The 191160-nt window shown below is 70.6% G+C and carries 163 protein-coding genes, 2 tRNA genes and 7 pseudogenes; 55 read left to right on the top strand and 117 right to left on the bottom strand.

What is annotated here, in order from left to right:
- Positions 1 to 91 precede the first annotated feature (91 nt).
- The 27 genes and pseudogenes from ACH5AF_RS28065 to ACH5AF_RS27935 form a co-directional block, all read right to left on the bottom strand.
- Positions 92 to 754, bottom strand: a complete 663-nt coding sequence (locus ACH5AF_RS28065; RefSeq protein WP_398905358.1) for a hypothetical protein — start codon at positions 752 to 754, stop codon at positions 92 to 94.
- A pseudogene (locus ACH5AF_RS28060) lies at positions 727 to 1458 on the bottom strand (acyltransferase domain-containing protein); the annotation flags it as partial. The pseudogene ACH5AF_RS28060 and the gene ACH5AF_RS28065, both read right to left, overlap by 28 nt.
- 73 nt (positions 1459 to 1531) lie before the next feature.
- Positions 1532 to 2431, bottom strand: a pseudogene (locus ACH5AF_RS28055) (acyltransferase domain-containing protein); the annotation flags it as partial.
- A 23-nt stretch (positions 2432 to 2454) separates the two neighbouring features.
- A complete protein-coding gene (locus ACH5AF_RS28050) occupies positions 2455 to 2694 on the bottom strand; it encodes a hypothetical protein (protein WP_398905356.1) in 240 nt (79 codons plus the stop codon).
- Positions 2695 to 2716: 22 nt separating this feature from the next.
- A pseudogene (locus tag ACH5AF_RS28045) lies at positions 2717 to 2899 on the bottom strand (beta-ketoacyl synthase N-terminal-like domain-containing protein); the annotation flags it as partial.
- A 28-nt stretch (positions 2900 to 2927) separates the two neighbouring features.
- Positions 2928 to 3467 (bottom strand): annotated as a pseudogene (locus tag ACH5AF_RS28040) (polyketide synthase); the annotation flags it as partial.
- Positions 3468 to 3635: 168 nt separating this feature from the next.
- Entirely contained in the window at positions 3636 to 4730 is a 1095-nt protein-coding gene (locus tag ACH5AF_RS28035) for a cytochrome P450 (RefSeq protein ID WP_398905340.1), read from the bottom strand.
- A 148-nt stretch (positions 4731 to 4878) separates the two neighbouring features.
- The gene (locus tag ACH5AF_RS28030; RefSeq protein ID WP_398905338.1) at positions 4879 to 6075 is read right to left on the bottom strand and encodes a hypothetical protein; all 1197 of its coding nucleotides are present in this window, start codon (positions 6073 to 6075) and stop codon (positions 4879 to 4881) included.
- On the bottom strand, positions 6072 to 6662 hold the full coding sequence (locus ACH5AF_RS28025; protein WP_398905355.1) for a dTDP-4-dehydrorhamnose 3,5-epimerase family protein: 591 nt from the start codon (positions 6660 to 6662) through the stop codon (positions 6072 to 6074). The genes ACH5AF_RS28030 and ACH5AF_RS28025 overlap by 4 nt, the downstream gene beginning before the upstream one ends.
- Positions 6643 to 7545 carry a dTDP-4-dehydrorhamnose reductase gene (gene rfbD / locus ACH5AF_RS28020; RefSeq protein WP_398905336.1) on the bottom strand — a complete coding sequence of 301 codons (903 nt, stop codon included), beginning with the start codon at positions 7543 to 7545 and terminating at the stop codon, positions 6643 to 6645. The genes ACH5AF_RS28025 and rfbD overlap by 20 nt, the downstream gene beginning before the upstream one ends.
- On the bottom strand, positions 7542 to 8519 hold the full coding sequence (rfbB, locus tag ACH5AF_RS28015) for a dTDP-glucose 4,6-dehydratase (RefSeq protein WP_398905334.1): 978 nt from the start codon (positions 8517 to 8519) through the stop codon (positions 7542 to 7544). Before rfbB ends, rfbD begins: the two co-directional genes overlap by 4 nt.
- Positions 8516 to 9586: a glucose-1-phosphate thymidylyltransferase gene (locus ACH5AF_RS28010; RefSeq protein ID WP_398905333.1), complete on the bottom strand. Its 1071-nt coding sequence runs from the start codon at positions 9584 to 9586 to the stop codon at positions 8516 to 8518. Before ACH5AF_RS28010 ends, rfbB begins: the two co-directional genes overlap by 4 nt.
- Complete coding sequence (locus ACH5AF_RS28005) at positions 9583 to 11031, bottom strand: hypothetical protein (RefSeq protein WP_398905332.1); 1449 nt, start codon at positions 11029 to 11031, stop codon at positions 9583 to 9585. The genes ACH5AF_RS28010 and ACH5AF_RS28005 overlap by 4 nt, the downstream gene beginning before the upstream one ends.
- On the bottom strand, positions 11028 to 12032 hold the full coding sequence (locus tag ACH5AF_RS28000; RefSeq protein ID WP_398905330.1) for an LLM class flavin-dependent oxidoreductase: 1005 nt from the start codon (positions 12030 to 12032) through the stop codon (positions 11028 to 11030). The genes ACH5AF_RS28005 and ACH5AF_RS28000 overlap by 4 nt, the downstream gene beginning before the upstream one ends.
- Positions 12025 to 12888: a phytanoyl-CoA dioxygenase family protein gene (locus ACH5AF_RS27995; protein WP_398905329.1), complete on the bottom strand. Its 864-nt coding sequence runs from the start codon at positions 12886 to 12888 to the stop codon at positions 12025 to 12027. Before ACH5AF_RS27995 ends, ACH5AF_RS28000 begins: the two co-directional genes overlap by 8 nt.
- A 5-nt stretch (positions 12889 to 12893) precedes the next feature.
- Positions 12894 to 14021, bottom strand: a complete 1128-nt coding sequence (locus tag ACH5AF_RS27990) for a glycosyltransferase (RefSeq protein ID WP_398905327.1) — start codon at positions 14019 to 14021, stop codon at positions 12894 to 12896.
- Entirely contained in the window at positions 14018 to 14506 is a 489-nt protein-coding gene (locus ACH5AF_RS27985) for a DUF6624 domain-containing protein (RefSeq protein WP_398905325.1), read from the bottom strand. Before ACH5AF_RS27985 ends, ACH5AF_RS27990 begins: the two co-directional genes overlap by 4 nt.
- 41 nt (positions 14507 to 14547) lie before the next feature.
- Complete coding sequence (locus tag ACH5AF_RS27980) at positions 14548 to 15381, bottom strand: methyltransferase domain-containing protein (protein ID WP_398905324.1); 834 nt, start codon at positions 15379 to 15381, stop codon at positions 14548 to 14550.
- A gap of 7 nt (positions 15382 to 15388) precedes the next feature.
- A complete protein-coding gene (locus ACH5AF_RS27975) occupies positions 15389 to 16465 on the bottom strand; it encodes a hypothetical protein (protein ID WP_398905322.1) in 1077 nt (358 codons plus the stop codon).
- An 11-nt stretch (positions 16466 to 16476) separates the two neighbouring features.
- Positions 16477 to 17406 carry a 3-oxoacyl-ACP synthase III family protein gene (locus tag ACH5AF_RS27970; protein WP_398905321.1) on the bottom strand — a complete coding sequence of 310 codons (930 nt, stop codon included), beginning with the start codon at positions 17404 to 17406 and terminating at the stop codon, positions 16477 to 16479.
- Entirely contained in the window at positions 17403 to 17858 is a 456-nt protein-coding gene (locus ACH5AF_RS27965; RefSeq protein WP_398905320.1) for an ester cyclase, read from the bottom strand. The genes ACH5AF_RS27970 and ACH5AF_RS27965 overlap by 4 nt, the downstream gene beginning before the upstream one ends.
- Positions 17855 to 18436, bottom strand: a complete 582-nt coding sequence (locus ACH5AF_RS27960) for a GNAT family N-acetyltransferase (RefSeq protein WP_398905319.1) — start codon at positions 18434 to 18436, stop codon at positions 17855 to 17857. Before ACH5AF_RS27960 ends, ACH5AF_RS27965 begins: the two co-directional genes overlap by 4 nt.
- Positions 18372 to 19061 carry a flavoprotein gene (locus tag ACH5AF_RS27955; protein WP_398905318.1) on the bottom strand — a complete coding sequence of 230 codons (690 nt, stop codon included), beginning with the start codon at positions 19059 to 19061 and terminating at the stop codon, positions 18372 to 18374. The genes ACH5AF_RS27960 and ACH5AF_RS27955 overlap by 65 nt, the downstream gene beginning before the upstream one ends.
- Positions 19058 to 19954, bottom strand: a complete 897-nt coding sequence (locus tag ACH5AF_RS27950) for a T3SS effector HopA1 family protein (protein WP_398905317.1) — start codon at positions 19952 to 19954, stop codon at positions 19058 to 19060. The genes ACH5AF_RS27955 and ACH5AF_RS27950 overlap by 4 nt, the downstream gene beginning before the upstream one ends.
- Complete coding sequence (locus ACH5AF_RS27945; protein WP_398905353.1) at positions 19941 to 20744, bottom strand: phosphotransferase; 804 nt, start codon at positions 20742 to 20744, stop codon at positions 19941 to 19943. The genes ACH5AF_RS27950 and ACH5AF_RS27945 overlap by 14 nt, the downstream gene beginning before the upstream one ends.
- Before the next feature lie 253 nt (positions 20745 to 20997).
- Entirely contained in the window at positions 20998 to 21147 is a 150-nt protein-coding gene (locus ACH5AF_RS27940; RefSeq protein ID WP_398905315.1) for a hypothetical protein, read from the bottom strand.
- A 483-nt stretch (positions 21148 to 21630) separates the two neighbouring features.
- Positions 21631 to 22152, bottom strand: a complete 522-nt coding sequence (locus ACH5AF_RS27935) for a GntR family transcriptional regulator (protein WP_398905313.1) — start codon at positions 22150 to 22152, stop codon at positions 21631 to 21633.
- 724 nt (positions 22153 to 22876) lie between these two features.
- Here ACH5AF_RS27935 and ACH5AF_RS27930 point away from each other — a divergent pair.
- From ACH5AF_RS27930 to ACH5AF_RS27910, 5 genes are all read left to right on the top strand, one after another.
- Entirely contained in the window at positions 22877 to 23347 is a 471-nt protein-coding gene (locus ACH5AF_RS27930; protein WP_398905311.1) for a hypothetical protein, read from the top strand.
- A 205-nt stretch (positions 23348 to 23552) separates the two neighbouring features.
- On the top strand, positions 23553 to 23879 hold the full coding sequence (locus tag ACH5AF_RS27925) for a hypothetical protein (protein ID WP_398905309.1): 327 nt from the start codon (positions 23553 to 23555) through the stop codon (positions 23877 to 23879).
- Entirely contained in the window at positions 23879 to 25018 is a 1140-nt protein-coding gene (locus ACH5AF_RS27920; RefSeq protein WP_398905307.1) for an MAB_1171c family putative transporter, read from the top strand. Before ACH5AF_RS27925 ends, ACH5AF_RS27920 begins: the two co-directional genes overlap by 1 nt.
- Positions 25015 to 26199, top strand: a complete 1185-nt coding sequence (locus ACH5AF_RS27915; RefSeq protein ID WP_398905305.1) for an amidohydrolase family protein — start codon at positions 25015 to 25017, stop codon at positions 26197 to 26199. Before ACH5AF_RS27920 ends, ACH5AF_RS27915 begins: the two co-directional genes overlap by 4 nt.
- A gap of 405 nt (positions 26200 to 26604) precedes the next feature.
- Entirely contained in the window at positions 26605 to 26973 is a 369-nt protein-coding gene (locus ACH5AF_RS27910; RefSeq protein ID WP_398905303.1) for a hypothetical protein, read from the top strand.
- A 532-nt stretch (positions 26974 to 27505) separates the two neighbouring features.
- On the opposite strand, the gene ACH5AF_RS27905 is transcribed toward ACH5AF_RS27910, so the two are convergent.
- The 11 genes from ACH5AF_RS27905 to bldG form a co-directional block, all read right to left on the bottom strand.
- Positions 27506 to 27582 (bottom strand) — tRNA-Thr (locus tag ACH5AF_RS27905).
- Between the two features lie 127 nt (positions 27583 to 27709).
- Positions 27710 to 29245 (bottom strand): alpha/beta hydrolase, encoded by a 1536-nt coding sequence (locus ACH5AF_RS27900; protein ID WP_398905302.1) that lies wholly within the window; start codon positions 29243 to 29245, stop codon positions 27710 to 27712.
- A 97-nt stretch (positions 29246 to 29342) separates the two neighbouring features.
- Positions 29343 to 30548, bottom strand: a complete 1206-nt coding sequence (locus tag ACH5AF_RS27895; protein WP_398905301.1) for a DNA polymerase III subunit delta' — start codon at positions 30546 to 30548, stop codon at positions 29343 to 29345.
- Positions 30549 to 30858: 310 nt separating this feature from the next.
- Complete coding sequence (gene tmk, locus ACH5AF_RS27890) at positions 30859 to 34056, bottom strand: dTMP kinase (protein ID WP_398905300.1); 3198 nt, start codon at positions 34054 to 34056, stop codon at positions 30859 to 30861.
- A gap of 305 nt (positions 34057 to 34361) precedes the next feature.
- Positions 34362 to 37238: a type I DNA topoisomerase gene (topA, locus tag ACH5AF_RS27885; protein WP_398905298.1), complete on the bottom strand. Its 2877-nt coding sequence runs from the start codon at positions 37236 to 37238 to the stop codon at positions 34362 to 34364.
- 224 nt (positions 37239 to 37462) lie between these two features.
- The gene (locus tag ACH5AF_RS27880) at positions 37463 to 37660 is read right to left on the bottom strand and encodes a hypothetical protein (protein ID WP_398905297.1); all 198 of its coding nucleotides are present in this window, start codon (positions 37658 to 37660) and stop codon (positions 37463 to 37465) included.
- Positions 37661 to 37972: 312 nt separating this feature from the next.
- On the bottom strand, positions 37973 to 39556 hold the full coding sequence (locus ACH5AF_RS27875; protein WP_398905296.1) for a methyltransferase: 1584 nt from the start codon (positions 39554 to 39556) through the stop codon (positions 37973 to 37975).
- A 198-nt stretch (positions 39557 to 39754) separates the two neighbouring features.
- Positions 39755 to 40342, bottom strand: a complete 588-nt coding sequence (locus ACH5AF_RS27870) for a small secreted protein (RefSeq protein WP_398905294.1) — start codon at positions 40340 to 40342, stop codon at positions 39755 to 39757.
- A 188-nt stretch (positions 40343 to 40530) separates the two neighbouring features.
- On the bottom strand, positions 40531 to 42939 hold the full coding sequence (locus ACH5AF_RS27865; protein ID WP_398905293.1) for a sodium-translocating pyrophosphatase: 2409 nt from the start codon (positions 42937 to 42939) through the stop codon (positions 40531 to 40533).
- Between the two features lie 643 nt (positions 42940 to 43582).
- A complete protein-coding gene (locus ACH5AF_RS27860) occupies positions 43583 to 44035 on the bottom strand; it encodes an ATP-binding protein (RefSeq protein ID WP_398905292.1) in 453 nt (150 codons plus the stop codon).
- Between the two features lie 93 nt (positions 44036 to 44128).
- The gene (gene bldG / locus ACH5AF_RS27855; RefSeq protein WP_093799810.1) at positions 44129 to 44482 is read right to left on the bottom strand and encodes an anti-sigma factor antagonist BldG; all 354 of its coding nucleotides are present in this window, start codon (positions 44480 to 44482) and stop codon (positions 44129 to 44131) included.
- 79 nt (positions 44483 to 44561) lie between these two features.
- Here bldG and ACH5AF_RS27850 point away from each other — a divergent pair, with 79 nt between their 5' ends.
- A complete protein-coding gene (locus ACH5AF_RS27850) occupies positions 44562 to 47090 on the top strand; it encodes a DEAD/DEAH box helicase (RefSeq protein WP_398905291.1) in 2529 nt (842 codons plus the stop codon).
- Here the strand turns inward: ACH5AF_RS27850 and ACH5AF_RS27845 are convergent.
- The 7 genes from ACH5AF_RS27845 to ssd all read right to left on the bottom strand — a co-directional run bounded on the left by ACH5AF_RS27845 (position 46981) and on the right by ssd (position 52132).
- A complete protein-coding gene (locus ACH5AF_RS27845) occupies positions 46981 to 47391 on the bottom strand; it encodes an Rv3654c family TadE-like protein (RefSeq protein WP_398905290.1) in 411 nt (136 codons plus the stop codon). The two genes, ACH5AF_RS27850 and ACH5AF_RS27845, sit on opposite strands and share 110 nt — an antisense overlap.
- Positions 47388 to 47861, bottom strand: a complete 474-nt coding sequence (locus tag ACH5AF_RS27840) for a TadE family type IV pilus minor pilin (RefSeq protein WP_398905289.1) — start codon at positions 47859 to 47861, stop codon at positions 47388 to 47390. Before ACH5AF_RS27840 ends, ACH5AF_RS27845 begins: the two co-directional genes overlap by 4 nt.
- A 43-nt stretch (positions 47862 to 47904) precedes the next feature.
- Positions 47905 to 48174: a DUF4244 domain-containing protein gene (locus ACH5AF_RS27835; RefSeq protein WP_398905288.1), complete on the bottom strand. Its 270-nt coding sequence runs from the start codon at positions 48172 to 48174 to the stop codon at positions 47905 to 47907.
- 73 nt (positions 48175 to 48247) lie between these two features.
- The gene (locus ACH5AF_RS27830) at positions 48248 to 49039 is read right to left on the bottom strand and encodes a type II secretion system F family protein (protein ID WP_398905287.1); all 792 of its coding nucleotides are present in this window, start codon (positions 49037 to 49039) and stop codon (positions 48248 to 48250) included.
- Positions 49036 to 49869, bottom strand: coding sequence for a type II secretion system F family protein (locus ACH5AF_RS27825; protein WP_398905352.1), 834 nt, complete (start codon positions 49867 to 49869; stop codon positions 49036 to 49038). Before ACH5AF_RS27825 ends, ACH5AF_RS27830 begins: the two co-directional genes overlap by 4 nt.
- 14 nt (positions 49870 to 49883) lie before the next feature.
- On the bottom strand, positions 49884 to 51032 hold the full coding sequence (locus ACH5AF_RS27820) for a TadA family conjugal transfer-associated ATPase (protein ID WP_398905286.1): 1149 nt from the start codon (positions 51030 to 51032) through the stop codon (positions 49884 to 49886).
- Positions 51029 to 52132, bottom strand: coding sequence for a septum site-determining protein Ssd (gene ssd, locus ACH5AF_RS27815; protein ID WP_398905285.1), 1104 nt, complete (start codon positions 52130 to 52132; stop codon positions 51029 to 51031). Before ssd ends, ACH5AF_RS27820 begins: the two co-directional genes overlap by 4 nt.
- A 475-nt stretch (positions 52133 to 52607) precedes the next feature.
- Here ssd and ACH5AF_RS27810 point away from each other — a divergent pair, with 475 nt between their 5' ends.
- A complete protein-coding gene (locus ACH5AF_RS27810) occupies positions 52608 to 53498 on the top strand; it encodes an HAD family hydrolase (RefSeq protein ID WP_398905284.1) in 891 nt (296 codons plus the stop codon).
- 322 nt (positions 53499 to 53820) lie between these two features.
- On the opposite strand, the gene ACH5AF_RS27805 is transcribed toward ACH5AF_RS27810, so the two are convergent.
- Positions 53821 to 54648, bottom strand: coding sequence for an oxidoreductase (locus ACH5AF_RS27805; RefSeq protein WP_398905283.1), 828 nt, complete (start codon positions 54646 to 54648; stop codon positions 53821 to 53823).
- A gap of 122 nt (positions 54649 to 54770) precedes the next feature.
- On the opposite strand from ACH5AF_RS27805, the gene ACH5AF_RS27800 reads away from it, so the two are divergent.
- Positions 54771 to 55757, top strand: coding sequence for an ATP-binding protein (locus ACH5AF_RS27800; protein WP_398905281.1), 987 nt, complete (start codon positions 54771 to 54773; stop codon positions 55755 to 55757).
- Between the two features lie 56 nt (positions 55758 to 55813).
- Here the strand turns inward: ACH5AF_RS27800 and ACH5AF_RS27795 are convergent, their stop codons facing one another.
- A complete protein-coding gene (locus tag ACH5AF_RS27795; protein ID WP_398905279.1) occupies positions 55814 to 57103 on the bottom strand; it encodes a hypothetical protein in 1290 nt (429 codons plus the stop codon).
- Between the two features lie 297 nt (positions 57104 to 57400).
- On the opposite strand from ACH5AF_RS27795, the gene ACH5AF_RS27790 reads away from it, so the two are divergent.
- The 6 genes from ACH5AF_RS27790 (at position 57401) to ACH5AF_RS27765 (ending at position 65701) form a co-directional block, all read left to right on the top strand.
- Positions 57401 to 59740, top strand: coding sequence for a bifunctional SulP family inorganic anion transporter/carbonic anhydrase (locus tag ACH5AF_RS27790; protein WP_398905351.1), 2340 nt, complete (start codon positions 57401 to 57403; stop codon positions 59738 to 59740).
- Positions 59741 to 60044: 304 nt separating this feature from the next.
- Positions 60045 to 62006 (top strand): acetate--CoA ligase, encoded by a 1962-nt coding sequence (acs, locus tag ACH5AF_RS27785; protein WP_398905278.1) that lies wholly within the window; start codon positions 60045 to 60047, stop codon positions 62004 to 62006.
- A 405-nt stretch (positions 62007 to 62411) separates the two neighbouring features.
- Entirely contained in the window at positions 62412 to 63806 is a 1395-nt protein-coding gene (nhaA, locus tag ACH5AF_RS27780) for a Na+/H+ antiporter NhaA (protein WP_398905350.1), read from the top strand.
- Between the two features lie 40 nt (positions 63807 to 63846).
- On the top strand, positions 63847 to 64338 hold the full coding sequence (locus tag ACH5AF_RS27775) for a phage holin family protein (RefSeq protein ID WP_398905276.1): 492 nt from the start codon (positions 63847 to 63849) through the stop codon (positions 64336 to 64338).
- 75 nt (positions 64339 to 64413) lie between these two features.
- Complete coding sequence (locus tag ACH5AF_RS27770) at positions 64414 to 65361, top strand: alpha/beta fold hydrolase (RefSeq protein ID WP_398905274.1); 948 nt, start codon at positions 64414 to 64416, stop codon at positions 65359 to 65361.
- 151 nt (positions 65362 to 65512) lie between these two features.
- Complete coding sequence (locus ACH5AF_RS27765; protein WP_398905272.1) at positions 65513 to 65701, top strand: hypothetical protein; 189 nt, start codon at positions 65513 to 65515, stop codon at positions 65699 to 65701.
- A gap of 60 nt (positions 65702 to 65761) precedes the next feature.
- Here the strand turns inward: ACH5AF_RS27765 and ACH5AF_RS27760 are convergent, their stop codons facing one another.
- The 3 genes from ACH5AF_RS27760 to nth form a co-directional block, all read right to left on the bottom strand.
- Positions 65762 to 66961 carry a MarP family serine protease gene (locus tag ACH5AF_RS27760; protein ID WP_398905270.1) on the bottom strand — a complete coding sequence of 400 codons (1200 nt, stop codon included), beginning with the start codon at positions 66959 to 66961 and terminating at the stop codon, positions 65762 to 65764.
- A 117-nt stretch (positions 66962 to 67078) separates the two neighbouring features.
- Positions 67079 to 67801, bottom strand: coding sequence for an NUDIX hydrolase (locus ACH5AF_RS27755; RefSeq protein WP_398905268.1), 723 nt, complete (start codon positions 67799 to 67801; stop codon positions 67079 to 67081).
- A gap of 58 nt (positions 67802 to 67859) precedes the next feature.
- Positions 67860 to 68702, bottom strand: coding sequence for an endonuclease III (gene nth, locus ACH5AF_RS27750; RefSeq protein ID WP_398905267.1), 843 nt, complete (start codon positions 68700 to 68702; stop codon positions 67860 to 67862).
- 293 nt (positions 68703 to 68995) lie between these two features.
- Between nth and ACH5AF_RS27745 the strand changes: the two genes are divergently transcribed.
- Positions 68996 to 69670: a Crp/Fnr family transcriptional regulator gene (locus ACH5AF_RS27745; RefSeq protein ID WP_215183860.1), complete on the top strand. Its 675-nt coding sequence runs from the start codon at positions 68996 to 68998 to the stop codon at positions 69668 to 69670.
- 110 nt (positions 69671 to 69780) lie between these two features.
- Here ACH5AF_RS27745 and ACH5AF_RS27740 read toward each other — a convergent pair whose 3' ends face one another.
- The 7 genes and pseudogenes from ACH5AF_RS27740 to ACH5AF_RS27710 all read right to left on the bottom strand — a co-directional run bounded on the left by ACH5AF_RS27740 (position 69781) and on the right by ACH5AF_RS27710 (position 75655).
- A complete protein-coding gene (locus ACH5AF_RS27740; RefSeq protein ID WP_398905265.1) occupies positions 69781 to 70665 on the bottom strand; it encodes an SPFH domain-containing protein in 885 nt (294 codons plus the stop codon).
- Positions 70666 to 70885: 220 nt separating this feature from the next.
- Entirely contained in the window at positions 70886 to 71725 is an 840-nt protein-coding gene (locus ACH5AF_RS27735; RefSeq protein WP_398905263.1) for an MBL fold metallo-hydrolase, read from the bottom strand.
- Positions 71722 to 72585 carry an NUDIX hydrolase gene (locus ACH5AF_RS27730; protein ID WP_398905262.1) on the bottom strand — a complete coding sequence of 288 codons (864 nt, stop codon included), beginning with the start codon at positions 72583 to 72585 and terminating at the stop codon, positions 71722 to 71724. Before ACH5AF_RS27730 ends, ACH5AF_RS27735 begins: the two co-directional genes overlap by 4 nt.
- 72 nt (positions 72586 to 72657) lie before the next feature.
- Entirely contained in the window at positions 72658 to 74214 is a 1557-nt protein-coding gene (locus tag ACH5AF_RS27725; RefSeq protein WP_398905349.1) for a PQQ-dependent sugar dehydrogenase, read from the bottom strand.
- Between the two features lie 109 nt (positions 74215 to 74323).
- A pseudogene (locus ACH5AF_RS27720) lies at positions 74324 to 74857 on the bottom strand (hypothetical protein); the annotation flags it as partial.
- 169 nt (positions 74858 to 75026) lie between these two features.
- Positions 75027 to 75497 (bottom strand): RidA family protein, encoded by a 471-nt coding sequence (locus tag ACH5AF_RS27715; RefSeq protein ID WP_215183868.1) that lies wholly within the window; start codon positions 75495 to 75497, stop codon positions 75027 to 75029.
- Positions 75494 to 75655 carry a DUF4177 domain-containing protein gene (locus ACH5AF_RS27710; RefSeq protein ID WP_005314434.1) on the bottom strand — a complete coding sequence of 54 codons (162 nt, stop codon included), beginning with the start codon at positions 75653 to 75655 and terminating at the stop codon, positions 75494 to 75496. Before ACH5AF_RS27710 ends, ACH5AF_RS27715 begins: the two co-directional genes overlap by 4 nt.
- Before the next feature lie 360 nt (positions 75656 to 76015).
- On the opposite strand from ACH5AF_RS27710, the gene ACH5AF_RS27705 reads away from it, so the two are divergent.
- Both ACH5AF_RS27705 and ACH5AF_RS27700 read left to right on the top strand, forming a co-directional pair.
- Positions 76016 to 76978: an ArsA family ATPase gene (locus ACH5AF_RS27705; protein ID WP_398905260.1), complete on the top strand. Its 963-nt coding sequence runs from the start codon at positions 76016 to 76018 to the stop codon at positions 76976 to 76978.
- Complete coding sequence (locus ACH5AF_RS27700) at positions 76975 to 78297, top strand: ArsA family ATPase (protein WP_398905258.1); 1323 nt, start codon at positions 76975 to 76977, stop codon at positions 78295 to 78297. The genes ACH5AF_RS27705 and ACH5AF_RS27700 overlap by 4 nt, the downstream gene beginning before the upstream one ends.
- 428 nt (positions 78298 to 78725) lie before the next feature.
- Here the strand turns inward: ACH5AF_RS27700 and ACH5AF_RS27695 are convergent, their stop codons facing one another.
- Positions 78726 to 79070 (bottom strand): WhiB family transcriptional regulator, encoded by a 345-nt coding sequence (locus ACH5AF_RS27695; protein WP_177149633.1) that lies wholly within the window; start codon positions 79068 to 79070, stop codon positions 78726 to 78728.
- A 390-nt stretch (positions 79071 to 79460) separates the two neighbouring features.
- A complete protein-coding gene (locus tag ACH5AF_RS27690; RefSeq protein ID WP_398905256.1) occupies positions 79461 to 79787 on the bottom strand; it encodes a hypothetical protein in 327 nt (108 codons plus the stop codon).
- A gap of 467 nt (positions 79788 to 80254) precedes the next feature.
- On the opposite strand from ACH5AF_RS27690, the gene ACH5AF_RS27685 reads away from it, so the two are divergent.
- A complete protein-coding gene (locus tag ACH5AF_RS27685) occupies positions 80255 to 82468 on the top strand; it encodes a transglycosylase domain-containing protein (protein ID WP_398905254.1) in 2214 nt (737 codons plus the stop codon).
- 241 nt (positions 82469 to 82709) lie between these two features.
- Here the strand turns inward: ACH5AF_RS27685 and ACH5AF_RS27680 are convergent, their stop codons facing one another.
- The gene (locus ACH5AF_RS27680) at positions 82710 to 83174 is read right to left on the bottom strand and encodes a GatB/YqeY domain-containing protein (protein WP_398905252.1); all 465 of its coding nucleotides are present in this window, start codon (positions 83172 to 83174) and stop codon (positions 82710 to 82712) included.
- A gap of 22 nt (positions 83175 to 83196) precedes the next feature.
- On the opposite strand from ACH5AF_RS27680, the gene ACH5AF_RS27675 reads away from it, so the two are divergent.
- The gene (locus tag ACH5AF_RS27675; protein WP_398905250.1) at positions 83197 to 84699 is read left to right on the top strand and encodes a recombinase family protein; all 1503 of its coding nucleotides are present in this window, start codon (positions 83197 to 83199) and stop codon (positions 84697 to 84699) included.
- A gap of 222 nt (positions 84700 to 84921) precedes the next feature.
- On the opposite strand, the gene ACH5AF_RS27670 is transcribed toward ACH5AF_RS27675, so the two are convergent.
- Positions 84922 to 85641: a glycosyltransferase gene (locus ACH5AF_RS27670; protein WP_398905249.1), complete on the bottom strand. Its 720-nt coding sequence runs from the start codon at positions 85639 to 85641 to the stop codon at positions 84922 to 84924.
- A gap of 366 nt (positions 85642 to 86007) precedes the next feature.
- Entirely contained in the window at positions 86008 to 86190 is a 183-nt protein-coding gene (locus ACH5AF_RS27665) for a hypothetical protein (RefSeq protein WP_398905247.1), read from the bottom strand.
- 235 nt (positions 86191 to 86425) lie between these two features.
- Here ACH5AF_RS27665 and mptB point away from each other — a divergent pair, with 235 nt between their 5' ends.
- From mptB to ACH5AF_RS27630, 7 genes are all read left to right on the top strand, one after another.
- Entirely contained in the window at positions 86426 to 87892 is a 1467-nt protein-coding gene (gene mptB / locus ACH5AF_RS27660) for a polyprenol phosphomannose-dependent alpha 1,6 mannosyltransferase MptB (RefSeq protein ID WP_398905347.1), read from the top strand.
- The gene (locus tag ACH5AF_RS27655) at positions 87889 to 89103 is read left to right on the top strand and encodes a glycosyltransferase 87 family protein (protein WP_398905245.1); all 1215 of its coding nucleotides are present in this window, start codon (positions 87889 to 87891) and stop codon (positions 89101 to 89103) included. Before mptB ends, ACH5AF_RS27655 begins: the two co-directional genes overlap by 4 nt.
- Positions 89104 to 89172: 69 nt before the next feature.
- Positions 89173 to 90111 (top strand): metallophosphoesterase, encoded by a 939-nt coding sequence (locus tag ACH5AF_RS27650; RefSeq protein ID WP_398905243.1) that lies wholly within the window; start codon positions 89173 to 89175, stop codon positions 90109 to 90111.
- A 156-nt stretch (positions 90112 to 90267) separates the two neighbouring features.
- A tRNA-Pro gene (locus tag ACH5AF_RS27645) sits at positions 90268 to 90341 on the top strand.
- A 264-nt stretch (positions 90342 to 90605) separates the two neighbouring features.
- Complete coding sequence (locus ACH5AF_RS27640) at positions 90606 to 91442, top strand: DUF2182 domain-containing protein (protein ID WP_398905242.1); 837 nt, start codon at positions 90606 to 90608, stop codon at positions 91440 to 91442.
- A gap of 243 nt (positions 91443 to 91685) precedes the next feature.
- Entirely contained in the window at positions 91686 to 92342 is a 657-nt protein-coding gene (locus ACH5AF_RS27635; protein WP_398905241.1) for a DUF1326 domain-containing protein, read from the top strand.
- A 1783-nt stretch (positions 92343 to 94125) separates the two neighbouring features.
- The gene (locus tag ACH5AF_RS27630; RefSeq protein WP_398905240.1) at positions 94126 to 94986 is read left to right on the top strand and encodes a DUF2637 domain-containing protein; all 861 of its coding nucleotides are present in this window, start codon (positions 94126 to 94128) and stop codon (positions 94984 to 94986) included.
- On the opposite strand, the gene ACH5AF_RS27625 is transcribed toward ACH5AF_RS27630, so the two are convergent.
- Entirely contained in the window at positions 94979 to 95173 is a 195-nt protein-coding gene (locus ACH5AF_RS27625; protein ID WP_398905239.1) for a hypothetical protein, read from the bottom strand. The genes ACH5AF_RS27630 and ACH5AF_RS27625 overlap by 8 nt on opposite strands.
- Positions 95174 to 95764: 591 nt before the next feature.
- On the opposite strand from ACH5AF_RS27625, the gene ACH5AF_RS27620 reads away from it, so the two are divergent.
- From ACH5AF_RS27620 to ACH5AF_RS27590, 7 genes are all read left to right on the top strand, one after another.
- Entirely contained in the window at positions 95765 to 96160 is a 396-nt protein-coding gene (locus ACH5AF_RS27620; RefSeq protein ID WP_398905238.1) for a molybdopterin-binding protein, read from the top strand.
- A 148-nt stretch (positions 96161 to 96308) separates the two neighbouring features.
- On the top strand, positions 96309 to 97106 hold the full coding sequence (gene modA, locus ACH5AF_RS27615) for a molybdate ABC transporter substrate-binding protein (RefSeq protein WP_398905236.1): 798 nt from the start codon (positions 96309 to 96311) through the stop codon (positions 97104 to 97106).
- Positions 97103 to 99133, top strand: coding sequence for an ABC transporter permease (locus ACH5AF_RS27610; RefSeq protein ID WP_398905234.1), 2031 nt, complete (start codon positions 97103 to 97105; stop codon positions 99131 to 99133). The genes modA and ACH5AF_RS27610 overlap by 4 nt, the downstream gene beginning before the upstream one ends.
- A gap of 337 nt (positions 99134 to 99470) precedes the next feature.
- Positions 99471 to 100046, top strand: coding sequence for a TerD family protein (locus ACH5AF_RS27605; protein WP_398905232.1), 576 nt, complete (start codon positions 99471 to 99473; stop codon positions 100044 to 100046).
- 156 nt (positions 100047 to 100202) lie between these two features.
- A complete protein-coding gene (locus tag ACH5AF_RS27600; protein ID WP_398905230.1) occupies positions 100203 to 100901 on the top strand; it encodes a 4'-phosphopantetheinyl transferase family protein in 699 nt (232 codons plus the stop codon).
- A 792-nt stretch (positions 100902 to 101693) separates the two neighbouring features.
- Positions 101694 to 103508, top strand: a complete 1815-nt coding sequence (locus ACH5AF_RS27595; RefSeq protein WP_398905228.1) for a prolyl oligopeptidase family serine peptidase — start codon at positions 101694 to 101696, stop codon at positions 103506 to 103508.
- A 297-nt stretch (positions 103509 to 103805) separates the two neighbouring features.
- Positions 103806 to 104564, top strand: coding sequence for an SURF1 family protein (locus tag ACH5AF_RS27590; RefSeq protein WP_398905227.1), 759 nt, complete (start codon positions 103806 to 103808; stop codon positions 104562 to 104564).
- A gap of 454 nt (positions 104565 to 105018) precedes the next feature.
- Here ACH5AF_RS27590 and ACH5AF_RS27585 read toward each other — a convergent pair whose 3' ends face one another.
- From ACH5AF_RS27585 to ACH5AF_RS27555, 7 genes are all read right to left on the bottom strand, one after another.
- Positions 105019 to 106161, bottom strand: a complete 1143-nt coding sequence (locus tag ACH5AF_RS27585; RefSeq protein ID WP_398905225.1) for a hypothetical protein — start codon at positions 106159 to 106161, stop codon at positions 105019 to 105021.
- Complete coding sequence (locus tag ACH5AF_RS27580) at positions 106158 to 106817, bottom strand: SigE family RNA polymerase sigma factor (protein WP_398905223.1); 660 nt, start codon at positions 106815 to 106817, stop codon at positions 106158 to 106160. Before ACH5AF_RS27580 ends, ACH5AF_RS27585 begins: the two co-directional genes overlap by 4 nt.
- Positions 106818 to 107225: 408 nt before the next feature.
- Positions 107226 to 108302: an aspartate-semialdehyde dehydrogenase gene (locus tag ACH5AF_RS27575; RefSeq protein ID WP_398905221.1), complete on the bottom strand. Its 1077-nt coding sequence runs from the start codon at positions 108300 to 108302 to the stop codon at positions 107226 to 107228.
- Positions 108299 to 109570: an aspartate kinase gene (locus ACH5AF_RS27570; protein ID WP_215183939.1), complete on the bottom strand. Its 1272-nt coding sequence runs from the start codon at positions 109568 to 109570 to the stop codon at positions 108299 to 108301. The genes ACH5AF_RS27575 and ACH5AF_RS27570 overlap by 4 nt, the downstream gene beginning before the upstream one ends.
- A gap of 357 nt (positions 109571 to 109927) precedes the next feature.
- Complete coding sequence (locus tag ACH5AF_RS27565; RefSeq protein ID WP_398905219.1) at positions 109928 to 110587, bottom strand: DUF5063 domain-containing protein; 660 nt, start codon at positions 110585 to 110587, stop codon at positions 109928 to 109930.
- Positions 110580 to 111179: a recombination mediator RecR gene (gene recR / locus ACH5AF_RS27560; RefSeq protein ID WP_398905217.1), complete on the bottom strand. Its 600-nt coding sequence runs from the start codon at positions 111177 to 111179 to the stop codon at positions 110580 to 110582. The genes ACH5AF_RS27565 and recR overlap by 8 nt, the downstream gene beginning before the upstream one ends.
- Before the next feature lie 103 nt (positions 111180 to 111282).
- Positions 111283 to 111618 carry a YbaB/EbfC family nucleoid-associated protein gene (locus ACH5AF_RS27555; protein ID WP_398905215.1) on the bottom strand — a complete coding sequence of 112 codons (336 nt, stop codon included), beginning with the start codon at positions 111616 to 111618 and terminating at the stop codon, positions 111283 to 111285.
- Positions 111619 to 111942: 324 nt separating this feature from the next.
- On the opposite strand from ACH5AF_RS27555, the gene ACH5AF_RS27550 reads away from it, so the two are divergent.
- A complete protein-coding gene (locus ACH5AF_RS27550) occupies positions 111943 to 112692 on the top strand; it encodes an SLATT domain-containing protein (RefSeq protein ID WP_398905213.1) in 750 nt (249 codons plus the stop codon).
- A 458-nt stretch (positions 112693 to 113150) separates the two neighbouring features.
- Here ACH5AF_RS27550 and ACH5AF_RS27545 read toward each other — a convergent pair whose 3' ends face one another.
- From ACH5AF_RS27545 to ACH5AF_RS27525, 5 genes are all read right to left on the bottom strand, one after another.
- Positions 113151 to 114032: an SGNH/GDSL hydrolase family protein gene (locus tag ACH5AF_RS27545; protein WP_398905211.1), complete on the bottom strand. Its 882-nt coding sequence runs from the start codon at positions 114030 to 114032 to the stop codon at positions 113151 to 113153.
- 310 nt (positions 114033 to 114342) lie between these two features.
- Positions 114343 to 115290, bottom strand: a complete 948-nt coding sequence (locus tag ACH5AF_RS27540) for a class I SAM-dependent methyltransferase (RefSeq protein WP_398905209.1) — start codon at positions 115288 to 115290, stop codon at positions 114343 to 114345.
- An 84-nt stretch (positions 115291 to 115374) separates the two neighbouring features.
- Positions 115375 to 116025, bottom strand: a complete 651-nt coding sequence (locus ACH5AF_RS27535) for a hypothetical protein (protein ID WP_398905207.1) — start codon at positions 116023 to 116025, stop codon at positions 115375 to 115377.
- A gap of 132 nt (positions 116026 to 116157) precedes the next feature.
- Positions 116158 to 118590, bottom strand: a complete 2433-nt coding sequence (locus ACH5AF_RS27530) for a dolichyl-phosphate beta-glucosyltransferase (protein WP_398905206.1) — start codon at positions 118588 to 118590, stop codon at positions 116158 to 116160.
- Entirely contained in the window at positions 118587 to 119342 is a 756-nt protein-coding gene (locus tag ACH5AF_RS27525; protein ID WP_398905345.1) for a GntR family transcriptional regulator, read from the bottom strand. The genes ACH5AF_RS27530 and ACH5AF_RS27525 overlap by 4 nt, the downstream gene beginning before the upstream one ends.
- Before the next feature lie 104 nt (positions 119343 to 119446).
- Here ACH5AF_RS27525 and ACH5AF_RS27520 point away from each other — a divergent pair, with 104 nt between their 5' ends.
- On the top strand, positions 119447 to 119902 hold the full coding sequence (locus ACH5AF_RS27520; protein WP_398905204.1) for a hypothetical protein: 456 nt from the start codon (positions 119447 to 119449) through the stop codon (positions 119900 to 119902).
- A 658-nt stretch (positions 119903 to 120560) separates the two neighbouring features.
- On the opposite strand, the gene ACH5AF_RS27515 is transcribed toward ACH5AF_RS27520, so the two are convergent.
- Complete coding sequence (locus tag ACH5AF_RS27515) at positions 120561 to 121574, bottom strand: GlxA family transcriptional regulator (protein ID WP_398905202.1); 1014 nt, start codon at positions 121572 to 121574, stop codon at positions 120561 to 120563.
- Positions 121575 to 121689: 115 nt separating this feature from the next.
- Here ACH5AF_RS27515 and ACH5AF_RS27510 point away from each other — a divergent pair, with 115 nt between their 5' ends.
- Complete coding sequence (locus ACH5AF_RS27510; protein WP_398905200.1) at positions 121690 to 122637, top strand: NADP-dependent oxidoreductase; 948 nt, start codon at positions 121690 to 121692, stop codon at positions 122635 to 122637.
- A 53-nt stretch (positions 122638 to 122690) separates the two neighbouring features.
- Here ACH5AF_RS27510 and ACH5AF_RS27505 read toward each other — a convergent pair whose 3' ends face one another.
- Together ACH5AF_RS27505 and ACH5AF_RS27500 are read right to left on the bottom strand one after the other, a co-directional pair.
- Positions 122691 to 124409, bottom strand: coding sequence for an FG-GAP repeat domain-containing protein (locus tag ACH5AF_RS27505; protein WP_398905198.1), 1719 nt, complete (start codon positions 124407 to 124409; stop codon positions 122691 to 122693).
- 475 nt (positions 124410 to 124884) lie between these two features.
- On the bottom strand, positions 124885 to 126240 hold the full coding sequence (locus ACH5AF_RS27500) for an aspartate aminotransferase family protein (RefSeq protein ID WP_398905197.1): 1356 nt from the start codon (positions 126238 to 126240) through the stop codon (positions 124885 to 124887).
- Positions 126241 to 126442: 202 nt separating this feature from the next.
- Here ACH5AF_RS27500 and ACH5AF_RS27495 point away from each other — a divergent pair, with 202 nt between their 5' ends.
- The 3 genes from ACH5AF_RS27495 (at position 126443) to ACH5AF_RS27485 (ending at position 129427) form a co-directional block, all read left to right on the top strand.
- On the top strand, positions 126443 to 127036 hold the full coding sequence (locus ACH5AF_RS27495; protein ID WP_398905195.1) for a DJ-1/PfpI family protein: 594 nt from the start codon (positions 126443 to 126445) through the stop codon (positions 127034 to 127036).
- Positions 127033 to 127515, top strand: a complete 483-nt coding sequence (locus tag ACH5AF_RS27490; RefSeq protein ID WP_398905193.1) for a MarR family winged helix-turn-helix transcriptional regulator — start codon at positions 127033 to 127035, stop codon at positions 127513 to 127515. The genes ACH5AF_RS27495 and ACH5AF_RS27490 overlap by 4 nt, the downstream gene beginning before the upstream one ends.
- A 199-nt stretch (positions 127516 to 127714) precedes the next feature.
- Positions 127715 to 129427 carry a serine/threonine-protein kinase gene (locus ACH5AF_RS27485; RefSeq protein ID WP_398905192.1) on the top strand — a complete coding sequence of 571 codons (1713 nt, stop codon included), beginning with the start codon at positions 127715 to 127717 and terminating at the stop codon, positions 129425 to 129427.
- 18 nt (positions 129428 to 129445) lie between these two features.
- Here ACH5AF_RS27485 and ACH5AF_RS27480 read toward each other — a convergent pair whose 3' ends face one another.
- A complete protein-coding gene (locus tag ACH5AF_RS27480) occupies positions 129446 to 130789 on the bottom strand; it encodes a S1 family peptidase (RefSeq protein WP_398905190.1) in 1344 nt (447 codons plus the stop codon).
- A gap of 172 nt (positions 130790 to 130961) precedes the next feature.
- Here ACH5AF_RS27480 and ACH5AF_RS27475 point away from each other — a divergent pair, with 172 nt between their 5' ends.
- Complete coding sequence (locus ACH5AF_RS27475) at positions 130962 to 132797, top strand: serine/threonine-protein kinase (protein ID WP_398905188.1); 1836 nt, start codon at positions 130962 to 130964, stop codon at positions 132795 to 132797.
- 24 nt (positions 132798 to 132821) lie between these two features.
- Here ACH5AF_RS27475 and ACH5AF_RS27470 read toward each other — a convergent pair whose 3' ends face one another.
- Positions 132822 to 133253: a hypothetical protein gene (locus ACH5AF_RS27470; RefSeq protein ID WP_398905187.1), complete on the bottom strand. Its 432-nt coding sequence runs from the start codon at positions 133251 to 133253 to the stop codon at positions 132822 to 132824.
- Between the two features lie 132 nt (positions 133254 to 133385).
- Here ACH5AF_RS27470 and ACH5AF_RS27465 point away from each other — a divergent pair, with 132 nt between their 5' ends.
- Both ACH5AF_RS27465 and ACH5AF_RS27460 read left to right on the top strand, forming a co-directional pair.
- Positions 133386 to 134222, top strand: a complete 837-nt coding sequence (locus ACH5AF_RS27465) for a Scr1 family TA system antitoxin-like transcriptional regulator (RefSeq protein WP_398905185.1) — start codon at positions 133386 to 133388, stop codon at positions 134220 to 134222.
- The gene (locus ACH5AF_RS27460) at positions 134219 to 134461 is read left to right on the top strand and encodes a DUF397 domain-containing protein (RefSeq protein WP_398905184.1); all 243 of its coding nucleotides are present in this window, start codon (positions 134219 to 134221) and stop codon (positions 134459 to 134461) included. Before ACH5AF_RS27465 ends, ACH5AF_RS27460 begins: the two co-directional genes overlap by 4 nt.
- A gap of 12 nt (positions 134462 to 134473) precedes the next feature.
- On the opposite strand, the gene ACH5AF_RS27455 is transcribed toward ACH5AF_RS27460, so the two are convergent.
- On the bottom strand, positions 134474 to 136222 hold the full coding sequence (locus ACH5AF_RS27455; RefSeq protein WP_398905182.1) for a protein kinase: 1749 nt from the start codon (positions 136220 to 136222) through the stop codon (positions 134474 to 134476).
- 48 nt (positions 136223 to 136270) lie between these two features.
- On the opposite strand from ACH5AF_RS27455, the gene ACH5AF_RS27450 reads away from it, so the two are divergent.
- The 4 genes and pseudogenes from ACH5AF_RS27450 (at position 136271) to ACH5AF_RS27435 (ending at position 141302) form a co-directional block, all read left to right on the top strand.
- Entirely contained in the window at positions 136271 to 136441 is a 171-nt protein-coding gene (locus ACH5AF_RS27450) for a hypothetical protein (RefSeq protein ID WP_398905181.1), read from the top strand.
- Positions 136442 to 136494: 53 nt separating this feature from the next.
- Positions 136495 to 138684 (top strand): protein kinase, encoded by a 2190-nt coding sequence (locus tag ACH5AF_RS27445; RefSeq protein ID WP_398905179.1) that lies wholly within the window; start codon positions 136495 to 136497, stop codon positions 138682 to 138684.
- 41 nt (positions 138685 to 138725) lie between these two features.
- Positions 138726 to 138920 (top strand): annotated as a pseudogene (locus ACH5AF_RS27440) (short-chain dehydrogenase/reductase); the annotation flags it as partial.
- Between the two features lie 279 nt (positions 138921 to 139199).
- Positions 139200 to 141302 (top strand): serine/threonine-protein kinase, encoded by a 2103-nt coding sequence (locus ACH5AF_RS27435; RefSeq protein WP_398905178.1) that lies wholly within the window; start codon positions 139200 to 139202, stop codon positions 141300 to 141302.
- A 114-nt stretch (positions 141303 to 141416) separates the two neighbouring features.
- Here ACH5AF_RS27435 and ACH5AF_RS27430 read toward each other — a convergent pair whose 3' ends face one another.
- A complete protein-coding gene (locus ACH5AF_RS27430) occupies positions 141417 to 142700 on the bottom strand; it encodes an adenylosuccinate synthase (protein ID WP_398905176.1) in 1284 nt (427 codons plus the stop codon).
- 153 nt (positions 142701 to 142853) lie between these two features.
- Here ACH5AF_RS27430 and ACH5AF_RS27425 point away from each other — a divergent pair, with 153 nt between their 5' ends.
- The gene (locus ACH5AF_RS27425; protein WP_398905175.1) at positions 142854 to 143669 is read left to right on the top strand and encodes a diacylglycerol kinase; all 816 of its coding nucleotides are present in this window, start codon (positions 142854 to 142856) and stop codon (positions 143667 to 143669) included.
- Positions 143670 to 143858: 189 nt separating this feature from the next.
- Positions 143859 to 145670, top strand: a complete 1812-nt coding sequence (locus tag ACH5AF_RS27420; protein WP_398905174.1) for an FG-GAP repeat domain-containing protein — start codon at positions 143859 to 143861, stop codon at positions 145668 to 145670.
- A gap of 287 nt (positions 145671 to 145957) precedes the next feature.
- On the opposite strand, the gene ACH5AF_RS27415 is transcribed toward ACH5AF_RS27420, so the two are convergent.
- From ACH5AF_RS27415 to ACH5AF_RS27360, 12 genes are all read right to left on the bottom strand, one after another.
- Positions 145958 to 147163: a cytochrome P450 gene (locus ACH5AF_RS27415; RefSeq protein ID WP_398905172.1), complete on the bottom strand. Its 1206-nt coding sequence runs from the start codon at positions 147161 to 147163 to the stop codon at positions 145958 to 145960.
- A 19-nt stretch (positions 147164 to 147182) separates the two neighbouring features.
- The gene (locus tag ACH5AF_RS27410; RefSeq protein ID WP_398905171.1) at positions 147183 to 147842 is read right to left on the bottom strand and encodes a response regulator; all 660 of its coding nucleotides are present in this window, start codon (positions 147840 to 147842) and stop codon (positions 147183 to 147185) included.
- The gene (locus ACH5AF_RS27405) at positions 147842 to 149140 is read right to left on the bottom strand and encodes a sensor histidine kinase (protein WP_398905169.1); all 1299 of its coding nucleotides are present in this window, start codon (positions 149138 to 149140) and stop codon (positions 147842 to 147844) included. Before ACH5AF_RS27405 ends, ACH5AF_RS27410 begins: the two co-directional genes overlap by 1 nt.
- A 92-nt stretch (positions 149141 to 149232) precedes the next feature.
- Positions 149233 to 149898 carry a response regulator gene (locus ACH5AF_RS27400; RefSeq protein WP_398905167.1) on the bottom strand — a complete coding sequence of 222 codons (666 nt, stop codon included), beginning with the start codon at positions 149896 to 149898 and terminating at the stop codon, positions 149233 to 149235.
- Positions 149895 to 151202, bottom strand: coding sequence for a sensor histidine kinase (locus ACH5AF_RS27395; protein WP_398905165.1), 1308 nt, complete (start codon positions 151200 to 151202; stop codon positions 149895 to 149897). Before ACH5AF_RS27395 ends, ACH5AF_RS27400 begins: the two co-directional genes overlap by 4 nt.
- Before the next feature lie 10 nt (positions 151203 to 151212).
- Positions 151213 to 152379 carry an acyltransferase gene (locus ACH5AF_RS27390; RefSeq protein ID WP_398905164.1) on the bottom strand — a complete coding sequence of 389 codons (1167 nt, stop codon included), beginning with the start codon at positions 152377 to 152379 and terminating at the stop codon, positions 151213 to 151215.
- Positions 152372 to 153340: an alpha/beta hydrolase gene (locus tag ACH5AF_RS27385; RefSeq protein WP_398905162.1), complete on the bottom strand. Its 969-nt coding sequence runs from the start codon at positions 153338 to 153340 to the stop codon at positions 152372 to 152374. Before ACH5AF_RS27385 ends, ACH5AF_RS27390 begins: the two co-directional genes overlap by 8 nt.
- A 229-nt stretch (positions 153341 to 153569) precedes the next feature.
- Positions 153570 to 154391, bottom strand: coding sequence for an SDR family oxidoreductase (locus ACH5AF_RS27380; RefSeq protein ID WP_398905160.1), 822 nt, complete (start codon positions 154389 to 154391; stop codon positions 153570 to 153572).
- A gap of 57 nt (positions 154392 to 154448) precedes the next feature.
- Positions 154449 to 155318, bottom strand: coding sequence for an alpha/beta hydrolase family protein (locus ACH5AF_RS27375; protein WP_398905158.1), 870 nt, complete (start codon positions 155316 to 155318; stop codon positions 154449 to 154451).
- A 349-nt stretch (positions 155319 to 155667) separates the two neighbouring features.
- Positions 155668 to 156861 carry a kynureninase gene (kynU, locus tag ACH5AF_RS27370; protein WP_398905156.1) on the bottom strand — a complete coding sequence of 398 codons (1194 nt, stop codon included), beginning with the start codon at positions 156859 to 156861 and terminating at the stop codon, positions 155668 to 155670.
- Positions 156854 to 157675 carry a tryptophan 2,3-dioxygenase family protein gene (locus ACH5AF_RS27365; protein WP_398905155.1) on the bottom strand — a complete coding sequence of 274 codons (822 nt, stop codon included), beginning with the start codon at positions 157673 to 157675 and terminating at the stop codon, positions 156854 to 156856. The genes kynU and ACH5AF_RS27365 overlap by 8 nt, the downstream gene beginning before the upstream one ends.
- Positions 157676 to 157763: 88 nt before the next feature.
- On the bottom strand, positions 157764 to 158693 hold the full coding sequence (locus ACH5AF_RS27360) for a DUF3152 domain-containing protein (RefSeq protein ID WP_398905154.1): 930 nt from the start codon (positions 158691 to 158693) through the stop codon (positions 157764 to 157766).
- A 338-nt stretch (positions 158694 to 159031) separates the two neighbouring features.
- Here ACH5AF_RS27360 and ACH5AF_RS27355 point away from each other — a divergent pair, with 338 nt between their 5' ends.
- Entirely contained in the window at positions 159032 to 159451 is a 420-nt protein-coding gene (locus ACH5AF_RS27355) for a DUF3151 domain-containing protein (protein ID WP_398905152.1), read from the top strand.
- Positions 159452 to 159902: 451 nt separating this feature from the next.
- On the opposite strand, the gene ACH5AF_RS27350 is transcribed toward ACH5AF_RS27355, so the two are convergent.
- The 9 genes from ACH5AF_RS27350 to ACH5AF_RS27310 form a co-directional block, all read right to left on the bottom strand.
- Positions 159903 to 161357: an MFS transporter gene (locus ACH5AF_RS27350; RefSeq protein ID WP_398905150.1), complete on the bottom strand. Its 1455-nt coding sequence runs from the start codon at positions 161355 to 161357 to the stop codon at positions 159903 to 159905.
- A gap of 43 nt (positions 161358 to 161400) precedes the next feature.
- Complete coding sequence (locus ACH5AF_RS27345; protein ID WP_398905148.1) at positions 161401 to 161736, bottom strand: helix-turn-helix transcriptional regulator; 336 nt, start codon at positions 161734 to 161736, stop codon at positions 161401 to 161403.
- Between the two features lie 18 nt (positions 161737 to 161754).
- Positions 161755 to 161949 (bottom strand): hypothetical protein, encoded by a 195-nt coding sequence (locus tag ACH5AF_RS27340; protein ID WP_398905147.1) that lies wholly within the window; start codon positions 161947 to 161949, stop codon positions 161755 to 161757.
- Positions 161950 to 162099: 150 nt separating this feature from the next.
- On the bottom strand, positions 162100 to 163122 hold the full coding sequence (gene fbaA, locus ACH5AF_RS27335) for a class II fructose-bisphosphate aldolase (RefSeq protein WP_398905144.1): 1023 nt from the start codon (positions 163120 to 163122) through the stop codon (positions 162100 to 162102).
- Between the two features lie 210 nt (positions 163123 to 163332).
- The gene (pyrE, locus tag ACH5AF_RS27330) at positions 163333 to 163872 is read right to left on the bottom strand and encodes an orotate phosphoribosyltransferase (protein WP_398905142.1); all 540 of its coding nucleotides are present in this window, start codon (positions 163870 to 163872) and stop codon (positions 163333 to 163335) included.
- A gap of 154 nt (positions 163873 to 164026) precedes the next feature.
- Positions 164027 to 164818 carry an aldose 1-epimerase gene (locus ACH5AF_RS27325; protein WP_398905139.1) on the bottom strand — a complete coding sequence of 264 codons (792 nt, stop codon included), beginning with the start codon at positions 164816 to 164818 and terminating at the stop codon, positions 164027 to 164029.
- A 19-nt stretch (positions 164819 to 164837) separates the two neighbouring features.
- A complete protein-coding gene (locus ACH5AF_RS27320; protein ID WP_398905137.1) occupies positions 164838 to 165935 on the bottom strand; it encodes an SRPBCC domain-containing protein in 1098 nt (365 codons plus the stop codon).
- Between the two features lie 117 nt (positions 165936 to 166052).
- Entirely contained in the window at positions 166053 to 167636 is a 1584-nt protein-coding gene (locus ACH5AF_RS27315) for a polyamine aminopropyltransferase (RefSeq protein WP_398905135.1), read from the bottom strand.
- Between the two features lie 53 nt (positions 167637 to 167689).
- The gene (locus tag ACH5AF_RS27310; protein WP_398905134.1) at positions 167690 to 168238 is read right to left on the bottom strand and encodes a DUF2617 family protein; all 549 of its coding nucleotides are present in this window, start codon (positions 168236 to 168238) and stop codon (positions 167690 to 167692) included.
- 829 nt (positions 168239 to 169067) lie between these two features.
- On the opposite strand from ACH5AF_RS27310, the gene ACH5AF_RS27305 reads away from it, so the two are divergent.
- Positions 169068 to 170255, top strand: a complete 1188-nt coding sequence (locus ACH5AF_RS27305; protein ID WP_398905132.1) for a pyridoxal phosphate-dependent aminotransferase — start codon at positions 169068 to 169070, stop codon at positions 170253 to 170255.
- Between the two features lie 17 nt (positions 170256 to 170272).
- Here ACH5AF_RS27305 and ACH5AF_RS27300 read toward each other — a convergent pair whose 3' ends face one another.
- The 4 genes from ACH5AF_RS27300 to ACH5AF_RS27285 all read right to left on the bottom strand — a co-directional run bounded on the left by ACH5AF_RS27300 (position 170273) and on the right by ACH5AF_RS27285 (position 173948).
- Positions 170273 to 170623: a hypothetical protein gene (locus tag ACH5AF_RS27300; protein ID WP_398905130.1), complete on the bottom strand. Its 351-nt coding sequence runs from the start codon at positions 170621 to 170623 to the stop codon at positions 170273 to 170275.
- The gene (locus tag ACH5AF_RS27295; RefSeq protein WP_398905128.1) at positions 170620 to 171105 is read right to left on the bottom strand and encodes a prevent-host-death family protein; all 486 of its coding nucleotides are present in this window, start codon (positions 171103 to 171105) and stop codon (positions 170620 to 170622) included. Before ACH5AF_RS27295 ends, ACH5AF_RS27300 begins: the two co-directional genes overlap by 4 nt.
- Before the next feature lie 124 nt (positions 171106 to 171229).
- Positions 171230 to 173317, bottom strand: a complete 2088-nt coding sequence (locus ACH5AF_RS27290) for a hypothetical protein (protein WP_398905125.1) — start codon at positions 173315 to 173317, stop codon at positions 171230 to 171232.
- A 76-nt stretch (positions 173318 to 173393) separates the two neighbouring features.
- On the bottom strand, positions 173394 to 173948 hold the full coding sequence (locus tag ACH5AF_RS27285; protein ID WP_398905123.1) for a Uma2 family endonuclease: 555 nt from the start codon (positions 173946 to 173948) through the stop codon (positions 173394 to 173396).
- A gap of 256 nt (positions 173949 to 174204) precedes the next feature.
- Here ACH5AF_RS27285 and ACH5AF_RS27280 point away from each other — a divergent pair.
- Positions 174205 to 174642 (top strand): annotated as a pseudogene (locus tag ACH5AF_RS27280) (aminotransferase class I/II-fold pyridoxal phosphate-dependent enzyme); the annotation flags it as partial.
- Positions 174643 to 174971: 329 nt separating this feature from the next.
- Here the strand turns inward: ACH5AF_RS27280 and ACH5AF_RS27275 are convergent.
- Entirely contained in the window at positions 174972 to 175517 is a 546-nt protein-coding gene (locus ACH5AF_RS27275) for a YbjN domain-containing protein (RefSeq protein WP_398905122.1), read from the bottom strand.
- Between the two features lie 704 nt (positions 175518 to 176221).
- A complete protein-coding gene (clpB, locus tag ACH5AF_RS27270) occupies positions 176222 to 178807 on the bottom strand; it encodes an ATP-dependent chaperone ClpB (protein WP_398905120.1) in 2586 nt (861 codons plus the stop codon).
- Between the two features lie 119 nt (positions 178808 to 178926).
- On the opposite strand from clpB, the gene ACH5AF_RS27265 reads away from it, so the two are divergent.
- Entirely contained in the window at positions 178927 to 179340 is a 414-nt protein-coding gene (locus tag ACH5AF_RS27265) for a pyridoxamine 5'-phosphate oxidase family protein (protein WP_398905118.1), read from the top strand.
- A gap of 170 nt (positions 179341 to 179510) precedes the next feature.
- Here the strand turns inward: ACH5AF_RS27265 and ACH5AF_RS27260 are convergent, their stop codons facing one another.
- Together ACH5AF_RS27260 and ACH5AF_RS27255 are read right to left on the bottom strand one after the other, a co-directional pair.
- Complete coding sequence (locus ACH5AF_RS27260) at positions 179511 to 179828, bottom strand: (2Fe-2S)-binding protein (RefSeq protein ID WP_177149720.1); 318 nt, start codon at positions 179826 to 179828, stop codon at positions 179511 to 179513.
- Positions 179825 to 179989 (bottom strand): hypothetical protein, encoded by a 165-nt coding sequence (locus tag ACH5AF_RS27255; protein WP_398905115.1) that lies wholly within the window; start codon positions 179987 to 179989, stop codon positions 179825 to 179827. The genes ACH5AF_RS27260 and ACH5AF_RS27255 overlap by 4 nt, the downstream gene beginning before the upstream one ends.
- 139 nt (positions 179990 to 180128) lie before the next feature.
- Between ACH5AF_RS27255 and ACH5AF_RS27250 the strand changes: the two genes are divergently transcribed.
- A complete protein-coding gene (locus ACH5AF_RS27250; protein ID WP_398905343.1) occupies positions 180129 to 181148 on the top strand; it encodes a helix-turn-helix transcriptional regulator in 1020 nt (339 codons plus the stop codon).
- Positions 181149 to 181527: 379 nt separating this feature from the next.
- Here the strand turns inward: ACH5AF_RS27250 and ACH5AF_RS27245 are convergent, their stop codons facing one another.
- The 6 genes from ACH5AF_RS27245 to dnaK all read right to left on the bottom strand — a co-directional run bounded on the left by ACH5AF_RS27245 (position 181528) and on the right by dnaK (position 187638).
- Positions 181528 to 182412 (bottom strand): serine hydrolase domain-containing protein, encoded by an 885-nt coding sequence (locus ACH5AF_RS27245; RefSeq protein WP_398905113.1) that lies wholly within the window; start codon positions 182410 to 182412, stop codon positions 181528 to 181530.
- The gene (locus ACH5AF_RS27240; RefSeq protein WP_398905342.1) at positions 182409 to 182909 is read right to left on the bottom strand and encodes a hypothetical protein; all 501 of its coding nucleotides are present in this window, start codon (positions 182907 to 182909) and stop codon (positions 182409 to 182411) included. The genes ACH5AF_RS27245 and ACH5AF_RS27240 overlap by 4 nt, the downstream gene beginning before the upstream one ends.
- A gap of 553 nt (positions 182910 to 183462) precedes the next feature.
- Positions 183463 to 183933, bottom strand: a complete 471-nt coding sequence (locus ACH5AF_RS27235) for a heat shock protein transcriptional repressor HspR (RefSeq protein ID WP_177149732.1) — start codon at positions 183931 to 183933, stop codon at positions 183463 to 183465.
- Position 183934: 1 nt separating this feature from the next.
- A complete protein-coding gene (dnaJ, locus tag ACH5AF_RS27230) occupies positions 183935 to 185113 on the bottom strand; it encodes a molecular chaperone DnaJ (RefSeq protein WP_398905111.1) in 1179 nt (392 codons plus the stop codon).
- A gap of 30 nt (positions 185114 to 185143) precedes the next feature.
- Positions 185144 to 185794, bottom strand: a complete 651-nt coding sequence (gene grpE, locus ACH5AF_RS27225; protein ID WP_398905109.1) for a nucleotide exchange factor GrpE — start codon at positions 185792 to 185794, stop codon at positions 185144 to 185146.
- A complete protein-coding gene (gene dnaK, locus ACH5AF_RS27220; RefSeq protein WP_398905106.1) occupies positions 185791 to 187638 on the bottom strand; it encodes a molecular chaperone DnaK in 1848 nt (615 codons plus the stop codon). Before dnaK ends, grpE begins: the two co-directional genes overlap by 4 nt.
- Positions 187639 to 187959: 321 nt before the next feature.
- Between dnaK and ACH5AF_RS27215 the strand changes: the two genes are divergently transcribed.
- Together ACH5AF_RS27215 and ACH5AF_RS27210 are read left to right on the top strand one after the other, a co-directional pair.
- The gene (locus ACH5AF_RS27215; protein WP_398905105.1) at positions 187960 to 188481 is read left to right on the top strand and encodes a sugar transferase; all 522 of its coding nucleotides are present in this window, start codon (positions 187960 to 187962) and stop codon (positions 188479 to 188481) included.
- A 130-nt stretch (positions 188482 to 188611) separates the two neighbouring features.
- On the top strand, positions 188612 to 190882 hold the full coding sequence (locus ACH5AF_RS27210; protein WP_398905104.1) for a heterodisulfide reductase-related iron-sulfur binding cluster: 2271 nt from the start codon (positions 188612 to 188614) through the stop codon (positions 190880 to 190882).
- Positions 190883 to 191160: the final 278 nt, after the last annotated feature.

Below are 191160 nucleotides of genomic sequence, written 5' to 3'. Positions count from 1 at the left end.
ACCATCTCCCCGGCCCATTCCCCCTGCATGCCTACAAGACTGGCCCCAACTCCACCGAGCCGGGGCCAAAACCGAGATTTTCAGCAGCCTTCTAGTACTCCAGGTTCGCCACCACGACATCGACGGTGTCGGTGCCGGCCACCCGGTCAGCGGCCCGTACATGCACCTGGGCCCGTTGCGGCGGGTCGCCGAGCAGGGCCAGGCGCGCGATCTTCGACGGCATCCGCACGACCGGCTCGCCGAGGAACAGCACGGAGGTGATCGTCATCGCGCCGTCGAGCAGCGAGGCCCAGGTGGCCGTACCCTCCGCACCCGTGTCGATCACGCCGTACAGTTCGTCGGTGCCGCCCCGGCGCAGCTCCTGGATCTCCCAGGGGAACCCCATGCCGGCCACGCCGATCTGCGTCACCCGTTCCTGCACGTAGTCCGGGCTGACGACTTCCGCGCAGCGCTCCCGTACCGCAGCACCGTCGAAGCGGTCTTCCAGGACCCCGCCCAGCGGGTCGATGGCGGCCGTGGTGTGTGTCAGCCAGGACTCCTCGCTCTCCTGCGTGCTCTCGTCGTTGATCCGGGAGGCCAGCCGGAGGGTCGAGTCCTGGTAGGAGAGCTGGATGTCGCGTGGCACGGATACCAACAGCACCCTCAGCGCCACGTCCACCAGTGCCGAACGCCTGTGGCCAGGCCCGTCCACGCCGGCCTGCGCGAGAGCCTCCAGGAAGGTGTTCATCAGCACCGCGGCCGGGATGATTTCCACGTCGTGGACCGGGTGGTTGCGGGGTAGGGGCGGCTCTCCATCTCCAGGTGCGTCCGCCAGAGCCAGAGCGGAGTGCTGCCCGCGATCCGGGTGACGCCGCCCAGGAGCGTGTGACTCTGCGGGTCGTGCTGGAGTACACCACTCCCCGTGCCGGGCCGGGAATCTTTCCAGTACGTCTCGTGCTGACAGGCCGTGGTGGGCAGGTCGGCGAGCTCCGCCCCGCTGCCGAACCGGGCTTCGAGGCCGGCCGGAACCCCCGCACAGTGCAGGGCAGCGAGGTTCCTGAGCAGAGTGCGCCGCTCGGGAGCGTCGCGCCGCAGGGTGCCGACCACCGTCGTGTCGTCCACCCCGAGCTCGTCGAGGGTCTCGCTGATGGAGTGCGAGACGATCGGGTGGCTGGAGATCTCCAGGAAGTGCCGGTGACCGTCCTCGACCGCGGCGGTCACAGCCTGCGCGAAGTGCACGGGGTTGCGCAGGTTGCCCGGCCAGTACCCGGCACCCAGGTCGACCCTCGCCCGCGGGTCCTCCTGCGAGGCCGAATAGAAGCCGATTTGAGGCGCGCCTCCGGCCACATCCGCGATCACCGAGGGCAGTTCGGCTGCGTACGGGTCCCTCTCCCCGGTGTGGAAGGCGATGTGGGCCTGTACCTTGCGGACGACCAGGCCCTCGGCCTCCCAGCGCTCGCAGACCTGTACGACGGCTGCCGCATCGCCCGCGAATCACCGTGGACACGAGCGAGGACGCGATGGCGGCGCTCACCCGCTCGTCTCCCGCAAGTCGTTCCTCGGCTGCCGTGAACGGCAGGCCGACCAGCGCCATCGCTCCCGTGCCCGCGGCGGGGCGCAGCAGCAGCGCCCGGCGGCACGCCAGCCTGGCGGCGTCGGCCAGCGACATCCCGCCCGCCGTGACTGCCGCGGCCAACTCGCCTATCGAGTGGCCGATGACGGCAGCAGGCTCAATCCCATGGGAACGCCACGTGGCCGCGAGTGCGATCTGGACGGCGTACGTTGCCGGCTGGAGCAGTTCGGGGCCCTCCAGAGTGTCGCCTTCCAGGATCGATCGGGCCGTGAATCCGAGCTCGTCCTTGTACACGGGGCCGAGTTCGTCGATCGTCTCGGCGAGGGCGACCTCGGTGGTCAGTAGTTCTCGACCCATGCCGATCCAGTGCGCGCCCTGCCCGGCGAAGACCCAGACGGCCTCGGCACGCTCGGTGGCCGCGGTACCGGTGATCACGTCCACCGGCTCTTCCCCCGCGGCGAGGCCGCGGAGTGAGGCGACGAGTTCGGTCCGGTCCGCCGGCACCACGGCGGCCCGGTGAGAGAGCGGCGAGCGGCGCTCGGCCAAGGTGTGCCCCACCGACTCCAGGGAGCTCTGGGCCCCGGCCCCTTCCAGCCAGTCCGCGAGAAGGGTCGCGTTCGCCCGCAGACCGTCCGTGCTCGCAGCGGAAAGGGGAAAGATCCAAGGGCTGTCGGAGAGAGTCCCTGCGCGCTCGGCATCCGGGGTGGCCGCCGATGCGGTGCGGTCGAGGGTTGTGGTGTCGGGCGCTTCCAGGATGACGTGACCGATCGTGCCGCCGAAGCCGTAGGCCGACACCCCCGCGCGTCGGGGGTGGTGCTCGGAGGGCTTCCATACGGTGGGCTCGGTGACGACCTTGAGGCCGTTGGTGTCCCAGGGGATGGCCGGGTTCGGAGACGTGCAGTTCAGGCTCGGCGGGATTTCGCCGTGCTGGAGCGCGAGTACGGCCTTGATGACCCGGCGACACCGGCGCCCGCCTCCAGGTGGCCGATGTTCGTCTTGACGGAGCCGATCAGCAACGGCCGGTCGGCGCTCCTGTCGGCGCAGCAGGTCCGCCTGGGCCTCGGTGCTCGGCTGCATGATGCCGTTGGTGCGCCCGTCCTGCATGATCCCCGTGCCCCGGACGACGGCCAGGATGCGGTCACCGTCGCGCTCGGCGTCGGCCAGTCTCTTGAGGATCAGCGCCCCGGCGCCCTCGCCACGCCCGTATCCGTCGGCCGTCGCGTCGAAGGACTTCGAGCGCCCGTCCGGGGAGCAGGCACCGGAATCGTTCATGATCTTGGTGACCGCCGGGTGCAGCATCGCGTTCACGCCGCCCGCGATGGCCAGCGAGGTCTCGCCCGAGGCCAACGCCCGGCACCCCAGGAAGAGCCGTCAGCGACGCGGAGCAGGCCGTGTCCACCGCCATGCTGGGTCCACGCAGGTCCAAGTGGTAGGAGATCCGGTTCACTGCCGCGCAGTGCACCGAGCCGATGCCGGTCCATGCCTCGACCTGCGGCAGGTCCTCCATGAGGCGGCGTCCGTAGTCCTCGGTGCCGATGCCGACGTACACGGCCGTGTCCCCGCCCGCCAGTCGGTGGGGTGGAATTCCCGCGTGCTCCAGCGCCTCCCAGGCGACCTCCAGCATCATCCGGTGCTGCGGGTCCATCTGTTACACCTCACGCGGCAGGATGCCGAAGAAGCCGGCGTCGAAGCCCGCGATGTCATCGACGAAGGCGCCCATGCGGGTTGTGTCGCGCAGCGCGGCCGCGTTCCTCGCATCGCCTTCCAGGTATCTCACCCAGCGGTTCTCGGGTATGTGCGAGACGCCGTCGCGGCCCTCGATGAGAAGCTTCCAGAAGTTGTCGAGCGAGTCGGCTCCGCCGGGAAACCGGCAGCCCATACCAATGATTGCGATCGGTTCACTGTTCTCTGACATGGGCTCGTGTTCTTCTTTCGGAATTCGGATACGGGCAACACGAAGCAGGCCGCCGCGGGCGGCCTTCCTTGCAGGGGCTGGGAACGCGGTTGGGCGGACAGGTGAAGCGAGTGGCTGGTGCCCTGTCGACAGGGGCGGACCGGATCGCTGCGGGTCTGTGGGACGAGGTCACCCGGTCCCGAAGATCAGGGGGAGGGCCAGCGGCCCTCTGATCATCGCGCCGCGTTGCCATTCGATGGAATCCGCGGAGGTGGCGAGGGAGAAGTGCGGGAAGCGGTCCAGTACGGCGCGGAGCGCCACCACCGCTTCCATCTTCGCCAACTGCGCGCCCAGGCAGAAGTGGGGCCCACGCCCGAAGGACAGGTGCCGGGACGCCTCCGCCCGGCGGACGTCCAGGCGCCCGGGGTCGGGGAAGGTGTCCGGGTCCGCGTTCGCCGCCGCCACACCCACCATGACGCCCTCGCCGGTGCGGATCGCGGCACCCGCGAGGTTCAGGTCGTGGGCCGCGTAGCGCCAGGGAGCGAGCTTGACCGGGGAGATGTAACGCAACAGCTCTTCCGCGGCGTTGGGGAGCAGCTCGGGGTGGTCGGCCAGGTCCCGCCGCAGGTCCGGATTCCTGGCCAGTTCGAGCAGCGACATGCTCAGCAGGTGGGCGGTCGACTCGTGCCCCGCCAGGATCAGCATGAAGAGCGTGCCGATGATCTCCTCCAGGCTCAGGCCATCTGCCTCTCCCTGGGACGCCACCATGGCGGTGGCCAGGTCGTCGCCTGGCTCGCGCCGCTTGAGGGCGACGAGTTCCTCCAAGTAGTCCATGGCCTCCTGCGCGCACTGGACATAGGCGGCCGCATCGGCCGCGTGGCCGGCGTTGAGCACCCTGGCCCAGCGCTGCACGCGCCGTCGGCTCTCCTCGCTGTCCGGCACACCGAGCAGGTCGCACACGATGCGCAAGGGGTACGGCGAGCAGAAGGCGCTCACGATGTCCACGGGCTCGTTCTTCGGCAGCGCGTCCACCATCGTGAGCGCACGCGTCTCCACGTCCCCCAGTCTGCGGCTGATACGGGCCGCGCTGAAGGGGCGTGCCACCAGCTTGCGTACCCGGGTGTGTTCGGGCGGGTCCATCTCCAGAATGTTGCGGAACAGTACGGTACGAAGCCGGTCGGGCAGCCGGGCGAGGATTCCGCGTGCGCGCTTGCCGAACCGGAGCGGGTCCTTGATCAACGAAGGGTTCGCCAGTGCCGCGGCGGCATCCTCGTACCGTGTCACGAGCCATGCCTGCGACCCGCTCGGCAGCGTGACCCGATGAATGGGACCGTCGGCATGCAGTTGTCGGTAGGTAGGCCTGGGGTCGTTTTCCCATTCCCGGGAAAACAGTGCGGGAATCCGCTCAACCGCCACGTGCACATTCCTTTCGCTACTCATTGTAGTCCTTTAAGCCGAGAATCTCCGGAGCCTCACGCAACGCGAAAGCGAGCGGACTTCCCTCCTCATTCCGGCCTTTATCAATAAAGGCGAGGTTATGGTAGAAGTGAATCCCCTTGATCAGCTTGTCGGTGGACTGTGCGGCCCGTTTCTCGCGTTCAAGGAGTTCTTCGTGATTAAGCCCGTCCACCAGCTGCTTGAGGAAACCGACGGTGAAATCCGGAGAGTTCAGATCGTCTTCCGATCCCCCGAAGAGTTCCGGCCAGTATGACCCGTGAAGATCCTCGATCGCGTAGATGCCATTCTCTGTGAGATAAGGGAAGAGCGTCTTGAACGAAGAGATGACATGCGGGCTCATGTGACTGCCGTCGTCAATGACGATATCGAAGGGGCCGAATTTTTCGGCCATCGAGCGCAGTGCTTCAGGGTCCGACTGGTCTGCCTGGATCGTGGTGATCCGCGGTCGGTCGAGCACACGCTTGTCGGCTATGTCCACGCCGTACACGAGTCCGCGCGGAAAGAATTCTTTCCACATGCTCAGCGAGCCGCCGCCCGCTTCAGCGTCACCGTATCCACCCACCCCGATCTCGCAGATTTTCACGCGCCGGTCGCGCAGGGGTGCGAAGTGACGCTGATAGTGCTGCGTGTACTGGTGCAGGAAACTCCATTTGTCCGTGCCGTGCCGGACCGCAAGGTCTGTGAGATGTACTGGTCGGTCCCGTTCGAGAATCTGCACAACGCGCTGCACCACCGCGTGGAAGAGTCGGGGAACAGCCGGACCGTTCACCAGTCGGGAAACCATCGTGTGCGGACTTGGCCAGCGGATTTCCCTACTGGCCGAGGTGATGCGCTCGCATGGCCCATACAGGGCCAGAACCGTCTCACAGACATCCTGGACGATCCTCGTCGGAGGAATGTCCGTGGTGCGGGCGGTCTTGCCGATCTCCACGCCCTCGTGTCCCACGGAGACGATCGCGGACACTTCCTGGCCTCGATGCGTCAGCGTGATGACGAGGGAACACACTCGGGCGCTCTCGGCCGCAGCGAGATCTTCGAGGTGGGCGCGGAAGATTATTTCGTTGACCAGGGTCGCGGCCACATTACGCAGGCCGATCTCTTCCACCGTGGCGGCCACGTCACCGTGGCCCCGGTCCGCCGCTTCTACGAGGGCGTGGACTGTGTCCGTCATGAAAGCCTCCGTGTCCCGGTCATGGGTGTGCTGACGTGAGGTGCCCCGGTCGGCAGCAGACCCTGTGCTCGCGCCTCGGCAAGGGTGGGGGCTTGTCTGTCCCGGTCGGACAGAACAGGTGTCAGGGGCCAGTCGACGCCCACCGCCGGATCGAGCGGATGGATGGCACGCGCCTTGCCCGGGTCGTACTCCGTGGACGACAGGTAGACGACGACGGCGCTCTCGCTGAGGGCCATGAACGCGTGGCCGAGATCCTCTGACAGATGGACGGTGGCCCGGTTCTCACTGTCCAGCCGTAATGCGTGCCATTGCCCGTAGGTAGGAGATCCGGTCCGGATGTCGACGGCCACGTCGAGTACCGCTCCGTGCACGCACGCAACGCTTTTGGCCTGGCCCGGGGCGGCGAAGTGAATGCCACGGACACTGCCCCGCCGGGAGACCGTGCAATTTGCCTGGGCTAAGGAAGGGGACCGCCCGGTTTGATCCCGGAGACGCGAGGCCTGGAACCATTCGTGGAGACTGCCCCGATCGTCCTCGTGGACGGGCGGCCTCTCGATCCAGAGCCCCTCAATTCCTGCCGAACTCATACGGTCTTCCTTTCTGCCCATGGGCCTCCAATAGGAGGGGGAAAGCGGCGTGCAGGGCGCTCTGCCAGTGCCGCAGCGGGGGAATCCCCGCCCGCGCCCAACGGCCGTGGCCCAGCGCGCTGTAGGCGGGGCGTGCGGCCGGACGCCCGAACTCGCGGCTGGTGACAGGCAGCACCCGCGAGGGGTCCGCGCCCAGGAGACGGAAGACCTCCTGGGCGAGACCGTGCCAGGAGACCTCTCCGCCACTGGTGCCGTGGTAGATCCCCGGCGGTGCCATGCCCGCCTGCGCGGCGCCGCCCAGGTGGGCGATGAGTCCGGCCAGGTCCTCAGCCCATGTGGGCTGTCCCGTCTGGTCGTTGACGACCCGCACGCTCTCGCCGGTGCGCTCCAGGTTGATCATCGTGTCCACGAAGTTGCGTCCGCCGACGCCGTACAACCAGGCCGTGCGTACGACGTATCCCGTGTCGGGAAGTGCGTTCAGCACCGCGCTCTCCGCGACGGCCTTGGTGCGCCCGTATGTGTTGAGCGGATCCGTCGGCGCGTCCTCCTGATAGGGGGTTCGGGAAGTGCCGGAGAAGACGTAGTCACTGGATACGTGCAGCAGGACGGTCCCGTGCCGGCGGCAGCCCTGGGCGAGGTTCCGCGCCCCCGTCACATTGACGTGCCACGCCAGGTCCGGGTGCTTCTCCGCGTCGTCGGCGGAGGTCCAGGACGCGCAGTTGACCACGACTCTGGGCCGATGGCGCACGATCGCCGCGTCCACCGCGTCCGCGTCCGTGATGTCGAGGCCGCGGCGGTCGAGGGCGACGACCTGCTTGTCCCTGTGGCGACGAACGAGGTGCTGCCCCAGCAACCCGCCCGCCCCGGTCACCAGCCAGCTCATCGGACGCCGACTTCCGTGAGCGGCTTCCACCAGTGCGGGTGATCGCGGTACCAGCGCACCGTTTCCTCCAGCGCGGTGGTGAAGTCCCTGGCCGTCCGGTATCCCAGCGTGGCCCTGATCTTGCCGTCGTCGACGGCGTATCGCCGGTCGTGGCCCTCGCGGTCCCGCGCATGGTCAACCATGTCCCAGCCGTAGCCGCAGGACTCCAGAAGCCGCCCCGTGAGCTCCTTGTTGGTCAGGGGTCTCCCTCCCCCAATGTTGTAGATCTCCCCGGGAGCCCCTTGAGTGCGCACCAGTTCGATGCCTCGGACATGGTCCTCGACGTGCAGCCAGTCCCTGACGTGGCCGCCGTCCCCGAACAGCGGCACGGTGCGGCCCCTCAGCAGGTTCGTGACGAAGCGGGGTATGAGCTTCTCGGGGTGCTGGTGGGTGCCGTAGTTGTTGCTGCACCGGGTGACACGCACATCCAGTGCGTAGGTGCGGTGGTAGGCGAGAGCCATCAGGTCGGACGCGGCCTTGGAAGCGGCGTACGGGGACGAGGGCCGCAGCGGGGCGGTCTCCTTCGCGGCGCCCGACGCGATGGAGCCGTACACCTCGTCGGTGGAGATGTGCACGAATCGCCTCACGCCGTGGCGCCGCGCCGCGCCGAGCAGTATCTGAGTGCCGAGGACATTGGTCTCGGTGAATCCCCTGCCGTCGGCAATCGACCGGTCCACATGCGACTCGGCCGCGAAGTGGACGATCTGGTCGCTCTCGGCCACGAGCCGGTCCACGACGGCGACGTCACGGATATCGCCCCGGACGAACCGGAACCCTCGGTGGCCGCTCACCGGCCGGAGGTTGTCCCGGTTGCCCGCGTAGGTCAGCTTGTCCAGCACGGTGACGCGTGCAGCGGGGTGCCGCAGCAACGCGCGCGTGTAGTGGGAGCCGATGAAGCCGGCGCCACCGGTCACCAGAATCCTGGGCGTCGTCATGACGGTATCTGCACCCTGCTGTTGTCGCCCAGAACCAGCCGGTGCACCGCGGACGGGCGCGGGAAAGCCTCGACCTCCACGTCGCGGCCGATCAGCGACTCCTCGATCCGCCGCACCCCCGTCAGCACACAGCCCCGCAGCACGATGGAGGAACTGATCTCGCTGTCCTCGATGCGACAGTGCTCGGAGACAGAGATGTACGGACCCACGGAGGAGCCGATGATCTCGGTTCCCGGACCGATGAATGCCGGGCCGACCACCCGGCTGGCGACAACCTTGGCCCCGGCCTGGATCCGGACCCGGCCGATGACCGTGCTGGCCTCGTCCACGTATCCCTCCTGGACGGCCTCCACGGTCTCCAGGACGGAACGGTTGGCCTCCAGCATGTCCGCGACGTTTCCGGTGTCCTTCCAGAAGCCGGAGATGACGGACGAGTGGACTCTCCTGCCCTGGTCGATGAGCCACTGGATGGCGTCAGTGATCTCCAGCTCTCCCCGCGCGGACGGCCGGATCGACTCCACTGCCTCGTGGACGGCCGGGGTGAACAGGTAGATCCCGGCCAGCGCCAGGTCGCTCTTCGGCCGGAGCGGCTTCTCCTCCAGCCCGATGACGTGGCCGGTCTCGTCCAGTTCGGCGACGCCGAACGCGGTGGGATCGGCGACCCGGCTCAGGAGGATCTGCGCATCGCGGTTTCCGTAGTTACGGAAATCCTCCACGAACTTGGTGATTCCGCCGAGCAGGAAGTTGTCGCCCAGATACATCACAAAGTCGTCTTCGGCGAGGAAGTCCCTGGCCACGGACACCGCGTGGGCCAGCCCCAGCGGCCGTTCCTGGTGGATGTACGTGAGGTGCAGGCCGAACCGTGATCCGTCGCCGACGGCGGCGGCGATCTCCTGGGCCGTGTCCCCGACGATCACACCGACGTCGGTGAGACCGGCCTCGGCGATCGCTTCCAGCACGTGGAACAGCACCGGCTTGCCCGCGACAGGCACCAGTTGTTTGGCGGAGGAGTGTGTGATGGGGCGCATCCGAGTGCCGGACCCGCCGGCGAGGACAAGGGCTTTCACTGTGCCTTCTCACTGTGACGGCCCTCAATGAGGGCGCGAGCGGCCGCGACATCGGCAAGGGGCACCAGGATGCTGGTGACCGGCCGCGGAACGCCCAGGCGGAAAGGGACCTCGACGGGTTCGTCGAGGCGGAGCGCCAGGACGTTCGACGCCCGGCCCGGCACCCGGAAACCGTCCTCGGCCGGCCGGTTGTCGAGCTGGCCCGCGACCTGGACGCGGTTGATGAGCGTGAGGGGGATCTGCGCGCTGTGGTGCAGGCCCCACCGCAGGACGAGGTCCTCCTGGCCCAACGTGTGCGGTCGCACCCTGCCCGCTACGGCGAAGGCGGCGGCTGCGGCTGCGGCATACAGCACAACGACGGTCCCGACGATGGTGAGCGCGCTCACTCCCACCAGGGCGAGCAGCATGACTGCGCCCACCGCGAGTAAGACCGCCAGGACGCCCGCCTGCCAGTTGACGCCCACCCGCCCCAGGGCCTTGTCGCCGGGCCGGGCCTGGGTGCGGAAGGTGACGGCCCGGGCGAGGATCCCCCATACGGACACCTCGTGGCGCACCATCTCCGCGATCGGGGGCGGCAGGAGGGAGTAGAACGCCTCGCTGAGGGCTGCCCGCCGTCCCTGGCCGGTACGACGGAGCCTGCGGTACTGGCTGATGAACGCGGCACCGAACACCAGCCCCAGCACGGACAGGGTGCCTTCGGTGACGACCAGGATGCCTGCGGCGATGCGCCAGTCCAGCAGTCCTGTGGTCACCAGCAGGATCTCGATCAGCAGCACCAGGAGCCCGGCCCACCGCAGTCGGCGCAGCCACGCCGGCACCTGGCCCGGGGCCTCGGCCGAGGGCTTGACGGCTTCCGCCTGCGCCTTCCCCTCCAGTGCGTTGCGAACCGAGACCACGGCGCTGCCAGGGTCCGTCGCGTGAATGCGGATCTCCTGCACCTCGCCGACGGTCCTGCCCGCTTCGACCCGGGCGGGCTCGTGCAGTTTCAGCACCAGGTTGGTGGTGGACATGACCGGGACCGACAGGACGCCCTCGTTGATCACGGCCGTCCGCTGTTGGTCGGACAGGGCGCGCCGCACCGCCACGTCGCGGATGAGGCTCAACGGCACACGAGCGTGGAAGGAGGCGCCGTAGCAAACCGTGAGCGCCTCGCCCGCCACGCGGTGCGGATAAGCACTCAGTGCGACCGCGAAGCCCGTCATCAGGTAGCCCGCGGAGAGCCCGGCGACCAGCGCCACCAGGCGGGCCCACGGCGCGGACAACAGCAGGTCGACCAGGACGATCTCCACGACGGAGAGAAAGACGATCACGCCCACGCCGACGGCGGCACCATCTTGACTGGGAATCGCTGTTCCGACCTCGCGCTTGCCCAGTGCCTTCCACGGCGCTCGCACGGCAGCGCCGATACTCGCCCCTCCGCCCGTGATCAGCTTTGCGTCGCTCATGCTGGTTCCTCCATCCGAGGCTCTGCCGCCTCCCGGCACGCCACGGTGATCTCCAGCAGGTCCCGCAGGGCTTCGGCAGGGCCCTCTGTCACGAGCACGCAGGGGTTGAGCACGACCTCATCGATGCCAACTGCCCAATAACTGCTGATATTTGAAGCGATCTCATCAGCAGTACCCACCAGTACCACATCGTGATCAATGAGCTTCCGAGCGATGTCCTGATCGCTACCGGTCAGCGCTACTCCCGCTGCGGTCAGCGCCCGTTGGTAGTGAGGACTGCTCAGATGGTTTGCAGTGGCCTGCCGGACCACGCGCGTTACGTCTCGGCCGGGCCGGCGTACGACGACATGGGCGACGCTCACCACACGGGGGCCTGCCCCCTCGGCCCCGTGGAGCAACGGCAGCAGGGTATCCCGCACGTACGACAGCGGGGTCAGCCAGGTCAGCGCCACGTCCGCGTGTTCCGCTGCCAGCCGGGCCATCCCTCTCTGGAGGACACCCAGTCCCGCCTCCACCTCGGGACATTCGCCGAGTGTGGGGTCGAGCCGGAGCGTGGCGGTGGCGTCCGCATCCTGGGCCCCACCGGATGGGCCCTTGAGCAGCCGGCAGACCGTGGTGATGTAGTCCCGCGCGGCCTTCAACGGGCTGTCGTAGGGCGCGTCGTTCATCGCCCGCTGGAACGCCGGTGTGCCGGTGCCGAAGGCGGCTGTGAGGGGCTTCCCGGACAGGGCGGCCAGCGACCGTGCCGCCATCGCCGCCTGGTAGGGATGGCTCAGCGGCATGAGGGACACTCCCACGCCCAGGGCCGGGCTGATGCCCTGCCCGAGCAGGTGGGCGAGCGTCTGGTGGGAGTCCAGCCTGAGGGACTGGCCCATCCAGAGCCGGTCCGCGTGCTCGGCGGCGAGCCGGGCGAAGGGAGCGAGTTGCCGGGGGTCACGCGGCTGGAGGGAGTAGTAGACACTCACCCGCCCCCCGCGCGGACGGTCGGCCTGATCAGCCATGGGTGAGGGCCCCCGACTTCTTGCGCTCCTCCTCCGCTGCCTGAAGCCGGGCCATGCGCAGCCGGACGGCGTCGCTACACAGGGCCAACGCCTCGTCGTCGAGATCGCCTTGCGGGCCCCGTTCGAGAACGAAGTGCCCGTGGGTGTCCTCGCCCTGGACCAGCAGGGCCGAGTCCTGGCCTCTGCTGGGACGCACGGAGGGCGCCAGATAGTCGATGGCGAAGGCCACCCGGGTATCCTCGGTCCTGTTCAGACCGGATCCGTGCACCACCAGCATGTTGTGCAGCGAGCACTGTCCCGGCCGCAGCACGACGTCGTGCCGGACGAACTCCGACTCGTCGAGGACGGCTTCGTCGCCGCGCAGCATGCCCTTCAGCCCGGGCGTCCTGCGGTGCGTGCGAATGCCGTCGCGGTGCGTGCCCGCGGCGAAGCGCATGGTTCCGTTCTCCACCGTTGTGGGCGTCAGGGCGAGCCAGACCCGGAAGGCCGCCGGCCGGCCCTCGGAATCCAGGTCGTAGGTGAGGGCGTCCTGGTGCCAGGCGAGGTCGGTTGTACCACCGGGTTCCTTGACGAAGATCTGGGTGCCCCAGACCAGGAGGTCGGGCCCCAGCATGCTCTGCGCGATCTCCAGCAGTGCCGGGTGCCGCACCAGGCGATGCGCCCACTGCGTGAGCAGATGGACCTTCGGCCCGAAGGCGAGCGCGGCCCTGGCGCCACCGCGGCGCCGGCAGTCGGCCAGGTGCTGGAGGACGGTGTCCCGCAGCCCGGCGGCCTCGCTCTCGGTGAGGGCTTCCACGGGAAAGACGAAGCCGTTCTCGTCGAACCCTTCTATCTGTCGCTGTGCCAGAACCGGCATTGCTCTCACCTTTCACCCATGGTGCGCAGCAGCTGTGCGGCGGCACGGTCCGGAGCCGGCGCCGCGTCGTTCTCGTCCCTGAGGACCGCTGCCGACATTGCGTACGCGGGGTCGCCGAGAACCTCCTCGACGGCGCGGGCGAGCTCCCCGCCACCCGCAAGAGCCCTCTCCACAGGGACCAGTCGCCCGGCCCCCAGCTCTTCGATTCGCCTTGCGTTGTCCTTCTGATCCAGGACAGAGGGGCAGATCACCTGTGGGACTCCGTGCGCCAGCGCGGCCATCGTGGTGCCCGATCCGCCGTGATGGACGATCAGATCGCAGTTCTGCGCGGCCAGCCCGACGGGCAGCCACTGCACCGCCTTCGCCCGCTTCGCGATCTCCTCCGGCACGGTCCCGGGGCGGGCCGCGACCACCACCTCGACGTCCGGCGCCGCCGTCGCCTCCAGCGTCTGCTCCAGCAGCCGGTGGGCCTCGGGCCCCTGCGACACGATGGTGCCCAACGTGATGAGCACCCGCCGGGGCCGGGCCCTGTCCGTCAGCCAGGAGGGCACCACTGAGGGACCGTTGTACGGGACGTAGCGCGTACGTATGCCGGGTGGCGCCGCCGCGCTCTGGAAACCGGGCGGGCAGGGGTCGACCACGATGCTCGTGACCGATCCCATCCCGGGCCACGCCTTGTGCTGTGCGCCGAAGACGTGCTCGGCGGCCTTCGTCCGGGGCCCCGTCGGCAGGAATCCGCCGATCCAGTGCTCTGCATGAGCCAACCCGTGTTCGGCGGCGGCGCGCCGCCCGGTGAAGTCCATGGGGTCGAAGATGACCAGGTGAGGTCTCCACCCGTCGACGATTCTGTCGACGTCCGACGCCATCGCGTCCGCGATGCGCGCGATGCGCCGGTACGTGCCAGTCGTGTGGTCGTCGGCGATGCCATCGCGCGCATCCAGGGCCCGCGCCTCCGACGCTGGGGCCGTGGCGATAGCCGGCAGTCCCGCCTGCAGCACTGTGCTCGCGAAGAACGCCGGCACCACGACGCGCACGTCGTGCCCGGCACTGCGCAGGGCCCACAGCATCGGTACCAGGGGGAAGAAATGGCCGATAGCCGGGCTCGGGGTGGCCATGACACGCAGAGGCTTCATGGGCGCTCCTCCAGGATGTCCTCCCTGCCGGAGACCTCGCGGAGCCGTCGCTCGAAGACATCCCGCGGTTCCAGCCCCATGCCTCGGCGGCGTTCGTCGAGCGTTTCCGGATCCTCCACCGGCAGGGGCCGATACTGCCCGTGCTCGTTCCGGGTGTACTGGGTGCCGTAGCGAAGCGGCAGTTTGGCGTGCAGGTGGATGCGGTCGGTCAGATAGGCGACGTTTGCGGGGTCCGCGTCATGGGCGTCCACTGCCTCGATGAGACAGCCGAGGGCGAAACGCTGGAGTCTGCGGTCCCGTGTGGCATGCTGGACGATGAGCGCGGCGTCGGCCGAACCCTGTTCGCCGACGAGGGCGTGCCCCGGCCAACCATGGGCGTGCAGGACGTCCCACAGGAAGCGCTCGTTGTCGGCCGCGACCTGCATCCAGCGGTCGACGTCCTGTGCCGTCTTGCTCGGGACCTTGGCCAGCTCCTGGTCGCGCACGGCACATTGACGCAGTTGGGCGGCGAGGGCGGGGGCGGCTGTCACCGGACTCGTTCGGCGACGACGAGTTCCCGCATGGTGGCGGGCGACTGGTGCTCTGTACGACCTTCCGGGTCCTGGTGCGCCGCCACCACAGTCAGGCCGTGCCGGCCCAGTTCCTCCGTGACGCTCTCTGTACTGTCGATCCAGAACCTGAAACCGGTCAGATGGCGTGTGGTACGGCCTTCCTCGTCGGTCAACTCGGCGCTCATGTTGGTGAACTGGGTACGGCTTGCCGGCTGGCGCAATGTCCCTACCAGCACGAAACCGGAGCGCTCACGCAGCTTGATCGGCACCGCGAACACCTTTTCCGACTCCTGCTCGCCCGGCTGAGCCGGGGTGTGGTCGAACAACAGCCGCCCGCTCGGGGCAAGATGCCGGGCCACCGTGCGCAGAAGTGCTGTGCGCGCATCGCCGTCGAACAGCGTCACGCTCAGCCCGCCGATCACCACGGCGTCGAAGACCTGGTCGAGGTCGAGGGTGGTCACATCGGCGCGCACGAAGGTCATCCGGTCCGTCACACCGAACTCCGCAGCCCGCTTCTGTGTCGCCGCCAACTGAATGGGCGAGATGTCGACGGCGGTGACCTCGTGGCCCGCGCGAGCCAGTTCGACCGCCGACCGGCCGCCGCCGCAGCACAGGTCCAACACCTTGCCCGGGCCCGCGGGCACTGCCTGCTCGGCGAACCACGCACTGTCCTGCTCGGCCTGGTTCACGATCTTCGTGTAGAACATGCCCAGAATTCCGTCGAAAGGTTCGACGAGCCTCGTGTTCGGCAGGTTGAGCGCGCCGATCCCTGCGAACGGGCCGAAAAGGTCCTTGGATATATCCGCCACGTCCTTCTCACTCCTCCGTGAAGGCATAGATGACCGCACCGTTCCGGTGCGGATCGAGGCTGCTGAGAACGAAGGGGCCGACGTCGGCTCCCCGGAACTGTGCATCGACGGGCATCTGCAACCGCCCCGTTCGCACGTCTTCGACTGCGGCCGCGAGATCGTCGCGGCTGCCCAGACGCTGCCCTGCGAACCACGCGTTCTTCGCCACGAGACTCGCCGCCGCCTCCACCTCGGCCGCAGCGGCGCCTTCGCCCGCGGGGCCGTGTCCGGCGATGTACCGGCCGGAGAACCCCAGAAGTTTGGCGGCGGTCCGGAAGTGGCTGCGCCACGCCGGGTCGATGACCACGTCGAAACCCCGCAACCGCCGTGCCAGCTCGCCGAGTTCCGCCGGCCCTTCCGGTTCGGTGAGGGAGAAGGACTGGAGGGCGCCCAGCTTCTCCAGAGTGGCGGCCGCCGCACTGCCGTGGGACAGGGTGTACACCTGTCCGCCAGCACGCCGGGCCGCCTGGACGGCGGCCAGGGATGTCGCCGACCCACTCGCGGTGACCAGCACCGATTCCCCTGGCGCGACAGCGGCACGCCGCACCATGGCATACGCGGTGGCACCTGCGGTCGGCAGCCACGCCGCCTCGGCGTCCCCGATGCCGGGCGGCAGGCGCAGCAGCCGGGCGTGGTGGATGCGCTGCACCTGGCGCGACGCCCTGCCTGGATTCTCCATCGCCGACACAGGGTCTGGCCGTACGGGTGGCCATTGCAGCACCGGCACCACCCGATCACCCGGCGCCAGCGTCGTGACAGCAGACCCGACCGCGAGGACTTCAGCGACGAAATCGGACCCGAACTCGACCCATCGCGACGGGGCGGGGCCGGTCTCCGGTGTCCCGGGTACACCCTCGCCGAGCGAGAACACGCGCACACCGACCAGCACGTATGCGCGGTTGTGGTCCGCGGTCGGGTCGAAGGCGACGTCGGCCCGCTCCACGAGGCCGAACCGCACTCGCTCGCCGCGCACGTCGATATCGGCCAACTGCTCGCAGTCGGCAGGCGGCACACTGGTCCCGCCACCCGCCACCAGGACTTTCACTTCTGCTCCTCTTAGTACCAGCGCAGCACTGCCGCGCCTGCTGTCATGCCGGCGCCGACCGCCACGAGCGCCACGAGATCCCCGCGGCGGAAGGGCCGTTCGCGGTCGGCCATGGCGAGCGCGACCGGTACCGACGCGGACGCCGTATTGCCGGTAACGGCCCCGTAGGCGGGCGCTGTGCTCTCGTCCAGCCCCACGTGGTCGGCAAGCCGCCGCACCAGCCGCGGGTTGGCCTGGTGCACGATGACGCGGTCCAGTTGGTCGAGCCGTACCCCCGCCCGGTCCAGCGCGGCTTGCAGGATTTTGGGGCCCATGTCCATGACGACGCCGGACACACTCCGCCCGTCCATGGCGAACCAGCCCTCGCGGGGGACGGTCGCGTACAGGGCCTGGGAGCCCTCCGCCCACAGTTCGACCGCGAGGATTCCGTATCCGTCGGGGACGGGGCCGAGTTGGACCGCTCCGGCTCCGTCGCCGAACAGGGGCGCGGTACGCCGGTCGGCGGGGTCCACGACATGGGTGAAGGTGTCCGCGCCGATCACCAGTGGGGTGCGTGCGTGCGCCGCAAGCGTCATGCCGTAAGCACAGGACAGGGCGTAGATGAACCCTGAGCAGGCCGCGTTCACGTCAAAGGCCGGTACGCCCGCCAGTCCCAGGCGGTCCTGGACGAAGCACGCGGTGGCGGGCACGGGCCGGTCGGCGGTCACCGTGGCCACTACGACCAGGTCGGGGGTGACCTGCGTGCCGGACAGGGCGCTCTCGGCGGCTCCCACGGCAAGGTCCGTCGCCGTCTGCCGCCGTCCCGCGTGGTGCCGGGCGCGGATGCCGATCCGCTCCTCCATCCATGCCGGATCCGCTCCACTGGCCACCGCGATGGTCGCGTTGTCCACCGGGGGGCCGGGCAGGTGGAGACCCAGCGCGAGGACACCCGTCGCGGTCATTTCCACCACCCCAGCTGCTGGCTCAGGGCGGTGTTGTCGGACTCGGACCACTCCTCGACGATCATTCCGTCCTTGAGGTGGGCGATGCTCAGTCCCCGGTGGCTGATCAGCCTTACTTCCGGTATGTGCCGTTCGATTGCCTGCAACGCGGGCGCCAGGTGCTTGGCATCGGAGATACGGCCGGTCAGTTCCCACCGATAGGCCGCCATGTCCTGGCCGGAGATCAGATGGGTGACGTTCATCCGGGGCTCGCTGAACAGGCTGCGGAACGCGGCGACCGTCTCGATGAAGGCCTCCCGGCCGCGCAGCCTGATCTCGGCCCGCTCGTCCACCATCGTGTATTCCGGGTGGATGAAGCGGGGCACCGCGTCGAAGTGACCCAGGGTCCAGACTTCGTGCAGCATGGCGGTGACGATCCCGCCCGCCGCGTCGGTCGAGACGGCGGCGCTCATGACTGCGCCAGGAGTTGCCGTTCCACGGCCGCCGCGCCAGCCCACTGCTCACGGAGCAGACCCATCATCACCGCGTCGAACCGCTCGCCCGCGGGCGTCACCATGTGGGAGCGGGCCAGGCCCTCCCTCGTGAAGCCCATCCGGTCGCAGACGGCCAGTGCGGCGGGGTTGACGACCGCAACCTGTCCGGAGAGCCGCCGCACCGACTCGTCGGCGAAGAGCGCGTCCAGGGCGACCGCCATGCAGGCGGTACCGATGCCTCGTCGGCCGAGCGTCTCGACGGCCGGGGCGTTGACCGTGTCGCCGCTCCACGTGCCGCCGAATCCGGTCGGCGCGTAGAACTGGGCGGACAGTACGCCGAAGCCCGGCAGCTCGATGAACCAGCCCTTCATCACCCCTTGGTCTATCAGGGGCAGCAGTTGCTCCCGCGCCTGCTCGTAGCTCTGCGGGAAGGCGGCGTCGCCCATCGCGGCGAGCCGCTCGTCGGAGAAGATCTCGTCCACCAGGGGCTGATCAGCCAGTGTTGCGGGCCGTGCCTTCAGATCGCTCGGCAGCAGGCGGGGCTTGGTGCCGGACATCAATCACACTCTCCTCTGTGGCAGTTACGGACGCTGATGAGCAGAGGCGTGCCGTTAACTCTTCAACGACCGCTTCTGGGGGCACACATGCCCCCGGTGACAGCTCCCCGGTGGACACCGCGTGCCCGGTGACCGGCCCGACGATCCCGTGCCCGTCCTGTCTGAGAATCCGCAGTGCGCGGCGGAGCGGCCCGCCCCGAGCCGCTCCGGCCGCGACGGACGGTGCGAAGACGACCGGGGCCGAGGTGGACAGAACGATGGCGGCCGGCAAGGTGTCGGCCAGGCCGAACGCACATCTGGACAAGAAGTTCAGCGTGGCCGGCCACACGATGACCCCCTGCGCCCAGTCCGCCCATGCGACATGTTCCGGGCCGCTTTCGGCGGGCCAGACAGGTGGCACCACCGGCCGTCCGGTGAGCGCCGCCAGGGCTCGCGGGGAGACGAAGTCCCGCGCGGCTGCGGTCAGGCACACGGCTACGTCGAAGCCGTACCCGAATTTCAACAGGGTGACGAGCGAGGGAAGTTGGGAGACACCTATCGCCCCGGTACCGATGAGCAGAATGCGTTCGATGCCCGGCGGCTTGGCTGGGAGCCCGGACGGGGGCCAGGAAGGCGCGGCAGTCATGCCGTCTCCGGTACAGGCAGTTGCCGCCGTGTGCGCTCCCAGGACTGGGCCAGCCGCGAGAGCACCGATTCCAGACCATCGGTGCCATTGGTGTCCCACGCCTCGACCAGAGACCTGGCCCAGTAGTAGCCGACGCTCATGGCCATGGTGCCCGCGTTCGCCTCGGGGGCGAGTGCGGCACCGACGCCGGGGTACAGGGCGACACTGAATCCGGGTACGGAATCGACCGGATGCGCGCAGTTCGCCGAGGCCGCCGAGGCAACCTGCGCCAGGTTCTCCGCGGAGCAGTACAGGACGACGCAGTCCGTCCGGTTGAGCATCGCGGCCGATCCACCGACCTTGGCCGCGAACGCGATGCCCGCATCGTGCAGGGTGCGCACGACGCGGCACCAGGTGTCGAGCGCGTCGTCGGGCCGGGCGTGCAGATAAACGCGGGCGGCCATGTCACCGGCCGACTGGGGCGGGGTCCAGTACACCCAGCGAGCACCCACCTGAGTGGAAAGCGCGCTTGCAGTGACCGTCACCTCACCCGATGCGGAGATGCGCACATGCCGGTCGTCCACCACCACATCGACACCGTCGGGGCAGGTGACGACGGTCTCGCCGCCTGCGCGGGAGAGGAGTCTGAATCCGGGGCGGTCATGGGTCAGGTCGCCGAGCCGCCGCTCCGCCTCGGCGACCATGGCGGCATACGCCGCACGATCCGAGTGGAGCGCATCACCGCCGCGCCCCGGTCCGGCGTGGACCTTCCGGTAGACACGGTCGACAACGCTTTCGCGCAGGCTCGCGGACATTTCCCGGTGTGCATGCTCGTCCAGCAACTGGCCGACAGTACGGCGGATGTGGTCAAGCCTCTCGCCGTCCCGCAGGTGGGCCGGTTCAGGTGTGTGCATCGATCGCCCTCCAGCGTGCGGGGTCGAGCAGCAGTCCGCGCCCGACGCCGGCGAGCGCCGCGACCACCCGGTCCAGGCGGGTCTGAGAGGCACGCATCAATGCCCGGCAGAGGAGGCTGCTGCCAGCAGCGCCGCCCAAGAGGGCTGAGTCGAGTCGCAGACGGCTGTGGGTCCGGTAGGCCGTCAGTACGACCCGTATGAGAACGGTCGCCCGGCCCAGTGAAGTCCGCAGCTCCGTCCGGGCGTCGGCGCCCTTGGGGGCACTCATCGCATTGAGGCAATCGAAGATCAGCGAGCCGCACAGGGAGCCGAGATCCGCCTCGGGGCTGCCCAGTCCGGAGCATTCCCAGTCGATGAACATCGGGGTGTCACCCGCCACGACGATGTTGTTCGTCCTCGCGTCGCCGTGACACCAGACGTTGCCCGCGGCCAGGGCGGTCCGAACAGAACGCCCCCGATTCCGCAGCGTCTCGTCGCCGTGGAGTGTTCCTATCAACTGGCGTTGCGCGCCGGACAGGCCGGCCCATACCTGAAGGGGAAGAGGCTCCCAGGGGAGGGACTCCGGGGTGACGGTGCCCTCCCCCGGCGGTTTCGCCGCATGCAGCGCCGCCAGCGCCCGCGCGATATGTCGCATGTGACGCTCCATCACGCGGCCGTCCTGAACACGTGCGTCGAAACGAGGTCCAGGAACCTCGGTCAGGACCGGACGCCCGGTGCCGGCATTGGCGACCCTGGGGGAGAGCGGGGCTCCGGGGACAACCTCGATGCCGGCCGCCCAGCGCACAACCATTGCCTCAGACACGGGAGCCGAAGCTTCGGTTACCGTCATGGCTGTCGTCGCCTCCAGAGGTACCAGTAGCATGCGGGGGTAGTGCCGGACGCCTGCATTTCGGGTGCTGTCCGGGCAGGCGTTCGCTGTGAAAAGGCCGACGGTCCCTCCAGGGCACTGGGCAGGGACCGCCGCCTCGTGCTGGGAATGGTGTGGTCGGCAAGCGGCAGCGTTACTTCCTGTCGCCTGCCGACCAACTACCACTGGCTCAGGATCAGCAGTGGACCAGGACGGTGTAGATAACCGAGCCGACAGCCGTCGGCATGAGAGACGGGTCCGCCTCCAGATCGGTCAGGGCCGCGACGTCGTCGCCGTCAAGCAGCTCGGCCAGAACATCCTCGACCACAATTTCGGTGGTGTTCATGCGAGAACTCCTTCTTGGGGTTATGCGTTCGAGAAAGAACGCACTGAATGCGATGCGCATCGCCGAGAACTCCCACAGGCGCGACCCGGAGTAATTTCGAATGAGTCGCACTTGCTTGGACCATCTTTGTTCGTGTGCCCCGTTGGAATCAAGGGCGAACCGGAGTTCAGCACGTTCCGTCACCTGGGCCGACTGGCAACCGAATTCCCCTGTGCGGCCGTCCCGACCTGCAAGGATCTGCCAGCGGGCGGATTTTTCCGGCCACTGTCCGGGCCGCTGTTCTGGCCACCCGTCCACGGAACCGGTCTGGCTTCACTAGCACTTTTCTCACCCTCTGTACTAGCTTCATTCGTCATTCCCAGGTCGACGATCTGCGAGTAGACCGACAAAATATTCAGGGGTACACGGAAATGCCCGCCGGATGCCGGCGACCAGAGGTCGCCGGCATCCGGCGGGCATCATGAAGAAGTGACCGATACGGAGCTAATCGCCAGGGCCGCGGGGGGCAGTACGAAGCCCCTTGCTCCCCGCGGCGCGAGCGGACATCACCCGCGGAATGCGCTGCATGACCGAGATCAGCGCCGACCGAGGAATCCCCGACGCATCCGCCACGTTCACAACCGTTTGGAGCTGTTCGGAAATTGCGGCCAGATCCACCGGCTGCACCGAGTGGGTGACGACCGCTCCGCGCCCCCGACCGAAATCGATCATTCCCTCGCTGCGCAGCATGCGGAGGGCCCGAAGTATGGTGTTCTTGTTCGCCCCGTACAGGCTCCCCAGCTCACAGGCCGACGGGAGTTGACCCCCTTCGGGATACGCTCCAGTCAGGATTTCCCACCTCAACCTGTTCTTTATTTGAACGTATACCGGTAATTCTGAATTCAATGAAGGTTGGTCCGCCTGGCGCACATGGAGCGGGCGCTCCCGCGAGGAAGCGATCCGCACTCCGTCCAAGTGCGACGCAGACTGCACCACCCTTCCGCCCAGTCTCGACGTAGGCCTCATCCGCGTATTCCCCCTACTTCGCCGCCCCCTCCGGGGCCCATCCTCACGCCCTGAAAATCGAGGCCGAGGCACGATTCTCGCAGTGCCGTTCAAAATTGAACTAAGATATGCATGCCGCCGCCCGGGTGGACCGCGTTCGGGCATTTCTATTTCCGAAAGGGAGTGCGTGCGATCCATGCACCCCCTGGTCAATGGGGTATATGGATCGCGCGCTTGCAGTGACCCCCTGTGGCCACCGAAAGGACTGTCGGCGAGCCGAGAGCCGGCAGCAGTGTCGGCGGCGGCTGAATCGACCGCCCGCCGCCGCCCAAGTCTCTACGCGGCCGGAGGTCGTGTAGAGGACCGCGAGACCCTCCCCAGTTCCACCATTACGCCATGGACAGAGCAGGGACGAGCACCTCTGGGATGACGGGTGAACGACATCTCGAACAGGGCGAACCCACCGACGGCTTCGCCACCTGGAGTACGGAGTTGCTCGTACGAGTGTGAAGCGCCTCCTCACCTGCGCCTGGGGTGCCTACGCGCGGCAGGCAACAACCTTGAGCGCCAGATCCGTTCTGCCCTCAAGCATGACCTAGTGCTTGGCAAATCGTCCAATATATTGACACCAAGCCGCAGTCGGAGTCAATCGGAATGGGATACAGTCCAACAAGTAGCGCAACGTGACGGCCTGTATCATCCTGAGACGCACCGGGCCAGGCTGACGCGAGGAGCGTGGTCATGTATGAAGTCAGAGGGTGACCGGCAACAGCAGCAATCACTGGCCGGGCGGCTGAACTCGCTGTTCGCGATGGCGCGTTGGACCGACGCCCACGGTCGGCAACGGGAGTACTCCACCGCCGAGGTGGCCAAGGCAGTCACCACTGACCCGTCACATCCGACGACCCTGTCCCGGAGTTACCTGGCCATGCTCCGCAACGGGTCGCACACCAACCCGACGTTGAGCGTGCTGGAGGGTCTTGCCAAGTTCTTCGACGACCACCGTCCACCGGGGACGCCGCCCATCACGGTGCAGTGGCTGGTCGCACAAGAAGACCCCGAGCATGAGCTGTTGCGGCAGCGACTCGCCGATCACCAAGTGCGGGCGATCGCCATGAGGGCGGGCGAGATGACGCCTGCGATGCGCAGGCAACTGCTGAAGATGATTGCGATCCTCGATCAGGACGATGCCGCCGATCCCAGCCCTGGAGAATGAGAAGGGAACCGTGGTCGTACGCGAACGTGAGCTCCGTCGCCGCTGCAGACATCTGCTGCGGAAGTTAGATTTTCAACCTCCCCTGCATGTCGACGAGTTATGCCGCAGGCTCGGTGAACATCGGAACAAACCCATCCGGCTCATTCCCTGGGCGCTTCAAGTCCCCGGCCCCTTCGGGCTCTGGATGTCCCGGCCGAACGAGGATGTGATCTTCTATCAGGAGGAGACCACCCGCGTTCACCAGGATCACATCATCCTGCACGAGGTGGGCCATATCCTTGCCGATCATCAGGACGACGGGGACATAAGTGAGGACCTGCCCGATCTCGACCCGAGCTTCCCGCACAACCTGACCGCACGAGGCTTTCGTCGCACCTGCTACACCGAGGACTACGAGCGCGAGGCCGAACTGGTGGCGACGATCATCCAGGAGTGGGCAGTCGTCATCGACTACGTCACTCCCCGTACGCCCGAGGACCCGGCTCTCGATCCGCTGCGTTCCGCACTGAACCCCCGCTGGGGGTGGTACTGATGTTCCAAGTGCCTCTGATCACGCTGCTGAGCATCGGGGTGCTGTGGAAGGGCATTGACCTCGTACGCGCCCCGCACCACAGGGGACTGCGCTTCCTTGTCGCGGCGCTGCTCATGCTGCTGGGGGGAGAAGTCCTCAGCCTTCCCGAGGTCAACGGCGCGATCGATGCGGCCACGGCTGTCGGTGTCGGCAAGGTCGCGTTCAACGGCACCTACGCATCCGGCCTGTTCGCCCTCATCCTGTTCTTCGCCTCCTCTGTACGCGACACGCATGACGCATATCGCCGGCGCCTGCAGATCAACGCCGGCCTCCTCGCCGGTGTCCTCATCGCCCTGACGATCTCCATGATCGCCACACCTGCGACGATGCGTGGTCACTCATTGGGCACCCCGTACATGGCGGAGCCGGCCATCGCCTCGTTCTACGTCATCGGCAACGCCTACTTCATCTACGCCTATCCGACCTCCGCGCTCTGGGCTCTGCGCTACGCGCGCAGAGCGTCCCGGCACCTCGGACTCGGCTTGCGGACCATGGCCCTGGGGCTCCTCGGATTGGCGATCACCTCGGTCAACCGAACGATCCTGGTGGTTCTGCGTATCAACGAACCCCGGTCGCACGAGACGTTCAACACGGTGAACTGGTCCATCTCGAACTGGGCCATGGGACTCGCCCTCATCGGAATCTGCTACTCGGCCGGTGTGCAGCTGATCACCCGCCTGCGGTCGATCGTGCACCACCGCCGCATGCACCAGGAGCTCACTCCCCTGTGGGCTGCCCTCACCACCGCCTACCCGGAACTCGTCCTGAACCTGAAACCGTCCGGTTCCAGGTGGCGCCGTCTCCACCCGCGCCACACCTGCGAACAACTGTTCTATCGTCGGCTCATTGAGTGCCGCGACGGACTGGTGCGCCTGAGCCCCTATCTGACGCGTGTCGCGCCCGACACCGATCTCGCCCATGGCCCGGCCGACCGCCTCGCTCGGCACATCACCGAGGCCCTGGCACTGAAGTCGGCGAGCGAGGCCCCACTCGCCGAGCTCTCCGCCGCTCGCATCGCGTCACCGGCCGGCAACGACCTGAGCGCCGACGCCCGCGAACTCATCGCAATATCCCACGCCTTACGCGAGAGGAAATCGTGAACAAGGTACTGATCACCGCGGATCGTGTCATCGCCGGTCCCGCGGATCAGGTGACCGTCGACGGCGCCGTGCTCGTCGAATCCGGCGTCATCGCCGCTGTCGGTACCGCCGCCGAATTGGACGCGTCGGTGGATACGCAAGTGCCCAGGTTGCGGTGTCCGGGAGCGACAGTGATGCCCGGAATGATGGACTGTCATGTCCACCTCGCCTTCGATGCGGGTCCGGACCTGATCAGCGCGGTGGCGAACGCCGACCCGGGCGAGCTCGCCACCGCCATGGCGGAGCGTGCCCAGCAGCTGCTGGCCGCGGGGGTGACGACCGTGCGGGATCTCGGTGACCGTGCTGGGCTCACTGTGGCGTTGCGTTCCTCCATCGACTCCGGGGACATGGTCGGGCCCCGTATCGTCGCAGCGACCGCACCATTGACCTCGCACGGTGGTCATTGCGGTTTTCTCGGCGGTGAAGTGACCACGGACGACGACATCCGGAAGCAGATCGCCCGCAACGCGGCAGCCGGTGCCGACGTGATCAAAGTGATGGCCTCGGGCGGCGCGCTCACCCCGAATGGTCCACGTATGTGGGAGGCACAGTTCACCCCCCGCCAACTGGAACTGATCGTCGAGGAAGCGGCCCGCCATGGCCTGGGAGTGGCCGCTCACGCTCACGGCACCGAGACCATCGGTCATTGTGTGGCCGCCGGCGTCCGAACGATTGAACACTGTTCCTGGCGCACCGCAGAGGGCATCGTCTACGACCCAGCGATCACCCGCCGCATCGTCGACAACGGCATCTCCGTCTGCCGCTGTGTCTCCGGGGACTGGCAGCTGTTCCTCGAACAGATGGGGCCCGAACGCGCCAAGGCGATGGTCGAACTCATTCAGGAGATGCGCGAGGCCGGTGTCCGGTTCATCGCCGGCACAGACGCCGGTGTGCCAGGGGCGCGGTTCGGCGACTACGTCGGCATGCTCGAGTTCTTCGCCTCGCTCGGCTTCGAAAGTACCGAGATCCTCGACATGGCCACCGTCAACCCCGCCCACGCACTCGGACTGTCCGATACCGGCGTGCTGGCTCCCGGAATGCGCGCCGACCTCGTCGTCATCGACGGAAACCCTTTGAACGAGTTGGGCGCCCTCCGCCGGATCCAACACGTCTTCACGGCAGGCCACTCGGTCACCAGGTGAACGGTGATGGACGGGGCCAGTCCCCGAGTGGTGTTCAGGCCCCCAGGTCGACGGCGAGTGCCAAGGCCGGGTGGATGTCCGGCCTTGGGAGTGACTCCGAGGGCCATAAGGGCGGCTGTGGTGGCGGCCGTGCCAAGGATAGAACCGAACTGTCGGACGGTGTTGTTGATGCCGGAGGCTCTGGCCACTCATGGGACCTAGGCATGACCTCGGTGGACGGTGGGCCTCCTGAGGGCGGCCGCGCCAAGCGGCCGGGCGGATCTCGGGCGGCCTGCTCGACAGGTGCGGCATCCGCGCCGTGACGACCGTGGCGCTGCTCGTCAACGGCCTGGGCGTGGCCGCCGTCGCCCTGGCGATGTCCGTGGACGGTTCGTTCTGAGCCCTGACACCCGGCATCGTCCTGTGGTGCTTCGATGGCGGTGTCGGCTTCACCCTCATCTTCGCGGCGGCCGGGATGGGTGTCTTCACCCCTGGAACGGGCGTCACCTCAGCCCCCTCTCCATCTCCCAGCAGATCGGTGGCGCCGTCGGGCTCGCCGCCCTTGTCGCGGTCGCCAGCCACGGCATCGGCTATGGGGCGGTACCCGGGCCCACGCTGAACGACATCGTCGACAGACTGCGGCTCGTCGGGGTGCTCGAGGGAGCCGTCGCCGTACTCGGCGGCCTCGTCGCCCTCCTCCTCAGGAACCGGACACAGTATGTCTCCCCCGCCACCGTCACGGATGGCGCGAGCGGCGACACGTCCACCGACGAAGTCGCCGTCGCCACCTCGTGATCACCGTGGCCTCGTGGTCGGCATCGAGGGGTGCCGACCACGAGACGTTCCCTCAACATGGCCGGTTGGAGCACTCCGCCGCCGGCACGCGCCAACCGCCTGAACCCGGAATTGAACCCCTCACGCATCCACCCAGAGACGCCTCGGGGCCCCTGTCCGACTGCCCGGCGAAAACGTGTAGGCACCCGACACAAGCTGTGATCTCCGCACCCACGCCAACCCAGAGAGCAGGACGCCGGCAGCCAAGGAAGGGAAGCATCGCATGGTGGCTGCTCGCACCCGGAATCGGGCGCACGGGCCCCGCTGCACCCGCCCTTGACCACCCATCCCACTCACCGACACGCCGATCACCAAGGGAATTCAGCAGCAGAATCGTCCGAACACACAAAATTCCAGGTCACAGGCACGAGCCAGCAAACTCCGATGCGCACCCCTTGCGCTCCCCTTCACGGATCACCAGCTCAGGAAATGACCAACCATCAGAGGAACAGCACAAAAGACCAGGTCAGAAAGCATCTGACCTGGTCTTGAATGGAGCCGCCTTCGGGATTCGAACCCGAGACCTACGCATTACGAGTGCGTTGCTCTGGCCAACTGAGCTAAGGCGGCGCGCTACGGGACGAGACACCCGTCCCCGCGGGGACACGCTCTCATCAGCAGCGGCGCCAAGTCTACAGGGTTCTGCGGAGTGCCCCGAACCACCTTCCCCGTGCCCCGTCCAGCGCCCGTCCGCAGTTCAGCAGCGCTTGCCGTCCGCCGGGGGTGTGCCCTGGAGGAGGTAGGTGTTGATCGCCGTGTCGATGCAGTCGCTGCCCCGGCCGTACGCCGTGTGGCCGTCGCCGTCGTAGGTCAGCAGCCTGCCCGAGGACAGCTGGTCGGCGAGGCTGCGGGCCCACTTGTACGGGGTGGCCGGGTCGCGGGTCGTGCCGACCACCACGATCGGGGCCGCGCCCTTCGCCTCGATGCGGTGGGGCTTGCCGGTGGCCTTCTCGGGCCAGTAGCCGCAGTTCAGCGAGGCCCAGGCGAAGCCCTCGCCGAAGACCGGCGACGCCTTCTCGAAGTCCGGGACGGCCGACTCCACGGCCTCGGGGGCGCCGAAGGGCGCCGGGAGGTCGAGGCAGTTCACAGCGGCGTTGGCGTACATCAGATTCGAGTACGAGCCGTCCGCCTCGCGCTCGTAGTACATGTCGGCCATCGCCAGCAGCGAGGCGCCCTCCCCCTCCTGGGCCGCGGCCAGCGCCCCGCGCAGCTGCGGCCACGCGCCCTCGTCGTACATCGCCGCGATCACGCCCGTCGTGGCCAGCGACTCGGTGAGCTCGCGGCTATCGCCGGTCGGCGCGGGCGTGGCGTCCAGCTTCTTGAACAGGGCCTTCAGGCGCTCGGACGCGTCCGCTACCGACGTACGGCCCAGCGGGCAGCCGGCCTGCTTGATGCAGTCCGCGGCGAAGGACTGGAAGGCCGTCTCGAACCCGGCCGTCTGGTCGCGGTTCATCGCACGTGCGGGCAGCGCCGGGTCCATGGCGCCGTCGAGGACGAGCCGGCCGGTCCTGTCGGGGAACAGCTCGGCGTACGTCGCGCCGAGGAAGGTGCCGTACGAGGCCCCGACGTAGTTCAGCTTGGCGTCACCCAGCACCGCGCGGACGATGTCCATGTCCTGCGCCGCCTCGACGGTCGAGACATGCGGCAGGACCTTGCCCGAGCGCTTCTCGCACCCTGCGGCGAAGTCCTTGTAGGCCGCCGCGAGCTTCGCCCTCTCACCGGAGTCGTCCGGGGTCTGGTCGGTCTGTGTGTACTTGTCCATCTCGGAGCCGGTGAGGCACTCGACCGGTTCGCTGCGGGCGACACCGCGCGGGTCGACGGCGACCATGTCGTACCGTGCCCGGACCGGTGCCGGGTAACCGATGCCCGCGTAGCTCTGGAGGTAGCCGATGGCCGAGCCGCCGGGGCCGCCCGGGTTGACCAGGAGGGAGCCGAGGCGCTTGCCCGGGCCCGTTGCCTTCTTGCGGGCGACCGCGAGGTCGATGGACTCGCCCTCCGGGTCCGCGTAGTCCAGCGGGGCCTTCACGGTGGCGCACTGGAAGCCGGGGACACCGCACGAGCGCCAGGCCGGCTTCTGCGCGTAATAGCGCTCGAGGTCGGCGGAGGGGGCAGCCCGGCCGGACGCCGTGGAGCCGGGCGACGAACCGCCGCCATCGCCGCTGCAGCCCGAGACGAGCAGGCCGACCGTGGCCAGGGGGAGGGCAAAAGTACGGAGCAGGCGCCTGGTGTCCATCCCCGGAGCGTAATGGCAGCAGGCCGCCGGTGCCCGTCCGTCCTCGTACGGGTGATCCGGTCAACCGGGGGATCCGCCGGCCCGGCAACAGCCGCGGTCAGCCCGCGCGCAGCGCCATCGTCATCGCCTCCACCGCAAGCAGCGGCGCCACATTGCTCTCCAGCGCCTCGCGGCAGGCGACGACCGCCTCTATCCGGCGCAGCGTGCCCTCGGGCGTCGATCCACGGGCGATGCGGTCGAGCGAGTCGCGCACGTCCTCGTTGGCGAGCTGGACCTGCGAGCCCAGCTGAAGCGCGAGCACATCGCGGTAGAAGCCTGTCAGGTCGGAGAGCGCGAGGTCGAGGCTGTCGCGCTGGGCACGCGTCTTGCGGCGCTTCTGCTTGTCCTCGAGCTCCTTCATCGCACCCGCCGTCCCACGCGGCATACGACCGCCCGCGGACGCGCCGAGCGCGGCCTTCAGATCCTCCGTCTCCTTGACGTCGGTCTCCTCGGCGACCTGCTTGGCGTCTTCCGCCGCCGCGTCGACCAGCTCCTGCGCGGCCTTGAGGCAGCCGCCGATGTCCTCGACCCGCAGAGGCAGCTTGAGGACGGTCGCACGCCGGGCGCGGGCGCGCTCGTCCGTGGCCAGCCTGCGGGCGCGACCGATGTGGCCCTGGGTGGCACGCGCGGCGGCCGCGGCGACCTCCGGCTCGATGCCGTCGCGCCGGATCAGCACGTCGGCGACCGCCGCGACCGGGGGCGTACGGAGCGTGAGGTGGCGGCAGCGGGAGCGGATGGTGGGGAGCACGTCCTCCAGGGAGGGTGCGCACAGCATCCACACGGTGCGGGGGGCCGGCTCCTCGACGGCCTTCAGCAGGACGTTCCCCGCGCCCTCGGTGAGGCGGTCGGCGTCCTCCATGATGATGACTTGCCAGCGGCCGCCGGCCGGAGAGAGCTGCGCGCGGCGTACCAGTTCGCGGGTCTCCTTGACGCCGATGGAGAGCAGGTCCGTACGGATCACGTCGACGTCGGCGTGGGTCCCGACGAGCGTGGTGTGGCAGCCGTCGCAGAAACCGCAGCCGGGGGCGCCGCCGAGGGCCCGGTCGGGGCTGGTGCACTGCAGGGCGGCGGCGAAGGCACGGGCGGCGGTGGCCCGCCCGGACCCGGGCGGTCCGGTGAACAGCCACGCATGCGTCATCTTCGAGGCGGCGGGGGCGGGTGTGCCCTGGACGTGGGCGGTGACCAGGGCGTCGGCGTCCCCCGCTGCGGCGCAGAGCTGTGTCCGGACGCGCTCCTGGCCAACCATGTCGTCCCATACGGCCATGCGCCGTCACCGCCCCTTCGCGCCGTGGAGTGTCCTGTGCGCCTCCATTGTGGTCCAGCCCTCTGACACCCGGGTCCAGCGAGGGGTCGGACACCCGGTCGCAACGCCCTCCCGACGTCCCAGCGGCCCGACGTCCCGAAGCCCCCGACAGTTCCGACGTCCCAACGGTCCCGGCGAGGGGCCCGCGCCGTACGGCCGGGTCCCGTCACGCTCCCGTCGGGGCCGCCCCCTCTGCTGCCCCGACGGGCCGGCTCCCGGGACACCCGCCCCATTCGCCAGCGTCAGCGCGAGCCGCGCCCCGCGAGCCGCGTCAGCGTGAGCGGCCGCGCCGGTCGACCTCGTCCTCGTGCGGGCCCAGCAGTTCGTCCGCCAGCGTCGGCAGGTCGTCCAGCGGCGTCTCCTCCGCCCACTCCGGGCGGTGGCGCCGACGGCCTGCCTGCGGGTCGGCCGAAGGGGCCGGGTCGACCTGAGGCAGTTCCCGGGTCCGCTCGTTGGCCTCCTCCGGCCCGGCCCGGTGCTCGGGGTGCTCGTCACGGAAGAAGCCCGGCGGCACCCGGTCCGCGGGGTCGGCGTCCCGGCGATCGTCCCGCACCGGCGGCAGCACCGCCGTCTCGTCGGCCGCCCGCGGATCCTCCACGCCCGGGCGCACGGAGGTCTCCGCCTGGGCCCGCGGATCCTCCACAGCAGGCAGCACGGAGGTCTCCGCCTCGTCGGGGACCTTCCGCAGCAGCGTCGTCTCGTCATCCCCCGCTGCCGCGCCCGGCATCGGGACCTCCTGCGTGATCTCGTCGGGACCGGCCGACGGCGCCTCGTCCGGCCTCACGACCGGCGTCGGCACGGTGACCTCGCTGGCCGACTGCGCGGACGCCGCTGCCGCCGCGGCAGCGGCCGCCTCCGCGGCCCGCCGCGCCTGCTCCGCCTTCATCAGCGCTTCTTCCGCCTTGCGCTGCTTCTCCAGCCGGCGCGCCTCGGCCTCGGCCCGCAGCCGGGCCTCCTCCGCGGCCTGTCGGCGAAGGCGTTCCTGTTCCTCCTGGCGCGCCTTCTCCTCGGCCTCGCGGCGGCGGCGTTCCTCATCCGCCCGCCGGCGTGCCTCCTCGGCGCGCTGCCTGGCCTCCTCGGCCTGGCGCTCGGCCTCGCGCTGCCGCGCCTCCTCCTCTTCGCGTCGCTTGCGCTCCTCCTCCTCGGCACGGAGCCTCGCGAGCTGCTCCTGGCGCTCACGCTCCAGGCGCTCCTCCTCCGCCTTCCGCGCGGCCTCCTCCTCGGCCTTGCGACGCGCCTCCTCCTCGGCCTTGCGGCGGGCCTCCTCACGGGCCTTGATCTCGGCGTCGGAGAGGGGCAGCAGCTGGTCGAGCCGGTGGCGTACGACGGTGGTGACCGACTCGGGCTCCTGGCCCGCGTCGACGACGAGGTACCTGCCGGGGTCGGCCGCCGCCAGGGTCAGGAACCCGGCGCGTACGCGCTGATGGAACTCCGCGGGCTCGGACTCCAGCCGGTCCGGCGCCTCGGTGAAACGTTCGCGCGCGGCCTCGGGCGAGACGTCGAGCAGCACGGTCAGATTCGGTACGAGTCCGTCAGTCGCCCAGCGCGAGATGCGCGCGATCTCCGTCGGCGAAAGGTCGCGGCCCGCGCCCTGGTAGGCCACGGAGGAGTCGATGTAGCGGTCGGAGATGACGACGGCGCCGCGTTCCAGGGCGGGGCGGACGACCGAGTCGACGTGCTCCGCGCGGTCGGCGGCGTACAGCAGGGCCTCGGCCCGGTTGGACAGTCCGGCGCTCGACACGTCCAGCAGGATGGAGCGCAGCCGCTTGCCGACCGGGGTGGCACCGGGTTCACGGGTGACGACGACCTCATGGCCCTTGGCGCGGATCCACTCGGCGAGCGCCTCGACCTGGGTGGACTTGCCCGCTCCGTCGCCGCCCTCGATGGCGATGAAGAATCCGTTCGCCGCGGGCACCTGCGCCGGGTCCGCGCCACCGCGCAGCGCGTCGCGCAGATCGCGGCGCAGCGGGACACCGGAACGGTCGTCCGTCTTGGCCAGCACGACCGCGGCGACGGGCAGCAGCAGTGCGCCGACGAGCATCAACGTGAACGCGGCCCCGCCGTGCGCGAAGACGAAGTCGCCGCTCGCGAGCCGGTGCGGACCGATCGCCGCCGCGAGCAGCGGGGCCGCGATCGCGGCGAGCCCGGTGGCGACGCGGACGACCGCCTGGAGGTGTGCGGTGATACGGGGCCGGCGGAAGTCCTCGGTCTCCTGGTCGATCAGGGCGTGGCCGGTGTTGGCGGCCACACCTGCCGCGAAGCCTGCGAGCGCCGCGATGAACAGCACGGTGGACGTGTCCGGCACCAGCCCCATGGCGAGCAGCGCCACGCCGGTCACGGTGAGCGCGAGGGCGAGCAGCCGGCGCCGCGACAGCGAGGGCAGTACGGATCCGGCCGTGCGGATCCCGACCCCGGTGCCACCGATCAGGGCGAGGACGAGCAGCGCGAACGCGACCGGCCCGCCGCCGAGGTCGATGGCGTGGAGCACGGCGACGGCCGTCGCGGACGCGATCGCTCCGGTGACGGCGGCGCAGGAGATGACGAAGAGCGGGATGCCGCCCGTGCGCCCCTTGTCCACACCGTTGCCGCCGCTCCCGCCCGATGGGCGGCGCAGGCCCTCCAGCGGCGATCGCGGCCGGGGCGTCTGCGCGCCGGGCAGCTCCACGAAGTACAGCGTCGACACGGACGCGGCGAACAGACCGGCCGCCAGGTACGTGGGGAGAGCCGCCTGATGCGCCGTGAACCACTCGATGCCCGAGCCGAGCAGGTTGCCGACCAGTGTGGCGACGAGAAGAGCGGCGGCCGCGGCGGGGATGACCGCGAAACCGGTGCGGAGCCACAGCCTGCGCAGCGCGTCGAGGTGATCGGGCAGCGGCCGTACCGCAGCCCCCTCCGGCGGTGGCGCGGGCAGTAGCGCGGGAGCTGCGCCGTCGCGGGCCACGGTCCAGAAACGTTCCGCGACACCGGTCACGAAGACGCTGATCAGGAGGATCGCGAGGGCGTTGTCGGGCGTCCAGTCGATCCACAGGGGGGCGACCACCAGCAGCGCGACCCGCACGCCGTCCGCGCTGATCATGGTCCAGCGCCGGTCCAGCGGCCCGCTCGGCGCGGTGAGCGAGGTCATGGGGCCGAGCAGTACGGCCCCGAAGAGAAGAGTGGCCAGCACCCGCGCGCCGAGCACAGCGGCGACGGCGAAGGCCGCCCCGCGGTAGCCGGACCCGAAGGTGCCGGAGTCGACGGCCGCCTGCAAGGCCAGCAGCATCAGGACGAGAACGCCCAGGGCATCCCCGACTCCGCCGACCACCTGTGCGTTCCACAGCCGCCTCAGCGGTGCGTGACGCAGGAGGGCGCGCACGGCGCGCTCCCGCGAGTCCGCGGCGAGGGCGTCGGAATCAGATGCGTCGGAAGCAGTCTCTGCAGCGGTACTCATGACCGCCTGCTGCTCGGCTGGCTGCTCGGCTCGCGTCATCCGCCCAGCCTATCCGGAGCGGGTCGCTCCCCGGAGGGGTGTGCGAACACACTGGCGTTTTGTCACACGAGTGTGAAGGTTCTCGTGCGGAGACGGGACGGAGGCGCAGTGGCCGGGGACCCGGATCGGCACATGGCGGCAAGGATGCCGGGGACCTGGGGGGACCGGTACATCGCGGCCGGGGACCAGGATCGGCACATGACGGCCAGAAGGCTGGCAGCCGGGGCCGGGTACGCGGCGGCCGGAAGTGCCTCCCGGCCGCCGTCTCGGTTTCCCCGGCTCCTCGCCCGGAGCCTCTCGGCTCCCTACTCCTCGCCCGTAGCCGCCGACGCGTTGGCCGACGCCGCGGCCCTCTTCGTGGCGGTCTTCTTCGCCGGGGCCTTCTTGGCGGCGGCCGTCGTCTTCGCCGCCGTCGTCGTCTTCTTCGCGGCCGTGGTCTTCTTCGCGGCGGTGGTCTTCTTCGCCGCCGTCTTCTTGGCCGCGGTCTTCTTCGCGGGCGCCTTCTTGGCCGCCGTCTTCTTCTTGGCGGGCCCCTTGGCGCGCTTCTCCGCGAGCAGCTCGTACCCGCGCTCCGGCGTGATGTCCTCGACGCTGTCGCCGGTGCGCAGCGTCGCGTTCGTCTCGCCGTCAGTGACGTAGGGGCCGAAGCGGCCGTCCTTGACGACGACCGGGCGCTCGCTGACCGGGTCCGTGCCCAGCTCCTTCAGCGGCGGCTTGGCCGCGGCCCGACCGCGCTGCTTGGGCTGCGCGTAGATCGCGAGGGCCTCCTCCAGCGTGATGCTGAACAGCTGCTGCTCGTTCTCCAGCGAGCGCGAGTCGGTGCCCTTCTTCAGATACGGGCCGTACCGGCCGTTCTGCGCGGTGATCTCGACGCCTTCGGCGTCGGTGCCGACCACGCGGGGCAGCGACATCAGCCTCAGCGCGTCCTCGAGCGTGACCGTGTCCAGCGACATGGACTTGAACAGCGACGCCGTACGCGGCTTGACCGCGTTCTTACCGGTCTTCGGCGTGCCCTCGGGCAGCACCTCGGTGACGTACGGGCCGTAGCGGCCGTCCTTGGCGATGATCTGGTGTCCGGTCGCCGGGTCGGTGCCCAGCTCGAAGTCACCGCTCGGCTTGGCGAGCAGCTCTTCCGCGTGCTCCACGGTCAGCTCGTCGGGAGCGAGGTCCTCGGGGACGTCGGCGCGCTGGTGGCCCTCCGCCTCCTTCTCGCCGCGCTCGACGTACGGACCGTAGCGTCCCACGCGCAGGACGATGCCGTTACCGACGGGGAAACTGGAGATCTCGCGGGCGTCGATCGCGCCCAGGTCGGTCACCAGCTCCTTGAGGCCGCCCAGGTGGTCGCCGTCGCCGTTGCCCGCCTCGGACGCGGCGCCCGCCGCGTCGCCCTCGCCGAAGTAGAAGCGCTTCAGCCACGGCACGGCCTGCGCCTCGCCCCGCGCGATGCGGTCGAGGTCGTCCTCCATCCTGGCGGTGAAGTCGTAGTCGACGAGCCGGCCGAAGTGCTTCTCCAGCAGGTTGACCACGGCGAAGGAGAGGAACGACGGCACGAGCGCCGTGCCCTTCTTGAAGACGTAGCCGCGGTCCAGGATCGTGCCGATGATCGAGGCGTACGTCGACGGGCGGCCGATCTCGCGCTCTTCCAGCTCCTTGACCAGCGACGCCTCGGTGTAGCGGGCCGGCGGCTTGGTGGCGTGGCCGTCGACCGAGATCTCCTCGGCTGACAGGGCGTCGCCCTCCGTGACCTGCGGGAGGCGCCGCTCGCGGTCGTCCAGCTCGGCGTTCGGGTCGTCGGCACCTTCCACGTATGCCTTCATGAAGCCGTGGAAGGTGATCGTCTTGCCGGACGCGGTGAACTCGGCGTCACGGCCGTCGGATGCCCGGCCGCCGATCTTCACCGTGACGCTGTTTCCGACGGCGTCCTTCATCTGGGAAGCGACGGTCCGCTTCCAGATCAGCTCGTAGAGCCTGAACTGGTCGCCGGTCAGTCCGGTCTCCGCGGGAGTGCGGAAGCGGTCACCCGAAGGCCGGATCGCCTCGTGCGCCTCCTGCGCGTTCTTGACCTTGCCGGCGTAGGTGCGGGGCTTGTCGGGCAGGTAGTCGCCGCCGTACAGCTGCGTCACCTGGGCCCGGGCCGCCGCGACGGCGGTGTCGGACAGCGTGGTGGAGTCCGTACGCATGTAGGTGATGAAGCCGTTCTCGTACAGCTTCTGCGCGACCTGCATCGTCGCCTTGGCCCCGAAGCCGAGCTTGCGCGAGGCCTCCTGCTGCAGCGTGGTCGTGCGGAACGGCGCGTACGGCGAGCGGCGGTAGGGCTTGGACTCGACGGAGCGCACCGCGAAGGACGCGTCCTGGAGGGCCGCGGCCAGGGCGCGGGCGTTCGCCTCGTCGAGGTGCAGCACCTGGTCGCTCTTGAGCCGGCCGTCCGGACCGAAGTCGCGGCCCTGCGCGACGCGCTGCCCGTTCACCGTGTTGAGGCGGGCCGTCAAGGTCGAGGGGTCGGAGGTGTCCCCGGCGCGGCCGGTGGCGAAGGTGCCGGTCAGGTCCCAGTACTCGGCGGAGCGGAACGCGATGCGCTCGCGCTCCCTCTCTACGACGAGCCGGGTCGCGACGGACTGCACACGTCCGGCGGACAGCCGCGGCATGACCTTCTTCCACAGGACCGGCGAGACCTCGTAGCCGTAGAGGCGGTCGAGGATGCGCCGGGTCTCCTGGGCGTCGACCATGCGCTTGTTGAGCTCGCGCGGGTTGGCGACGGCGTCGCGGATCGCGTCCTTGGTGATCTCGTGGAACACCATGCGGTGGACGGGGACCTTGGGCTTGAGGACCTCGAGCAGGTGCCACGCGATGGCCTCGCCCTCGCGGTCCTCATCGGTGGCGAGGAAGAGCTCGTCGGACTCGGCGAGCTGCTCCTTGAGCTTCCTGACCTGGGCCTTCTTGTCGGCGTTCACGACGTAGATCGGCTGGAAGTCGTGCTCGACGTCGACGCCGAGCCGGCGCACCTCGCCGGTGTACTTCTCCGGCACCTCGGCGGCGCCGTTCGGCAGGTCGCGGATGTGCCCGACGCTCGCCTCGACGACATAGCCGGGGCCGAGATAGCCCTTGATCGTCTTCGCCTTGGCAGGCGACTCGACGATCACGAGTCGGCGGCCGCCGTGTGCGGTCTCGCTGGTCGGGGACAACTTCGCTCTTCTCTCCGGTCGACATTCGATGGGCGCTCACGGCGGTGCGGTACGCGGTACTGCAAGCGTTACGGCACTGCTGTGGCGCTGCTGTCGCTGCGGAGTGTGACGGTACAACCCGCCCCCGTGTCAAACGGCAAAAGACCGCAACGGCCACTCGAACGGTAACCCGACTCCAGCCTTTTCTGCCGCCCGGACCGGCACGTCTTCGCCTGTGCGCTGCTTCAGACGCGTGCGAAGCACCACACCCCGAGCGCGAGGAAGGCCGCACCGAAGAGGATCCCGAAGGCGGTGGCCGTGGCGGGGCTCACTCCGTGCGCGACGGGTGCACGGTATGCGAGCCGTGTCCCCGTCCACAGCAGCAGCCCGGCTCCGAACAGCGCGAATGCCGTCCCGGCGAAGATCGCTGGCCCGCTCTCCATGCCCGTACCCGGTCCTTCCCTGGCGCCATGGATGTCGGATGCCGAGGCTGCCACCCGCGGGCGTCGGCCGCGCGAATTCCGGGTGAACGGCGTGTGGGTTCACCCACGCGGTCGCGTCGGCAACTTTTTTCGGAGGAGGCCGCTCCCCTTCTCCTCCCTTCTTTGTGGTGGCGGGGCGCGCCTTCTGGCGGCGGGCTCGGGCCGGTGCCGGAGCGGGCCCGTTCCGGGCGGGAGCCGCTGACCGAACATTGGCCGGTTTTCCCGCGCCGAGCGGCGTGAACCGTGCGGTCCCGTGTTGTCCCGTGCGGGTCCCTAGGCCGTCCTGCCCGGATTGCCAGGACTGCCCGGACTGGTCGGGCCGATCGGATCGGCCGTCGTGGCGGGATCGGTCGGATCGGTCGAATCGGCCGGTTCGAGGAAGCCCTCCTCCACCAGGAGTCGCAGCGCCTGCGGCGTGCGGTCACGCAGCAGCACCGGGTCCTCGTCGATCAGCTGGGCGATGGCGTCCAGGATCCGTCCGGCGCTCAGCGTCCCGTCGCACACCCCCGCGAACCCCGCGCCCACGGTGTCCACCTTGGTCGCCCGCCGCATGCCCCGGTTCTGGCGCAGGACCACGTGCTCCGGGTCCTCGGCACCCGGCAGCCCGACCTGCTCCTGCACCACCTCCGGCGCCAGCCGGAACCGGTCGGAGAGAAGCGCCGCGTCGTCGTGCGTGCGCAGGTAGTCCTGCCGGTCGAAATGCGCGCGCACGGCATCGCCGAGCGGCTGCTCGACGGGGTGCGGCCACTCCTCCGTCACGATCGAAGGCCGGTCCGCACCGGACCTGCGCAGCGTGATCCATCCGAAGCCGACCGCCTTGGTCCTGCGCGCCTCGAACTCGTCCAGCCAGGCGTCGTACCGTGCCGCGTACCGCGCGGGATCGCTGCGATGGTCGCCGCTGTCGCGCAGCCACAGCTCCGCGTACTGCGTGATGTCCTGCACCTCGCGCTGGATGATCCAGGCGTCGCAGCCGCGCGGCACCCACGAGCGCAGCCGCTCCTGCCAGTCCTCCCCCTCCACGTGCTGCCAGTTGGCGAGGAACTGGGCGAAGCCGCCCTCGTTCAGCCTGTCGCCCGCCTGCTGGACGAGCGAGCGGCACAGATCGTCCCCGCCCATCCCGCCGTCCCGGTAGGTCAGCCTGGCACCGGGGGAGATGACGAAGGGCGGGTTGGACACGATCAGGTCGAACGTGTCCGAGGCGACCGGCTCGAACAGCGAGCCCTCCCGCAGATCGGCCTCCTGTGCGCCGGACAGGCCGAGAGTGAGGCGTGTGAAGTGCAGGGCGCGCGGATTGAGGTCCGTGGCCGTGACCCGCGTCGCGTGCTGCGCGGCGTGCAGCGCCTGGATGCCGGATCCCGTGCCCACGTCGAGCGCGGAGTCCACGGGCATCCGCACGGTGATGCCGGCGAGCGTGGTGGAGGCGCCGCCGACGCCGAGGACGACTCCCTCGCCCTGTCCCCCCGCCCCGCCCGCGCCGCCGACGGCGCAGCCCAGGTCGGACACGATGAACCAGTCCTGTCCCTGCGGCCCCCCGTACGGCCGGACGTCCACGGTGGCCCGGACCTCGTCCCCGTCGCGCAGCACCCAGTCGTCCGCCAGACACTCCTCTATCGGCAGCGCGGCACGAGCCCGCCCGTACGCCAGGGGCCGCTGCAGAAGGAACAGCCGCACGAGCGTCTCCAGCGCGGTGTCCCCGCGGGTGGCGCGCAGGGCGGGCACGGTCTCGCTGCGCGCGAGCGCCGCGTACGCAGGGGCTCCGAGCAGGTCGAGAAGACCATCGGCGGTGAACCCGGCGGCGAGGAAGGCGTCGCGAAGCCGGGGAGCGTGATCGGGCGCGGGAAGACTGGTCGTACTCACGAACCCATTGTGGCGGCCGCCACTGACAATCGCCGCCCCGCCCGACCCGGGGTGCACATGCGGGCCGGGCGGCGGCGGCATGGCCGGCCGGGCCTGACGACATGGTCGCGACGCGGGCCGCCGGAGCCCGACTTGTCCCACACGCCGGCCGAGTGGCGCCTCAGACAGCCGCGTTGCCGTGCGCCGAGGCGCTGGTGGTCACGCCTTGCTCGGGGACGCGGACGCACCCGACGCGGGGCTCGACGTCTTGGCCTTCTGGCAGCCCGGCTGCTTCGCCATGGCCTTGCCCAACTCACCCGATTGCAGCTTGGCCAGCGCGGCCTGATCCATGCGCTCGATCTTCTTCAGGCCGTCCGCCACCTCCTGCAGGCCGTCGGCGAACTTCTGCTGGTCCTTGGGGTTGAGGTCGTCGACCTTCTTCTTGAGCGCCAGGTACTCCGTGGCGGTGGCCTCGAGTTCGTTCACCGCGTCCGTACGGAGCTTCTCGCCGTTGTCCACCGGCGGTACGCCGGCGTCCCTGACGGCCTTGGCAAGTGCCTTGTCCGCGGCGGCGATGTCCGCGAACGCCTTGGAGTCGGCTGCCTGGATGTCGGCGGGCTTGCCGTCAGCGGCCGTCGAGATGATGGCCTGCTGGGCGTTCGCCCTCTTCTGGATCTGCGGCTGTGCCTGGTCACAGACCTTCTTGGCCCAGGCGTTCGCCTTCTCTTCGCCGTCGTCCCCGCATCCCGACAGCGCCAGTACCAGTACCGCACCGCCGGACACTGCGGCCGCAAGCTTCTTGTTCACCGGATTGGTCCCTTCCAAGGCTCTCTCGGCCCCGGAACATACACGCCAAGTGGGCGACAAACGCGTGTCGTGCGTCCGATTCATCACCTATGAAGCCATTTGCACCAAGGGAGACATGACTCACCCGCACGCGCGAACGGGCGGGCGCCGCGTCAGTACGCGCCGCCCGCCCGTGCATTGAGCAACTGTCAGGAAACCACCGCCGGATCGGGCGACTTGGCGCTGCGTTCGGCCGTGCCCTCCTCATCGTCGCCCACGGCGATGCCGCGCCTCTTGGAGATGTACACGGCACCCACGATGACCAGCATGGCGATCACGGCCACCACCGCGCGGACGCCGGCATTGGAGTCGTCCCCGTAGCTGAACTGGACGACCGCCGGCGCGATCAGCAGCGCCACCAGGTTCATCACCTTCAGCAGCGGGTTGATCGCCGGACCGGCCGTGTCCTTGAACGGGTCGCCGACCGTGTCACCGATCACCGTCGCGGCATGTGCCTCACTGCCCTTGCCGCCGTGATGACCGTCCTCGACGAGCTTCTTGGCGTTGTCCCAGGCACCACCGGAGTTGGCGAGGAAGACGGCCATGAGCGTGCCGGTGCCGATCGCGCCGGCCAGGAACGCCCCGAGCGCGCCGACGCCGAGCGAGAAGCCGACGGCGATCGGTGTCATCACGGCGAGCAGACCCGGAGTCGCCAGCTCCCGGAGCGCGTCCTTGGTGCAGATGTCCACGACGCGGCCGTACTCCGGCTTCTCCGAGTAGTCCATGATCCCCGGGTGCTCGCGGAACTGCCGCCGCACCTCGTAGACCACGGCGCCCGCCGAGCGGGACACCGCGTTGATCGCCAGTCCGGAGAAGAGGAAGACGACCGCGGCCCCCAGGACCAGACCCACCAGGTTGTTGGGCTGGGAGATGTCCATGACCAGGTTCATCGGGGCACCGTCACCGAGCCTCTCGCCGACGTCCCTGGCCGCGGTCGAGATGGCGTCGCGGTAGGAGCCGAAGAGCGCGGCGGCGGCGAGCACGGCCGTGGCGATGGCGATGCCCTTGGTGATGGCCTTGGTCGTGTTGCCGACGGCGTCCAGGTCGGTGAGGACCTGCGCGCCCGCGCCCCTGACGTCGCCGGACATCTCCGCGATGCCTTGGGCGTTGTCGGAGACCGGCCCGAAGGTGTCCATCGCGACGATGACGCCGACCGTGGTGAGCAGGCCGGTGCCGGCCAGCGCCACCGCGAACAGGGCGAGCATGATCGACGTGCCACCGAGCAGGAACGCCCCGTACACACCGAGGCCGATCAACAAGGCGGTGTAGACAGCCGATTCGAGGCCGATAGAGATGCCCGCCAGGACCACGGTCGCGGGCCCGGTGAGCGACGACTTGCCGATGTCCCGGACGGGACGCCGGGTGGTCTCGGTGAAGTAGCCCGTCAGTTGCTGGATCAGGGCCGCCAGGACGATGCCGATGGCGACGGCGACAAGTGCGAGAACACGCGGGTCGCCGTCGTGTGCCCGGACCGCGGCGTCGCCGACACCGTCCAACTCGGCGTACGAGGACGGCAGGTACACGAACACCGCGACGGCCACCAGGATGATCGAGATCAGCGCGGAGATGAAGAACCCGCGGTTGATGGCGGTCATCCCGCTGCGGTCGGCGCGCCGCGGGGCGACCGCGAAGATGCCGATCACCGCGGTGACCACGCCGATCGCCGGGACAATCAGCGGGAAGGCGAGTCCGGCGTCACCGAAGGCCGCCGAGCCGAGGATGAGGGCCGCCACGAGCGTGACGGCGTACGACTCGAAGAGGTCGGCCGCCATGCCGGCGCAGTCGCCGACGTTGTCGCCCACGTTGTCGGCGATGGTCGCTGCGTTACGCGGGTCGTCCTCGGGGATGCCCTGCTCGACCTTGCCGACAAGGTCGGCGCCGACGTCGGCCGCCTTGGTGAAGATTCCACCGCCGACACGCATGAACATGGCGATGAGAGCGGCTCCCAGGCCGAAGCCTTCGAGCACCTTGGGCGCGTCGGCCGCGTAGACGAGCACGACGCAGGACGCGCCGAGCAGGCCGAGGCCGACCGTGAACATGCCGACCACACCGCCCGTACGAAACGCGATCTTCATGGCCTTGTGCGCGACGGCCGTCAGATCCTTTTCCGGCTCTCCTTCCTGCGGGGTCGCTTCCCGTGCGGCCGCCGCCACCCGGACATTGGCGCGCACGGCGAGGCGCATGCCGATGTATCCGGTGGCCGCCGAGAAGATCGCGCCCACCAGGAAGAACACCGAGCGCCCTGCACGCTGCGACCAGTCGTCGGCCGGAAGAAGCATGAGAAGGAAGAACACCACCACGGCGAACACGCCGAGGGTGCGCAGCTGCCGCGCGAGATAGGCATTCGCGCCTTCCTGAATGGCTGCCGCGATCTTCTTCATGGAATCGGTGCCCTCGCCGGCGGCGAGGACCTGGCGCACGAGCAGCTGGGCGACGACCAGGGCCGCGAGCGCGACGGCTGCGATGACCACCACGATCATCCGGTTGTCGTCCGTGAGTACCGCGGCTGCGTAAGAAGTGGGATGATCGGTCATTTGTGGTTTGACGAGCCCCGCCATTCGTCCTCCTTGACGTTCAGAGCTCAAGATGTGGACGGATTGTAGGTACCGGAACCTGATCAAAACAGGGCGCGGCAAATGCAATTGACCTTCGCTCGCTACCCAGCAAATGATCGCGCCCCAAAAAGGCCCCCGAAAGAAGTAATGGGGCAAAGGCATTGACCGTTGATCAACGATCTAGAAATGTGAAAGATGCCCTGCTCAGCAGGGCATCTTCATATGAGATGAACCGGAGAAACCGAAAGATCGATCACCTGGAGGTTCGTCAAGCCCGCGCAGCGGGCCGGCCGCCACATCTGTCCGGTCCACCACGACACTCTCCGGCCGCCAGGCTGGTTCGTCGTTTTTGGTCGGCACGCACTGGGCCGATCGGGTCACGACAGGCCTGGGCCCCGAGGGATCCGCGAAGTCCGGCGCCGAGGCGGCGGCCAGGGCGGAGCGCCACGGACGCGCTGACAGACGGGGGCTGGGCACAACTGGATGGGTGCCGGCAGACCCAGTGGGTGCCTGGAAGGGGGCCATACGGGGCCGACGGGGTGGGTGGGCCGACAGGGCCGAGCGGACCTTCTGGAGCGGCTGTCAGAGCCCGGGGCGGGCGAGCCCGCGCAGGCGGGCCCCCGCGGCGGAGGCCGGGCCCGACGGGTCAGGGTGCCGCTCGGTCAGGGGCCGCGGCGACCGGCGCCGCGGGCCAGCTCATCCGGATCACGCCGCCGCCCTCGGACGACGAGACCTCCATGTCGTCGACGAGGCCGCTGATCACCGCGAGCCCCATCTCGTCCTCCTCATCGGCGTCGGCCGCGGCCTCGTCCGCGGCGCGCCCGCCCGCGGCCGCACCGCCGCCCGAGCCGGGGACCTCGTCACCGACCTCGATCGAGAAGGTCTTCTCCTCCTCGGACAGCAGGACCCTCACGGGCGCCGTGAGGCCATGGCTGCGGTGCAGCCCGACCGCTCGGCTGCAGGCCTCGCCGACCGCGAGGCGGACCTCGTCCAGCACCGCCTCGTCGACCCCGGCCCTGCGCGCGACGGCAGCGGCGACCAGCCGGGCTGTCCTGACGTGCTCGGGCTGGGCGCTGAAGCGGAGCTCAACGGTGGCCATGCAGATCCCCCTCGGACGTACGAGCGTGACTCTCAGGGGCCCGGGCTGGATGCCCGGTGCCCCTCACTACTTCCGGCGGTCTCCGGCCGACCGTCAGTCGGTCGCCGCGACGGCTTCGTCGACCGAGGTGTGGATAGGGAACACCTTGGTCAGACCCGTGATCCGGAAGATCTTGAGAATGCGCTCCTGGTTGCAGACCAGGCGCAGCGAGCCCTCGTGAGCGCGCACGCGCTTCAGGCCGCCGACGAGCACGCCGAGGCCGGTGGAGTCGAGAAAATCCACGCCCTCCATGTCGACAACCAGGTGGTAGCTGCCGTCGTTCACCAACTCGACCAACTGCTCGCGCAGCTTGGGCGCGGTATACACATCAATCTCGCCACCGACCTCGACGACCGTACGGTCGCCACCAGGGCCGGACACATTGCGAGTCGACAGGGACAGGTCCACGGATCCTCCAGCACCTTGCTATCGAGCGGCCGCCCCCTCAGGTCTCCCCGACGGAGCCGGAGGACGGTCGCCAGCCGCGATGGCATTCAATCACTTACCAGCAGCCATGCACGACGCCTTGGGACCATTGTCCGTCTCGCCAGTGACACACTCGGTGCCGATGGCCAAGAATCACCGTCCCAGACGACCTCCCGAGAGCGGGGAAACCCGACCCTCCCCCGGTGCGGTTCTCGACCGGCTCGCCACGGGGGCGAACCGGGCTGCGCGCATCACTCATACGGAGCACTTGCCCCCGCGACCGGGCAGGCATGCATTCTGGCCCGACCGCATTCGCACGGAAGTGATCAGCGCGGTGCAGGAGGCGGGCATCGACCACCCGTGGGCCCACCAGGCGGCCGCCGCCGAGCACGCCCTGGACGGCGAATCCGTGGTCATCGCGACGGGCACCGCCTCGGGCAAGTCGCTGGCCTACCTCGCCCCCGTCCTCAGCACCCTCCTCGACGGCGCCGATTCCCCGAACGGCCGGGGCACCACCGCCCTGTACCTGGCCCCCACCAAGGCCCTCGCCGCCGACCAGCTCCGCGCCGTCAAGGAGCTCGCCGCTCCCCTGGGCAACCGCATCCGGCCGGCCGTCTACGACGGGGACACGCCCGTTGAGGAACGCGAGTGGGTGAGGCAGTACGCCACCTACGTGCTCACCAACCCCGACATGCTGCACCGCGGGATACTCCCGTCCCACGCCCGCTGGTCCTCCTTCCTGCGCTCCCTGCGCTACGTCGTGATCGACGAGTGCCACACCTACCGGGGCGTCTTCGGCTCCCATGTCGCCCAGGTGCTGCGCCGCCTCCGCCGCCTGTGCGCCCGGTACGGCGCGAACCCCGTTTTCCTCCTGGCCTCCGCCACCGCCGCGGCCCCGGCCGTGGCCGCAGGCCGCCTCACCGGCCTGCCCGTGAAGGAGGTCGCCGACGACGCCTCACCACGTGGCGAGCTCGTCTTCGCCCTCTGGGAGCCGCCGCTCACCGAGCTCCACGGCGAGAGGGGCGCCCCGGTGCGCCGCACCGCGACCGCCGAGACCGCCGACCTCCTGACCGATCTGACCGTGCAGGGGGTGCGCAGCGTCGCCTTCGTACGATCCCGCCGCGGGGCCGAGCTGATCTCCGTGATCGCCAAGGAGCGCCTCGCCGAGGTGGACCGCTCGCTGCCGCGGCGCGTCGCCGCCTATCGCGGCGGCTACCTCCCCGAGGAACGCCGCGCCCTGGAACGCGCCCTGCACTCCGGTGAACTCCTCGGCCTCGCCGCCACCACCGCCCTCGAACTCGGCGTCGACGTTTCCGGACTCGACGCGGTCGTGATCGCCGGCTACCCGGGGACCCGCGCATCCCTGTGGCAGCAGGCCGGCCGTGCGGGACGCTCCGGCCAGGGCGCCCTCGCCGTCCTCGTCGCCCGCGACGACCCGCTGGACACTTACCTCGTCCACCACCCCGAGGCGCTGTTCCGACGACCGGTGGAGTCCACCGTCCTGGACCCCGACAATCCGTATGTCCTCGCTCCCCACCTGTGCGCGGCCGCTGCCGAACTCCCGCTCACCGAAGCCGATCTGGAGCTCTTCGGTCCCGCCTGCGCGGACCTGATGCCCCAGCTGGAGAGCGCCAGGCTGCTGCGTCGGCGGGCCTCCGGCTGGCACTGGACACGGCGTGAGCGGGCCTGCGATCTCACCGACATCCGGGGCGGGGGCGGACGGCCCGTCCAGATCGTCGAGGCCGCCAGCGGCCGCCTGCTCGGCACGGTCGACGAGGCCGCCGCCCACACAGCCGTCCACGACGGTGCCGTCCATCTGCACCAGGGCCGTACCTACCTGGTCAAGCAGCTCGACCTGGAGGACTCCGTCGCCCTGGTCGAGGAGGCCAACCCGCCGTACTCGACCACCGCTCGCGACACCACCGCCATCTCCGTTCTCGACACCGACATCGACATCCCCTGGGGCGACGGGCGTTTGTGCTACGGCTCCGTCGAAGTCACCAACCAGGTCGTCTCCTTCCTCCGCCGCAGGGTCGTCACGGGAGAAGTGCTCGGCGAGTCGAAACTCGACCTCCCGCCGCGCACTCTGCGCACCCGGGCTGTGTGGTGGACGGTCACGGAGGACCAGCTCGACGCCGCACGGGTCGGACCGGAACAGCTCGGCGGGGCCCTCCACGCCGCCGAGCACGCCTCGATCGGCATGCTGCCTCTGTTCGCCACTTGCGATCGCTGGGACATCGGCGGTGTGTCCGTCCCGCTCCATCCCGACACGCTGCTCCCGACGGTCTTCGTGTACGACGGGCACCCCGGCGGCGCGGGCTTCGCCGAGCGTGCCTTCCACACGGCCCGTGACTGGCTGACCGCAACCCGTGAGGCCATCGCGTCCTGCGAGTGCGAGGCGGGCTGTCCCTCGTGCATTCAGTCGCCCAAGTGCGGCAACGGCAACGACCCGCTGCACAAGCGTGGTGCGGTCCGTCTGCTCACGGAACTGCTCCGGGGCGCCCCTGCGCAGACGCCGGACGAGCAGGACCCGTCAGCCGCACCTGCGGAGGGGCCTGAGCCGGGTCGTGCGGCCCCGCCCTCGACCTGACCTCGGGCGCGTACGGCCCGAAGCGGGAGCGTGCGATCACATCGGCGATCTCTCCTGTCACCACGCAGCGGGAGATCTCCGCAGCCTGCGCCCGGGCCACCTCGGCAGCCTTGGCACATGCCGCGTCCCGGCCGCTCAGGGCATGGTCGGCCGCCGCGAGGGCCGCCAAGTCGGCAGCCGCGCCCGCGCGATGACGTGCCACGACCGCCTGGCCCATCGCCAGCACGACCGCGAAGACCACGCACAGCACCGTGGTGGCGGAGGCCACCCAGACGGTGGCCGAGCCCCGGTCCCGGTTCATGGCGCCACCGCCACGCCGGCCGGCACAGCGACTCCCGAGCGAGCCGAGGCCCGCACGACACTCACCTCGGCCCCGCCGGACCGGCCCGCTGCCGCACCCCCCGACACGGCGTCGTCCGGACCACCGGCGCGCTCGGCCGAGGCCGCCTCCGCGCCCACCGTGTCCTCGGCCAGGGCCGCCGCCTCCGCACTCAAGGTGAGCCCCAGCCCACCTGGGCCGGGGGCATCCGCTTCCACCCGTACCCGCCACAGGTCGCCTGCCCTGGCCAGAGTCACCCGCGCTCCGGACGGCGCCGCGGACCGTGCGGCGGCGACCGCCGCCGCACGCGGCTCGGACCTGGCCGCCGCCCGGGCCCCGGCCCGTGCCGCGTCCCCGCACTGGATCTGCGCGGACGCGGCCATCAGCGCCCAGACGAGGGCCATGACGAACACCACCAGAGCCGGAACCGCCACGGCCGCCTCCGCGGTCACCGACCCCTGGTCTCTTTCCGCGGCTGTGCCCTCTCCTCTTCCCTCAGAACTGGGCATCGAGGGCCTTGCCGATCAGCTCCTGGAGTCCCTTCGACACGGCGTCGCTCGTGACGACCTTGTACAGAACGGCCGCGAAGCCGCAGGCGGCGATCGTCCCTACCGCGTACTCGGACGTCGTCATGCCCTTGTCCGTGCGCAGCGCGCCTGCCAGGCCGCGCAGTGGGCCGAGCCGGCCTCCGTGCGGTCGGTGCCCGTCCGACCGGTGCCCGTGCGACCGGTGTCCGCTCAGTCGGTGCCACAACGTGTTCCACATGGTCAACCTCCAGTTGTCGTAGTGCCTTTACGCGTTTGAGAAAGCAGCGAGAGATCAGAGAAAAGAGTCGCGGTCAGTCGGCGGCCAGCAGTCCGCCCGCCAGCCCGATCACCACCGGAGCCACGCCAACCGCGAGAAAGGCGGGCAGGAAACACAGGCCCACGGGTGCCGTGATCAGCACCTGTGCCTTCCTCCCGCGTGCCGCCACCGCCCGGGCACGGTCCGCCCGGAGCCTCTCGGCCAGCCGTGCAACCTGCTCCGCTGCCGGAGCGCCAGTCAGGTCAGCGCGTTCCAGGCAGCGGGCCAGTGGTCCGGCACCCGGAATCCCGGCGAACCAACCCCATGCGTGGGCCGGTTCACCGCCGAGCCGCAGCTCGGCCGCGGCTCTGGCGAGTCGTTCCCCGAGGTGCCCGCCCAGCGACTCGCCCACGGCTTCCGCCGCCTCACGCGGCCCCGCGCCGGCCGAGATGCACGCGGCCAGAAGATCGGCGGCGAGCGGGAGTTGACGCGCTGCTTCGTGCCCGCCCCCGGCGTCCCCAAGAGCGGCCGCCGCCGCGCGGCGGCCCCGGCGTCGGAGCCAGTGCCGTATGCCGGCCCCCGACACGATCCCCGCGATGCCGCCGGCCACTCCGCCGATCAGGACGTAGCAGATGGCTGCGGCACCGAACGGTGCCGCCCATTGTTTTGCCCTGCCAGCCAACTCGGCCCTGCTGCAACGCTGTTCGCGCTCCACCGACAGCAGCGCCTCGATACGGGTGCGCACCGCCCCGCCACGGCGGTGCGCCGCGATCACCCAGCCGACGCACGTCACCGCCGCGACGCCGGCCAGCACCGCCCCCAGCCTGTGGACAACCTCCGGGCTCATGCCTCCTCCCCCGCCCGTACGATCCGGCCCGCCCAGAACAGGCCGGCTGCCTCCAGCAGTCCTCCGGCCACCAGACAGGCGATACCGCCCGACGTGTGGAACAGGACCGCCAGCGGGTCCGCGCCGAGTGCCCAGCCCATCCCGAGCCCGGCGACGGGCAGCAGCGCGAGAAGCATCACGGTCGACCACGCGCCGGCCAACTGTGAGGCAAGATCCTCCCGTTGGTCCCGCTCCGCGCGCAGCGCCGCCTCCAGCCGGTCCAGTCCGGCAGCCAGGCCCGCACCGCTGTCCACCGCCACCCGCCAGCAGGCGGCGAGCCCGGCCAGGCCCTCCGCACCGGGCTGCCGTGCCGCGGCCCTGAGGGCGTCGGCCACATCGCCGCCGAACCGCGCCGCCGCCAGGACGGCGGCCTCCCCCTCACCGAGCGCCTTCGTCGCCCTGGCGCCGAACAACAGCGCCTGCCCCGGCTGTAGTCCGGCCCGCAGTTCGCCCGCGACCGCCCCGCACAGCGCGACCACCCCCTCGGCCCTGCGGTCCTTCTCGCTCCTGCGCTGCCGGGCCCGCAACCGCCGCCGTACCAACGGCACCGCCACGGCCCCCACGACGAGCGGGACGACGGATTTCCCGAGCACGGCGACCACCAGCGCCGCAGGCAGGCACAGCCACTCCCTGCGTGGCCGCACCGCGGGCAGCACCCGCTCCCACGACCACCACGGCGGCCCGGCCACGACCCCGCCGCCCGCGAGAAGCAGCCGCGCACGGCGCAGGCCCTGGTCCTGGCCGGTGATCAGCCAGGCGGCGGCCCCGGCGCAGACCGCCGCCGCACACATCGACTCGGTCGCCCTCACAGCGCATCCCCGATCAAGGCGCGCAGCCGTGCCCAGCCGTCCTCGCGCGTGAACGCCTCCGCGCCCCACTTCAGCGCCGGAACCGTCACCACCAGACCGGCCTCGTCCCGCTCCAGCACATGCACCTCGGCGATGCGGCGCCGTCCGCCGGCGTCGCGCGCGAGATGGACGACGACGGACAAGGCCGCGGCCAACTGGCTGTGCAGCGCCGTCCGGTCGAGCCCCGCCGCAGTCCCCAGCGCCTCCAGCCGCGCCGGCACGTCCGCCGCGGCATTGGCGTGCACAGTGCCGCAGCCCCCTTCGTGCCCTGTGTTGAGGGCGGCCAGCAGTTCGGTGACCTCGGCGCCCCGGACCTCTCCGACGACCAGCCGGTCGGGCCGCATGCGCAGCGCCTGCCGGACCAGGTCCCGCAGGGTCACCCGCCCCGCGCCCTCCTGATTTGCGGTACGCGATTCGAGACGCACCACGTGGGGATGGTCAGGCCTCAGCTCCGCCGAGTCCTCCGCGAGCACGATGCGCTCCCGGTCGCCCACCAGTCCCAGCAGGCTGCTCAGGAGGGTCGTCTTGCCCGAACCGGTCCCGCCGCTGATCAGGAAGGAGAGCCGGGCCGCGATCAGCGCTCGCAGCACGCGCTCGCCGTCCGGCGGAACCGTCCCCGCCGCGACGAGCTCACGCACCGAGAAGGCCCGTGGCCGCACCACCCGAAGCGACAGACACGTGGAGCCGACCGCCACCGGAGGAATCACGGCATGCATCCGCGTCCCGTCCGGCAGCCGTGCGTCCACCCAGGGGCGGGCGTCGTCCAGCCTGCGCTCCGCCACTGCCGCGAGCCGCTGCGCCAGCCTGCGCACCGAGGCGGCGTCGGGGAATGTCACCTCCGTGAGCTCCAGGCCCCTGCCCCGGTCCACCCACACCCGGTCCGGTGCGGAGACCAGCACATCGGTGACGGACGGGTCGGACAGCAAGGGCTCCAGCGGGCCCGTGCCCACCAGCTCGCCCCGTAACTTCTCGGTGCCGCCCAGCACTTCGGCGTCGCCCAGCAGCCGTCCCTGCGCCCGAAGGGCTGCCGCCACCCTGGCCGGTGTCGGCTCGGCACCGCTCTCCGCCAGCCGCTGCCGTACGGCTTCCAGCAGTCCTGTGCTCATGAGACCGTCTCCCCGGCCAGCGCCTGCTCCCAGAAGGCCGTGCAGAACCTGGCCAGCGGCCCCCGCCCGCCCGCGCCCGGCGGCGCTCCGCCGTCCTGGGCCGCCGGCAGCCCGGCATCGACGGGCAGTTCGCCCGCGAGTGGCAGGCCGAGGGCGGCCGCTACCCACTGCTCGTCCAGGCCCGAGGCGTACGGACCGCGGACCACCACGCGCAGGTCCGTCAGGACCATGCCCACTACCGACGCGACCCGGTTCGCCGCGGCGACCGCGCGCAGTTCGCCGGGGACCACCAGCAGCCCCAGGTCCAGCTGGGCCAGTGCCTCGGCCACGCCCTCGTCGACGCGGCGCGGCAGATCCACGACGACCACGCCGCCCCGCCGGCGCGCCGCCGCCAGCACCGACCTCATCGCCTCCGGCGGAACGACGACGGAATCGCCGCGGTCCCAGCTGAGCACCCGCAGCTGGTGCAGCTCCGGCAGCGACTCCTCCAGCGCCCCGCCCGCGACACGACCCTTGGAAGCGGCGAAATCAGGCCATCGCCGGCCTTCGGTCTGCTCGCCACCGAGCAGGACGTCCAGGCCACCGCCGAGCGGGTCCCCGTCGACGAGCATGGTCCTCCGGCCGACGCGGGCCGCCGTCACGGCAAGGGCGCAGGCCAGCGTCGATGCCCCGGCGCCACCCCGGCCGCCGATGACTCCGACGGTCAGTGCCTGCCGTCCGACGCCCTCGGCGACGTCCGCGATCCGGTCGACGAGCCAGCCCTCCGCGTCCGGCAGGCGCAGGACGCTGTCGGCCCCGATCTCCACGGCCCGCCGCCAGACGTCGGGGTCGTCCTGGTCACGGCCCACGAGCAGCACTCCGCGCCGGCGAGTGGCCCCGCGGCACCGCTCGGCCGCGTCGTCCCCGACAAGGACCAGGGGGGCGCCCTCCCAGGCGCCCTTGCGCTCGGGCACCGTGTGGTGGACGTCGGGCTCGGCCCCCGCCGCGGCGCACAACCGCAGAAGGTCGTCGAGCAGATCGGCGTCCTCGGTGACGATCAGCGGTCCTTCGCGCCGCCCCTCGGCAGCGCGGGGACGGTCCGATGTGATGGATCCGGCCACGATCTCCACCCCTCTTCCAGCGATCTCGCCCGGTGGCGAGATCCGTGATTCCTTCCAGCCACGAACTTCGCGGCTGGAATCACGGTGCAACCCACTGAAAAACCGTGTGGATCTTGCCGAAAAACTGTGGACAACCGGCCACTTGTGAATATCTCCGTAGCCCATACCGGTGAGCGTCAAAGGCTCCCGGAGCGCAGCACAAGGACTACTCAGGGTGAGAAATTTGGAGGTGCGCCTTCCGCCTCACCCGCAGGTGGCGCAGACGCGCAGCGGGCGGCGACGGCCGCGAAAACGAGAGAAAAACCCGTCCGGACATGCGACGACCCCCGCCGGGGGGGAGAGCGGGGGTCGTCTCTCCGGCCGACTCGGGGGGGGAGGAGCCGGACCGGGTTAGCACGGTCGCGAACGATCCGTGACTTCCATGGTGTACCCGAGAGCCTTCTCAGGCAAACCCACACGCCCCAGGGTACGCCGAATGGCGGGCACATATGCTCAGCCCGTGGAAAACCACTCCTTGCCGCGCACGGCCGCCTTCTTTGACCTGGACAAGACGGTCATTGCGAAGTCTTCGACACTGACCTTCAGCAAGTCCTTCTACCAAGGCGGGCTGATCAGTCGGCGCGCCGCGCTGCGCACCGCCTATACCCAGTTCGTGTTTCTCGCGGGCGGCGCCGATCACGACCAGATGGAGCGGATGCGCGAGTACCTGTCCGCGCTCTGCAAGGGCTGGAACGTGCAGCAGGTGAGGGAGATCGTCGCCGAGACCCTGCACGATCTCATCGACCCGATCATCTACGACGAGGCCGCCTCCCTCATCGAGGAGCACCACGGGGCCGGCCGGGACGTGGTCATCGTGTCCACCTCCGGCGCCGAGGTCGTCGAGCCCATCGGCGAGCTGCTCGGCGCGGACCGCGTCGTGGCCACCCGCATGATCGTCGGCGACGACGGCTGCTTCACGGGCGAGGTGGAGTACTACGCGTACGGACCGACGAAGGCCGAAGCCGTCAGGGAGCTCGCCGCATCGGAGGGCTACGACCTGGAACGCTGCTACGCGTACAGCGACTCCGCCACCGACATCCCTATGCTCTCCGCGGTGGGCCACCCCTACGCCGTCAACCCGGACCGCGCCCTGCGCCGCGAGGCTGCACTGCGCGACTGGCCGGTTCTCGTCTTCAACAAGCCGGTCCGGCTGAAGCAGCGGCTTCCCGCGTTCTCGATGCCTGCACGACCGGCCCTGATGGCCGCCGCGGCGGTCGGAGCGGCGGCCGCGACCGCCGGACTCGTCTGGTACGCCAACCGCCGCCGAGCCGCGACGCGGGCGGCCCGGACAACCGGCCGACTCCACCCCCGGTTCGCCCGTATTTGAACCTAAAAGTAAAGAAGTCCGGCCAGGCCTTTCCCTTCCTGGCCTGCTGGAGTACAAAGGATTCAACGGCCCGCGAGACCGAGGACATCCGAAAGGATCACCTTTGAACGCAAACAAGGCCCCACGGACCGAAGCATGAAAACGGAGCACCCACGCGACGTCGACCCGTCGATTACGGGCCAGCCGCACCAGGTGACGGGCAAAGTTCCCGACCTGATGGGCAACCTTCGAGGACGCATGGTAACTCTGTGGACATGCCAGCGGCGGTACCAAATGGTACCGCCGCAACCCATTTCGGCAGGATTTGGGGCCTCTCGCCGCCTCAGGCGGCGCCGCGCTGCAGCGCCTCGCACACCGCAGTCGACTCCCTGACCCCGAGTTCCACGGACCGCCCGCAATGGGCGATCCACGTCGCCATGCCCTCCGGCGTGCCGGACAGATACCCCTCGAAGGCGGCGGTGTAGGCCGCGCGACCCTGCTCGGCGTGTCCGACCTCCGCCGGGCAGATCGACTTCGGGTCCAGGCCGCTGCCGACGAGAACGATCCGCTCGGCCGTCCGCGCGACCAGACCGTTGCACGAGACGAACGGGCGCAGCGCAAGCAGCTCGCCGTGCACCACGGCGGCCGTCACCAGGGCCGGCGCGGAGCTGCCCGTGATGATCAGTTCCGCCAGCCCGTCCAGGCGCGCCGCCACCTCGGCCGCGCCGGGCAGCGGGACCTCGATCAGCGGCTCGTCGACCGGCTCGCCGGCCAGACGCGGCCTGCCCACCGTCTCGTCGGCGCTGTCGCCGCTCGCCGCGACCAGGTGCAGCCTGGCCAGCACCCGCAGGGGTGACTGCCGCCAGATCGAGAGCAGCTGGCCGGCCTCTGCCGTCAGCCTCAGGGCCGCACCGACGGTGCGCGCTTCGGCGTCGCTGCCGAAGTCGGTGCGCCTCCGCACCTCCTCCAGCGCCCAGTCGGCACCCGACAGGGCGGCGGAGGCGCGGGCTCCGCGCAGTGCGGCCTCTGAGGTGATCTCGTTGCTGCGCCGCCGCATGACCCGGTGCCCGTAGACCCGGTCGACGGCTTTGCGCACGGACTCCACGGAGTCGGCGACGCCAGGCAGCGTGCCGAGAGTGGCGAGAGGGTCCGACGACGCGTTCGTACTCATAGGTAGCGAGGCTACCGCCCGGGGCCCGTGCCCCACCTTGGAGTGGTCTTCTTCACGCACATGGACAACGGCTTCACGCACATGGACAACGGCCGACGCTCGTACCACTACGCTAGGTGAACATGAAGATCGCTTTCGTAGGGAAGGGCGGCAGCGGGAAGACGACGCTGTCCTCGCTCTTCATCCGCCATCTGGCCGCCGCTGAAGCGCCTGTCGTCGCGGTGGACGCCGACATCAACCAGCATCTCGCGGGCGCTCTCGGCCTCGACGACGCGGCGGCGGCCGCTCTGCCCGCGATGGGCGCGCATCTGCCGTTGATCAAGGAGTATCTGCGCGGTACGAATCCGCGAATCACCTCGGCCGAGGCGATGATCAAGACCACGCCGCCCGGGGAGGGCTCCCGGCTGCTGCACGTCGTCGAGGACAACCCGGTGTACGAGGCGTGCGCACGGACCGTGCGGCTCGACGACGGCGAGATCCGGCTGATGGCCACGGGGCCGTTCGCCGAATCCGACCTCGGCGTCGCCTGCTACCACTCCAAGGTCGGTGCGGTCGAACTGTGCCTGAACCATCTGGTGGACGGGCCGCGGGAATACGTCGTCGTCGACATGACCGCGGGCTCCGACTCCTTCGCCTCCGGGATGTTCACCCGTTTCGACATGACGTTCCTGGTGGCCGAGCCGACCCGCAAGGGCGTGTCGGTCTACCGCCAGTACAAGGAGTACGCCCGGGACTTCGGGGTGTCGCTCAAGGTCGTGGGCAACAAGGTCCAGGGCCCGGACGACCTGGAGTTTCTGCGGGACGAGGTCGGCGATGACCTTCTTGTCACGGTCGGGCACTCGGACTGGGTCCGGGCGATGGAGAAGGGCAGGCCGCCGCGGTTCGAGTTGCTGGAGGCCGCCAACCGGACGGCGCTGCATGCCCTGCAGGACGCTGCCGAGGACTCGTACGCGCACCGGGACTGGGAGCGCTACACCCGCCAGATGGTCCACTTCCACCTGAAGAACGCGGAGAGCTGGGGGAACGCGAAGACAGGGGCGGACCTGGCGGCCCAGGTGGATCCGGCGTTCGTGCTCGGCGAGCACACTGCGGTGCCGCAGCCGGGCTGACCACGACACGAGGGCGGTCCGGCCGGACCGCCCTCGTGCTCCCTGCGCGGCAGCCCTCAGCGCCGCTGCTCCTGCTGCCGCTGCGCCTCCCGCTTCGGGGCGGGCGGGGCGGCCGGCGCCACGGGCGGCGTCGAGAGGAAGTCGGACCAGCCGCCCTTGGGCGCCTCACCCACCTCCAACTGCCGCAGTTTTTCCAGAACCAGCGGATCCTGCGCGTCCAGCCAGTCGACCAGCTGACGGAACGACACGCACTTCACGTCGCTCTTCACGCAGACCTTCGCGATCGTCTCCTCGATCGCCTTCATGTACGTCCCGCCGTTCCAGGACTCGAAGTGGTTGCCGATGAAGAGCGGGGCGCGGTTGCCCTTGTAGGCGCGGTCGAAGGCCCGAAGGAGTCCGTCGCGCATCTGGTTCCCCCAGTACTTGTGCATCGACGGAGTGCCCTTGGCCGTGCCCGACTGGTTGACCATGAAGTTGTAGTCCATCGACAGCGTCTCGAAGGCTCGGCCGGGGACGGGGACCATCTGAAGGGACAGGTCCCACAGGCCAAGCGTCTTCTTGGGCCACACCTGGTCGTTGACGCCGCTGGTGTCGTAGCGGAAGCCGAGGTCCCGCGCCGCCCGCACGAAGTTGTCGCGGCCCTCCAGACATGGAGTGCGCGCGCCGATGAGCTCCTGGTCGTAGTCGAAGGGCAGCGGCTCGGCCGAGGCGAGTCCGGCGTTCGTCCGCCAGTTCTTCACAAAGGACTTGGCCTGGCTGATCTCGCTCTTCCACTCCTTGACGGACCAGGTGCCGACCCCGCCGTCGTTGCCGCAGAAGTGCCCGTTGAAATGGGTGCCCACCTCGTTGCCGTCCAGCCAGGCACCGCGCAGCTCGCGCACGGTGTCCCTGATTCCCTCGATGTCGTTGAAGCCGATGTCGGAGCGGCCGACAGCGTGCTTGGGCGGGTCGTACAGGTGCCGCTTGCCCTCGGGCAGGAGATAGACGCCGCTGAGGAAGTACGTCATCGTCGCGTTGTACTTCTTGCCGACCTTGCGGAAGTGGGAGAACAGCTTCTGGCTGTCCTCCCCCGCGCCGTCCCACGAGAACACCACGAACTGCGGGGGCTTCTCACCGGGCTTGAGCCGCTGCGGCCTGAGCAGACCGGGCTGGGCTCCGGTGAAGGCGGTTGAGCCGTCTCCGATGAGGCGGACCGCGCCCCTGGGGGCGCCCCCCTTTTTCTGGGCGGGCGCGCCGTGCTTGGTGCCCGATCCGTTCGCGCCGCCAGACCCGGAACAGCCCGCGAGTCCTGCGAGGAGTGCCGTGGCGACTGTGCCGACGGCGGCGGCCTTCTTCGTGACAGGCATCCGTCCACCCTCTTTCGTATGCCGATACGACTTTCGGCGGTGATGGAGAGGCCGACACGGTCACACCGGAGGGGCGTGGCGAACGGAACGACGAGCCGCAATGAAATGACTAATCACTGAATCGGGTGATTGAATGCCCTATTTGCCCAGAAAATCATGCCAGAGTCTTTACTCTGCATTACGATCCATTTACTTAACGTTGAGCGCTCGTGCGATTCGAGCATCCCGCCGCTGCATGCCGTGACTCACGGCCGCGCCCCCACGTTCCGCGACCGCGCCACCCTGGAGGAGACGGGAATGTCCTGCGTCCCCACCCGCACCGACGATGCATCTCAGCCACCCACGTCCCCGCTCACACGCTTCCGGCGTCCGCACAGTCCGCCCACCGGGCCGCACCGCCGCTTCCGGATCGCGGGCGCCGATGTGTCCGCGTCCGTCGCCGTCTTCCTGATCGCCCTGCCTCTGTCCCTCGGCATCGCCCTGGCCACCGGGGCGCCGCTCCAGGCCGGCCTCGTCGCCGCCGCCGTCGGCGGCATCGTGGCGGGGCGGCTCGGCGGCTCCCCGCTCCAGGTCAGCGGCCCGGCCGCCGGTCTGACCGTCGTCACGGCCGAGTTGATCCAGCGGTACGGCTGGCGCACCACATGCGCCATCACGGTTCTCGCCGGCCTGTGCCAGCTCGGTCTCGCCGCCCTGCGGGTGGCGCGCTCCGCGCTCGCCGTCAGCCCCGCGATCGTCCACGGGATGCTGGCCGGCATCGGAGTCACCATCGCCCTGGCACAACTGCACATCGTCCTCGGGGGCACGCCGCAGAGTTCGGCCGTCGCCAATGTGCATGCGCTGCCGGGGCAGTTGGCCGACCTCCGTCCGGCCGCACTGTCCGTCAGTGTCCTGACCGTCGCCGTGGTCCTGGCATGGCCGCATATCCCGGGGCGAGCCGGCCGGATCATGCGGACCGTCCCCGCCGCCCTGGCCGCCGTCGCCGCCGCGACCGCACTCGCGACCGTCGCCCAGCTGCACCAGCCACGCGTCGATCTTCCTTCGTGGCGCTCACACGCGCTGCCCGAGCTGCCCGAGGGACCCGTGCTCGGGCTGCTCGCCGCCGTGCTCACCATCACGCTCGTCGGCAGTGTGGAGTCACTGCTGTCGGCCGTCGCGATCGACAAGCTGGCGGCGGCCCGCAAGCAGCCGGACGTACGGCTCCCCCGCGTGGACCTCGACCGCGAGCTCGCCGGACAGGGCGCGGCCAACATCGTGTCGGGCGCCCTCGGCGGACTGCCCATCACCGGCGTCGCGGTCCGCAGCGCGGCGAACGTCTCTGCCGGGGCGGTCAGCCGCCACTCCACCATGCTCCACGGTGTGTGGATCACGGTGGCCGCGCTGCTGCTGGTGCCGGTCCTCGACCTGATCCCGCTGGCCACCCTCGCCGCGCTGGTGATGGTGATCGGCGTGCAGATGGTCAGCATCACGCATCTGCGCAGCGTGAAGCGCAACCGCGAGATCCTGGTCTACGCGGTGACTCTGGGCGCGGTCGTCCTGACCGGAGTACTGGAAGGGGTGGTGATCGGGATCGCGGTGGCGGTCGCCGTGGCGCTGCACCGGCTCACCAGGACCCGGATCACCGTGGAGGAAGAGGACGGGGACGTGCACCGGGTGCGCGTACGCGGCCAGTTGACGTTCCTGGCCGTTCCCCGGCTGAGCCGGGTGCTGGGGCAGGTGCCGCACGGCGTCGGCTGTGTGGTCGAGCTGGACGGTTCCTTCATGGACCACGCGGCGTACGAGGCACTGCACGACTGGCAGGCCGCGCACTGCGCGCAGGGCGGCACCGTCGAGTTCACGGGCCGGTCGGGGACGCGCATCAGCGAGCCCGCGCACGAGACGCACGGCTGCTGCCGGCCCTGGACGCCGTGGCGCAACCACCACTGCGGCGACAGCCCGCAGCCGACCGAGACCCATAAACTGGCCACCGGGCTCAGCTCGTTCCAGCGCAATACGGCCCCCCTGGTCCGCGACGAGCTGGCACGCCTCGCGCGGGAGGGGCAGCGGCCCTCGCAGCTGTTCCTCACCTGCGCCGACTCCCGACTGGTCACCAGCATGATCACGGCGAGCGGCCCCGGCGATCTGTTCACCGTGCGCAATGTGGGCAACCTGGTGCCGCTGCCCGGTGAGGAGAGCGGCGACGACTCGGTCGCGGCCGCGATCGAGTACGCGGTCGAGGTGCTGGGAGTGGAGTCCATCACGGTCTGCGGCCACTCCGGCTGCGGAGCCATGCAAGCCCTGTTGAACAGCCCGCCGGACGGCGCCCCGACCCCTCTGCGCCGCTGGCTGCGGCACGCTCTGCCCAGCCTGGAGCGCATGCGCAACCGGCGCCACGCATGGGCCAGGATCTCGGGGCGGATGCCCACGGACGCGGTGGAGCAGCTGTGTCTGACCAATGTGGTCCAGCAGTTGGAGCATCTGCGGGCCCATGAGTCGGTCGCCCGCCGACTCGCCGAGGGCACTCTGCAACTGCACGGCATGTACTTCCATGTCGGCGAGGCTCAGGCGTATCTGCTCACGAGCACGGCCGAGCACGAGGTCGAGCAGGTCTTCGACCGGGTCGCGCCCGCGCCGTCAGCCCTGGAGAAGGCCCGCGTCTGACGCACTCGGCCGCTTGACGTGCGGCACGGGCGCATCCGGCCACGCACACCGCGTGACCGAGCGCACACGCGCACGGGATGAACCAGCGCCGTACGGCGTCCGTGAGAACGTGTGGCCCCTCCTCCCCACCGCCCGGGGCGGAGGGGCCACCTACAGGTCTAAACCAATTCTCCGAAGGCCCTTGTCACCCGGCCTTCTGGCTGATGAGCTATGGCCTGGGACACCTACGCACATAAGACGCCCTGGGAAAGGGAGATGTCGTGAGCAACGAAAGCCTGGCCAACCTTCTGCGGGAGGCGAGCTGATGACCAACGAGCGTTCTTCACTCTCCAACCTGCTCAAGGAAGAGCGGCGGTTCGCACCTCCGGCCGAGCTGGCCGCGCAGGCCAACGTGACCGCGGAGGCGTATGAACAGGCCGCGGCGGACAGGCTTGGCTTCTGGGCCGAGCAGGCACGGCGGCTCGACTGGGCCACCGAACCGACCGAGACCCTCGACTGGAGCAACCCGCCCTTCGCGAAATGGTTCGCGGACGGCCGGCTCAACGTCGCGTACAACTGCGTGGACCGTCATGTCGAGGCAGGCCACGGCGACCGCGTCGCCATCCACTTCGAGGGCGAGCCCGGCGACAGTCGCGCCATCACCTACGCCGAGCTCAAGGACGAGGTCGCCAAGGCGGCCAACGCCCTGACCGAGCTGGGTGTCCGCAAGGGCGACCGTGTAGCGGTCTATCTGCCGATGATCCCCGAGGCCGCGGTCGCGATGCTGGCCTGCGCCCGGATCGGCGCGGCGCATTCCGTGGTCTTCGGCGGCTTCTCCGCCGACGCCGTCGCCTCCCGGATCCAGGACGCCGACGCCAAGCTCGTCATCACCTCCGACGGCGGCTACCGCCGCGGCAAGCCGAGCGCGCTCAAGCCCGCGATCGACGAGGCCGTCTCCCGCTGCCCGCAGGTCGAACATGTCCTGGTCGTGCGGCGCACGGGACAGGAGACCGCGTTCACCGAGGGCCGCGACGTCTGGTGGCACGACATCGTCGGCCGTCAGTCCGCCGAGCACACTCCCGAGGCCTTCGAGGCGGAGCACCCGCTCTTCATCCTCTACACCTCCGGCACCACGGGTAAGCCGAAGGGCATCCTGCACACCTCCGGCGGCTACCTCACCCAGACGGCCTACACCCACCATGCCGTCTTCGACCTCAAGCCCGAGTCCGACGTCTACTGGTGCACGGCGGACATCGGCTGGGTCACCGGCCACTCGTACATCGTCTACGGCCCCCTGGCCAACGGCGCGACGCAGGTCATGTACGAGGGCACGCCCGACACCCCGCACCAGGGCCGCTTCTGGGAGATCGTGCAGAAGTACGGCGTCACGATCCTCTACACGGCCCCCACCGCGATCCGCACGTTCATGAAGTGGGGCGACGACATCCCCGCCAAGTTCGACCTGTCGAGCCTGCGGATCCTCGGATCGGTGGGTGAGCCGATCAACCCCGAGGCCTGGATCTGGTACCGGGAGCACATCGGTGCGGGCAAGACCCCGATCGTGGACACCTGGTGGCAGACCGAGACCGGCGCGATGATGATCTCGCCGCTGCCCGGTGTCACCGAGACCAAGCCCGGCTCCGCGCAGCGCCCGCTGCCCGGTATCTCCGCCACCGTCGTCGACGACGAGGCGAACGAGGTGCCCAACGGGGGCGGCGGCTACCTCGTGCTCACCGACCCGTGGCCGTCGATGCTGCGCACCATCTGGGGCGACGACCAGCGCTTCATCGACACCTACTGGTCCCGCTTCCAGGGCAGGTACTTCGCTGGTGACGGTGCCAAGAAGGACGACGACGGCGACATCTGGCTGCTCGGTCGCGTCGACGACGTGATGCTCGTGTCCGGTCACAACATCTCGACCACCGAGGTGGAATCGGCCCTGGTCTCCCACCCCAAGGTCGCCGAGGCCGCGGTGGTGGGTGCGGCGGACGAGACGACCGGTCAGGCGATCGTCGCGTTCGTCATCCTGCGGGGCACGGCGAGCGAGGACGACGGGCTGGTGAACGAGCTGCGCAACCACGTCGGCACGACGCTCGGCCCGATCGCCAAGCCCAAGCGGATCCTGCCGGTGGCCGAGCTGCCGAAGACCCGCTCGGGCAAGATCATGCGCCGCCTGCTGCGTGATGTGGCTGAAAACCGTCAGCTCGGTGACGTCACCACGCTGACGGACTCCTCCGTGATGGACCTGATCCAGTCCCGCCTGCCCGGCGCCGCCAGCGAGGACTGACCCCCGGCGAGGTACCCGCGCACCCAAGGCCCCGGCGCAGCGCGCGCCGGGGCCTGCGCGTACGGGGGCGGGGCAAGGTAGGCCGCCGCGCGGGCAGGCGGGTAGGGCCGCCGCGCGGACAGGCGGGCAGGGCCGCCGCGCGGGCAGGCGGGTAGGCCGTCGCGGGAGGCGGGTAGGGCCGTCGCGCCGGGCAGGGCGGGGCAGGCAGGGCGGGCCGTCGCGCGGGGCAGGGAGGCCGCCGTGCGGCCGACCGCCGCTCACCGGACGACCGACGGAGCGTCAGCTGCGGAGCCGTTAGGTAGAGTAAAGAACGCGTCAATGGCGCAAGGAACGATCTCAGGTGCGCCGGGAAGTCTGGTCGGCAACAGTTTTGTCGTGCTCGACACCGACCGGAGGTTACGCATCGTGGCCGCGCCCCAGACCACTCCCAGGCTCTTCGGACGTCTGCCCCTGCCCGAGCGGAACTTCGTCGCGGACGCGCTGCGCACGGAGACGGTCGGCGGTGTGCTGCTCCTGCTCGCCGCGGTTGCCGCCCTGATCTGGGCGAACACCCCCATCGGTGACAGCTACGCCGCCGTGCGCGACTTCCACCTGGGTCCGGAGTCTCTCGGCCTGGATCTGTCGATTCAACACTGGGCGGCGGACGGCCTGCTGGCCGTCTTCTTCTTCGTCGCCGGTATCGAGCTCAAGCGTGAGCTCGTCGTGGGAGAACTGCGCGACCCGAAGGCCGCCGCCCTGCCCATGATCGCCGCTCTCTCCGGCATGATCATGCCCGCGCTCGTCTATCTGCTGGTCACGACGTTCGGCGACGGCTCCAAGGCCGGCTGGGCGGTCCCCACCGCCACCGACATCGCCTTCGCCCTGGCCGTGCTCGCGGTGATCGGTACGTCGCTGCCGTCGGCGCTGCGCGCCTTCCTGCTGACGCTCGCGGTCGTCGACGACCTCTTCGCCATCCTGATCATCGCGGTCTTCTTCACGGACGACCTGAACTTCGCGGCGCTCGGCGGCGCCTTCGCCGGCCTCGCCCTCTTCTGGCTGCTGCTGCGCCTGGGTGTGCGCGGCTGGTACGTGTACATGCCGCTGGCCCTGGCCGTCTGGGGGCTGATGTACAACAGCGGCGTCCACGCCACGATCGCCGGGGTCGCGATGGGCCTGATGCTGCGCTGCAGCCGCCGGGACGGTGAGGAGTCCTCGCCGGGCGAGCACATCGAGCATCTCGTGCGGCCGCTGTCCGCCGGCGTCGCCGTACCGCTGTTCGCCCTGTTCTCGGCGGGCGTCATGGTCACCGGCAAGTCCCTCGGCGACGTCTTCAGCAAGCCCGAGACCCTGGGTGTCGTCCTGGGTCTGGTGGTGGGCAAGGCGTTCGGCATCTTCGGCGGCACATGGCTGACGGCACGTTTCACCAAGGCGGAGTTGAACGAGGATCTGCGCTGGCCGGACGTCTTCGCTCTCGCCTCGCTCGCCGGTATCGGCTTCACCGTCTCGCTGCTGATCGGCGAGCTCGCCTTCGCCGGGGACGCCACGCTCACGGACGAGGTGAAGGCCGCGGTCCTGATCGGTTCTCTGATCGCCGCGATTCTCTCCAGCATCCTCCTCAAGTTGCGGGTACGTACCTACATGGCGCTGGCGGCGGAGGAGGAGCGCGACGAGGACATGTCCGGCATCCCCGACGTATACGAGCAGGACGACCCCGCCTACCACCTGAGGATGGCCGCCATCTACGACGAGAAGGCCGCGGAGCACCGCCGCAAGGCCGAAGCGGCGGGGGCATCGCGCGACGGAGGCGACAGTCCGGCATGATCTGACATCGGACCGTAGAACTTTGGAGAGGGAGTCAGCGATGAGCGACCCCGGCAACACCACGGCGAACGCTGTCGGCGCCGACCGCAGTCTCGGTCAGCTGGTCGCCTCGGCGACCGCCGAGATGTCGGCGCTGATGCACGACGAGATCGCGCTGGCCAAGGCGCAGCTGCGGCGGGACGTGAAGAAGGCGGGCATCGGCAGTGGTGCGTTCGGCGCCGCGGGCGCGGTGCTGCTCTTCTCGCTGCCGATGCTGAGCTTCGCGCTCGCCTACGGCTTCCAGGCATGGACCGGCTGGCACCTGTCCGTCTGCTTCCTGTTGTCGTTCGCCGTCAATGTCGCCGTGGCCGGTCTTCTCGGCCTGATCGGCATGTTCTTCGTCAAGAAGGCGAAGAGGGGCAAGGGCCCGCAGAAGGCGGTCGCCTCGGCCAAGGAGACCGCGGCGGTGCTGCAGAACGCCAAGCCGCATCCCCGCCGCCCCGCGCGCCCCGAGCTGCCGGCCGGCTCCCGGGAGGACAAGGTCCCGGTGTGACCCGGCGGGCGGCAGGGACCCCGCCGGCCCGGACGTGGCGAACGCAGGGTGCCCGGTTGTGGCACGCTCATCGACATGACGGCATCTGTTTCCAGCCCCGGCGGCTTCGGCAGCCCTGCCGGCCCCGTACGTCTCGACGGTCCGTGGACCCACCGCGACGTCGCGGCCAACGGTGCCCGCTTCCACATCGCCGAGATGGGCGACGGGCCGCTGGTGATGCTGCTGCACGGGTTCCCCCAGTTCTGGTGGGCCTGGCGGCACCAGCTGCCCGCGCTCGCGGACGCGGGCTTCCGGGCGGTGGCGATGGACCTGCGCGGGGTGGGCGGCAGCGACCGTACGCCGCGGGGTTACGACCCGGCCAACCTCGCGCTCGACATCACCGGCGTCGTACGGTCCCTCGGCGAGCCGGACGCCGCGCTGGTCGGGCACGACCTCGGTGGCTATCTGGCGTGGACGGCTGCCGTGATGCGCCCCAAGCTGGTGCGCCGTCTGGCCGTGTCCTCGATGCCGCATCCGCGACGCTGGCGTTCGGCGATGCTGTCGGACTTCGCGCAGAGCCGTGCCGGGTCGTATGTGTGGGGTTTCCAGCGGCCCTGGATTCCCGAGCGTCAGCTGGTCGCCGACGATGCCGCGCTGGTGGGCCGGCTGATCGAGGACTGGTCGGGACCGCAGCCGCTCGACGAGGAGGCCGTCGGCGTCTACCGGCGCGCGATGTGCATCCCTTCCACAGCGCACTGCTCGATCGAGCCGTACCGCTGGATGGTGCGCTCGCTGACCCGGCCGGACGGCATCCAGTTCAACCGCCGGATGAAGCGTCCCGTGCGGGTTCCGACACTGCACCTGCACGGGTCACTCGATCCGGCGATGCGGACGCGCAGCGCGGCCGGTTCCGGCGAGTACGTCGAAGCGCCGTACCGCTGGCGGCTGTTCGACGGTCTCGGCCATTTCCCGCACGAGGAGGACCCGGTGGCCTTCTCGAACGAACTCATCAGCTGGCTCAAGGATCCGGAACCCGATCGCTGAGCCGTCCCGGCGCGACGAGGAGCGGCCGGCCGGATCCTTCCGGACACCCGGTGGAACCTTTGTCCTACGAACGGCCACATGCCCGGCGCATAGGCCAATTGGCGGACGCTGACACGGTTACCGACCATGAGGCCCGGGCAGAGGTCCGGGTATGGGCTGGACGCACGACTACGGTGACGCAGCACGCAACCGCCGCTCGGCCAATGGGCCGATCATCCACGACAGTGGTGGCTCTCAGTATGAGAGCCAAGAGCATCCGGGGCAGGGAATGGGCATTCCACGAATCCTCCGGCGCCGTGCGCGCTGGGTGTCCGCGCGACTGCGGCATCCGCGGGCCTGAGCGGGCGACGGCTCGGCCCGGGCGCCCCCGCACCACGACGCGTCCCACCGCGACCCATCGCTACAGCGCACACGCCTGGCTGTCGACCTGCTGGCTGGCTGCCCTGCCCTGTGCGATGTCGGCGCGGATCTCGTCGACCGTCAGGGCGTAGCCGGTGTCGACGTCGTCGAGGGACCGGGCGAAGATGACGCCGTAGACCTTGCCGTCGGTGGTGAGCAGCGGTCCACCGGAGTTGCCCTGGCGGACGGTCGCGAACAGCGAGTAGACGTCGCGGCGGACGGTGCCCCGGTGGTAGATGTCGGGGCCGTTGGCGTTGATCCGGCCGCGGACGCGGGCGGAGCGTACGTCGTAGGCGCCGTTCTCCGGGAAACCGGCGACGATCGCGCTGTCGCCCCTGTCGGCGTCCTCCTCGGTGAACTGCAGGGGGCGTGCCTTGAGATCGGGGACGTCCAGCACAGCGATGTCGCGCTCCCAGTCGTACAGCACGACCTTGGCGTCGTAGAGCCTGCCCTCGCCCCCTATCTGGACGGTGGGCTCGTCCACGCCGCCGACCACATGGGCGTTGGTCATCACCCGGCGCTCGTCGAAGACGAAGCCGGTGCCTTCGAGGACCTTGCCGCAACTGGGGGCCGTGCCCACCACCTTGACGATCGACCGCTTGGCGCGCGCGGCGACGGGGCTGCCGACGAGCGCCGGGTCCGGCGCCTGGACCTCGGTGATCGGCTCGTTGGCGAACGGGCTGAAGACCTGGGGGAAGCCGTTCTGCGCGAGCACGGAGGAGAAGTCGGAGAACCAGGTCGACGCCTGATCGGGCATCACCTGCGAGATGCCGAGCAGCACCTTGGAACTGCGGACCTCCTTGCCCAGGGTGGGCAACGAGGTGCCGGCGAGGGCGGATCCGATCAGCCAGGCGACGAGCAGCATGGCGACGACGTTGACCAGGGCGCCGCCCGTGGCGTCCAGGGCCCGAGCGGGTGACCAGGTGATGTGTCTGCGCAGCTTGTTGCCGAGATGTGTGGTGAACGCCTGGCCGACTGAGGCGCACACGATCACGATCGCCACGGCGACGATCGCCGCCGTGGTCGACACCTCGGCGTCGTCGGTCAGCGCGTCCCAGATCACCGGGAGGAGATAGACCGCGACGAGCCCGCCGCCGAGAAAGCCGATCACCGAGAGGATGCCGACGACGAAGCCCTGGCGGTAGCCGACGATCGCGAACCAGACGGCGGCGACCAGCAACAGGATGTCCAGCACGTTCACCGTCATTAGCCTCGCAGTGTCGTCGCCGGGTGCTCCTTCCGGCTGGTGTGTCCGGGCCCGCGGCGCGGCCGCTTCGTCTGTGCGCCCCGGGGTGCGCTTTCTGCCTGGGTCAGCCTGTCATGCCCGCCAGTCCAGCGGGACCTCCTTGGTGCGGTCCCATGGTCTCTCCCAGCCGGAGAAGTGCAAGATCCGGTCGATGACTCCGGCCGTGAAACCCCAGACCAGAGTGCCCTCGACCATGAACGCGGGCCCCGCGTGACCGCTCGGGTGGAGGGCCGTGGCCCGGTTGGCCGGGTCCGTGAGATCCACCACGGGCACGGTGAAGACCCGCGCGGTCTCGGCCGGGTCGACCGCTCCGACCGCGCTCGGTGTGCGCCACCACCCCAGTACGGGCGTGACGACGAATCCGCTCACCGGGATGTAGAGCTTGGGCAGCACGCCGAAGGGCTGGACGCCGGAGGGGTCGAGCCCGGTCTCCTCCTCGGCCTCCCGCAGCGCGGCGCGCAGCGGGCCCGTCGTGGCGGGGTCGCCGTCCTCCGGGTCGAGGGCGCCACCGGGGAACGACGGCTGACCGGCGTGCGAGCGCAGGGTGCCGGCGCGCTCCATGAGCAGCAGCTCGGGCCCCCTAGCGCCCTCGCCGAAGAGGACGAGCACGGCGGACTGGCGGCCGCGTCCGCTCTCGGGCGGCAGGAAGCGGCTCAGCTGGTGCGGCTGGACGGTGTCGGCGGCGCGCACCACGGGATCGAGCCAGTCGGGCAGGCCGTCGATGGAGACGGACACCTCGCCGTGTCTGCCGGACTGCTCGTGCATCTTGTAGGTCTCTTCGCCTGCGCGCGTCATAGGCACCCCCTGCTGCTCAACGCCCCGGAGCGCCCGGATCGTTCCTCGTGGGGGCGGCTCACTCGATCGCGCCCAGAGCCGGGGCCGGTTTGCCGGGGTAGTCCGGCGGCGGCTTGAGCCGCTGGCCGGGCAGGCCGCCCATCTCGTACTTCAGGAGCTTCCTGGCCTTCTCGGGGTCGGTCTCGCCCTCACCGTAGGCAGGGCAGAGGTGGGTGATCGGGCAGGCGCCGCAGGCCGGCTTGCGGGCGTGGCAGATGCGGCGGCCGTGGAAGATGACGCGGTGGGAGAGCATCGTCCACTCCGACTTGGGGAAGATCGTGGCGATCTCGGCCTCGATCTTCACCGGGTCGTCCTGGTCGGTCCACTTCCAACGGCGCACGAGCCGCATGAAGTGAGTGTCCACCGTGATGCCGGGGACGCCGAAGGCGTTTCCCAGGACGACGAAGGCCGTCTTGCGGCCCACACCCGGGAGACTCACCAGGTCCTCCAGCCGGCCGGGGACCTCTCCGCCGAAGTCGTCGCGGATGGCCTTGGACAGACCCATGATCGACTTGGTCTTGGCGCGGAAGAAGCCCGTCGGGCGGATGAGCTCCTCGACCTCCTCGGGCACCGCGGCCGCCAGGTCCTCGGCCGTGGGGTACTTGGCGAAGAGCGCGGGGGTGGTCTGATTGACCCGGAGGTCGGTCGTCTGGGCGGACAGGACCGTCGCTATCAGCAACTGGTACGCGTTCTCGAAGTCCAGCTCCGGGTGTGCGTACGGGAAGACCTCGGCGAGCTCGCGGTTGATGCGGCGGGCACGGCGGACCATGGCGAGACGGGATTCCGGTTTGTCCGGTTTTTTCCTTTTATTTGGACCGGGGGACGCTTGTTCGCCCAGAGCGGAATTCTGCTTTCCGGACACGCTTCCAGCCCCCTTGGCCTGCGCTCTCACCGGCGGATTGGACACCCGGCCAGCCTAAGGGGCGGCACCGACATCTGCCCCGGTCCCCGGGAATCACGACCCAATCGGGCCCCTGCCGCACGGTTGGGCGCGCCAGTGCGTCAAACTTGTTGTGATTGATCGCACGATTGTTTACTACGGGGGTCCCGATCCCCGACGATGCCGCCGTGGGGCACCGAGTCCCCGGAGCAGCACAGCACGGTCCGGCATCATGGGGACAACGTCCCCTGAGCAGGTCGACAAGGAGAGAACTCGTGGACGACGTTCTGCGGCGCGCCCCGCTCTTCGCGGCGCTCGATGACGAGCAGGCCGCGGAGCTCCGCGCCTCGATGAGTGAAGTGACGCTCGCCCGTGGCGACGCGCTCTTCCACGAGGGCGAACCGGGCGACCGCCTGTACGTGGTCACCGAGGGCAAGGTCAAGCTCCACCGCACGTCCCCCGACGGCCGCGAGAACATGCTCGCCGTCCTCGGCCCGGGCGAGCTCATCGGCGAACTGTCCCTCTTCGACCCCGGCCCACGCACCGCGACCGCCACCGCCCTGACCGAGGTGAAGCTCCTCGGCCTCGGCCACGGCGACCTGCAGCCCTGGCTGAACGCGCGCCCCGAGGTGGCCACCGCGCTGCTGCGCGCCGTCGCCCGCCGGCTGCGCAAGACCAACGACCAGATGTCCGACCTGGTCTTCTCCGACGTCCCGGGCCGTGTCGCCCGTGCGCTCCTGGACCTGTCGCGCCGCTTCGGCGTGCAGTCCGAGGAGGGCATCCACGTCGTCCACGACCTCACCCAGGAGGAGCTGGCCCAGCTGGTCGGCGCCTCCCGCGAGACGGTGAACAAGGCGCTGGCCGACTTCGCCCAGCGCGGCTGGCTGCGCCTGGAGGCGCGTGCGGTGATCCTGCTGGACGTGGAGCGCCTGGCCAAGCGTTCGCGCTGACCTGCTCGTACGCCTACGACTACCCGTACGAAGAGGGCCGCCCGCGTGACGCGGGCGGCCCTCTTCGCGTGGCTCTTCGCCTCGCTCTCTGCGTGGCTCCTCGCGTGGCGTCAGTTCCGGGTGCCGTCCACGATCAGCGGGTTGCCGGAGCCGGAGCCGCACGGCACGGCGTACACCGGGTGCTTCTCGGCCGCCTCCCTGAAGGCCTCTATGCACTGGTTGGTCAGCACCTTGTCGCTCAGCGACTCGTTGAGGATGCGGTTGGCCTTGGCGATGCCCTCGGCCTCGATACGGCGGCGCTCGGCCTCCGCCTCGGCTGTACGGGCCGCCTCCGTCGCCCGCTCGGTGGCCTGCTGCTGCTGGATCTTGCGGTCGATCTGGTCCTGGAGCTTCTCCGACGGCTTCACATTGCGCAGGTTGACCGTGGTGACGTCGATGCCGCGCGGGGCGAGCCGTTCCCTGATCAGGTCACCGATCTCGGCGTTGATCTTCTCGCGGGCGGAGGTGTAGCCCTCCTCACTGGTGTGGCGGGCGAAGACGTTGCGCACGATCTCCCGGCTGTCCGGGAAGACCAGACGCTGCTGAATCGCGTCCTCGCTGCCCGCCAGGCGGTACAGCTCCACCGCCTTGGCCGGGGTGACCGCCCACTTCACCGTCAGCTCCGCGTACATCACACCGCCCTGCGAGGAGCGCACTTCGACGACGTCCTTGTCGGAGAGGTTGAGGTCCACGGGCCGGGTGGAGAAGGTCGTGACGTCGGTGAACGGCGACGTGAGGTTCACGCCGGAGTTCATGGGCGAGCCGACCTTGCCGAAGGTGACCGGCACGCCGACCTCGTAGGCGCTGACCACGTGGACGCAGCTCGCCGTGCCGGCGAACAGGCCGGCGAGCAGGGCGCCCAGGGCGCCGATCTTGAGCCCCCGGTTGTCGCCGCTGCGGGCGACGGCGTACATCACCGCAGCGGCGATGACGAGGATGACGAACAGGACGAACACGGCTCTCCCCCAGTGACGGACGTCGCAAAGTAAGCGGAGCGTAAAGCATCACCGGCGACGGGGACGCGGGAGGGTGCGGTGTCCGGTTCCGCACGCGCGGACGGGTCGGGGCGCGGACGTGTGGGGGGTCGGGGTCGGACCTGGCCGATCAGGCCGAGGCCGGACCTCCGATCCACCTCCGGCCTGCCCGATCAGGCCGAGGCCGGGCCATCGACCCAGATCAGACCTGTCCGATCAGGCCGTGCTCGCGCAGATACTCCAGCTGCGCCCGCACCGACAGCTCGGCCGCGGGCCACAGTGACCGGTCGACGTCCGCGTAGACCTGCGCGACGACCTCGGCTGCCGTGCTCCACCCGGCCTCCACGGCGGTCTCGACCTGTGCCAGCCGGCTGGCGCGGTGCGCGAGGTAGAACTCGACGGCACCCTGGGCGTCGTCGAGCACGGGTCCGTGCCCGGGCAGCACCGTGTGGACACCGTCGTCGACGGTGAGCGAGCGCAGTCGCCGCAGGGAGTCGAGGTAGTCGCCGAGCCGCCCCTCCGGGTGGGCGACGACCGTGGTTCCCCGGCCCAGGATCGTGTCGCCGGTCAGCACGGCGCGGTCGGCGGGCAGGTGGAAGCTGAGTGAGTCGGCGGTGTGACCGGGGGTGGGGACGACCCGCATCTCCAGTCCGCCCGTGGTGATCACATCCCCCGCCGCGAGCCCCTCGTCGCCGAGCCGCAGCGCGGGGTCGAGGGCTCGGACCTTCGTACCGGTCAGCTCCGCGAAGCGTGCCGCCCCCGCCGCATGATCGGGGTGGCCGTGGGTGAGCACGGTCAGGGCGACGCGCCGGCCCGCCTGCTCGGCGGTGTCGATGACGGCCCGCAGGTGGGCGTCGTCCAACGGTCCCGGGTCGACGACGACGGCGAGGTCGGAGCCGGGCTCGGAGACGATCCAGGTGTTGGTGCCGTCCAGGGTCATCGCGGACGGATTGGGTGCGAGGACGTTCGTGGCGCGGGCGGTTGCGGGCCCGGAGAGCACGCCTCCGCGGGGCTGTCCGGGCAGGGCTGCTGCGTCGGTCATCGCTGGCCTCCGGTCGGCACGTGCTTGGTGAACTCCTCGTGACCCGGCCAGCTGAGGACGACCTCGCCGCCCTCCAGGCGGGCCGTCGCGAGCACGGGGGTCATATCCTGCCCGGCCGCCGCCTGAAGCGCCTGCGCCGCCGTTGTGTACGGCTGGAGGGTGCGCAGGGTCGCGATGGTGGGCGGCATCATCAGCAGCTCGCCCTTGTCGTAGCCGGCGGTCGCGTCCGCCGGGCGGATCCAGACCGTGCTCTCGGCCTCGGTGGAGGCGTTGCGGGTGCGCTGGCCGTGCGGCAGGGCCGCTACGAAGAACCAAGTGTCGTAGCGGCGCGGCTCGAACTCCGGCGTGATCCAGTGCGCCCATGCGCCGAGCAGGTCCGAGCGGAGCACCAGGCCGCGCCGGTCCAGGAACTCGGCGAAGGACACGGTCTGGTCCACCAGCGCCTGCCGGGCCGCCTCCCAGTCGTCCCCCGTCGTGTCCCCGACGACCGTGTCGGGCGTCGGTCCGGCGAGCAGGACGCCCGCCTCCTCGTACGTCTCACGGACCGCGGCGCACACGATGGCCTGCGCGGACGCGGTGTCGGTGCCGAGGCGCCGCGCCCACGTGTCCAGGGACGGCCCGGCCCAACCCACGGGCCGGTCGTCGCGCGGGTCCACCCCGCCACCCGGATAGGCGTACGCGCCGCCCGCGAAGGCCATGGACGTGCGCCTGCGCAGCATGTGGACAGCGGGCCCGTCCGGAGCGTCGCGCAGCAGCATCACCGTCGCGGCCCTCTTGGGGGTCACGGGCGTGAGCTCACCGGCCGCGAGGGCGCGAATACGGTCGGGCCATTCCGGCGGGTACCACTGACCATTGGACATGGGGCGGATGCTATGCGCTCATGCGCGGATGTTCGAGGGGTGGCCGACGGCGCCGGCCACCCCTCCGTGCTGTCAGCGCCCGGGCGTGCCGTGCACGCGGCTGCCGCCCGTGTACTGGATGTCGATCAGCAGGATGCGGTCGTTCCCGGCCGTGCCGTCCTTGTCGGTGGACGTGGTGAGCCAGATGTCGCCGTCGTGGTCGACCTCGACGGTGCGCAGCCGGTCGTACGTCCCCTGAAAGTACGTCTTCTGCTCGACCAGGTTGCTGCTCGTGTCGATCCGGAGCCGGTAGACGCGCTCACCCCTCGTCGTCGCCGCGAAGACATGGTCGTTGATGATCGTCAGTCCGCTGGGCGAGGCTGCGGCGGTGCTCCAGGTCTTCTTCGGCGCGATGTAGCCGCCGCAGGTGCCGCTGGTGCCCTCGCTGTGCGGCCAGCCGTAGTTGCCGCCCTTCTGGATGAGGTTGACCTCGTCCATGACGCTGTTGCCGAACTCGGCCTGCCACAGCCTGCCTTTCGAGTCGAAGTCGAGTCCCTGCGGGTTGCGGTGGCCGATCGACCAGACGGCGTTGCCGAACGGGTTGTCGGAGGGGATGGCGCCGTCCTGGTTGATGCGCAGGATCTTGCCGTTGAGCGAGTTCTTGTCCTGGGCCTTGCTGGAACTCTGCGCGTCGCCCATGCCGGCGTACAGCTTTCCGTCGGGGCCGAAACGCAGGCGGCCGCCGTTGTGGAAGCGGCTCTTCTCCATGCCACGGAGAAGGACGGTGTAGCCGCTGAGCGTGTTGTTCTCCAGTCTCATGCGCGCGATGCGGTTGCCGTCGGTCGAGGTGTGGAGGAAGTAGAGGTAGTGGTCGGTGGCGAAGGACGGGCTGACCTCGATGCCCATCAGGCCGCCTTCGCCGCCGGTGGTCTGGGAGCCCGGCACCTTGCCGAGCAGTGTCTTCTGCCCCGACTTGGTGAGCCGGTGGACGTTGAAGGTGTTCCGCTCGGTGAAGACGCCCGTCCCGTCCGGCAGGAAGGCCAGGCCCCAGGCGACGTCCACGCCGCTGGCGAGGATGGAGACGGTGCCCGGGTCAGGGGTGCCACCGGGCAGGGCGGCGGAGGTGGTGACGGTGATCTCCGGACCGAACGCGGACTTGTTGCCCTTGAGGTCGTAGGCCCTGACCTTGAAGCGGTACGCCGTCCCGGCCTTCAGCCCGCCGACCGTGGCCGTCGTCCCGTCGGAGGTCCCGGATGCCGCGCCGTCGCGGTGGATCTCGTAGCCGGTGACCTTCACATTGTCCGTGGCGGCGTCCCAGGCGAGGTCGACACTGGCCGCGGTCCTGCCGGTGGAGCGCAGGCCGCCCGGGGTGCTGGGGGCCTGGGTGTCGGGCGGCGCGGGCCGGGTGGCGACGGTGACGGCGTTGCTTGCGGCGGAGACGTTGCCCGCGGCGTCACGGGCGAAGACCGTCCAGTCGTACGAGGTCTCCGGGTCCAGGCCGTCGACGGTGGCCGCGAGCGTGCTCCCGCCGACCTGCTTCATCAACTGGCCGTGCTGGTAGAGGTCGTAGCCGGTGACGCGGGTGTTGTCGGAGGCCGCGTCCCAGGCGAGGGAGACGCTGCTCGCCGTCGGCTCCTTGTCTCGCCGCAGATTGCGGGGGGGTCGGCTTCTCGGTGTCGGCGGGGCCGGTGGAGGTGACGGTGAGCCGGTCGAGGTTCGGCCCGTCCGCCGCGGCGGTGGTTACGCGGACCGTGTTGGCCCCCGCCTCGAGCGTGGCACCGGTCGTGACGGTCTTCCAGGAACTCCAGGCACCGGTGGCGGGGAAGGCCAGGCTGTCGGCGGCGAGCGTGCCGTTGACCGTCACGTCCAAGGGGCGGTTCGCCGGAGTGCCGCCTGCGTAACGGAGTTCGAGCGTGGCGGCGCCCGCCTGGGTGGAGTCGACGGTGAACTCGGCGTACGCGCCCCTCACCGCAGGGAAGTTCACGAAGCCCGTGCCCGAGTGGCCCGCGTGGTCGGAATCGACGGCGGCCTGGGAGAGGCGGGCCGCTTCGGCTTCGTAGGCGACGGCTTTCTGGGCGCCGGCCTCGTGGGCGACGACTTCGTGCACGCCGGCATCATGGGCGACCGGCGCGATGGTGGGGGCCGTCAGGCCGCCGGGCGGTGCCAGGGCGAGTGAGAGGGCCGCGGTCGCGGCGACGAGGGTGCCGGCCGCGGCGTGCGGACGGCGAAGAAGGGGTGCCACGGATTCCTCCCGCTTTCGTGTGGGGACGAGGGGATTCACCTGGCGGTTCATGCGGTTAGGAAGCTTTCCTAACCGCGACGCCGCGACCAGAGCACACCCTCGACGCGTCCACGTCAAGAGTGCCGCGGCGGATTCCCGCGCCCGGTCGCGGGTACGACGACGGCCCCGGACCGACCGGCGGACCGGCGGGCTCAGGGCCGTACACGTACTGACCTTCGGTTCAGTCCTGGACGAGCTCCACCTGGATCTCGACCTCGACCGGAGCGTCCAGCGGCAGCACCGTGACACCCACCGCGCTGCGCGCGTGCACACCCTTGTCGCCGAGCACTTCACCGAGCAGCTCGCTCGTCCCGTTGACCACGCCGGGCTGGCCGGTGAAGTCCGCGGCGGACGCCACGAAGCCCACGACCTTCACGACGCGGGCAATCCGGTCCAGGTCGCCGATGACCGACTTCACGGCGGCCAGCGCGTTCAGCCCGCAGATACGGGCGAGCTTCTTGGCCTCCTCCGGGGTGACCTCGCCGCCCACCTTGCCGGTGACCGGAAGTTTGCCCTCCACCATCGGGAGCTGGCCCGCCGTGTACACGTACGCGCCCGAGATCACGGCCGGCTGATAGGCGGCCAGCGGCGGCACGACCTCAGGCAGCGTCAGACCGAGCTCGGCGAGCCTGCGCTCGACCACACCGCTCACGAGGACTTCTCCCGCTTCAGGTAGGCCACCAACTGCTCGGGGTTGTTCGGCCCGGGCACGACCTGGACGAGCTCCCAGCCGTCCTCGCCCCAGGTGTCCAGAATCTGCTTCGTCGCGTGCACGAGGAGGGGCACGGTCGCGTATTCCCACTTGGTCATGGAGCCGACTGTAGCCGCACCGCCCGGCGCGTTGGTGACGCGGTTGGGGTGCGGCTGCGCGACGGGGCGGCCGCACCGAGCTCTGAGCCGGGGTACGTGACGCGGGCCGGGCGCGATCCGAATCGGGCACGCGGGCCGGGCGCCGCCTGAGGTCGGTGGAACGGCTTTGGGCTGGAGCTGCTTTGGGGCGAGTGATCATGGCCCCGTAAGCTTCCGGCGCGTCGGGCAGTCTGTGGACCTGGCACGCGGGCCGGGCGCGATCCGAATCGGGCACGTGACAAGGCTAGGGTCGGGGCACGTGACGCAGTCCGCAGGCAGTCTCGTGCGTAGGCCGCGTCACGACTGGTTAGGCTCGCATACGTGAGCAGGCTCCAGGTCGTCAGCGGCAAGGGCGGTACCGGTAAGACCACGGTGGCCGCCGCCCTCGCGCTCGCCCTCGCGACCGAGGGAAAGCGCACCCTCCTGGTCGAGGTCGAGGGCCGGCAGGGCATCGCCCAGCTCTTCGAGACGGAAGCCCTTCCGTACGAAGAGCGCAAGATCGCCGTGGCGTCCGGAGGCGGCGAGGTGTTCGCGCTGGCCATCGACGCCGAGCGCGCGCTCCTCGACTACCTCCAGATGTTCTACAAGCTCGGCAGCGCGGGCCGTGCCCTCAAGAAGCTCGGCGCGATCGACTTCGCGACGACCATCGCCCCTGGCGTCCGGGACGTGCTGCTGACCGGCAAGGCGTGCGAGGCCGTACGCCGCCGGGACAAACAGGGGCGGTACGTCTACGACCACGTGGTCATGGACGCGCCGCCCACCGGCCGTGTCACCCGCTTCCTGAACGTGAACGACGAGGTCGCCGGCCTCGCCAGGATCGGCCCGATACACAACCAGGCGCAGGCCGTCATGCGGGTGCTCAAGTCCCCCGAGACAGCCGTCCATCTGGTCACGCTGCTGGAGGAGATGCCCGTCCAGGAGACCGCGGACGGTGTCGCCGAGCTGTGTGCCGCCGACCTCCCCGTGGGCAACGTCATCGTGAACATGGTGCGCCCCCACATACTCGACGAGGAGGCGGTGCGCGACGCGTCGGACGGCCGCCGCGGCGAGATCGCCAAGGCGCTGAACGCGGCAGGCGTCCCCGGTTCGGCGAAGCTCGTCACACCGCTGCTGGAGCAGGCCGCCGAGCACGCGCAGCGGGTCGAGCTGGAGCGGGAGCAGCGCAGGGTGCTGAACGCGCTGGACCTCGGTGCGTACGAACTGCCCATGCTCAGCGAGGGCGTCGACCTCGCCGGGCTGTACCAACTGGCGAAGGAACTGCGTAAACAAGGGGCGGGCTCATGACGCTGGACGCATCGGCCCGGCTGGAGGTCGACCCGCTCATCGACGACCCGGCCACGCGCATCATCGTGTGCTGCGGCGCCGGGGGCGTGGGCAAGACCACGACGGCGGCGGCCCTCGGCGTACGGGCGGCGGAGCGCGGCCGCAAGGTCGTCGTCCTGACCATCGACCCGGCGCGGCGGCTCGCCCAGTCCATGGGCATCGACTCGCTCGACAACACACCACGCAGGGTCAAGGGCATCGAGGGCGACGGCGAACTGCACGCCATGATGCTCGACATGAAGCGCACCTTCGACGAGATCGTCGAGGCGCACGCGGACGCCGAGCGTGCCCGCGCGATCCTGGAGAACCCCTTCTACCAGTCCCTGTCCGCCGGTTTCGCCGGCACGCAGGAGTACATGGCCATGGAGAAGCTGGGCCAGCTGCGCGCGCGGGACGAGTGGGACCTGATCGTCGTCGACACCCCGCCATCGAGGTCAGCCCTGGACTTCCTGGACGCACCCAAGCGCCTGGGCTCTTTCCTGGACGGGAGGTTCATCAAGCTGCTGATGGCTCCCGCGAAGGTGGGCGGCCGGGCGGGGATGAAGTTCCTGAACGTCGGCATGTCGATGATGACGGGCACACTGGGCAAGTTGCTGGGCGGTCAACTGCTGCGTGACGTGCAGACCTTCGTCGCCGCGATGGACACGCTGTTCGGTGGCTTCCGTACGCGCGCGGACGCGACCTATCGGCTGCTTCAGGCGCCGGGCACGGCCTTCGTGGTGGTCGCCGCGCCCGAGCGGGACGCACTGCGCGAGGCGGCGTACTTCGTGGAGCGGCTGGCCGCGGAGGACATGCCGCTGGCGGGTCTGGTACTCAACCGGGTGCATGGGAGCGGGGCCGCGGGGCTGTCCGCGGAGCGCGCACTCGCCGCCGCGGAAAATCTTGACGAGCGCGGCATTGTGGATCAGGGGCCCGGGAAGACTGGTGGTCGTGACGCCGCGGCCGTCTCTCCCGAATCCCCGGCCGTGGATCGCTCCCCCGAGGTACGTGAAGTCTCCCCCGAAACACTCGGTTCGTCGCACGAAGAGAACGAAGACAACGAAGCGCACACAGTGCACGAAGCGCAGACCACGCAGCAGCTGACGGCGGGGCTGCTGCGCCTGCATGCCGAGAGGATGCAGGTGCTGTCGCGCGAGCAGCGCACGCGCGACCGTTTCACCGCCCTCCACCCCGAGGTGCCCGTCACGGAGGTCGCGGCTCTGCCGGGTGACGTCCACGACCTGGGCGGGCTCCGGGCGATCGGCACACGGCTGGCCGCGGGAACGCCGACAGGGGCGTAGCGCTTGGCGCATTGGCGCGCTGTGGAAACGCGTGCGTGCGCGTGTGCGCACGGTGGCGTCGGGTACCTGGCGCATTGGGCGCGTGCGTGGGGGTCGTGCCAGGGGGGTTGCCGGTGGTCTGGCCCAGCGGCACGCGGCCTGCGGCTGTGCACGCGGCGCGTCAGTCGTGGCGTCTGCTGTGCGCCCCTGGCCCGGCGCTCAGGGCGCGCCGATCTCGTGTGCAGGCCGCGCACGGTGTCCACCGGTGCACGCACCCGGGCGCGTTGAGACCGGATCGGTTCGCCGCACGGGCGGCGGACCAGGGCCCAGGCCCTGTGCACCGCACGCGCCGACGCTCAGCGCTCCCGTCAACGGCCCACGCCGGGCGTGCCGCAGCGCGCTCCGGCACGTGCCCGGCATCCGCCTGCGTACCGCGCCGCTTGCCCTCGTCAGCCCACCGCCGCGTACGTCTCGTACGTCTCGTCATCGTCCAGTCCGACCGGCAGAATGCCCGCGCTGCGCTCGTATTCCGTGCGCGCGGTCTCGAGCAGTCTGCGCCAGGACGTCACCGTGGGACGCCTGCGGAGCAGCGCTCGCCGCTCCCGCTCGGTCATTCCGCCCCACACGCCGAACTCGACGCGGTTGTCCAGCGCATCGGCCAGACATTCGGTGCGTACCGGGCAACCGGTGCACACCGCCTTGGCCCTGTTCTGCGCTGCCCCTTGTACGAACAGTTCATCCGGATCCGTCGTGCGGCAGGCTGCCTGCGCACTCCAGTCGGTAACCCAGCCCATGCCGGCGCCGTCCTCTCCCGAATCGAGGCTCCCCCACGGCGGCAGCGGCATATTCACCGCTGCCAGTTGAGGACGTTACGGAAGGCGGGCACAGCGCAACACCCCCACGGGGCCCAATCTTGAATGGTCCGAACGGACTATGCGTACGCGGCAGATCACCCAGGGGAGTGACCTGGCGACATGCGCGACAAACACGACAAGGTCGGGCATCGCTCTTGTCTCGCAACGGACTTCGAAGACACATGCAATGGATTCGGGCATGGCTCCGCCGGATTCGGGTACAGCGGAGTTCTGCCGGCTATTTGATGCGAAACCGCACTGCTGTGACAGTTGAGAGCAGCTTAGGCCAAGGCCTTTATGCCTGTCCGGCAAATTGAGAACGTAGACACCTCATGTTGCTGCGCCGTCACGCTCTCTCGGGATGAGTCCTCCGAGCACAGCACGGTCGTAGAGCCGCTGGTGCCACTCGTTGGCGTCCGGTCCGCGGACGGTTGTCAGGACGGGGTTCGGGCCGGTCTCGATGAGGTGCAGGAGCGTCCAGGCGACGCCGTAGCAGTCGTCCGGGCCGAAGCAGGACACAAGGGCACGGGCTTCCTCGCCCGTGACAGGCTTCGGAATCGCGTTGAGCTGCTGGACGCGCCTGTCGATCTCTTCTTCGCTCGCGTCCCAGTCGGGGAGGGGTCCGTCGGCGACGAACGCCCGCACTTCCGGTCTCATGGGTGCATGATCAGCTTCCATAGCCACCACGAGCAAGGGCCTTCGCTGGTCAGCTGCCGCCGCCGCTGCCTGCGGCGGTGCTGGAAACGCACACTGCTCGTCGAAGAACTCGCGCTTCTGGAGACAGTGGTAGAGCTGCCCCATCATGCGGTTGAAAAAGGTTGCGCTGGGCGGCTGCGTGCTAGTCCCCTTGTTCGCGGCGCCGCCGGTAGTGGGCGCCGACACCGGTGATGCTCCAGTGACGCGAAGGCCCATCGGTAGCCGGCGCGGTTGAGCCGGTCGCTCTTCACCCGCCGTCTGGTGATGGCGCACTTCTTGCCGGAGGCGGAGGTGATGGGTGAGGAGCCGGCGTATGCCATGAAGCCTCGACGGCCCGGCTGCACCTGGATGTCACGGTCTGGTACTCGAACGCTCCGAGAAGCCCCTGCTCCTACAGAACGCTCATAACTACGGATTAGGCTGCCCTCATGCCAAAGAAGCGCTCGGGCGGCGGTCTGACCGGGACCCAGCAGGCCGCCAAGTTCCTCGGTGTCAGCGTGCTCTCCGGAGCGGTGCTGGCGGGCATCGCCCTGCCCGCCGCCGGTGCGCTGGGGCTGGCGGCCAAGGGCACGGTCGAGGGATTCGACGAGATCCCCGCCAACCTGAAGACACCACCGCTGAGTCAGCGCACCACCATCCTCGACGCCGAGGGCGGCAAGATCGCCACGGTGTATTCGCGCGACCGTACGGTGGTGCCCCTCAAGGACGTCTCGCCGTACATGCAGAAGGCGATCGTCGCGATCGAGGACGCCCGCTTCTACGACCACGGCGCGGTCGACCTCAAGGGCGTGCTGCGGGCGCTCAACAAGAACGCGCAGTCCGGCGGCGTGTCCCAGGGCGCTTCCACGCTCACCCAGCAGTACGTGAAGAACGTGTTCGTCGAGGAGGCCGGCGACGACCCGGACAAGGTCGCCCAGGCCACCCAGCAGACCATCGGCCGCAAGATCCGCGAACTGAAGTACGCGATCCAGGTCGAGGAGGAGCTGGGCAAGCAGAAGATCCTCGAGAACTACCTCAACATCACCTTCTTCGGGCAGCAGGCGTACGGCGTCGAGGCCGCCTCCCGGCGCTACTTCTCCAAGTCGGCCAAGGACCTGAAGTTGGAGGAGGCGGCGATGCTCGCCGGCATCGTCCAGTCGCCGAGCCGCTACGACCCGGTCAACGACACCGAAGAAGCGACCAAGCGCCGCGACATCGTGCTTCAGCGCATGGCCGACATCCGCGACATCTCCCAGGAGGAGGCGGACAAGGCCAAGGCCGCGCCGATCAAGCTGAACGTCAGCAAGCCGGACAACGGCTGCATCACCTCCGTGAACGGCGCCGGCTTCTTCTGCGACTACGTGCGCAAGACGATCCTCACCGACCCCGCCTTCGGGAAGACGGAGGAGGAGCGCTCGAAGCTGTGGAACCTGGGCGGCCTGACCATCCGTACGACCCTGAGTCCGCGGGCGCAGGCCGCGGCGAACAAGGCCGCCACGGCGAAGGTCAACAAGACCGACAAGGTCGCCGCGGCCGTGGTCCAGGTCCAGCCCGGCACGGGCAGGATCCTGTCGATGGGCCAGTCGCGTCCGTACGGCCTGGACCAGAAGCAGCACGAGACGGTGCTCAACCTCTCGGTCGGCAGCAAGATGGGCGGCACGACGTACGGCTTCCAGGTCGGTTCGACCTTCAAGCCGATCACGGCGGCGGCGGCCTTGGAGAAGGGGATCAGCCCGGCCCAGTCGTTCGCCACCCCATGGAAGATCTCCCTGCCGATGGACTCCTACCGGACCTGTGCCGGCGGACCGTCGGGCGGAGGCAAGTGGGACCTCCAGAACGAGCTCAAGTCCGAGGCCGGCTCCTGGGACATGACGAGCGCCCTCGGCAAATCCATCAACACCTACTTCGCGCACCTCGAACAGCAGACGGGCCTGTGCGAGACCGTCGAGATGGCCAGGAAGATGGGTTACGGGCGCGGTCTGGGCAAGAAGCTCCAGGAGCTGCCGTCCATCACCCTCGGCGGCCAGGAGAGCACCCCCCTGGACATGGCCTCGGCGTACGCGACCTTCGCCAACCGCGGCACGTACTGCACCCCGGTCGCCATCGAGTCAGTGACGGACGCGAACGGCAAGCGGATCAAGGTGCCGGGCTCCGAGTGCTCGCAGGTGATGAACCAGCAGACCGCGGACATGATCAACCAGATGCTCAAGGGTGTCGTCGAGGACGGCACCGGTACGCAGGCCGGCCTCCAGGACCGCGACAACGCGGGCAAGACCGGTACGACGAACGACCGCAAGGACGCCTGGTTCGTGGGTTACACCCCGAACCTGTCCACGGCGGTGTGGGTCGGTGACGACGTCGGCGAGAAGACGTCGATGTACCGGATCACCATCGGCGGCCAGTACTACGACAAGGTCTGCGGCGGCTGCCTCCCCGGCCCGATCTGGAAGATCGCGATGACCGGCGCGCTGGACGCCGGCGAGACCCCCGCCTTCACCCCCATCGCCGTCCCGCGCGGGAAGGAGCAGGAGGAGAAGGACAAGGGCCGCGACCGGGAAGGCAGGCCCGGCGGCACCCAGCCCATCCCCGGCATCAGCATCCCGCCGGACCTGATCGGTGGCGGCAGCAACCGCGGCCAGGGCAACGGCGGCAACGGGCCGTAGGCGTCTCCCATATGTCAGGGCACGGCGAAATGGCGAAGGGGGACCCGTGACCGGGTCCCCCTTCGCCGTACCAGCGGCGGTGTGCGTGGCGCTGCGGCGCTGTGTGGCGCTGTGATGCCGTGAGAGGTGCGTGGCGCTGTGGCCGGTGTGGCGCTGCGAAGCTGTGTGACGCTGTGGCCGGTGTGGCGCTGCGTGCCCTGGGCGGTGCGTGGCGCTCCGGAGCTGCGTGGCGCTGCGGCGTTCAGCCCGCGAGGAGCTGCTTCACCGCGGCGGCCACCCGGCCACCCTCGGCGCGGCCCGCCACCTTCGGGTTCACGATCTTCATGACGGCACCCATGGCGCGCGGGCCCTCGGCACCGGCCGCCTTGGCCTCCTCGACGGCCTGCGCCACGATCTGGTGGAGCTCGTCGTCCGTCAGCTGCTGCGGCAGGTAGGCGTCGAGGATCACGCCCTCGGCCCTCTCGCGCTCGGCCTGCTCGGCACGACCGCCCTGCGCGAAGGCATCGGCGGCCTCGCGGCGCTTCTTCGCCTCCTTGGCGATCACCTTCTGAACCTCGTCGTCGGAGAGCTCGCGGGCCGTCTTGCCCGAGACCTCCTCCTTGGTGATCGCGGCGAGGGTCAGCCGGAGCGTGGAGGAGCGCAGTTCGTCGCGCGCCCTGATCGCCGCGGTGAGGTCTTCCTGCAGCTTGGACTTGAGCGTTGTCATGACTGCTTCATAGCCTTTTCTCATGGACCCGGTCAACGAGGATTCGCAGGTCGACAATGACTCGGAACGGCTCCGCAGGCTGGCCCGGATTGCCGGGTCTCAGCGGGACAAGCGCAGTCGTACCGACTGGACGGGGGAACCGGCGGCGATCTACTGCCGGATATCGCATGTGAACGACGACGATCAAACCGGTGTCGACCGACAAGAGCGTATCTGCCGTGACATCGCGCAGCGGCTCGGTGTGACGGTCGATCAGCACTTGGTCTTCGTGGACAACAACAGGTCGGCGTGGCAGCGCAACCGGAAGCGGAAGGGGTGGGATGCCCTACTCGATGCCGCACGGTCCGGAGGCATCCGGCACATCCTCACCTACCGCCCGGACCGGCTGATGAGGCAGCCACGCGATCTTGAGGAGCTTCTCCAGATCGCGGACGACCACAGCATCAGCCTGCACGGTCAGGCGAACCAACGGGATCCTGCCGACCCCGACGACCGGTTCTTTCTGCGCATCGAAGTGGCGCACGCTTGCAGGTCCAGCGACGACACCTCCCGACGACTCAAAGACGCACTGATCGACCGCGCCCAGGACGGCAAGCCGCACACCGGCAAGCGGCGGTACGGCTACGACAAGAGCGGCACGGCCATCATTCCCGCAGAGGCCGAGATCGTGCGCGAGATTTTCTCGCGGTACCTCGACGGGGAGACGACCACAGCCATAGCCGTGGATCTCAACCGGCGCGAGGAACGGACCGCACTCGGCAGGGGATGGAACAGTTTCAACGTGCGGGCGGTCCTGGACAGCCACCATGTGGCGGGCATCCGGGTGTTCCGAGGGGAGGAGCTCGGCCAGGGCGAATGGCCGGCGATCATCCCCCGGGGCACCTGGGACGAGGCACAGGAGCGCCGCAGCTACCGCACCGCAGCGGGCTGGGGTCGGAACGCGCCCAAGCATCCGTACATCCTTCGCGGGCTGGTCGTCTGCAAGGGGTGCGGGAACCGCATGGGCGGCAGTGGCGGCAAGTACATTTGTAATCGCGCGGCCCGTTCCGACTCGCTGCGCTGCTACCGGACTGCCAGCAGCGCACCGCTGGAGCAGTTCGTGACCGATGCCGCGATCAGGCTTCTGGAACGCCTTGACGTGACCGGACGGGAGGACGCTGCCGTACTCTCACCGGAGGATCAGGCAGCGATCGAAGCGGACCGGTCGGAGCTGACCGAGCTCAAAGGCATGTGGGAGAACCGCGAGCTGAGGACCCACGAATACCGTGCCATGAAGAAGACCGTCGAGGCGCGCATCTCCAAGGTTGAGCGCAAGCTGGTCGTCCGGCCGGCGGCAGAGGTCCTTCGAGGGCTGGTCGGGCCGGACGCCGAGAAGGGTTGGGCGAAGCTGGTGAAGACCAGGGACTACGACCGCATGAATGCTGTCCTGCGGTTCCTGTTCAACGCGGTCATCATCGCCGAGCCGAGCACGAAGGGTCGGTACTTCGACTTCGGACGGGTGGAGATGGATCCGAACCCGCTCTGACGGTCGATGATGAGGACAGACAATGGGGCTCGCGGTCAGCGGGCCCCATCTGCTGTCTGATGTGCGGGTCGCCGGGAGGTCTGAGCAGGTGAGCCACGTGACGGGTGTTCTCCGGGCTGATCGTTCTCGGGAAGCGGGAGCAGACGCGTTCCAGATGTCGTGCTCGCTGACGGTCCCGCCTTCGTCCCGCCCAGCCCAGGCCGGCGAGCTGCCATGCTCTCCCTACTGCCCTACACGGATGGTGAGCGTCGTTTCCAGGGTCTGCTCGGTGTATGGATCGAGGAGCTTGGCTGGCGTAGTTGCCTCGGACCGGGTCCTGTGCCGTCCGTGTTGAGGGGACGCTGGCAGCGACGGCTCTCGTGTGTGCCAACTGTCCGACTTGATCTTTGTGATGGACCAGTACTTGGCGGGGTACACCACGAAGAACATCATCAGCGTGTACAGGGGTACGAGCAGCGGTGCTGCCAGGCGCTCGATCCGGCTCAAGCCGGGCCTGAGGATCGCGTAGAACAGAGTCTCGGCCAGCAGGAACACGGTTGCCGTTGCGAAAGCATGCGGGAGGAAGCTTGCGCCTCCACTGCGCCAGACGTTGATGGCAAGGCCGATGTAGAGGATGGGCAGCAGGGCCTCGGTGCACACTTCGATCAGCCGTGTCACCAACGGAGCCTTGGGCAGGTTGGTCAGTTCCCAAGGGATGAATCGCCATCCTGACTTGCCCCAGCGCAGGCGCTGTCGATAGGTGCCCTTGATGGTGTCAGGCATGTCAGTGGTGACGTAGGCGCGTGACACAGAAACGACGCGGCCTCGCATCAGCGCGTAGTCGCAGAGTTGTCGGTCGTCACCGTCCTTACCAGAAGCCAGGTAGTGGTCAAGGTTGTCGAAGAAGACCGGCGCCCGGTACATCGACAGCGCCCCCGAGGTGGGGTTGACGACCCCCAGCACGGAGCGCAGTCCGCGGCTGAGCACGCAGAAGATGAACAGGCCGGGTCCGGGGCCCCTCACCCGGACATGTGATAGCCACGCAAAATGATGTTCACACTTCCCCCTCATGTCAGGCTCAAGAGTTCAACAAGTTCCAGGGCCACGGAAGTCCCGTTGCCGTTTCGCGACATTCGAGCGGTAGCGTGATCGACCACGCGCGCCCCCGTGTGCGCTCTACTGGTACCGTCGCGCGCCATCACGCGCCGCTCATACGTCCCGTACGCCTACGGTCGACGACAGAGGCAACAAGCCAAGACAGTGCATGGGTGCAGTACCTCCAGGGCGGCCGTCTCGGCTTCCCTCCCAGGCAGTTGCGTCTGTCGCTGTTCAGATGTGTTTCCACGACGGGCGGCGCCCCCTGATGTGGCGGTGCTGGTGCAGGCACGCGGGTGTTTGTGCCACGACATCGTGGAGCTCTGCCTCCGGATGCAGCTCGCCGCAGTACAGGCCGCGATCCAGCAGCAGGCGCACCAGGCCGGCCAGCGCCGACGCACCTGCGACTGTCCGCACCCTTCTCTTCGAGCGGCGTGGGTGGGCCCACGCCAAAGCGGGCCAGGCCAAGGAGACCAACGCGCGTCCGGCAGGCCGTCCCCCCGCGGCTGGTTCGTGACGCGCGGGCTGCGGAGAGTCGTCAGGGCGCGGACACCTGACGGCCCCTTGGAGGCGACCGGAGCGTCGCCTCCCGGACATCGGCCGTTGACAGCCTGCGCTGGTGCCGCCCCTCCGTCTCCCCGTCGGCCGAGACATCGGCCGAACCGCGGACCGAGCCGTCGACCGAGTCTTCGGCCGACCCGTCGACCTCCGCCACTGCCGGCTGCTCGGGCTCGTCGGCTCGACGGCCCTCGCGGCGGGCGGCGTGGGCGTCGGGGCACTGCCCGTGCGGGAGATCCTCGCGCACGGCTCGGGGGCAGCCTCGCTCGGCCTCGCCGGCGCGTACTTCGGGCTCGTCGTCCTGATAGCGGCGTGGGCACTGCTGGGCCGGGCCGTGCGCGGGCCGCGGCCCCCCGGGCGGCGCGACCTGCTGGTGACGCTCGCGCTGTGGGCGGCGCCGCTCGTCGTGGCACCGCCCCTGTTCAGCCGGGATGTCTACAGCTACCTCGCGCAGGGCGCGATGGTCGACGCGCGGCTCGATGTGTACGCCTACGGCCCCTCGCGCCTCGGCGGCCCCTTCTCGGCCGAGGTCGCGCCGTTGTGGCGCGACACCCCGGCACCGTACGGCCCTGTGTTCCTGGCACTCGCCTCGGCGATAGCGAGCTCCGCGGACTTCGAGGCGTTCTCCGCGGACCGGGTGACCGGTGGTGTGTACGGCATGCGGCTGGTGGCGCTGTTCGGCGTGGCGCTGATGGCGTTGTGCCTGCCGCGCCTGGCGCGGCACTGCGGAACCGATCCGAGCGTCGCGCTCTGGCTCGGCGCGCTCAATCCCCTGGTGCTCCTGCATCTCGTCGGCGGCGCCCACAACGACGCGATCATGATCGGGCTGCTGGGCGCGGGACTGGTGGCAGCCCTCGGTCGCAGGCCGGTCCCCGCGGTGGTGCTGGTCACCCTCGCCGCCCTGGTGAAGGTCCCGGCCGCACTCGGGCTCATCGCCGTCGTCGTCCTGTGGGCGAGGGACGCGCCCTGGGCCAGGGCGCCCCGGCTGTCCGCCGCCCTCGCGGCGCTCTGCGTGTGCGCCGCGACCACCGCGGCGACGACCGTCCTCGCCGGCACCGGATACGGGTGGCTCGGGACGCTCGACACCCCTGTCTCCCCCGAAAACTGGTCCCTGACCTCCACCCTCGGCCGTATGACCACCGCCGTGCTGCGCGACGCCGGCAGCGGACTCGCCGGCCTCGCCCGCCGTGCGATGCCCGCCTGGCATTTGCTCGGCCTCGCCGCCACCGCTCTGGCCGTCCTGCTCGCCTGGCGTCACCATCTGCTGCGCCCGGTCCACGCGCTGGGCCTCAGCCTGATGGCCGTCGCGCTCCTCGGCCCCGCGATACGGCCCTGGTACGTGCTGTGGGGGCTGTTCCTGATCGCCGCCGCCGGTCCCGGCAGGCCGCTGCGCCGGGCGGCCACCGCGCTCAGCACGGTCCTGGCTCTGGCCGTGCTGCCCAGCGGATTCGCCCCCGACGCTGAGCAGTTGACGTTCGCCGTCAGCGGCGGGCTGCTCGCGCTGACTGCGTTGTGGGGCGCACATCGGTTGGTCCACCGGCCCGTTGGGAGTACGGCATGACACAGCTGGAGACGACGGAGACCGCCTGGCGGCGGCCGACGACCACGCGCGGGCGAATGCTCCTGATCGCCGGACTGGCCTGCGCCGTCGTGCTGTTCCTCGCGACGGTCCCGCTGCACAGGGACTGGTTCGACCTCGGGGTCTACTACGGGACCGTGCATCACTGGGCGGACGGCGGCGCCCTCTACGACTATCTGGTGCCGGGCACGCACTACGGCTTCACGTACCCGCCGTTCGCAGCCGTGTGCATGCTGCCGATGACGCTGGTCGGCTGGCGGAGCGCCGTGGCGTTCAGCGTGCTGCTCAACGCCGCGGCCGCCGCCGTGATCCTGCGCTGGACCGCCGGCCCCCTGATCCGCCGCGAGGGCTGGACGCCCTGGTACGCCCTCGCCCTCGCGGGCTGCGCCTTCGCCCTGCTGGAACCGGTCCGCGACACCGTCAGCTTCGGCCAGGTCAATCTGCTCCTGCTGGCGCTCGTCCTCGCCGATGCCCGGCTGCTGGCCGGCGGCCGGGCCGCGCTGTACGCGGGCATCGGCACCGGCCTGGCCGCCGCGATCAAGCTCACCCCCGCCGTCTTCATCGTCCACCTGCTCCTCACCGGCCGACCGCGCGCCGCCGCCACGGCCATGGCCGTCGCCCTGGGTGCCACCGGGATCGCCGCGTGGGCCGCGCCGGACGCATCCCGGGTCTACTGGACCGAGGCGCTGTGGGACACCGACCGCGTCGGCGCGCTGGCGTACGTCTCCAACCAGTCCTGGCAGGGGCTGGTGGCGCGGCTCTTCGCCCCGCACGAGCCGAGCCGGGCGCTGTGGGCGCTCGGGGTGGTCGTGCTGCTGGCCGTATGGGCTGTACGCGTGCGCCAGGCGAATGCCGCCCGCGATCACGCCGCCGCCTTCGCCCTGACCGGCGTCCTCGCCTGCCTGATCAGCCCGGTCACGTGGGTGCACCACCTGGTCTGGCTGTCCCCGGCCCTGGTGGTGCTGCTCGACGCGGGACTGCGCGCGCCGGAAGGGCCGGCCCGCCGTCGGCTGCTGGCCTGGGCCGTGGCGCTGCCGGTCGTCCTGTGCAGCAGTGTGGTGTGGCTGTGGAGCAAGGACTCGACCGGGCTCGACGGGTTCCTGGGCGGCAACATCTACGTGTGGATCTCGCTGGGGCTGCTCTTCGCCCTGCCGCTGCGCACACCGCCGGCCGCGCACGCACCCGGCCGATGACCGCCCGCGCTTCTGCCGACGACCGCCCGCCGCTCCCCGGGACCCTGGGCGGTCTGCAACGATGGGCGTATGCGCGCACGGTACGGGATCCCCCTGAAGGTCACCGCAGGAATCACGGCAGTCGGCGCGGTCGGCCTCGCCTATGCCGCCGGCTTCGAAGCACGTTCCTTCCGGCTCCGCCGGATCACCGTGCCGGTCCTGCCGCGCGGGATGCGGCCGCTGCGTGTCCTGCAGGTCTCGGACATCCACATGGTCAGCGGCCAGCGCAAGAAGCGCGCCTGGCTCCAGTCGCTGGCCGCCCTGCGCCCCGACTTCGTCGTGAACACCGGCGACAATCTCTCCGACCCGGAGGGCGTGCCGGAGGTCCTGGACGCACTGGGCCCGCTGCTGGAGTATCCAGGCGTCTATGTCTTCGGCTCCAACGACTACTACGGCCCGAAGCTGCGCAACCCCGCCCGCTACCTGCTGGAGAAGGCGCAGGGCCGCCACGGCCTCAATGGCAACGCCCCGGCGGTCGGCGTTGTGCACAACCCGTGGGAGCAGCTGCGCGACGGCTTCGACGCGGCGGGCTGGCTGGACCTGACGAACACCCGCGACCGCCTGAAGCTGGAGGGCTGTGAGATCGCCTTCACCGGCCTCGACGACCCGCACATCAAGCGCGACCGGTACGAGCTGGTCGCGGGCGGCCCGGAGAAGGGCGCCGACCTGTCGCTGGCCGTGGTCCACGCCCCGTATCTGCGCAGCCTGGACGCGTTCACGGCCGACGGCTACCCCCTGATCCTCGCGGGCCACACCCACGGCGGCCAGCTGTGCATCCCGTTCTACGGTGCCCTGGTGACCAACTGCGACCTGGACACCGACCGGGTGAAGGGCCTGTCCACGCACACGGCGGAAGGCAGCACCTCCTACCTCCACGTCTCCGCGGGCTGCGGCACGAACCGCTACACCCCGGTCCGCTTCGCCTGCCCCCCGGAGGCGACGCTGCTGACCCTGACCCCCAAGGACTGACCCCGCCGGTTCCGAGCGCATACTCGGGGCGGGTAGTGCCTGGGGGCCGCAGGCCGACATCCAGGGTTGGCGGCCTGCGGGCCTTGCGAAACCGGATTTCGTCTCCAGCCGCCGGTGGGCTAAAGTAAACGACGTCGCCGGGACAGTGGGCGACATCGGGGTGTAGCGCAGCTTGGCAGCGCGCTTCGTTCGGGACGAAGAGGTCGTGGGTTCAAATCCCGCCACCCCGACAGAGAAATACCAGGTCAAGGGCCTGATCCTCGCTGAGGATCAGGCCCTTCCTGCTTCTCTGGAGATCGTTTGGGAGAAATCTGGGAGAAGATCTTGGTCGGCTTCTCCCAGGGGGTCGCTGCCTGAGCCGACCGAGGCACGTCGGCTCAAGTGGCTCGGGCCTGCACGTTCGCGAATCTGACTGGCCGTAAGGGCCGCCTGGGCCAGGTCGCGTCGCAGGTGCACGTGTGCTGTTCTGGAAGCAGCCGCAGGAGGCAACACCGATGCGTCGCAGCCGGACTTCCGCCTTCGTACCCACCCGGTCGCCCGCCCCCACCGGAGCGGGCGGGGGGTTGCTGCCCACGCGGGATCTCGCGGCCGCATGGATCCTCGTCGTCCTGATCGCGGTGCCCGCCTGGGCGCTGACGATCGGACAGGCCCGGAACATGGGGGTCGAGCCCGGCACCATGGGGATGGCGCTGCCCCTGTTCCTGCTGCTCTGGGTGACGATGATGGCGGCCATGATGCTGCCGTCCATGGCACCGGTGGCCCTCACCTGGGTGCGGGGCATCGGACGGCAGTCCTCTGGCTGGACCCGGGCCGCCCGCTCCATCGAGTTCGTGGGCGGATATCTGTTGGTGTGGACGGCCTTCGGACTGCTTGCCTACGCGGCCCTGGCCTTCACCGGTGGCTTGGTGGACGACCATCCGACCGCCGGACGCTGGATCGGCTCGATCGCCTTCCTGCTGGCTGGCCTGTACCAACTCGGTCCTCTCAAGCACGTCTGCCTACGGCACTGCCGCGACCCGCTGAGCCATCTGGTGCGCTACGCCGGCTTCCGGCGACCTGCCCGCGACCTGCGGGTGGGCGTGCACCACGGCGCCTACTGTGTCGGCTGCTGCGCCGGCCTGATGGCCGTCCTCATTCCGCTCGGCGTGATGAACGTGGCGGCGATGGCCGGACTGGCCTTGGTGATCTTCATGGAGAAGCTGTGGTCCCGGGGCTTGCTTCTCACCAGCGTCGTGGGCGTCGCCTTCCTCGTCCTGGCCCTGCTTGCTCCGTTTCAGGACTGGCTGCTGCCGGGGCTGCAGGGCTCGATGCCGTCGATGGACGGCATGTGATCACCCCTATACGTGCCAGGTCACTTCCCTGGGGCTCTCGCCGACTCATCAGGGTCCGCTCGATGAGCGGCTCGGCGCTGCTGCCCACCACAGGGGCGATTGCCGACGTGGACCGGTTTCCCGACCGGGACGTGAGGTGCAAGCTGGAGGGGAGGCCACCCTCCCGATCCCGGGAGCGGGCTCGGGATACGCGGTCTCGCCACTCCGAGTGAGCTCTTTCGGGCTCGGCAGGAGGGAAGCGAGATGACAGAACAAGACACCACCGTTACGCGCTGGCACTTGGCCGGCGACTGGTTCGATGTGTGCAAGTGCGCCATACCCTGCCCCTGCACGTTCGCGCAGCCCCCGACCTACGGCGACTGCGAAGGCGTACTGGTCTGGCACATCCGGGAAGGCAACTTCGGCGACGTACAGCTCGACGATCTCAACGTCCTGATGCTCGGCTCGTTCGAGGGCAACCCGTGGGCCGGCACGCATACCGATCCGTACGCCGCGGTCTTCCTCGACGAACGCGGCGACGACCAGCAGCGGGCTGCACTCGGGGCCGTCTTCGGCGGTGAGGCGGGCGGATGGCCGGCACAGTTCGGGGAGATGTTCCACCCCGAGATGCGTGGCATGGACATCGCCCCCATCCACGTGGAGATCGGCGAGGACCTTGCCACCTGGCGAGCCGAGATCCCAGGCCGTGTCACGGCGACCGCCGAGGCTCTCACCGGTCCGACCACCCCGAACGGCGCACGCGTCCAGGTCCACAATGCCCCAGGCGCCGAAGTGGGGCCGGGCCAGATCGCCACGTGGGGCCGGGCCACCGTCGACCGCGCCGACGCATTCGGCTTCTCCTGGGAACGCTCCGGCAAATCGAGCAAGTACTTCCCATTCGACTGGAGCGGCCCTGACTGAAGAGCCGGCTGCCCGGCCTGGTTGCGTACGACGGACGGCCTGTGACTCACTTGGCCCCTCTGGGCTGAGCTGCACCGCAGTCCAGGCCCCTCGCAGGACGCCAGTACTGCCCCGCTCTGGGAGAAATCTGGGAGAAGATCTTGGTTGGGTTCTCCCAGAGGGTGACTGGTGAGGCCGTCTGAAGTGCACGCGTGCTCGTGACTGGCGCGCGCTCGCCCCGGGTCGTACGAACCGCCTGGCTGGTCGTTCTTGCCATCGGAGAGTTGGCCGTCGCGGGAACGTTCCTGGCCTCGATCGAACAGGGAGACCTTCGGCCCTGACACTCTGATCGGGGTGATAGGGATCGTCATGTGCGCATCCATCGCTGTCGCATCCGCGTGTGAGTTGCGCACCTCGCCACATCCGCGATCGGCAGACGCGCGAAGCTAGCGCGATGCGCTGACTGTGGCCCCGGACCTACCTGGACGCCGTTGGGCCGACGTGGTGAGGCGGTGCCCCCCTGCGGTGCGCCGCCGCCACGGTTCGCCGAAAAAGGCCCGTGACCGCGCCCCGATCAGCCTGCCCGGCCGCTCGGCATCTCGTCGGCTCGGTCAGGCGGTTGACCGCCGGGCAGGGGGTGCAGTCGACCGACCGGCTCCGGGTGTGCGTCCGGGCAAGGCGGGACGGCGTCGGCCAAGGGGGAAGAGCAGTTCCCTGTCGCGCTAGCCGAGCAGCACAGCTGCGCGACCTACACAGGGCCGCCCGGTACGGGAGCGAGGACGAATCCGCATGTGTGCACGTTCCCGCAAGGGCCGCTGAAAAGTTGAACCATAACTCCGTGCAGTTTCTCCCCAACGCACAGCCAATGACGACGACGAGGAGAAACGATGCAGCAGCCTAAGGATCGGACAACTCCACCAACCTTCGGGTGATACTCCCCCAGGTATGGCGCACAATTCCGTCAGCGTGTTCCGTCTCGGATAGGCTACGAGCTCCATTGCGGGCACTGCAGGAGAAAATATGTGGAACATCGTCACCTGGTCGCTCATCGCTTGCGCTTCCGCCTACACCACGGGGTCCATTTTCGTACCACCCTACCATTGTCGAATGCGACCGATCGACAGCAAAGAATTGCAGCGGCGGCAGCGCATGGTCGAGGTGTTGCAGCGGAATGTTCGCGTGCTGAGCGAGGCCTCGGTCTCCGTGGAAGGCAAAGAAGCTTGAGGTCCGCAGCCACAGGAGGCTGCGCCAAGGCGATTGAGGGCTACTGTTCACTCGGGGGGCCCGTAACGGACGAGTTCACTCCGTTTTTGTCCGGCAGCGTCAAATCCCTGCCACACTTAAGGTTAAACGTTTCTCCGCATGACTCTGTCAGCGACCCAGCATGCCGCTTTTCATTCTTCATACAGATGCATATAGGACCGCTCGCTACCTGAAAAACGTACTTGTCCGGCTAATCTTTCACCCGTTCGCCGCGCATCCGCCGCCGAAAGGCGGCGTTAGTGGGGACATGACGAAGGCAACGAGGGGGCAGGTGCTCGAGCCCGTCCGGGACCTGTCGTACCCGACCGGCAGGACGTCCATGCGGCTGGGTGCCTACACCTACATGCCCGCACCTGCCCACAGGGGTGCGGCAAACGGAACCCTGATGAGGGGAGGGCTCTCCGTCACGCTCGAAGTGACCGAGGAGATTCTGCAGGAATTCATGGATTCCGTGAGCACCCTGGAAAGCGATCTCGCGAGACGTTGGGTGAGGGCGGAAACCTGGTCCTGTCGTTCGCGAGTAGAATGACCAAGGTGCGTCATGTATTACGAGCGAATTGACCATCACCCAGGCTCTCCCTCCGATTATTCAGATGGCTATCAGAGCGGCGGCGGCCGGCATCGGGCACCCGCCGAGGTTTTCTCCGATCCTTTGATTCCGCCGGACTCGGGTTGGGACCCTGCGGAAGAGTTGGCCTTCATGCTGCGGGACGCCATCGAGGAGCAGCAGCCGATAATTCCGGTTATCCGCAACGAGGAATCCCTCACCACTCCGGACTCGAAGACCCACCGCGAAGCCCTGGAGGAAATCACAGCGGAATTGCCCCCGCTGCCGAAATTGCCCCCGCTGAAGGGCACTCCTCGGGGTCATCGCAAGGTTCGGGAACGGCAGCGTCTGGGCGCGATCCGAACCGCCAGCTACCTCATCGCCGCGCTGGCGACCGTCATCGCATCTGCGGTGAGCTTCTTCGGCGGGATGATCGCTTATGACCCGCTGCAATTCATCGCAGTGTCCAGGACGCAGAGCAGCGTGGCCTCCTGGTGGCCTCTTCTGGTGTTCGGTCCCTGGCTGGTGGCATCGCTGTCCATCCTCCGGGCGGCGCTGCACCAGCGTCGGGCTTCCCATTCCTGGTGCGTGGTCGTGCTCTTTTCTTCCATCGCGATCGCGCTGTGTGTCGCCCAAGCACCGAAGAACGTCGTCGACACCGCAGCTGCCGCCCTGCCGAGCTTGGCCTCTCTGGCATGTTTCCAGCAGTTGGTGCGTCAGATCACCCTGAGCAGGCCGCCCCTGCGGACACTGCCCCGGCACCGGCTGCAACGTGCCGAGACACCCACTGACGAAGCGTCGGCTGGACCGATGCCACGGGCCGGTACGGCGCTGGCCGGCGGCGGCCTCACGTGATGCAGTTCTGCATTGTGTACGCGGCCAGATCCTGTGCCGCGTACCAGCCTGAGGCGTACTCACCGAAGGTGATCTGCCAGGCCGCCGGATCCCGCCATGCGCCGAATTCTGCCTCTTCGGCGTCGGCGGCTTGCTCGGCGTCGCGCAGCGTACGGAAGCGGATGACGTCGCCGCCCTCGTCGGCCACGATGCCGTGCTTGCCCGACGAGATCTTGTGCGGCCACGCAAGTGCGTGCCGCAGTTCTCGACGGACCCGAATTTCCCTCTCATGAGAAGGCGACGGGCGGGGCCGGTGATTCAGCCCCGCCCGTCCCAAGTTGTCGTTTCGTCAAGCAGCGTCTCGGGTCTCCGCGGTGCCGTGCCCGGAACTGGACGACTGGCCCATCGAGTCGGGAGGAGGACGCGCGCGGTCGCTTTGACGTCCCCCGGTCTCGCGGGATGGCGGTGGGTACGGCGCCGCGCGATGCGGAGGGGCGCGGCCACGCGATCGGGTACTGGCCGTCTCCCTCGTGCGGGTCAGGGCGAAGAACATCCGGGACGCCCTCCGGCTCGCCCTCGATCGGACCCGGCGCGGCTGTGGCGGCGCGGGTCGGTCGAGGTGGCGGGGAGGCTCTTCAGTGACAGCAAACGCGCTCATGTCCCCCTCCGCTGCTGGTCGCGCGCAATCGACCAGTTCAGAACGCTGCGCATGGCCGCTATAGAGGGCGTCACCGCATCTGCCATGCAGATTAACCTGGTCAGTGGCAGATAAGAGCCCGCAGGTCGTATTCTGGCGCACATGCAGTCCTACACCATCGGACAGGCGGCTCGTCTGCTCGGCGTCAGTCCCGATACCGCCCGTCGCTGGGCGGACGCCGGCCGGGTTGCGACCCATCGGGACGAGAGCGGGCGCCGCCTCATCGACGGCCGGGATCTGGCCGCGTTCTCCGTCGAGGTCGCCCAAAGCGGCAACGACGAGGACGAGGGCTCGTACACCTCGGCCCGCAATGCCTTCGCCGGCATCGTCACCGCCGTCAAGCTCGGTGACGTCGCGGCGCAGGTGGAGATCCAGGCAGGGCCTCACCGCCTGGTGTCGCTGCTCACGCGGGAGGCGGTCGAGGAGCTCGGGCTGGAGGTCGGCGTGGAGGCGACCGCCCGGGTGAAGTCGACCAGCGTGCACATCGACCGCACCTGACCGGCCCGACAGCCGACCCCGGACCGACTGGACCGACTGGATCGGCTGCCGATCCGGCCTGGAGTCCGCCCGGCAGGCCCGAGCGGCGTCGCCCGTCACGTCGCGGCCCTTCGGCGTCCGCGGTCCACCTATCCAAGGAGTCCATGCCATGCCCCTGGCCTTCCGCCTCCTCCGGCGGCGCGCCACCGTCGCCGTCGCGGTCGTCGCTCTGATCGGCCCGCTCGCCGCCTGCGGCAGCGACAACGGTGACCGGGGCGCCGACGCGAGCGGATCTGACACGCCCGGTGCCACACTGACCGTGCTCGCCGCATCCTCGCTCACCGACGTCTTCAAGAAGGCCGGGGCCGCGTACGAGGCCGCCAACCCCGGCACGGAGATCACCTTCTCGTTCGCCGGGTCCCAGGAGCTCGCCGCCCAGGTCCGGCAGGGCGCGCCTGCCGACGTGCTGGTCACCGCCGACACCAGGACCATGGACGGGCTGAGGGACGAGACGGACGACCCGGTGATCATCGCCAGGAACCGGCTGGTCATCGCCACTGGGGAAGGCAATCCGGAGCGGATCGCCGGGTTGGGGGATCTCGCCGACCCGGACGTCAAGGTCGTGCTCGCCTCCCCCGAGGTTCCGGTCGGCCGGTACAGCAGGCAGATCCTCGATGCGCAGAAGGTGGTCGTCGAGCCGGTCTCGGAGGAGCCGAGCGTCCGGGCCGTGCTCGGCAAGGTCGAACTGGGCGAGGCCGACGCGGGCCTCGTCTACAAGTCGGACGCGGCCGCTGCCCCCGGCAAGGTCGACGCCGTCGAGATCCCCGGCGCGCAGAACGCGATCGCGCAGTACCCGGCCGCCCCCTTGAAGACCTCCCGGCACTCGGCAGCGGCCGACGCCTTCGTGCGGTGGCTCGCCACGCCCGAGGCGCAGAAGCTCTTCCAGGACGCCGGCTTCGAACGATGAAAGGTTTCCTCAGCCTTCGCCGGCCGGTGCGGCCCGATGCGTTCCGGGCTCGCACGCCGGGAGCCCGCGCGCCGATCGCGCTCGCCGTCCCCGCGCTGCTCGCCGTCGCGTTTCTGCTGCTGCCGCTCGTCGGCGTACTCGCCCGTACGGACTGGGGCCGGCTCGGCGGACATCTGACCGGCCCGGGCACCACGGAGGCGCTGCGGCTCTCGCTCGTGGTCTCGTTCTGGGCGCTCGGCCTGTCGCTGCTCCTAGGAGTCCCGTTGGCCTGGCTGCTGGCCCGGGTGCCCTTCCCCGGCAAGGCGCTCGTGCGCTCCCTGGTCCTGCTCCCGATGGTGCTGCCGCCCACCGTCGGCGGCGTCGCACTGCTGCTGGCCTTCGGCCGGCGCGGACTGCTCGGCCCCTGGCTGGAGGACACGTTCGGCATCACCCTGCCGTTCCACACGTCGGGTGCGGTTCTCGCGGCGACGTTCGTCGCCATGCCCTTCCTGGTGATCAGCCTCGAAGGGGCCCTCGGCGGTCTGCGGCCGCGGTACGAGGAGACGGCGGCGTCCCTCGGGGCCTCGCCGGTACGGGTCTTCTTCACGGTCACGCTGCCAATGGTGATGCCGGGTCTGGTCGCCGGGGCCGCACTCACCTGGGCCCGTGCGCTCGGGGAGTTCGGTGCGACGATCACCTTCGCGGGGAACCTGCCCGGGACCACGCAGACCCTCCCGCTGCAGGTCTATCTGCTCCTCCAGGAGCAGCCCGACGCCGCGACCTCGGTGTCGCTCCTGCTGCTCGCCATCGCCATGGTGGTCCTCGTCGCCCTGCGGGGCCGCTGGGCGGGAACTCCCCGGGACCGCCGCCCACAACCAGTGACGCACGACGCACAAGGCACACAGGGAGATGCACGGGGAGACGCGCAGGACGGCGCACTGGGCGCGCAAGGCCCGCAGGGTGTGCCAAACCCGCAGGACACCCAAGGAACGGAGCTGCCGGCTCCGCAGGACGGCTGGGCGCTGCATGCCGACGTCACAGGGTTCAACCGGCTCGCCCTTGACGCCGGACCGGGCACCACCATCGCCGTCGTCGGGCCCAACGGCGCCGGAAAGACCACCCTGCTGCGTGCCCTTCTCGGCCTCACCGCACGTTCGCAGGCCGTGCTCCGGCTCGGCGACACGGACGTTTCCGCTCTGCCCCCGCACCGGCGCGGTGTCGCCTGGGTGCCGCAGGACGGTGCGCTGTTCCCGCACCTGGACGCGCTCGCCAACACCGCGTACGGGCTCCGCGCCCAGGGAGTCCGGCGCGCCGACGCCCGCCGCAGCGCACAACGCTGGCTGGACCGGCTCGGCGTCGGGCACCTCGCCCGCCGCAGGCCCGCACAGCTGTCCGGCGGGCAGGCCCAGCGCGTCGCGCTGGCGCGCGCACTGGCTGCCCGGCCCCGGCTGCTGCTCCTCGACGAACCGCTCGCCGCACTCGACCAGACCGCCCGTGCCCGTGTACGCCACACCCTGCGCACGCATCTCGAGGGGTTCGGCGGCGTGTGCCTGATCGTCACCCACGACCCGGTGGAGGCCGTCTCTCTCGCCGACCGGGTGCTCGTGCTCGACGGCGGACGCGCGCTCCAGGACGCGCCGCCCGCCGAGGTCACCAGGCACCCGCGCTCGCCGTGGGTGGCCCGCATGCTCGGCCGCAACGCATGGCCCGGCACGGCCTCCGCCCACGGCCTCGACCTGGCCGGCGGCGGCACCCTGGTGGCCGCCGACCCGCTCCCGGTCGGCACCGACGCACTGGCGGTCATCGCACCGGAGGCCGTCTCGGTGCACCGCGACAGGCCAGCGGGCAGCCCGCGCAACGTCTGGCCGGGCATCGTCCGTGAGATCACTGTCTCCGGGAGCCGGCTCCGCCTTCTCGTCGTGTCCGAGCAGGTGCCGGACCTCGTCGCCGAGATCACCCCCCAGGCCGCCGCCGAACTGGGCATCGCCGAGGGAGTGCCCGTGTGGACGAGCGTCAAGGCGACCGAAGTGACCACCGTGCCCCGGTGAGACCGCTGCGGTCCGGGGGTGTGTGGGGCACTGGGATGCCTGCGGTCCGGGGCGCCCGTCGGTGACCGGGATGCCTGCTGTCCGGGCGTCTGCGGTGCCTGCTGGCTGCTGGCTGCTGGCTGCTGGCTGCTGGCTGCTGGCTGCTGGCTGCTGGCTGCTGGCTGCTGGCTGAGGGGCCGTCGACCGTCCCGCGGCCGTCAAGGCGGCGGGCCCGGCTTCACCCGAGCCGGTTGTTCCGCTACGGCGGGGAACCAGTGACGGTGTCCACTCGTTGGCTCGGTCGGGCAAAGAAATCGTCAAGAGGCGCGGCCCGCGCCGGATTGCGCAGGGGATTTCCATGGGTGTCAGCCTTTCCAAGGGCGGCAATGTCTCGCTCACCAAGGAGGCCCCGGGCCTGACCGCGGTCATCGTGGGTCTCGGCTGGGACGTCCGCACCACCACCGGTACCGACTTCGACCTCGACGCCAGCGCCCTGCTGGTCGATGCGAACGGCAAGGTTCTGTCCGACCAGCACTTCGTCTTCTTCAACAACCTCAAGAGCCCCGACGGCTCCGTCGAGCACACCGGTGACAACCTCACGGGTGCGGGCGAAGGCGACGACGAGCAGATCAAGGTCGACCTGGCGGGCGTCGCCGCCCAGGTCGACAAGATCGTGTTCCCGGTCTCGATCCACGAGGGCGAGAGCCGCAGCCAGTCCTTCGGCCAGGTACGCAACGCCTTCATCCGCGTCGTCAACCAGGCGGGCGGCGCCGAGCTGGCGCGCTACGACCTGAGCGAGGACGCGTCCACGGAGACCGCCATGGTCTTCGGCGAGCTGTACCGCAACGGCGCGGAGTGGAAGTTCCGTGCCGTCGGCCAGGGTTACGCCTCCGGTCTGCGCGGCATCGCGCAGGACTTCGGCGTCAACATCTGACCCATAGCGGGGTGCTCGGATCCCGGCCCGCGCCACGGGCCGGGGCCGGCACCCGGTCACCGTACGACCGCAGCGGTGAGTGCGCGGTGTGATGTGTGACGGTGATGCGTAAACATCAGGGTCGGCGCGGCGCGCCGTGCAGTACGGTCGCAGCCAGTGCACAGTGCGACCGATGCGGAGGACGTGATGGCCGGCGACATGGCTCAGCCGTTGCCAGGGCTGGAGTTGGTGTGGTCCGGCCGAGTGCCCGAGCACGCCGAGGAGGCCGTCGCGCACGCGCATGTGCTCGACGCCGAGGAGTCCGCTCGCCTCGACGTGTTCCGGCGCCCAGAGGACCGCGACGCCTTCGCCGTCGCCCATGTGACGCTGCGCCGGCTGCTCGGCGAGCGTCTGGGACAGGCACCGAAGGACGTGTCGCTCGTACGGGAGCCGTGCGCGCACTGCGGCGGGGCGCACGGTCGTCCTTACGTGCCAGGCAGGGCCGTCCACTTCTCCCTTTCGCACACCAGCGGCATGGTGATGATCGCGCTCGCTGCCGCTCCCGTGGGCATCGACGTCGAGCTCCTGCCCGCGCCCGGCACAGCCGACGACGTCGCCACCCAGCTGCACCCGGACGAGCAGGCGGAGCTGGCCGCGCTTCCCTCGGCGGAGCGGACCGTCGCGTTCGCCCGGTGCTGGACGCGCAAAGAGGCGATGCTCAAGGCGATGGGCGTGGGCCTGAACGAGGACCTGGCCCTCGCCTATGTGGGCAGCGGTGCCCAACCGGTGTCGCAGGACCTGTGGTTGATCGCCGACCTGCCCGCCGACCCCGGTTATGCGGCGGCCGCCGCCGTGCGCCGCCCGGGCACGCTGTAGAGCGACGTTCCGGCACACCGCCGTCTTGGACGGGTACCGGTGGGCCGCCCAGGCTGCTCCCTTCGCCGTTCCGCTCCCTGGCGCGGACCGGGAGCCCGCTCGTCGGGACCATGGGATTGCTCCGGAGCGAAGGCATGCGTCGGATGCGGTGCCTCCGGAGTGACCGCCCTCCGTGCCGGCTGCCGGCACGAACGAGTCGACGCGCCCGCGGCTGTTGCGGCCGCGCTCGCGCCCGCTGCCCGTCGGTCCGCGCCCGCGGTCGTTACCCGGGCGGGACGAGTCGACGGCCCGCTACCGCTTGCCCTGCGGCCGTTGCGGGCGAGAGCGGGCGGCGTGCTCGCCGGTCCGCGCTCGCAGCCATACCGACGGGGGGCGAGCCGGCGTACCCCTCTGGAGGGAACCGGCGGGCTGTGGCGGTCCGTTCGGCGGCGGCGTCCCACCAGCCCGGTCGGGAAGGCCCGTCGGCCCGGGCCGTGCGCTGGTCGGGGTGGAGCCCGAGACGGCGCAGCGTGTCGGCGCGGACGTCGACGGAGAACCATCCGCGCCATCGCCCGTCGGGCCCCGGCCCGCGGGCGAGCCCCCACGAGATCTCGCTCACGGCGAAGGGCGTCCAGTCGATCCCGCGCTCAGGCAGTCAAGCGCGGAGGGCGGCGAGCGGGCCCGGGCCGCGGGACACGTTCTCGCCGGCGGTGACGGTGATCCACTGCGGATCGGCGGCTCGGGAATCAGATATGCCGCCACGTTATCCACAGGCTGAGGAGAGTGTCGGCGGTTTCCGCTTTGATAGGGGGCATGAACGACGCACTCAGCACACCCGACATGCCCGGCATGCCCGACTGGGAGAAGCGCTTCCGTGCGCCTCGTGTCTCTCTGCCGGACTGGGCCGAGGACGCCCCCGACCGCGCGCTGTTCGTGTCCAACGCGACGGGGACGTACGAGCTGTACGCATGGGACCGCGCGACGGGCGGCCGGCGGCAGGTCACCGACCGGCCGAACGGCACCACGGACGGCGTGCTGCCACCGGACGGCGAGGCCATCTGGTGGTTCTCGGACACGGACGGCGACGAGTTCGGCATCTGGATGCGGCAGCCGTTCGGCGGCGGTGAGGACGTGCCCGCGGCCCCAGGCCTGGAGCCCTCCTATCCGGCCGGGCTCGCCATAGGCCGGGACGGTACCGCCGTGATCGGCCGTTCGACGGACGAGGACGGCTCGACCATCCATGTCGTACGGGCGGGTGCGCAGCCCGTCGAGATCTACCGGCACCGGGAGTCGGCGGGGATCGGCGACCTGTCCCGCGACGGGACGCTGCTCGCCATCGAGCACACCGAGCACGGGGACGCGATGCACTCCGCGCTGCGTGTGCTGCGGCTGGACGGTGCGGTGGTCGCGGAACTCGACGACACCGAGAACGGCAGGGTCGAGCTGGGCCTGGAGGTCCTCGGCTTCGCACCGGTCGACGGCGACACCCGGCTGCTCGTCGGGCACCAGCGGCGGGGCCGCTGGGAGCCGATGATCTGGGACGTGGCGAGCGGCGAGCAGACCGACCTCGCGACAGACCTCCCGGGCGATGTCGACGCCCAGTGGTATCCGGACGGCTCCGCTCTTCTGATCGCGCACGACTTCGAGGCGCGCGGCGAGCTGTGGCGCTACGACCTGGCGTCGCGCGGGCTGACGCGGATAGAGACCCCGGCCGGGTCGGTCTCGGGGGCGACCGCCCGCCCCGACCGCACCGTCGAGTTTCTGTGGTCCTCCGCCGCGCAGCCGCCGCAGGTGCGCTCGACGGGCGGCGGCGTCGTGCTCGACCCGCCGGGGATGAAGGCGCCCTCGTCGGTGCCGGTCGAGGACGCCTGGGTGGAGGGCCCCGGCGGCCGGATCCACGCCCTGGTCCAGAGGCCGGCCGGCGCGAGCGGCCCGCTGCCGACGGTCTTCGAGATCCACGGCGGCCCGACGTGGCACGACAGCGACGCCTTCGCCGCGGGCCCGGCGGCCTGGGTCGACCACGGGTATGCGGTGGTGCGGGTCAACTACCGCGGTTCGACGGGTTATGGAAGGGAGTGGACGGACGCGCTCAGGCACCGCGTGGGGCTCATCGAGCTCGAGGACATCGCAGCGGTCCGCGAGTGGGCGGTCTCCTCGGGTCTCGCCGATCCTGCCAAGCTCGTGCTGTCGGGCGGCTCGTGGGGCGGCTATCTGACCCTGCTCGGGCTCGGCACCCAGCCCGACGACTGGGCCCTCGGCCTCGCCGCAGTGCCGGTCGCGGACTATGTCACTGCCTACCACGACGAGATGGAGACACTGAAGGCAATGGACCGCACCCTCCTGGGCGGCACCCCGGAGGAGGTGCCCGAGCGTTTCGAGGCGTCGTCGCCGCTGACGTACGTCGACGCGGTCCGCGCGCCGGTCTACATCTCGGCGGGCGTCAATGATCCGCGCTGCCCGATCCGCCAGGTGGAGAACTACGTGGACCGCCTCGCGGCCCGCGGCGCGGTCCATGAGGTGTACCGGTACGACGCGGGGCACGGCTCGCTCGTGGTGGAGGAGCGCATCAAGCAGGTGCGGCTGGAGATCGCCTTCGCCGAGCGGCATCTGAGCGGGGGCGTGGCATAGGCCGGGGCGGCGGACCCCAGCCCCGGCCCTGACCACGCCACGGTCCCGCACCCGGGACGAGGAGCCGCGGGCACGGACCGACGAGGAACGCGGGTCCGGGACGAGGGACAGCAGGCCCGGCCCCAGGACCAGGGACTGTGGCCCCGCACCCCGGACGAGGGACAGCGGCCCGGACCCCGGACGAGGGACGAGGGCCCCCGCACCCCGGACGAGAAACAGCGGGCACACTCCCGGGACAGGGACCGCGGGCACGGACCCGGGACCAGGGACCGCGGGCACGTTCCGTACCGTGGAGGGGTGTACCGATTCCTGCTGACGCCCCGCTGGTGGGGGATCAACGTCTTCGTCCTGCTGGCGATCCCGTTCTGCATCGTCATGGGCTCCTGGCAGCTGGGCAGGTTCGAGGACCGCGTCGACAGCCACCGGGAGGCCGAGCGGGGGGCCGGTCGGCAGGAGCAGCGCGCGGCGGCCCCGCTGGAGGAGTTGCTGCCCGTCGACAAGGAGACGTCGGGGCGGCCGGCCACGGCGAGTGGTCGGTACGGGGAACAGTTCCTCGTACCGGACCGTGAGCTGGACGGCAGGCGCGGTTCGTACGTGCTGACGCTGCTGCGTACGGACACGGGCCGGACGCTGCCGGTGGTCCGTGGCTGGCTGGCCGAGGGCGAGCGCGCACCGGCGGCCCCGTCGGGCGAGGTGACGGTGACGGGCGCGCTGCAGGCGTCCGAGACCGTGGGTACGGACGGAGTGCACACGGCGGGGGGTCTGCCCCGCGGCCAGCTGGGCATGATCAGCGCGGCTTCGCTGGTGAACCTGGTGCCGGACGACGTGTACGACGCGTGGGTCACGCTGACGAAGGCGGACAGCGGCCTGACGGCGGTGCCCGCGTCAGCCCCGGAGAACAGCGGCCTCGACCTGAAGGCGTTCCAGAACCTGGGCTACACCGGGGAGTGGTTCGTGTTCGCGGGCTTCGTGCTGTTCATGTGGTTCCGACTGGTCCGCCGCGAGGCGGAGGCGGCCCGCGACCGCGAACTCGGGCTGCCGCCCGAGATGGCCTGACACCGGCTCTCCGCGACCCGGCCCTCCCACCCACCGGGAGGTCTTGCCCGGGCCACGGCCCCCCGGCTGCGGTTGGCCCCCGCACCGGCTGACGCCCCCGCCGGCCCGGTGTGCGCTGGACCCCGCCGGCCCGGTGTGCGCTGGACCCCGCCGGCCCGGTGTGCGCTGGCCGGCCCGGTGTGCGCTGGACCCGCGCGAGACGCGGCGGCACACGGCGCCCGGGGCTTACGCCGCCCCCCGCTCCAAGTGCCGACGCGTCACGCTGTGGCTCCGGCGCCGCACCCCGTGTCCCTGCGCCGCCCCCCGTCCCCGGGGCCGCCCTTCGCCTCGCAGAGCAGTCGGATGGCATCCGCACGCGGCTCCACGACGCTGTACGTCCCCCTGGGCCCTCGCCCGCCCCGGCGGCTCTGCCATCCGGCGATCCGGCGGGCAGCCCGGCGACGGCATCGCGTCGTCACTGGCCCCGGAGCACTCCCGTGCGGTAGATCGTTCCTGCGCAGGCGTTCGTGATCGTCGCCTGGGCGCTCGGGGCGCCCGCTTCCGCGGTGTGGGTGACCGCCACGCTGCCGTCCTGCGTGCCGCCGTCCTCCTCGACCATCTGGGTCTGGGTGTTGTCCCCCGCCGTGCCCGTGCCTGCGCTCGTGCCCCCCGATCCGGCGTCCGAGGGTGACGGGTCGGGCGAGGGGCCTGCCGTGGGGCAGGTGTCGGAGGGGACCCACGCGAACTTCACCTCGTACGTGGCCGACGGCTTCAGCAGCAGCGATGCCGCCTCCGCCGACGGCTCGGGCAGGCCGCCCGCCGGGTCGCCAGTGGTATGTGCGACCACGCTGATCCGGGCCGGATCGGCCGCGCCCATGGCCTGGAAGGTGACGCTGCCGCCCCCGCCGACGGTGCAGTCGACCGCCGACACGTTGGCGATGCTGAAGGTGCCGTAGACCTTGCCCTCCGGGTCCGGCGGGTTGGTCTCCGCCGAGACGACACCGAGGTCGCCGCCCGCGCACACCGGCACGCTGTCGCCCGCACTGCCCGGCGGGACCGGTTCGCCCGAGGCACCGTCGCCCGCGCCCGCGCCCGGCTGCTCGCCGGGCGCCGCGCTCGTGGGGTTCTCGACCTCGGGGTCCTGGCCGCTGCCCTTCGAGGGGGCCAGCGGGTCCTTGTCCCCTCCGGTCGCTCCCGGGTCGTTGCCGGTGCCGCCCTGGGCCTGTTCGCCGTGACCGGCGTTGACCGGGTTGGCCTGGTCACCGCCGCCGGCGTTCGCGACGTGGACGAACGCGGGCACCGCAGTGCCGATCAGCAGCACCGCCGCCGCTGCGCCAACGAGCGCCTGGCGCTTGCGGGCGCGTCGCGCCGGGACCGCCCGGCGCAGGTGGTCGAGCGCGCCGTCCGACGGCTCGAGGTCCTCGACGACGCCGTGCAGCATCCTGCGCAGGGCCTCCTCGTCACCCTCCACTCCCGCACCGTCGGGAATCTCGTCGGGGCCTGTGCCAAGGCCGCTCAGCTCGTTCTCCGGCCCGTCGCTCACTTTTCCGTTCCCAGTCCGGTCGTCGAACGGCCCGTCCGGCCCGTAGTGCTCATACCTGTCCGTGTGCCTGCTCATGCCGTGGCCTCCATGGCGACGCGCAGCGCCGCGATGCCCCGCGAGCCGTACGCCTTCACCGAGCCGAGGGAGATCCCCAGCGTCTCGGCCACCTGCGCCTCCGTCATGTCGGCGAAGTACCGCAGGACCAGCACCTCGCGCTGGCGTCGCTGGAGCCCCCGCATCGCCTTGATCAGTGCGTCCCGCTCCAGCTGGTCGTATGCGCCTTCTTCCGCGCTCGCCATGTCGGGCATCGGCTTGGAGAGCAGCTTCAGGCCCAGGATGCGGCGGCGCAGCGCGGAGCGGGAGAGATTGACGACGGTCTGGCGCAGGTAGGCGAGGGTCTTCTCGGGGTCCCGTACGCGCGAGCGCGCGGAGTGGACCCGGATGAACGCTTCCTGGACGACGTCCTCGCACGATGCGGTGTCGTCCAGGAGCAGGGCGGCGAGACCCAGCAGCGACCGGTAGTGGGCGCGGTAGGTCTCGGTGAGGTGATCGACGGTCGTGCCGGCAGCCATGGCGTCGTCAGCGCCCTGCGGCTGGGCCGGGATGCGCGTCCGCGGTGCGGGCATGGGTGCGATCACCGGCATGCCACCGGCCTGGCGGGGCCTGCGGATCGGCCGCAGCGAAGTGCCGCGGACGGGGACCACCCCTGCGATGTCGAGAACCTCTGCCACGCCTGTTGGACACGCTTCCCCCCGTCAGGGTTGTACGCGCACGCCACCGCTTTTGACGGTGCACCAAATGCCCCTATGCGCACTCGCTCATCCCCCATGCCCCATTGATTACGGCACCGTCCGAGGCGACCGCAAAGACGCTTCCCGCCCAACTACCGGTTGCAGCAAGGAGGGAAGCGCATAGTCGAACACGCTGGCGCCCAAGTTCAAGTGGTTCAGACTTCGACTACTTCACAGGGCGTGCATCACAGATCCTACAAAGCTCCTCAGACGGCTGGATCCGATTATCGGTCCGTTGTCGGCAGCCGTATCCCCGGGCCACGGCAGACGGCCAACGCGCCACCCCGACGCCAACGGGGACCGCGCCACGGTCCACCGGCAACGCGCCACCGAGCAACGCGCCGGCGCTCAGAGCTCGGCCGCCACCGTCTCCGCGATCTGCGCGGAATTCAGCGCGGCCCCCTTGCGCAGGTTGTCGCCGCACACGAAGAGCTCCAGTGCCGAGGGGTCGTCCGGCGCCTGCCGCACCCGCCCGACCCATGTCGGATCGGTGCCCACCACATCCGCGGGTGTCGGGAAGTCGCCCGCCTCCGGGTCGTCGTAGAGGACGACACCCGGCGCGGTCGCGAGGATCTCGTGCGCCCGCTCGACCGAGACCTCGTTCTCGAAGCACGCGTGCACGGCCAGCGAGTGGGTGGTCAGCACCGGGACGCGTACGAACGTCGCCGCCACCTTCAGCGCGGGCAGGTCGAGGATCTTGCGCGTCTCGGAGCGCAGCCCCAGTTCCTCCGAGGACCAGCCGCCGTCGCGCCAGTCGCCCGTCCACGGCACGACGTTCAGCGCGAGCGGCGCGGGCAGCGGTCCGAGCCCGTCGTCGCCCACGGCACGGCGTACGTCCCCGGGTCCCGTACCCAGCTCCGTACCGGCGACCAGGGACAGCTGAGTGCGCAGGGCGTCCACGGCGTCCCGCCCGGCGCCACTGGCGGCCTGGTACGAGGACACGACCAGTTCCCGCAGGCCGAACTCGGCGTGCAGCGCTCCGACGGCGGGCGCCAGCGTCAGCGTCGTGTCGTGCGGGCTCGCGACGATGCCGCGCGGCCGGACCCGTACACAGTGCCGGTTGACCTCGGGGACGACCAGCGGGACGGCCGGATCCATCCGGAAGGCCGGGGAGTTGTCCACGACCACCGCGCCCTTGGCCACGGCGACGGGCGCCCACTGCTCGGAGACCTCGCCCGGCACGAGGAACACCGCGACGTCGATGCCGTCGAAGAAGTCCTCGCCGAGCGCCACGACCTCGCACTCCTGCCCGCGCACGGCCAGCTTGCGGCCGGCCGAGCGCGGGGAGGCGGCGAGTCGGATCTCGCCCCAGATGTCCGCGTGCTGCGACAGGATCTGGAGCATCACCGCGCCGACTGCTCCGGTCGCTCCGACGACCGCGAGCGCCGGCTTGGGCGGCCCGTCGGCGAGCCGCCGTCGGTTCATCGGCCGGTGCCTCCGTAGACGACCGCCTCGTCGGAGTCGGAGTCGAGCCCGAAGGCGGTGTGCACGGCGCGCACGGCCTCGTTGACGTCGTCGGCGCGGGTGACCACCGAGATGCGGATCTCGGAGGTCGAGATCAGCTCGATGTTCACGCCCGCGTCGGACAGCGCCTCGAAGAAGGACGCGGTCACACCGGGGTTCGTCTTCATACCGGCGCCGACCAGGGAGATCTTGCCGATCTGGTCGTCGTAGCGCAGCGAGTCGAAGCCGATGGCCGACTTCTGCTTCTCCAGGGCGGCCATGGCCTTGGCGCCGTCGGTCTTCGGGAGGGTGAAGGAGATGTCCGTCAGCGCCGTGGTGGCCGCCGAGACGTTCTGCACGACCATGTCGATGTTGATCTCGGCATCGGCGATGGCACGGAAGATGGCCGCGGCCTCGCCCGGCTTGTCCGGGACGCCGACGACCGTGACCTTGGCCTCGGAGACGTCATGGGCGACTCCGGAGATGATGGCGTGCTCCACCTTCTGATCCCCTCGCGGTTCGTTGCTGACCCAGGTGCCGCGCAGTCCGGAGAAGGAGGAGCGGACGTGGATCGGAATGTTGTATCGGCGTGCGTACTCGACGCACCGGTGCAGCAGCACCTTGGAGCCGGAGGCGGCGAGCTCCAGCATGTCCTCGGAGGAGATCCAGTCGATCTTCCGGGCCTTCTTGACGACCCGCGGGTCGGCGGTGAAGACGCCGTCGACGTCGGTGTAGATCTCGCAGACCTCGGCGTCCAGCGCGGCGGCCAGCGCCACCGCCGTGGTGTCGGACCCGCCACGCCCCAGCGTGGTGATGTCCTTCTTGTCCTGGGACACACCCTGGAAGCCGGCGACGATGGCGATGTTGCCCTCGTCGAGCGCCGTGCGGATCCGGCCCGGCGTCACATCGATGATGCGCGCTTTGTTGTGGACCGAGTCGGTGATGACGCCTGCCTGGCTGCCGGTGAACGACTGGGCCTCGTGGCCCAGGTTCTTGATCGCCATGGCCAGCAGGGCCATGGAGATCCGCTCTCCCGCGGTCAGCAGCATGTCGAACTCACGCCCGGCAGGGATCGGGGATACCTGCTCGGCGAGATCGATCAGCTCGTCCGTCGTGTCACCCATCGCCGACACCACGACGACCACCTGGTGGCCGTCCTTCTTGGCATCGACGATTCGCTTGGCGACCCGCTTGATGCCTTCGGCATCGGCAACGGAGGAGCCTCCGTACTTCTGCACGACAAGGCCCACGTGCGCTCCTCGCTCGGTCTTCTGCAGTCACTACTGCGGTCGGCTCAGTCTATCGAGCGACCGCGATACGCCCCTGTGATGTCACATGGTGAGATGTCCCGCTCACCACGTGATCAACCAGGAAGGGTCCAGGAGGTTCGCGGCCGCTCGGATGGCTGCTGCCCGGGGAACGGCGGGGTACGCAGGTTTGTGGGCCGGCTCACACGTTCGCATACCGGTGGCTGTCAGCCCCCGACACGGGCCGGTGACCTCAGCGAGGCCTCGCAGGGGACGCCCCGCCCGTAGGCCGCGCCGGCGGAGCCGTGTCGATGAGGCGGATCACGAGCGGCGAGGGCCCCGTCGGGGCCGGTCGCCGGGTCAGGGCGTCCGGCGCAGCTCCGGCTGACCCAGGATCTCCTGGACCATGACCCGGCCCGCCTCCTCCGCCAGCGCCTCCTCCGTCAGGTCCTCGTCCGTGTCCAGGCCGTCGAGCGCGGCCAAGGGCTGGTCGAGGCGGACGTGGGCCACCAGGGACTGGAGGGCGCGCAGGGTGGCGGAGGCGGTGGGGCCCCAGTTGGAGAAGTACGAGAACTGCCACCACCACAGGGCCTCGGTGGTGCGGCCCGCGCGGTAGTGGGCGAGACCGTGGCGCAGGTCCGTGACGATGTCCGCGAGGCTGTCGGAGATACGCGAAGGGACCGGGGCCTTGCGGGGCTCGTACGGGTCGAAGACCTCGGAGAAGACGTCCACCGGGTCGAGGAGGACGGCGAAGCGCTCGCGCAGGTCGTCGACGTCCGGCTCAGGTCCGGTGTCCGGTTCGTACCGCTCGTCCGGCAGGATGTCCTCGTGCGCGCCCAGGCGCCCACCGGTCAGCAGCAGCTGGGAGACCTCCAGCAGCAGGAACGGCACCGCACTGTCCGGCTCGTCGCCCTTGGCGACCTCGGTTGTCGCCACGATGAAGGATTCGATCGAGTCGGCGATCTGGACCGCGAAGTCGTCCGGGTCCTGGCCTACGGCGTGCAGCATGGCGTCAGACATCGAGCAGTCGTCTCCCCTCGAAGGCACGCCCGAGCGTGACCTCGTCGGCGTATTCCAAGTCTCCCCCCACCGGGAGGCCGCTGGCCAGCCGCGTGACCTTGAGTCCCATCGGCTTCACCATGCGTGCGAGGTACGTGGCCGTCGCCTCGCCCTCGAGATTGGGGTCCGTGGCGAGGATCAGCTCCGTGACCGCGCCGTCCGCGAGGCGGGCCAGCAGCTCGCGGATGCGCAGATCGTCCGGGCCGACGCCCTCGATGGGGCTGATGGCGCCGCCCAGAACGTGGTACCGACCGCGGAACTCCCGCGTCCGCTCGACCGCGACCACGTCCTTCGGCTCCTCCACGACACAGATGACGGCCAGGTCCCGGCGCGGGTCACGGCAGATGTTGCACTGCTCCTGCTGGGCGACGTTGCCGCACACCGTGCAGAAGCGGACTTTGTCCTTCACCTCCAGCAGGGCGTGCGCGAGCCGGCGGACGTCCGTCGGCTCGGCCTGCAGGATGTGGAAGGCGATCCGCTGCGCGCTCTTGGGACCGACGCCGGGCAGCCTGCCCAGTTCGTCGATGAGGTCCTGAACCACGCCTTCGTACAACGGAACGCCTTTCCTGGCCTGCCTGCTTGTCGGCTTGCTGCTTACGGTAGTTGGTGAATATGACGCTTAGAAGGTCCTGACGGAACCGGTGGCAACTCGCGGATCAGAAGGGCATGCCCGGCATGCCGCCGAGGCCTTGCGCGAGCGGTCCGAGCTTGTCCTGCTGAAGCTGCTGGGCGTTCTCGTTGGCGGCCTGGACGGCGGCGACGACGAGGTCCGCGAGCGTCTCGGTGTCCTCGGGGTCGACGGCCTTGGGGTCGATGACGAGACCCCGCAGTTCGCCGGACCCGGTGACGGTGGCCTTCACCAGGCCGCCGCCCGCCTGACCCTCGACCTCGGTCTGCGCCAACTCCTCCTGGGCCCGTGCGAGATCCTGCTGCATCTTCTGGGCCTGCTGGAGCAACTGCTGCATGTTGGGCTGCCCACCACCGGGAATCACGGTCACTCCTGTCCGTACGTTGCTTCGATACGGCCGAGCCTACGTGGTCACCGGTCGCTATGCCCCACTCGGCGGTGACCAACTCTTTCGAGTGAGAGCCACGCGTCCCGATCAGGATCCCCTACCTGATCAAGGCCCCCGTGCGGGCGGAAATACGGGGATCGGGGACGCACAGACCACCATTCGGCGGTATGAAGGGCGTGCGCATCCGCGGGCGTATCAGAACGAACGCGCGCACCGTACGTCACACGGTGTAACGTCAGCACCTTTTGAGCACCTTTTCAGCGAAGCCGCAGAAGCCGTAGAGGGTAGAGGAGCGCACCGGTGAGCCAGCCGGAGATGCAGCCCGGGGGGCCGGCCCGGGAGGAGGGCGGCACCGCGCCGCTGGGTGATCTGAAGGGACGGGCGTTCCCGCTCGGGGACTGGGGAGAGCCCGCGGTCCGCCTTGACGAGCTCTACCGGTGGGTGGAGGCCGACGCCCTGCGCACGGCGGACTGGTACCTCGCCGACCGTGCCCGCAAGCGCCGCTGGGCCCGGCTGCTGCGCCTCGGTACGGCGCTGGGCGCGGTCGCTGGAGCGGCCCTGCCCCTGCTCGACCTCACGGGCGCGGCGGCGGGGGCCACACCGTGGGGGTACGTCTCGCTCCTGCTGGCCGCCGCCTGCGTGGCCTGCGACCGGTACTTCGGCCTCACCGCGGGCTGGATGCGCGACGTCGCCACGGCCCAGGCCGTGCAGCACCGGCTCCAGGTGCTCCAGTTCGACTGGGCGTCCGAGAGCGTACGGGAGGTGCTGGGGCCCACCGAGGGCACCGCGAGCGAGGCGGCCGAACGCTGCCTCGGGGTGCTGCGGCGCTTCTCGGAAGACGTCTCGGAGCTGGTGCGTACGGAGACGGCGGACTGGATGACCGACTTCCGCGCGGGCCCGGCGCCGCTGCGGCTGAGGCCCCTGTCCCAGCCCCGCCCGGAGGCGGGCCCGGCGCCGCAGTCCACGGGCGTGATCCAGGGCCGCTTCCCGCTGCCCCCGGGCACCCGCCCGAACATGCCCAGGCAGCGGCCCCCGGAGCCGCCGCGCTGAGCGTCGCCCGGGAGGGCGCCGGCCGAGCTGTAGGCGGCCGACCGGCGTCCGGCTGAGCGGTGTCCAGCCGGTGTCCGGCCGCTGTTCGGCCGCTGTTCGGCCGCTGTTCGGCCGCTGTTCGGCCGGCCAGTGGCTGCCCGGTGGCTGACAGGCGTCCAGCGGAGCGGTGTCCCCGGCCGACCGCCGGCTGAGCGATGCCGACTGACCATGGTCCGGCCCGCCGCCGGCAGGCCGGCGTCCGACCGGTGTCCGACTGACCAGCGTCTGGATGACCGGCGTCTGGCCGGCCTCCGGCCAACCGGCGGGTGACCAGCGCCATCGGCGTGAGCTGTGCCCCGCCGACCGGCGTCAGGCTGAGCCTGCGTCCCGCCGGCCGCAGGCTGATCAGCGCCATCGGCGTGAGCTGCGAGGCGTCAGCCGAGGCCGAGGGCCATGCGAGCCACGCGAGCAACCCCGCGTCAGCCGAGGCCGAGGACCGCGGCCGCCTGGTCCGCCATCGCGGCCTCGCCCGCCGCGTTCGGGTGCACCGGCACGACGTTGGTACCGAACAACAGCGGTTCGATCCAGCGCGTGCCGATCGGGCGGCAGGCGTCGTGGCCCTTGGACACCCCGGCCATGTCGACGAAGGTCACGCCGGTCTCGGCGGCGGCCTTCTCCACGGCCGCGTTCAGGTCGGTCTGCATCTGGTACAGGTAGGGCACATCGCCCTCGGCGACCGGCATCTTGAGGAAGCATCCGGGGACGCTCTGCTCGGGCATGATCCACGGGTAGCCGAGGATCGCGATCTCGGCCTTGGGGGACTTGGCCCGGATCTGGTTCAGGGCCGTCCTGATCGCGGGATACGTCTTGTCGGCGATGTCGTCCGAGAAGCTGCTGCCGTAGGTGTCCTTGCAGGGGCTGCCCTGACCGGCCGACAGCAGGCCCAGGCTGCCGCAGGCGAGGATGGCGCCGACGAAGGTGTTGTTGTCGTTGCCGCCGATGGTCAGCGTGACGAGGTCGGTGTCGCTCCTGAGCGCGTCGAACTGCGGGGCGACGCCGGGGTACTGCGCCGTGGTGAAGTGCTTGGTCTGCGCCCCGCCGCAGGTGACGTCGGCGAAGTTCGCCCCGGTGCGGGCGGCGAGCAGGTTCGGGTAGTTCCTCGTGGTGCGGGCGCAGAGCAGCGAGGCGTCCGGGTCGAGCGGGAGGACGCCCGAGCCTGCGCTGTAACTGTCGCCAAGGGCAACGTAGTTGAGCGGGTCGGAGACGGCCTGGGCAGGGGCGGCTGTCCCGAGTCCGAGTGCGGCAGTTCCAGCGGTCGCGAGGACCGCCGACAGGAGTCGTTTTTTGGCGTGAAAAGGCATGGGGGTGGCTCCTTCAGGCGAATGGTGCGGCTCTGGCATGCTCCGGCGTGCATGGCACCGGTCCACGGAGCCACGAGGGGATCGCCGGAGCGCGTTCACCCGATCGGTGCGAGAAGCGTAGGCGCGGCCTGGCCGGTGGCTGTTGTGACGGAATCCCAACCCTTGACGCTTTTTTGGTGAGCCGTCACCAAACCCCGGCGGGGGATGTGTGCTTGCCGTCCTCAAGCGCAACGGCCCCGGGGCGCATGCCCCGGAGCCGTTGCGTGGGAAGTCGTCGGAAGGAGGTCAGAGGGATGTGTCGCGGCCGTCCTCAGCGCGTGCGGCGGGACGTCAGCGCCCGCGTAAGGATCGGGGGGAGCAGGTCCCTGGCCAGGCGGCGGGGCAGGGAGCGGCGTGCGGGAGGGGGCGGCGGGGCCGGGCTCGTCGGCGGGACGACAGGTTCCGGCTCAGGCTCCGGGTCGGGCTGCGGGAGCGGCTCGTGCCGGGAGACGGGCGGGGACGGCGGCTCCGCCTTGGGGCCCTTGATACGGATCAGCGGCAGGCCCGCAACCTCCTCCACCCCGTGCCACACGTCCGTCCGCGTCGCCAGGAACGCGAGCAGGGCCTCGGTGACGGGGGCCGGGTCGCCCCATGTCCCGTACAGCTTGCTGCCCGTGATCACGATCGGCTTGAGGCCCGTCGTCGGCACCGCGCCCCACACCGCCGCCGAGACGCCCGGACAGTGCTCGGCGCGGAAGTCGTCGAACGCCACGATTCCGTCCGGCAGCAGCAGTTCGCGCGCCGCGGCGACGTCGCCGTGCACGTGCTCGTAGAGATGGGACGCGTCGACGTGGACGAAACGGCAGCTGGCCGGAGCGACGCGGGAGGTGATGACGGACGTCGGCGCCTGTACGACCGTGGGCAGGTCGTCGTGGAAGGAGAGGTAGTTGGCCTCGAAAGCCCGGCGCGTCAGCGTCGAGTACGAGCGGTCCATCTCGGCGCTGTTGGGGTCGTCGGGCGCCTCGGAGTCGAACAGGTCACAGACGGTGAAGGTCTCTCCTTCCCGCAGATACCCCCCGAGGAAGATCGCGCTCTTGCCCAGGTAGGCGCCGAGCTCCAGGAGGTCCCCCTTCCGGTCGGTGTCTCTCTGCCGGGCCAGGAACCAGCCGAAGACCATCTGGTCGACCGGCCAGAACCAGCCCTTGACGTCCGCGAACCGCTCCGGCCTGGGAAGTTCTTCCGCGGCCGTCCCCTCGGTGGGGGTACTTGTCTGCGACATGCCCCGGTCCTACAGGCACAAGGTGTCCGGGGTCCGTCGGCCGTCTGTCCGGCGCCTTAAGCACCGAAGGCGCGTACGCGTCCGTCAACTGAAAATGATCATTGAGCCCTGGCCGAGGCTCCGCGTCGCCGCCGCGTGCAGCCCCAGCCACACGTGCCGCTCCCGCGCGAACGGGCTCTCGTCGTACGGAATGGGACTGGCCGGCTCCTCCAGGGCGGTGGGACGCTCCGGCGGCGCCGGGGCGGTCGGCGGGTCCGCCGGGTCGATGCCGATCGCCGGGGCCACGTACTCCAGCTCCCGCAGCAGGCCCTGGGTGGAACCCAACGGTCCGCCGCCCTCCAGCAGTTCGTCGTTGAACAAGGGCGCGGCGAAGTCCACGGGGACGTACGCGCCCGCGTGGTCGTAGTGCCACACCAGGTGCGACTGCTGCGCCGTCGACTCGAACATCTCCAGCAACTGCTCGTAGTCCCCGCCCAGTTCGTCGACCGGCGTCACCGCGAGACCACACAGTTGCAGCAGGTAGGCGCGCCGCAGGAAGTGCAGTGCGTCGTAGTCGAAGCCGGCCACCGGGGCGACGTCGCCCGAGAGGCCCGGCATGTAGGCGAAGACGGGCACGGTGGGCAGACCGGCGCCGGTCAGGGCCTTGTCGTAGGAGGCGATCTCTTCGGCGAAAGGATTGTCGGGGCTGTGGCACAGCACGTCGACAAGGGGGACCAGCCACAGGTCACAGGCCAAGGGAAGGCTCGCTCTCAGCGGTTCGGGACGGGTGACACCCACGGCCGTCCGGCCGTAGGGGGAAGGGGGTGAGGTGCGCGGACGGTGGACGGGACAGCGTAATGCCGTGCGGTGGAGCGGCGAAGAGGGCCCTCATCGCGTACCGCCTTTTGCCCCCATGTCCCATATCCATACCCCGGCCACCCGCTCCCCCGGTCTGCCGAGCAGTTTCGTGACCGTCTCGTAGAGCGCCTGTTCGTTGTACTGCGGCGCCAGCACCACCACGCCCGCCTTCCAGGCGGCCAGGTCGGCGCGGGCCTGCGCCTGCCAGTTGGGGCCGATCACGGGCACCCGGCCGCTGTTGCGGACCTCCCCGAGGAGGTTGGAGGTGTGCCGGGGTGTCGCGCCGTAGATGCCGATGCGGTCGGGGCCCCACGGGCCGTTGAAGTATCCGCCGGCGACCGGGAATCCGAGGCCGGTCGCCGACTGCCAGTGCAGGGCCTCCGCGCTGCCCGGCGTCGGCAGCGGCACGGTGACCAGCGACTCGCCCTCGCCGAGGTAGGAGCGGTAGGTGCCCTGGGTGATGAAACCCGGTATCTCCGCCCGTTCCCGTACCGGGTACGGCGTCGGGAGCACCGGCACCAGAGCCGCGGCCAGCGCCGTGAAGCCGGCGGCCCGCAGGGCCCGGGACCGGTTCCCGGCCGCCGTGAGACGGTCCGCTGCGAGCGCGAGCAGCATGCCGAGCACGGGTGCGCAGACCATCGCCACGCGCGACTCGATGACCGACTCGAACAGCGGCTGGTGCGCGAGCGCCCGCCAGGGCCCGGTCAGCACGATGTCGGTGTACGGGATGCGGAACGTCCGCCCCAGCGAGAGGAACGCGGCGGCCACCGCCGTGAAGGCGAGCGCCTTCACCAGTGCCAGCCGCCACCACTGGATCACGATCGCGACTGCCACCGCGAGCAGCGGCCAGCCGAAGAAGGCGTTCTGCTCGGTGCGGTTCATCGCGAGCGGATCGGCTCCCGCGTCGGAGCCGAGCAGGGCGCGGCCGGAGAACTGCAGGAACGCCAGCGGGCTGTTGCCCGCGTTGTCGCCGTGCAGCACGCTCTTGTAACTCTGCGGCCCGAAGAACTGCCAGCCCAGCGGGAACGCCTCCAGCGGCAGGCACACCAGCAGCGCGATCCCCAGGCCGCGCAGCAGCGGCCGCCACGCCGCCCGCGCCACATCGCGCCGCGCGAGCGCGTAGGACAGGGCGAACAGCAGCATGCCCACGGCGGCGAGCAGCAGCGGCTCCTCGCCGAGGAAGATCTGGTACGCCGCGAACAGGCCGAGCAGCACCCCGTCGCGGACCACGTTCCTGCCCTCGCACAGCCGCAGCGCCCGGTCGACGATCAGCGGCAGCATGAACAGGACGAGGAAGTTCGGGTGCGCGTTGCCGTGCGAGATCATCGGCGGCGCGAAGGCGGCGAACGCCCCGCCGAGCGCGGCAGCGGCCCTGTTGCGCACCAGCCGCCGGGCGATCAGCCAGTACCAGGACACGGCGGTCGCGGTCAGGCCGAGAGTGAGGACGAGCGCCCAGGTGACGGTCGGGCCGAAGACCAGCGTGATGGGTGTGAGGGGCACGGAAAGGCCCAGCATGACCGTGTTGGCCATCAGGTTCACGCCCTCGGGATGGCCCTGGAGGGTGGTGAACAGCGGGTTGCGCAGATGCGTGACGTTGTCCGCGGTGACCGCGAAGAACCACTCCCACTGGTTCTGGTCCTGGCCGGCGTCGCGCAGATAGCCGCGGTCGAGGTCCGTCCACAGCCCCTTGTAGAGCAGCACGGACGCGAGGAGGAACAGACAGGCGACGGCCAGGTCGGCGCGGCGCACGGCGCGGGTCCGCAGCCGCAGCAGCTCCAGCAGCACCCTGCCGTAGTCCGCGGGCCTGACCTTGGAGCCGGCGACGTGCGACCAGCGCACCGGGACCTCGGTGACCGGCCAGCCCGCGCGCCGGAAGAAGCGCAGGATCTCGACGTCGATGCCCCAGCCGGTGAGCCGGGAGTCGGCGAACGCCGCGCGTGCCTTGTCCCCGTCGAAGAGCTTGAAGCCGCACTGGGTGTCGCGGATGCCGGGCACCGCGACGAGACGTATCAGCCGGTTGCCCATGCGGCCGAGCCATTCCCGCACGAGGCGCTGGTGGACCTCGATCCGGGCGTCGGGGTGGCCGCGGGAGCCGATGGCCGCGGCGGCACCGGTGGCGGCGAGCTCGTCGTCGAGATGGGCCAGTTCCTCGATGGGAGCGGCCAGGTCGGCGTCGGTGAACAGCACCCGCCGCCCGTAGGAGGCGAGCACGCCCATGCGCAGGGCGTGGCCCTTGCCGCGGTTGGTCTCGCTCGACACCAGCTGGATACGGGGCTCGTTGGCCGCCGCCTCCTGGGCGATCTTCGCGGTGGCGTCGGTGGAGCCGTCGTCGACGACGATCAGTTCCCAGCCGCCCCAGCGCTCCGGGTCGGCGCGCAGGAAGGCGCAGATGGCGTCCAGCGTCGGGCCGAGCCGCTCCTCTTCGTTGTACGCCGGTACGACGACGCTCAGGTCCACGCTCACCGCTCGCTGCCGGCCGGCCGACTGCCGTGGGGGCGGCGCGCGTGGACGGGGTCGCCTGGGGGCGACGCGGCCTCCAGCCGGTCCGCCCACGCCAGCGCGTGCGCGTTGTAGGCGCGGATCTCCTCACGCACTCTCTCGGCGTCACCGCGGGTCACCGCGTCCACTACGGTCTCGTGCCCGCTCCACAGCCAGTCCGACAGCTCAGGGTCGGCGCGCAGATACGGCACGGCGAAGACCCACGCCTGGACGCGCAGCCGGTGCAGGAACTCGGATATGTAGCGGTTGGTCACGAGCGCTGCGAGTTCGCGCCAGAACCGGAGGTCGTAGCCGATCAGAATGTCCAGGTCACCGGCGCGGGCCGCGCGCGCGGCCTCCTCGGCCCGGCGGCGTACGGACACAAGGCCCTGGCTGGTGAGGGTCGAGAGGCAGCACTCGGTGCGCTGCCGGAAGACGCCGTCCACCACCATCGAGCGTGCCTCGATCATCGTGCGGTAGTCGTCGACGGAGAACCGGTGCACCTTGAAGCCGCGGTGCTGGTCGGATTCGAGCAGTCCCTGCGCGCACAGGTCGACCAGCGCCTCCCGCACGGGTGTCGCGGACACTCCGTACTGGTCGGCGATCTGCTTGACGGTGAACTCCTGCCCGGGCTGGAGCCGCCCGGCGAGCACCTCGTCACGCAGCGCGTCCGCGATCTGCTGTCGCAGGGTGCTGCGGGTGACGGCGGTGCCGCCGCCGGTGGCGTTGCCGGGCATCGTGGTGGCCTTCTCCTTCTGCTGCGGTTCCGGACACGATAGGCCAGGGGTCGTGGCGGAGTCGTGGGGCATGGGGCCCGCACCGTGACAGAAGCGAGGCGGATGTGACGGATGTGTTCGAACCGGCCGACGGGGACGGGAGCCTGGTGGCGGAGGCCGGACGGGCGGCGGAGGTCCGCACGGCGTTCGAGGGCCTGTTGCAGATCCGCCGTGTGACCAACACCGCGGCCGCCGACCCGGCGGCCGTGCCCGCGCCCTGGGAGCTGAACCGCATGGTGCGCGCGGTGTCCCTGGCGCTGGAGGCGGCGGGCTTTGCGCCGTCAGCGGTCGACGCCGAGGGCGCGAGGACGGCGACGGGCTACCGCGTGCGGCCCGGCGAGCGCCCGGCCACGGTGTACGTGGAGTGGCTGGGCCCGCCGGGCAGCGGCGCCCAGCAGACGGAGGAGGCGGAGCTGACGGCCTGCGCGGCGGCCCTGGGGCGACTGGGCTGGGAGGCGCTGCTCTACCGGGGCCCGCGGCGCAGACGTTTCCTGGAGGTGGAGGCGCTGCGGGGTGGGTGAGCCGCGGCCGGGGTGTGGCGGCGGGCAAGAGTCGACCCGGGTTGCGCGCGCCGGGCCCGCACCCCAGGCGTGAACCGACCTCAGCCGCGCCGAAGGCGCAAGCCACCACCGGCGTGGCGCGGCAGCCGCCGCCGGGCCCGCACGGCAGACGTGAACCGTCCCCGCAGTCGTGCGGGGCGCGCCTGGCCGACCCCACGGCACACGGCACCCACAAGCCGCCGGGCCGCCGGGCCGCACGGCAGACGTGAACCGACCCCAAGTCACGCCGAAAGCGTGAGCCACCACCAAGGTGCGGCGGCAGCCGCGACCCGACCCCGGCAGCGCGGACGCACGGCCGACCCCACGTCACACGGCACCCACAAGCCGCCGGGCCGCCGGGCCGCCGGGCCGCACGGCAGACGTGAACCGTCCCCGAGTCGCGCGGGGCATACGGCCGACCCCCGGTCGCGGGGCAGGCATGAACCGCCGCCTGGCGTGAACCGGCCCCGAGTCACGCCGGAGGCGTAAGCACCGCCGGGGTGTGGCGGCAGGCAAGGGTCGACCCGGGGTGGCGCGGAGGCGTGAGCCACCGCCAAGGTGCGGCGGCAGCCAGGCGGCGCGGGCGCACGAGCCGACCCCAACGTCACGCCCGAAGCGTGAGTCGCCGTACGAACCGGCCCTATGGGGCGACCAGCTCGCCACGTGCCCCGGCCGGCTTGCCGGCCCCCGCGCGGAACGTCTGGCGGTACGACGTCGGCGACACTCCCATCGCCGCCGCCATGTGCTGCCGCAGTGACGCCGCCGTGCCGAAGCCGGACTCCGCGGCGACCCGGTCGACGGGATGGTCCGTCGTCTCCAGCAGGCGGCGGGCGTGCTCCACGCGCTGGCGGGTCAGCCACTGGACCGGGGTCATGCCGACCTCCTCGCGGAAGCGTCGGGAGAACGTCCGGACGCTCATCCGGGCGTGCGCCGACAGCTCGGCGAGGGTGAGCGGGCTGCCCAGCCGGTCGAGGGCCCAGGCGCGCGTCGCGGACGTCGACGCCGCCGACGACGGCGGTACGGGTCGTTCGATGAACTGGGCCTGGCCGCCGTCCCGCCACGGCGGCACGACGCACAGCCGCGCCACTCGGTTGGCGACCTCGCTGCCGTGGTCACGGCGCAGCAGGTGCAGGCACAGGTCGACCCCGGCCGCGACCCCCGCCGCCGTCAGCACGTCTCCGTCGTCGACGAACAGCACACCGGGGTCCACCTCGACGCGGGGAAAGGCACGTTGGAACGCGTCGGCCTCGTTCCAGTGCGTGGTGGCGCGGCGTCCGTCGAGCAGACCGGCGGTGGCGAGGACGTACGAGGCGGTGCAGATGGAGACCACGCGGGTGCCGGGGCGGAGCGTCGTGAAGGCGGCCGCGAGCGGCGCGGGCAGCCATTCCTGGACCCGGCCCGGGCCGCAGCTGAACGGCGGGACGACGAGCGTGTCCGCGGTCGCGAGAGCGTCGAGCCCGTGCGCGACGGTGACGGAGAAGTCGGCGTTGGTGCGGACCGTGCCGCCGTCGAGTCCGCAGGTGATCACCTCGTACAGCGGTTCGCCGTCCGGCCCTTGGGCGGTGCCGAAGATGCGGCCCGGGATGCTCAACTCGAAGGGATAGACACCGTCGAGCGCGAGGACGACGACGCGGTGCGGGGCGGAAGGAGCCATGGCCAGATCCTTGCACATCATGGCCATCCAGCCACTCGAATGCGGCTTCCCGCTGCCGCAGGGTTGGTCCCGGGCCTCCGACCGGGGGTCAATTCCCTTTGGAGGAGCGGACATCATGCGGGACGTCATGCAGGCCATCAGGCAGGACACACTCGGCGGACCGGACGTGTTGAAGATCGTCGAGGTCGACCGGCCCGAGCCCGGCCCCTCGGAGGTCCTGGTGCGGGTCCACGCCGCCGGGGTCAACCCGACGGACTGGTGGCACCGTTCGACGGGCGGACTGCTCGGCGAGGGACGCCCGGTGCCGCTCGGCTGGGACGTCTCCGGTGTCGTGGAGGCCGTCGGGCTCGGTGTGACGGTGTACCGGCCGGGCGACGAGGTGTTCGGCATGCCACGGCTGCCCGAACCGGCAGGCGCCTATGCCGAGTTCATGACCTCACCGGCCCGTCACCTGGCCCGTAAGCCGGCCGGGATCTCGCACGTCGAGGCGGCCGCTCTGCCGATCGCCGCACTGACGGCGTGGCAGTCGCTGGTCGACACCGCCGGCGTGCGCCCCGGACAGCGGGTGCTGGTCCACGCGGCGGCCGGGGGCGTCGGGCATCTGGCCGTCCAGATCGCGAAGGCGCGCGGCGCGTATGTCATCGGCACGGCGAGCGCGGGCAAGCACGCCTTTGTACGGGGCCTCGGCGCGGACGAGGTCGTCGACTACCGGACGACGGACTTCACCGCTGCCGTCGCGGACGTGGACGTGGTTCTGGACGCCGTCGGCGGCGAGTACGGGCCGCGTTCGCTGGAGGTGCTCCGGCCGGGCGGCACGCTGGTGTCCATCGCCTCGCCCGCGGAGGCGCACCTCGCCGGGGCGGCCGAACAGCGCGGCCTGCGCGCGGGCTTCACCATCGTCGAGCCCGACAACGGCGGGCTGCGGGAGATCGCCGCGCTGGTGGAATCGGGCCGCCTGCGCGTGCACGTCGACACCGTGCTGCCGCTGGAGCAGGCGGCCAAGGCGCACGAGATCGGCGAGACGGGCCGGACGCAGGGAAAGATCGTGCTCACCGTGGTGTGAGCGGACGCCCCGGGGCGCCGCCGCATGGGCGGCGCCCCCGGAGCCGTGTGTGCCTAGTACAGGCCGGAGTACGTGTTCCAGCCGGTGCCGATCTTCGCCCTGGGCAGGAAGCCGCCCTTGCCGTTGGAGTCGTAGCGGTAGAGCACGCCGTCGCCCGTGCGGGCGACGAGGTCCGCACGGCCGTCGCCGTTCATGTCGCCCGGCGTGGCCAGCTTGGTGTACTGGCCCCAGCCGGAACCGATCAGCTTCTTCGCCGCGAACGGCGCGGAAGCGACGCCCGTACCCTGGTACAGGTACAGGTTGCCGTCTTTGGCACGCGCGATCAGGTCCGCGCGGCCGTCGCCGCTGATGTCACCGGCGCCAACGAGCACGTTGAACTGGCCCCAGCCGGAACCGATCCGCTGCTTCGCCGCGAAGCCGGTGCCGCTTCCGTTGCCCCGGTAGAGGAACAGCTCGCCCGCCGAGTTGCGGGCCAGCAGGTCGCCCTTGCCGTCACCGGACAGGTCACCCGGACCGACGAGGGCGTTGTAGACGCCCCAGCCGCTGCCGATGTGCCAGGGGCCACCCGAGCCGTCGCTCACGGAGTAGTTGTACAGGTGGCCGTCGAAGACCTGGAACAGGTCGGCGTAGTTGTCGTCGTCGAGCGAGGACACGACCGAGATCTTCGCGCCCTTCCAACCGCCGTCGTCACTGACCTTCTGCCGGGGCGCGAACTGGCCGTTGTTGCGGTCGTAGTACCAGTAGAGAGTGCCCTGGGTGTCGAGGCCCCACAGCTCGTCCTTGCCCCACGAGGACATGTTGCCGGCGTTCGCGAACTGGCTGAGGGGGTTCCAGCCAGTGCCCTCCTTCACGCGCGGCACGAACGCGCCCGTGCCGGTGGACGTGTAGCGGTACAGGTCGCCGTTGTGCGCCCGTGCCAACAGCTCGGCGTTGCCGTCCTCGTCGAGGTCGTCGAGGCTGAACAGCGTGTTGTAGATGTTCCAGCCGCTGCCGACCTTGACCCTGTCCTTGAAGGGACGGCTGGGCTCGCCGGTGCCGCTGTAGAAGAACAGCTCACCCGCGGTGTTGCGGGCGAAGAGGTCCGCGATGCCGTCGTTGTTGACGTCGTTCACGCCGGCGAGCTGGTCGTACTGGCCCCAGCCGGAGCCGACCTTCACGCGCGACGCCAGCGGCTCGGCGCCGCCCGGCGTCGCCCGGTACAGGAAGAGCTCGCCCGCGAAGTTGCGCGCGAGGACGTCGCCGGCGCCGTCGCCGGTCAGGTCGCCGGGCGAGAACACCTTGTTGAACTGCTGCCAGCCCGTGCCCGACCAGTAGACGCTCGGGTAGTACGGGTCGTTCACGTGCGCCGCGAGGCGTCCGGACGCCGACAGGGTGAAGTGGACCGGGCCGTCCGGGCGGAGGCCCGCCACCGAGAAGACGTCCTTGAAGACCTGCGAGCCGGACCCGTAGCCGTCGGAGAAGTTCATCTCGTGAGCCTCGGCACCGGTCGAGACGATCACCTGGCCGTCGTTCCTCAGGAAGATCATGTCGGACCAGCCGTCACCGTCCACGTCGCTGCGCGGCGCGGCCAGCGGGGCGCCCTCGTCCAGGGAGCTGAGCGCGCCGCGGTTCACCTCGGGGCGCGGCAGGTCCAGGCTGGGCAGCGCGGTGTCGCCGGATCCGGGCCGTTCGACGGTGGGGCGCGGCGCGGGGGCGTTTTCGGCATGGGCGGCCGGGGCCGCCAGCAGCATGCCGGCGGCGAGGGCGATCGCGGTGCCGGCGGCGACGCGCATGCGGGCGCGAGCGCTGGTGGTTCTGTGTGGACCGGCTGCGGCGCAGCCGGATTCCATGGGTGTCAAGGTCCCCCCTCGAAGGGTGTCATCCGCACGACCGCGTCCGGGGCGCCGCGCGGTGGCGCGCCCGTGGGGGTTTCGGAGGTGGTGGTGCAGTGGTGCTGGCACCGGAATAGACATGCCAGGTGGGGCGAAGGATGTACGGGAACCGAGACCAATTTCGGCGGTCGTCCACCGGGGCGCCGACTCCGGACGGGCCGCACAGAGCCGGGGTCCCGACACGCACAGGGACGTCGGGGACCCCGGCCCTCACGAGCGGGTGGGCGGGCCGTCAGGCCGTTGGACGACGACTACGCCGTGACTACGCCTGCCGTGACCGCGGTGACTGCCGTGACTACGCCTGCCGTGACCGCGGTGACTGCCGTGACTGGGACTGGGACTGCGACTGCGGTGACTGCCGTCCTGACTGCGGTGACTACACCGTGAACTCGTCCGCCACGGACAGAGCCGCGTCCAGGGCCGCCAGGCCCTCCTTCGCCTCCGCCTCCGTCACGTTGCAAGGCGGCACCGCGTGCGTACGGTTCATGTTCACGAAGGGCCACAGGCCGTTCTTCTTGCAGGCCGCCCCGAACGCCGCCATCGCCGCGTTCGCCTCGCCCGTGGCGTTGTACGGGACCAGCGGCTCGCGCGTCTCGCGGTCACGGACCAGCTCCACGGCCCAGAACGCCCCCGTCCCCCGCACCTCGCCCACCGACGGGTGGCGCTGCGCCAGTTCGCGGAGGCCGGGCCCGAGCACCGTCTCGCCGATGCGGGCCGCGTGCTCGACGATCTTCTCCTCCTCCATCACCTTGATGGTGGCGACGGCGGCCGCACAGGCCAGGGGGTGGCCGGAGTACGTCAGCCCGCCCGGGTAGGGGCGCTTGTCGAAGGTCGCGGCGATCTCGGCCGAGATCGCGACACCGCCCAGCGGTACGTAACCGGAATTGACGCCCTTGGCGAAGGTCATCAGGTCCGGCACCACGTCGAAGTACTCGGCCGCGAACCACGTGCCGGTGCGGCCGAAGCCCGCCATGACCTCGTCGAGCACGAAGACGATGCCGTGGCGGTCGCAGATCTCGCGAACGCCCGCGAGGTAGCCGGGCGGCGGGGTCATGATGCCCGCCGTGCCGGGGATCGTCTCCAGGATGATCGCCGCGATCGTCTGCGGACCCTCGAAGGCGATGGTGTCCTCCAGGTGCGTAAGAGCGCGCGCGCACTCCTCCGCCTGTGTCGAGGAGTAGAACGGCGAGCGGTAGAGGAACGGGCCCCAGAAGTGGACGACACCCGCGGTGCCGTTGTCGTTGGCCCAGCGCCGCGGGTCGCCGGTGACATTGATCGCGGTCGCCGTGCCGCCGTGGTACGAGCGGTAGGCGGAGAGCACCTTCGGGCGGCCCGTGTGCAGGCGGGCCATGCGGATGGCGTTCTCGACGGCCTCGGCACCGCCGTTGGTGAAGAAGATCTTGTCCAGGTCGCCCGGGGTCCGCTCGGCGATCAGCCGGGCGGCCTCGGAGCGCGGCTCGACGGCGAATGCGGGCGCGAAGGTGGCGAGCCTGCCTGCCTGCTCCTGGATCGCGGCGACGACCTTCGGGTGCTGGTACCCGATGTTGGTGTAGACGAGGCCGCTGGTGAAGTCGAGGTAGCGGTTTCCGTCGTAGTCCCAGAAGTACGAACCCTCGGCGCCGGCGACGGCGAGCGGGTCGATCAGTCCCTGGGCGGACCAGGAGTGGAACACGTGCGCGCGGTCCGCCGCCTTGACGGCGGCACCGGCCTGGGGATCGGCATGAGGGGTCATGCCGGCCAGCGTAGGGAGGGGCGCGCGGGAGCCGACATGGCCACCTTGTATGACCTCCGCCTCCCTGCCTGGGCAGGGTGTCGGGTCCCCGCCCGGGCCCGGGGCCAGGACCTCGCCGGGAGGGGCCCGGGACGCCCTCCACCAATTGACAGCATGCTGTCGATATGACAGCCTACTGTCATCGAAAGTCGAGGAGGGCACCATGACCCGCAAGATCGTTCATCTGGCCGTGTACGACACCCAAGCCGACTGGGAGACGGGCCACACCACCGCCCACCTCGCGCAGAACGGCTTCACCGTGCGGACGGTCGCCCTCACGACCGAGCCGGTCACCACCATGGGCGGCCTGCGCGTCCAGCCCGATCTGGCGCTGGACGCACTGGACCCCGCCGACAGCGCGCTGCTGATCCTCCCGGGCGCCTCCCTGTGGGATACGGGCGACAAGCTGGCGCCGTTCGCCCGGGCGGCGCGTGCGTTCCTCGACGCGGGCGTCCCGGTCGCGGCGATCTGCGGTGCGACGGCCGGCCTCGCCCGCGAGGGCCTGCTCGACGACCGTGCGCACACCAGCGCCGTCTCCTTCTACCTGGAGGCCACCGGTTACCGGGGCGGCGGGCGGTACGTGGAGGCGGATGCCGTCACCGACCGCGATCTGATCACCGCGGGCCCGACCGAGCCGGTCGCCTTCGCCCGCGAGGTCTTCGCCCGGCTGGGGGTGTACGAGGGCGAGCAGCTGGACGCCTGGTACCGGCTGTTCCACGACTCGGACCCGGCGGCGTACGAGATCCTCTCGGCATGAGCACGCACAGACCCGAGAACCACCCGCAGGAACTGCTGACCCGTACCGCGCTGGGCGTCTTCCGGCTGAACGGCCAGTTCATCACCGTCTCCGACGCCCTGGCGCAGGAGGCCGGGCTGACGGCGGCCCGCTGGCAGGTCCTCGGCGCGGTGCTCCGCGAGCCCCAGTCCGTGGCCCAGATAGCCCGAACGATGGGCATCACCCGGCAGAGCGTGCAGCGCGTCGCCGATCTGCTGGCCGGGCAAGGGCTCGCGGAGTACAGGCCCAACCCGGCGCACCGGCGCGCGAAACTGCTGCATGTGACGGAGGCGGGGCGCGAGGCGATCCGGAAGATCGACCCGGGTCACGCCATGCTCGCCCGCCAACTGCTCGGACAGCTCGGGGCGGAGGAGTTCGCGGAGACCGTGCGGGTGCTGGAGCGGCTGTCGAGGGCGATGGACGCCATCGAGCACGATGCGGCGGGGACCGCGAGCGCCTGAACCGCGGGCGGGGCCGCCGGACGGTACGGGAGCGGCCGAACCGCGGACCGGAGCGACCCACCCGCACGGGGAGCAACCGAACCGCGGACCGGAGCGACCCACCCGCACGGGAGCCTCGCGCTCGCGGCCCCGCGGGCCCCGATGCGCGGCACTATCCTCTGTCCGTCGAACAATCGGACATGGGGGAGGGCCGCGCGCCATGGAGCAGCTGGCACCGGGGGATCCACGGCACATCGGCGAGTACCGGCTGCTGGCCCGGCTCGGCGCGGGCGGCATGGGGCAGGTGTACCTGGCCCGCTCCGACCGGGGGCGGACCGTGGCCGTGAAGCTCGTACGGCGGGAGCTGGCCGCGCAGGAGCAGTTCCGCAACCGCTTCCGCCTGGAGGTGCGCGCCGCCCTGCGCGTCGGCGGCAGGTGGACCGCGCCGGTCCTCGACGCCGACACCGAAGCGCCCGTGCCCTGGGTCGCGACGGGGTACATCGCCGGGCCCGCCCTGCACACCGTCGTCTCCGGCGAGCACGGCCCGCTGCCCGAACGCAGCGTCCGCCTCCTCGCCTCCGGCCTCGCGCACGCGCTCACCAGCATCCACGAGGCGGACCTGGTCCACCGCGACCTGAAGCCGTCGAACATCCTGGTCACGATCGACGGCCCGCGCGTGATCGATTTCGGTATAGCCCGCGCGCTGGAAACGGTGACCGACGGCGGGCTCACCCGCACCGGCGTGCTCGTCGGATCGCCCGGATTCATGTCCCCCGAGCAGATCCGCGGCGACCGGGTCACGCCCGCCGGCGACATCTTCTGCCTCGGGTCCGTCCTCGCCTACGCGGCAACCGGGCGGCTGCCCTTCGGTACGGGCGACAGCGGCGTACACGCGCAGATGTTCCGCATCGCGCAGGAGGAACCGTCGCTGGACGCCGTCCCCGAGGGTCTGCGCGACCTGGTGCGGGACTGCCTCCACAAGGATCCGGCCGCCCGTCCGACACCGGCGCAGATCCTGGAGCGCACGGCCGGGGAAGCGGACGGGGAGCCGTGGCTTCCGGGTGCGCTGGTCGCCCAACTGGGGCGTCATGCCGTGGATCTGCTGGAGTACGAGCAGCCGCCGGCCGATGCTCCGGCACCGGCCACCCCAACGCAGCCGCCCGCGCAGGCACCCACGATGACGGCGCCGCAGACGCCGCCCGCGCCCGCCCCGCAGCCGCCTCGGCCCGGTCCGGCGGGACACCCGGCCGGGCCGCCGTACGGCTATCCGCACCCGCCCCCCACGCCCTATGCACCCGCCGCCCACACACCCGCCCGCTACACACCCGTCCCGGCCCCGACACCGCCCCCCGCACCGGAGCCGCGCCCGTCACGCGGCAGCACCCTCGCCCTGATCGCCGTCGCCCTGGTGGTGGCGGTCGGCGCGGGCGGCGCGGTGTACACGTTCATGTCCCAGCACAAGGACGGCGACAGGGCGGCGGGCCACGGCAGAGGTCCCGCCTCCTCCGCCCCCGGCTCCTCGGGGCCGTCCGACGACGCCAAGGGGCCGTCCGCGTCGCCCTCCTCATCACCGTCGTCGTCGCCGTCCTCCGCCACGGGCGGGGTCCCCCAGGAGTACGTCGGCAGCTGGCGCGCGTCGTTCGACACCGCCGACGGCACCCATTCCCGACTCATGACGATCACTCAGGGTGCCATGGACGAACAGGTCATGACCCTGTCCGGCACGGGCCCGAATTACGACTGCCGCTGGTCCGCCACGCTGCGAGCGCCGGGCCCGCCGCTCGAACTGGGCCCGACGACGGTCACGTTCGGCGACCCCGTGTCCTGCGCGCCGGGGCAGTGGAGCCGCCTCGACATGCCGGACGACTCCACCATCGTCCGCGAGCTCGTCGGCTCGGGCGGCGAGCCGCTCACCTACACGAAGACGGGATGAGCGGGGCCGGGGCGGGGATCAGCCCCAGCTCGCGGAGTGGAAGCTCCGGAATTCCCGGCGCTCCTGCGCCGACACGATCCAGCGAGCACCCACCAGGACGAGAAGGCTCACGGCGATGACACCCACTCCCAGGGCCGGGTTGTCGAGGTCCACGATGCTCGTGACCGTCCTGGAGCCCAACCCGCCGTCGGACGTATCGCTCGCGCCGGGCACCGACGTACCGGAGGCCCCGGTACCCGTGGCCTGGCCGCCGGAGCCGCCCGTGTCGTCACCGGAACCCGGCGGGCGGGGCGGCCCGCCCGTCAGGTCGACTCCCAGGGCCTCCATGGCCGTGGTCACCGGCTGGAAGTACGTCGTGCCGCCGGTCGTGCAGTCCCCGTCGCCGCCCGATGTCACGCCGAGCGCAAGCCCCTGGGAGAACAGCGGGCCTCCGCTGTCGCCGGGCTCCGCGCACACCGTCGTCTCGATCAGGCCGGTGACGGTGCCCTCGGGGTAGTTCACCGTCGCGTTCACCGCGGTGACCTCACCGGCACGGAAGCCGGTCGTACTGCCGCTGCGGAACACCCGTTGCCCCACGACCGGTTCGCCGGAGCCGACGATCCGCACGGCCCGCCCGTCGCCGATCGACGCGACGTTGGTGCGGTCGAAGGTGTCGGCGCTCTCGTAGCGGACCAGGGAGTAGTCCTTGCCCGGGAAGGCCGCGTCGGTGGTGGTTCCGACGAGTTCGGCGTTCTGCCTGTCCTGGAACCAGGGGGTGCCCTCGGGCCCGCAGTGCCCCGCCGTCAGGATGTAGGTGTCCCGGCCGTCCGTGACGTTGAAGCCCGCGGAACAGCGGCGCCCCTCGCCGAAGATCGGGGACGCGCCGCCGACCCTGGTGGTGAAGACGCCCCGGCTGCGTTCCATACGGACATGACCGCCGATCCGCTCGGCGAGGCCGGACATCCGTGACCAGTCGGCGGCGGAGACGGTGCTGTCGGCACGCACCGTGACCTCGTTGGACGCGTAGTCGAGCGCCCACGCCGTACCGGGGACGCGGGGCTCGGCGCGCAGGGCCTCGACGGCCGAACGGAGCCGGTCCATGCTGTGGCGCACGATCCGGGCGTCCGCGCCGGACGCCCGTACCTCCGCGGCCGCTCCCGCGTCGGTCACCGCGACGACCCTCCGCCCGTCCTCGGTCGTCCAGCTGCCCGCAGTGCGGGACGTGCCGAGTTCAAGGACGGTGTCCGCGACCGGATCCCTGGCCACCCGCCCGGCTTCCGATTCGCCTGCCACGGCGTCCGTGACCAGTAACCCGCCGCAGAGCAGTCCGCCCACGGCGGCCAGCCGCACCAGCCGCCGCAGGTTCCGTCGTGCGTGCCTCATACGCGGCCCCAAGGTCGTACCGTTCCGGTGTCACCCGCTCTATACGGACCCACGCGGCCGGCCGTTCACCCGGCGAACTCCGGCGAACTCCCGCGATCTCCGGGGTCCCGGCGACCCGCAGGGCAGCTGTGACCATGTCATCGGTACCCGCGCCCTGTGGAAGGATCGCCGCGTGGACGCCCTGACTCCCGACGACCCCACCCGGATCGGCCCCTTCCGCCTCATCGGCAGGCTCGGCACCGGTGGCATGGGCCGCGTGTATCTCGCCCGCTCCGAGGGCGGCCGCACGGTCGCCGTGAAGGTGGTGCACGCCCAGCTCGCCGAACAGGACGAGTTCCGGCGGCGGTTCGCGCGCGAGGTGGCCGTGCTGGAGCGGGTCGGGGGTGCGGGGACGGCGCCCGTGATCGACTCCGACACCGCGGCCGACGCGCCCTGGGTGGCCCTGACCTATGTGCCCGGCCCCTCCCTGCGCGCCGTCGTGGCCGAGGAGTACGGACCGCTGCCGGCCGCCACCGTACGGGCGCTGGCCGCCAGGCTCGCCGACGCGCTCACCCACATCCACACGGCCGGACTGGTGCACCGGGACCTCAAGCCGTCCAACATCCTGCTCACCGTGGACGGTCCGTGCGTCATCGACTTCGGCATCGCGCGGGCCGTGGACACCGTCACCGACGGCGGGCTGACCAGCACGGGCGCGGTCGTCGGATCGCCCGGTTTCATGTCGCCCGAGCAGGTGCGGGGCGAGAAGCTGACGCCCGCGTCGGACATCTTCTGCCTGGGCGCGGTGCTGGCGTACGCGGCGACCGGGGTGGCCCCCTTCGGCTCGGCGGACAGCGGTGCGCACGCGACCATGTTCCGCATCGCGCACGACGAGCCGGACCTCACCGGCCTGCCGCCCGAGCTCGAACCGCTCGTCCGGGCCTGCCTGGACAAGGACCCGGACCGCCGACCGCCCGCGTCCGTGCTCGCCGCGGCCGAACAGGGACCCACCGGTGCCTGGCTCCCCGCCGATGTGCTGGCCCGCCTCGGCAGGAGCGCGGCCCGGGTCCTGGACGCGGACACCCCGGTGCCGGGCGCCGTCGACCCGACACCCGCCCTGGACCCGGCGCCGTCGCGCCGCCCGCGCGGGGCCAAGGTGCTCGCGGCCGCTGCGGCGGTGGCGCTGCTCGCGGCCGGGGGTGTGAGCGCGGCGGTGTTCTGGCCGGAGAAGGAACCTGCGGGCACCGGCAATCGCCCCGCGTCGTCAGGACCGGGCACGGCCGGGGACGTGCCACAGTCCTTCGTCGGCGCCTGGGAAGGCGTGCTCGACGGCACGGCGGACGCCCCGTACTCCACCGGGCGCATCGAGATCACTCAGGGCCGTACCGGCGAGAAGACCGCCGTGTACGTGACGGTCACCGGCGAACGGCTGTGCATGGGGCGGTCCGTGCTGGTCTCGGCGGACGCCGACCGGATCGTCCTCGGCGAGAGCGACGTGACGCTGAGCGTCCCGGAGAAGCAGTGCACCCCGGCCGCGCACCAGACGCTCACCGTCCGCTCGCCCGATGTCCTTCAGTGGACGTCGGGCGCGGCGACGGCGACGTTCCGGAAGGCGGGCGCCGGCCCGGAAGCGGTGCCCGCGAAGTTCCTCGGCACCTGGACCGAGGACGAGTCGGGGGCCGAATGGGGGCCGGGCCAGGCCGAGTTGTTCGAGCGCCGGGTGACGGTCACGCAGGGCCCCGTCGGCTCCGCCGTCGTCCGCTACGAGTCCCTGTCCCCGAGAACGGACGAGACGACCGGCGAGCCCACGGGCGGCACCATGAACTGCGCGTCCACGGCCGTCCTCGCGGGCGTCGGTACCCTGGTGGTCCTCGGCCCGCCCGTCCGGGACGCACAGGCCTCGGACCCGGAGTGCATGACGGACACGTCGTCGCAGAACCTGCGCATCGACCGCTACGGGGGCAAGGAGCGGCTCCTGGTGTACGGGATGAGCGCGGACGGCGAGCCGGGCGTGTACCTCCGGAACTAGGTCCTCATTTCGTTCTCGCCGCGCTCAGCCGAAGAGCGTGATCGCCGCGCTGCGCAGCAGGACCGGGTGGACGAACCGGTCGGCGGCGACGGGCGGGCAGCGCCACAGCACCGGCCAGGTGCGCCCGGCCAGCGCCGGGATGGGCACATAACTGTCGTATCCGCGCGCGGAGTTGTAGCACAGCGCGCCGCGCGGCCACGAGCGGCGGACGGTGCTGCCCGCCGGGAGCAGGAAGTACGCGCACCGGCGACCGCTCACGTCCACGATGACCGGGCCGGGCTCTCCGCCCGTCATGTGGTCCATCAGCTCGACGAGGCGGCGGCCCGTGTCGCCGATGACCCGTACGGCGTCGAATTGGACGCCGGCCTTGCGGAGATGGAATCCGGAAACGGGAATCCAGTCGAGGTTTACCTCGCGACTTTGTGTATCCACCGGACCAGTCTGGCGAACGCGCATTAGCGTTTTCCATACCCGGCGGCATGCCGTCACACAAGGGTTGACCTGCGGCGACGACAGTCGGACCGGGTGGAATTCGGCGGGGACGAATGGTGACCGGTTGAGTCCGGTCGAGTCGGGAGGTGATCGAAAATGGCGCGTGCGGAGAACAAGGAGTCGGCAGGTCCGACGACGCGGCTCGTGGCCGATATGGCACGCAGGATGCGGGCCAGGAAGGGCTGGACCCAGGAGCAGTTAGGCGACCGGATCGGTTTCACGGCGTCGGCGGTGAGCGCGATGGAGACCTGCGCGCAGCCCGCGAGCGACGAGATGCTCGTGCAGCTGGAGGCGGCGCTCGGCGACGGCCTCGGGCTCTTCGAGCAGGCACGGGAGTACGTGCGGCTGGACAAGTACCCGGCGCAGTTCAAGAACTACGCGCTGCTGGAGCAGAAGGCGCTGGGACTGCATCTCTACGCGACGCTCGTGGTGCACGGCCTTTTCCAGACGGAGGAGTACGCGCGGGCGCTGATCGGCGGCGGCTATCCACCGCTGTCAGAACACCGGGTGGAGGAGCTGGTGGAGGCGCGGTTGGCGCGCCGGGCGCTGTTCGAGCGGGAGCCGGTGGCGCTGATCGAACTGATCCTTGAGGAGTCGGTGCTGCGGCGGACGATCGGCGGGGAGGAGGTGATGCGCGGCCAGATGTGCTATCTGGCGGAGTGCGGGAGGAGGCGTAATGTGACGTTGCAGGTGCTGCCGTTGAACGCGGGGCTCGGCGGCGAGTACGCGGGCGCCCGCGGCGGGATGGAGCTGGTGGAGACCCCGGAGCACGACCGCCTGGTCTATCTGGAGATGCAGGGCGAGAGCCTGTTGATCAAGGACCCCGCAAAGGTGAGTACGTTGATGCAGCGGTATGCGAGGATCCGGGCACAGGCCCTGGATCGCCGTGAATCGCTGGGCCTCATCGAGCGGTTGGCGGGAGAGCAGCCATGACCAGCACCCTACGGTGGTTCAAGTCCAGCTTCAGCGATGACAGCGGCGGCAGTTGCATCGAGGTCGCCTTCGACTGGCGCAAGTCCAGCTACAGCGACTCCGGTGGCGGCAGCTGCATCGAGGTCGCCGCCTGCCCCCACACCGTCCACGTCCGCGACTCCAAGGTCCCCGAGGGCCCGGTCTTCGCCGTGGCCCCCGACGCCTGGGCCGCGTTCGTCGGCCACGCCGCCCGGGCGTAGCCGACTCGGGGGTCAGTTCTCGGCCGGGAACACCCTGGTCACCTTGCCCTTGAGATCGGCGGCCAGGTAACCGCCGCCGTGATCGTCGGCGAAGTGGACCGCCAGGCCGAGCGGGGTGTCGAAGGTTTCGTTCGCATTGTCGACCAGGATGTAACGCATGGTCGGTTTCTTCACGTTCAGGTCCTTCTCCGCCCTCTTCAGCAGGGCGGGGACGACGTCCCAGTCGATGTCGTCCATGCTGAACGGGAGATCGCCGCCCGACAACGTGCCGCTGATGATTCCCTTCTCCACTCCCTGGCCCGGGCGGTAGGTGTAGCTGTCGTACTTGGTGTCGCTGCCCTTGACCATGACCTCCAGGGACACGTACTCGTCGTAGACGGTGAAGTCCCCCACGCGGTCCGTGCCCGTCGCGGCCTTGATCTCCTTGATGGCCGTCCGGATGCCGTCCGGTGTCAGCAGGTCGTTCTTCGCGGCGGCCTGCGACGGCGTGGGAGTGGGCGTCGGAGTGGGTGCGGGCGTCCGCGACCCGGTGGAAGTCCCCGGTGAGTTCGACGCCGTGTCACCGTCCTTCTTGCCGTCGTTCGGCAGCAGGGACCAGACCAGTACGCCGGCCAGCACGGTCCCGGCGACGGACGACGCGATCGCGACGCGGCGCTTCGCGCGTCCGCCGGACGGGGGCGGAGTCTGCCGCGTCGGGCCCGCCGGGTAGGGCGTCGGCTGCGCCTGACCCGGCACGCCGGTGTGCGGAGCCGGCGGCCCGAAACCGGCCGACGGCCGGAAGCCCGTCGGCGGTCCGAAGCCCGTCGGCGGTCCGAAGCCGGCCGGTGAGGACGACGCGGCCGCCGGGACCGACGGGGGCCCCAGCCGGTACGACGTGGGCTCGCCGGTTCCGCCCGGAGCGCCTTGTCCGCCCTCCTGTCCGCCCTCCGCCGCAGCCGCGAGCATCCGGTCGACGGTCTCCGGGTCCGGCCGCGCGGCCGGGTCCTTGACGAGTACGGCGGCCAGGACCCCGGTCAGCGACCCCGCCCGGCGGGGCGGCGGAAGCTCCTCGCTGAGTACGGCGGCCAGGGTCGCCAGCGTCGTCCCTCTGCGCAGCGGGTTGCTCCCCTCGACGGCGACGTACAGCATCATCGCCAGCGACCACAGGTCGGAGCCGGGTCCGCCGTCGTCGCCGGAGATGCGCTCGGGCGCCATGTAGTCGGGTGTGCCGATGATGGACCCGGTCGCGGTCAGGACGGTCGACTCCCTGATCGCGGCGATGCCGAAGTCGGTGAGCACCGGGCGGCCGTCGGGCCGGAGCAGCACGTTCGCGGGCTTGACGTCCCGGTGCTGGATGCCGACGTCGTGGGCCGCCCGCAGCGCGGCCAGCACCTCGCGCCCGAGCCGGGCGGCCTCGGCAGGCGCCATCGGCCCCTTGTCCAGCCGGTCCTGGAACGATCCGCCGGTCACCAGTTCCATGACGATCCACGGGTAGGTGAGCCCGCCGCCGTCCACCACGTGGTGAATGGTCACCACATTGGGATGGTCGACCCTGGCGAGCGCCCGCGCCTCCCGCAGCACCCGGGCCCGCAGCATCGCCGCCGCCTCCGGGTCGTACTCCGCGAGCCCCGGATCGGACGGCCGCACCTCCTTGAGCGCCACGGCCCGGTCCAGCACCAGATCCCGCGCCCGCCACACCATGCCCATACCGCCGCCGCCGAGCCGGGCCTCCAGCTCGAAGCGTCCGTCGATGACCCGTCTGTCGGATTCCCCGTCGTTCATGGCCGGGAGCCTACGAGACGCCGGTGACACGGTGCCGATCAGGTCCTGGTGTCGGCGTCGTCGGACAAGGGACTGCGGTCCGGCCCGTACGACGCGTGCTCCGACGGCAAGCAGCGGATGGCGGTGACCTACCGGTCGACGGCCCGGGACACGATGGTCACCGAGTTCCCCGACGGGTCGGGCCCGGAGCCGTTCGCCCTGGAACGTGTCACCGGCTGACGCGGCACACGGGCCGAGTGGGTTGTGCCGTATGGCCGTTGGGATCCCACGGCATGTCCAGGACGCCTGTGATCACGCTCGCTAGAGTGGCCGCCATGGCGGGGACGGCGGGACTCCTGGTGGGCGGGCGCTACCGGCTGGTCGAGCCGGTCGGGCACGGAGGCATGGGTCGTGTGTGGCGCGGCCACGACGAGACCCTCGACCGCGAAGTGGCGGTCAAGGAAGTGCTGTTGTCGGACCTGCCACCCGAGCTGCGCGACGAGGTGATCGCGCGCACCAAGCGCGAGGCACGAGCTGCCGCCCGGCTGCGCCACCCGGGCATCGTGACCGTCTACGACGTGACCGAGCACGACGGTGCGCCGTGGATCGTCATGGAGTTCCTCCCCGGGCCCTCGCTCGCCGCCCTCGTCGCCCGCGACGGCCGCCTGTCCCCGCAGCGGGCCGTCGAGATCGCTGCCGCCATGGTCGACGCCCTCGCGCACGCGCACGCCGCGGGTGTGGTGCACCGCGACCTGAAGCCCGACAACGTATTGCTGGCCGGGAGCCGTCCCGTCATCACCGACTTCGGCATCGCCCGCATCCTGGATGCGGCCACCCGCAACCTGACCAGGACGAACAGCATCATCGGCACCCCGCAGTACATGCCGCCCGAGCAGTTGGAGGGCAAGCGGGCGGAGGCGCCCGCCGACCTGTGGGCGCTGGGCGCGACGCTGTACACCGCGGTGGAGGGACGCCCGCCGTTCGACGGCCCGACACTGACGTCGATCATCGTCGCCGTCCTCACCCAGCCGTTGCCGACACCCCGGTACGCGGGGCCGCTGGCCGAGCTCCTCGGCGCCCTGATGGCCAAGGACCCGCAGCAGCGTCCGGACGCGGACGCGGTGGCCCTGCGCCTGAGCGCGCTGCGGCACGAGGGTGCCGGTCCGGCTGCGGAGGCGACGGAGGTCCCGGATCCGCGTACCGATCCGGTCGCGCCCGCACCGGAGCCGCTCCCCGTCCCGGACGCGCCCGCCGTGCGGGAGCGGCATCCCGATACGGCCGTGCTCACCGCACCGGGGCCGCGTCCCACCACTCCGGATGCGACGCCGGCCACCCCGTACCCGCACACCGCCCCCGGGGTGCCCACCACGCCGGACCTGCACTCGGCCCCCACCCAGAACGCTCCGTCGCCTGAGTCGCGTCCTGCGCCGACGCCCGAGGCGCGTCCTGCGCCGGCGCGTGAACCGACGCCCGAGCCGACGCGCGAGCCCACGGCTGCCACCGCACGCCGGCGGCCGAGTCGACGCGGCATCGTCCTCGGGGGCCTCGGCGTCCTGGCGACAGCGACGGGGGCGACCCTCGCGGTGCGCTACCTCCCCGGCGCAGAGCCCGACGACGTAGAGCCCACCCATGAGTTCATGCTCACCGGCCACGAGAACGGCGTGTTCTCCCTGGCGTTCAGCCCCGACGGCAGGACACTCGCCAGCGGCAGCAGCGACAACACCGTACGGCTGTGGGACCTCGCCACCCGCACCACCACCGCGACCCTCACCGGCCACCGCGCCACGGTCCACGCACTCGCCTTCCACCCCGACGGGAAGACCCTGGCCTGCGGAGACGCGGACACCACGGTTCGGCTGTGGGACGTCGCCACCCGCACCACCACCGAGACCCTGTCCGACTACGGCGGCGCCGTGCAGTCGCTGGCCTACAGCCACGACGGCGAGATCCTGGCCAGTGACAACGGGGACACGGTCCGCCTGGGGGACGCCGCCTCCCTCACCGGCCACACCGACCTGGTCACTTCGGTGGCGTTCAGCCGCGACCGATCATCTGTCGCCAGCGGCAGCAGCGACAGGACCGTGCGGCTGTGGGACCTCGACACCCGCACGAGCACGGCAACGCTCTCCGGCCACACCGACGTCGTGTACACCGTGGCGTTCGCCCCTGACGGCAGGACACTCGCCAGTGCAGGCGCGGACGGCACGGTCCGCCTGTGGGATCTCGCCACCCGCACCACCACCGCGACCCTCACCGGCCACACCGACTACATCACGTCGATCACCTTCAGCCCCGACGGCACGTACCTCGCCAGCGCGGCCTTCGACAAAGCCGTACGTATCTGGAAGGTCGCGAGCCCCAAGAGCGCAGCCACCCGCACCGGCCATACCGACCGCGTCATGTCGGTCGCCTTCAGCCCTGACGGCAGGACGCTCGCCAGCGCGAGCCTGGACCGGACCGTCCGCCTGTGGAAGCTGCCCTGAAGAGACCCTGACCCCTCAGAGCGCCTGGGCGACCCGGGCCGCTGCCCGTGCGTAGTGGACGCGCTATCACCGAGGCGGTGGTCGGTACGGGCGACGTCGTGGTCGCCGCCGCCCGTCGCGTCGAGTCGCTGGACGACCTGGCCGCCGCGCACCCCGACCAGGTCGAGGCCGTGGCGCTGGACGTCACCGACGGCGCGGCGATCGACGCGGTCGTGGCGGACGTCGCCGAGCGGCACACAGCGACGACACCACCACGCGTCAGGCCCCCGATGACCTCAGCGTTGTCCTTGACGAGGCCATGCGGGCGATCCGGTGAGCTGGGCTGCGGCCTCGCACCTGTCCAGCGCTCGCCCGGTGAGCCCCGACCCCCGCCCGCCACCACCTGCTGGGCGGCCTCCAGAAGGCGCGGCGCACCCCCACCCACCAGACGGCCCCCCAGGTCACGAGCGGGAAGCAGACGTTCCCGAGCCCGCATCAGCCAATGCGCCGTCCCGTGACTGTGCAAGGATCGGCGCGTGGATGAGCTGACACTTGACGATCCGTCACATATCGGCCCGTACAGACTTCTCGCGCGCCTCGGCGCAGGGGGCATGGGTGAGGTCTATCTGGCCCGCTCGGCCGGTGGCCGGACCGTAGCCGTGAAGCTCGTCCGGGCCGAACTCGCCTCCGAGCCCGAGTTCCGCAGGCGGTTCGCCCAGGAGATAGCGTCCGCCCGTCGCGTCGGCGGCGAGTGGACCGCGCCGGTGCTGGACGCGGACACCGACGCCGCCATGCCCTGGGTCGCCACCGGATACGTTCCCGGGCCGTCGCTGCACGCGGTGATCGCCGGACGGGCGGAGCCGCTGCCCGAACTTTCCGTCCGGATCCTCGCCAATCGTCTCGCCCAGGCGCTCACCGCCGTCCACAAGGCCGGGCTGATCCACCGCGATCTCAAGCCCGCCAACATCCTGGTGACCATCGACGGCCCGCGCGTGATCGACTTCGGGATCGCCCGCGCGCTCGACGCGGTGACCGCCGACGGCAAGCTGACCCGTACCGGCGCGGTGATCGGCTCGCCCGGCTACATGTCCCCGGAGCAGGTGCGCGGCGAGCCGCTCACCCCGGCCTCCGACGTGTTCTCGCTCGGCTCGGTGCTGGCCTTCGCCGCCACCCGCCGTCAGCCGTTCGGCTCGTCGGACAGCGGGATGCACGCGGTGATGTACCGCATCGCCCAGGAGGAGCCGGACCTGACGGACCTCCCGGACGGGCTGTCGGAGCTGGTGCGGGGCTGCCTCGCCAAGGACCCGGCAGCCCGGCCCACCCCGGCGGATCTCGTGGCCCGCACGGCCGCGGATGCTGTCGACGCGGACGACGAGCCCTGGCTGCCGGCCGGGCTCATCGCGGAACTGGGCCGCCGGGCGGCCCAGTTGCTGGACTCGGAGGCGCCCGGGACCCGGGCCGTACCCCCGCCGCCCACCGTTCCCCCGGCACCCTCGCACACTCCCGCTACCTCGCCGCTCCCGCCGGCCGCCGTGCCCGTCCCGGAGCCGGAACCCACGCCGCCGCCGACACCCGTTCCAACACCGGCACCGGCACCGGCACCGACACCGACACCCGCTCCGACACCGGCACCGGCACCGGCACCGACACCCGCTCCGACACCGGTGGCGCCGCAGCCGGCAGTCTTCGGCGCACCGCTTCCGGCGCCGGCACCGGCCCCCGCGCCGGCACGCCGCAGGCGCACAGGGCTGGTCCTCGGCTCCGCCGCTCTGGCCGTCGCGCTGCTGGCCGGAGGCATCACGTACGCGGCCCTGAACCTGGGCGACGGCAAGAAGGACGACAAGAACAGCGCCGGGGGTGGATCCACGACCCCGGACGAGTCCGCCGACAACACCACCGACGACCCCGCGGCAGACCCCACCACCAGCGACCCCGCCGCGGCCCCCTCGGCCTCCGTCGCGGGCTCGATCGACAAGGAGTACCTAGGCACCTGGCAGGGGCAGGGCAAGGATTCCGAGGGCACCATCGTCTCGTTCCGCCGCTTCACCATCACCCAGGGCGTCGAGGGCGAGGACGTCGCCACGACCTTCAGCTCCTTCGACACCATGCTCTGCACGGACGCCGCCAAGCTGGTCTCGTTCGACAATCTGATGGTCCTGGAGGCGCGCGCGGTCACCAGCCTCCCCGAGGACAGCTGCTCGGACGGGGGCGAACAGACCCTGCGCCTGCGCGACGACGGTTCACTCACCTGGACCAGCGGCGACGGCGACGAGACCGCGATCCTCACCAGGACCCAGCCGTCCACGACCCCGATCCCGACCGCCTTCCTCGGCACCTGGGACCGGGTGGACTCCGAGCCCGAGAAAAGCCTCTCCCTCGTCCTGGAGCAGGGCGCGTACGGCGACGTCGTCGCCAAGTGGACCAATGACGGCCCCTCCTACCACTGCGAGTGGGAGTCCGTCCTCGTGGACGCCAACAGCACCGGTCTGCGCCTGGGGCCGTCGATCGTGACGGTGTCGGAACCGGCCGACGAGTGCGAGGACAGCGGTACGGAGTACATGCGGCTGAAGAGCGCCGACGAGGTCGTCATCGACGAGGTCGGCGAGGACACCCCCACCACCTACCGCCGCACCGGCTGACGCCCGCTCGTCCGGCGGGAACCGACGCGAAGGCCCCGGACGCCGATCCGCGTCCGGGGCCTCGCACCATATCCGTCGTGCCCGGCAGGCCTGCAGAGCAGCAGGCCTACAGGCCTACAGGAACGAGTTGATCTCGATCGTCTCGGTCCGGCCGGGGCCGACGCCGATCGCGGAGATCGGCGCGCCGGACATCTCCTCCAGCGCCTTCACATAGTCCTGCGCGTTCTTCGGCAGGTCGTCGAAGGTCTTCGCCTTGGTGATGTCCTCCGACCAGCCCGGCAGCATCTCGTACACCGGCTTCGCGTGGTGGAAGTCCGTCTGCGAGTACGGCAGCTCCTCGACGCGCTTGCCGTCGATCTCGTACGCCACGCAGACCGGGATCTGCTCCCAGCCGGTCAGCACGTCCAGCTTGGTGAGGAAGAAGTCCGTCAGGCCGTTGACCCGGGTCGCGTAGCGCGCGATGACCGCGTCGAACCAGCCGCAGCGGCGGTCGCGGCCGGTGGTGACGCCCCGCTCGCCGCCGATGCGGCGCAGCGCCTCGCCGTCCTCGTCGAACAGCTCGGTCGGGAACGGGCCGGCGCCGACGCGGGTCGTGTACGCCTTGAGGATGCCGATGACCCGGCTGATCTTCGTCGGTCCCACGCCCGCGCCGGTGCAGGCGCCGCCCGCGGTCGGATTGGAGGAGGTGACGAAGGGGTACGTGCCGTGGTCGACGTCGAGCAGGGTGCCCTGGCCGCCCTCGAAGAGGACGACCTTGCCCTCGTCGATGGCGTTGTTCAGGATCAACGTGGTGTCGGCGACATACGGCTTGATCTGCTCCGCGTACTGGAGCATCTCCTCGACGATCCTGGCCGGCTCGATCGCGCGGCGGTTGAAGACCTTGGCGAGCAGCTGGTTCTTGGACTCCAGCGCCGCCTCGACCTTCTGGGTCAGGATCGACTCATCGTAGAGGTCCTGGACGCGGATGCCGGTGCGGTTGATCTTGTCGGCGTACGTCGGGCCGATGCCGCGGCCGGTCGTGCCGATCTTGCGCTTACCAAGGAACCGTTCCGTCACCTTGTCGATGGTGACGTTGTACGGAGTGATCAGGTGGGCGTTTCCGCTGATCAGCAGCTTGCTCGTGTCGATGCCGCGGTCGTTCAGCCCGCTCAGCTCGGAGAGCAGAACCGCAGGGTCCACGACGACGCCGTTGCCGATGACCGGAGTACATCCGGGCGAGAGGATTCCGGAAGGGAGGAGATGCAGCGCATACTTCTGATCGCCGACGACCACAGTGTGGCCGGCGTTGTTACCACCCTGGTAACGCACCACATAGTCCACGGATCCACCGAGGAGGTCGGTGGCCTTTCCCTTGCCCTCGTCACCCCACTGAGCACCGAGCAGCACAAGTGCGGGCACAGGCGTACACCCCTTCCGGGCGGGGCAAGACCAAGGTCAGGGGGCCGAAGCCGTGCCTGAGTATTCGGACCGGTTGCCCCGGAATAGACGAAGCCCCTGGCGCAATAGCGCAAGGGGCTCTTGCACAAAGATGCTACCCGAGGAAGGACCGAGGTGTCGGATCACGACCAGCTGCTGGTGGTCATCGACCCGGTCGCCCGCCGAATGGACGGCGAGTCCGTACGTATCGCGAAAGATGTGCTGTGCGGGGGCTCGGAGGCGAAAATCTGTCTGCCCGACGGGCCGGAGGAATTTGCCAGGGCCCTCGCGCGGCGGGGCCAGCGGCGGCCGGTCGTGGTCGGCGACGACCGCGCTCTGCTGCGCGCCGTCGGCCTTCTGCACCGCGACCGCTGGCTCGGTGACGGCGCACTCGCGCTGGTCCCCGTGGGCGCCGCGGTACAACTGGCGCACTCGCTCGGCGTGCCCGCCGGACCCGTCGCGGCGGCGCGGGCGGTGCTCGACGGAGTGGTGCGCAGGCTGGATCTGCTGGTCGACGAGTCCGACGGCGTGGTGCTGGGCGGCCTGTCGATCCCGGCGGTGCGGGCGGCGGCGCGGGCCGAGGCGTCCGTGTGGAACGCCTGCCGTTCGCTGGTCCGCACCCTGGTGCGCCCCGCTCCGCCGTCACCGGCGGCGCGGCGTGCGCACCGGCTGCGTGTGGAGGCGGACGGGGTCCTGCTGGCGGACCTGGACCGCCCGGTCGAGGGCGTGACGGTCCGGGCGGACCGCGACGGCCGCGCGGAGATCCTCGTCCGGCATCCCGCCATCCCGGAGCCGGTCCGCACCAGCGCTTTGACGGTGACGGTGTCGGGCCCCGACTTCCGCTACCGCGCGGACACCCATGTGACGGGCCCGGTCCGCACCCGCACCTGGACGGTGCGGCCGGGGGCGTGGGGGCTCACGCTGCCGGCGGCGCAGGCGGCGGAGACGTAGGTCCGGTCGCGGGCCGGGCTGCCCCACCGAGGGTGCGGGCCAGGGCACGGCGCCTGGGGGCGGCGGGCCGACGCGTGGGGGGCGAGCCGGCCGCGCGTTCTCGTACAACCAAGTCGCCCGGTCGGTGGTCGGACCGGGTGGGACGCACCGGTCGTGTCCCAGCCCATTCGCGCAGGAGGAACACGTCCCTTGCTCTCCCTACACACCGGCCGGCGGCGTCTTGGCGCCGCCGTCGCCACCGTTCTCGCCGTCACGCTCGGCGCGGGCTCGCTGACCACCACCCAGGTACATGCGACAGAGGTCACTGCCGCGCAGGAGGGGCCGAGCAGTCTTCTCCCGATGGTGCCCGGCGCCTGGCTGGTATCTGCGGGCCCCCGAGGCTTCTTGACGCACGTCCCGCACTACGGCGAGGACGGGAAGTTCCGATGGACCCCGTACGAGGGCGGGGCGACGCGCGACCACCACTTCGACACGATCGAGGGGAGCGCCCAGACATCCGGGGACATGGTCGCCACATTCAGCGAAATTTTCGGGAACGAGGCGGTGGACATGTCCACCGGCACATCCTTCCGCATGCGGCCGGTTGACGACGGGCTGGACAGCTTCTACGCCGGCACCGCGGGCTCGGCCCTCTTCATCCGCGGGTACACGCGTCTGTGGCTGCAGACCAAGGACACCGAACCCCGCGTTGTGCAGGGCCTGCCGGAGAAGGCCTCTTACGGCTCGGTGCGGCCGGGCGACGCCACGCACGGCCTGATCAGCTTCCGGACCGCGGAAGGCGAGCAGCGCCTCGGCCTGATCAACCTGACCGACGCCACCCTCACCCAGCCCTACCCTCACCAGGCGCGCAACCCCGTGATCTCCGGCAACCGTCTGGCCTGGGTGGAGGACGACACCGCCACGAACACGCTCCGTGTGGTCGTCCGCGACCGGACCAGCGGCGCCGACACGATCGTCCCCGTGCCGGGGACCACGTCAGGTGCGGAGCTGAAGATCAGCCTGCTCGGCGACTGGGTGACGTACGGGGCGACGGCCCTTCACATCAGCACCGGCGAGAAGGTCACGCTCCTCGACCGTGTCGACGCCTCGTTCACCACCCCTGACGGCTCGGCCCAGATCGTCCAGGGCGGCCTCGCCGGCCAGGGCGAGGGCATCTTCCGCGTCTCACCCGGCACGGACGGACGGCCGGCCGTGCGGCTCCTCGCCCACGCCGGCACTCCCACCTCCGCCCTGCACGACTTCGACAACAACGGTCTCGCCGACCTGCTGGGCCGGGACGCCTCGGGCGCACTGTGGCGGGACAGCCCCAAGGACGGACACCAGCGGTCGCGGATCGGCGACGGCTGGCAGATCTACGACAAGATCGAGACCGTCGGCGACATCGCGGGGCGGTACAGCCCCGGCTTCACCCCCGAGCTCGTCGCCCGCGACAAGGACGGTGTGCTCTGGCTGTACGAGGGCCGAGAGGACGGCGGCTTCGACAAGCGAGTGCGGATCGGCTCAGGCTGGCAGACGTACGCCCACATCACCGGCGGCAGCGACCTCACCGGTGACGGCCGCCCCGACGTCGCCGCCATCGACAGGACCGGAGTCCTCTGGCTCTACCGGAGCACCGGCGACACCGCCCGCCCCTTCGAGACCCGCAAGCGCATCGGCACCGGCTGGAACATCTACAACCAGCTCAGCGCCGTCGGAAACCTCGCCGGTGGACCCGCCGGAGACCTCGTCGCCCGCGACAAGGACGGCGTCCTGTGGCTCTACCTGGGCAAGGGCGACGGCACCTACACCCAGCGCACGAGGATCGGCGGCGGCTGGCAGACCTACTCCCAGCTCATCGGCACCGGCGACGTCGACCACGACGGCAAGGCCGACCTCTTCGCCCACCACCGCAGCACCAACACCGTCTACCTCTACTCCGGTACCGGCGACCGCCACCGCCCCTTCACGTCCCGCGCGATCTCGGACGCCCACACGGGCAACACGTACAACCACATGAGCTGAACCGGGAGCCTGACCGGGCGTGGCACCTGCCACGCCCGGCGCAACGGCCACGCCCAGGATCTCGCCATGGCCCCCCGCGCCCTGGCGGGCGCGTGCTTCGGGGCTCCGCCCCGGGCCCCCGCGCCTCAATCGCCGGCGGGGCTGGATCTTGCGGAGACAAATCAGCCCGTCTGGGGGCCCCTCCCACGGCCGCCAGGCCGTAGGGGGAGATTGAGGACGCCGCGCGAAGCGCGGTACGGGGTCCGGGGCGATGCCCCGGTTACGGGAAAGGGCGGGGTGGGGAAAGGTCACAGCTCCACGCGCAGCTCCCGCACCCCCCTGATCACGAACCCCGGCTTCCACTCCGGCTCCGCGACGAGCCTCATCCGCGGTGCCTCCCGCAGCAGTTCCCCGAACGACGCCGCCAGTTCGATCCGCGCGAGCGGGGCGCCCAGGCAGTAGTGGATGCCCGCTCCGAAGCTCACGTGCGGGTTGTCGGTGCGCGCGAGGTCCAGGTCGTCCGGGCGGGCGAAGCGCTCGGCGTCACGGTTCGCCGAGCCGAACAGCAGCGCCAGTTCGGAGCCGCGCGGGATCACCGTCCCGTCGATCTCGATGTCGTCGAGCACCCAGCGCTCGAAGAGCTGGAGCGGGGTGTCGTATCGCATCAGTTCTTCCACAGCTGTGGACAACAGCGAGTGGTCGGCCCGCAGCTCCGCCAGCTGCTCGGGGTGGCGGAAGAGCGTCCACCAGCCGTTGGCCGTCGTGTTGACCGTCGCCTCGTGGCCCGCGTTCAGCAGCAGCACACACGTGGAGACCATCTCCTGCTCACTGAGCCGGTCACCCTCCTCGTGCGCCGCGATGAGCGCCGAGATCAGGTCCTCGCCCGGCGCCGCACGCCGCTGGGCGATCAATTCGCGCAGGTAGGCGCTGAATTCGAGCGAAGCCCGTACCGCCCGCGCCGCCGTCTCCCCGGACGGGTTCAGCTCGTACATCCCACAGATGTCCGCCGACCACGGCCGCAACAGGCCCCGGTCCGACGCGGGAATGCCGAGCATCTCCGCGATCACCGCGACCGGCAGCGGCTCGGCGACCTCCGCCAGGAGGTCGCCCCCGCCCGCGCGCCTGAAATCCGCGACCAAGTCCGCCGCGAGCCTGCGCACCACGGGCTCGAGCGTCTGCACGGTCCGGGGTGTGAACGCCTTGGTCACCAGGCGTCTGATCCGGGTGTGGTCGGGGGCCTCCAGGTCGAGGAGCCCGTGGTCGTTCAGCGTGTGGAACGGCTCGTGCGCCGCGGGCGGCGGCGTCCGGCCGAACTCCTCGTGCGTGAAGCGGTGCAGATAGGTGCGTCCGAGCCGCCGGTCGCGCAGCAGTGCCGACACATCGGCGTGGTGCGGCACCAGGAACTGCCGCGTCGGCTCGAACCAGTGCACCCGGCCCCGCGCCCTCAGCTCGGCGAGGGCCGGATACGGATCGGCGGCGAAGGCGGGGGACCAGGGGGCGAACGGGACGTCCATGACGGGACGCTAACCCCGCCTACGACGGCGTGACCAGCCTCGCCTCGTACGCGAACACCGCCGCCTGCGTCCGGTCCCGCAGCCCCAGCTTCACCAGGACCCTGCTCACATGCGTCTTGATCGTGGACTCGGCGACGACCAGGTGGGAGGCGATCTCCGCGTTCGACAGGCCCTGCGCGATCAGCACCAGGACCTCCGTCTCGCGCTCGGTCAGGTCGCCGACCTGGGTCATCGCGGCCGGGCGCGGATTCTCGGCGAGCCGGGAGAATTCGGTGATCAGCCGCCGTGTGACCGTCGGCGCGAGCAGCGCCTCGCCCGCCGCGACCACCCGCACCCCGTCGGCGAGCTGCCGGGCGGAGGCGTCCTTCAGCAGGAAGCCGGACGCCCCGGCCCGCAGCGCCTGGTACACGTACTCGTCCAGGTCGAACGTGGTCAGCACCAGCACCTTCGCCCCGCTGTCGGCGGCCACGATCTCGCGGGTGGCCTCGATGCCGTTCAGCTCGGGCATGCGGATGTCCATCAGGACGACGTCGGGCACCAGTTCGGCGACCCGGCGCACGGCCTCGCGGCCGTTGACCGCCTCGCCGACGACCTCGATGTCGGGCATGGCGTTCAGCAGGACCGAGAAGCCCTCGCGGACCATGGCCTGGTCGTCGACGATGAGCACGCGGATCGTCATCACATCTCCTGGGCGGGGGTGGCGGCGACGGGGATGAAGGCGGTCACCTCGTACCCGCCCTCCTCGGTCGGCTCGGCGGTCATCTCGCCGTTCAGCATCGCCACACGCTCCCGCATGCCGGTGATGCCGTGGCCGGCGCCCGGGGAGGGCTTGGCCGGCCCCCGGGGTGCCGTGTTCACCACGCGCAGGCCCAGGCCGCCCAGCACATAGGAGATCTCGACCCGGGCGGTGGAGCCAGGGGCGTGCCGCAGCGCGTTGCTCAGTGCCTCCTGGATGATCCGGTACGCGGACAGCTCGACGCCCTGGGGCAGCTCGCGCACCGCACCCGTGACCGTCTTCTCCGTCTCCAGGCCGGCGTCGCGGACGCCTGCGAGCAGGGTGTCGAGGTCGGTGAGCATCGGCTGCGGCGCGTCGGGGGCCTCGTAGTCCTCGGCCCGTACGACTCCGAGGATGCGGCGCAGTTCGGTCAGCGCGGCCACCGCGTTCTCGCGGATCGTGGCGAACGCCCGCTCCAGCTCCTCCGGCGGGTTCTCCACCCGGTACGGCGCTGCCTCGGCCTGGATCGCGACGACGGACATGTGGTGCGCGACCACGTCGTGCAGTTCGCGGGCGATGGTGGTGCGCTCCTCCAGCAGTGTGCGCCGGTCGCGCTCGACGGCGGTCACGGTCTGCTGGACGGCGACCTCCTGCTCCGCGTGGCGGCGGATCAGCAGCATGCTGACGAACAGCAGGGACACGGCGGACGTGAAGAGCATGGCCGGGGCGTCGGAGCTGTAGCCGTGGCCGAGGACCGTGTCGGCGAAGACCGAGTACGCGGCGGTGATGAACCACATCCAGCCGGCCGTGCGCGGCCGGGTCCGCATGGCAACCACGATCAGCACCGTGAGGTGGGACAGGAAGCCGGCGGGCGACCAGGGCCAGTCCCGGTCGGAGCCGCCCAGCACGCTCACGAACGGTGTGCTCAGGATCGACACCCACCAGGCGCCGACCGGCCTGATCAGCGTTATCGCCACGGCGCCCGTCGGGACGAGTGCGAACAGCAGATCGCCGAAGTCACCGTCGCCGCTCGCGCCCGCCAGCAGCAGCACGCAGAAGGCGACGAACAGCACGACGGCGTGCGGCAGCCACACCGCGCCCCTGCGTATCCGCTCGCCCGGCAGCCGCCTGACCAGCGGCCCGTCGGCGCGCAGCGGCGGCAACGGCCGGTAGGCGAACGCGTCGTGGAAGAGGTCCTGGCGGAGGCCGCTGAGCGCCCCTTGGGCCAGGCGGTACTCGGGGCTTCGGGTCTTCTCGGTCACGTGAGAAAGGTAAGCGGAGCGCAGCGCGGGGTCGTCAGCATCGTTATGGATCCTGCGGCATCCGTCCTGAGGACTACCTGGTGGGACGCGCCTCAGTAGCCGGCCGGGCGCACCAGGCCCGTCTCGTACGCGAACACCGCCGCCTGGGTACGGTCGCGCAGGCCCAGTTTCACCAGGATCCTGCTCACGTGCGTCTTCACGGTCTGCTCGGCGACGACGAGGGCATGGGCTATCTCCGCGTTGGACAGGCCCTGGGCGATGAGGGACAACACCTCCGTCTCCCGTTCGGTCAGATCGCCGACGCGCTCCCTGAGCGGGGCGCGGGGAGGGCCGGCCGTCCGGGAGAACTCGGTGATCAGCCGCTTGGTGATGTTCGGCGAGAGCAACGCGTCCCCGGCGGCCACGACCCGCACGGCGTGCGCCAGTTCGTCGGCCGACGCGTCCTTGAGCAGAAAACCGGAGGCGCCGGCGCGCAGCGCCTCGTAGACGTACTCGTCGAGGTCGAAGGTCGTCAGCACGAGCACTTTGGTCCCCGGGTCGTCCGCGACGACGCGGCGGGTGGCGTCGATGCCGCCGAGCTCGGGCATCCGGATGTCCATCAGCACCACGTCGGGCCGCAGTTCGGCAGCCCTGGCCACGGCGTCGAGGCCGTCCACGGCCTGGCCGACGACCTCGATGTCCGGCTCGGCGTTCAGCAGCACGGTAAAACCCTGCCGGACCATCATCTGGTCGTCGGCGACCAGCACGCGGATCGTCATTTCGCTGTCTCCCCCTTGGCAGGTGTGTCTCCCGGCAGGAAGGCCGTCACCTCGTAGCCCCCGTCCGGTGTGGGCCCGGTCGCGAGGTCGCCGCCGAGCATGGCGGCCCGCTCGCGCATGCCCAGCAGTCCGTGCCCGGCGCCCGGTGAGCGCGGGGCGGGGACGCGGGGTGCGGTGTTGGTGACCCGGACGCGCAGCCCGGGCCTCGAGAAGGCGAGCTCGATGCGCACCTTCGTGCCGGACGCGTGCCGGATCGCGTTGCTCAGCGCCTCCTGGACGATCCGGTACGCGGACAGCTCCACGCCCGGCGCGAGCGGACGCGGTTCACCCGTCGACGTGCGGGTGACGCTCAGTCCGGCGGCCCGCGCGTTCTCGACGAGGGCGTCGAGGCGGGCGAGCGTGGGCAGCGGGGCATGCGGGGCGCTCTCGGCCGCCGCCGGGTCCTCCGAGCGCAGGACGCCGAGGACGCGGCGAAGCTCGGTGAGGGCGTCGAGCGCGTTCTGCCGGATGCCGGCGAGATTCTCCTTGAGCTCGTCGGTGGGCTCCCGCACCAGGTGCGGGGCGACCTGCGCCTGGATGGAGATCACCGACATGTGATGGGCGACGACGTCGTGGAGCTCGCGGGCGATCCGGTTGCGCTCCTCCAGCACCGTGCGCCGGGTGCGCTCCTCGGCGGTCAGCACCTCCTGCTCGACCAGTGCGGCACGCGCCTGGCGGCGGCCGCGCAGGGCTGTGCCGAGCAGCACGACGACCGTGCACAGGACGACCGCGACCACCCCGGTGGACTGGTAGTCGGCCGCGCCCAGCAGGCCCTGGACGGCATAGGTGAGGAACGCCGTCAGACCCAGTGCCGCCGCGCACACCCGGGTGCGCACCCGCAGTGCGAGCAGCAGCAGCACGGCCATGTGCCCCAGGATCCCGGCCGGTGTCCAGGGCCAGGTGAAGCCGTCTGCGTTGCCTGTGAGCAGCTGGTGGCGCACCAGGACGGCGCCCACCACCGTGGCCGCCGTCGACAGCCACCACGCCGCGACCGGCCGCCGCAGCGCGAGTACCACCGCACCGCCCTGAGCGAACCCGATCAGGAAGCCGAGCTGGGGGCCGAGACCGCCGTTGTCCACCAGCTGTGTCACGCCGCCGAACGTGATCCCGAACGCGGCGATGCAGAGCAGACCGTGCGGGAGCCAGCGCAGCCAGACGAGGGGCGGCAGCGGATCCGGCCGGAAGGTCCACAGCCCCTCCCACAGCACCCGCAGCCAGCTCAGAAGACCTCGCGGGAAGGCGAGTTGGGGCCCCGTGGTCGTCACACGCCCCACCCTAGACACTGCCGTGCACCTCCGCCGCCGCGTCCCGGTCCGGGCAATGGGCCCGCACCACGCGGCCCCCGCCCTTCGGACGGCCGTGTTCGTACGGGAGGAAGGCCGACCGGCACACCAGCAGGGCGAGCGCGAACACCGGGAGCCAGGCGAGCCGGGCGAGCACCCATGCGCCGTCGTGGGGAACGGTGTGCAGTCCGGGCAGCCGCCCGATGAGCAGCCCGGTGGCCGTGACCGCCATCAACGCCGTCTGGTGCCACAGGAAGACGGTCATCGCGCAGAGGTTGAGCAGGGCGACGGCCGCCCAGGCGACGGGCCTCGCCAGCGCGCGGCGCAGCGGGCCGAGCAGCAGCAGGGCCGCACCGCACTGGGCGAGGCCGAAGGTGACGGCGGCGAGCGTCGGTGGGTTGAGGTTGGAGACGGGCTCGCCCGGCACGCCGACCATGGACGCCGGGTATCCGGCCCACGCGACGAGCGCGGCCGTGGCCGCCGTACCGCCCACCAGCAGCGCCAGGCGCACGCCCTTGCCGGGCTCCCCGCGGGCCCAGGCCGTGCCGAGGCAGTAGGGCACGAGCCAGCCCGCCGCGATGTTGATCCAGCCCAGCGATTCGGGTGCGCCGAAGCCGAAGCGGAACAGATCCACATGCAGCACGACGGCCAGGGGCCACAGCGGATGCAGGCGGGCGACGAGCGGGGTCGCGGCGGTCAGGACGGCGAACACCAGCAGGAACCACAGCGGTGACAGGGCGAGGGTGAGCAGGGTGCGCACCGTCTGCGGCCCCGTCCCGGCGGCCATCGTGCCCGCGGACACGGCGGTCCACAGCACGAGGACGACGAGCACCGGACGGAACAGGCGGGCGAGCCGGGAGCGCAGCCAGGCGAGATGTCCGCCGGGGTACGAGTCGCGGCTGCGGGCGGCGGTGTACCCGCCGACGAGGAAGAAGACGGACAGGGTCTGGAAGACCCAGGAGACGGGGGCGAGTTCGGGCAGGTGCTGGAGAGGGGACGCGGCGTGCAGCGTCCCGCCGTCCGCGACGAGCGCGGTGACCAGCCAGTGCCCCAGGACGACGCCGGTGATGGCGAGGGCGCGCAGGGCGTCCACGGCCCGGTCCCTGCCGGGCGGGGTCGCGGCGTCGATCCGGCGGACGAGGGCGCGCGGGTCAGGCACGGGACACCGCCGCCGTGCGTCCGGCCGCGATCAGCGCGAGGTTGCGCAGCGCCGTGGAACCGGGCCGCAGGTAGTCGCCGTGGCCGCCGCCGCCCGCGTCGAAGACCCGGGCGCCGAACCCGTCGGCGAGGGGATCCGTACCGAAGCCGACCTCGGTGCCGAGGAGTTCGAGCCGTGCGTGCGGGACGTCGGCGATCCAGTCGTCGCCGCCGCGCCCGGCCCAGACGGTGGCGCGGGTGCCCAGGTCGGCGGCGGAGTCGGCGCCGGTGCCGGGGCTGCCGAAGAGGACGATGTCGGACACGCGGGCGCCGTCCAGGCGGTGGGCGGCGCGGGCGCAGACGACGGAGCCGTAGGAGTGGCACAGGAGCGAGAACCCGGCGCTCTCCTTGGCCGCACGCAACTCCCTTGTGAACACGTCCAGTCCATGCGCCGCTTCGTCGGCGCGCGTACTGGTCAGGACGTCGGTGCCCACGGTCCTCGGGGTTTCGTAGCCGAGCCAGGCGACGACCGCGGTACGGTCCGCGCCGGCGCCGCGCAACGCTCGGTGGAGTGCGGCGGCGCCCGCGCGGAAACGTTCGTAGGTGTCGAGATGGGTGTCCGAGCCGGGCACGAGGACGGTGATCCGGTCGGCACGGGCGAGGTCCCCGAACACCTCGGCGGTGCGACCGCCGTCGCGCCCGTCGAAGGTGAGGAACTGCCGCCCGTCCGCCGCCATCCGTCGCAGCGCGCGGGCCCGGCCGTGGTCACCGTGGCCGTCCGCGACGCGGGCCGCGGCGCGGATACCGGCCCGTGTGGCGGCGTAACGGGTGTCCAGCGCGGGCAGTTCGGCGGCCGAGAGCGGTGCGAGGGCGACCGGCTCCGGCGCGGGCACGGCGGACGGCCGCGCCGCGGCCGACACCGGGAAGGCCACCGCCGCGGCGACGAGCGCGGCGAGCAGGGTGCGGGGCAGGCGGGACGCCATGGGGGTTCCTTCCGGTCCGGATCGCTGTGTCCGGAACGGACGTTAGGAATCGGACCCCCTGACGGGCGTCCCGCCAGGGACCTCACTTGGCGCGTAGCTCCCAGGTATGACGGGTAGCGCGTCGCGCTGCTCAGGCCCGGAAGGCGTCCGCGCGTCGCGCTGCTCAGGCCCGGAAGGCGTCCGCGCGTCGCGCTGCTCAGGCCCGGAAGGCGTCCGCGCGTCGCGCGGCTCAGGCCCGGAAGGCGTCCGCGTGTTCCGCGGCCCACGCGGCGAACGTCCTGGCCGCCCGTCCCGTCACCTTCTCTACGGTGTCGACGACGGTACGGCCCGCCGGCGGGGTGTTCCCGTACGCCTCCAGCAGGAAGCCGATCACGTCCTCGCCCAGACCGGACGCGCGCCACTGCCCGACGGCCTCCTCCTCGGTCAGCTCGACGAGCCGGATCGTCCGTCCGCGTGCGGCGGCCAGCGTCTCCGTCTTGTCCCTGAGGGTCATCACCTCAGGTCCGGTGATCACGTACTCCTGCCCGCCGTGGCCGTCCTCGGTCAGGGCAACGGCCGCGACCGCGCCGATGTCGCCCTCGTGGACCATGGCGCTGAGCCGGTCGGTGAACGGCTCGCGCACCTCGTCCGCAGTGCGGACGCCGTCCGCCCATTCCAGGGCGTTGGCCATGAACTCGACCGGCATCAGCACGGTCCACGGGATGTCACCGGCCCGCACCACGTCCTCCAGCAGGCTGGGGCCCCCACCGTGCAGGACGGTGATCCGCCGTACGCCGGCCTCGCGGGCCAGCCCGAGGATGCGCGGGCCGGTCTCCAGCGGGGCGAAGTACGGCCCGCCGAAGGTGATCAGATGCAGGCCGGTCACGCCCTCCAGGGCGGCGGCGAGTGTCCCCGGGTCGGTGAGGTCGCCCTGGACGACCTCCACCTCGGGCGGGAAGACGGCCTTGGCGGCGTCGCGGGTCAGGGCGCGGACGGAGTGTCCACGGCGCAGCAGTTCGGCGACCACCTGGCGGCCGACGGTTCCGGTTGCTCCGGTCACGAGATTCGTCATGGGAAGAACGTAGGAAGACTTGCGGTCAGCTTCTGTCCGCAAGCCCTTGAGCCTTTGTCACCAGGCGAGTTGGGCGATCTCCTCGGCGACGACGGCGCAGGCGTCCGCGGCCGGGTCGATGAGCGGGAAGTGGCCGACCTCCTCCAGCAGGGTCAGCCCGACCGTCTCGCCCGCCTTCGCCGCCGCGTCGACGAACGCCTCGCTCACCGCTTGCGGCACGACGATGTCGGTACGGCCCTGGACGACGACGGTCGCGATGCCCGTGGGCAGCAGCACGGCCGGATCGGTGTGTGCGGCCCGCTGCTCGTACTCCCGCTCCGCGCCCAGCAGTTGGCGCACCGCGCCGTCGCACACGTCGAGGCCCACGGCATGGGCGAAGTCCGCGATCGGGGCGAGCGCGACGACGCCGCGCAGCGGGGGCGGGGCCGGCAGCCGCCAGGGGGATCCGGTGGGCAGGACGTGCCGGGCGGCCGCCCACAGCGCGAGATGCCCGCCTGCGGAGTGCCCGGTGACGACGGTGCGCCGCGGGTCGGCCTGCGGCAGGGCCCGGCGCGCCAGGTCCGGCAGTGCGTCCAGGGCGGCGGCGACGTCGTCGAACGTCTCCGGCCACCGCCCCGCGACCGGCCCCGTCCCGCGCTGCTGCGGGATCTCCCGCCCGCGCCGGTACTCGACGTTGGCGACGGCGAGCCCGCGGCGGGCGAGAAAGTCCGCGAACGGGGTGACGTGCTGCCGGTCGTACGGAGCCCGCCAGGCCCCGCCGTGCAGCAGCACCACGAGCGGCACGTCGGCCCGGTTGCCGCGGGGCGCGTAGAAGTCGACGACCTGATCGGGATGCTCCCCGTAGGCGGCGGAGGCGTCCGGCGCGACGGCAGGATGCGAGAAGGCCGACGCTTCCTCGGCGGCGTCACGGGCGACGGGGTCCGGCATGTGCTGCTCCAACAGTCCCGCGGTGGCGTACTGACCAGCGCGGACGCTACCAGCTCCGGGGGTTCGGGGCCCGCCCGTTGACCCCGGCGCCGCAACCGCCCCCTACGGGCCTGGCGGCCGTGCGTGGGGCTCCCTCCGGCGAAGCCAGGGGGAGTGCCCCCAGCGGCGGGATATCGCTGCGCGAAACCCGCACGGTCGGAGTCCCGTTCCGGCGTCCCACCCCCGTCCTCAATCTCCCCCTACGGCCTGGCGGCCGAGGGGGCGATTGAGGACACCGTGCGAAGCGGTACGGGTCCGGGCTTGGCGCGGCACAGCCCCGAACTGGGCCCGGGAACGGCTCCCCCGGCCCTCAGCCCCGGAGTACCTCCGACAGCATGCGCGCCGCCCGCTCCGCGTCCCCGAAGCCCACGTACAGCGGCGTGAAGCCGAACCGCAGCACGTCCGGGCGGCGCAGGTCACCGATCACGCCCCGGGTGATCAACTCCCGCATCACCCGCGGCGCGTCCTCGCAGCGCAGCGCGACCTGGCTGCCCCGATCCGCGTGCGCGGAAGGGGTCAGCGACGTCACCGACCCGGCCGGGACGTACGCATCGACGCACTCCAGGAAGAAGTCCGTCAGCGCCAGGCTCTTGGCCCGTACCGCGTCGATCGAGATCCCGTCCCAGACATCGAGCGACGCCTCCAGCGCCAGCATGGACAGGATGTCGGGGGTGCCGACCCGGCCCCGGACCGCGCCGGGCGCGGCCTCGTAGCCGAGGGTCATCGCGAACGGGTCCGTGTGCGAGTTCCACCCCGGCAGCGGCGAGTCGAACGCGGCCTGGTGGCGCTGCGCCACGTACAGGTACGCCGGTGAACCTGGCCCGCCGTTCAGGTACTTGTACGTGCAGCCGACCGCCAGGTCCACGCCGTTCTCGTCCAGCCCCACCGGCAGCGCTCCCGCGCTGTGGCACAGGTCCCAGACCGCGAGCGCGCCCGCCTCGTGGACCGCCGACGTCAGCGCCGGCAGGTCGTGGAGCCGACCCGAGCGATAGTCGACGTGATTGACGAGCGCGACCGCCGTCGTCGGTCCGAGGGCCGCGGGCAGGTCCGCGGGGTCCAGGAACACAGCCTGCTTCCCGGTCATCCGGGCGGCGGACTCGGCGATGTACCCGTCCGTGGGGAACGTGCTGGCGTCCACCAGGACGTCCGTACGCGCCGGATCGTCCACCAGGCGCACCGCGCCGACAACCGCCTTGAAGACGTTGACACTTGTGGAGTCACCGACGATCACCTGGCCCGGCGCCGCGCCCACCAGCGGCGCGATCCGGTCGCCGATCCGCTCAGGAGCCGTCCACCAGCCGCTCTCGTCCCACGAACGGATGCGCAGCTCGCCCCACTGCCGCGTCACCACATCCGCGACGCGCGAGGGCACATGCGCGGGCAGCGCGCCCAGCGAGTTGCCGTCCAGGTACACGGCGTCGTCCAGGGCGAACAGCTTTCGCGCACCGGCGAGTTCGTCTGCGGCGTCCAGCGCCGCGGCCTTCCCGGCCAGGAACTCAGACATGGCTGCGCGCCGTCCACAGCTCCGGGAAGACGTTCTTGCGGGCCCGCTTCTCCAGCCAGGAGACGCCGGCCGAACCGCCCGTGCCGACCTTCGAGCCCATCGCCCGCCGCGTCGCCACCAGGTGGTCGTTGCGCCATCGCCACACCAGCTCGCCGACATCGGTGAGCGCCTCGCCGAGGCGCACCAGCTCGGAGTCCTGATCCTCGGCGGCGTACAGCTCGGCCCACGCCCGCTCGACCTGCTCGGACGGCTCGTACTTCTGCGACAGGTCCCGCTCCAGCACCTCTGCCGGTATCGCGTACCCGCGCCGTGCCAGCAGCCTGAGCACCTCGTCGTAGAGGCTCGGTTCGTACAGCGCCTTCTCCAGCTCCGCGTGCACCCGCGGCGCGCCGCGGTGCGGCACCAGCATCGACGCCGACTTCTCGCCGAGCAGGAACTCCATGCGCCGGTACATCGCCGACTGGAAGCCGGAGCCCTCGCCGAGCGCGTCGCGGTAGGCGTTGAACTGCGCGGGGGTCAGATTGGCGATCGGCCGCCAGGAGGCGTTGAGCGCCTCCAGTTCCCGTACGGAGCGCTTCAGCGCGTCCATCGCCACGGGAATGCGGTCCTCGCGCAGCGCACGCGCCGCGGTCTCCCATTCGTGCACGACGACGGTGAACCACAGCTCCATGACCTGCGTCGTGACCAGGAAGACCATCTCACCCGGGTCGTCCGAGCGGGGGTGCTGGAGGTGGGTGAGGACGTCCGCCTGGACGTAGTCCTCGTACGGAGTGGTGCCCGCGAAGTCCAGATTCGGGGCGGCGTCATGTGACATCGCTGTCTCCTCGACGAATCCAGGTAGCGGTCCGCCCCTTCCTGTATCGGTGTGGGCCCCGGTCCCCACCGGCATCATAGGACGATGTTCACGCGGGTGGGCCGGTGAGATACGTCCCGTCCTCGTCGTAGGGCCAGGCGTTGGAAACGCAGCCGTTCAGCCCCTTGATCTGCTGCATCATCACCGGCGCGGGGCGGCCGGGGCCCGGGCAGCCCATATGTCGGCGGATGCCGATCTCGTGCCCGACCTCGTGGTTGATGATCAGGTGCCGGTACTCGGCGGGCGTCCCGGCGAACGTCGGTGAGCCCAGCATCCATCGCTTGAGGTTGACCACGACGCCCTCGGCGGTCTCGCAGTTCAGCTCGCCGCGGGTGTTCAGGCCCTGGGCGAGGCAGAGCCGGTCGGCGGTGACCGGGGTGGCGATCCTGATGACGAAGTCGGCGCTGGAGGAGACGAGCTGGAACCGGCCGCGGCCGTGGGCGGCCCAGCCCTGCGGGTGGGCGAGTATGTCCTCGATCTCGGCCGCGACCTGCCGTGCGGACAGGTCGATGCCGTCCTCGACCTCGACCTTGAAGCGGCGCAGGGTGCCGGCGCCGGTGCCGGTCGCCGCGCCGGTCGCCTGCGCCACGGTGAAGGTGCCCCTGCCGGACGCGGGCACCTTCGGCGGTCCGCTCGCCGGTGTGGACGCCTTGGGCGACGCGGACACGGTGGGGCGAGGCGACGCGGATGCGGATGCGGATGCGGATGCGGACGGCTCGGGGTCCGGGTCGGGTTCGGGCGAGGCCTCGGGGGACATCAGCGGCTGCACGCGGGGCGTGGCGGCCGGGGCGGCGGACCCGGCGGCGGCCTGGCCGCTGCGCCAGTGGGCGAGGGCGGCGCCGCCGCCGACGGACAGGAGCCCGACGAGGAGGCCGAGCACGAGGAGCGGAGCGAGCGGACGGCGGGGTGCCCGACTGCGGCGGGACGGGGCCCCGCGGCCACGCCCACGTCGTCGTCCGCTGGCGGCGCGCTTGCCCACGACAGACTTCTCCCCTGGTTCGGCCGGTGCCCGGGGGGAGAGGTGTGGGCCTCTGCTCCGGCGATGTACATGAGCTGCGCACGGGTAAATCGACGGCGCGTGCGACCGTACCCGGCCACCGGACGGTGTTCCCCAGGACGGACCTGGTCCCCCGGGGCCCCTCCCCGGGACGGGAGACGCCGCCTACGACGCCGCGGTTCCTTGCCGGGGCCGGGTGCTGGGGGCCGACGGTCCATGCCCCTGCCCGGCGGTGCGCCTGGCGAAGTGACCGAGACCACGCGCCGGCGGTCCACCAGCGGTCCCGGTCCGGTGCGGTGCGCCGGTGGCAGACTTCAGCCATGAACCTTCACGAGAACCTGCTCGGCGGACCGCCCCCGACCCATCTGCCGGAGAACGAAGAGGCTTACCGGATGCTCGCGGAGCAGTCCGCGGCGCCCACCGAGGTCGCCGCCGCGCACCCGACGTTCTCCCTCGCCTGGGCCATGCTGGCCGACGACGCCTTCGAGGCCGGTCGTGTGGTGGAGTCGTACGCGTACGCCCGGACGGGGTACCACCGCGGGCTCGACGCCCTGCGCCGCTCGGGGTGGAAGGGCCATGGCCCCATTCCCTTCAACCACCGCGCCAACCGCGGTTTCCTGCGCTGCCTGGCCGCACTGGCGCGGGCCGCCGACGCCATCAAGGAGACGGAGGAGGCGGAGCGCTGCTGGCAGTTCCTCAAGGACAGCAGCGAAGAGGCCCACGCGGAACTGAAGCGCTGACCCAGCCGGCCGGGCATTTCCGCCGCCGGCGCTTGAGGGGCGTATCCGGCCCCGCCGTCGTTTGAGGAGGCGGGGCCCGCCCCCGCCGACGCCCGAGGGCACGGGCACATCCGGCCCCGCCGGCGCCTGAGGGGGCGGACTTATCCAACCCCGCCGACGCATGAGGCCCCGGGTCCGGGGCGGAGCCCCGACAGGCACACGAGCCGCCCCGACCCCGCCGACGCCCGAGGGCACGGGCAACCCGCCCCGCCGACGTCTCAGGGAGCGGGCAACCCGCCCCGCCAGCGCTTGAGGGGGTGGACTTATCCAGCCCCACCGGCGTTTGAGGCACGGGGTCCGGGCGGAGCCCCGACAGAGGCACGGGGTCCGGGCGGAGCCCCTACAGAGGCGCGGGGTCCGGGGCGGAGCCCCGACACGGAGCCCCGACAGGACGCGGGCCCCGCGGGACCGCTCACGCGGCGGACCCGTCCTCCCCCGCCGCCCTCGGCTCCAGCGGCGGAGCCGACACGCCGCAGTTGATCCGGCACTCCGGGTGGGAGCGTTCCGCCGGGGGCGGGGTGCGGACGGTCGCCCAGGCGATCACCGCACCCGCCACCAGCACCCCCGCACACATCGGGATCGCCCGGCGGAACGTCTCCCCGAACTCCTCCGCCGAGCGGTACGCCTCCGGCCCCATGCCCGCCAGCAGCGGCAGCGCCGCCACCGCGAGCAGACCGGCCGCGCGGGCCGCCGCGTTGTTGATGCCGCTCGCGACGCCGGCCCGGCCGGTGTCCACGGCCGCCAGCACGGTCGCGGTGAGCGGGGCGACGAGGGTCACCATGCCCAGGCCCATGACCAGCATCGCGGGCAGGACGTCCCTGACGTAGGAGGCGCCCTCGCCAACCCGCAGCATCAGCATCGTCCCGGCGGCGCACAGCAGCGGTCCGACGGTCAGCGGGATGCGCGGGCCGATCCGTTCGCCGATCTCCCCCGACTTCGCTGACAGCAAGAGCATCAGCACGGTGGTCGGCAGCAGCGCCGTCCCCGCGCCCAGCGCCGAGTACCCGGCGACGACCTGGAGCTGCAGCGCGACGAGGAAGAAGAAGCCGCCGAACGCCGCGTACACGCACAGCGTCACCAGGTTGACCGCCGTGAACTGCCGCAGCGCGAAGATCGACAGCGGCAGCATCGGCTCGGGCCGCCGCCGCTCGACGAGGACGAAGAACACACCCACGAGCACGCCGACGAGCCCCGGCCACACCGTCGCGTCGATGAGGGCGTACGTCACCAGGCCCAGCGCCGCCGCGCCGAGCACCGCGCCCAGAACGTCGAAGCGGCCCGCCGCCCGCGGGTCGCGCGACTCGGGGACGTGCCGCAGCGCCACGGGCACGCACAACGCGGCCAGCGGCACGTTGAGGAGGAACACCCAGCGCCAGCCGGGCCCGTCGGCGAGCCAGCCGCCGACGAACGGCCCGACCGCCGCAGCGACGCCGCCGAGCCCCGACCACAGCCCCACCGCGCGGGCCCGGTCGTCGGGATGGAAGCTCCCCTGGATCAGCGCCAGCGACCCCGGGGTGAGCAGCGCGCCGCCGACGCCCTGCAAGGCGCGGGCGGCGACCAGTACGCCACCGTTCGGCGCGAGTCCGCACAGCAGCGAGCCGATCGCGAACCAGACCACTCCGAGCAGGAAGATCCGGCGTCTGCCGTAGCGGTCGCCGAGCGCCCCGCCGAGCAGGATGAGCGCGGCCAGCGTGAGCATGTAGGCGTTGACGGTCCACTGCAGGACGGCCAGGTCGGCGTCGAGGTCCCTGCCGATGTGGGGCAGGGCGACGTTGACGACGGTCGAGTCGAGCAGGGCCATGCCGGACCCGAGAACGGTGGCGAGCACCACCCACCGCCCCTGGGCCGTGGACAGCCTGATCTCCATACGGGCATCCTTCCGGCCCCGGCGGCGGCGGGCTAGTCCAGGGCTAGTCCAGAAACTCGGATTTGGCCAGGAGACAGGCGAGGTGGGCCCGGCTCCGGCTGCCGAACTCGGCCACCTTCTTGGTGTGGGTGGCGACCGTTCGGGGGCTCATGCCGAGCCGGCTCGCGATGGCGGCGTCCATGTGCCCCTCGACCATCAGCCGCAGCACGGTGCGGCGCTCTTCGTCGGTCAGGGGGGCCGGCCGGGCGTCGGACGCGCCGTGGTGGACGGGCTCGGCTCGCGCCCAGGCGTGGTCGAAGACACCGGCGAGGAAGCGTGCGATCCCCGAGCGTTCGATCAGCAGGGCGTGGCGGGTGGGCGAGTAGCGCTGATCGCGCACGACGGCGACGGTCCGGTCTCAGATGATCACGCGGTCGAAGGGCTCGTCGAGGGTGCGGAACCGGCCGCCCGCCGCGTGGGCCCGCGCCATGAAGTCGAGCATCGGGCGGTGGGTGCGTACGGAGTGCTGGTCGTGGGTGCGGTAGTGGCCCCCCCGGCCGATCGGGGCAGCATCCGCCGGCGGTGTCATGGCGAGCCGGGCCGGATCGCCCACCCCGGCGGCCGGGCGCTGACGTCCCGTACGACCCGTACGAAACCGACGCGTACGAGAAGGGTCCGGCACCGCATCCGGTGCCGGACCCTTCCCCACAGCCTTACGTGGCTCACAGCCTTACGTGGCCCTGAGCCTTACCGGGCCTGGGACCTACTTGATCCTGGTGCTCGTGGAGCGCAGCGCCGAGCACGCCTCGACCACGCGCTGGGCCATGCCCGCCTCGGCCAGCTTGCCCCAGCTGCGCGGGTCGTAGGCCTTCTTGTTGCCGACCTCGCCGTCGACCTTCAGGACGCCGTCGTAGTTGCGGAACATGTGGTCCACGACGGGGCGCGTGAAGGCGTACTGGGTGTCGGTGTCGAGGTTCATCTTCACGACGCCGTTCTCCAGCGCGGTGCTGATCTCCTCGGCCGTGGAGCCGGAACCGCCGTGGAAGACGAAGTCGAACGGCTCGTTCGTGCCGTACTTCTCGCCGACGCCCTGCTGGAGGTCCTTGAGCAGCTCGGGGCGGAGCACCACGTTGCCCGGCTTGTAGACGCCGTGCACATTGCCGAAGGAGGCGGCCAGCAGGTAGCGGCCCTTCTCGCCCAGGCCGAGCGCCTCGGCGGTACGCAGCGCGTCGTCGACGGTGGTGTACAGCTCGTCGTTGATCTCGTGCGAGACGCCGTCCTCCTCGCCACCGGTCGGGGTGATCTCGACCTCAAGGATGATCTTGGCGGCGGCGGCCTGCGCCAGCAGCTCCTGGCCGATGGCCAGGTTGTCGGCGAGTGTCTCGGCGGAGCCGTCCCACATGTGGGACTGGAAGAGGGGGTTGCGGCCGGCCTTCACGCGCTCGGCGGAGATGTCGAGCAGCGGACGTACGTAGCCGTCGAGCTTGTCCTTGGGGCAGTGGTCCGTGTGCAGCGCGACGGTGATGTCGTACTTGGCGGCGACGATGTGCGCGAACTCGGCCAGGGCGACAGCGCCGGTGACCATGTCCTTGTTGTGCTGGCCACCCAGGAACTCGGCTCCGCCGGTGGAAATCTGGATGATGCCGTCGCTCTCGGCCTCCGCGAAGCCACGCAGGGCAGCGTGCAGGGTCTGGGACGAGGTCACATTGATGGCGGGGTAGGCGAACTTGCCTGCCTTCGCCCGGTCGAGCATCTCGTTGTAGACCTCGGGAGTCGCGATGGGCATGTGTCCGCTCCTTGTGATGTGCGGGTATGTGGTGCTGGCCCTGACCTGGGGGCGACGTCATCGTCGCGGCCTATCTTTCCAGACTCTTCCCCCGGCTCCACAGTGCCCGCCGTGCCCGGATGCGCCAAGGGCGTCCTGTTTCACGTGAAACAGGACGCCCTTGACCATCAGCCCAGGTCAGCGGCCAGACCAGGTGGTCGGCAGGGACCTTTAGGCAAGGCCGAGCTCTTCGAGGGAGTACGCGTTGACGTACGGCAGCCCCGCCGCGGCGATCTTCGGAGCGGCACCGCGCTCGACGATCACGGCGACGGCCACGACCTGGCCGCCCGCCTCCCGTACCGCCTCGACAGCCGTCAGCGGGGAGCCGCCGGTGGTGGAGACGTCCTCGACGATCAGGCAGCGGCGGCCCTTCACATCGGTGCCCTCGATCCGGCGCTGCATACCGTGCGCCTTGCCGGCCTTGCGGACGACAAAGGCGTCGAGCCGCTGACCGCGCGCGGCAGAGGCGTGCAGCATCGAGGTCGCCACCGGGTCCGCGCCCAGGGTGAGACCGCCGACGCAGTCGTAGTCGATGTGGGCGGTGGCATCGAGCATGACTTGGCCGACCATCGGCGCGGCCTCGCCGTCGAGCGTGATCCGGCGCAGATCGATGTACCAGTCGGCCTCGATACCCGAGGAGAGGGTCACCTTGCCGTGCACGACGGCCTTGTCCTTGATCTGCTGGAGCAGCTCTGCACGTACATCAGTCATGCCCATGAGCTTAGGGCCTTATCTACCTGGCGCCTTTGTCCGCCCGGTGCCGTCTACTCGGCCGTCGTACGCCCGGTGCCGTCCGCTCGGCGTCGCCCCGTCACAGCAGCCCCCTCACAGCAGCCCGCTCACAGCCGCGCTCACAGCAGCCCGCTCACAGCCGGCGCCAGGTCCAGGTCGTCGCGATCTCCAGCGGATCGATCGGGGTCACGAACCGGGGGTGGGTGTTCAGACCGTTCGGCGGGCCGGACTGCGGCTCCACACAGACGGCCTCGGCCTGCTCGTCGTAGATGACCACCCACTTGGCACGGGAGGCGACCGTCAGTTCCAGCTGCCCGGGCCAGGTCAAGCTGACCGACACGCCGTCGGGCATGCCGAAGCAGTCGTCCCAGGGGCCGGGGAGCGGGTCGATGCGGCGGCCCGTCGGCAGGTGGTCCTCGCCGCGCTCCTCCTGCCACGCCGGCGTGAAGTCGATGCGGACGTCCTCGCCGCCGATGTTGCGCAGGAACCATGGGTGCCAGCCGGCCTGTGCGGGGAACGAAGTGCCGTAGGTCTCCACCCCCAGCGCGACCGTCAGCGAGTCCTCCGTCAGCTCGAACGTCTGCGTGACCCGGCCGGTGTAAGGCCAGGGCTCGGCGAGGTCGTAGGTGAACGCGGCCTCGCTCTTGCCCGCCGTGGCGGTGCGCCAGGCGGTGTCGCGGCCGGTGCCGTGGATGGCGTGCGGGGCCGCGTTGAGCGGGAGTTGATGGACGATGTCCCCGTTGCGGAACTGCCCGTTCTTGGTGCGGCCGCACCAGGGGACCATGGGGAACATGCCGTACCGCTCGCCCTGGCGCAGCACCTCGGTGCCGCTGATGCGCAGGCTTCCGATACGGCAGCCGTTGTCCGGACGCACGGTCAACTCGGCGTCGCCTGCGCCCAGCCGGACGCTCTCTTCGCTACTCACACGACGACACTAGCCCGCACTACCTACGGCGGCGCAGCACACGGCCGATGACGACCGCAGAGGCGACCGCGAGCGCCGCGGCGGGCGCGATCCATCGCAGGGTGGCGCCGGAACCGGCCGCGTCGGGACCCGGGGTGGGGGCGTAACGGCCGCGCGGCGGCGCGTGGTCGACCTCTTCGGCGCTCCGGCCGATCATCGTGCGCCGCGCATGGGCGGCCTCGGCGGTCGGCTCCCCGGGCATGCCCGACAGCTCGTCGAGACCTTCGATGTCGTCGAGAGCGTCCAGGTCCTCGACGTCGTCCAGATCGTCGAGGTCGTCGTCCTTGTCGTTGTCGGAGGCGTCGAGACCGGCGAACTCCTCCTCGGCGGCGGGGCCGAGAGACGGCGGGGGCACGGGTGCGTCGAAGACGGAGGGGGCCTGGTCGCCGGGCGCGGCGGAGTCGGGCGAACCCGGCGCCTCCACGTCGTCGGCCTCCACCGGGGCGGTGCCGGCAGCGGACACGTCGGCGGCATCGGAAGCGGACGCGTCGGCGTGGGAGGCATCGGAAGCGGAGGCGGACGCGTCGGCGTCGGCGGAAGCGGACGTGTCGGCGGCCGAACTCCCAGGCCGGTCCCCCTCGTTCGAGGCGTCCTCCGAGGCCTTGCCCGAGGCATCGTCCGACGTCTCCTGCGACGACACGGGCGTGACGTCGAAGGCAGTCGCCGCCAGCGCCTCCGCGAACCGGTCCAGCAGACGATGGGCGGCGGACGTGCGCCCGGACGCCTCGATGTCCGCGAGCCGGCCGTCGGCCGTCGACGAGCCGCTGAACGTCAGCGTCGTACCGCCGTCGGTCGGCTCCGGGCCGATCGTCAGCGCGATCTTCACCGAGCCACTGCCGCGCGCCTCCACGCCCTCGCCCTCCACCACGAAGGTGCGGCCCTGCTCCACGAGACGCAGGGTGCCGCGGTAGGTGATGGTGTGGCTGCCGACGCGGACCTTGAGTCTGCCGGAGAGCGGTGCCGCCGATGCGTCGGCATCCTGTTGGAGCCCCGGAATGCAGCGGGCGACCTGGGCGGGATCCCTCAGCACCTGTCGAAGGGTCTCAGCCGGAACCGGAACGAACACCTCATGCTCCATGGAACCCGAGCCTACTCAGCCGGGCGCGCCACGTCTGCCTCCGCGCGCGAGATCCCCCGGCACGGTGCCCGTCGTACGAACCTTCGCGCTGCCCTTCCGCCAGGGGTGGGGCGCCGATCAGCGGGAGTAGCGCGGGTGCACCAACGTCGACGGTTCGAGACCGGGCACCCGCGTGCGTTCGGCCGCGCGCCCGTAGGCGGCGAGTTCGTCCACGAGCGGCGACCGCAGGGGCGGCACGCCGTCGTCCAGGGCGAGATGCGGGACGCGGCCCGCCGAGGCGAGCAGGAATCCCCGGCCGCCTCTGGCCTCGTCACCGCTGCCGGACCGGTCGCCGCCGCCGCCCGGATCACGGTCGAGGTAGGCGGTGGTGGAGAACCCGGCCGCCCGCAGTGTCGCGTCGACGGTCCAGTACGTACGCGGACGGGCCGCGGGCCCCGCGTGGACGGCCAGGCGTCCGCCCGGCGCGAGGACCCGGCGGACGAGTCCGTAGAACTCCAGCGAGTACAGCTTGGTGGCGTCGGTGACCCCGGGGTCGGGCAGGTCCGAGACGATCACGTCGTACCGCCCCCGGTGCGCGAGGCGCAGCCAGGAGAAGGCGTCCGCCGTGACCACGCGCAGGCCGGGGTCGTCGTAGACATGGCGGTTGAGCGCGGTGAGCGCCGGCTCCGTGCGGGCGATCCGTACGAGCCCTGGGTCCAGTTCGACGACGGTCACCGAGTCGACGTCCCCGTAGCCCAGCGCCTCGCGCGCGGCGAGGCCGTCGCCGCCGCCGAGGATCAGCACCCGCGCGTGCGGCCCGTTCATGGCGGGGTGGACGAGCGCCTCGTGGTAACGGTGCTCGTCGCGGCCGCGCAGCGTCAGCCGCCCGTCGATGAAGAGGTCGGGCGCCTGGGACGGCCGGCCGGTGAGGACGATCTCCTGCACGCCGGTGTGCACGGCCACCCGCACCTGGTCGCCGTACAGCGCCCTGCGCGCGGCCCGCTCGAAGTCGCCGACGAGCGCGGTCGCGAGGGCGAGCAGGGCGAGCACCACCCCGTTGAGCACCAGCAGCCGCCGCCGCCAGCGTGCCGACATCTCCCCCCGGAACAGCCACAGCACCAGCACGGAGCCCGCCACCCCGTTGACGCAGCCGGTCACCAGCCCGCCCGTCAGTTCACCCAGCCAGGGCAGCAGCAGGAAAGGGAAGGCGAGTCCACCGACCAGCGCGCCCACGTAGTCGGCGGCGAACAGGTCGGCGACGGTACCCTCCGCGTCCCGGCGCGAGACGCGCTGGATCAGGGCCATCAACAGAGGTAACTCCGCGCCGATCAGCACCCCGATCGCGAGGGAGAACGCCACCAGCGCGACGCGGGAGCCGCCCATCCAGGCGAAGGCCGCGTACAGCACCATCGCCGAGGTGCCGCCGACCAGCGCGAGCACCGCCTCCAGCACGCCGAAGCCGACCGCCGCGCGGCAGCGGAGCCGTTTGGCGAGCAGCGAGCCCACGCCCATCGCGAAGACCATGACGGACAGTACGACGGACGCCTGGGTGACGGAGTCGTCGATCAAGTACGCGGCGAGCGCGACCAGTTCGAGCTCGTAGACCAGTCCGCAGGCGGCGCAGACGAAGGCCGCGAGCAGGACGAGACCGCGGCCGGCGTCCGGGCGCACGGGCAGCACCACCGTGTCGGGGGGCAAGGACGCGAGCTGCCGATCGACCATTCTCGTAACGCTACGTCTCGGGCCGCGCACCGCTTGTCACCCAAAGGTGTTGACTACCGTGCGGCACGCTCTGGGCGGCGCTCCGTGCGCTGGCCGTGGTGCAACGCACCGACCCGCGTACGTGTGACCACGAGGCGGCCCTCCTGCGGGTAGGCGTGCCAGGTGCGCCAGCGCACCTGCCCCTCACCGCGCTGGGCGAGCATCGCGGTGAAGGCGTGCGGCGAGCCGGGGAAGGTGCCCGCGAGACCGTGGGGGTGGTCGGCCACCAGCGCGAGCAGCTCCTGGGCACGGCCGGCGAACGACTGACGCGACAGCGTCTCGACCCGCGCGGCGAACTCGTACTCCCAGTCGCCGAGCCGCTTGGCCACGCCGAGGGGCAGCGGCGTACTGCTGCCCGGAATGCAGGCGACGGTCTCCGAACAGGCGCCGTGCTCCTGGTCGAGGAGCACTTGGTGGGACGCCCCGAGGAGCCTCAACTGCAATTTGGCGCCCGACAGTTCGAGGTCGAGAACTGCGAGGGCTGGCAGCGGCCCCCGGCCCAGCGCCCAGGCGAGGTCGTCGGCACGGGTGTCGGTATAGGCGGTATCGATGGTCGTGAGCATGGGTCGGCTCCGCATACGCGCTTCGGCGGGTGGACACGTGGACCTGGCGCCCCGACGACGGGGCGCACGACATGGGGGGTGGCCTGCTCGGGTCCACAGGAGGTCCGAGGGCTGGATGGATCCAACAGGTTCCATGTGGAGGGAATCACGAACTACGCGTCAACCGCAGCGTTTTTACCCAACTTGCTATGGTTTCCATCCCCTAGGGGGCCAAGCGGTTCACCTGTTCAACGAAAAGCGGGGCGCGATGGGTACGTGAAGTGCCGTCCGATCAGAAGCACTTGCCCACCGCCGCACCAACCTGAAGGCACCCGGCGGGAGTTCACCCGCCGGGCACCTTCACCGGTCGCGGACCAGCTGCCCCGTGTCAGCTGCCTCCGCCACATCCACCGCCGCCGCCGCATGAGGACGAGCCGCCCCCGCACGACGAGGAGCTGCCGCCGTCACCGGCCGCCCACCAGCTGTTCGAACCGCTGTTGCCGGCGCCGCTCCGGCGCCGCCCGCCGCTGCCGGCCTTCCCCGAGCTCCTGCCGGACATCACCAGCGCGAGACCGACGATCGCCACGATGATCACTGCACCGAAAACCGCCATCACTTCCACCGTCCCTGCTCGTTCCCCCGGTGGGGGTACCTCCCAGGCCGAAGGCTCTGGGGGAGAGTCCCCCGCGACGCTGCGCGACCGCTTCCCCGTGGTCTTTCCTGTGGCACTGAGGCGCTCACCCGTGGTCCTGTCCGTGGCGCCCATCTGCCGTGACAGGGAGATGCCCCCGCCCTCACGGACCCAAAGCAGACTTGAGCAAGTCCAGAGGTTCGGCCCAGGATGGCGCCCATGACAGGACGCGAAGCGGGATCACGACCGCTGCTCAACCGCCGGCTGGCCGAGTTCGGCACGACGATCTTCGCCGAGATGTCCGCCCTGGCGGCACGGACCGGGTCGATCAACCTGGGCCAGGGCTTCCCCGACACCGACGGTCCCGAGGAGGTCAGGGAGGCGGCGGTGCGGGCGCTGCGCGACGGCCGCGGCAACCAGTACCCGCCCGGCCCCGGCGTGCCCGAGCTGCGCACGGCGGTCGCCGACCACCAGCGCCGCCGCTACGGGCTCGTCCACGACCCCGACACCGAGGTCCTGGTCACCGCGGGCGCCACCGAGGCGATCGCGGCCGCGCTGCTCGCCCTCGTGGAGCCGGGCGACGAGGTGATCGCCCTGGAGCCGTACTACGACTCGTACGCCGCGTGCATCGCCATGGCAGGCGGTACGCGGGTGCCCGTGACGCTGCGCCCGCACGACGGCGCTTACCGGCTCGACCTCGACGAACTGCGTGACGCGGTGACCTCCCGCACCCGGCTGATCCTGCTCAACACGCCGCACAACCCCACCGGCACGGTCCTGACCCGCGACGAACTCGCGGCGATCGCGGCCCTCGCCGTGGAACGGGACCTGCTGGTGGTGACCGACGAGGTGTACGAGCACCTCGTCTTCGACGGCGAGCATGTGCCGCTCGCGTCGTTCCCGGGGATGCGTGGGCGCACGGTCACGATCTCCAGTGCGGGAAAGACGTTCTCCTTCACCGGCTGGAAGGTCGGCTGGGTGACGGCGGCACCCGAGCTGGTGAGCGCGGTCCGCTCGGCGAAGCAGTTCCTGACGTACGTGTCGGCGGGGCCCTTCCAGTACGCGGTCGCGGAGGCGCTGCGGCTTCCGGACACGTACTTCGACGGCCTGCGCGCCGATCTGCACGCCAAACGTGATCTGCTGAGCACGGGGCTCGCGGCCGCCGGTTTCACGGTGTACCGCCCGGCCGGGACGTACTTCGTGACGACCGACATCCGCCCGCTCGGCGAGGCGGACGGCTTCGCGTTCTGCCGGTCGCTGCCCGAGCGGTGCGGGGTCGTGGCCATCCCCAACGCGGTCTTCTACGACCACCGCGACCAGGGCGCCCCGTTCGTGCGGTTCGCCTTCTGCAAGCGGACAGGCGTACTGGAGGAGGCCGCGCGCCGCCTCAAGACACTGGGCGCATAGGGCCCTGGGCCGCTGGGCTATTCAGTGTCCTTCGGGTGTCGCGGGGAGGCGTACACCAGGATCACAGTCGAGGTGTCCAGGCTGACCAGGTACCGAACCCGGCCGCCGCTGGTGATCTCGTACTCCCACTGCTCCAGCTCGGAGCCCTTCCATTCCCTGGTGGCATGCCTGCCGCGGAGATGGTGCTGACGGTTCCAGTCAGCCCGCGACAGCGGGTCCGTGCGAAGGGCTTCCAGGCAGCGATGCGCGTTCGGCAACGCCACCCGGCACAGCTCCTCCCAACCGGTCGCGGCCTCCGCCGTCCCGTGGATGACGTTCCAGCCACTCAGCGGAGGGACGCTGACCCGATCGCCTTTCTTCGGGCTCACCCGTGCACCTCGACCGGGCCGAGGTCGACGTCACCGAGCGGACGGAGTGCTTCCCTGAGCTGGTCAGGGTCAGCGTTGATGCGGGCAGTTGCCCGCCACGAGACGATCGCTCGGTGCACAGCCTCCCTGGCACCCAGCTCAGCGGCGTCGGACAGCGCGTCCAGGAGCTCGACGGTGAATTCCCGGACTTCTTCGTCGTCCAGGTGACGCACCCACGGGAACACATCAGGCAGCGCGAGCAGAAGCGACCTGGCGCCACCGTCCTGCTTCATCAGGGCAAGGAACAGCCGGGACGCCGTGGTCAGGTTCTCCTCGCTGCGCTCTGCGTGTATGGCCGTGGTCAGCACCATGTCGGGCGCGTCTCGGTGCGTGACACGCAGACACCCCAGGGCTGCGGCCCTCGCGGCGACCGCCTTCGGGTTCCGGGACAGATCGGTGAACGAGACGGATTCCGATTCGGATACGGAGTGCACGATGCTCATACTCAGACTGTACTCCGACTATACTCTGATTTCTATGCGAGACGGCAACCAGCGACGAAAACCGGCTCCGTGCCGTTGCCGGTCTCACCCCGCGCCTGCGGGCACCGGGCGGCGGCGCCGCTGGTCAGCGGCGCGGTTTGCGGCCGCTCTTGCCGGAAGGCCGCCCGCGTTTGCGGGCGCGGCCGAGACGGGCGGCAGGAGTACGCAGTACCCGGGCCGCCAGCTGCCTGAGCTCTTCGACTCCGGCCCGGTCCGGGTGCGCCGAGTCCAGGGCGGCGGCAACCGCGTCCCTGGCCTGGGGACCCTGCGCGCGCAGCGCCTCCTCGGCGTTGCCTGAGCCGCCCGCCAGCTCCACGAGCTGGAGCAGGTTCTCGGCGAGCACCAGCAGATGCTCGGCGTCGGTCATGTCCTCGGGAGACAGCAGCTCACGCTGCGCCAGCGCGTTCAGCGCCAGGGGCGCCAGTTGGGTGTCGCGACGCAGCGTACGCAGCAGCCGCTCGCCCTCACCGTACGGCAACGCCGCCGACAGCACGTCGAGCATCGCCTGCGCACGCGCGCGGAAAGCCATGGTCCTTACAGCGTCGGTCAGTTGCCGTAGTGCGGCCTTTCGCTCGCCGCGGGCCGTGATCCAGCCGGACAGCTCCGCCTGGGCGGCATCCGGGGGATAGCTCTCGGCCAGCAGGCCCAGCACACCGGCCGGCGTCGCCTGTGCCAGTTCACCGACCAGCGGTGCGTCCCTGCCGGCTGCCAGCAACCGCTGTCGTACGGCCCGGGTACCGAGCTCGGTGAGACGGATGAGCTCCACCGGCCCGGCGGTCAACTCCTCACGCCGGGCATCGGCACGCTCCCGCGCCGCCGGGTTCGTTGCCGCCCCCGCGACGCCCAGCAGCTCCGCGAGCTCTGGCGGCATGTCCGCGAGCAGCTCGGGTCCGGCATCGGAGAGGTCGACGTCGAAGTACACCGGATCGGCCATCCCACGGTCACGCTCGATCGCGCCCAGGTCGTCCAGCAGGTCGAGCACCGTGCGCAGGTCCCGGTCTGCGTGCTCGAACCACATCCGGTGCTGAAGGTCCGACCCGCGATCGAGCTGGAAGGAGCTTCGATAGGCCAGGTGCACCGTGTCGCGCAGTCGCGGCCAGGGCATCGGGTACGGCAGGCTGTAGAGCGTGTTCAGCACGTCATCCAGCACATGCTCATAGACGTCGAAGAGCATCGACTCGACGTGCCAGCCGCTGCGTGGCCCGATCAGGGCCTGCCGCAGTTCGAAGCAAGCGTCGAAGGCGCGCAGCCACAGCCGAAGCGGGTCGGCCAGCACCGGCCGGGCCTTGGCCACCGCACACAGACGCCCCTTGACCACCCGGACCAGGCGCGCCTTCTTCGCCCACTCCACCAGCAGTCCCAGCCGCGGCAGGTCGGCCGAAGAGCGCACCCCGTCGGTCTTGTCGCCGGTGCCGAGCAGGTCCACCAACTCGCGGGCATCCGCCATCCGCAGCCGTCCCGTGGCCGTCACGGGGCGGCCGTCCTGGCCCGTCCACTCGGTGAGTCCGCGCAACTGCGCCACGGTCGTCGACTCCCCGGCCGGTCGGCGCAGTTCGTCGTCCGGGGGGAGCATGACGGGCAGTTGTGGCTCGGCCCGGGCCGAGCCGGACAGAGCGCGGCCGGTCAGCCGCAGTTCCATGATCGCTTCGAGAGCCTGCTGATCGTAGGCGACCTCTCCACGCTGCGCCCGCTCCGCGAAGCGCTGCAACGCCGCCCCGTCCAGGACGTCCCCGCCCTGCTCGGCGGCCGTCATCGCCCAGAACTTCGCCACACCCCAGCGGGTCCGATCCGCCATCGCCGCCGGATACCGCTCCGCGACGGCGTCGACCGCGGCGAGGGAGTCCTGAAGTGCGGGGCCTCGCGGGTCCGCCAATTGCGCCGCGTGCAGATAACGCAGCAGCGTACGCAGTGTGCCCGGGGCATCGGAGCGTTCCTCCCCGGGAAGCTCGGTGACGGTCTGGGGCAGCCAGGAGAGCAGCAGTTCCTCTACGTGGCGCGCCTCCCACAGCCCCAGCCGGCCGTCGACAGTCGCCCCATGTCGGTAGTCCAGGGCCGCCTCGGCCGTGAACCCGTCCGCCGGCAGCCCCTGCTCCCCGGCCCACCGGACCAGCCGGTCGACCAGCAGCCCGCACGCAGCCTCGAACTCCTCCTCGGCCTCGGGTTCGAACCGCATCCGCATGAATTCGTCCAACCTGTCAGCAACAGCCTTGCCGTGCCACGCTATCGCCGAACCGGGGCCGGTAACTCGGTCAGCGGACGTCGGCCTCGGGCTCCGGACGCGGGAGTTCGTCGAGGTCGAGGGTAAAGGTGCGGCCGTCGGCCAGGGAGATGGGGAGCTTGCCCGTGCCGTACTTGTGGGTGTGTGCCGCGATGTAACCGGTGGCAGTCGGCTGGGTGTGGAGGACGACTTCCTGGGCGTAGGGGTCCACGACCAGGTAGATGGGGACGCCGTAGCGGCCGTACTTCGCGGTGCAGTCGTCGTAGTCCTTGCGTGCGGAGGAGGTCGAGACGACCTCGGAGATCAGCAGGACGTCTTCGAAGCTGTAGCGCTTGCCTTCCCGGCGGGCGTCCTCACGAAGAATTGTCAGATCGGGGGCGGAGTTCTCGTCGGCGGGGAAGTCGATGTAGACGTCGGAGGCGGTCTTCGCATGGCGCCCGAGGGACACGATCGTGTCGTACTGCATCGACTTGATCGTGTTGGAGTGCTCGAAGCTCTGCGGAGTCATGATCACCTTTCCGTCAGCCCCGAACAGGACCGTGTACCCCTTGGGGAACTCGGTGTGCACGATCGCGTCGACACTCATGGAATGCTCCTTCCCGTGTGTGGTCAGGATACGGCGGACAGCGCCGTGTCACCGAGCTCGGCGGTACGGCTGTGGATCGGCCCGGACAAGTCCTGCGACCACCCTGGCTCCGTCGTGCAGCGGGAGAAGCACTGAGGGAGCGGATGCCTTTGGACCGTGCATCACGGAACACGAGCCGCGACCGGCTCGCCGGCAGTGCTGGAGACGCCCGTGGGGACCCTGTTGCACGACACACGAATGAGTGCACGAACGAGGCGTCGGCTGGGTGACGGCGGCACCCGAGCTGGTGAGCGCGGTCCGCTCGGCGAAGCAGTTCCCGACGTACGTGTCGGCGGGGCCCTTCCAGTACGCGGTCGCGGAGGCGCTGCGGCTCCCGGACACGTACTTCGACGGCCTGCGCGCCGATCTGCACGCCAAGCGCGATCTGCTGGGCGCGGGGCTCGCGGCCGCCGGTTTCACGGTGTACCGCCCGGCCGGGACGTACTTCGTGACGACCGACATCCGCCCGCTCGGCGAGGCGGACGGCTTCGCGTTCTGCCCGTCGCTGCCCGAGCGGTGCGGGGTCGTGGCCATCCCCAACGCGGTCTTCTACGACCACCGCGACCAGGGCGCCCCGTTCGTGCGGTTCGCCTTCTGCAAGCGCACGGAGGTCCTCGAGGACGCGGTCGCGCGGCTGAAGTCCCTGGCCGCCTGAGGAACGCCGGTACGCGCTGGTTGCTTCGCCCGGTCGCCATCGGGGGTTGCGGGCGTGCGGTGCACCGGTGGAGACGGTGGTCACGTTCGTGACCGCGTCCGCCGTCTCCACCAGAAGACAACATCGACCTTCAAGGCCACCAGGCCCCAGGTACCGCTCAGGTGGCCGGGAGCCGGGGCAGTTCCTTCGGGAAGACCCGCGCATCTGGCATACCCGAGACACCGGCCCGGTGGCAGCGCTTCGCCCCGCCGCATAACGGCGGGGCGAAGCAACAGGCCCGCATTGACGCCGGGCCCGCGCGCACGCGTGGTGCGTCAGGCGCCGATGCGTCAGGCGTCGTCGGCCGGCTTGTCCTCGCCGGCGTCCTCGGCCTTCTCCAGGCCGAACTGGTCGACGATGAACCGGTCGAACTCGATCGACGCGCGCACCCAGCTGACCGTGGACGACACGAAGTGCTCCAGGCTGACGCCGGTGCCGATGAGCATCTGCGCCTCACCGATGAGACGGAGGGACTGCTCCTTCGTCTCCTCGTCCTCGTGCTGGTGCGTGTAGACCTTCGGCCACAGGGTGCGGCGGTTCCAGTCGTCGATGGTGTCGAGGAGCCTCGCCCGGTCCTCGACCGCGTGCGGACGGTCGTAGAAGGTGCGCACCGAGAAGACCTGCTGCTCGTTCTCGCCGCGGAACATGAAGTACGTGCGGAATTCCTCCCACGGCGCCGCGAGGTCGCCCTCGTCGTCGACGACGTACTTCAGTTCCATCTGCTCGAGCAGCTGCTTGACCAGGTCCTGGTCGGGAACGACGGGGCCCGCCGGTCCTGCGGCCTGAGGCTGGGGCTGGCCCCCGAAATTCGGAATCGAGGACGGATCGATGGTCACCGTGTATTTCCCTTCGTACGGATGCCGCCATCCTCTCCCATCCCCGCCCGTGCGTGGCAAGCCCCGCCGCACCCGATCCGCTGCGAGCTGATCCGACGCGGGGATTCCCCCGAACCCCCTCGCCTCGAATGCCCCCTGCGGCCGGGTGGCCGTGGGAGTTTCCCCAGCGGGGCTGGTTTTCGCCGCGCGCGGTCAGCCCGTGCGGGGACTGCCCGGGGGAGGCCCGGAGTACCGCCCGAAGGGCCCCGGGGCGAAGCCCAGGAGGGGCCTGAGGACACGCGCCCCGTATCCCGGCTTGCCCCCGGTCTGGCGGCACTCCCCGGGCTCCGCCCGGGGATCCCAGACCCACGGCCGCCAAACCGTCCACGCCCTGCGGGCGAAGCCCCGGACCGGCGGGGTACCTCCCACGGCCACCAGGGCATCACGGGGCCTGGGGCGGAGACCCCGGACCAGAACAGAGGCACCCCAGCGCTCCGCCGGGACCCATGCCCACGGCCGCCAAGCCGTCCACGGCCCCGGGGGCGAAGCCCCGGATCAAGATCGACCTCCACACAGCCGCCAAGCCATCCAGGGCCTGCGGGCGGGACCCCGGAACGGGATGGGCACCTCCCACGCCCGCCACGCCATCCCGGGCCTGGGGCGAAGCCCCAGTCAGGCAAGGGCGGGCAGGGGAAACGCCCCGTGCGGCGGACCCGCCCCGTCACCTACCGCGCCACGCCCACCAGCACGCCGTCCTCGAAGCGGTCCACGCGGACCGTGTCGCCGTCCTTGATCTCGCCCGCGAGGATCTCCTTGGCGAGGCGGTCGCCGATCGCCGTCTGCACCAGCCGGCGCAGCGGCCGGGCGCCGTACGCGGGGTCGTAGCCCTCGTCCGCGAGCCATTCCAGCGCCGCCGGGGTGACGTCCAGGGTGAGCCTGCGCTCGGCGAGGCGGCGGGCCAGCCGGTCGATCTGGAGGCGGGCGATGTGCGCCAGCTCGTCCTTCGACAGGGCCGAGAAGACCACCAGGTCGTCGAGGCGGTTGAGGAACTCGGGCTTGAAGGTGGCCCGCACCAGCTCCAGCACCCGTTGCTTCTTCTCCTCGGCGCCGGTCAGCGGCTCGACCAGGTACTGGCTGCCGAGGTTGGACGTCAGGATCAGGATGGTGTTGCGGAAGTCCACCGTCCGGCCCTGCCCGTCGGTGAGCCGCCCGTCATCGAGGACCTGGAGCAGGATGTCGAAGACCTCGGGATGCGCCTTCTCCACCTCGTCCAGCAACACCACGCTGTACGGGCGGCGCCGCACGGCCTCGGTGAGCTGGCCGCCCTCCTCGTAGCCGACGTAGCCGGGGGGCGCGCCGACCAGGCGGGCGACGCTGTGCTTCTCGCCGTACTCCGACATGTCGATACGGACCATCGCCCGCTCGTCGTCGAAGAGGAAGTCGGCGAGCGCCTTCGCCAGCTCGGTCTTGCCCACACCGGTCGGGCCGAGGAAGAGGAACGAGCCCGTCGGCCGGTCCGGGTCGGCGATCCCCGCGCGCGTACGCCGGACCGCGTCGGACACGGCCTGCACCGCCTCGCTCTGGCCGATCAGCCGCCGCCCGAGCTCCTGCTCCATGCGCAGCAGCTTCGCGGTCTCGCCCTCCAACAGGCGGCCCGCCGGGATGCCGGTCCAGGAGCCGACCACGTCCGCGATGTCGTCGGGGCCGACCTCCTCCTTGACCATGGTGTCCTTGGACGCCTCCTCCTCGGCCTCGGACGCGGCCTCCAGATCGCGCTCCAGGGCCGGGATCTCCCCGTAGAGCAGCTTGGAGGCGGTGTCGAAGTCACCGTCGCGCTGGGCGCGCTCGGCCTGGCCGCGCAGGTCGTCCAGCCGCTCCTTGAGCTCACCGACGCGGTTGAGGCCCTGCTTCTCCTTCTCCCAGCGTGCGGTCAGCCCGCGCAGCTCCTCCTCCCGGTCGGCGAGGTCGCGGCGCAGCTTCTCCAGGCGCTGCACGGAGGCGGGGTCGGACTCGTTCTTGAGCGCGAGCTCCTCCATGCGCAACCGGTCGACGGCGCGCTGCAGTTCGTCGATCTCCACGGGCGAGGAGTCGATCTCCATCCGCAACCGCGAGGCGGCCTCGTCCACGAGGTCGATGGCCTTGTCCGGCAGGAAGCGGGAGGTGATGTACCGGTCGGAGAGAGTGGCCGCTGCGACCAGCGCAGAGTCGTTGATCTGCACCTTGTGGTGGGCCTCGTAGCGGCCCTTGAGCCCGCGCAGGATCGCGATGGTGTCCTCGACCGTCGGCTCGGCGACCAGCACCTGCTGGAAGCGCCGCTCCAGCGCGGCGTCCTTCTCGATCCGCTCGCGGTACTCGTCCAGGGTGGTGGCGCCGACCATGCGCAGCTCGCCGCGGGCCAGCATGGGCTTGAGCATGTTGCCCGCGTCCATCGACGAGTCGCCGCCGGCGCCCGCGCCGACGACCGTGTGCAGTTCGTCGATGAACGTGATGATCTGCCCGTCGCTCGCCTTGATCTCGGACAGGACGGTCTTCAGCCGCTCCTCGAACTCGCCGCGGTACTTGGCGCCCGCGACCATCGCGCCGAGGTCGAGCGCGACGAGCCGCTTGTTGCGCAGGGACTCGGGGACGTCGCCCTTGACGATGCGCTGGGCGAGGCCCTCGACGACGGCGGTCTTGCCGACGCCGGGCTCGCCGATGAGCACGGGGTTGTTCTTGGTGCGCCGCGACAGCACCTGCACGACGCGGCGGATCTCCTGGTCCCGGCCGATGACCGGGTCGAGCTTGCCCTCACGGGCGGCCGCGGTGAAGTCCGTGCCGAACTTCTCCAGCGCCTTGTACTGACCCTCGGGGTCGGGTGTGGTCACCCGGCGCCCTCCTCTTGCCTTCTCGAACGCGTCCAGCAACTTCCTGTCCGTGGCACCCTGCCCGGCCAGCACCTCACCGGCCTGCCCGCCCCTGGCGGCGATGCCGATGAGAAGGTGCTCGGTGGAGACATAGTCGTCACCGAGCTCCTTGGCCCGCTGGGAGGCGTCGGCGATGACCGCCAGCAGCTCGCGGTTGGGCTGCGGCGGCGCGACGGTGGAGCCGGTGACGCTGGGCAGCGACGCGAGGAGGCGTTCGGCCCCGGACCGGACGGCGGCCTGGTCGGCGTCGACCGCGGCCAGCAGATCGGTGATGTTCTCGTTTTCCTGTCCCGCGAGGAGCGCGAGCAGCAGGTGCGCCGCGGTCAGATCGGCGTGCCCGTCCTGCACGGCCCGGTTGCTCGCCGCGTTGATCGCGTCACGGCTCTTGTTGGTCAGCTCGGCGTCCACGTGCCCTCATTCCTCCCTGCTGATGGGCTCTGCCCAACACTGACTCCGTCAACCTTCACAAAGTTGAGTCTATTCCACTCATGGTGTGAACGAACAGGCCACGCAGGTAGGTTCCGCCCATGGCCATCGATACCCGGAACCCTGGCGTGTCGTATCTCAGCTTCTGGCGTGAGTACCACATGTGCACCCTGACGACCCCGCGCCCGGACGGCACCCCGCACGTCGTGGCGGTGGGCGTGACGTACGACCCCGAGGGCGGGACGCGCGGCATGGCCCGGGTGATCACGAACAAGCACAGCCGCAAGGTCGCCAATGTCCTGGCCGCCGGCCCGGAGGGGGCACGGGTCGCGGTGTGCCAGGTGGACAAGGGCCGCTGGGCGACGCTGGAGGGCGTCGCGACCATCCGTACGGAGCCGGATGTCGTCGCCGACGCGGTGAGCCGCTACGCGGAGCGGTACGGGCGCACGCCGTCGCCCAATCCGGACCGGGTGGTCATCGAGATCGCGCTGACCCGGGCGATGGGCCGGGCCTGACGCCCGGCACCCGCTCGCGCGGCCCAGCGGGCGGCCCGAGCGGGACGCGGGCCCGCCGGCCCGGCCGAAACGTTTCCTGGCAGCACAGCGGCGCCATCGTGTTTCAGGTCCACGATGGCGCCGCTGTGTGGGGGAAGCACCCGAGCGATTTGAAACGACGGGGGAATCGCTCAGGCACTGCGGGGGGTGGCGGTGGTGTCTGGTTCGACGAGCTGGTGATCACGCGCGTCGAGATTGACGAAGATCATGCCGTACCGGATGGCACAGCGGACCGGCTGCGGGGCTCCGCGCGGCCGTCGCAGGCACCGGTAGGCGCGGACGTCCTCGTCCTCTTCGCGGGCGACGACGATGGGCTCTCCGAACAGGGTGACCATCAACGAGTCGCCACGGTGGGGGATTGCCGTGACGAGGTCGATGAAGTGCCACCCGGAGCGATATGCCGTCGCCATCTCCCGTCGGAAGACCCTGTCGTCCGGGGGTATCGTCATGCGTCCGCCTTCACGGGCGGGGCATCCCAGCCGCTGTCCGGCGGTCCGGTGACGGCCTGCACGTTGTCCCAACCGCTGTCCGCCGGGAAGTCGGCCGGATCGAACCCCGTGGCACCCGCGGCGCCGAACGCCACGATCGCAGAGAAGACAGCGGCAAGCACCGAGCGAAGCATTCTTTCGCGCATAGTCGGCTTCGTCCTCACTTGATGGTTTCTTCTCCCCCGCATCACAAGACGATGGCTCATTCAGGCATGTCAATGCCACAGGGGCGATGCATCATGTTCCTGTACGTACAGGACCCTGGGGGGTGGAGATTTGCCGCGGGACGCCATAAAACAGACACATCCCCATGCGGTCACCGATCTGTGCGAAGAAGGAGCACGGCTCTACGTCAGCGCTCTGAGTACCGGACGGATCAGCAGATCCGACGCGGAAGCCGCCCCCTGCCTCCTGGAATTCGCCCTGTTGCACCCGGATCCCGACGACGCGACCTGGCTCCGCCCCGTCCCCCCGTCCGTCGCGTTGGCGCAAAGGCTGCACCCCATCGAGCGGGAAATCCTGGACCGCCGGCGGCTGTCCATCGAACTGACCGACGCGTTCGAACCGTTCATGGCCATCAGCGCCCAGAACCCGGCGAGCACCCACGCCATCACCGTGCTGGAAGGCTTCGACCGGATCAACGCCGCGCTCAATCTCGCCACGTCGGAGTGCCGCACGGAGATGCTGACGATCCAGCCCGGCGGCGGGCGGAGCGCACACGTCCTGACCCAGGCCCTGGAGCGTGACCGTCCGCTGATCGACCGCGGCGTCAGCATCCGCACGCTGTACCAACACACCGTCAGGTACAGCCAGGGCACTCTCGCCTACGTCGAGCGCATATCCGCCGGCAAAGTGGAGATCCGCACCCTCGAGGAACTCATCGAGCGTCTCATCGTGTTCGACCGCACGGTGGCGTTCATCCCCGCACGGGACGATCGCCGTGTGGCCCTGGAACTGCGGCACCCAGGACTGGTCGAGTACCTCATCAAGGTCTTCGAGCAACTGTGGCGGCGCGCCGTGCCCTTGGTGGAGGAGGTCCCGTACGACCCCACCCCGGACGGCATCTCGGGCGTCCAGCGCTCCATCGCCAGGCTCCTGATCGAGGGCCACGTCGACGAGGCCATCGCCCGCCGCCTCGGGATGAACGTCCGCACCTGCCGCGCCCACATCGCCAAGCTCGCCGCCACGCTCGGCAGCGGGAGCCGCGCCCAACTCGGCTTCCTCATAGCGAAGTCCGGCATCCTGGAAGAGGGGTGCCTGCGCGGCGCCGACCACGACTGATCATCCCCCTCCATACCGGACGTGATTTTCCGAGGATGCCTGCGGCAGTGCGCCGGGACCGCCGTCATCTTGCTGCAGTTCAGCAACCGGAGCCCGTGACGGCGCCCCGCAGTCACCTCAATCGGCGCTAGGCCCCGGAGCGTCGAGCAGCCCCGAGCGAGCGATGCGCGACTTGTTTGCGGCAGGTGCGTCGCACGCTGCGTCGCGCCACAACCTCGTCGGCGTATCCCTCGGCGAGCAGCCGCGCGATGGCCGCCTGCCGCTCGGTCACACCTTCCGCCGCGGAAGAGGGCGGTATGGCCCCGGCCGTTCGCGGGGCCTGGTGCCACAACCGCTCGAAGACGGAGACGAGATACCCGACCAGGGCGCCTCTCGGCGTTCACCGGCCCTGCGGGGCAGCCTCCTTGGTCGCCTTCTTCGCCTCGGCGAGCAGCTTCAGTCCGGCCCGGTCCGTGCCGGCGGGCCGGCCGGCGAGCCGGTGCACGACCGCCCAGACGCCGGTGCCGGGAAAGGCGCCGGCGAAGACGGAGGCGTCCCGGGTCGCTCCGTTGTGCCAGCGCAGTTCGCCCGCGCTCTGCCAGGACGCCGCGGGTTCGCCCAGCACCTGGTCCACCAGCAGGCCGGTCACCAGGGCCGCCACGGCCCGCGGGGTGGCCCACAGGCCGCCGGCGGGCAGAATCGGGCCTGCCATGCTCCAGGGAGCGCGTGGCCGCCCGAACAGGCCGCGGGCGGTCAGGCTCCGTTCGGCGGGCGGCCGGGCCGTGACGTCGCCCACCCCCAGCGGCGCGAGCACGTACTCGCGCAGGAGGTCCTCGTACGTGCCGCCGCCCGCGGCCTCCAGGGCGGCGCCGAGGACGGCGTAGCCGAGGTTGGAATACTCCTCGCCGGCACCCGGCGGCCGCAGCGCGATCTCGTCGAGCCGCCGCAGGACCCGGTCGAACTCCTCGGCGTCGAGCGCCGCGTACGGGTCGCGTGGGTCGGTGGCGGACGGCAGCGGATGCAATCGGGGAAGGCCCGAGGTGTGGTCCGCCAACTGCCGCAGGGTGATGTCCGATCCGGCGGGAACGGCCGGAAGCCACCTGGTCAGCCGGTCGTCGGGATCGATCCGGTCTGCCGTCGCAAGGCGCGCGAGCAGCGTGCCGGTGAGGACCTTGGTGAAGGAGCCGATCTCGACGTACGCGTCCGGGTCGTGGCCGTGCTCGGCGCGCAGGGGGCCGGTGCCGGTGATCGCGCACACCGGCGCGGGGCGCAGCAACTGCCTCATGTGCCGGTCCACTCCCTCAGCAGCGCCTGGCGCGCCGGGGGCTTCGGCGTCGTGCCGTCGGCGACCCTGCCCCATTCCGCGAGGGTCACCGGAGAGGCGGTGCCGTCGACGAACCGGGCCAGCAGATCCTGGGAGAGGATGAACTCCTCCTCGACATAGGCCGCGGCGGCGGCCGAGTGAACGCGCAACTCCTCGGCCCCTTCAGCGGTTTCGAGCCGCAGGATCATTTGCGGCGGTTCGATGGCACCGCCCAGCGCCACGGTGAGCACCGTGTCCACCGCCAGCGACAACCTGCGGCGGGACGCGCTGCGCACAGGGGCGCCCTCGACGGTCGCCGAGCGCAGTTCCGCCCAGGTCCAGGTCCTCCCGCCGGTCCCGTCGGCCCCGCCCCGGACGGCCTCCACGCCCTGCCCGGTGAGCCGCACACCACGGCCCTCGGTGCCGGGCGGGGCACCCACGTACACCGCATCCGCAGTGATCCAGAACAGTCCGACCATCGCCACAGTTGACTCCCCCTCATGGGTGTTACGACCTGGTGTGCCACGGCCCGGGGCGGACGGCACGGCCGCCTGCGCCCGGACGATCAGCCTGCGTTCTCGGCGGAGGCCGTCCACGCGCCGGAACGGCGGGCCGTTTCGGCCATCCGCCCCGCTGCCCCGCCGGCGATCCGACGCGCGTCCGCACCCGGTCCGCCATCCGGATTCCCGCGGTGAGCGGCCGGCTCAGGAAGATCAGGTCGCAGGCCACCATGGTCAGCGCTCGCGAACCGAATGACGCCGGAACTGCGCGTTCAGTTGCTTCCCCCTCAACCTGCCGGGTTGTTTCTGACGAAAGAAAGCAATGCCATCTGAACAGCGGCATCAGGCGGATACTCATGTCAGCTTCCCGCACCGGGCCCAGCACCTTCCTGCCGCGGCCGCGCGCCCCCGCGCCCCACCCGGCACGCCCCCGACGGGCACACGGGCACACGGGCACACGGGCACACGGGCATACAGGCATACAGGGAAGGGCCGGAGAGCATCTGCTCTCCGGCCCTTCTCGTACAAGGCTTCAGGACGATCTGCCGCCCTGGTCGGGCCGCTTGGGACGCCACACCACCAGCGCGCTCGTCTGCTGCACGTCCTGGTACGGCACGAGGTCACGCCGGTAGGAGGCGTGCACCTGCGCCTCACGCTGCTGCATCGCCGCCGCCGCGCCCTCCACGGCCGCCGACAGCTCGGCGACCCGGGCCTGGAGCGCCGCGACCTGGTTCTCCAGTTCGATGATGCGCTTGATCCCGGCGAGATTGATGCCCTCGTCCTGCGACAACTGCTGGACGGTGCGCAGCAGTTCGATGTCGCGGGCCGAGTAGCGCCGACCCCTTCCGGCCGTGCGGTCGGGCGAGACGAGTCCCAGGCGGTCGTACTGCCGCAGGGTCTGCGGGTGCAGGCCCGACAGCTGCGCGGCCACCGAGATGACGTACACGGGCGACTCGTCGGTCAGTTCATAGGGGCTGCGACTGCGGCCCGGACGGCCCTCCATGTCATGCTCCCTTCGCGGCCTGGAACAGCTCGGCCCGCGGGTCCTCCTCCGCGGTGGCTTCGCGGTAGGCCTCCAGCGCTTCCTTCGCCTTGTCGCTGAGCTCGGTCGGCACGGCCACCTCGATGGTGACCAGCAGGTCCCCGCGGGTGCCGTCCTTGCGGACCGCGCCCTTGCCGCGGGCACGCATCGTCCGGCCGTTCGGCGTGCCGGCGGGCAGCTTCAGCGTGACCGCGGGTCCACCGAGGGTGGGCACCTTCACCTCGCCGCCGAGGGCCGCCTCCGCGTAGGTGACGGGCACGGTGACGGTGAGGTTGTCGTCCTTGCGGCCGAAGACCGGGTGCGCGTCGACATGGACGACGACATACAGGTCACCGGCCGGTCCGCCGCGCTCGCCCGGCGCGCCCTTGCCGCGCAGCCGGATGCGCTGGCCGTCGGACACGCCGGCCGGGATGCGCACCTGCATGGTGCGGGAGGAGCGGGCACGCCCGCTGCCCTTGCACACCTCGCAGGGCGTCTCGGCGATCAGGCCGCGGCCCTTGCAGTCCACGCACGGGTCGGTCAGCGAGAACGACCCGCTGCCGCCGCGCGAGACCTGGCCGGTGCCTACGCAGGTCGGGCACACGCGGGGCGTGCCGTTCTTGTCGCCGGTGCCCGAACAGGCCTTGCAGGGCGCCTGGCTGGACATCCGCAGGGGGACCGTGGCCCCGTCGACGGCCTCGGTGAAGCTGAGCGTCACCTCGGACTCGATGTCCTGGCCGCGGCGCGGCTGGGTGCGGGTGCCCGGGCCGGCACCCCGGTTGAACAGGCCGCCGAACACGTCCCCGAGGCCGCCGCCGAATCCGCCGGCACCGCCCTGGCCCCCGCCCGGGGCGCCTCCGAAGAGGTCGCCCAGGTCGAAGTTGAAGGTGCCGCCGGCGCCGGGACCGGGCCGGAAGCCGCCGTTGCCGAACAGCGAGCGGGCCTCGTCGTACTCCTTGCGCCGCTTGGGGTCGCCAAGGATGTCGTTGGCCTCGGAGATCTCCTTGAAGCGCTCTTCGGCCTTGACGTCACCCTTGTTGGCGTCCGGGTGGTTCTCGCGGGCGAGCCTCCGGTACGCCTTCTTGATCTCGGCCTCGGTGGCGTCCTTGGGGACGCCGAGAACCTTGTAGTAGTCCTTCTCGACGAAGTCCTTCGTGCTCATCGACGTCCCTCCTCTCGGACGATCATCGCGCTAGCCCTCGTCGGGGCCACCGCTCTCCTCGTCGGCCGGCTTCTCTTCCTTGGCCGCCGCCGGCGCCGCGCCCGGCTGGGGCTCGGCCACCGCGACCCGCGCGGGGCGGATCGTGCGCTCGCCGATGCGGTACCCCGGCTGGAGCACCGCGACGCACGTCGTCTCGGTGACATCCGGCGCGTACGAGTGCATCAGAGCCTCGTGCACGGTCGGGTCGAAGGGCTCGCCCTCCTTGCCGAACTGCTGCAGACCCATCTTGGCCGCGGCAGTCTCCAGGGACTCGGCGACGGACTTGAACCCGCCCACCAGCTCCCCGTGTTCCCGCGCACGGCCGATGTCGTCGAGCACGGGCAGCAGCTCGGTCAGGAGCGTCGCCGTGGCGATCTCCTTGACCGTGACCCTGTCGCGCTCCACGCGGCGGCGGTAGTTCTGGTACTCGGCCTGGAGCCGCTGGAGGTCTGCCGTGCGCTCGTTGAGCGCCGTACGGACCTGGTCCAGCTGTGCCGTCAGACCGGCGATCTTCGCTGCGTCCCCTGCCGGTGCCGCCTGGCCCTCCTTCTCGGAGGACTCGGCGGACTCGGCGGCGTCCTCAGGGGCGGCGCCGGAGGGGACGTCGGGCTTCTTGTCGAAGCCCGGAGTCTCCTCCGTCACGCGGCACCACCCTTGATGTCCTTCTCGTCGTCCACGATCTCGGCGTCGACGACGTCGTCGTCGGCCTTGGCCTCACCGGCGGCACCGGCACCCGCGGCCGCGTCCTCGGGGGCGGCGTTCGCGTACAGCGCCTGGCCGAGCTTCTGGCTGACCGCGGCGACCTTCTCGGTCGCGGTGCGGATCTCGGCCGTGTCGTCGCCCTTGAGCTTCTCCTTCAGCTCGCCGAGCGCGGTCTCGACCTCGGTCTTGACGTCACCGGGGACCTTGTCCTCGTTGTCCTTGAGGAACTTCTCGGTCTGGTAGACGAGCTGCTCGCCCTGGTTGCGCGACTCGGCGGCCTCGCGGCGGCGGTGGTCCTCGTCCGCGTACTGCTCGGCCTCCTGGCGCATGCGGTCGACCTCGTCCTTCGGCAGCGAGGAGCCGCCGGTGACGGTCATCTTCTGCTCCTTGCCCGTGCCCAGGTCCTTCGCGGTCACGTGCATGATGCCGTTGGCGTCGATGTCGAAGGAGACCTCGATCTGCGGGACACCGCGCGGGGCCGGCGGCAGACCGGTCAGCTCGAACATCCCGAGCTTCTTGTTGTACGCCGCGATCTCGCGCTCGCCCTGGTAGACCTGGATCTGCACCGACGGCTGGTTGTCCTCGGCCGTGGTGAAGATCTCGGACCGCTTGGTCGGGATCGTGGTGTTGCGCTCGATGAGCTTGGTCATGATGCCGCCCTTGGTCTCGATACCCAGGGACAGCGGGGTCACGTCGAGGAGCAGGACGTCCTTGACCTCACCCTTGAGGACACCCGCCTGGAGCGAGGCGCCGATGGCGACGACCTCGTCCGGGTTCACACCCTTGTTGGCGTCCTTGCCGCCGGTGAGCTCCCTGACGAGCTCGGCGACGGCGGGCATACGGGTCGAGCCGCCGACCAGGACCACGTGGTCGATCTCGGACAGCTGGATGCCGGCGTCCTTGATGACGTTGTGGAACGGGGTCTTGCAGCGCTCCAGCAGGTCGGCCGTCAGCTGCTGGAACTGGGCGCGCGTGAGCTTCTCGTCCAGGTGCAGCGGGCCCTCGGCGGAGGCCGTGATGTACGGCAGGTTGATCGTCGTCTCGGTCGAGGACGACAGCTCGATCTTCGCCTTCTCCGCGGCCTCGCGCAGACGCTGGAGAGCCATCTTGTCCTTGGACAGGTCGACGCCGTGCCCGCCCGCGAACTGCTTCACCAGGTAGTCGACGACGCGCTGGTCCCAGTCGTCACCACCGAGGTGGTTGTCACCGTTGGTGGCCTTCACCTCGACGACGCCGTCGCCGATCTCGAGCAGCGAGACGTCGAAGGTGCCGCCACCGAGGTCGAAGACCAGGATCGTCTGGTCGTCCTTGTCCAGGCCGTAGGCCAGGGCGGCCGCGGTGGGCTCGTTGACGATGCGCAGGACGTTCAGACCCGCGATCTCACCGGCCTCCTTGGTGGCCTGGCGCTCGGAGTCGTTGAAGTACGCCGGGACGGTGATGACCGCGTCCGTGACCTTCTCGCCCAGGTACGACTCCGCGTCGCGCTTGAGCTTCTGCAGGATGAACGCGCTCATCTGCTGCGGGTTGAAGTTCTTCCCGTCGAGCTCGATCTTCCAGTCCGTGCCCATGTGGCGCTTGACGGACCGGATGGTCCTGTCGACGTTGGTGACCGCCTGACGCTTGGCCACCTCGCCGACCAGCACCTCACCGTTCTTCGCGAAGGCGACGACGGACGGCGTGGTCCTGGCACCCTCGGCGTTGGTGATGACGGTGGGCTCGCCGCCCTCCAGAACGCTGACGACGGAGTTAGTCGTGCCCAGGTCGATGCCGACCGCACGTGCCATTTCGATTCCTCCAGCTGACTTGAGTAGAACTGGCTCAAGGATGCCCCACCGGTTCCTCTCGCGTCAACAGAGCTGAGTCGAGGCGACTCAACTTTTATCCGGCCCTTACGGGCAGCCTGACGCTCCCAACCCGCGACGCGCCGTCGTCCCGCACGCCTCCCGCATGCTCGGCACCCCGCCGGTCCGCGCGCGTGGCGCACCTCCCTGCCGCCCAGCGCCTCCCGCGCGCGTGGCGCACCGTTCCGTTCGCACTCGTCTGCGAAAGTCATAGCCGTAAAAAACGGTCAAGAACCATCATTCGCGACGAAGGGTGGACCGATCATGTCGGCGAAGCGAGCCGTCGATCTCGTAGGCAGCCTCTTCCTGCTGCTGACGCTGTCCCCGGTCCTGCTGCTCGCCGCGGTCGCCGTCGCCGTGACCTCACCGGGCCCGACCCTGCACCGCGCACGGCGTACGGGCCTGGGCGGGCGTACCTTCGAGAGGTTCACGTTCCGCACGATGCGCGCCGGTCAGGTCACACCGGTGGGCCGGGCGCTGCGCCGCCGCCTCCTGGACGGCCTGCCCCAGCTGATCAACGTGGTGCGCGGCGAGATGTCGCTCGTCGGCCCGCGCCCGCTCCCCGTGGAGCCGGCTCCGGCGGGCCCGGAGCGGGCCCGCCTCGCCGTACGGCCGGGGATCACGGGCCTGTGGCAGATCAGCGGCCGGTCCGAGCTGCCCTGGGAGGAAATGACGGTCCTCGACCTGCATTATGTGGAGCAGCACTGGCTTGGACTCGACCTGATGATCCTGGCCAGAACCGTCTCCACCGCGGTCGCCGGGCGCCCTCCGGTCAGGGTTGCCTGAGCGACACAGATCACCGCCCACGCAGCTACAGTGCGGCGGAATAAGTGGGTACTCTCAGCACGGACTGATTAAGTTACCGCTTAGTAGTAGTGCTGGACCATCCCACCCTCGCAGGCCCGAGGAGCCCCCAATGCAACTCGCCGCGATCATTGTGTCGCTGACCCTGACCGTGGTCGGCGTTGCTCTCTTCGCCCGAGCCATCGCGCAGATCTATCGGTTCGTGAAGCTCGGCCAGCCCGTGCCCGCCGGCACCCGCACCAGCAACCCCAAGGCCCGGACGATCACCCTGGTCAAGGAGTTCCTCGGCCACACCCGGATGAACCGGTGGGGCATCGTCGGTTTCGCGCACTGGTTCGTCGCCATCGGCTTCCTGACGCTGCCGCCGACCCTCGCACAGGCCTACGGCCAGCTCTTCGAGGCCGACTACACGCTCCCCGTCCTCGGCGGCTTCCTGCCGTTCGAGTTGTACATCGAGTTCATCGGCGTCATGACGGTGGTCGGCATCGCCGTCCTGATGGTGATCAGGCTGCTCAACCTGCCGTCCCGGGCCGGCCGCAAGTCGCGCTTCGCGGGCTCCAAGGCCTGGCAGGCGTACTTCGTCGAGTACATCATCCTGACCATCGGTCTGGCGATCTACACGCTCCGCGGCCTCGAGGGCGCGATCCACCACGTGGAGCACTACGAGGCGGCGTATTTCCTCTCGTACCCCTTGGTGCTGGCCTTCGACGACCTGAGCATCGGCACGCTGCAGACCCTCACCTACGCCGTCGCGATGATCAAGATCTGCACCTCGCTGATCTGGATGATCACGGTCGCGCTCAACACCAACATGGGTGTGGCCTGGCACCGCTTCCTCGGCTTCCCGAACATCTGGTTCAAGCGCAACGCGACGGGCGAGAGCGCCCTCGGCCCGCTCCAGCCCATGACGTCCGGCGGCAAGCCGATCGACTTCGAGGACCCGGGCGAGGACGACGTCTACGGCGTCTCCCAGGTCGAGCAGTTCTCCTGGAAGGGCATCCTCGACTTCTCCACTTGCACCGAGTGCGGCCGCTGCCAGTCGCAGTGCCCCGCCTGGAACACGGGCAAGCCCCTCTCCCCCAAGCTCCTGATCATGTCGCTGCGCGACCACGCGTACGCCAAGGCCCCGTACCTGCTGGCCGGCGGCGGCAAGACCATGGAGGGCGAGGAGAAGGCGTCGGCCGAGGCCCTGAAGGACGTGCCCGCGGCCGCGCTCGCCGAGGCTGAGCGCCCGCTGATCGGCACGCTCGAGGAGAACGGCGTCATCGACCCGGACGTGCTGTGGTCCTGCACCACGTGCGGCGCCTGCGTCGAGCAGTGCCCGGTCGACATCGAGCACATCGACCACATCGTCGACATGCGCCGCTACCAGGTCATGATCGAGTCCTCGTTCCCGTCCGAGGCGGGCACGATGCTCAAGAACCTGGAGAAGAAGGGCAACCCCTGGGGTCTGGCCAAGAAGCAGCGCGTCGAGTGGACCAAGGAGGTCGACTTCGAGGTCCCGATCGTCGGCAAGGACGTCGAGGACCTCAGCGAGGTCGACTACCTCTACTGGGTCGGCTGCGCCGGCGCCCTGGAGGACCGCGCCAAGAAGACCACCAAGGCCTTCGCGGAGCTGCTGCACATGGCGGGCGTCAAGTTCGCGATCATGGGCGGCGACGAGAAGTGCACCGGTGACTCGCCCCGCCGTCTGGGCAACGAGCCGCTGTTCCAGCAGCTCGCCCAGGAGAACGTGGCCATGCTGAACATGGCCTTCGGCGAGGACGACGAGGACGAGTCGACGAAGAAGCCGAAGTCGGCGAAGAAGATCGTCGCGACCTGCCCGCACTGCTTCAACACGATCGCGAACGAGTACCCGCAGCTGGGCGGCGAGTTCGAGGTCATCCACCACACGCAGCTGCTGCAGCACCTCATCGACGAGGGCAAGCTCGTCCCGGTCACCCCGGTCGACGGCCTGATCACCTACCACGACCCGTGCTACCTGGGCCGCCACAACAAGGTCTACACGCCCCCGCGCGAGATCATGTCGGCCGTCCCGGGCCTGCGGCAGCAGGAGATGCACCGCCACAAGGAGCGCGGCTTCTGCTGCGGCGCCGGCGGTGCGCGCATGTGGATGGAGGAGCGCATCGGCAAGCGCATCAACACCGAGCGCGTCGACGAGGCGCTGTCCCTCAACCCGGACATCGTCTCCACGGCCTGCCCGTTCTGCCTCGTGATGCTCACGGACTCCGTGAACGGCAAGAAGAACGACGGCAAGGCCAAGGAGTCGCTCCAGGTCGTCGACGTCGCGCAGCTACTGCTCGACTCGGTGAAGACCCCGCCGGCCGACCCGGAGCCCTCGGCGGAGGCGAAGGACGCGCCGGAACCGGAACCGGTGAAGTAACCGTCTTCCCGCGTGAACGGAGAGCGGCCGGATCTGCCTCGGGGGCAGAACCGGCCGCTTCTGTCTTCCTCCGGCTTTCTCCGGCCGGACCGAGGGACGCCGAGGGCCCCCCATTCGGCCGAGGCAGCCCCCGACGCCTCCCGCCCCGCTCCCGGCGCCCAACGCCTTCCCTGCCGGCCTCCTCCCCCGTTATGTTCTTCGCGGTCCTGCAAGAGGGCCGCTGGCCTCCGGGCCCGGCATGACTGTTCCCCCCTGTCGAACGGATGACCTGGGGGGTG

It is taken from the genome of Streptomyces sp. NPDC018833 (assembly GCF_044390825.1).
Classification (GTDB): Bacteria; Actinomycetota; Actinomycetes; order Streptomycetales; family Streptomycetaceae; genus Streptomyces.
The sequence above is the reverse complement of the archived record's forward strand: the minus strand, read 5'-3'. Positions and strand labels throughout refer to the sequence as shown.

Excerpts from the sequence above, each read along its gene's own strand:
- ACH5AF_RS27690 (WP_398905256.1), bottom strand. The coding sequence starts at position 79,787 with ATGAGACCGGAAGTGCGGGCGTTCGTCGCCGACGGACCCCTCCCCGAC.
- ACH5AF_RS27525 (WP_398905345.1), bottom strand. The coding sequence starts at position 119,342 with ATGCCCGGCAACGCCACCGGCGGCGGCACCGCCGTCACCCGCAGCACC.
- acs (WP_398905278.1), top strand. The coding sequence starts at position 60,045 with ATGACCAACGAGCGTTCTTCACTCTCCAACCTGCTCAAGGAAGAGCGG.
- ACH5AF_RS27545 (WP_398905211.1), bottom strand. The coding sequence starts at position 114,032 with ATGCCTTTTCACGCCAAAAAACGACTCCTGTCGGCGGTCCTCGCGACC.
- ACH5AF_RS28000 (WP_398905330.1), bottom strand. The coding sequence starts at position 12,032 with ATGGCTGATCAGGCCGACCGTCCGCGCGGGGGGCGGGTGAGTGTCTAC.
- ACH5AF_RS27970 (WP_398905321.1), bottom strand. The coding sequence starts at position 17,406 with ATGACCGCGACGGGTGTCCTCGCGCTGGGTCTCCACCTGCCCGGCCCC.
- ACH5AF_RS27470 (WP_398905187.1), bottom strand. The coding sequence starts at position 133,253 with ATGCGCGTTCGCCAGACTGGTCCGGTGGATACACAAAGTCGCGAGGTA.
- ACH5AF_RS27290 (WP_398905125.1), bottom strand. The coding sequence starts at position 173,317 with ATGCGGTTCGAACCCGAGGCCGAGGAGGAGTTCGAGGCTGCGTGCGGG.
- ACH5AF_RS27845 (WP_398905290.1), bottom strand. The coding sequence starts at position 47,391 with ATGAACCGGGACCGGGGCTCGGCCACCGTCTGGGTGGCCTCCGCCACC.
- rfbB (WP_398905334.1), bottom strand. The coding sequence starts at position 8,519 with ATGACGACGCCCAGGATTCTGGTGACCGGTGGCGCCGGCTTCATCGGC.
- ACH5AF_RS27605 (WP_398905232.1), top strand. The coding sequence starts at position 99,471 with ATGGGTGTCAGCCTTTCCAAGGGCGGCAATGTCTCGCTCACCAAGGAG.
- ACH5AF_RS27940 (WP_398905315.1), bottom strand. The coding sequence starts at position 21,147 with ATGAACACCACCGAAATTGTGGTCGAGGATGTTCTGGCCGAGCTGCTT.
- ACH5AF_RS27500 (WP_398905197.1), bottom strand. The coding sequence starts at position 126,240 with ATGACCCCTCATGCCGATCCCCAGGCCGGTGCCGCCGTCAAGGCGGCG.
- fbaA (WP_398905144.1), bottom strand. The coding sequence starts at position 163,122 with ATGCCCATCGCGACTCCCGAGGTCTACAACGAGATGCTCGACCGGGCG.
- ACH5AF_RS27950 (WP_398905317.1), bottom strand. The coding sequence starts at position 19,954 with ATGCACACACCTGAACCGGCCCACCTGCGGGACGGCGAGAGGCTTGAC.
- pyrE (WP_398905142.1), bottom strand. The coding sequence starts at position 163,872 with ATGACTGATGTACGTGCAGAGCTGCTCCAGCAGATCAAGGACAAGGCC.
- ACH5AF_RS27640 (WP_398905242.1), top strand. The coding sequence starts at position 90,606 with ATGCGTCGCAGCCGGACTTCCGCCTTCGTACCCACCCGGTCGCCCGCC.
- ACH5AF_RS27680 (WP_398905252.1), bottom strand. The coding sequence starts at position 83,174 with ATGACAACGCTCAAGTCCAAGCTGCAGGAAGACCTCACCGCGGCGATC.
- ACH5AF_RS27320 (WP_398905137.1), bottom strand. The coding sequence starts at position 165,935 with ATGGAGCATGAGGTGTTCGTTCCGGTTCCGGCTGAGACCCTTCGACAG.
- dnaJ (WP_398905111.1), bottom strand. The coding sequence starts at position 185,113 with ATGAGCACGAAGGACTTCGTCGAGAAGGACTACTACAAGGTTCTCGGC.
- ACH5AF_RS27880 (WP_398905297.1), bottom strand. The coding sequence starts at position 37,660 with ATGGAGAGCGGGCCAGCGATCTTCGCCGGGACGGCATTCGCGCTGTTC.
- ACH5AF_RS27710 (WP_005314434.1), bottom strand. The coding sequence starts at position 75,655 with ATGACCAAGTGGGAATACGCGACCGTGCCCCTCCTCGTGCACGCGACG.
- ACH5AF_RS27610 (WP_398905234.1), top strand. The coding sequence starts at position 97,103 with ATGAAAGGTTTCCTCAGCCTTCGCCGGCCGGTGCGGCCCGATGCGTTC.
- ACH5AF_RS27730 (WP_398905262.1), bottom strand. The coding sequence starts at position 72,585 with ATGTCCAATGGTCAGTGGTACCCGCCGGAATGGCCCGACCGTATTCGC.
- ACH5AF_RS27595 (WP_398905228.1), top strand. The coding sequence starts at position 101,694 with ATGAACGACGCACTCAGCACACCCGACATGCCCGGCATGCCCGACTGG.
- ACH5AF_RS27805 (WP_398905283.1), bottom strand. The coding sequence starts at position 54,648 with ATGAGTACGAACGCGTCGTCGGACCCTCTCGCCACTCTCGGCACGCTG.
- ACH5AF_RS27955 (WP_398905318.1), bottom strand. The coding sequence starts at position 19,061 with ATGACTGCCGCGCCTTCCTGGCCCCCGTCCGGGCTCCCAGCCAAGCCG.
- ACH5AF_RS28025 (WP_398905355.1), bottom strand. The coding sequence starts at position 6,662 with ATGAGTTCGGCAGGAATTGAGGGGCTCTGGATCGAGAGGCCGCCCGTC.
- ACH5AF_RS27655 (WP_398905245.1), top strand. The coding sequence starts at position 87,889 with ATGACACAGCTGGAGACGACGGAGACCGCCTGGCGGCGGCCGACGACC.
- ACH5AF_RS27455 (WP_398905182.1), bottom strand. The coding sequence starts at position 136,222 with ATGAACGACGGGGAATCCGACAGACGGGTCATCGACGGACGCTTCGAG.
- ACH5AF_RS27835 (WP_398905288.1), bottom strand. The coding sequence starts at position 48,174 with ATGTGGAACACGTTGTGGCACCGACTGAGCGGACACCGGTCGCACGGG.
- ACH5AF_RS27685 (WP_398905254.1), top strand. The coding sequence starts at position 80,255 with ATGCCAAAGAAGCGCTCGGGCGGCGGTCTGACCGGGACCCAGCAGGCC.
- ACH5AF_RS27235 (WP_177149732.1), bottom strand. The coding sequence starts at position 183,933 with ATGGAGGGCCGTCCGGGCCGCAGTCGCAGCCCCTATGAACTGACCGAC.
- ACH5AF_RS27830 (WP_398905287.1), bottom strand. The coding sequence starts at position 49,039 with ATGAGCCCGGAGGTTGTCCACAGGCTGGGGGCGGTGCTGGCCGGCGTC.
- ACH5AF_RS27505 (WP_398905198.1), bottom strand. The coding sequence starts at position 124,409 with ATGCGCGTCGCCGCCGGCACCGCGATCGCCCTCGCCGCCGGCATGCTG.
- ACH5AF_RS27695 (WP_177149633.1), bottom strand. The coding sequence starts at position 79,070 with ATGGGCTGGGTTACCGACTGGAGTGCGCAGGCAGCCTGCCGCACGACG.
- ACH5AF_RS27510 (WP_398905200.1), top strand. The coding sequence starts at position 121,690 with ATGCGGGACGTCATGCAGGCCATCAGGCAGGACACACTCGGCGGACCG.
- ACH5AF_RS27575 (WP_398905221.1), bottom strand. The coding sequence starts at position 108,302 with ATGAACCGACGGCGGCTCGCCGACGGGCCGCCCAAGCCGGCGCTCGCG.
- ACH5AF_RS27350 (WP_398905150.1), bottom strand. The coding sequence starts at position 161,357 with ATGGAGATCAGGCTGTCCACGGCCCAGGGGCGGTGGGTGGTGCTCGCC.
- ACH5AF_RS27850 (WP_398905291.1), top strand. The coding sequence starts at position 44,562 with ATGGCATTCAATCACTTACCAGCAGCCATGCACGACGCCTTGGGACCA.
- ACH5AF_RS27305 (WP_398905132.1), top strand. The coding sequence starts at position 169,068 with ATGACAGGACGCGAAGCGGGATCACGACCGCTGCTCAACCGCCGGCTG.
- ACH5AF_RS27490 (WP_398905193.1), top strand. The coding sequence starts at position 127,033 with ATGAGCACGCACAGACCCGAGAACCACCCGCAGGAACTGCTGACCCGT.
- ACH5AF_RS27795 (WP_398905279.1), bottom strand. The coding sequence starts at position 57,103 with ATGCCTGTCACGAAGAAGGCCGCCGCCGTCGGCACAGTCGCCACGGCA.
- ACH5AF_RS27620 (WP_398905238.1), top strand. The coding sequence starts at position 95,765 with ATGCAGTCCTACACCATCGGACAGGCGGCTCGTCTGCTCGGCGTCAGT.
- ACH5AF_RS27215 (WP_398905105.1), top strand. The coding sequence starts at position 187,960 with ATGTCGGCGAAGCGAGCCGTCGATCTCGTAGGCAGCCTCTTCCTGCTG.
- ACH5AF_RS27415 (WP_398905172.1), bottom strand. The coding sequence starts at position 147,163 with ATGGACGTCCCGTTCGCCCCCTGGTCCCCCGCCTTCGCCGCCGATCCG.
- ACH5AF_RS27585 (WP_398905225.1), bottom strand. The coding sequence starts at position 106,161 with ATGAGCAGGCACACGGACAGGTATGAGCACTACGGGCCGGACGGGCCG.
- ACH5AF_RS27825 (WP_398905352.1), bottom strand. The coding sequence starts at position 49,869 with ATGTGTGCGGCGGCGGTCTGCGCCGGGGCCGCCGCCTGGCTGATCACC.
- ACH5AF_RS27860 (WP_398905292.1), bottom strand. The coding sequence starts at position 44,035 with ATGGCCACCGTTGAGCTCCGCTTCAGCGCCCAGCCCGAGCACGTCAGG.
- ACH5AF_RS27965 (WP_398905320.1), bottom strand. The coding sequence starts at position 17,858 with ATGAGCGCCGCCGTCTCGACCGACGCGGCGGGCGGGATCGTCACCGCC.
- ACH5AF_RS27380 (WP_398905160.1), bottom strand. The coding sequence starts at position 154,391 with ATGACGAATCTCGTGACCGGAGCAACCGGAACCGTCGGCCGCCAGGTG.
- ACH5AF_RS27540 (WP_398905209.1), bottom strand. The coding sequence starts at position 115,290 with ATGTCGCAGACAAGTACCCCCACCGAGGGGACGGCCGCGGAAGAACTT.
- ACH5AF_RS27900 (WP_398905302.1), bottom strand. The coding sequence starts at position 29,245 with ATGGACACCAGGCGCCTGCTCCGTACTTTTGCCCTCCCCCTGGCCACG.
- ACH5AF_RS27480 (WP_398905190.1), bottom strand. The coding sequence starts at position 130,789 with ATGAGGCACGCACGACGGAACCTGCGGCGGCTGGTGCGGCTGGCCGCC.
- ACH5AF_RS27310 (WP_398905134.1), bottom strand. The coding sequence starts at position 168,238 with ATGCTCACGACCATCGATACCGCCTATACCGACACCCGTGCCGACGAC.
- ACH5AF_RS27630 (WP_398905240.1), top strand. The coding sequence starts at position 94,126 with ATGTATTACGAGCGAATTGACCATCACCCAGGCTCTCCCTCCGATTAT.
- ACH5AF_RS27735 (WP_398905263.1), bottom strand. The coding sequence starts at position 71,725 with ATGACCGACGCAGCAGCCCTGCCCGGACAGCCCCGCGGAGGCGTGCTC.
- ACH5AF_RS27935 (WP_398905313.1), bottom strand. The coding sequence starts at position 22,152 with ATGAGGCCTACGTCGAGACTGGGCGGAAGGGTGGTGCAGTCTGCGTCG.
- ACH5AF_RS27240 (WP_398905342.1), bottom strand. The coding sequence starts at position 182,909 with ATGGTCGGACTGTTCTGGATCACTGCGGATGCGGTGTACGTGGGTGCC.
- ACH5AF_RS27460 (WP_398905184.1), top strand. The coding sequence starts at position 134,219 with ATGACCAGCACCCTACGGTGGTTCAAGTCCAGCTTCAGCGATGACAGC.
- ACH5AF_RS27245 (WP_398905113.1), bottom strand. The coding sequence starts at position 182,412 with ATGAGGCAGTTGCTGCGCCCCGCGCCGGTGTGCGCGATCACCGGCACC.
- modA (WP_398905236.1), top strand. The coding sequence starts at position 96,309 with ATGCCCCTGGCCTTCCGCCTCCTCCGGCGGCGCGCCACCGTCGCCGTC.
- ACH5AF_RS27515 (WP_398905202.1), bottom strand. The coding sequence starts at position 121,574 with ATGGCTCCTTCCGCCCCGCACCGCGTCGTCGTCCTCGCGCTCGACGGT.
- ACH5AF_RS27485 (WP_398905192.1), top strand. The coding sequence starts at position 127,715 with ATGGAGCAGCTGGCACCGGGGGATCCACGGCACATCGGCGAGTACCGG.
- ACH5AF_RS27865 (WP_398905293.1), bottom strand. The coding sequence starts at position 42,939 with ATGGCGGGGCTCGTCAAACCACAAATGACCGATCATCCCACTTCTTAC.
- ACH5AF_RS27775 (WP_398905276.1), top strand. The coding sequence starts at position 63,847 with ATGAGCGACCCCGGCAACACCACGGCGAACGCTGTCGGCGCCGACCGC.
- ACH5AF_RS27400 (WP_398905167.1), bottom strand. The coding sequence starts at position 149,898 with ATGACGATCCGCGTGCTGGTCGCCGACGACCAGATGATGGTCCGGCAG.
- ACH5AF_RS27930 (WP_398905311.1), top strand. The coding sequence starts at position 22,877 with ATGAAGTCAGAGGGTGACCGGCAACAGCAGCAATCACTGGCCGGGCGG.
- ACH5AF_RS27755 (WP_398905268.1), bottom strand. The coding sequence starts at position 67,801 with ATGACGCGCGCAGGCGAAGAGACCTACAAGATGCACGAGCAGTCCGGC.
- ACH5AF_RS27895 (WP_398905301.1), bottom strand. The coding sequence starts at position 30,548 with ATGGCCGTATGGGACGACATGGTTGGCCAGGAGCGCGTCCGGACACAG.
- ACH5AF_RS27410 (WP_398905171.1), bottom strand. The coding sequence starts at position 147,842 with ATGACGATCCGCGTGCTCATCGTCGACGACCAGGCCATGGTCCGCGAG.
- dnaK (WP_398905106.1), bottom strand. The coding sequence starts at position 187,638 with ATGGCACGTGCGGTCGGCATCGACCTGGGCACGACTAACTCCGTCGTC.
- ACH5AF_RS27385 (WP_398905162.1), bottom strand. The coding sequence starts at position 153,340 with ATGGCGTCCCGCCTGCCCCGCACCCTGCTCGCCGCGCTCGTCGCCGCG.
- ACH5AF_RS28030 (WP_398905338.1), bottom strand. The coding sequence starts at position 6,075 with ATGACGGACACAGTCCACGCCCTCGTAGAAGCGGCGGACCGGGGCCAC.
- ACH5AF_RS27445 (WP_398905179.1), top strand. The coding sequence starts at position 136,495 with ATGTCCAGGACGCCTGTGATCACGCTCGCTAGAGTGGCCGCCATGGCG.
- ACH5AF_RS27210 (WP_398905104.1), top strand. The coding sequence starts at position 188,612 with ATGCAACTCGCCGCGATCATTGTGTCGCTGACCCTGACCGTGGTCGGC.
- kynU (WP_398905156.1), bottom strand. The coding sequence starts at position 156,861 with ATGTCTGAGTTCCTGGCCGGGAAGGCCGCGGCGCTGGACGCCGCAGAC.
- ACH5AF_RS27465 (WP_398905185.1), top strand. The coding sequence starts at position 133,386 with ATGGCGCGTGCGGAGAACAAGGAGTCGGCAGGTCCGACGACGCGGCTC.
- ACH5AF_RS27790 (WP_398905351.1), top strand. The coding sequence starts at position 57,401 with ATGTCCTGCGTCCCCACCCGCACCGACGATGCATCTCAGCCACCCACG.
- ACH5AF_RS27635 (WP_398905241.1), top strand. The coding sequence starts at position 91,686 with ATGACAGAACAAGACACCACCGTTACGCGCTGGCACTTGGCCGGCGAC.
- ACH5AF_RS27700 (WP_398905258.1), top strand. The coding sequence starts at position 76,975 with ATGACGCTGGACGCATCGGCCCGGCTGGAGGTCGACCCGCTCATCGAC.
- ACH5AF_RS27820 (WP_398905286.1), bottom strand. The coding sequence starts at position 51,032 with ATGAGCACAGGACTGCTGGAAGCCGTACGGCAGCGGCTGGCGGAGAGC.
- ACH5AF_RS27315 (WP_398905135.1), bottom strand. The coding sequence starts at position 167,636 with ATGGTCGATCGGCAGCTCGCGTCCTTGCCCCCCGACACGGTGGTGCTG.
- ACH5AF_RS27295 (WP_398905128.1), bottom strand. The coding sequence starts at position 171,105 with ATGAGCATCGTGCACTCCGTATCCGAATCGGAATCCGTCTCGTTCACC.
- ACH5AF_RS27355 (WP_398905152.1), top strand. The coding sequence starts at position 159,032 with ATGAACCTTCACGAGAACCTGCTCGGCGGACCGCCCCCGACCCATCTG.
- ACH5AF_RS28005 (WP_398905332.1), bottom strand. The coding sequence starts at position 11,031 with ATGAGCGACGCAAAGCTGATCACGGGCGGAGGGGCGAGTATCGGCGCT.
- ACH5AF_RS27365 (WP_398905155.1), bottom strand. The coding sequence starts at position 157,675 with ATGTCACATGACGCCGCCCCGAATCTGGACTTCGCGGGCACCACTCCG.
- ACH5AF_RS27375 (WP_398905158.1), bottom strand. The coding sequence starts at position 155,318 with ATGCCGGACCCCGTCGCCCGTGACGCCGCCGAGGAAGCGTCGGCCTTC.
- ACH5AF_RS27960 (WP_398905319.1), bottom strand. The coding sequence starts at position 18,436 with ATGTCCGGCACCAAGCCCCGCCTGCTGCCGAGCGATCTGAAGGCACGG.
- ACH5AF_RS27800 (WP_398905281.1), top strand. The coding sequence starts at position 54,771 with ATGAAGATCGCTTTCGTAGGGAAGGGCGGCAGCGGGAAGACGACGCTG.
- ACH5AF_RS27285 (WP_398905123.1), bottom strand. The coding sequence starts at position 173,948 with ATGAGTGTCGACGCGATCGTGCACACCGAGTTCCCCAAGGGGTACACG.
- ACH5AF_RS27265 (WP_398905118.1), top strand. The coding sequence starts at position 178,927 with ATGGCCATCGATACCCGGAACCCTGGCGTGTCGTATCTCAGCTTCTGG.
- ACH5AF_RS27495 (WP_398905195.1), top strand. The coding sequence starts at position 126,443 with ATGACCCGCAAGATCGTTCATCTGGCCGTGTACGACACCCAAGCCGAC.
- ACH5AF_RS27765 (WP_398905272.1), top strand. The coding sequence starts at position 65,513 with ATGGGCTGGACGCACGACTACGGTGACGCAGCACGCAACCGCCGCTCG.
- ACH5AF_RS27565 (WP_398905219.1), bottom strand. The coding sequence starts at position 110,587 with ATGTCTGACGCCATGCTGCACGCCGTAGGCCAGGACCCGGACGACTTC.
- tmk (WP_398905300.1), bottom strand. The coding sequence starts at position 34,056 with ATGACGCGAGCCGAGCAGCCAGCCGAGCAGCAGGCGGTCATGAGTACC.
- ACH5AF_RS27995 (WP_398905329.1), bottom strand. The coding sequence starts at position 12,888 with ATGCCGGTTCTGGCACAGCGACAGATAGAAGGGTTCGACGAGAACGGC.
- ACH5AF_RS27810 (WP_398905284.1), top strand. The coding sequence starts at position 52,608 with ATGGCGGGCACATATGCTCAGCCCGTGGAAAACCACTCCTTGCCGCGC.
- ACH5AF_RS27260 (WP_177149720.1), bottom strand. The coding sequence starts at position 179,828 with ATGACGATACCCCCGGACGACAGGGTCTTCCGACGGGAGATGGCGACG.
- ACH5AF_RS27770 (WP_398905274.1), top strand. The coding sequence starts at position 64,414 with ATGACGGCATCTGTTTCCAGCCCCGGCGGCTTCGGCAGCCCTGCCGGC.
- rfbD (WP_398905336.1), bottom strand. The coding sequence starts at position 7,545 with ATGAGCTGGCTGGTGACCGGGGCGGGCGGGTTGCTGGGGCAGCACCTC.
- ACH5AF_RS27650 (WP_398905243.1), top strand. The coding sequence starts at position 89,173 with ATGCGCGCACGGTACGGGATCCCCCTGAAGGTCACCGCAGGAATCACG.
- ACH5AF_RS27920 (WP_398905307.1), top strand. The coding sequence starts at position 23,879 with ATGTTCCAAGTGCCTCTGATCACGCTGCTGAGCATCGGGGTGCTGTGG.
- ACH5AF_RS27990 (WP_398905327.1), bottom strand. The coding sequence starts at position 14,021 with ATGAAGCCTCTGCGTGTCATGGCCACCCCGAGCCCGGCTATCGGCCAT.
- ACH5AF_RS27675 (WP_398905250.1), top strand. The coding sequence starts at position 83,197 with ATGGACCCGGTCAACGAGGATTCGCAGGTCGACAATGACTCGGAACGG.
- ACH5AF_RS27945 (WP_398905353.1), bottom strand. The coding sequence starts at position 20,744 with ATGGTTGTGCGCTGGGCGGCCGGCATCGAGGTTGTCCCCGGAGCCCCG.